The 230,686-nt window shown below is 64.5% G+C and carries 200 protein-coding genes and 6 tRNA genes (2 of these 206 only partly in view); 121 read left to right on the top strand and 85 right to left on the bottom strand.

The genetic code is table 11. The annotated features are described in order from the left end of the window. Positions 1-478 carry the start of a vitamin B12-dependent ribonucleotide reductase gene (locus HPT29_RS14755; RefSeq protein WP_259060030.1) on the bottom strand. It extends 3,224 nt beyond the left edge of the window, so only the first 478 of its 3,702 coding nucleotides appear in the window; it begins with the start codon at positions 476-478; the stop codon falls past the left edge of the window. 883 nt (positions 479-1,361) lie between these two features. On the opposite strand from HPT29_RS14755, the gene HPT29_RS28645 reads away from it, so the two are divergent. From HPT29_RS28645 to HPT29_RS14730, 4 genes are all read left to right on the top strand, one after another. Further along, positions 1,362-3,533, top strand: coding sequence for a calcium-binding protein (locus HPT29_RS28645; protein WP_285892591.1), 2,172 nt, complete (start codon positions 1,362-1,364; stop codon positions 3,531-3,533). Between the two features lie 251 nt (positions 3,534-3,784). Then, positions 3,785-5,815 carry a M10 family metallopeptidase gene (locus HPT29_RS14740; RefSeq protein WP_259060028.1) on the top strand — a complete coding sequence of 677 codons (2,031 nt, stop codon included), beginning with the start codon at positions 3,785-3,787 and terminating at the stop codon, positions 5,813-5,815. Positions 5,816-6,083: 268 nt separating this feature from the next. Continuing rightward, positions 6,084-6,497: an NADH:ubiquinone oxidoreductase subunit NDUFA12 gene (locus tag HPT29_RS14735; RefSeq protein ID WP_173945937.1), complete on the top strand. Its 414-nt coding sequence runs from the start codon at positions 6,084-6,086 to the stop codon at positions 6,495-6,497. A 31-nt stretch (positions 6,498-6,528) separates the two neighbouring features. Then, positions 6,529-6,756 carry a hypothetical protein gene (locus HPT29_RS14730; RefSeq protein ID WP_173945936.1) on the top strand — a complete coding sequence of 76 codons (228 nt, stop codon included), beginning with the start codon at positions 6,529-6,531 and terminating at the stop codon, positions 6,754-6,756. A gap of 7 nt (positions 6,757-6,763) precedes the next feature. Here HPT29_RS14730 and HPT29_RS14725 read toward each other — a convergent pair whose 3' ends face one another. Next, positions 6,764-7,381: a hypothetical protein gene (locus tag HPT29_RS14725; RefSeq protein WP_173945935.1), complete on the bottom strand. Its 618-nt coding sequence runs from the start codon at positions 7,379-7,381 to the stop codon at positions 6,764-6,766. A gap of 228 nt (positions 7,382-7,609) precedes the next feature. Here HPT29_RS14725 and HPT29_RS14720 point away from each other — a divergent pair, with 228 nt between their 5' ends. Both HPT29_RS14720 and HPT29_RS14715 read left to right on the top strand, forming a co-directional pair. Further along, complete coding sequence (locus tag HPT29_RS14720; protein WP_173945934.1) at positions 7,610-7,765, top strand: DUF1127 domain-containing protein; 156 nt, start codon at positions 7,610-7,612, stop codon at positions 7,763-7,765. Positions 7,766-7,928: 163 nt separating this feature from the next. Further along, positions 7,929-8,921, top strand: coding sequence for a bile acid:sodium symporter family protein (locus tag HPT29_RS14715; protein WP_173945933.1), 993 nt, complete (start codon positions 7,929-7,931; stop codon positions 8,919-8,921). Between the two features lie 62 nt (positions 8,922-8,983). Here HPT29_RS14715 and HPT29_RS14710 read toward each other — a convergent pair whose 3' ends face one another. Continuing rightward, positions 8,984-9,991, bottom strand: coding sequence for an SDR family oxidoreductase (locus HPT29_RS14710; RefSeq protein ID WP_173945932.1), 1,008 nt, complete (start codon positions 9,989-9,991; stop codon positions 8,984-8,986). Positions 9,992-10,213: 222 nt separating this feature from the next. Between HPT29_RS14710 and HPT29_RS14705 the strand changes: the two genes are divergently transcribed. Continuing rightward, on the top strand, positions 10,214-10,819 hold the full coding sequence (locus HPT29_RS14705) for a DUF2155 domain-containing protein (protein ID WP_173945931.1): 606 nt from the start codon (positions 10,214-10,216) through the stop codon (positions 10,817-10,819). 3 nt (positions 10,820-10,822) lie between these two features. On the opposite strand, the gene aat is transcribed toward HPT29_RS14705, so the two are convergent. The 6 genes from aat to HPT29_RS14675 all read right to left on the bottom strand — a co-directional run bounded on the left by aat (position 10,823) and on the right by HPT29_RS14675 (position 15,639). After that, positions 10,823-11,497 carry a leucyl/phenylalanyl-tRNA--protein transferase gene (gene aat / locus HPT29_RS14700; protein WP_173945930.1) on the bottom strand — a complete coding sequence of 225 codons (675 nt, stop codon included), beginning with the start codon at positions 11,495-11,497 and terminating at the stop codon, positions 10,823-10,825. A 61-nt stretch (positions 11,498-11,558) separates the two neighbouring features. Continuing rightward, positions 11,559-11,924: a class I SAM-dependent methyltransferase gene (locus HPT29_RS14695; protein ID WP_210271964.1), complete on the bottom strand. Its 366-nt coding sequence runs from the start codon at positions 11,922-11,924 to the stop codon at positions 11,559-11,561. 323 nt (positions 11,925-12,247) lie between these two features. Next, positions 12,248-13,606, bottom strand: coding sequence for an acetyl-CoA carboxylase biotin carboxylase subunit (accC, locus tag HPT29_RS14690; protein WP_173945929.1), 1,359 nt, complete (start codon positions 13,604-13,606; stop codon positions 12,248-12,250). A gap of 8 nt (positions 13,607-13,614) precedes the next feature. Then, positions 13,615-14,091: an acetyl-CoA carboxylase biotin carboxyl carrier protein gene (gene accB, locus HPT29_RS14685; RefSeq protein ID WP_173945928.1), complete on the bottom strand. Its 477-nt coding sequence runs from the start codon at positions 14,089-14,091 to the stop codon at positions 13,615-13,617. Positions 14,092-14,117: 26 nt separating this feature from the next. Beyond that, a complete protein-coding gene (aroQ, locus tag HPT29_RS14680; protein ID WP_173945927.1) occupies positions 14,118-14,585 on the bottom strand; it encodes a type II 3-dehydroquinate dehydratase in 468 nt (155 codons plus the stop codon). Between the two features lie 274 nt (positions 14,586-14,859). After that, positions 14,860-15,639 carry a DsbA family protein gene (locus tag HPT29_RS14675; RefSeq protein WP_173945926.1) on the bottom strand — a complete coding sequence of 260 codons (780 nt, stop codon included), beginning with the start codon at positions 15,637-15,639 and terminating at the stop codon, positions 14,860-14,862. Positions 15,640-15,972: 333 nt separating this feature from the next. Here HPT29_RS14675 and HPT29_RS14670 point away from each other — a divergent pair, with 333 nt between their 5' ends. After that, positions 15,973-17,154 (top strand): pyridoxal phosphate-dependent aminotransferase, encoded by a 1,182-nt coding sequence (locus HPT29_RS14670; RefSeq protein ID WP_173945925.1) that lies wholly within the window; start codon positions 15,973-15,975, stop codon positions 17,152-17,154. A 103-nt stretch (positions 17,155-17,257) separates the two neighbouring features. On the opposite strand, the gene HPT29_RS14665 is transcribed toward HPT29_RS14670, so the two are convergent. Then, positions 17,258-20,059 carry a ribonuclease E/G gene (locus HPT29_RS14665; protein ID WP_173945924.1) on the bottom strand — a complete coding sequence of 934 codons (2,802 nt, stop codon included), beginning with the start codon at positions 20,057-20,059 and terminating at the stop codon, positions 17,258-17,260. A gap of 606 nt (positions 20,060-20,665) precedes the next feature. On the opposite strand from HPT29_RS14665, the gene HPT29_RS14660 reads away from it, so the two are divergent. From HPT29_RS14660 to prfB, 3 genes are all read left to right on the top strand, one after another. Beyond that, on the top strand, positions 20,666-21,913 hold the full coding sequence (locus tag HPT29_RS14660; RefSeq protein ID WP_173945923.1) for an N-acetylmuramoyl-L-alanine amidase: 1,248 nt from the start codon (positions 20,666-20,668) through the stop codon (positions 21,911-21,913). Between the two features lie 109 nt (positions 21,914-22,022). Next, entirely contained in the window at positions 22,023-24,473 is a 2,451-nt protein-coding gene (locus tag HPT29_RS14655) for a penicillin-binding protein 1A (protein ID WP_173945940.1), read from the top strand. Between the two features lie 170 nt (positions 24,474-24,643). Beyond that, a protein-coding gene (gene prfB / locus HPT29_RS14650) for a peptide chain release factor 2 (RefSeq protein WP_173945922.1) occupies positions 24,644-25,772 on the top strand; the annotation gives its coding sequence in 2 pieces (ribosomal slippage) (positions 24,644-24,712 and positions 24,714-25,772; 1,128 coding nt in all). 278 nt (positions 25,773-26,050) lie between these two features. On the opposite strand, the gene HPT29_RS14645 is transcribed toward prfB, so the two are convergent. Beyond that, positions 26,051-26,524, bottom strand: a complete 474-nt coding sequence (locus HPT29_RS14645) for a peroxiredoxin (RefSeq protein WP_173945921.1) — start codon at positions 26,522-26,524, stop codon at positions 26,051-26,053. Positions 26,525-26,769: 245 nt separating this feature from the next. Here HPT29_RS14645 and HPT29_RS14640 point away from each other — a divergent pair, with 245 nt between their 5' ends. Beyond that, complete coding sequence (locus HPT29_RS14640; protein ID WP_173945920.1) at positions 26,770-30,153, top strand: YhdP family protein; 3,384 nt, start codon at positions 26,770-26,772, stop codon at positions 30,151-30,153. A gap of 70 nt (positions 30,154-30,223) precedes the next feature. On the opposite strand, the gene HPT29_RS14635 is transcribed toward HPT29_RS14640, so the two are convergent. The 4 genes from HPT29_RS14635 to tyrS form a co-directional block, all read right to left on the bottom strand. After that, the gene (locus tag HPT29_RS14635; RefSeq protein ID WP_173945919.1) at positions 30,224-30,679 is read right to left on the bottom strand and encodes an EVE domain-containing protein; all 456 of its coding nucleotides are present in this window, start codon (positions 30,677-30,679) and stop codon (positions 30,224-30,226) included. A 12-nt stretch (positions 30,680-30,691) separates the two neighbouring features. Beyond that, positions 30,692-31,063 carry a VOC family protein gene (locus HPT29_RS14630; RefSeq protein WP_173945918.1) on the bottom strand — a complete coding sequence of 124 codons (372 nt, stop codon included), beginning with the start codon at positions 31,061-31,063 and terminating at the stop codon, positions 30,692-30,694. A gap of 69 nt (positions 31,064-31,132) precedes the next feature. Then, positions 31,133-31,825: a helix-turn-helix transcriptional regulator gene (locus HPT29_RS14625; RefSeq protein ID WP_173945917.1), complete on the bottom strand. Its 693-nt coding sequence runs from the start codon at positions 31,823-31,825 to the stop codon at positions 31,133-31,135. A 131-nt stretch (positions 31,826-31,956) separates the two neighbouring features. Continuing rightward, positions 31,957-33,219: a tyrosine--tRNA ligase gene (tyrS, locus tag HPT29_RS14620; protein ID WP_173945916.1), complete on the bottom strand. Its 1,263-nt coding sequence runs from the start codon at positions 33,217-33,219 to the stop codon at positions 31,957-31,959. A 244-nt stretch (positions 33,220-33,463) separates the two neighbouring features. Here tyrS and HPT29_RS28640 point away from each other — a divergent pair, with 244 nt between their 5' ends. Further along, complete coding sequence (locus HPT29_RS28640; RefSeq protein WP_285892590.1) at positions 33,464-35,734, top strand: M10 family metallopeptidase; 2,271 nt, start codon at positions 33,464-33,466, stop codon at positions 35,732-35,734. Positions 35,735-36,168: 434 nt separating this feature from the next. Here HPT29_RS28640 and HPT29_RS14605 read toward each other — a convergent pair whose 3' ends face one another. Next, entirely contained in the window at positions 36,169-36,825 is a 657-nt protein-coding gene (locus tag HPT29_RS14605; protein WP_173945208.1) for an alpha/beta hydrolase, read from the bottom strand. Between the two features lie 233 nt (positions 36,826-37,058). Here HPT29_RS14605 and HPT29_RS14600 point away from each other — a divergent pair, with 233 nt between their 5' ends. The 6 genes from HPT29_RS14600 (at position 37,059) to HPT29_RS14575 (ending at position 43,700) form a co-directional block, all read left to right on the top strand. Beyond that, positions 37,059-38,231: a cysteine desulfurase family protein gene (locus HPT29_RS14600; RefSeq protein ID WP_173945220.1), complete on the top strand. Its 1,173-nt coding sequence runs from the start codon at positions 37,059-37,061 to the stop codon at positions 38,229-38,231. A 66-nt stretch (positions 38,232-38,297) separates the two neighbouring features. After that, positions 38,298-39,770 carry a Fe-S cluster assembly protein SufB gene (gene sufB, locus HPT29_RS14595; RefSeq protein WP_173945209.1) on the top strand — a complete coding sequence of 491 codons (1,473 nt, stop codon included), beginning with the start codon at positions 38,298-38,300 and terminating at the stop codon, positions 39,768-39,770. A 121-nt stretch (positions 39,771-39,891) separates the two neighbouring features. Beyond that, a complete protein-coding gene (sufC, locus tag HPT29_RS14590; RefSeq protein ID WP_173945210.1) occupies positions 39,892-40,644 on the top strand; it encodes a Fe-S cluster assembly ATPase SufC in 753 nt (250 codons plus the stop codon). Between the two features lies 1 nt (position 40,645). Continuing rightward, positions 40,646-41,959: a Fe-S cluster assembly protein SufD gene (gene sufD / locus HPT29_RS14585; RefSeq protein ID WP_173945211.1), complete on the top strand. Its 1,314-nt coding sequence runs from the start codon at positions 40,646-40,648 to the stop codon at positions 41,957-41,959. 123 nt (positions 41,960-42,082) lie between these two features. Then, the gene (locus HPT29_RS14580; protein WP_173945212.1) at positions 42,083-43,318 is read left to right on the top strand and encodes a cysteine desulfurase; all 1,236 of its coding nucleotides are present in this window, start codon (positions 42,083-42,085) and stop codon (positions 43,316-43,318) included. Between the two features lie 85 nt (positions 43,319-43,403). Further along, the gene (locus HPT29_RS14575; RefSeq protein WP_371823118.1) at positions 43,404-43,700 is read left to right on the top strand and encodes an SUF system Fe-S cluster assembly protein; all 297 of its coding nucleotides are present in this window, start codon (positions 43,404-43,406) and stop codon (positions 43,698-43,700) included. 79 nt (positions 43,701-43,779) lie between these two features. On the opposite strand, the gene HPT29_RS14570 is transcribed toward HPT29_RS14575, so the two are convergent. Continuing rightward, complete coding sequence (locus HPT29_RS14570; RefSeq protein ID WP_173945214.1) at positions 43,780-44,544, bottom strand: SDR family oxidoreductase; 765 nt, start codon at positions 44,542-44,544, stop codon at positions 43,780-43,782. Positions 44,545-44,641: 97 nt separating this feature from the next. Beyond that, the gene (ybaL, locus tag HPT29_RS14565) at positions 44,642-46,495 is read right to left on the bottom strand and encodes a YbaL family putative K(+) efflux transporter (RefSeq protein ID WP_173945215.1); all 1,854 of its coding nucleotides are present in this window, start codon (positions 46,493-46,495) and stop codon (positions 44,642-44,644) included. 173 nt (positions 46,496-46,668) lie between these two features. Here ybaL and HPT29_RS14560 point away from each other — a divergent pair, with 173 nt between their 5' ends. Beyond that, positions 46,669-47,049: a HesB/IscA family protein gene (locus HPT29_RS14560; protein ID WP_173945216.1), complete on the top strand. Its 381-nt coding sequence runs from the start codon at positions 46,669-46,671 to the stop codon at positions 47,047-47,049. Positions 47,050-47,052: 3 nt separating this feature from the next. After that, positions 47,053-47,445: a TfoX/Sxy family protein gene (locus HPT29_RS14555; protein WP_173945217.1), complete on the top strand. Its 393-nt coding sequence runs from the start codon at positions 47,053-47,055 to the stop codon at positions 47,443-47,445. A 71-nt stretch (positions 47,446-47,516) separates the two neighbouring features. Here HPT29_RS14555 and HPT29_RS14550 read toward each other — a convergent pair whose 3' ends face one another. Continuing rightward, positions 47,517-48,986, bottom strand: coding sequence for a DEAD/DEAH box helicase (locus tag HPT29_RS14550; RefSeq protein WP_173945218.1), 1,470 nt, complete (start codon positions 48,984-48,986; stop codon positions 47,517-47,519). A 189-nt stretch (positions 48,987-49,175) separates the two neighbouring features. On the opposite strand from HPT29_RS14550, the gene HPT29_RS14545 reads away from it, so the two are divergent. Beyond that, positions 49,176-49,874, top strand: a complete 699-nt coding sequence (locus HPT29_RS14545; RefSeq protein ID WP_173945219.1) for an alpha/beta fold hydrolase — start codon at positions 49,176-49,178, stop codon at positions 49,872-49,874. A 309-nt stretch (positions 49,875-50,183) separates the two neighbouring features. Further along, positions 50,184-50,825, top strand: a complete 642-nt coding sequence (locus HPT29_RS14540; protein WP_259060024.1) for an outer membrane protein — start codon at positions 50,184-50,186, stop codon at positions 50,823-50,825. Positions 50,826-50,934: 109 nt separating this feature from the next. Here HPT29_RS14540 and HPT29_RS14535 read toward each other — a convergent pair whose 3' ends face one another. Next, the gene (locus HPT29_RS14535; protein ID WP_173946483.1) at positions 50,935-51,555 is read right to left on the bottom strand and encodes a LysE family translocator; all 621 of its coding nucleotides are present in this window, start codon (positions 51,553-51,555) and stop codon (positions 50,935-50,937) included. A 122-nt stretch (positions 51,556-51,677) separates the two neighbouring features. Between HPT29_RS14535 and HPT29_RS14530 the strand changes: the two genes are divergently transcribed. Further along, the gene (locus HPT29_RS14530; protein WP_173946484.1) at positions 51,678-52,370 is read left to right on the top strand and encodes a helix-turn-helix transcriptional regulator; all 693 of its coding nucleotides are present in this window, start codon (positions 51,678-51,680) and stop codon (positions 52,368-52,370) included. 101 nt (positions 52,371-52,471) lie between these two features. Here HPT29_RS14530 and glnA read toward each other — a convergent pair whose 3' ends face one another. Together glnA and HPT29_RS14520 are read right to left on the bottom strand one after the other, a co-directional pair. Then, positions 52,472-53,881: a type I glutamate--ammonia ligase gene (gene glnA, locus HPT29_RS14525; RefSeq protein ID WP_173946485.1), complete on the bottom strand. Its 1,410-nt coding sequence runs from the start codon at positions 53,879-53,881 to the stop codon at positions 52,472-52,474. Positions 53,882-53,950: 69 nt separating this feature from the next. Then, the gene (locus HPT29_RS14520) at positions 53,951-54,289 is read right to left on the bottom strand and encodes a P-II family nitrogen regulator (protein ID WP_036360409.1); all 339 of its coding nucleotides are present in this window, start codon (positions 54,287-54,289) and stop codon (positions 53,951-53,953) included. 179 nt (positions 54,290-54,468) lie between these two features. On the opposite strand from HPT29_RS14520, the gene HPT29_RS14515 reads away from it, so the two are divergent. After that, the gene (locus HPT29_RS14515; RefSeq protein WP_173946486.1) at positions 54,469-55,956 is read left to right on the top strand and encodes an NAD(P)H-hydrate dehydratase; all 1,488 of its coding nucleotides are present in this window, start codon (positions 54,469-54,471) and stop codon (positions 55,954-55,956) included. Here the strand turns inward: HPT29_RS14515 and HPT29_RS14510 are convergent. Next, a complete protein-coding gene (locus HPT29_RS14510) occupies positions 55,949-57,286 on the bottom strand; it encodes a multicopper oxidase family protein (protein ID WP_173946487.1) in 1,338 nt (445 codons plus the stop codon). The two genes, HPT29_RS14515 and HPT29_RS14510, sit on opposite strands and share 8 nt — an antisense overlap. Before the next feature lie 172 nt (positions 57,287-57,458). Between HPT29_RS14510 and HPT29_RS14505 the strand changes: the two genes are divergently transcribed. The 7 genes from HPT29_RS14505 (at position 57,459) to HPT29_RS14475 (ending at position 64,514) form a co-directional block, all read left to right on the top strand. Next, positions 57,459-57,543, top strand: a tRNA-Leu gene (locus tag HPT29_RS14505). Between the two features lie 112 nt (positions 57,544-57,655). Beyond that, on the top strand, positions 57,656-59,023 hold the full coding sequence (gene tig / locus HPT29_RS14500; protein WP_173946520.1) for a trigger factor: 1,368 nt from the start codon (positions 57,656-57,658) through the stop codon (positions 59,021-59,023). A gap of 77 nt (positions 59,024-59,100) precedes the next feature. After that, the gene (locus tag HPT29_RS14495) at positions 59,101-59,733 is read left to right on the top strand and encodes an ATP-dependent Clp protease proteolytic subunit (protein WP_173946488.1); all 633 of its coding nucleotides are present in this window, start codon (positions 59,101-59,103) and stop codon (positions 59,731-59,733) included. A gap of 223 nt (positions 59,734-59,956) precedes the next feature. After that, positions 59,957-61,225, top strand: a complete 1,269-nt coding sequence (gene clpX / locus HPT29_RS14490) for an ATP-dependent Clp protease ATP-binding subunit ClpX (protein WP_173946489.1) — start codon at positions 59,957-59,959, stop codon at positions 61,223-61,225. 229 nt (positions 61,226-61,454) lie between these two features. Continuing rightward, positions 61,455-63,881: an endopeptidase La gene (lon, locus tag HPT29_RS14485; RefSeq protein ID WP_173946490.1), complete on the top strand. Its 2,427-nt coding sequence runs from the start codon at positions 61,455-61,457 to the stop codon at positions 63,879-63,881. Positions 63,882-64,076: 195 nt separating this feature from the next. Next, positions 64,077-64,355: an HU family DNA-binding protein gene (locus HPT29_RS14480; protein ID WP_173946491.1), complete on the top strand. Its 279-nt coding sequence runs from the start codon at positions 64,077-64,079 to the stop codon at positions 64,353-64,355. An 83-nt stretch (positions 64,356-64,438) separates the two neighbouring features. After that, positions 64,439-64,514: transfer RNA gene (locus HPT29_RS14475), tRNA-Val, on the top strand. Positions 64,515-64,552: 38 nt separating this feature from the next. On the opposite strand, the gene HPT29_RS14470 is transcribed toward HPT29_RS14475, so the two are convergent. The 7 genes from HPT29_RS14470 to HPT29_RS14440 all read right to left on the bottom strand — a co-directional run bounded on the left by HPT29_RS14470 (position 64,553) and on the right by HPT29_RS14440 (position 69,066). After that, complete coding sequence (locus HPT29_RS14470) at positions 64,553-65,128, bottom strand: DUF1003 domain-containing protein (RefSeq protein ID WP_259060715.1); 576 nt, start codon at positions 65,126-65,128, stop codon at positions 64,553-64,555. A gap of 256 nt (positions 65,129-65,384) precedes the next feature. Further along, the gene (locus tag HPT29_RS14465) at positions 65,385-66,002 is read right to left on the bottom strand and encodes a DUF4142 domain-containing protein (RefSeq protein WP_173946493.1); all 618 of its coding nucleotides are present in this window, start codon (positions 66,000-66,002) and stop codon (positions 65,385-65,387) included. Positions 66,003-66,210: 208 nt separating this feature from the next. Then, positions 66,211-66,288: transfer RNA gene (locus HPT29_RS14460), tRNA-Pro, on the bottom strand. Between the two features lie 143 nt (positions 66,289-66,431). Next, the gene (locus HPT29_RS14455; protein ID WP_173946494.1) at positions 66,432-66,644 is read right to left on the bottom strand and encodes a hypothetical protein; all 213 of its coding nucleotides are present in this window, start codon (positions 66,642-66,644) and stop codon (positions 66,432-66,434) included. 296 nt (positions 66,645-66,940) lie between these two features. Then, positions 66,941-67,297, bottom strand: a complete 357-nt coding sequence (locus HPT29_RS14450; RefSeq protein ID WP_173946495.1) for a lysozyme inhibitor LprI family protein — start codon at positions 67,295-67,297, stop codon at positions 66,941-66,943. 112 nt (positions 67,298-67,409) lie between these two features. Next, the gene (locus HPT29_RS14445) at positions 67,410-68,066 is read right to left on the bottom strand and encodes a LysE family translocator (RefSeq protein WP_173946496.1); all 657 of its coding nucleotides are present in this window, start codon (positions 68,064-68,066) and stop codon (positions 67,410-67,412) included. 34 nt (positions 68,067-68,100) lie between these two features. After that, a complete protein-coding gene (locus HPT29_RS14440) occupies positions 68,101-69,066 on the bottom strand; it encodes a threonine ammonia-lyase (RefSeq protein ID WP_173946497.1) in 966 nt (321 codons plus the stop codon). Positions 69,067-69,250: 184 nt separating this feature from the next. Here HPT29_RS14440 and argE point away from each other — a divergent pair, with 184 nt between their 5' ends. The 9 genes from argE (at position 69,251) to HPT29_RS14395 (ending at position 78,862) form a co-directional block, all read left to right on the top strand. Then, positions 69,251-70,405, top strand: a complete 1,155-nt coding sequence (gene argE, locus HPT29_RS14435; protein WP_173946498.1) for an acetylornithine deacetylase — start codon at positions 69,251-69,253, stop codon at positions 70,403-70,405. A gap of 198 nt (positions 70,406-70,603) precedes the next feature. Beyond that, positions 70,604-72,157 (top strand): ABC transporter substrate-binding protein, encoded by a 1,554-nt coding sequence (locus HPT29_RS14430; RefSeq protein ID WP_173946521.1) that lies wholly within the window; start codon positions 70,604-70,606, stop codon positions 72,155-72,157. A gap of 107 nt (positions 72,158-72,264) precedes the next feature. Further along, positions 72,265-73,245, top strand: a complete 981-nt coding sequence (locus HPT29_RS14425) for an ABC transporter permease (protein WP_173946499.1) — start codon at positions 72,265-72,267, stop codon at positions 73,243-73,245. A 10-nt stretch (positions 73,246-73,255) separates the two neighbouring features. Next, positions 73,256-74,212, top strand: a complete 957-nt coding sequence (locus HPT29_RS14420; protein WP_173946500.1) for an ABC transporter permease — start codon at positions 73,256-73,258, stop codon at positions 74,210-74,212. Between the two features lie 14 nt (positions 74,213-74,226). Further along, entirely contained in the window at positions 74,227-75,219 is a 993-nt protein-coding gene (locus tag HPT29_RS14415) for an ABC transporter ATP-binding protein (protein WP_173946501.1), read from the top strand. Positions 75,220-75,257: 38 nt separating this feature from the next. Then, positions 75,258-76,220: an ABC transporter ATP-binding protein gene (locus tag HPT29_RS14410; protein ID WP_173946522.1), complete on the top strand. Its 963-nt coding sequence runs from the start codon at positions 75,258-75,260 to the stop codon at positions 76,218-76,220. 77 nt (positions 76,221-76,297) lie between these two features. After that, on the top strand, positions 76,298-77,236 hold the full coding sequence (locus HPT29_RS14405) for a bifunctional helix-turn-helix transcriptional regulator/GNAT family N-acetyltransferase (RefSeq protein WP_173946502.1): 939 nt from the start codon (positions 76,298-76,300) through the stop codon (positions 77,234-77,236). Beyond that, a complete protein-coding gene (locus tag HPT29_RS14400) occupies positions 77,233-78,126 on the top strand; it encodes a DMT family transporter (RefSeq protein ID WP_173946503.1) in 894 nt (297 codons plus the stop codon). Before HPT29_RS14405 ends, HPT29_RS14400 begins: the two co-directional genes overlap by 4 nt. Before the next feature lie 298 nt (positions 78,127-78,424). Then, positions 78,425-78,862: a hypothetical protein gene (locus HPT29_RS14395; protein WP_173946504.1), complete on the top strand. Its 438-nt coding sequence runs from the start codon at positions 78,425-78,427 to the stop codon at positions 78,860-78,862. A gap of 123 nt (positions 78,863-78,985) precedes the next feature. On the opposite strand, the gene HPT29_RS14390 is transcribed toward HPT29_RS14395, so the two are convergent. Further along, positions 78,986-81,262, bottom strand: coding sequence for a CDC48 family AAA ATPase (locus HPT29_RS14390; protein ID WP_173946505.1), 2,277 nt, complete (start codon positions 81,260-81,262; stop codon positions 78,986-78,988). Positions 81,263-81,445: 183 nt separating this feature from the next. Next, entirely contained in the window at positions 81,446-81,955 is a 510-nt protein-coding gene (locus HPT29_RS14385) for a hypothetical protein (protein WP_173946506.1), read from the bottom strand. Between the two features lie 130 nt (positions 81,956-82,085). On the opposite strand from HPT29_RS14385, the gene HPT29_RS14380 reads away from it, so the two are divergent. Further along, positions 82,086-82,859, top strand: a complete 774-nt coding sequence (locus HPT29_RS14380) for an extensin-like domain-containing protein (protein ID WP_173946507.1) — start codon at positions 82,086-82,088, stop codon at positions 82,857-82,859. 64 nt (positions 82,860-82,923) lie between these two features. Then, positions 82,924-83,910 carry a L,D-transpeptidase family protein gene (locus tag HPT29_RS14375; protein ID WP_173946508.1) on the top strand — a complete coding sequence of 329 codons (987 nt, stop codon included), beginning with the start codon at positions 82,924-82,926 and terminating at the stop codon, positions 83,908-83,910. Between the two features lie 24 nt (positions 83,911-83,934). On the opposite strand, the gene HPT29_RS14370 is transcribed toward HPT29_RS14375, so the two are convergent. Beyond that, positions 83,935-84,210 carry a hypothetical protein gene (locus HPT29_RS14370; RefSeq protein ID WP_173946509.1) on the bottom strand — a complete coding sequence of 92 codons (276 nt, stop codon included), beginning with the start codon at positions 84,208-84,210 and terminating at the stop codon, positions 83,935-83,937. Between the two features lie 218 nt (positions 84,211-84,428). Then, complete coding sequence (locus HPT29_RS14365; protein ID WP_173946510.1) at positions 84,429-84,842, bottom strand: BA14K family protein; 414 nt, start codon at positions 84,840-84,842, stop codon at positions 84,429-84,431. A gap of 743 nt (positions 84,843-85,585) precedes the next feature. Here HPT29_RS14365 and HPT29_RS14360 point away from each other — a divergent pair. The 4 genes from HPT29_RS14360 to HPT29_RS14345 all read left to right on the top strand — a co-directional run bounded on the left by HPT29_RS14360 (position 85,586) and on the right by HPT29_RS14345 (position 89,632). Then, complete coding sequence (locus tag HPT29_RS14360; RefSeq protein WP_173946511.1) at positions 85,586-87,730, top strand: sensor histidine kinase; 2,145 nt, start codon at positions 85,586-85,588, stop codon at positions 87,728-87,730. 12 nt (positions 87,731-87,742) lie between these two features. Further along, entirely contained in the window at positions 87,743-88,786 is a 1,044-nt protein-coding gene (locus HPT29_RS14355) for a response regulator (protein ID WP_173946512.1), read from the top strand. Positions 88,787-88,970: 184 nt separating this feature from the next. Then, positions 88,971-89,333 carry a hypothetical protein gene (locus tag HPT29_RS14350; RefSeq protein WP_173946513.1) on the top strand — a complete coding sequence of 121 codons (363 nt, stop codon included), beginning with the start codon at positions 88,971-88,973 and terminating at the stop codon, positions 89,331-89,333. A 104-nt stretch (positions 89,334-89,437) separates the two neighbouring features. Then, positions 89,438-89,632 carry a hypothetical protein gene (locus tag HPT29_RS14345; protein ID WP_173946514.1) on the top strand — a complete coding sequence of 65 codons (195 nt, stop codon included), beginning with the start codon at positions 89,438-89,440 and terminating at the stop codon, positions 89,630-89,632. A 48-nt stretch (positions 89,633-89,680) separates the two neighbouring features. On the opposite strand, the gene HPT29_RS14340 is transcribed toward HPT29_RS14345, so the two are convergent. Next, a complete protein-coding gene (locus tag HPT29_RS14340; protein ID WP_173946515.1) occupies positions 89,681-89,890 on the bottom strand; it encodes a DUF2842 domain-containing protein in 210 nt (69 codons plus the stop codon). 130 nt (positions 89,891-90,020) lie between these two features. On the opposite strand from HPT29_RS14340, the gene HPT29_RS14335 reads away from it, so the two are divergent. Beyond that, positions 90,021-91,091 carry a COX15/CtaA family protein gene (locus tag HPT29_RS14335; RefSeq protein ID WP_173946516.1) on the top strand — a complete coding sequence of 357 codons (1,071 nt, stop codon included), beginning with the start codon at positions 90,021-90,023 and terminating at the stop codon, positions 91,089-91,091. 52 nt (positions 91,092-91,143) lie between these two features. On the opposite strand, the gene HPT29_RS14330 is transcribed toward HPT29_RS14335, so the two are convergent. Next, positions 91,144-91,551 carry a DUF1236 domain-containing protein gene (locus HPT29_RS14330; RefSeq protein WP_173946517.1) on the bottom strand — a complete coding sequence of 136 codons (408 nt, stop codon included), beginning with the start codon at positions 91,549-91,551 and terminating at the stop codon, positions 91,144-91,146. A 458-nt stretch (positions 91,552-92,009) separates the two neighbouring features. On the opposite strand from HPT29_RS14330, the gene HPT29_RS14325 reads away from it, so the two are divergent. Then, on the top strand, positions 92,010-92,684 hold the full coding sequence (locus tag HPT29_RS14325; RefSeq protein ID WP_173946518.1) for a ParA family protein: 675 nt from the start codon (positions 92,010-92,012) through the stop codon (positions 92,682-92,684). A 136-nt stretch (positions 92,685-92,820) separates the two neighbouring features. On the opposite strand, the gene HPT29_RS14320 is transcribed toward HPT29_RS14325, so the two are convergent. Both HPT29_RS14320 and HPT29_RS14315 read right to left on the bottom strand, forming a co-directional pair. Beyond that, positions 92,821-94,104 carry an O-acetylhomoserine aminocarboxypropyltransferase gene (locus HPT29_RS14320; protein ID WP_173946519.1) on the bottom strand — a complete coding sequence of 428 codons (1,284 nt, stop codon included), beginning with the start codon at positions 94,102-94,104 and terminating at the stop codon, positions 92,821-92,823. A 1,029-nt stretch (positions 94,105-95,133) separates the two neighbouring features. After that, positions 95,134-95,658 (bottom strand): CoA-binding protein, encoded by a 525-nt coding sequence (locus HPT29_RS14315; protein ID WP_173947242.1) that lies wholly within the window; start codon positions 95,656-95,658, stop codon positions 95,134-95,136. Positions 95,659-95,707: 49 nt separating this feature from the next. Here HPT29_RS14315 and HPT29_RS14310 point away from each other — a divergent pair, with 49 nt between their 5' ends. Beyond that, on the top strand, positions 95,708-96,145 hold the full coding sequence (locus HPT29_RS14310; RefSeq protein WP_173947243.1) for a PaaI family thioesterase: 438 nt from the start codon (positions 95,708-95,710) through the stop codon (positions 96,143-96,145). 10 nt (positions 96,146-96,155) lie between these two features. Here HPT29_RS14310 and HPT29_RS14305 read toward each other — a convergent pair whose 3' ends face one another. Next, complete coding sequence (locus tag HPT29_RS14305) at positions 96,156-96,776, bottom strand: glutathione S-transferase family protein (RefSeq protein WP_173947244.1); 621 nt, start codon at positions 96,774-96,776, stop codon at positions 96,156-96,158. A 287-nt stretch (positions 96,777-97,063) separates the two neighbouring features. On the opposite strand from HPT29_RS14305, the gene rplM reads away from it, so the two are divergent. Next, entirely contained in the window at positions 97,064-97,528 is a 465-nt protein-coding gene (gene rplM / locus HPT29_RS14300; protein WP_173947245.1) for a 50S ribosomal protein L13, read from the top strand. A 2-nt stretch (positions 97,529-97,530) separates the two neighbouring features. Next, positions 97,531-98,007: a 30S ribosomal protein S9 gene (rpsI, locus tag HPT29_RS14295; RefSeq protein ID WP_173947246.1), complete on the top strand. Its 477-nt coding sequence runs from the start codon at positions 97,531-97,533 to the stop codon at positions 98,005-98,007. Between the two features lie 56 nt (positions 98,008-98,063). Here the strand turns inward: rpsI and HPT29_RS14290 are convergent, their stop codons facing one another. Further along, positions 98,064-98,570 (bottom strand): hypothetical protein, encoded by a 507-nt coding sequence (locus HPT29_RS14290; protein WP_173947299.1) that lies wholly within the window; start codon positions 98,568-98,570, stop codon positions 98,064-98,066. 289 nt (positions 98,571-98,859) lie between these two features. On the opposite strand from HPT29_RS14290, the gene argC reads away from it, so the two are divergent. After that, a complete protein-coding gene (gene argC / locus HPT29_RS14285; protein WP_173947247.1) occupies positions 98,860-99,828 on the top strand; it encodes an N-acetyl-gamma-glutamyl-phosphate reductase in 969 nt (322 codons plus the stop codon). 114 nt (positions 99,829-99,942) lie between these two features. On the opposite strand, the gene HPT29_RS14280 is transcribed toward argC, so the two are convergent. Continuing rightward, a complete protein-coding gene (locus tag HPT29_RS14280; RefSeq protein ID WP_173947248.1) occupies positions 99,943-100,827 on the bottom strand; it encodes a fumarylacetoacetate hydrolase family protein in 885 nt (294 codons plus the stop codon). A 382-nt stretch (positions 100,828-101,209) separates the two neighbouring features. Here HPT29_RS14280 and HPT29_RS14275 point away from each other — a divergent pair, with 382 nt between their 5' ends. Then, on the top strand, positions 101,210-102,541 hold the full coding sequence (locus HPT29_RS14275) for an OmpP1/FadL family transporter (protein WP_173947249.1): 1,332 nt from the start codon (positions 101,210-101,212) through the stop codon (positions 102,539-102,541). A gap of 207 nt (positions 102,542-102,748) precedes the next feature. On the opposite strand, the gene phaC is transcribed toward HPT29_RS14275, so the two are convergent. Continuing rightward, positions 102,749-104,554: a class I poly(R)-hydroxyalkanoic acid synthase gene (phaC, locus tag HPT29_RS14270; protein WP_173947250.1), complete on the bottom strand. Its 1,806-nt coding sequence runs from the start codon at positions 104,552-104,554 to the stop codon at positions 102,749-102,751. Between the two features lie 225 nt (positions 104,555-104,779). On the opposite strand from phaC, the gene HPT29_RS14265 reads away from it, so the two are divergent. The 7 genes from HPT29_RS14265 to HPT29_RS14235 all read left to right on the top strand — a co-directional run bounded on the left by HPT29_RS14265 (position 104,780) and on the right by HPT29_RS14235 (position 111,605). After that, positions 104,780-105,190 (top strand): hypothetical protein, encoded by a 411-nt coding sequence (locus HPT29_RS14265; protein ID WP_173947251.1) that lies wholly within the window; start codon positions 104,780-104,782, stop codon positions 105,188-105,190. A gap of 43 nt (positions 105,191-105,233) precedes the next feature. Next, positions 105,234-106,454: an LL-diaminopimelate aminotransferase gene (locus HPT29_RS14260; RefSeq protein ID WP_173947252.1), complete on the top strand. Its 1,221-nt coding sequence runs from the start codon at positions 105,234-105,236 to the stop codon at positions 106,452-106,454. 100 nt (positions 106,455-106,554) lie between these two features. Then, positions 106,555-107,877 carry a homoserine dehydrogenase gene (locus tag HPT29_RS14255; protein ID WP_173947253.1) on the top strand — a complete coding sequence of 441 codons (1,323 nt, stop codon included), beginning with the start codon at positions 106,555-106,557 and terminating at the stop codon, positions 107,875-107,877. A 56-nt stretch (positions 107,878-107,933) separates the two neighbouring features. Then, positions 107,934-108,932 carry a class II fructose-bisphosphatase gene (gene glpX / locus HPT29_RS14250; protein ID WP_173947254.1) on the top strand — a complete coding sequence of 333 codons (999 nt, stop codon included), beginning with the start codon at positions 107,934-107,936 and terminating at the stop codon, positions 108,930-108,932. Between the two features lie 183 nt (positions 108,933-109,115). Next, positions 109,116-109,556, top strand: a complete 441-nt coding sequence (locus tag HPT29_RS14245; RefSeq protein WP_173947255.1) for a GNAT family N-acetyltransferase — start codon at positions 109,116-109,118, stop codon at positions 109,554-109,556. A 27-nt stretch (positions 109,557-109,583) separates the two neighbouring features. Further along, positions 109,584-111,395, top strand: coding sequence for a single-stranded-DNA-specific exonuclease RecJ (gene recJ / locus HPT29_RS14240; protein WP_173947256.1), 1,812 nt, complete (start codon positions 109,584-109,586; stop codon positions 111,393-111,395). Between the two features lie 135 nt (positions 111,396-111,530). Further along, positions 111,531-111,605 (top strand) — tRNA-Glu (locus HPT29_RS14235). 113 nt (positions 111,606-111,718) lie between these two features. Here the strand turns inward: HPT29_RS14235 and HPT29_RS14230 are convergent. Next, the gene (locus HPT29_RS14230; protein WP_210272075.1) at positions 111,719-112,021 is read right to left on the bottom strand and encodes a hypothetical protein; all 303 of its coding nucleotides are present in this window, start codon (positions 112,019-112,021) and stop codon (positions 111,719-111,721) included. Between the two features lie 261 nt (positions 112,022-112,282). Between HPT29_RS14230 and HPT29_RS14225 the strand changes: the two genes are divergently transcribed. Continuing rightward, a complete protein-coding gene (locus HPT29_RS14225) occupies positions 112,283-112,516 on the top strand; it encodes a DUF6894 family protein (protein ID WP_173947257.1) in 234 nt (77 codons plus the stop codon). Positions 112,517-112,579: 63 nt separating this feature from the next. On the opposite strand, the gene HPT29_RS14220 is transcribed toward HPT29_RS14225, so the two are convergent. From HPT29_RS14220 to HPT29_RS14210, 3 genes are all read right to left on the bottom strand, one after another. Then, the gene (locus tag HPT29_RS14220; RefSeq protein ID WP_173947258.1) at positions 112,580-112,834 is read right to left on the bottom strand and encodes a hypothetical protein; all 255 of its coding nucleotides are present in this window, start codon (positions 112,832-112,834) and stop codon (positions 112,580-112,582) included. Positions 112,835-112,928: 94 nt separating this feature from the next. Further along, a complete protein-coding gene (locus HPT29_RS14215) occupies positions 112,929-113,555 on the bottom strand; it encodes a 2-dehydro-3-deoxy-6-phosphogalactonate aldolase (protein ID WP_173947259.1) in 627 nt (208 codons plus the stop codon). Positions 113,556-113,650: 95 nt separating this feature from the next. Next, positions 113,651-113,911: a hypothetical protein gene (locus HPT29_RS14210; protein ID WP_259060017.1), complete on the bottom strand. Its 261-nt coding sequence runs from the start codon at positions 113,909-113,911 to the stop codon at positions 113,651-113,653. A gap of 338 nt (positions 113,912-114,249) precedes the next feature. Between HPT29_RS14210 and HPT29_RS14205 the strand changes: the two genes are divergently transcribed. The 3 genes from HPT29_RS14205 to speB all read left to right on the top strand — a co-directional run bounded on the left by HPT29_RS14205 (position 114,250) and on the right by speB (position 117,125). Continuing rightward, positions 114,250-114,765, top strand: a complete 516-nt coding sequence (locus HPT29_RS14205) for an Lrp/AsnC family transcriptional regulator (protein WP_173947261.1) — start codon at positions 114,250-114,252, stop codon at positions 114,763-114,765. Between the two features lie 100 nt (positions 114,766-114,865). Further along, positions 114,866-116,065, top strand: coding sequence for an ornithine--oxo-acid transaminase (gene rocD, locus HPT29_RS14200; RefSeq protein WP_173947262.1), 1,200 nt, complete (start codon positions 114,866-114,868; stop codon positions 116,063-116,065). Positions 116,066-116,084: 19 nt separating this feature from the next. Further along, positions 116,085-117,125, top strand: a complete 1,041-nt coding sequence (speB, locus tag HPT29_RS14195; protein ID WP_173947263.1) for an agmatinase — start codon at positions 116,085-116,087, stop codon at positions 117,123-117,125. Between the two features lie 123 nt (positions 117,126-117,248). Here the strand turns inward: speB and HPT29_RS14190 are convergent, their stop codons facing one another. Beyond that, positions 117,249-118,223, bottom strand: a complete 975-nt coding sequence (locus tag HPT29_RS14190) for an acetyltransferase domain-containing protein (protein WP_259060013.1) — start codon at positions 118,221-118,223, stop codon at positions 117,249-117,251. Positions 118,224-118,423: 200 nt separating this feature from the next. Here HPT29_RS14190 and HPT29_RS14185 point away from each other — a divergent pair, with 200 nt between their 5' ends. The 4 genes from HPT29_RS14185 to HPT29_RS14170 all read left to right on the top strand — a co-directional run bounded on the left by HPT29_RS14185 (position 118,424) and on the right by HPT29_RS14170 (position 120,779). Beyond that, complete coding sequence (locus HPT29_RS14185) at positions 118,424-119,137, top strand: SIR2 family NAD-dependent protein deacylase (protein WP_173947265.1); 714 nt, start codon at positions 118,424-118,426, stop codon at positions 119,135-119,137. A 127-nt stretch (positions 119,138-119,264) separates the two neighbouring features. Further along, positions 119,265-119,885: a cold-shock protein gene (locus HPT29_RS14180; protein ID WP_210272076.1), complete on the top strand. Its 621-nt coding sequence runs from the start codon at positions 119,265-119,267 to the stop codon at positions 119,883-119,885. Next, a complete protein-coding gene (locus tag HPT29_RS14175) occupies positions 119,885-120,352 on the top strand; it encodes a DUF192 domain-containing protein (RefSeq protein ID WP_173947266.1) in 468 nt (155 codons plus the stop codon). The genes HPT29_RS14180 and HPT29_RS14175 overlap by 1 nt, the downstream gene beginning before the upstream one ends. Before the next feature lie 10 nt (positions 120,353-120,362). Beyond that, complete coding sequence (locus HPT29_RS14170) at positions 120,363-120,779, top strand: hypothetical protein (RefSeq protein ID WP_173947267.1); 417 nt, start codon at positions 120,363-120,365, stop codon at positions 120,777-120,779. Here HPT29_RS14170 and HPT29_RS14165 read toward each other — a convergent pair. The 3 genes from HPT29_RS14165 to HPT29_RS14155 all read right to left on the bottom strand — a co-directional run bounded on the left by HPT29_RS14165 (position 120,766) and on the right by HPT29_RS14155 (position 123,601). After that, a complete protein-coding gene (locus tag HPT29_RS14165) occupies positions 120,766-121,668 on the bottom strand; it encodes a GGDEF domain-containing protein (RefSeq protein WP_173947268.1) in 903 nt (300 codons plus the stop codon). The two genes, HPT29_RS14170 and HPT29_RS14165, sit on opposite strands and share 14 nt — an antisense overlap. A gap of 138 nt (positions 121,669-121,806) precedes the next feature. Beyond that, positions 121,807-122,067, bottom strand: coding sequence for a PilZ domain-containing protein (locus HPT29_RS14160; protein WP_173947269.1), 261 nt, complete (start codon positions 122,065-122,067; stop codon positions 121,807-121,809). 406 nt (positions 122,068-122,473) lie between these two features. Beyond that, positions 122,474-123,601 carry a calcium-binding protein gene (locus tag HPT29_RS14155; protein WP_173947270.1) on the bottom strand — a complete coding sequence of 376 codons (1,128 nt, stop codon included), beginning with the start codon at positions 123,599-123,601 and terminating at the stop codon, positions 122,474-122,476. Positions 123,602-123,979: 378 nt separating this feature from the next. Here HPT29_RS14155 and HPT29_RS14150 point away from each other — a divergent pair. The 3 genes from HPT29_RS14150 (at position 123,980) to HPT29_RS14140 (ending at position 124,496) form a co-directional block, all read left to right on the top strand. Beyond that, positions 123,980-124,056, top strand: a tRNA-Pro gene (locus HPT29_RS14150). A 37-nt stretch (positions 124,057-124,093) separates the two neighbouring features. Then, complete coding sequence (locus tag HPT29_RS14145) at positions 124,094-124,399, top strand: ETC complex I subunit (protein ID WP_173947271.1); 306 nt, start codon at positions 124,094-124,096, stop codon at positions 124,397-124,399. Between the two features lie 20 nt (positions 124,400-124,419). Then, positions 124,420-124,496, top strand: a tRNA-Arg gene (locus HPT29_RS14140). 96 nt (positions 124,497-124,592) lie between these two features. Here the strand turns inward: HPT29_RS14140 and HPT29_RS14135 are convergent. Next, a complete protein-coding gene (locus tag HPT29_RS14135) occupies positions 124,593-125,573 on the bottom strand; it encodes an aldo/keto reductase (protein ID WP_173947272.1) in 981 nt (326 codons plus the stop codon). 265 nt (positions 125,574-125,838) lie between these two features. On the opposite strand from HPT29_RS14135, the gene HPT29_RS14130 reads away from it, so the two are divergent. Then, positions 125,839-126,129 carry a hypothetical protein gene (locus HPT29_RS14130; RefSeq protein WP_173947273.1) on the top strand — a complete coding sequence of 97 codons (291 nt, stop codon included), beginning with the start codon at positions 125,839-125,841 and terminating at the stop codon, positions 126,127-126,129. A gap of 27 nt (positions 126,130-126,156) precedes the next feature. Here HPT29_RS14130 and HPT29_RS14125 read toward each other — a convergent pair whose 3' ends face one another. Beyond that, positions 126,157-126,537 (bottom strand): DUF779 domain-containing protein, encoded by a 381-nt coding sequence (locus HPT29_RS14125; protein ID WP_173947274.1) that lies wholly within the window; start codon positions 126,535-126,537, stop codon positions 126,157-126,159. A 61-nt stretch (positions 126,538-126,598) separates the two neighbouring features. Next, positions 126,599-128,116 carry an aldehyde dehydrogenase gene (gene adh / locus HPT29_RS14120; RefSeq protein ID WP_173947275.1) on the bottom strand — a complete coding sequence of 506 codons (1,518 nt, stop codon included), beginning with the start codon at positions 128,114-128,116 and terminating at the stop codon, positions 126,599-126,601. A gap of 246 nt (positions 128,117-128,362) precedes the next feature. On the opposite strand from adh, the gene HPT29_RS14115 reads away from it, so the two are divergent. Then, positions 128,363-130,213, top strand: coding sequence for a sigma-54-dependent Fis family transcriptional regulator (locus HPT29_RS14115; RefSeq protein ID WP_247654582.1), 1,851 nt, complete (start codon positions 128,363-128,365; stop codon positions 130,211-130,213). 37 nt (positions 130,214-130,250) lie between these two features. On the opposite strand, the gene HPT29_RS14110 is transcribed toward HPT29_RS14115, so the two are convergent. Beyond that, positions 130,251-132,116, bottom strand: a complete 1,866-nt coding sequence (locus HPT29_RS14110; protein WP_173947277.1) for a PHA/PHB synthase family protein — start codon at positions 132,114-132,116, stop codon at positions 130,251-130,253. A gap of 300 nt (positions 132,117-132,416) precedes the next feature. Between HPT29_RS14110 and HPT29_RS14105 the strand changes: the two genes are divergently transcribed. Then, complete coding sequence (locus HPT29_RS14105; protein WP_173947278.1) at positions 132,417-133,898, top strand: methyl-accepting chemotaxis protein; 1,482 nt, start codon at positions 132,417-132,419, stop codon at positions 133,896-133,898. A 32-nt stretch (positions 133,899-133,930) separates the two neighbouring features. Here the strand turns inward: HPT29_RS14105 and HPT29_RS14100 are convergent, their stop codons facing one another. Further along, complete coding sequence (locus tag HPT29_RS14100; RefSeq protein ID WP_173947279.1) at positions 133,931-134,212, bottom strand: hypothetical protein; 282 nt, start codon at positions 134,210-134,212, stop codon at positions 133,931-133,933. Between the two features lie 257 nt (positions 134,213-134,469). Here HPT29_RS14100 and HPT29_RS14095 point away from each other — a divergent pair, with 257 nt between their 5' ends. Beyond that, the gene (locus HPT29_RS14095; protein WP_173947280.1) at positions 134,470-134,667 is read left to right on the top strand and encodes a hypothetical protein; all 198 of its coding nucleotides are present in this window, start codon (positions 134,470-134,472) and stop codon (positions 134,665-134,667) included. Positions 134,668-134,734: 67 nt separating this feature from the next. Here HPT29_RS14095 and HPT29_RS14090 read toward each other — a convergent pair whose 3' ends face one another. Beyond that, positions 134,735-135,727: a phasin family protein gene (locus HPT29_RS14090; protein WP_173947281.1), complete on the bottom strand. Its 993-nt coding sequence runs from the start codon at positions 135,725-135,727 to the stop codon at positions 134,735-134,737. Positions 135,728-135,804: 77 nt separating this feature from the next. Further along, entirely contained in the window at positions 135,805-136,002 is a 198-nt protein-coding gene (locus HPT29_RS14085; protein WP_173947282.1) for a hypothetical protein, read from the bottom strand. A 362-nt stretch (positions 136,003-136,364) separates the two neighbouring features. On the opposite strand from HPT29_RS14085, the gene HPT29_RS14080 reads away from it, so the two are divergent. Together HPT29_RS14080 and HPT29_RS14075 are read left to right on the top strand one after the other, a co-directional pair. After that, complete coding sequence (locus tag HPT29_RS14080) at positions 136,365-137,573, top strand: efflux RND transporter periplasmic adaptor subunit (RefSeq protein ID WP_173947283.1); 1,209 nt, start codon at positions 136,365-136,367, stop codon at positions 137,571-137,573. Further along, positions 137,573-140,719 (top strand): efflux RND transporter permease subunit, encoded by a 3,147-nt coding sequence (locus HPT29_RS14075; protein ID WP_173947301.1) that lies wholly within the window; start codon positions 137,573-137,575, stop codon positions 140,717-140,719. Before HPT29_RS14080 ends, HPT29_RS14075 begins: the two co-directional genes overlap by 1 nt. A gap of 34 nt (positions 140,720-140,753) precedes the next feature. Here HPT29_RS14075 and HPT29_RS14070 read toward each other — a convergent pair whose 3' ends face one another. After that, positions 140,754-141,128 (bottom strand): hypothetical protein, encoded by a 375-nt coding sequence (locus tag HPT29_RS14070; protein ID WP_173947284.1) that lies wholly within the window; start codon positions 141,126-141,128, stop codon positions 140,754-140,756. Positions 141,129-141,275: 147 nt separating this feature from the next. Between HPT29_RS14070 and HPT29_RS14065 the strand changes: the two genes are divergently transcribed. Both HPT29_RS14065 and HPT29_RS14060 read left to right on the top strand, forming a co-directional pair. Next, complete coding sequence (locus tag HPT29_RS14065) at positions 141,276-143,309, top strand: prolyl oligopeptidase family serine peptidase (protein WP_173947285.1); 2,034 nt, start codon at positions 141,276-141,278, stop codon at positions 143,307-143,309. Positions 143,310-143,538: 229 nt separating this feature from the next. Further along, entirely contained in the window at positions 143,539-145,971 is a 2,433-nt protein-coding gene (locus HPT29_RS14060) for a helicase-related protein (protein ID WP_173947286.1), read from the top strand. Positions 145,972-145,974: 3 nt separating this feature from the next. On the opposite strand, the gene HPT29_RS14055 is transcribed toward HPT29_RS14060, so the two are convergent. Further along, positions 145,975-147,144, bottom strand: a complete 1,170-nt coding sequence (locus HPT29_RS14055; RefSeq protein ID WP_173947287.1) for a M20 aminoacylase family protein — start codon at positions 147,142-147,144, stop codon at positions 145,975-145,977. 96 nt (positions 147,145-147,240) lie between these two features. On the opposite strand from HPT29_RS14055, the gene HPT29_RS14050 reads away from it, so the two are divergent. The 6 genes from HPT29_RS14050 to HPT29_RS14025 all read left to right on the top strand — a co-directional run bounded on the left by HPT29_RS14050 (position 147,241) and on the right by HPT29_RS14025 (position 153,202). After that, on the top strand, positions 147,241-147,927 hold the full coding sequence (locus HPT29_RS14050; RefSeq protein WP_173947288.1) for a phosphoribosyltransferase: 687 nt from the start codon (positions 147,241-147,243) through the stop codon (positions 147,925-147,927). 188 nt (positions 147,928-148,115) lie between these two features. Then, positions 148,116-149,156 carry an ABC transporter substrate-binding protein gene (locus HPT29_RS14045; protein WP_173947289.1) on the top strand — a complete coding sequence of 347 codons (1,041 nt, stop codon included), beginning with the start codon at positions 148,116-148,118 and terminating at the stop codon, positions 149,154-149,156. Positions 149,157-149,166: 10 nt separating this feature from the next. Continuing rightward, positions 149,167-150,015, top strand: coding sequence for an ABC transporter permease (locus tag HPT29_RS14040; protein ID WP_173947290.1), 849 nt, complete (start codon positions 149,167-149,169; stop codon positions 150,013-150,015). Beyond that, a complete protein-coding gene (locus tag HPT29_RS14035; protein ID WP_173947291.1) occupies positions 150,012-150,803 on the top strand; it encodes an ABC transporter permease in 792 nt (263 codons plus the stop codon). Before HPT29_RS14040 ends, HPT29_RS14035 begins: the two co-directional genes overlap by 4 nt. A gap of 6 nt (positions 150,804-150,809) precedes the next feature. Then, positions 150,810-151,877, top strand: a complete 1,068-nt coding sequence (locus tag HPT29_RS14030; protein WP_173947292.1) for an ABC transporter ATP-binding protein — start codon at positions 150,810-150,812, stop codon at positions 151,875-151,877. Beyond that, positions 151,877-153,202 (top strand): amidohydrolase family protein, encoded by a 1,326-nt coding sequence (locus HPT29_RS14025; protein WP_173947293.1) that lies wholly within the window; start codon positions 151,877-151,879, stop codon positions 153,200-153,202. The genes HPT29_RS14030 and HPT29_RS14025 overlap by 1 nt, the downstream gene beginning before the upstream one ends. 3 nt (positions 153,203-153,205) lie before the next feature. On the opposite strand, the gene HPT29_RS14020 is transcribed toward HPT29_RS14025, so the two are convergent. After that, positions 153,206-155,080, bottom strand: coding sequence for an adenine deaminase (locus tag HPT29_RS14020; RefSeq protein ID WP_173947294.1), 1,875 nt, complete (start codon positions 155,078-155,080; stop codon positions 153,206-153,208). Between the two features lie 83 nt (positions 155,081-155,163). Between HPT29_RS14020 and HPT29_RS14015 the strand changes: the two genes are divergently transcribed. Both HPT29_RS14015 and HPT29_RS14010 read left to right on the top strand, forming a co-directional pair. Then, positions 155,164-156,087, top strand: coding sequence for a nucleoside hydrolase (locus tag HPT29_RS14015; RefSeq protein WP_173947295.1), 924 nt, complete (start codon positions 155,164-155,166; stop codon positions 156,085-156,087). 37 nt (positions 156,088-156,124) lie between these two features. Further along, positions 156,125-156,652: an ankyrin repeat domain-containing protein gene (locus HPT29_RS14010; protein ID WP_173947296.1), complete on the top strand. Its 528-nt coding sequence runs from the start codon at positions 156,125-156,127 to the stop codon at positions 156,650-156,652. Between the two features lie 2 nt (positions 156,653-156,654). Here the strand turns inward: HPT29_RS14010 and HPT29_RS14005 are convergent, their stop codons facing one another. The 6 genes from HPT29_RS14005 to HPT29_RS13980 all read right to left on the bottom strand — a co-directional run bounded on the left by HPT29_RS14005 (position 156,655) and on the right by HPT29_RS13980 (position 161,904). Further along, positions 156,655-157,512 carry an SAM-dependent methyltransferase gene (locus HPT29_RS14005; protein ID WP_173947297.1) on the bottom strand — a complete coding sequence of 286 codons (858 nt, stop codon included), beginning with the start codon at positions 157,510-157,512 and terminating at the stop codon, positions 156,655-156,657. After that, positions 157,509-158,663 carry an NAD(P)/FAD-dependent oxidoreductase gene (locus HPT29_RS14000; protein WP_259060007.1) on the bottom strand — a complete coding sequence of 385 codons (1,155 nt, stop codon included), beginning with the start codon at positions 158,661-158,663 and terminating at the stop codon, positions 157,509-157,511. The genes HPT29_RS14005 and HPT29_RS14000 overlap by 4 nt, the downstream gene beginning before the upstream one ends. Beyond that, entirely contained in the window at positions 158,660-159,373 is a 714-nt protein-coding gene (locus HPT29_RS13995; RefSeq protein WP_173946888.1) for a methyltransferase domain-containing protein, read from the bottom strand. Before HPT29_RS13995 ends, HPT29_RS14000 begins: the two co-directional genes overlap by 4 nt. An 8-nt stretch (positions 159,374-159,381) precedes the next feature. Beyond that, positions 159,382-160,473: a type III polyketide synthase gene (locus HPT29_RS13990; RefSeq protein ID WP_173946887.1), complete on the bottom strand. Its 1,092-nt coding sequence runs from the start codon at positions 160,471-160,473 to the stop codon at positions 159,382-159,384. Between the two features lie 108 nt (positions 160,474-160,581). Then, positions 160,582-161,508 carry a DMT family transporter gene (locus HPT29_RS13985; RefSeq protein WP_173946886.1) on the bottom strand — a complete coding sequence of 309 codons (927 nt, stop codon included), beginning with the start codon at positions 161,506-161,508 and terminating at the stop codon, positions 160,582-160,584. A 90-nt stretch (positions 161,509-161,598) separates the two neighbouring features. After that, positions 161,599-161,904 carry a hypothetical protein gene (locus HPT29_RS13980; protein WP_173946885.1) on the bottom strand — a complete coding sequence of 102 codons (306 nt, stop codon included), beginning with the start codon at positions 161,902-161,904 and terminating at the stop codon, positions 161,599-161,601. 390 nt (positions 161,905-162,294) lie between these two features. On the opposite strand from HPT29_RS13980, the gene purT reads away from it, so the two are divergent. From purT to HPT29_RS13960, 4 genes are all read left to right on the top strand, one after another. Beyond that, positions 162,295-163,467: a formate-dependent phosphoribosylglycinamide formyltransferase gene (gene purT / locus HPT29_RS13975; RefSeq protein ID WP_173946884.1), complete on the top strand. Its 1,173-nt coding sequence runs from the start codon at positions 162,295-162,297 to the stop codon at positions 163,465-163,467. Between the two features lie 166 nt (positions 163,468-163,633). Next, a complete protein-coding gene (locus tag HPT29_RS13970; protein ID WP_173946883.1) occupies positions 163,634-166,324 on the top strand; it encodes a PAS domain-containing protein in 2,691 nt (896 codons plus the stop codon). Then, positions 166,324-166,755 (top strand): response regulator, encoded by a 432-nt coding sequence (locus HPT29_RS13965; protein ID WP_173946882.1) that lies wholly within the window; start codon positions 166,324-166,326, stop codon positions 166,753-166,755. The genes HPT29_RS13970 and HPT29_RS13965 overlap by 1 nt, the downstream gene beginning before the upstream one ends. After that, positions 166,752-167,804, top strand: coding sequence for a sensor histidine kinase (locus HPT29_RS13960; RefSeq protein WP_173946881.1), 1,053 nt, complete (start codon positions 166,752-166,754; stop codon positions 167,802-167,804). The genes HPT29_RS13965 and HPT29_RS13960 overlap by 4 nt, the downstream gene beginning before the upstream one ends. Before the next feature lie 95 nt (positions 167,805-167,899). On the opposite strand, the gene HPT29_RS13955 is transcribed toward HPT29_RS13960, so the two are convergent. Next, positions 167,900-168,181 (bottom strand): hypothetical protein, encoded by a 282-nt coding sequence (locus tag HPT29_RS13955; RefSeq protein ID WP_210272048.1) that lies wholly within the window; start codon positions 168,179-168,181, stop codon positions 167,900-167,902. A 478-nt stretch (positions 168,182-168,659) separates the two neighbouring features. Between HPT29_RS13955 and HPT29_RS13950 the strand changes: the two genes are divergently transcribed. Next, positions 168,660-170,303: a Na/Pi cotransporter family protein gene (locus tag HPT29_RS13950; RefSeq protein WP_173946880.1), complete on the top strand. Its 1,644-nt coding sequence runs from the start codon at positions 168,660-168,662 to the stop codon at positions 170,301-170,303. 8 nt (positions 170,304-170,311) lie between these two features. Here HPT29_RS13950 and HPT29_RS13945 read toward each other — a convergent pair whose 3' ends face one another. Next, a complete protein-coding gene (locus tag HPT29_RS13945) occupies positions 170,312-170,512 on the bottom strand; it encodes a hypothetical protein (protein ID WP_173946879.1) in 201 nt (66 codons plus the stop codon). Positions 170,513-170,638: 126 nt separating this feature from the next. Between HPT29_RS13945 and gcvA the strand changes: the two genes are divergently transcribed. Next, positions 170,639-171,574, top strand: coding sequence for a transcriptional regulator GcvA (gene gcvA, locus HPT29_RS13940; RefSeq protein ID WP_173946878.1), 936 nt, complete (start codon positions 170,639-170,641; stop codon positions 171,572-171,574). 21 nt (positions 171,575-171,595) lie between these two features. On the opposite strand, the gene mdoH is transcribed toward gcvA, so the two are convergent. Together mdoH and HPT29_RS13930 are read right to left on the bottom strand one after the other, a co-directional pair. After that, a complete protein-coding gene (gene mdoH / locus HPT29_RS13935) occupies positions 171,596-173,791 on the bottom strand; it encodes a glucans biosynthesis glucosyltransferase MdoH (protein ID WP_173946877.1) in 2,196 nt (731 codons plus the stop codon). Beyond that, positions 173,767-175,449, bottom strand: a complete 1,683-nt coding sequence (locus HPT29_RS13930) for an OpgD/OpgG family glucan biosynthesis protein (protein ID WP_259060001.1) — start codon at positions 175,447-175,449, stop codon at positions 173,767-173,769. The genes mdoH and HPT29_RS13930 overlap by 25 nt, the downstream gene beginning before the upstream one ends. 73 nt (positions 175,450-175,522) lie before the next feature. On the opposite strand from HPT29_RS13930, the gene glmU reads away from it, so the two are divergent. The 3 genes from glmU to HPT29_RS13915 all read left to right on the top strand — a co-directional run bounded on the left by glmU (position 175,523) and on the right by HPT29_RS13915 (position 179,350). After that, positions 175,523-176,899 (top strand): bifunctional UDP-N-acetylglucosamine diphosphorylase/glucosamine-1-phosphate N-acetyltransferase GlmU, encoded by a 1,377-nt coding sequence (gene glmU / locus HPT29_RS13925; protein ID WP_173946876.1) that lies wholly within the window; start codon positions 175,523-175,525, stop codon positions 176,897-176,899. A 103-nt stretch (positions 176,900-177,002) separates the two neighbouring features. After that, entirely contained in the window at positions 177,003-178,829 is a 1,827-nt protein-coding gene (gene glmS / locus HPT29_RS13920) for a glutamine--fructose-6-phosphate transaminase (isomerizing) (protein WP_173946875.1), read from the top strand. After that, positions 178,826-179,350 (top strand): GNAT family N-acetyltransferase, encoded by a 525-nt coding sequence (locus tag HPT29_RS13915; RefSeq protein ID WP_173946874.1) that lies wholly within the window; start codon positions 178,826-178,828, stop codon positions 179,348-179,350. The genes glmS and HPT29_RS13915 overlap by 4 nt, the downstream gene beginning before the upstream one ends. On the opposite strand, the gene recG is transcribed toward HPT29_RS13915, so the two are convergent. Continuing rightward, positions 179,347-181,464 (bottom strand): ATP-dependent DNA helicase RecG, encoded by a 2,118-nt coding sequence (gene recG / locus HPT29_RS13910; protein WP_173946873.1) that lies wholly within the window; start codon positions 181,462-181,464, stop codon positions 179,347-179,349. The genes HPT29_RS13915 and recG overlap by 4 nt on opposite strands. A gap of 179 nt (positions 181,465-181,643) precedes the next feature. On the opposite strand from recG, the gene HPT29_RS13905 reads away from it, so the two are divergent. Continuing rightward, positions 181,644-181,940: an FAD assembly factor SdhE gene (locus tag HPT29_RS13905; protein ID WP_173946872.1), complete on the top strand. Its 297-nt coding sequence runs from the start codon at positions 181,644-181,646 to the stop codon at positions 181,938-181,940. Between the two features lie 396 nt (positions 181,941-182,336). Then, positions 182,337-185,858, top strand: a complete 3,522-nt coding sequence (gene mfd, locus HPT29_RS13900; protein WP_173946871.1) for a transcription-repair coupling factor — start codon at positions 182,337-182,339, stop codon at positions 185,856-185,858. Between the two features lie 210 nt (positions 185,859-186,068). Here mfd and HPT29_RS13895 read toward each other — a convergent pair whose 3' ends face one another. Both HPT29_RS13895 and HPT29_RS13890 read right to left on the bottom strand, forming a co-directional pair. Continuing rightward, the gene (locus tag HPT29_RS13895; protein ID WP_173946870.1) at positions 186,069-186,413 is read right to left on the bottom strand and encodes a response regulator; all 345 of its coding nucleotides are present in this window, start codon (positions 186,411-186,413) and stop codon (positions 186,069-186,071) included. 126 nt (positions 186,414-186,539) lie between these two features. Then, a complete protein-coding gene (locus HPT29_RS13890; protein WP_173946869.1) occupies positions 186,540-188,354 on the bottom strand; it encodes an extracellular solute-binding protein in 1,815 nt (604 codons plus the stop codon). Positions 188,355-188,571: 217 nt separating this feature from the next. On the opposite strand from HPT29_RS13890, the gene HPT29_RS13885 reads away from it, so the two are divergent. Further along, complete coding sequence (locus HPT29_RS13885) at positions 188,572-189,372, top strand: invasion associated locus B family protein (protein ID WP_173946868.1); 801 nt, start codon at positions 188,572-188,574, stop codon at positions 189,370-189,372. Between the two features lie 70 nt (positions 189,373-189,442). On the opposite strand, the gene hspQ is transcribed toward HPT29_RS13885, so the two are convergent. Continuing rightward, positions 189,443-189,772, bottom strand: a complete 330-nt coding sequence (hspQ, locus tag HPT29_RS13880; RefSeq protein ID WP_173946867.1) for a heat shock protein HspQ — start codon at positions 189,770-189,772, stop codon at positions 189,443-189,445. Between the two features lie 239 nt (positions 189,773-190,011). On the opposite strand from hspQ, the gene HPT29_RS13875 reads away from it, so the two are divergent. Further along, complete coding sequence (locus HPT29_RS13875; protein ID WP_173946866.1) at positions 190,012-190,983, top strand: AEC family transporter; 972 nt, start codon at positions 190,012-190,014, stop codon at positions 190,981-190,983. Between the two features lie 149 nt (positions 190,984-191,132). On the opposite strand, the gene HPT29_RS13870 is transcribed toward HPT29_RS13875, so the two are convergent. Further along, complete coding sequence (locus tag HPT29_RS13870) at positions 191,133-192,341, bottom strand: UbiH/UbiF family hydroxylase (RefSeq protein WP_173946865.1); 1,209 nt, start codon at positions 192,339-192,341, stop codon at positions 191,133-191,135. Positions 192,342-192,667: 326 nt separating this feature from the next. Here HPT29_RS13870 and HPT29_RS13865 point away from each other — a divergent pair, with 326 nt between their 5' ends. The 5 genes from HPT29_RS13865 to HPT29_RS13845 all read left to right on the top strand — a co-directional run bounded on the left by HPT29_RS13865 (position 192,668) and on the right by HPT29_RS13845 (position 198,133). Next, entirely contained in the window at positions 192,668-194,215 is a 1,548-nt protein-coding gene (locus HPT29_RS13865; protein WP_173946864.1) for an ABC transporter ATP-binding protein, read from the top strand. Continuing rightward, the gene (locus tag HPT29_RS13860) at positions 194,205-195,281 is read left to right on the top strand and encodes an ABC transporter permease (protein ID WP_173946863.1); all 1,077 of its coding nucleotides are present in this window, start codon (positions 194,205-194,207) and stop codon (positions 195,279-195,281) included. The genes HPT29_RS13865 and HPT29_RS13860 overlap by 11 nt, the downstream gene beginning before the upstream one ends. Beyond that, the gene (locus HPT29_RS13855) at positions 195,278-196,195 is read left to right on the top strand and encodes an ABC transporter permease (RefSeq protein ID WP_173946862.1); all 918 of its coding nucleotides are present in this window, start codon (positions 195,278-195,280) and stop codon (positions 196,193-196,195) included. Before HPT29_RS13860 ends, HPT29_RS13855 begins: the two co-directional genes overlap by 4 nt. 103 nt (positions 196,196-196,298) lie before the next feature. Further along, positions 196,299-197,381 (top strand): BMP family ABC transporter substrate-binding protein, encoded by a 1,083-nt coding sequence (locus HPT29_RS13850; protein ID WP_173946861.1) that lies wholly within the window; start codon positions 196,299-196,301, stop codon positions 197,379-197,381. A gap of 101 nt (positions 197,382-197,482) precedes the next feature. Then, positions 197,483-198,133: a nicotinamidase gene (locus HPT29_RS13845; RefSeq protein WP_173946860.1), complete on the top strand. Its 651-nt coding sequence runs from the start codon at positions 197,483-197,485 to the stop codon at positions 198,131-198,133. 138 nt (positions 198,134-198,271) lie between these two features. Here HPT29_RS13845 and rimO read toward each other — a convergent pair whose 3' ends face one another. The 3 genes from rimO to HPT29_RS13830 form a co-directional block, all read right to left on the bottom strand. Then, positions 198,272-199,588: a 30S ribosomal protein S12 methylthiotransferase RimO gene (rimO, locus tag HPT29_RS13840; protein WP_173946859.1), complete on the bottom strand. Its 1,317-nt coding sequence runs from the start codon at positions 199,586-199,588 to the stop codon at positions 198,272-198,274. Between the two features lie 344 nt (positions 199,589-199,932). Continuing rightward, positions 199,933-200,439 (bottom strand): GAF domain-containing protein, encoded by a 507-nt coding sequence (locus HPT29_RS13835; RefSeq protein WP_173946858.1) that lies wholly within the window; start codon positions 200,437-200,439, stop codon positions 199,933-199,935. 167 nt (positions 200,440-200,606) lie between these two features. Then, positions 200,607-201,647 (bottom strand): endo-1,4-beta-xylanase, encoded by a 1,041-nt coding sequence (locus HPT29_RS13830; protein ID WP_173946857.1) that lies wholly within the window; start codon positions 201,645-201,647, stop codon positions 200,607-200,609. Between the two features lie 71 nt (positions 201,648-201,718). Here HPT29_RS13830 and HPT29_RS13825 point away from each other — a divergent pair, with 71 nt between their 5' ends. Genes HPT29_RS13825 through HPT29_RS13815 form a run of 3 tightly spaced genes read left to right on the top strand, consistent with a single transcriptional unit; the run spans position 201,719 to position 204,511 of the window. Beyond that, positions 201,719-203,713, top strand: coding sequence for a PP2C family protein-serine/threonine phosphatase (locus tag HPT29_RS13825; protein WP_173946856.1), 1,995 nt, complete (start codon positions 201,719-201,721; stop codon positions 203,711-203,713). Then, on the top strand, positions 203,700-204,035 hold the full coding sequence (locus HPT29_RS13820; RefSeq protein WP_173946855.1) for an STAS domain-containing protein: 336 nt from the start codon (positions 203,700-203,702) through the stop codon (positions 204,033-204,035). Before HPT29_RS13825 ends, HPT29_RS13820 begins: the two co-directional genes overlap by 14 nt. A 32-nt stretch (positions 204,036-204,067) precedes the next feature. After that, on the top strand, positions 204,068-204,511 hold the full coding sequence (locus tag HPT29_RS13815; RefSeq protein WP_173946854.1) for an ATP-binding protein: 444 nt from the start codon (positions 204,068-204,070) through the stop codon (positions 204,509-204,511). A 3-nt stretch (positions 204,512-204,514) separates the two neighbouring features. On the opposite strand, the gene HPT29_RS13810 is transcribed toward HPT29_RS13815, so the two are convergent. Then, positions 204,515-204,985, bottom strand: a complete 471-nt coding sequence (locus HPT29_RS13810) for a hypothetical protein (protein WP_173946853.1) — start codon at positions 204,983-204,985, stop codon at positions 204,515-204,517. Positions 204,986-205,324: 339 nt separating this feature from the next. On the opposite strand from HPT29_RS13810, the gene HPT29_RS13805 reads away from it, so the two are divergent. Both HPT29_RS13805 and HPT29_RS13800 read left to right on the top strand, forming a co-directional pair. Continuing rightward, the gene (locus tag HPT29_RS13805; protein ID WP_173946852.1) at positions 205,325-206,119 is read left to right on the top strand and encodes a PIG-L deacetylase family protein; all 795 of its coding nucleotides are present in this window, start codon (positions 205,325-205,327) and stop codon (positions 206,117-206,119) included. Continuing rightward, on the top strand, positions 206,116-206,433 hold the full coding sequence (locus HPT29_RS13800) for an STAS domain-containing protein (protein WP_259059997.1): 318 nt from the start codon (positions 206,116-206,118) through the stop codon (positions 206,431-206,433). The genes HPT29_RS13805 and HPT29_RS13800 overlap by 4 nt, the downstream gene beginning before the upstream one ends. Here the strand turns inward: HPT29_RS13800 and HPT29_RS13795 are convergent. After that, positions 206,430-208,280, bottom strand: coding sequence for a glycosyltransferase (locus tag HPT29_RS13795; protein ID WP_173946850.1), 1,851 nt, complete (start codon positions 208,278-208,280; stop codon positions 206,430-206,432). The two genes, HPT29_RS13800 and HPT29_RS13795, sit on opposite strands and share 4 nt — an antisense overlap. A gap of 199 nt (positions 208,281-208,479) precedes the next feature. On the opposite strand from HPT29_RS13795, the gene HPT29_RS13790 reads away from it, so the two are divergent. Continuing rightward, entirely contained in the window at positions 208,480-211,635 is a 3,156-nt protein-coding gene (locus HPT29_RS13790; protein ID WP_173946849.1) for a tetratricopeptide repeat protein, read from the top strand. A gap of 307 nt (positions 211,636-211,942) precedes the next feature. On the opposite strand, the gene HPT29_RS13785 is transcribed toward HPT29_RS13790, so the two are convergent. Further along, a complete protein-coding gene (locus HPT29_RS13785; RefSeq protein ID WP_173946848.1) occupies positions 211,943-213,121 on the bottom strand; it encodes an acyltransferase family protein in 1,179 nt (392 codons plus the stop codon). A 409-nt stretch (positions 213,122-213,530) separates the two neighbouring features. Continuing rightward, complete coding sequence (locus tag HPT29_RS28635) at positions 213,531-214,727, bottom strand: calcium-binding protein (protein ID WP_285892589.1); 1,197 nt, start codon at positions 214,725-214,727, stop codon at positions 213,531-213,533. Positions 214,728-215,463: 736 nt separating this feature from the next. Here HPT29_RS28635 and HPT29_RS13770 point away from each other — a divergent pair. The 7 genes from HPT29_RS13770 to HPT29_RS13740 all read left to right on the top strand — a co-directional run bounded on the left by HPT29_RS13770 (position 215,464) and on the right by HPT29_RS13740 (position 224,248). Further along, the gene (locus HPT29_RS13770) at positions 215,464-216,180 is read left to right on the top strand and encodes a nucleotidyltransferase family protein (RefSeq protein WP_173945285.1); all 717 of its coding nucleotides are present in this window, start codon (positions 215,464-215,466) and stop codon (positions 216,178-216,180) included. A gap of 54 nt (positions 216,181-216,234) precedes the next feature. Further along, a complete protein-coding gene (locus HPT29_RS13765; RefSeq protein WP_173945283.1) occupies positions 216,235-217,347 on the top strand; it encodes a DegT/DnrJ/EryC1/StrS family aminotransferase in 1,113 nt (370 codons plus the stop codon). A gap of 66 nt (positions 217,348-217,413) precedes the next feature. Next, on the top strand, positions 217,414-218,115 hold the full coding sequence (locus tag HPT29_RS13760) for a sugar transferase (RefSeq protein WP_259059996.1): 702 nt from the start codon (positions 217,414-217,416) through the stop codon (positions 218,113-218,115). Then, positions 218,112-219,119 carry an SDR family NAD(P)-dependent oxidoreductase gene (locus HPT29_RS13755; RefSeq protein WP_173945282.1) on the top strand — a complete coding sequence of 336 codons (1,008 nt, stop codon included), beginning with the start codon at positions 218,112-218,114 and terminating at the stop codon, positions 219,117-219,119. Before HPT29_RS13760 ends, HPT29_RS13755 begins: the two co-directional genes overlap by 4 nt. A 687-nt stretch (positions 219,120-219,806) precedes the next feature. Then, positions 219,807-221,618 carry a tyrosine-protein kinase domain-containing protein gene (locus HPT29_RS13750; protein ID WP_173945281.1) on the top strand — a complete coding sequence of 604 codons (1,812 nt, stop codon included), beginning with the start codon at positions 219,807-219,809 and terminating at the stop codon, positions 221,616-221,618. Between the two features lies 1 nt (position 221,619). Beyond that, positions 221,620-222,960, top strand: coding sequence for a polysaccharide biosynthesis/export family protein (locus tag HPT29_RS13745; RefSeq protein ID WP_173945280.1), 1,341 nt, complete (start codon positions 221,620-221,622; stop codon positions 222,958-222,960). 142 nt (positions 222,961-223,102) lie between these two features. Continuing rightward, complete coding sequence (locus tag HPT29_RS13740; protein WP_173945279.1) at positions 223,103-224,248, top strand: CapA family protein; 1,146 nt, start codon at positions 223,103-223,105, stop codon at positions 224,246-224,248. 53 nt (positions 224,249-224,301) lie between these two features. Here HPT29_RS13740 and HPT29_RS13735 read toward each other — a convergent pair whose 3' ends face one another. Both HPT29_RS13735 and HPT29_RS13730 read right to left on the bottom strand, forming a co-directional pair. Continuing rightward, a complete protein-coding gene (locus HPT29_RS13735; RefSeq protein ID WP_173945278.1) occupies positions 224,302-225,675 on the bottom strand; it encodes a phenylacetate--CoA ligase family protein in 1,374 nt (457 codons plus the stop codon). Further along, positions 225,668-227,257, bottom strand: a complete 1,590-nt coding sequence (locus HPT29_RS13730) for a lipopolysaccharide biosynthesis protein (protein ID WP_173945277.1) — start codon at positions 227,255-227,257, stop codon at positions 225,668-225,670. The genes HPT29_RS13735 and HPT29_RS13730 overlap by 8 nt, the downstream gene beginning before the upstream one ends. 436 nt (positions 227,258-227,693) lie before the next feature. On the opposite strand from HPT29_RS13730, the gene HPT29_RS13725 reads away from it, so the two are divergent. Both HPT29_RS13725 and HPT29_RS13720 read left to right on the top strand, forming a co-directional pair. Then, positions 227,694-228,902 carry a glycosyltransferase family 4 protein gene (locus HPT29_RS13725; protein ID WP_173945276.1) on the top strand — a complete coding sequence of 403 codons (1,209 nt, stop codon included), beginning with the start codon at positions 227,694-227,696 and terminating at the stop codon, positions 228,900-228,902. Positions 228,903-228,909: 7 nt separating this feature from the next. After that, on the top strand, positions 228,910-230,283 hold the full coding sequence (locus HPT29_RS13720) for an O-antigen ligase family protein (protein WP_173945275.1): 1,374 nt from the start codon (positions 228,910-228,912) through the stop codon (positions 230,281-230,283). Here HPT29_RS13720 and HPT29_RS13715 read toward each other — a convergent pair. Next, on the bottom strand, positions 230,269-230,686 hold the 3' portion of the coding sequence (locus HPT29_RS13715) for a right-handed parallel beta-helix repeat-containing protein (RefSeq protein WP_259059993.1). It continues 869 nt past the right edge of the window; the window shows 418 of its 1,287 coding nt (coding positions 870-1,287); the start codon falls outside the window, past its right edge; it ends in the stop codon at positions 230,269-230,271. The genes HPT29_RS13720 and HPT29_RS13715 overlap by 15 nt on opposite strands.

The following is a 230,686-nucleotide window of genomic DNA, read 5'->3' as shown; positions in this document are numbered from 1 at the left end:
CGGTGTTGAACCATTGCGGAGAGTTGGGCGCCACCATCTGGTTGGCGAGCATGAAGCGCAGCTCGTCGTAGAAGGCCTGGGCGTCCTCCTCGGACGAGAAATAGCCGCCCTTCCAGCCCCAGTAGGTCCAGCAGCCGGCGAGCCGGTCGAAGACCTGCTTGGACGAGATCTCGGAGCCGAGGCGCTGGTCCTCCGGCAGCTCGCTCAGCGCCGCCTCGTCGGGAACCGAGCGCCACAGCCAGGACGGGACGTCGTTCTCCTCGACTCGTCTCAGCCGGGCCGGAACGCCGGCCTTGCGGAAATACTTCTGGGCCAGCACGTCGGACGCCACCTGGCTCCAGGTCTCCGGCACCTCGATGTTCTCGAGCCGGAAGACGACCGAGCCGTCCGGATTGCGGATCTCGCTCGTGGCGAGCCGGAAGGCGAGGGAGGAATAAGGCGATTGGCCGGTTTTCGTATAACGCCGCTCGATCCGCATAGGTCACATTCCTAAGTTCTGGGGACAAAACATCCCCATGGCCGCGATTTGCCCCGCAGCTCATCAGCCCACAATTGTTGTTCGACGCCCCAACGATCCGTTGTTCCCGGATCGCCACTCGCAACACGCCTGAGTTACGGCCTTCCCGAGGCGCCACAGGTCACGCGGCAATGCGATTGCCACGGGGCTCTGACGCTCACTCTGGGGAGTTTCAACCGGCCTTTTCGGGTCGGTCACCGGTCTCTGGTCGGTACCCCGGCAAGCTAGTCGTGTTGCGAGCCTTACGTCAAGAACTTGTGTCGCGGCTCGCGGTTCCAACTATATATAGTGTGGAGAGTGTTAAGAATGTGGAAAACTAGCTAAACCACAGAGACTCCTCTGAGAATCCGTTCCGGGTTTTCCGGCCGGCCAAGCTTCGCCGGCTGAGAGTCCCGTCAAAAGGAGCCCAGATGTTGTGCCGGCGCATCAATCGGGCGGGCAGGGGGCAGGAACCGAGGAAAGGTCCTTGAGAGCACCGAAATCCAGGGAATCCCTGGTTTCCGGGATAATTCGTGACTGCAGCGCTTCCGTCCGAATCGAACCGACAAGTCGCGAAGCTTGAAGACGCGAGTGAGTCGTGAAGCGGTCTAGTGGAGGAGAGGGCTGTCGAGGCGGGAGACTTGATCCTAAATCGCCTGCCTCAAGCTCTCGAAATCATGTGAAAGTTCACCAGTATTTTCCCGCATAAGTTGAAGTGTTCTTTGTGCTCTCGGAGACATCATGCTCCTCTTGCGTGTCCCTAGGAATATTGTAACATTGTATCCGTGGGACGCTCGAAGGACTGTTCAACGGGTCCATGAATGGGGGGCGATCTTCACTGCAGCAAGCAGACCAGGAGAAATCAATGGCAATGAATCTTCGGACGGCAATGGAAATGCTGGAGGACATGGTGCTGAACGGCACACCGGCATTCGCCACCGTGTCCATCGGCTATCAGCCCAGTCCCGGAAACGTCGGCTCGGGCGGCGGTTCGTCCGGTGGCTCACAGGACGACGATGAACTGAGCGACGAAGAGCTCCGGCAGGTGAATGCCGAGATCGTGGCGCAATTGTTCGAGAACATCAACGCGGCAATTGCCCAGGGAGGAGCAGAGAACGGCTCCAACTCGCGGATCGCCGATATGATCTTTGATCTCGTGTTCGGCGCGACACCCGATGGCGGAACGCCAAGCGGTGGATCCCAACCCGGAACAGCGAGCGCACCAAGGGTTGTGAACCTGACCGCACCATTTCCTAAAGATTCGACCTGGACACCGCCCGCGGGTTGGTGGAGTGCGAATCGAGCCGCGGTGAATATGGACCGGACAGCGGAAGGCGAAGTGATTCAAACCGAGATGGGCACGTTTTACATTCACTTCAATGGCGGGCCTGAGATGTGGGAGATCCATGTCGGTACGGATTCAAGGAGTCCTCCCGCGCGTTACTTGGTTCGAGGCCCTGACGGACACTATTACTGGGCTCCACCCCGTGCAGACGGGAAGCCGCCGAAGCCTGGCTACAAGATCACGCTGACGGTCCAGGACGCCGATGGCAGCAGCCACGCGGTGGACTTCGTCTCCGGCTCTAGCGATGACGATGTCATCACCGGCAGCGGCTTCCTGAGCGGTGACGACGGCGACGACACGATCACTGGCGACATTCGATCGGACGTCCTGAAGGGCGGCGCCGGCAATGACATCCTGAATGGCGGCGCTGGGGACGATCTGTTGTTGGGCGGCGCAGGGGCAGACCGGCTCCTGGGCGGCGCTGGGTTCGACACCGTGTCCTATGAGGATGCGGCCGCCGGCATAACGGCGACGCTTGCGTTCAGCGGAAGCTGGGACGGTGACCAGTTCGACAGCATCGAGGCCCTGAGCGGCTCGGCTTTCGCGGACCGCCTGATCGGGCATGCTGGAAGCAACAAGCTGAGTGGCCAAGCCGGCAATGACAGCCTGGAGGGTGGGGACGGCGACGATACCCTCGATGGCGGGAACGGTAATGACGTCCTCTTCGGCGATGCAGGCGCCGATGCCCTCTTGGGTGACGACGGCAATGACACCTTGCAGGGCGGCACGGGCCACGACTGGCTCGACGGCGGTGCCGGAGCCGACCAGATCGACGGCGGTGAGGGCTGGGACGTGGTGTCCTACCAGAGTGCCACCGGCGGGGTGACCGTCGATCTCACCAGCAATACCAATGCCGGCGCGGCGACCGGCGACAGGATCCTCAACGTCGAGGTGCTGCAGGGCTCGAACCACGCCGACCGGCTCACCGGCCTCGACCGCGGCAACGGCAACGGCGTCCAGCTCTACGGCGAAGGCGGCGACGACGGGCTCACCGGCAAGGCCGGCGGTGATGCCCTGTTCGGCGGCGCCGGCAACGACTGGCTCGACGGCGGCCCGGGCGGCGACCTCCTCGACGGCGGCGCCGGCTGGGACGTGCTCTCCTACCAGAGCGCCACCGGCGGCGTGGTGGTCGACCTGACCGGCAACCAGAACGGCGGCGCGGCGGCGGGGGATCAGGTCTCGAACATCGAGGTGCTGCAGGGCTCGAACTACGCCGACACGCTCACGAGTATTGATCGCGGCGGCGGCTCGTGGGCGCAGCTCTACGGCGAGGGCGGCAACGACACCCTGTACGGCCGGGGTGGCGGCGACTACCTGTTCGGCGGCAGCGGCAACGACTGGCTCGACGGCGGCTTCGGCAGTGATGTCCTGAACGGCGGCGAGGGCTTGGACTCCTTTGCCTTCACCAGCGCGCTGGGCGCCGGCAATGTGGACACGATCCAGGACTTTGCCGCGGGCGACACCATCGCGCTGAGCTCTGCGGTGTTTGCGCAGGCCGGGTCGTACAACCTGGCCGGCACGGCGTTCAGGCTCGGCACGGCGGCCACGACGACGGCGCACCGGATCGTGTACGATCAGGCGACGGGCGATCTGTTCTACGATGCCGACGGGGTGGGCGGCGCGGCGCAGGTCAAGGTCGCGGTGCTCGCCAACCATGCGCAGCTGAGCGCCGCCAACTTCCTGATCTGGTAAGGGAGCGGCAAGGGTGCGGGGCTGGGGTGAGGTTTGCCTCAGTTGCACCGGGCCCAGCCCTCAGTGCCAGAGACCTCATGGTCTCGTCATAGGAAACGTATGAGACGGAGAGGGCGCAGCGAAAGCTGCGCCTTTCCTGTGCGTGAACGGAATCGGCTTGACGATACATAGCGGTCCGACACGTATTAGGCGCTGGAAACGATACGATATAACGTGTAAAATTCTGAGATACGACGCACAAGGAAACGCCCATGACCCTCTTTAACAACACCTACGCCCTTCTCTCGGGCTATTCCTGGTCCACGCCGGTCATAGGCTATTACTTCCCGGATTCCCTCGACGGTTATCGCTACAAATATTCGTTCATGGATGGTTTCGCACCCGTCGGAGCCGAGATCCAGCAAGCGGTCCGCAACATTCTGCAAGGGCCTACGTCCGCGCCCCAATCCGGGGATTACATGACGCTCACCTCCGCGAGTGCCGTGGCCAATCTCGTTTTCTATTCAACAGGCAGTTCACGCTCTGATATCGCGGTCGGGCGATCGTCAGAACTGGAACGGCCGACAGCCTATTATCCGAAATTGACCCCGTCCGATGGGCACGCCGGCGACGTTTGGCTGCACGACGGCGTCACGTCAGGAGGGGTAGGAACCTATAGTTACCACACGCTTCTGCATGAGCTGGGTCATGCGCTCGGGCTCAAGCACGGTCATGAACAGGCTAATACCAACAATCCCTTCGTTCTCACCCCCGATCGCGACTCTATAGAATTCTCCGTCATGACCTATAGAGAGTATGTCGGCGACGAGACTCCCGAGGGTACCAAGGCCGCGATCTTTCCTCAAACCTTGATGATGTATGACATCGCGGCCCTGCAACACCTCTATGGCGCCAACTTCGACACCAACAGCACGGACACCGTCTACAAATGGACGCCTGAGAGAGAAACCTTCGTCAATGGTGTCCAAGTCGGCCACGCCTATAATATTTTCATGACGGTGTGGGACGGCGGCGGCATCGACACTTACGACTTCAGCAGCTTCGATCAGGGGATGACGATCGACCTAAATCCTGGAGCGTGGTCGATCGTTTCAACCCGTCAACTCGCGCCGCTTGGCGATGATAAATTTGCCCAGGGCAATATTTTCAATGCGCTGCAATACAAAGATGATCCCCGCTCTCTGATCGAGAACGTCATCGCCTCGTTTGCAAACGACAGAATCATCGGAAACGCCGCTGACAACCGTCTTGATGGCGATTACGGCAAAGACAGCCTGTCGGGCGCTTCCGGCAACGACACGCTCATCGGCGGCGAGGGCAATGATTGGCTCGATGGCGGTACCGGGGCCGACCTGATGGATGGCGGCGCGGATTGGGACGTGGTGTCGTACAAGACCGCTTCGAGTGGCGCGACGGTGGATCTCACCACCAACGTCAATGCTGGCGCGGCCGCCGGCGACAGGATCATGAACGTGGAAGTGCTGCAGGGCTCGAACCACAACGACATGCTCATCGGCATCGATCGCGGCAACGGCCATGGGGTCCAGCTTTACGGCGAAGGCGGCGACGACGGCCTCATCGGCAAGGCCGGCGGCGATTATCTCTTCGGCGGCGCCGGCAATGACTGGCTCGACGGCGGCGCCGGCGGCGACGTGATGGACGGCCAAGCCGGCTGGGACGTGGTGTCGTACCAGAGCGCCACGAGCGGGGTGGCGGTCGATCTCAGCACCAACCTCAATGGCGGGGCCGCGCACGGTGACGTGATCTCCAACGTCGAGGTGGTGCAGGGCTCGAACTTCGACGATAGCCTGACCGGCATCGACAATGGCGGCGGCAACGGCGTCCAGCTCTATGGCGAGGGCGGCCACGACACGCTGATCGGCAAAGGGGGCGGCGACTATCTCGTCGGCGGCGCCGGCAACGACACGCTGGACAGCGGCTTCGGCGACGACGTGCTCAACGGCGGGGCGGGGGCGGATGCCTTCCGGTTCTCGACCGGGCTGGGGGCCGGTAACGTCGACACGATCCAGGACTTCTCGGCCGCCGAGGGCGACCGGATCGTGCTCAGCCGGAGCGTGTTCATGGACGTGGGCACGGGAGCGCTCTCGAGCGCGTATTTCAGCCTGGGCGCGGCCACGAGCTTCGATCACCACATCCTGTACGTCCAGGCCACCGGCGAGCTGTTCTATGACGTCGACGGCTCGGGCGGCGTGGCAGCAATCAAGTTCGCCACCGTGAGCGCCGGCACGGTCCTCAGCGCCTCCGACTTCTTCGTCGCATGAGCGGTCCGGCCTGCGGGCAGGAGCCGACAAGCCGCGCTTCCAGTCCGCATCGGTGACAATGGAAGGCGGGGCCATCGGGTCTCGCCTTTTTCCTGCGATGGTACCTGTCTTTGGTTCCGGGCAGGCGGAAGCCGGCCGACGGCCGGTTGAAACCTGTCCTATACGCGCCGGGCCGGGCGGAAGCCCAGGGCATCTTTACCCTGGACTTCCCGGTGCGCTGTCGCCATATTCCGCGCAACTTCACGAACCCCCCTTCGGCGGCAGCAGCATGAAAGAGTTTTTCACCCAGTTCTTCACCTGGTGGAACGGACAGACCCTCGGCACGCGCTTCTTCACCTGGCGCAAGGGGCAGTTCGTGGGCGAGGACGAGTTCGGCAACCGCTACTTCCGCTATACTCAAGCCGAGGCGATCGACTCGAACGTGGGCGCCGAGCGCCGCTGGGTCGTCTATAACGGCGATGCCGATGCCTCGAAGGTGCCGCCCGGCTGGCGCGCCTGGCTGTGCCACAACGGCGACGTGCCTCCGAGCGAGGAGAGCTATCAGCCGCATCCCTGGGAGAGGCCCTACGTGCCCAACATGACCGGCACGGCCCAGGCCTATCGTCCGCAGGGCTCCAGCCTGTCGGCCGGTCAGCGGCCCGCCGCCACCGGCGACTACGTGCCGTGGACGCCCGGGGAGTGAGGCGCCGGGGCGCCTTCCTGAGACGGTCTTCATGCTGAAACGAGCCCAAGCCCGCACCTGCGTCGAGTGCGGCCTCGCCTATGGCCATCCCGATTTCAGCTCCCATGCCGGCCGGGTCGAGCACGGCCCCGCCTATTGGTCGGACCGCGGGGTCCTGTGCTCCCATGGCTGCTCCCTGGCCCATTTCGAGCGGCGCGAACGGGAGGGCGATCCGATGACGGATCCGGCTCCCAATCCCCTGCAGCAGGACTGGTCCTGAACCGGGCTCAGCCCTTGGGATGGAAATACGACTGGCGCCGCATGGCCGCGTCGGCGAACAGGCCGAAGGCCTGGACCACATGGCCCTGCGGCACCTCGATCCCCCGGGCCACGCCGGAACCCTTCAGAACACCGCCGCGCTCGTCGGGCTCGGGATCGCGATAAGTCCCGCCGTCGCCCAGGGTACAGGTCTGGCACCGGATGGGTCCGAGGATCTGGGCTCCGCGGCCGATCCGGTTCGACCGGGTGAGCGATCCTCCCCCGAGGAGGCGGGCGCCGTCCCCGACCTGGATGATCTCGCCTGCGGCAGCCTTGAGGGTGAAGCCGCCTTCCTCGCCGATCTCGGCGCCCGGGCCGATCGCGACCGATCCTCCCGCGGCGACGATCCGGGTGCCTGAGAAAAGCTCTGTTCCCCGGCCGACCACGAGAGTCCCGCCCTCCGCGATCTGCAGGACGACGTTGGGCCAGAGGACGACCTCGTCCTCCAGCCGCACCTCGCCCGAAATCAGCACCGAGCCCGGATCCGGTACCAGGATGCCGTGCCGGGAAAGGGCGGCCGTGTCTCCCTGAGACAGAAAGCCGAGGCGCCGGCGTGTCTCGTCACTTGCGAGAGCGGTTTCGTTCATAGGCCTGCGGTCCCGATGAATGTGGCGGTTCAAGCTTAACCGAACCGTTCCCGGAGCAAAGCCCATCGGATGCAGGGGAGGGGCGGAATCGACGCGCCGATATGCTGCTGAGGCATGACGGATAGCAGTTCTTGTGGCTCCTCAGGGCCGGCCGGCGCCCTTATATGCGCATCGCTACAAGAGCAAAGACAACCGGCCGCGACGGTCGGTCCACTGCTGGGGGCTCAGATGTTCGTTTCCTACATTCTTTCGAAAATTCGCAGCTATCATTCGTATCGCAAGACCGTCCGCGAGCTGTCGCAGCTTTCCGACCGGGACCTGTCGGATCTCGGCATCGCCCGCTACGACATTTCCCGGATCGCCCGCGCGGCGGCCTTCGCGTAAGCCGCACGGCGCCGGATCCTGAAGGTCACGCCCGCCCCTGGCGGGCGTTCGCGTTTCAGGGCGTTTTCTCCGGCCAGGCCGTCGAAGGAGAACGGCGCCCTGGAGCGTTAGATCCAGGTCCGGTCACGCGTCGTCCGAGACGCCAACCATTGTGAAGGTATCCATGGCTTCTCTCATCTCACGGGAATGGTACACGATCGCCATCTTCGGCATGGTCGTGGTCGCGTCGATCCTTCCGATCGGCGGCGCGCCGGGCGAGGTGTTCTCCGTCGCGACCAATCTCGCGATCGCCCTGCTGTTCTTCCTGCATGGCGCCCGGCTGTCGCGCGACGTGGTGATCGCCGGCATGATCCATTGGCGGCTGCATCTGTTCGTGCTGGTCACCACCTTCGTGGTCTTCCCGATTCTCGGCCTCATCGTCCTGGCCGTGCCGAACCTGATGACGCCCGCCCTGGCGACGGGCATCCTGTTCCTGTGCGTGCTCCCGTCGACCGTGCAGTCGTCGATCGCCTTCACGTCGATCGCCGAGGGCAACGTGCCGGCGGCGATCTGCTCGGCCTCCGCATCGAACATCCTGGGCATGTTCCTGACCCCGCTGCTCGTGGGGCTTCTGTTCCACACCCAGGGGAGCGGGGGATTCTCCCTCGGGGCGCTCGAAGGCATCCTGCTGCAGCTGCTCGCCCCGTTCATCCTCGGTCAGGTGCTTCAGCCCTATCTCGGCCGGTGGCTCGGCCGGCACAAGACGCTGACGCAGGTCGTCGACCGGGGCTCGATCCTGATGGTCGTCTACGGGGCCTTCAGCGAGGCGGTCATCGAGGGGCTCTGGCACAAGCTCTCGGCCCAGGATCTCGTCGCCGTCGTGGTGATCGACATCGTGCTGCTCGTCGTCGTGCTGTGCTTCACGTTCTATGTGAGCGGCTGGTTCGGCTTCAACCGGGCGGATCGGATCACCATCACGTTCTGCGGCTCCAAGAAGAGCCTGGCCTCGGGTGCCCCGATGGCGAACGTGATCTTCGCCGGTCAGGACGTCGGCTCGATCGTGCTTCCGCTCATGATCTTCCACCAGATCCAGCTCATGGCCTGCGCGGTTCTGGCCCGTCGCTTCGCGAGCAGCGCGAAGGCGCCTGCCGCGCCGGAGACGGCAAAATCCGTCTGATTCCGCATTGACGACCGGCGACCCGGGCCACGCAGCACCGGGACGCCGCGAGAGGCGAGGATCTATGGCTGGCCGCTGCCTCCGGCGGCTCCGTAGACCTGTCCGGTCGCATAGCTCGCATCTGCAGCCGCGAGCTGGACGTAGATCGAGGCCAGTTCGACGGGCTGGCCGGGGCGGCCGAGGGGGGTATCGCCGCCGAATTGCTGCAGCTTCTCCTGGGTCGCGCCGCCGCTGACCTGGAGCGGCGTCCAGATCGGCCCGGGTGCGACCCCGTTGACCCGGATGCCTTTCGGGCCGAGCTGCTTGGCCAGAGACTTTGTGAAGTTCATCATGGCCGCCTTGGTCATGGCGTAGTCGACGAGATTGGCCGACGGATCATAGGCCTGCTCGGAGGTGGTCTGGATGATCGCCGATCCCGGGGTCAGGTGCGGCAGGGCGGCCTTCGTGAGCCAGAACATGGCGTAGATGTTGGTCTTGATCGTCGCGTCGAAGTCGTCCGACGTGATGTCGAGGAGCGATTGCCGCTGCTGCTGGCGGGAGGCATTGTTGACGAGGATGTCGAGCCCGCCGAGCGCCCGCACGGCATCCGCCACGATGCGGCTGCAGAGAGCCTCGTCGCGGATGTCGCCTGGAAGCGCCACGGCGATGCGACCCTCCTTCCTGATCAGATCGATCACCTCGCGGGCATCCGGCTCTTCGTCCGGATGGTAGCTGATGGCCACGTCGGCGCCCTCCCGGGCATACGCGATGGCGGCGGCCCGTCCCATCCCCGAGTCGCCCCCGGTGATCAGGGCCTTGCGGCCCTGGAGCCGCCCGGATCCCTTATAGCTCGTCTCGCCGTGATCCGGCCGCGGGTCCATCTTGCCGGCAAGGCCCGGCCAGGGCTGGGACTGAGAGCGGAACGGCGGCTTCGGGTATTTCGTGGTCGGATCATCCTTGGCGGCCGTGCCGCCGGAGGTGGATCCCGCGGTCTGCGCGGCTGCCGGGCCGGTCGCCGCTGCGGCGAGACCCGCCGCTGCTCCCCCCATCACGCCGCGTCGCGAAATCGCATTGCCGTTGCTCTCGTCCATGTCCAGCCTTCCATCAAGGGTCAAGCCCGGTTAACCGGCGGAATACCCGACGGTTCAGAATTTTCGTTGACGTTGTCGTGAGGGCGATTCCCCGGCTCGCGTGGATCCTTGGGGCTTCTTTCCCGGCTTGCCCTTTTTCCATCATGCTTCGCGTGTTATCGCGTTGCCCGGAACAGGGGCGCGGCCGGAAACCGCCAGATCGGACTTGGCTTGGATCAGATGATGACAATCGGATGGACGCGGGCGGCTTTCGTGCTCGCATCGCTAATCGGCGGCCTCGGCGCGGCCCATGCGGACCGGATCAAGAACCCCACGGCGGTCTTCTCGGGTCTCGACAAGATCACGGGACGCATCGTGTCGTTCGAGGTCGGGATCGACGAGACCGTCCAGTTCGGCGCCCTGCAGATGACGCCGCGGGTCTGTTTCACCAAGCCGCCGACGGAAGCGCCGAACACCACGTCCTTCATCGAGGTGGACGAGCCCGGCACCGACGGCAAGACCAAGCGGGTCTTCTCCGGCTGGCTCTTCGCCGCGAGCCCGGGCCTGCACGGTCTGGAGCATCCGGTCTACGACATCTGGCTGGTCGACTGCAAAGGCGGCACGGAGATCATCGCCGAGCCCAAGGAAACGCCCGAGGAACCGCCGCCGATCCAGGATGCGACCAGGGCCCCGGCCGAGACCGGCCGCCCGGGCGACATCATCGCGCCGACCGGCGCGACGGCGCCGCGCCCGCCGGCCGTCCAGACGGCCCCCCTGCGCCAGCCCGAACCGCGGCAGCCGGCCCGGCGCCAGGCGCCCGCGGCACCGATCATCAACACGGACCGGTAGAACTCATCCGGCCTGAAGGGCGGCAAGGACCTCCTCGCCGCTGACGGCCCTGTCCACGGGCCAGGCGGTCCAGTCGGCGCCATGGTCCATGGCGTTGCGCAGCATCTGCTTGTAGGTGCGCCGGGGGACCTCGATGGCGCCGAACTGCGCCAGATGCGAGGTGACGAACTGGGTGTCCAGGAGCGAGAATCCGCCGCGGCGCAGGCGGGCGACCAGATGCACGAGGGCGACCTTCGAGGCATCCCGCTCCGTGTGGAACATGCTCTCGCCGAAGAAGGCGCCGTTGAGGCGCACCCCGTAGAGACCGCCCACGAGACGTCCATCCTGGTAGACCTCCACCGTGTGGCAATAGCCGGCATCGAAGAGTTCGCCGTAGAGTTCGCGGATGCGCCGGCTGATCCAGGTCTTCTCCCGGTCCACGCCGGGCGCCGCGCAGCCGGCCACCACGCCGTCGAAATTCCGGTCGACGCGAACCTCGAAGAGGTCTGAGCGGACCGTGCGGGCCAAGCGCTTCGAGACATGGAAATGGTCGAGCGGGATGATGCCCCGCTCGCGCGGCTCGACCCAGAACAGCGAAGGATCGTCGGCATCTTCCGCCATGGGAAAGATGCCGGCCGCATAGGCCTTCAGCAGGATATCGGGGGTAATCTCAATCGCGTGGTCGGGAGACCGGGTCATTCACGCACATATCCGATCGTTCGAGCTATCTTTCATAAAATAGGATGGCCGAAACGCGAAGTCAGATCGGCCTCAGGTCAATTTTGCCAAGCTCCCGAATGGCCTCGTCCGGTATCCGGGCCTTCGTGGCGAGGCCCCACAGATCGTATCGCCTGGGACGGCGAAGTCCCAGAAACTTCGCGAACCCGGTCCGGGTGCAGGCTTCCGCGAGGGATTTCAGCGTGAAATCCGTGTGATGAGCCATGGAGAGGTTCCCCTGCTTCATCGACGGCCTGAAGCCGTACAGCATGTCGAGACGCGAGACCGGGCCGCTCCGGCTCGTATAGAGCGCTGTGTCCAGATCGCCCGCGGACAATCTCTCGCCGATCGCCTGAAGATCGGGACAGGTCAGGATCACGAAACCGTCCTGCCTGAGGACGCGTCGCATCGCCTCCCGGGGCAACCGGAACGTCGTGCGGGTAAAGGTGCTCGATGTTGTGCGCCGAATAGACGGCGTCGAAACTGTCGGACGCGACCTGGGACAGCTGCGGCAGCTTGTCGACGATGTCCGGCCGAACGCTCTCGTCGATGTCGAGCGTCACCTCGTCCCACGCGGAATCGGCCAGAGCCCTGACCGTCTGATGCTTGCGCTTGCGACCGCAGCCGACATGAAGAAAGCGAGGCATGGTCGTCCATGGCCTCGCTTCGACAAAGGGCGGGCCTCCTGTTCCGATGACATCAGAACAAGAGGTTTGCTATGTTATTATAATTCTACTCGGTTTCGCTCAGGCCACCCGTCTTCAGGAAGTTCTCCAGCCAGTGGATATCGTACTGGCCGTTCTGGATTTCCGGGTTGCGCACGAGAGTCCGGAACAGCGGCAGGGTGGTGTCGATTCCGTCGACCACGAACTCGTCGAGGGCACGCCGCAGACGCATGAGGCACTCGTTGCGGGTGCGGCCATGGACGATGAGCTTGCCCACGAGGGAATCGTAGTGCGGCGGGATGCGGTAGCCCTGGTAGGCGGCCGAGTCGACCCGGACGCCCAGACCGCCCGGCGGATGGAAGTAGCTGATCGTGCCGGGCGAGGGGCGGAAGGTCGAGGGATGCTCGGCGTTCACCCGGCATTCGATGGCATGGCCCTCGATGTGGATGTCCGCCTGCGTCACGGAGAGCGGATGCCCGGCCGCGACCCGGATCTGCTCGTTGACCAGATCGATCCCCGTGATCATCTCCGTGACCGGGTGCTCCACCTGGATGCGGGTGTTCATCTCGATGAAGTAGAACTCCCCGTCCTCGTAGAGGAACTCGATCGTGCCGGCGCCCGCATACTGCAGGTCCTGCATGGCCTTGGCCACAACGCCGCCGATGCGCTCGCGCATCTCGACGTTCAGCGCCGGCGAGGGGCCTTCCTCCCAGACCTTCTGGTGGCGGCGCTGCAGGGAGCAGTCGCGCTCGCCCAGATGGATGGCGTTGCCCCGCCCGTCGCCCAGAACCTGAATCTCGATGTGGCGCGGCTTCTCGAGGTACTTCTCGATATAGACCGCGTCGTCGCCGAAGGCCGCCTTGGCCTCCGTCCGGGCGGTCTGGAAGGCATGGACGAGGTCGGCCTCGTTGCGCGCCACCTTCATGCCGCGGCCGCCGCCGCCGGCCGCCGCCTTGATGATGACCGGGTATCCGATGTCCTTGGCGACCTTCTTGGCCTCGTCCTCGTCGTTGATGCCGCCCTCGGAGCCGGGCACGCACGGGATTCCGAGACGCTTGGCGGTGCGCTTAGCCTCGATCTTGTCGCCCATGATGCGGATGTGCTCCGCCTTGGGACCGATGAACGCGATGCGGTGGTGCTCCAGCACCTCCGCAAACCGGGCATTCTCGGACAGGAAGCCGTAGCCCGGATGGATGGCGTCGGCGCCGGTGATCTCGCAGGCGGCGATCAGGGCCGGGATGTTGAGATAGCTGTCGCGGGCGGCCGGCGGCCCAATGCAGACGCTTTCGTCGGCGAGGCGGACATGCATGGCGTCCGCGTCGGCGGTGGAGTGCACCGCCACGGTGGCGATTCCGAGCTCCTTCGCCGCGCGCAGGATGCGCAGGGCGATCTCGCCGCGATTGGCAATGAGGATCTTATCGAACATGTCGCGCCTTACTCGATGACGAGGAGGGGTTCACCGTATTCAACAGGAGTTCCGTCTTCGACAAAGATGGCCGTCACGGTGCCGGAGCGGGGCGCCACGATCTCGTTGAAGGTCTTCATCGCTTCGACAAGCAGCACCTTCTCGCCGGCCTGGACCTTGGATCCGACCTCGACGAAGGCCTTCGCGTCCGGAGACGGCTTGCGGTAGGCGGTGCCCACCATGGGCGAGAGCACGGCGCCCGGATGGGGGGCGCCCGGCTTGGCGGCAGCGTCCGCCGAGGCCGCCGCCGGCGGCGGCGCGACGACCGGAGCGGGGGCGAGCGCGGCGGGCGCCGCGACCGGGACGGACACCGCGGCCGTTACCGTACGGGCCACGCGGATGCGAAGGTCGCCCTTCTCCACTTCGATCTCGCTGAGATCCGTATCGGCGATCAGGTTCGCCAATTCACGGACGAGATCGGGATCGAAAGGGTTTTCCTTGGCCATGGGGCTTACCTCTACTTCCTGAGGAACTAATGCTGGGAAGACTTCGCCTGACGGGCCCGCTCGGCCATCACCTGGTGGACCGCCTCCAGGCCGAGCACGTAGCTCTGGGGCCCGAAACCGCAGATCACCCCGACGGAGACGGGCGCAATGAGCGAGCGATGGCGAAAGCCTTCGCGAGCATGAACATTCGAAATGTGGATCTCGACCGTCGGAGCCCCGCTGCCCGAGATGGCGTCGCGGAGCGCGATCGAGGTGTGGGTGTAGGCGCCAGCATTGATGACGATGCCGGCTCCCTGAGCGCCCGCTTCCTGGATCCAGTCGACCAGATGTCCCTCGTGGTTCGACTGGCGGAACGTGACCGACGTCCCCAGAGCCTCCGCCTTCTCGCGCACGAGCTTCTCGATGTCCTGCAGCGTCGTGCTGCCATAGACTTGGGGCTCTCGGCGGCCGAGCAGATTGAGATTGGGTCCGTTGAGGACGAAGACGGTGGTCATCGCGAAAGGAGCGTTCCTGGTGCCCCGCGAGGCGGAGCCGAAACGCCCTCTTATCCAAAAGGCGGGCACGGGGGAAGGGGGAAACCAAGGCTTTCCCAAGCTAGGCGTGCATTCCGCAAAGGGAGGAGGGGCAGTTCGGGGCCGACCGACCGGCAAGGGAGGAGCCATCCTCCGTCATGGCCGGGCTCGTCCCGGCCATCCCGATCCGGAAAAGCGCCCACCTCGAGCAATGGAGATCACCGGGACGAGCCCGGTGATGACCTCGGGAGCGAGCCTACCCGCAACTCGCCTTGCCGCACTGGCGGACGTTGTCCACGAGCTGCTTCAGGGGCTCCATGCCGACCGCCCCGGGGATGACCGTCTCGCCGACGATGAAGGCCGGGGTTCCGGTCAGGTTCAGCTTGTCGCCGAGGGCCATGTTCTCCTGGAGCGCGGCGCGGACCTCGGAGCTCTCGACGTCCTTCTGGAGGCGGGCCATGTCGACGCCCATCTCCTTGGCGACCGCCATGGCGCGCTCCCCGTTCACCCGGCCGCGGCTCTCCAGAACCTTGATGTGGTAGTCGAACAGCTTCTGGCCCTGGAGCTGGTTCTTGACCGCCAGCGCAACCCGGCTCGCCTCGACGGAATCGGGTCCGAGAACCGGGAAATCCTTCAGGACGACGCGCAGATTCGGGTCGCTCTTCATGAGGGTCTGGACGTCGGACAGGGCCTTCTTGCAGTAGCCGCAATTGTAGTCGAAGAACTCCACCAGGGTGATGTCGCCCGAGGGATTGCCGACGATATAGGAATGCGACGCGTTCAGGAGCGACTGCTTGGTCTCCTTCACGGCGCTGGCCTGTGCGACCTGCTGGGCTTCCGCCTGGCGCTTCTCGAGCTCGGCGATGACCTCGGTCAGGACCTCCGGGTTCTTGACGAGATAGTCCTTCACGATCTCGCCGATGGCCTGCTTCTGCTGCTCGTTGAAGACCGAGCTCTGCGCCATCGCGGCGGGAGCGATCGCCAGAGCGCCGAGCAGGGCTGCGGTCCGGCCGATGGAGAGAAGCGAAAAGCGCATATGCGGTCCTTTGCGGGAGTCGTCGATGCCTCTGGGTGTAGCAATGGTTCGAGGCGGAGTTGAGACTCGTTGTTCTACCGCGAGTTAGCGGCTTCGGCCCTGTGGCGTCAAATCACGGGTTCGTATTGTGAGACTCATGCCCTTCACGTCATCACCGGCACAGGCCTGGCCATGACGTGGTGGATGTCATCCCCAGCAGCCGCAGGCCGGGAAGGGGATCCGCGACCAGGCGCAGCGCTAGGGATTCCTTTCGCCCCTGACGCCTCAGCCGCGAAGGACGCCCGATGAAGAACCGTCTTGAGACCGTCCGTCCGACGGGATACGAGCCTTCTCATGACCAAATCATCCGCCGATCTCCACTCGCCCCTCATCGCGCGCCGCATGGATCGCGTCGCCTCCTTCCTGGCCATGGACGTGCTGAGCGCGGCCGCCGCCAAGGAACGGCGCGGGGACAGCGTGATCCACATGGAGGTCGGCCAGCCGTCGGCGCCCGCGCCCCGCGCGGCCCGGGAAGCGGCCAAGGCGGCCCTCGATCTCGGCCGGATCGGCTACACGGAGGCGCTGGGCATCGCGGCCCTGCGGGAGCGCATCGCCCGGCATTACCGCGACGCCTACGGGGTGAGCATCGCCCCCGAGCGCGTCGTGGTGACCACCGGCTCCTCGGCCGGGTTCGTGCTGGCCTTCCTGAGCCTCTTCGATACGGGCCAGCGGGTGGCGATCACGGCGCCGGGCTATCCGGCCTATCGCAATATCCTGGAGGCCCTGGGCATCGAGCCGGTCACGATCCCGCTCGCCAAGGCGGACGGCTGGATCATGACCGCCGAAGCGATCGAAAAGGCCCATGCCGAGAAGCCCTTGCACGGGATTCTGGCCATGAGCCCTGCGAACCCCTCGGGCACCATGATCGGCCGCAAGGCGCTGGCGGAACTCGGCGAGACCTGCCGCCGCCTGGGGCTGTGGTTCGTGTCGGACGAGATCTATCACGGGCTCACCTATGGCGAGGCCGCCTCGACCGCGCTCGCGTCCGATGACGATGCGGTGGTGATCAACTCGTTCTCGAAGTATTATTGCATGACCGGCTGGCGTATCGGCTGGGTCGTGGTGCCCGACCGTCTGGTGCGCCCCATCGAGCGACTGGCTCAGAACCTCTACATCTCGCCCCCCTACCTGTCCCAGGTGGCGGCGCTCGCCGCCTTCGATGCGGCGGAGGAACTCGAGGCCGTAAAGGCCGGCTATGCCCGCAACCGCGCCTACCTGCTCGAGGAACTGCCCCAGGTCGGCATCACGGAGATGCACCCGGTGGACGGCGCCTTCTACATCTACGCGGACATCGCCCGCTTCACGAACGATTCAATCGGCTTCTCCAAGCGCATGCTGGAGGAGGCGGGCGTCGCCGCGACCCCGGGCCTCGACTTCGACCCCATCGAAGGCTCCCACTACCTGCGGTTCTCCTTCGCCGGATCGGAAAACGACTGCCGCGAGACCGTGGCCCGGCTGAAGGGATGGCTGCGGTAACGACACCCGAGAGTCGGTTGGGGAGACCATCGGCCGAACCGGAATGATGGCGCGTGGTCAAACGAAAATGCCCGGCTCAAGGCCGGGCATTTCTTTATGAATTTTACGATCCGCTCAGGACCGACTTTGCCTTGGACCACCAGCCGGCGCGCTTGGGCCGGTTGGGATCTTCCGGGGTCAGCACGACCGCGACCGGTTCCGGCTCGGGAGCCACGGGGGCGGGCGGTGGAACCGGGGCCTCGGCTACGGGATGGGGCGCGGCGACGATCGGCTCGGCCTCGGTGGACGGACGGGGCTCCTCTGCCTGCGCCTCGGTGCCGGTCTCGGCAGGAGCCGCATTCTCGACCGCCTGCTCGGCGGCTTCCTGAGAAGACTCCTCGGCGACCGGTGCGGCCTGCGCGTCGTCGGCGGCCACGAAGCCCTCCTCCACGGCGAACTCGACCGTCTCGTCCCGGCTGCGTCCACGGCCGCCGCGACGGCCACGGCGCCGGCGGCGTCCACCGCGGGAATCGTCGTCCGCCTCGCCGGCTTCGGCGGGAGCAGCCTCGTCTCCGGTGGCTTCGACCTCGGCCTCTTCCTCGTCGGATTCGCCCTCGGCCTCTCCGGCCTCGGAGCCTTCCTCGGCCTGGGATTCGCCCGCGAAGGTCTCCCGGTCACGACCGCGGCGGCGGCGGCGGCGGCGGCGGCGGCGGCCGCCTTCACCTTCCTCGCCACGCTCTTCGCCGCCTTGGGCTTCCTCGGTGATCTCCTCGTCGGCCTCGATCTCGATCTCAACCTCCTCGACGGGCTCATCGATGGCGATGGCGTCGATCTGGATGCCGGTCGCGGCCGCTTTGTGCTCGAGCTTGAGGGCGGGTTCGCCGCGCTCGATCGCATAGGTGGTCGTGCCATGGAGGCTGTCGTCGGCCACGATGGCGATCGAGACGCCGAAGCGCGTCTCCAGGTCGCGCAGATGGAGGCGCTTCTGGTTCAGGATGTAGAACGCCGCCTCCATCCGGGTGCGGACGACGAGGTTGTAGCTGGCATTCTTGATGAGGGTTTCCTCGATCGAGCGCAGCACCTGCAGGGCCACAGAAGGGGTCGAGCGCACGAACCCGGTGCCGGCGCAGTGCGGGCAGGGGATCGAGGAGGATTCCAGCACGCCGGTGCGGATGCGCTGGCGCGACATTTCCAGGAGCCCGAAGGGCGAGATGCGTCCGACCTGGATCCGGGCGCGGTCGTTCTTCAGGCACTCGTTGAGCTTCTTCTCGACGGCGCGGTTGTTCCGCTTCTCCTCCATGTCGATGAAGTCGATCACCACGAGGCCGGCGAGATCGCGCAGGCGGAGCTGCCGGGCGATTTCCTCGGCGGCTTCGAGGTTGGTGCGCAGCGCCGTGTCCTCGATGTTGTGCTCGCGGGTCGACCGGCCGGAATTCACGTCGATGGACACGAGGGCTTCGGTCGGGTTGATGACGAGATAGCCGCCCGATTTCAGCGTCACGACGTTCGAGAACATGGCGTCCAGCTGGGCCTCGACGCCGAACTTCGCGAAGAGCGGCTGCGGATCGCGATAGGGCTGGACCAGCTTCGAATGGCTCGGCATGAGCATCCGCATGAAGTCCTTGGCCTCGCGATAGCCTTCCTCGCCGGACACCATCACGTCGTCGATGTCCTTGTTGTAGAGGTCGCGGATGGCCCGCTTGATGAGGGAGCCTTCCTCGTAGACCAGGGAGGGGGCGGCCGACTTGAGGGTCAGCTCGCGCACGCTCTCCCAGAGGCGCATGAGATATTCGTAGTCGCGCTTGATCTCGGGCTTGGTGCGCGAGGCGCCGGCCGTGCGCAGGATGATGCCCATTCCCTCGGGCACCTCCAGCTCCTGGGCGATCTCCTTCAGGCGCTTGCGGTCCGCCGCATTGGTGATCTTGCGGGAGATGCCGCCGCCTCGGCCCGTGTTGGGCATGAGCACCGAATAGCGTCCAGCGAGCGACAGGTAGGTGGTCAGGGCCGCGCCCTTGTTGCCGCGCTCCTCCTTGACGACCTGGACCAGCAGGATCTGGCGGCGCTTGATGACTTCCTGGATCTTGTACTGCTTGCGCGGTGCGCGACGGCGCTGGGGAAGGTCCTCGATGGCGTCGTCGCCGCCGAGCTGCTCGACGATCTCGTGCTCTTCCACGTCGTGATCGTCTTCGTCCTCGTCCTCATCGTCCTCTTCGCCGCCCTCGTCCCCTTCAGGCTGCCGGGCTTCCGTTGCCGGGCGGGCCTCCGTTGCCGGGCGGGCCTCCGTTGCCGGGGAGGTCTCGTCGTCCTGCGCGGCTTCGGGGCTGCGTGCCGTCTCGTCCTGCTCCGCTCCCTCGGGAGCGACGATCACGGCCGATCCTTCGACAGCCTGGATCGCATCCTCGGCGGCGCCCTCGTCGGGGGTGGCGCCCTCGGTCGAGGCGGACGGGGATTCCAGCGCCTCGGCAGCGCCGGTCTCGCTGTCCGCATTGAAGGTTTCGCCGCTCTCCGCGACACCGTCTTCGGACCCGGCCTCGGCTTCGGTGGAGACGACGGTCTCGTCCGACTCGGCGCGCCGCTGCGAGGAACGGCGGCGGCGGCGGTTGCTGCGGCGCTCCTCCTCGTGCTCCTCCTCGCGCTGAGCCTCGGCTTCGGCCTCGAGCAGGGCCTGACGGTCGGCGACGGGAATCTGATAGTAATCGGGGTGGATTTCGCTGAACGCGAGGAACCCGTGGCGGTTTCCGCCGTATTCCACGAAGGCCGCCTGGAGCGACGGTTCGACCCGGGTGACCTTGGCGAGATAGATATTCCCGCGCAGCTGCTTCCGGTTAGCGGATTCGAAGTCGAATTCTTCGACCTTCTGGCCGCGCACCACCACGACCCGGGTTTCTTCCGGGTGGGAGGCATCGATGAGCATCTTGTTTGCCATGTTGAACTCTCGACATGGCGATCGAGGGCAGGACCTGAGGCAGGGGCCGCATTGTGGGCGGATGGGCACGCCGCTGGTAAGGGCGGCGTGCTGAAATTGCGTTCGGAGTGCTGTCGATCGCCATCATGCGCCGCGTTGGGGCGCATACTGGGTTGAATTGAGCCGGCTCGTGGCCGGAAAGGGTGGAGGTCGGGCGTGCGCGGGATGAAACGCGCGATTCGAACGGTGCAGAGACGAAGGTCAGAACTGACTTCGCGTGCGCAACCATTCGACACGGCCCTTTCGTAGATATCGATGAGCCGGAAACCGGCCATCGGCGAGTGGCGACAAGCGTCGCCATTTGGTCCTGTCCGTGAGCCTGTCGAGGGTGACGGGTCTCCTGGAGGATCGGTCAACACAACCGTCTCCTCCGGATCCGCCGTCAGATTCGGCCATGCCGGACGGGATCAAGATCATTACAGAGCGATTGGGGCATTTGGCAAGATCCCGCGTGACTGTGCCATGAACGCAACACTATCTCAGTAAACGTCCGTGCGACGTGAGGTTCCGTTAACCAAAGGCCGACTATCAGTATAGGAAGGACGCGAGAACTCGCAGCAATCACCGATGGCCCGTCATCTCCTCACTCGCCTGATCGGCATGTGCCTCATGCTGGCCTGCATGGCCGGCGGGGCTGGCCATGCCCGTGCGGCCGCGGAGGGTGGGAAGGTCTCTTCTCCTGCCATCGCGGCCGCCGTCGCGGTCGAGTCGGACGGCGCGAAGACCCGGTTCAAGGTGACCCTGTCGAAGGCGGTGACCGCCCAGGTGTCCCTGATGGAGCGCCCGGACCGGGTCATCATCGATCTGCCGGAGGTTGCCTTCCACCTGCCGCAGGAGGCCGGGCGCGGCAAGGAAGGCCTGATCGCATCCTACCGCTACGGTCTCTTTGCTCCGGGCCGCTCGCGGGTGGTGATGGAGCTGACCCAGCCGGCCGTGGTCTCCGGGATGACGACGGCGCTCGATTCCACGGGAGCGGCGACCATCCTGACGATCGAGCTCTCCCGCGCCGAGCGCGAAGAATTCCGCAAGGCCGTGCTCGAAAGCTCCGCCGCGACCAGGGAGGCCTCGGCCGCGCCGGTCGCTCCTTCGGCCAAGGATTCGCGGCCGGTCATCATCATTGATCCCGGTCACGGCGGCATCGATCCGGGGGCGAACGCCTCCTCGGGCAACATGCTGGAGAAGGACCTCGTGCTGTCCTTCGCCCAGCGGTTGAAGAAGAAGCTCGAAGAGAACGGACGCTACAAGATCCTCATGACCCGGGACCAGGACGTGTTCGTGTCCCTGGGCGATCGGGTCCGGGCCGCGCGGGCCGCCCAGGCCGACCTGTTCATCTCCGTTCATGCGGATTCGATCTCTGGCGGCCAGGAGGTGAGGGGGCTGACGGTCTATACCGGGTCGGAGCGAGCCTCCGACGCCGATTCCGCCCGCCTCGCCGACCGCGAAAACAAGGCGGACGCGGTCGCGGGCGTTGAAGCTGGCGACATGCCGGACGACGTCTCGGACATCCTGATGGAATTGACCCTGAGGGAGACGCGGGGCTTCTCCCATAGCTTCGCCAGCCGTCTCGTGGGGGAATTCGACTCAGTGGCGCGCCTCAACAAGAATCCCCACCGGCAGGCCCGCTTCCAGGTGCTGCGCGCCCACGACGTGCCCTCCGTCCTGGTCGAACTCGGCTACCTGTCGAGCCAGAAGGATCTGGACCTGCTGATGTCCGAGGAATGGCGCGCCAAGATGGTCTCCGCCATGTCGGTCGCGGTCGACCGCTTTTTCGCCGCGCGGTTCGCCCGCAGGGGCTCTGCCGCAGTTTTACCATAGATAGAGTGTGGATACCCGTAGCGGGGGCGCGATTCATCGGGTAACGAGGATGCGCGTTTCAAGATCTGCATAAACGGGCGCCATGGGCGCCGTCATGGAACACCTTCGGATGCGCTTCGTCCTACGATTTTTCGGCTTCCTCTTCAGCGTTGGAGCGATCTTCTTCCTGATCGGCGCTGTCGGGCTGGCCTATGGATTCTGGTTCTATTCGAAGGATCTGCCGGATCACGCCCAACTTGCCAACTACGAGCCGCCGGTCATGACCCGCATCCACGCGGCGGACGGCAGCCTGATCGCCGAATATGCCCGCGAGCGCCGGCTCTACGTGCCGATCCAGGCCATGCCCAAGCTCGTGATCGGGGCATTCCTCTCCGCCGAGGACAAGAATTTCTACAAGCATGTCGGCATCGATCCCGAGGGTCTCGTGCGTGCCGTGGTGGTCAATCTCCGGTCCGGCGGGGCCAGGGAGCAGGGCGCATCCACCATCACCCAGCAGGTCGCCAAGAACTTCCTCGTGGGCAATGAGCGCAGCTACGAGCGCAAGATCCGTGAGGCGCTGATCGCCCTGCGGATGGAATCGACCTTCTCCAAGGACAAGATCCTCGAGCTCTACCTCAACGAGATCTTCCTCGGCACCCTCACCCCGGGGCGCAACCTGCACGGCGTCGCGGCGGCCGCGCTCGACTATTTCGGCAAGTCCATCCACGAACTGACCGTCGCCGAGGCCGCCTACATCGCCGCCCTGCCCAAGGGCCCGAACAACTATCATCCGTTCCGCCAGCGCAAGGCCGCCATCGAGCGCCGGAACTGGGTGATCGATCGCATGGCCAACAACGGCTACATCTCGAAAGAGGATGCGGATGCGGCCCAGAAGGAGCCCCTCAACGTCAAGCCGCGCGTGGTCTCCCCGAACAGCATCGCGTCGGGCTACTTCGCCGAGGGCGTGCGCCGGGACATCGCCGAGCGCTATGGCGAGGAGACCCTCTATGAGGGCGGCCTGCTGATCCGGTCCACCCTCGATCCGAAGATGCAGGCCATGGCCCGCAAGGCCCTGGTCGACGGTCTCGTGCGCTTCGACGAGGCGCGCGGATGGCGCGGCGCCCATCAGAAGATCGATCTCGCGGGCCGCGAGTGGGGTCTGGCGCTGGCCGAAGTGCCGGCGCTGGGCGACGTCCAGCCGTGGCGTCTCGCGGTCGTGCTGGAGGTCGCCGGAGGCCGCGCCAAGGTCGGCCTTCAGCCCAAGCGCGAGTCGTCCGGCCAGGTGGGCAAGGACCGTGAGACCGGCCTCGTGACGGCCGACGGCGCCAAATGGACCCGGCGTCCCGTCGAGCGCGCCGTCTCGGTGGGCGACGTGGTCTATGTGGAGCCGCTCTCCGACAAACCGGGGCAGTTCCGCCTGCGCCAGATTCCCGAGATCTCGGGCGCCATCGTGGCCATGGATCCGAACACGGGCCGCGTCCACGCCATGGTGGGCGGCTTCTCCTATGACCAGAGCGAGTTCAACCGGGCCATTCAGGCCATGCGCCAGCCGGGCTCCTCGTTCAAACCCATCGTCTATGCGACGGCCCTCGACAACGGCTACACGCCCTCGAACCAGATCATGGATTCGCCCTTCGTGCTCGACATGGGGCCGGGGCAGGCGGCCTGGGCACCCTCGAACTACGACGGGAAATCCGGCGGCCTGCGGACGCTGCGCTATGGCATCGAGCATTCCAAGAACCTGATGACGGTGCGCCTCGCCAACGAGGTCGGCATGCCGGCCATCTCGGAATATGCCCGTCGGTTCGGGGTCTATGACGATCTGCTGCCGCTGCTCTCCATGTCGCTCGGCGCCGGCGAGACCACGGTCATGCGCATGACGGCCGCCTATTCCATGTTCGCCAACGGTGGCCGCCGCATCAAGCCGACCCTGATCGACCAGATCCAGGACCGCAACGGCCGGACCCTGTACCGCCACGACGATCGCAAGTGCACCGGCTGCGATGCGGAGAAGTGGGATGGCGCCGCGGCGCCCAAGCTGACCGAGACCCGGGAGCAGGTGCTCGATCCGCTGACCGCCTACCAGATCACCTCGATCCTCGAAGGCGTGGTGCAGCGGGGTACGGCCCAGTCGGTCAAGGCGGTCGGCAAGCCGCTCGCCGGCAAGACGGGCACCACCAACGACGCCAAGGACGTGTGGTTCGTCGGGTTCTCGCCCGATCTCGCCGTCGGCGTGTTCCTCGGCTACGACCAGCCCAAGTCGCTCGGCAACGCGGCAACGGCGGGCCAATACGCCGCCCCGGTCTTCCGCGACTTCATGCAGCTGGCGCTCAAGGACAAGCCGGCGACGCCGTTCCGCGTTCCTGCCGGCATCAAGCTGATCCGCGTCAACGCCGCTACCGGCACCCGCGCGGGCGGCGAGGGCGGCGGCACGATCCTCGAGGCCTTCAAGCCCGGCCAGTCGCCGCCGGAATACGTCCCGCCGGAGCCAGAGGAGGTTCCGCAGGCCGAGTATGCGCCGGCGCCTCCTCCCGGAGGGCCCAGGCAGGCGGTCGGGGCGGGCCCCAGCGGATTGTACTGAGCGGCCCAGCCACCATATAGAAGCCACCCTCCATCGAGTGAAAACGGATTGATCCCGGCCGGTTCTCCGGTCGTGGAGCAATCCCTTGCCGTGAGGGAGAAGTTCCTTTGACACCCGGCGGTGGTCCCCTTAAGACGCCGCTATCAGAAGAGACGGACAGCGAAGAGAAGATGCGCGCCGAAATCCAACATCTCGTAGAAGAGACCAAGCAGTCAGTCGGGCTGCTGAGGAGGCATCTTTGACTGGGATACTGCCCAGCGACGCCTCGCGGAACTGAACGCCCAGGCCGAGGACCCCAACCTCTGGAACGATGCCGACGCGGCGCAGAAGATCATGCGCGAGCGTACCTCGCTCGAGGACCAGATCTCGGCCGTGAAGCGCCTCGACCAGGAACTCGAGGACGCCATCACGCTGATCGAACTCGGCGAGGCCGAGGAGGACGAAGCCACCATCCGCGAGGGTGAGGAGACCATCCGCAGCCTCCAAGCCGAGGCGGCCCGCCGCCAGGTCGAGACCCTGCTCTCGGGCGAGGCCGATGCGAATGACACCTATGTGGAAGTCCATTCCGGCGCCGGCGGCACGGAAAGCCAGGATTGGGCCAACATGCTCCAGCGCATGTACGCCCGCTGGGCCGAGCGCCGGAAGTACAAGGTCGAGCTTCTCGAAATCACCGACGGCGAAGAGGCCGGCATCAAGAGCGCCACGCTCCTGATCAAGGGGCTCAACGCCTATGGCTGGCTCAAGACCGAGTCGGGCGTGCACCGCCTTGTTCGCATCTCGCCCTACGACTCGAACGCCCGCCGCCACACCAGCTTCGCGTCCGTGTGGGTCTACCCGGTAGTGGACGATCGCATCAATATCGAGATCAAGGAATCCGACTGCCGGATCGACACGTTCCGCTCCTCGGGCGCCGGCGGCCAGCACGTGAACACCACCGACTCGGCCGTGCGCATCACGCACATCCCGAGCGGCATCGTGGTGGCCTGCCAGCAGGAGCGCTCCCAGCACAAGAACCGGGCAACCGCCTGGAACATGCTGCGCGCCCGCCTCTACGAGGCCGAGCTGAAGAAGCGCGAGGAGAAAGCCAGCGCCGAGGCCGCCGCCAAGACGGATATCGGCTGGGGCCACCAGATCCGCTCCTATGTGCTCCAGCCCTACCAGATGGTGAAGGACCTGCGCACGGGCACCCAGTCGACGAGCCCGCAGGACGTGCTCGACGGCGATCTTGACCCCTTCATGGAAGCCTCGCTCGCCCAGCGCGTCTATGGCGGCGACGCGGAGGTCGAGGACATCGATTAAGACATCGCAGAATGCGGCCGCTCGCACGATCGGCGGCCGCATTTGGACGCGATGCTCTCACACGACAAGAAGGTTGTGCGCGGCCAGGGTCGTGTCGTTCAAGATCGCAAACTTGATCCGTGGGCGCCCTCGTCCCGTCTGGATCGTAGTGGAGCACGCGGCTGTCGCCACAGCAGAAGCCGGCCAGGGCCCCGGTTGTTCGCAATGACGTGCTTTCGCCGTTTACTCCGCGCACCTCTCCATCCGTTCCGACCTCGGCAATCCGCCTTTCCGGGGCATCAGGAACGCTCAAGAGCGCGGGCCGCCTCCAGCACCTCCTCCGCGTGGCCTGCCACCTTCACCTTGTTCCAGACCCGGGCGATCCTGCCGTCCCGGTCGATCAGGACGGTGGTGCGCTCCACGCCCATGTACTTGCGGCCGTACATGCTCTTCTCGACCCAGACCCCGTAGGCTTCCAGCATGGCCTTGGCCTCGTCCGACGCGAGGGGAAAGGCGAGGCCGTACTTGGCGCGGAACCGATCGTGGCTCTTCAGGGAATCCGGCGAGACGCCGACGATTTCCGTATCGGCGTCGGCGAATTCCGCCTTGAGGGCCTGAAAGGCCCGGGCCTCCAGGGTGCAGCCGCTGGTATCGTCCTTGGGGTAGAAGTAGAGGACGACCTTGCGGCCCTTCAGGCTCTCCAGGCTGATCTGTCGACCATCTGTCGCAGGCAGGGAGAAGGCAGGAGCATTGCTTCCGATGGTAAGAGACATGGGTCGCCTTCCTTTTGGCGGAATGTACTGTTTGGAAACCTCTGGTGTGCACGACTGACGGGGACGGTCGCGGGAGGCACCTGAGACGGTTAAGGTCTTAACTCTGATTCCCCGACAAGCGCCCGAGCGCAAGAACCGGATTGCACAACGTCACAAGAATGAAGCTGCCATTTCGTCCTACGTTGTCCCGGCGAGACCCGGTCAAACGGAGCCTTTTCAAGCGCGTTCTTCGTGGCACTCTCTATGTGAAGCTTGGCCTTGTCGTTTTCGTGGCGGTCGCCTTGGGTCTGCTTTACCTGCGGCTCTCCGCGGCTCCCATGAGCTTCGGGAGCCTGCCGGACCGCGTCGCAGGAGCCCTGGCGGCCCGCATCGGGCCAGGCTGGAACGTAACGCTGCGGAATACTGCCATCGAGCTCCATGACGGCTCGCCGGCCCTGAGGGCGAACGGCCTCGACATCCGGGCGCCCGGCGGCGACCTCGTGCTGCGGGCTCCCTATGCGATCTTCAGTGTCGACCTCATGTCCCTGCTGACCGCCAACCTTCAGCCCAAGGCCATCGAGGTGCGCGACCTGCAACTGCGGGTCCTGGTCAACCGGGACGGATCGCTCGCCTTCTCGCCCGTACAGGCCGGCGAGGTCGAGGCCGGTACGCCGCCCATCTCGTCGGAGCCTTCCAAGGAGGCGGCGGCCTCGCTGGCCCGCGATGCCAATGGACCTTCCCCGGTCTCAGGGGTCGTCGGATCGTTGCTCGACCTCATCGTCGGTCCGGGGAGCGTCCTCAACTCGCTCGGCCAGGCCGAGTTGACCAATGCACGCCTCGTCTTCGTCGATGCGGACGGCCGCGAACGGGCGCGGTTCCAGCGCGTGGACGCGGCTTTCGACTGGACCGAGAGCGGCGGACGTCGCTTCGCCGCGACGGTCGAGGGCGATCAGGGACCCTGGCAGCTCAACGGCGACGCTCTCGTTGAGGGCAGCGGCGCCTACCGGGCCGGGGTGGTCGCCAAGGAAGTGCCGATCAAGGACATCCTCCTGCTCGCCGGCGCGTCCGAGCTGCCGGCGACCACGGATCTCGAGTTCTCCGGGCGCTTCGACATCGGCTATGCGGAAGGCCGGATCACCGAGCTGAAGACCCGGCTCGAGAGCAATGCCGGCACGTTCCAGATCGAGGACAAGGACACGTCGCCCTTCCCCGTGGAACGCGCGACGATCACCGCGCAATGGAACGAGGCCGAGAAGGTGCTCGACCTGCAGGAACTCGCCCTGAAGGGCGGCGACACGAAGCTGCTTCTGCAGGGACGTTTCGCAACTCCGGTCTCGAACAAGCCCTGGCGCCTGTCGCTCGGCGGTCGCGATCTTGTGTGGTCCGGTGCGGCGACCGGCGACCGCCCCCTTCAGGTCGGCGAGTTCGCCGCCGATCTGTCCGGCCCTGACGGGGTCCGGATCAACAGCGTGACGCTGAAAGGACCCGAGCTTTCGGCGCGGATCAGCGGGCTGATCGGGGCCGCGGCGGACCCGAAGGGTCTGCATCTGGATGTGCGGGCCGAGAAGACGAACATCCGTTCGGCGCTTCGCATCTGGCCCGAGGCCGTTGCCCCTCCGGTCCGCCGGTTTCTCGTGTCCAACCTGAAGGCGGGCACGCTGGACGCCATCGATCTCAAGGTTGCGATGACCGGGGCCGATATCGAGAAGGCGGTGACGGGCGGCCCGACGCCGGACGAGTCCCTGAAGATCGACTTCACGATCTCCGATGGCGTTCTCCAGGTGGCAGACGGTCTTCCGCCGATCTCGGGCATGAACGTAACTGGCCATGTAACGGGTCGCAAGGTCGCCGTCCGCGCGTCCTCCGGGCTCGTCCAGATGGCGGGCAACCATTCGCTGGATGCCTCGGACGGCGCGTTCATCCTCGACGATTACTGGGACGACCGGGCGCTGGCCCGCATCGATTTCCGCCTGACGGGCGGCGCCGACGGGCTCGGCGCCCTGCTGCTGGAGCCGCGGATCAAGGAAATCGCCGGGTTCAACATCGATCCCGCCACCATGAAGGGCCGGACGGATCTGCGGGTCGGAATCGGCCTGCCCGTCAGCCATATCCCGCCGTTCGCCGACCTGCCGCTGAAGGTCACGGGAACCGTCAACGACTTCGCCGTCGACAAGTTCTTCGGCAAGGATCGCCTAGAAGGCGCCAATCTGACGATCGCCTACGACCGAGGCGACCTCGTCGTCAAAGGCGACGGCAAGCTGGCCGGCAGCGCGGCCGTGATCGATCTGCAGAAGAACCGGCAGGGCGGGCAGGCGAGCGTGGCGTTCTCCCTCGACGAGGCGGCACGCGGCAGGCGCGGGCTCTCCTTCGGCTCCCAGCTGACCGGAACGGTCGGGCTCAAGGCAAGCCTCCCCCTCGGGGCTTCGGCTCCCTCGACCATCCTGGTCGAAGCCGATCTTGCCAAGGCGGCCGTGGATCAGCTGATCCCCGGTTGGGTGAAGCCGGCCGGACGGCCCGGGAAGCTGACGTTCACGTTCGTCGAAGGACCGACCGACGAGATCAGGGATCTGCAGCTCGACAGCGGCACCGTGCAGCTGAAAGGCAGTGCGACGCTCTCGACCGAAGGCAGCCTGGAGAAGGCCGAGCTCGCGACCTTCAAGCTCTCGCCCGGCGACGAGATGCGTGCGCAGATCGAACGCTCCAGCAATCTCTACAAGGTCGCGATCCGGGGGAATGTGGGCGATGCCCGCCCGTTCCTGAAGGGTGGTGCGGCGGGCTCCGCCAATCCGGGCTCGCCAGGACGGAACGCGGCTGGGCAGAGGGACGGCAAGGACTTCGACCTTGATCTGAACCTCAACATCCTGACCGGCTACAACGAGGAGGCGATCACCAACGCGGTGATCAAGGCCTCGGTGCGCAAGGACAACCTGCGCCAGCTCGACATGAAGGGTCGCCTCGGCGCGACCGACATCATCGGACGGACACTGCCGGATCCCGGCGGTCCGGTGGTGATCCTCCAGGCACAGGATGCGGGCGCGCTCCTGCGCTTCACCGACGTTTACCGGCGCATGTCCGGCGGGGACCTCATTCTCCAGCTTGCCACAGGCGACGGCCCGCAGGCCGGCCATGTGATCCTGCACTCGTTTGCCCTGGTCAACGAGCCGGCCCTTCGGCGGATCATCCCCACCCAGACGCAGATCATCGCCGGCCAGGACCGGGCCGGCAACCCGCAGAATGTCCGGGTGGATGTGAACGAGGTGCAGTTCACCAAGGCGCGACTCGAGTTCACTCGCAATGCCGGCCGACTCGATTTCAAGGATGCCGCGATCTGGGGCAACCAGATCGGCTTCACGCTGGGCGGATTCATCGATTACGCCCGCGACCGGCTCGACATCGCCGGCACCTTCGTGCCGGCGTACGGCCTCAACAACGTGTTCGCTCAGGTCCCGCTCTTCGGGCCGCTTTTGGGCGGGGGCCAGAACGAGGGGCTGTTCGCGGTCAATTTCCGCCTGAACGGCCAAGCCAGCGCACCGTCCCTGACGGTCAATCCCCTGTCGGCCGTCGCGCCGGGCTTCCTGCGCAAGCTCTTCGGCGTTGGGGCGAGTGTTGAACCGCAGACAGGATCCCTGCCGACGGTTCCGGAACGCTGATCGACCGGGCCTTCGGCCACAAAGGCCGCCGGCCGACCGGCAAGCCCTGGACAGACGAGGCGTTTGTCCGTCATGGCCCACGGGGACGCCCCAGGTCGGCGTGGCTCATGTCCCGCCGCATCGCGGAGGCGATCAGGTCGAAGTCGTGCGCGCTGATGGACACAAGCCCGAACCGGAGCTGGTATCCCCAGTTCGATCGTCCGGCCGTGAGGTCGAGGCTGTCCAGCAGCGGATGGATCGGTGCCTCCTGGGCCTCGGCCCAGACCACGTCCCGGCGATAGGGGCGGAAGCCGCCCCCCATGTCGATCTGGTAGGTCTGCGCCCCTTGGACGGTCCCGATTGCCGTGAAGGCCTGCAAACGGTCCCTGCCGCCGAAGGTCAGGGTTGGCGAGTAATAGATGATCCCGTCGTCTGGCTTGATCCTCCGCAAGGGTGCGGCCTTGCCGTGACACACCTGCATGAAGCCCTCCGAACGCCCCCGCCGGACATGCTCGGCGGAGGCGACGGCCATCCAATAGCCTGTCATGATGCACCCCTCCTATTCGGCCGCTGGAGCGAAGACGCGCAGGCGGTGATTGTCCGGGTCGAGAGCGACGAAGGTTCGGCCGAAATCCATGACGGTCGGCTCCTGGATGATCGACACACCGCGGGCCTTCCAGTCGACGCATGTCGCGTCGACGTCGGCGTCCCTGCCGACCGGGAAGGCGAGTTCGGCTCCGCCGCCCGGCACCATCGCGGCGGGCTGGACCGTGTGCCGCGACCACAGGCCGAGCATCAGGCCGGACTCGAGGGCGAACAGGACGAAGGTCGGCGAGGCCTCGACGGGCTTGCGCTGAAGCAGCTCGCCGTAAAACTCGCCGCTGGCGGCAGGGCTGTCCACGTAGAGGAGAATGAAGTTGGGGGTCGGCACGTCTGGTCTCCGTTGAATGCGACACGGAGGACACTACGGCACGATGCTGTCAGTTTCCGGCAGCAGTGATCAGACTGGTGCTGGGATGCCCTCGGATTCCCGCCAGTCCTTCAGAAGCGCCCGGCGACGGCGCGGGTAGCGGATCTCGGTCGGCGTCAGGCTTGCGATCCGGTCGGTGCGGAAGTGCCGGAAGTCCTGCCGCAGCTCGCACCAGGCGACCACGGCTCGCACCTGGTCGAAATAGCCCAGTGCGACGGGCCAGATCGTCCGCTCGGTCGCGCTGCCTCTGCCGTCCCTGTAGCGGATCACGAGCTTTCGCTCCGATCGGATCGATTTGCGGATCGAGGCAACGTCAACGATGTCCCCGACGATCGGGTTGCCGGGGCCGACAAGGAGCGGCGAGGCATCGAGGATGCCGCGAAGGTCGTCAGGCAGAACGGCGGCGATCTTGGCGAGCGCGTTGTGGGCCGCGGACGCCAAGGGGCCGTCGGCCCGATCGGCAACCCATCGGGACCCCAGCACGAGGGCCTCGATCTCGTCATCGGAGAGCATCAGAGGGGGCAGCAAGTAGCCGGGTTTGAGGATGTATCCGATCCCCGGCTCGCCTTCGATGCTGGCCCCCTGAGCCTGCAGGCTGGCAATGTCCCGGTAAAGCGTCCGGAGGCTGACGCCGAGTTCCTGCGCGAGGGATCTCCCGCTCACGGGGCGACGGTGGCGGCGCAGCGTTTGCAGGAGTTCGAGCAGGCGCTCCGAACGGGTCAAAGCAGGGCCCTCATGAGCGGACGTCATAGTCTGGCAGGTTCGGTGCGCCTTACCCACTCCGAACCGGACCTGGAGATGACATGGCATTCCGGCTCATGTCCGGCGGCTTTCGCCGCCGGAGGCCGGATCGATCAGACGGCGCGCAGGAGCACGTGCTTCTTCTTGCCGAAGGACAGCTTGATCACGCCCTCGGCGGTCACGTCGGACAGGCTCAAGGTGCCGCGCTCGTCCGAGACGATCTGGTCGTTCACCTTCAGGCCGCCGCTCTTCACCTGCCGGCGCGCCTCGCTCGAGGACGGTACGAGCTTCGCATAATCGGGGCCGAAGGCCGTCAAGACGCCGAGGCCGCCTTCTAGGACGCTGGACGCGATCTCGACGGTCGGCAGGCTCTCCGCCAGCGTACCCTGCTCGAAGGTCTTCTGCGCCGTCTCGGCGGCCAGTTCCGCAGCCTCACGGCCATGGAGCAGGGCGGTGGCTTCCGTCGCCAGGACCTTCTTCGCTTCGTTGATCTCGGCTCCTTGCAGGGCGGAGAGCTTGGCGATCTCGCCCATCGGCAGGATGGTGAAGAGCCTCAGGAAGCGCGGAACGTCCGCATCCTCGGTGTTGCGCCAGAACTGCCAGTAATCGTAGGGGCTCAGCATGTCGGCGTTGAGCCAGACGGCCCCGGAGGCCGTCTTGCCCATCTTGGCGCCGGACGCCGTCGTCAGAAGAGGGCAGGTGACGGCATAGAGCTGCGGCGTGCCGAGGCGGCGGCCGAGATCGATGCCGTTGACGATGTTGCCCCATTGGTCCGAGCCGCCCATCTGCAGGACGCAGCCGTAGCGCTTGTTGAGCTCCACGAAGTCGTAGGCCTGGAGGATCATGTAGTTGAATTCCAGGAACGACAGCTCGTGTTCCCGGTCGAGGCGCAGCTTCACGCTGTCGAAGGACAACATGCGGTTGACCGAGAAGTGCCGGCCCACGTCGCGCAGGAACTCGATGTAGTTGAGTTTGGTCAGCCACTCGGCGTTGTCGGCCATCATGGCGTCGGTCTTGCCCTCCCCGAAGCTAATGAAGCGGGAGAACACCGTTCTGATGCTCTCCTTGTTGGCCTCGATCTGCTCCACGGTCAGGAGCTTGCGGCTCTCGTCCTTGCCGGATGGATCGCCCACCCGGGTCGTCCCGCCGCCCATCAGCGTGATCGGCTTGCCGGCTCCGGTCTTCTGCAACCAGTGCAGCATCATGATTGAGAGAAGATGCCCCACATGGAGCGACGGGCCGGTGCAGTCGTAGCCCACATAGGTGGTCAGGCGATTCTCGAGCGCAGCCGCGTCGATCCCTTCGAAATCCGAGGTCTGGTGAATGAAGCCCCGCTCCGTCAGGACCTTCAGAAATTCCGATTTCGGTACGTTCATCGCATCTCTCGTCTGGGGCGATCACAGGTGGCGAAGCCTGTAGCAGGTTCGTGCATTCATTTCATCCCTATCGCGCACAACGCCAGGTGGCATGTCGCGAACAAACTTCGCCGAATGAGTAGCTTGACAGTAACAGTTCAGAGATAAACAATGTTATTACATGACGTATCCGATGGAGGGCTGCATGTGTTGTCTCTGCTTGTCGAACGGTCAAGGCCCCTCCTGGTCGAGCTTCGGTCATGGGATGCCAGGATCCATTCCCGATGGAGTGGTTCAAACCGTGCTCTCCATGGGACAGGGCTCCGTGGGGACGTCGTTCCAGCCGTATGACATCTATGCCAGCATGGCGGCGGGATCACCCTTGAGCGATGCGTGGGATTGGGCATCCGGCAAGGTCGGCGACCTCTACGATACCGTCTACAACTGGGTATCGGATAATGTCTCTCGATCGCCGATCGGTATCTTTTCCATCCTTGCGAGTGCCGCTCCCTACGCCATGTCGGGGGTGAGGTTCAACGTCCCGGCCGGGGTCGATAGCGATGTCCTGGGCATTCTGTCCGGTTCACAATGGAATAGCACGGAGATCACTTATAGCCTGCCGGATTCCCGTGGCGACTACCAATGGGTCAATCCGAGCGCGAACGGCTATCGACCCCTGACCTTCGAAACTGAGCAGGCGGTTCGCTACGCCCTTGAAGGCTACAGTCCCTATTCGGGGGGACCGAAGATGGGATTGTCGTCGGTCGAAGGGGTGACCAATCTCTCACTGAGTTATGCGGGTCGCGACGGCGGAACCCTCCAAATTGCCGGTTTCAACCCAAATGAGCTCATCAACCGCAGTCACGGCTATTATCCTGGTGTTCCAGTCTATGGTGGCGACGTTTGGCTGGAGCGGAACAGCGGGTTGCCGGGGACCTATAGCTATATGCTCGTCCTGCATGAGCTTGGTCACTCTCTTGGTCTCAAGCACCCTCACGATTCAGGCGGCACATTGCCCACCATGAGCGGCGAGCACGATTCGCCGGAATACACGGTCATGTCCTATGGCAATACGTGGGACAATCCGCAAACCTACATGCAATATGACATCGCCGCGCTGCAGGAAATGTATGGGGCCGACTTCACGACCAACGGCGGCAATACCGTTTACTTGTGGTCCCCGGAAACAGGCGAAGCGTTCGTCAACGGCATCGGGCAGGGTGCGCCCGTGACCAACAAAATCTTCATGACCATCTGGGACGGCGGCGGAAACGACACCTACGATCTATCGAATTATTCTGGCGACCAAACGATTGATCTCGCGCCTGGCGGCTGTATCAAATTCTCTCAGACTCAGCTCGGGATGAAGACCTCCACGAGCTTCGTGCGCGGCAATGTCTACAACGCCTTCCAATACCGCGGCGACCCACGGTCCTTGATCGAGAATGCCATCGGCGGATCGGGTCATGACAGCATCAAAGGCAATGTGGCAAGCAACATGCTCGATGGTGGCGCCGGCAATGACGGCCTGTCGGGCGCTTCCGGCGATGATACGATCCTTGGAGGTGCCGGCCACGACTGGCTCGACGGCGGAACCGGGGCTGACCTGATGGATGGCGGCGAGGGCTGGGACGTGGCCTCGTACCAGAGTGCCACGAGCGGCATCACGGTCGACCTCACCAGCAACGCCAACAGCGGCGCGGCCGCCGGCGACAGGATCCTCAACGTCGAGGTGCTGCAGGGCTCGAACCACGCCGACCGGCTCACCGGGCTCGATCGCAGCAACGGCAGCGGCGTCCAGCTCTACGGCGAGGGCGGCGACGACGGCCTCACCGGCAAGGGCGGCGGCGATGCCCTGTTCGGCGGCGCCGGCAACGACTGGCTCGACGGCGGCCCGGGCGGCGACCTCCTCGACGGCGGCGCCGGCTGGGACGTGCTCTCGTACCAGAGCGCCACGGGCGGCGTGGTGGTTGACCTGACCGGCAACCAGAACGGCGGCGCGGCGGCGGGGGATCAGGTCTCGAACATCGAGGTGCTGCAGGGCTCGAACTACGCCGACACGCTCACGAGTGTTGATCGCGGCGGCGGCTCGGGGGCGCAGCTCTACGGTGAGGGCGGCAACGACACGCTCACCGGCAAGGCAGGCGGCGACTACCTGTTCGGGGGCTCAGGCGGCGACTGGCTCGACGGCGGCTTCGGCTGCGACGTGCTCAGCGGCGGGGCGGGGGCGGACACGTTCCGGTTCAGCACGGGCCTGGGTGCGGGCAACGTGGACACGATCCAGGACTTCTCGGCCGCGGAGGGCGACCGGATCGTGCTCAGCCGCAACGTGTTCATGGACGTGGGTTCAGGGGCTCTCTCGAGCGCCTCTTTCAGCCTGGGCGCGGCCACGAGCTTCGATCACCACATCCTGTACGTCCAGTCCACCGGCGAGCTGTTCTACGACGTCGACGGCTCGGGCGGCGTGGCAGCAATCAAGTTCGCGATGCTCGCCGCCGGGACCACTCTCAGCGCGGCGAACTTCCTCGTCATGTAGGCCACTGCGCACTAGGTACGAGACAATTGGCTCGAAGCCGATTTGGTATGAAAAGGCGCAGCATCGGCTGCGCCTTTTCATTCGCAGGAATACTTGGTCCCATCGATGTCCCGAGACGAGAACGACCTGATGATTGCCCGCTGCAAAGTCCCACCATGCACGCTCGCCTGTTCATCATGTATGCGCTCTGGCACGTGACGGATCCTGTCGCAATGTTATCGCAATCGACTTCCTGATCTGGTAAGCCAAGCGCTTGGCCCGCAGGCGGCGGTGAGGTTTGCCAAAGTCGAGAGATGAACTGGCGACTGGACGCTGCCGCTGAAAGGCAGCAGATCATGAAAACAGAAAAAGGCGCGACCGAAGGGTCGCGCCTTTTTGCTGATGGGACATCGATTGCTTCGTCAGCCGCTTATTCCCGTTGCCGGGCTCAAGTCTCAAGCCGCCTCTTCCGTGGTGCCGAGGCGCTTGTCGAGGTACTCGTCCACGGCCACCATCAGCTCGTCGACCCGACCGTCGAAGAAGTGGTTGGCGCCGTCGATCACGGCATGTTCGAGCTTCACGCCCTTCTGGGTCTTCACCTTCTCGATGACGCTGACCACGTCCTTCACCGGGGCGACCCGGTCCTCCGAGCCGTGCACGAAAAGTCCGGAGGACGGGCAGGGGGCGAGGAACGAGAAATCGTAGCGGTTCGCCATCGCGGCGATCGAGATGAAGCCTTCGATCTCAGGGCGGCGCATGAGGAGCTGCATGCCGATCCAGGCCCCGAAGGAGACGCCGGCGATCCAGCAGGCGCGGGCGTCCGGGTTCATGGCCTGGGCCCAGTCCAGGGCCGCTGCAGCGTCGGAGAGCTCACCCTGACCATGGTCGAAGGCTCCCTGGCTGCGGCCGACGCCGCGGAAGTTGAAGCGCAGGACCGAAAAGCCGCGCTTCACGAAGTCATAGTACAGGTTGTAGACGATCTGGTTGTTCATCGTCCCGCCGAATTGCGGGTGCGGGTGCAGGATGATGGCGATGGGAGCGCCCTTCTCCTTGGCAGGCTGGTAGCGTCCCTCGATGCGACCGGCAGGACCCGTGAAGATGACTTCAGGCATATACGCGAACCTCTTGAGCGCCCCTCCTGATGAAGGGGGAAAACGGCGGGCGACCTTGACTCCAGGCCGCGGTTCCTCATAAAAGAACCCTTAGAACCATTCTAAAGTGTTCCAATGTTTCATGAATCCGTGCATCGACGGGCATGGGGAGAAACATGGGACAGATGTGGTTGGGGTGCTTTAGCACGGCAACCAGGGTCGATTGCAAGAATTTCGTGAGGCTCCAAGCAGCTATGGCTCCCGGCCAGCGCACATATCTGGACCATAACGCGACCTCGCCCGTCCGGCCCGAGGTCGCCGAGGCTGTCCTGCGCGCGCTCCAGCTTCCGGGAAACGCCTCGTCGGTCCATGCGGAGGGTCGCGCCGCCCGGGCCGAGATCGAGAAGGCCCGCGAGAAGGTGGCGGGGCTCGTCGGTGCCAAGGCGAAGAACGTCGTGTTCACGAGCGGCGGGACCGAGGCGGCCAATCTCGTCCTGACCCCGGGCTTCCGCCGTTTGGGGCAGAAAGGGGCCGGGAGGCTCCTCGTCGGCGCGACTGAACACCCCTGTGTGCTCAAGGGTCACCGCTTCCCCTTCGAGGCGGTCGAAACCGTCCCTGTCGACCAGCATGGCGTCCTTGATCTGGCCTGGCTCAAGGCCCACTTGGGGAAAGCAGGCGACGAGCGGGTTCTGGTCTCGGTTCAGCTTGCCAACAACGAAACCGGCGTGGTGCAGCCCGTGTCCGACGCCGCCCGGCTGGTCCACGAGCATGGCGGACTGATCCACACCGATGCGGTTCAGGCGGCCGGCAAGATCCGGGTCGACATGGCCGAACTGGGCGTCGATGCGATGACGCTCTCCGCCCACAAGATCGGCGGTCCCAAGGGGACCGGGGCGGTGATTCTGGCCTCGGACCAGTTGGAGATCGCCGACAGGCTGCTCCGTGGCGGCGGCCAGGAGAAGGGTGTCCGGGCCGGCACCGAGAACGTGGCGGCCATTGCGGGCTTCGGGGCTGCAGCCGAGCTGGCTCTGGCCAGCCTGGAGCAGGAAGCCCGCCGTGTTCGGGCGCTGCGGGACGACGCCGAGGCGCGGGTCCGGCGGGTCGCGCCCGATGCACTTGTTGTGTCTTCCGCTGCGGAAAGGTTGCCTAATACCTTCGCCTTTGCCATACCCGGCCTCAGGGCCGAGACGGCGTTGATCGCCTTCGATCTGGCGGGGGTGGCCCTATCGTCCGGTTCGGCCTGCTCGTCCGGAAAGGTCAAGCGATCGCATGTGCTCGACGCCATGGGGGTCGAGCCCGCCCTGGCCGAGGGCGTTTTGCGTGTGAGTTTGGGGTGGACGACCACACAAGAGGACTTAATCCGCTTCGCGGAGGCGTGCGAACGGGTGGTCGGCACCTTATATAAGCGGAAGGCGAGCGCGGCCTGACAGACCGTATCGCGTTCCATGTCATCAACCCGCGGCCCTTGAAGCCGTGAGCGGTGGGAGAGACGAATGCCTGCAGTGCAGGAAACGATCGATCAGGTTCGTCTGATCGATGTCGATCAGTACAAGTACGGCTTCGAGACCGAAGTCGAGATGGAGAAGGCCCCGAAGGGGCTCTCCGAGGACGTGATCCGGTTCATCTCGGGCAAGAAGGGCGAGCCGGAGTGGATGCTCCAGTGGCGGCTCGACGCTTATAAGCGCTGGCTCACCATGAAAGAGCCGAACTGGGCGCGCGTGTCGTACGACAAGATCGACTATAACGACATCTACTACTATGCCGCGCCGAAGAAGAACCCGGCGCCGAAGTCCCTCGACGAGGTCGATCCCGAGATCCTCAAGACCTACGAGAAGCTTGGCATCCCGCTGCGGGAGCAGGAGATCCTGGCCGGCGTCGAGCCGGAGCGCCGGGTCGCCGTGGACGCGGTGTTCGACAGCGTGTCGGTCGCCACGACCTTCAAGGAGGAGCTTGCGAAGGCGGGCGTGATCTTCATGCCGATCTCCGAGGCGATCCGGGAATATCCGGACCTCGTGCGCCAGTATCTCGGCTCGGTCGTGCCAGTGACGGACAATTTCTTCGCCACCCTGAACTCGGCCGTCTTCACGGACGGTTCGTTCGTCTACATCCCGCCGGGCGTGCGCTGCCCGATGGAGCTGTCGACCTACTTCCGCATCAACGAGAAAAACACCGGCCAGTTCGAGCGGACGCTCATCATCGCCGACAAGGGCTCCTACGTGTCCTATCTCGAGGGCTGCACGGCTCCGAAGCGCGACGAGAACCAGCTCCACGCCGCCGTGGTCGAGCTGATCGCCCTCGACGATGCCGAGATCAAGTATTCGACGGTCCAGAACTGGTATCCGGGCGATGCCGAGGGCCGGGGAGGCATCTACAACTTCGTGACCAAGCGCGGCGATTGCCGCGGCAGGAACTCGGTCATCACCTGGACGCAGGTGGAGACGGGCTCCGCGATCACCTGGAAGTATCCGTCCTGCATCCTGCGCGGCGACAACTCGCGCGGAGAGTTCTACTCGATCGCCGTGTCGAACGGAAAGCAGCAGGTCGATTCCGGCACCAAGATGATCCATCTGGGCAAGAACACCACGAGCCGGATCATCTCGAAGGGAATCGCGGCGGGCAAGTCCGAGAACACCTATCGCGGCCTCGTGTCGGCTCACCGCAAGGCGACCGGCGCGCGCAACTTCACGAACTGCGACTCGCTCCTCATCGGCAACCAGTGCGGCGCGCACACGGTACCCTATATCGAGTCGAAGAACGCCACCGCGGTGTTCGAGCACGAGGCGACCACATCGAAGATCTCGGAAGATCAGATGTTCTACTGCCAGCAGCGCGGCCTCTCGGAAGAGGAGGCGACGGCGCTCATCGTGAACGGCTTCGTGAAGGACGTTCTGCAGCAGCTCCCCATGGAGTTCGCCGTCGAGGCGCAGAAGCTGATCTCGATCTCGCTGGAAGGCTCGGTCGGTTAATTCAGGAAACGGGACGTGGATGCCCAGGGCAGAAGGAAGCCCGGGCGCGACGCGATAGCTTCAAAGCCCGTCATGGCCGGACTCGATCCGGCCATCCACGCGCAAACAACGGAATATTCAGATGCTCGAAATCAAGAACTTGGTCGTCCAGATCGAGGACAAGCGCATTCTCAATGGCCTCAACCTCACGGTGAATAAGGGTGAGGTCGCCGCCATCATGGGGCCCAACGGCTCGGGCAAGTCGACCCTGTCCTACGTGATCGCCGGCAAGGAGGACTACGAGGTCCTTGACGGCGAGATCCTGCTCGACGGCCAGAACCTGCTCGAGATGGAGCCGGACCAGCGCGCCGCCGCTGGCGTGTTCCTGGCCTTCCAGTATCCGCTGGAGATCCCCGGGGTCGCTTCGATGACGTTCCTGAAGGCCACCCTCAACGCCCAGCGCAAGGCGCGCGGCGAGCAGGAGCTGACCACGCCGGACTTCATCAAGCGCGTCAACGCCGCAGCCACCCAGCTCGAAATCCCGAAGGACATGCTCAAGCGCGCCCTCAATGTCGGCTTCTCCGGCGGCGAGAAGAAGCGCATGGAGATCCTGCAGATGGCGCTGCTCCAGCCGTCCTTCTGCATCCTGGACGAGACGGATTCCGGCCTCGACATCGACGCGCTGCGCATCGTGTCCGAGGGCGTGAACGCGCTCCGCTCGCCCGACCGCGCCTTCCTGGTCATCACCCATTACCAGCGCCTCCTAAACCACATTGTGCCGGATACCGTGCACGTGATGCATGCGGGCCGCATCGTGAAGTCGGGCGGCAAGGAGCTGGCGCTCGAACTCGAGGCGAACGGCTACGCCGACTACCGCGAAACCGAGGCCGCGTAACATGGCTGACGTCACTCTCATGAAGACGCCGGCGGAAACTGCGCTGGCGCAGGCCTTCGAGAGCGCCAAGACGACGCTTCCCGGTACCGGGGAGTCGCGGGCTCAGGCCTTCGAGCAATTCAACTCGCGCGGTCTGCCGCACCGCCGGGTCGAGGATTTCAAGTACACCGACCTGCGGGCGCTCCTGCGCGAGATCGCGCCGTTCGCCGTCGCACCGTCAGCCGACGAGGCCAGATCCGCTCTCGAGGGCGCGAAGGCGCTCAAGGAAGTCGAGGCTCTGCAGGTTCCCTTCGTGAACGGTCACTTCGTTCGCGCCGCGGTGGACTTCCCCGGCCTACCGGACAACGTCGAGATCGTGCCCCTGGCTGAAGCGCTGACGAACGGCCACGACTGGCTGGCGCACTTAAGCCCGGTGCCGTGGGCGAACGATAACCCGGTCTATCAGCTGAACACCTCCTTCATGGCCGATGGGGTGATGATCCGGATCGCCGGTCCGGTCGACACGCCGGTCCATCTGCGCTTCGTGACGGCGGCGAACTCGGCCGTCGCCACGGCGACCCGCGTGCTCGTGGTCGTCGAGGAGGGCGCGTCCGTGACCCTGCTCGAAACGCACGAGAGCACCGACGGGGCCAACCATCAGCCGAACGACGTGGTCGAGGTGATCGCGGGCGACCGCACCAACGTTCAGCACGTGCGCGTCAACGCCGAGGGCGACAGGACGCTGGCTCTGTCCACCCTGGCGGTCAAGATCGGGGGCGACGCCGTCTTCAACAGCATCAACGTGGTGGCGGGCGCCGCAACCTCGCGGCACCAGGTTTTCGCCGTTCTGAACGGCGAGAGCACGAATCTGCGCGTCAACGGCGCGACGATGCTGAAGGGCTCCCAGCTCGGCGATTCGACCCTCGTGGTCGAGCACGGGGCTCCCCATTGCGAAAGCCGCGAGCTGTTCAAGACCGTGATCGACAACGAGGCGACCGGCGTCTTCCAGGGCAAGATCATCGTTCCGCATCATGCCCAGAAGACCGACGGCCGCATGATGTCGGCGGCGCTCCTCCTCGAGGAGGGCGGCTCCATGAACAACAAGCCAGAGCTCGAAATTTTCGCCGACGACGTGCAGTGCGCCCACGGGGCCACCTGCGGCCAGCTCGACGAGGATCTCCTGTTCTACCTCATGGCGCGCGGGCTGCCGAAGAAGGAAGCCGAAAGCCTCCTGGTGCAGGCCTTCCTGGGTGAGGCGCTGGAGTTCGTCGAGAACGAGCCCGCCCGCGAGGCGCTCGTCGAGACGGTCGAGAGCTGGCTGAAGGCTCGGGCGTAAAGGAACTCAACGCGTCATGGCCGGCCTCGTGCCGGCCATCCCGGTTCGGTGGGGCGCAGCGCGTCTCATCATCGGGATCACCGGCACGAGGCCGGCGATGACGGTGGTGGAGAGAAAACGGCAATGAACGCACCTGTGAAGCCATACGACGTCGAAGCCATCCGGGCGGAGTTCCCGATCCTGGCGCAAGAGGTCTATGGCAAGCCGCTGGTCTACCTGGACAACGCCGCGTCGGCCCAGAAGCCGCGCGCGGTGATCGACGCGATGGTCAACACGATGCAGACCGGCTACGCCAACGTTCATCGCGGCCTCCATCACATGGCGAACGTGGCGACCGAGGGGTTCGAGCGCGCGCGTGAAACCGTGCGGGACTTCCTCAACGCCGAGTCGGTCGACGAGATCGTCTTCACCAAATCGGCCACGGAAGCCTACAACCTCGTGGCGGATTCTTTCGGACGCCTCGGCATCGGGGAGGGCGACGAGATCATCCTCTCCATCATGGAGCACCATTCCAACATCGTGCCCTGGCACTTCCTGCGTGAGCGGAAGGGTGCGGTCATCAAATGGGCGCCGGTGGATGACGACGGCAACTTCCTCGTCGAGGAGTTCGAGAAGCTCTTCACGCCGCGGACCAAGATCGTCGCCATCACCCAGATGTCGAACGTGCTGGGCACCGTGACGCCCGCGAAGGAGATCGTTCGCATCGCCCACGCCCATGGCGTGCCGGTTCTGATCGACGGCGCCCAGGGAGCCGTGCACCTGCAGGTCGATGTGCGCGATCTGGACGCGGATTTCTACGTGTTCACCGGCCACAAGGTCTATGGGCCGACCGGCATAGGGGTTCTCTACGGCAAGCGCGAATGGCTCGCGAAGCTGCCGCCCTATTCGGGAGGAGGCGAGATGATCCGCGAGGTGCGCCAGGACGCGATCACCTACAACGACCCGCCGCACCGGTTCGAGGCGGGCACTCCCCCGATCATCGAGGCCATCGGCCTCGACGCGGCCCTGCGGTTCATGATTCAGCTCGGCCGTGAGAACATTCAGGCGCACGAGTCCGCGCTGTCGGCCTATGCCCACGAGCGCCTCGGCGCCATGAATTCGGTGCGCATCATCGGTCGCGCCAGGGGGAAGGGCGCGATCCTGGCCTTCGAGATGAAGAATGCGCACGCGCATGACGTCGCCACCGTCATCGACCGGCAGGGCGTGGCGGTTCGCGCGGGCACCCACTGCGCCATGCCGCTCCTGGAGCGTTTCGGCGCAACCTCGACCTGCCGCGCGTCCTTTGGCCTCTACAACACCATGCAAGAAGTCGATAAGCTGGCGGACGCCCTGCAGAAGGCGGAAGCCCTGTTCGCGTGAGGATTGACCTGTGAACGACCTATCTCCGACCAACGCGCCGCAGGTGTCTCCCGGCTCTGGGATCCCGCCGGAGGAACTCGACCGCATGACGGACGACATCGTCGCGGCGCTGAAAACCGTCTATGATCCCGAAATTCCGGCCGACATCTACGAGCTCGGCCTGATCTACCGGGTCGACATCGACGACGACCGCAACGTCGCCATCGACATGACCCTGACGGCCCCAGGCTGCCCCGTGGCCGGCGAGATGCCGGGCTGGGTGGAGAACGCCGTATCCACCGTCCAGGGGGTTCAGAGCGTCAAGGTCAGCATGGTGTTCGATCCGCCGTGGGACCAGAGCCGCATGTCCGACGAGGCCCGCGTCGCCCTCGACATGTGGTAACCCATCGGGTTCGCCTTTCGGATCTGTGTGTGATGGCCGGGCGCGTCCCGGCCATCTGCATTTCCGGGTTGCCAGGGCGTCACGTCCGGTTGATGGAGACGCCGCCGTCGACGAGGAGCGCCGTTCCGGTCGTGAAACTGGAGGCGTCCGAGGCAAGGTACAACGCCGATCGGGCGATCTCCTCGGGGCGCGCCCGGCGCTTCAGCGCGTGCAGGCCCTCGACGAAAGCCAGCGCCTCGGGCGTACCAACCCAGGCCTCCGCCAGGGGCGTATCGGTGCCCCCGGGCAGCAGGGCGTTCACGCGGACGCCTCTCGGCCCGAATTCGCTGGCAAGCGACTGCGTGAGCCCGATCAGCCCCGACTTGCTGGCCGCATAGGCGGCGACGCCCGGCATTCCGGCCGTGTAGCCGACGAAGGTCGAGGTGAAGATGAGAGAGCCTCCGCCCCGGTCGAGCATGGCCGGGATCTGGTACTTCGCCCCCAGGAAGGGCGCGGTGAGGTTGGTCGCCAGCGTCTCATTCCAGCCGGCGAGGGACAGGCCGGGCGTCGGGCCCATCTCGCCGTTCGTGCCCGCATTGTTGAAGGCGATGTCGAGCCCGCCGAAATGGTGGATCGCCGCGTGAACGAGTTTCTCGGCCAGAGCCTCGTCCCTGATGTCGCCGGCCACCGCGATGGCCCGTCCGCCGTCCCTCTCGATCTCGCCGACGAGCGCCTCGAGCGCGTCGGATCGCCGGGCCGTGACGATGACGTTCGCGCCCTCCTGGGCAAACAACCTGGCCGTCGCACGGCCAATCCCGGAGCTCGCGCCCGTCACGATGGCTGTCTTGTTCATGAGCGTGGTCACAGAAATCCCTTTCCCTTCATGAGCTGAGTGCTCGGGACCGGGATGACAGCTCGCGCTCCGGGGTCCGACCCGTTTCCTGCGCCCGATTTCTGTGACGTCACCGCTCCGGTTGGCGGGCGGGCTCGTGCAGGGGCTTCGGTTCCTGCGGGTGGTCGGGCGCAGCGGCAGGGTGGCGCTGCGGGGCGCTCTCGTCCTGATCGTCTTCGGCGATCTCGTCCGCCTCCTCGACGGAGGACAGCACAGGCTCGCGCAGGGCATCCGGAACGGCCGCGAACATGGCTCGGGCGATCTCCTGCTCGCCCATCACGACCCGTGTCGCGCCGTATTTCTCCACATGCTCCTCCTGCGCCTCGGAATGCACGCGCACGATGATCGGCAGGTCCGGACTGATCGTCCGGGCCTGCTCGACCACCTGGCCGCTTTCGAAGGCGTCCGGGATCGCGATGAGCAGGCAGCGTGCCGCCCTGATGTTGGCGGCTGCCGCCACCTCGGGATCGGCGGCGTTGCCCATGATGATCGTCTGGCCGTCCTTCTGCAGGTCGGCCACCTGGTTCTTGTCCATCTCGACCACCAGGAATGGCGTCCCCGAGGAGGCCAGCTTTCGACTGATGAACTTGCCGACCCGGCCGTGACCCACGAGCACCACGTGATCCGTCAGGGGCGTGACGGAGAGAGGTTCCTGGGCGGCGGCCGCGGCCGCCATTTCGGCCGCGAGGGCCTCCTTCTCGGCCGCAGCGGCATCCGCCGTCGCCTGCGCCCTTGCGGTTTCCTTTCTCGACGACCAGCGGTCGAGCAGGCTGAAGAGGAAGGGGTTCATCAGGATCGACAGGATGGCGCCGGCCAGGACCAGGTCGCGTCCCTTCTCGGGCATGAGCTGGAGTTCGACGCCCAGGCCCGCGAGGATGAAGGAGAATTCGCCGATCTGGGCGAGGCTCGCGGCAATCGTCAACGCGGTCGAGTTCGGGTGGCGGAAGAGCCGGACAATGGCGAAAGCAGCGAGTGACTTGCCGACGACGATGATCAGGAATGTCGCCAGAACCGGGCCAAAGTCGTTGATGAGGATCATCGGGTCGAACAGCATGCCGACCGAGACGAAGAACAGCACCGCGAAGGCATCGCGCAGGGGCAGGGTTTCCGACGCCGCCCGGTGGCTGAGCTCGGACTCGCTCAGGACCATCCCGGCGAAGAAGGCCCCGAGTGCGAATGACACGCCGAACAGCTCTGCCGCTCCGAAGGCTGCGCCGAGCGCGATGGCGAGGACCGCGAGGCGGAACAGTTCACGGGAGCCCGTATGGGCCACGTAGTGGAGAATCCACGGAATCACCCGGCGCCCGACGATCAGCATGATCGCCACGAAGGCCACGACCTTGCCGAGGGTGACTCCCAGCGAGATGACGATCGATTCGAGGTCGGCCGACGCGCTGGACGCGGCCTCCGCGAAGGCGGGCAGCAGCACGAGCGTCAGGACCATGGCCAGATCCTCGACGATCAGCCATCCGACGGCGATATGGCCGCGCTCGGTCTCGACGAGCCGGCGCTCCTGGAGGGCGCGCAGCAGCACCACGGTACTGGCCACCGAGAGCGCCAGCCCGAAGACGAGACCGGCGCCGATGCTCCAGCCCATGAGCCAGGCGAGCCCGATGCCGAGAGCGGTCGCGCTGGCGATCTGGACCACCGCGCCCGGAATCGCGATGGCCTTCACGGACAGGAGGTCCTTCAGGGAGAAATGAAGTCCGACCCCGAACATCAGGAGGATGACGCCGATCTCGGCGAGCTGGTTGGCCAGTCCCTGATCGGCCACGTAGCCGGGGGTGAAGGGGCCGGCGAGGACCCCCGCGAGGAGGTACCCGATGAGGGGGGAAAGACGGAAGCGGTGTGCTACAGCTCCAAGAGCGAATGCCAACACGAGGCCGACGACAATGGTTGATATCAGCGGCGTGTGATGCGGCATCTGCTCTCCTTGGACTGTGGCGGTGTTCGGGAATGGGGTAGACCCGATATGGTCGACCTCGGCCGTTGGGGCAACCCTGAACGGTCTCGACGTTTGACGTTTCAGCTCTTATCTATGAGGGATCGAACTCGTTCTGCCCGGGCCTTGAACCCGGCTGCCAGGAGAGAAGGCTAATGGCACTACCCGGCTTCAAGGTCGTGACCTTGACCGACGCGGCGGCGAACCGCGTCAAGGACATCATCGGCAAGGCGGACCGTCCCATCGTGGGCGTTCGCGTTGGCGTCAAGAACGGCGGCTGCGCCGGCATGTCCTACACCATGGAATATGCGGAGAGCGTCAGCCCGCTCGACGAGGTGGTCGAGGACAAGGGCGTGACCGTCCTGATCGATCCCAAGGCCGTGCTGTTCCTGCTCGGCACGGAAATGGACTTCCAGACGACCAAGATGTCGTCCCAATTCGTCTTCAACAACCCCAACCAGACCTCGGCATGCGGCTGCGGGGAGTCGGTGGCGATCACGCCCGCAACGCCCGCCGCACTCCAGTCGGCCGGGTGATCCATGGATGCCGAGGATGTCCGAGACATCTTCCGCGGTTTCGGACCCGTTTCCATCCGCCGGATGTTCGGCGGCCAGGGGGTATATCAGGGCGAGCTGATGTTCGCCCTGGTGGCGTCCGACGAGATCTATCTCAAGGTTGACGAGGAGAGCGTCGGGTTCTTCCGTGCCCAGGGATCTCAGCCGTTTACCTTCCAGACCCGGGACGGCCGGACGACGCTGACGAGTTACTGGCGCATGCCGGAATCGGCCCTCGACGACCCCGACGAAGCGGCTGAACTCGCGATAATGGCCCTGGCGGCTGCCCGGCGGGCGAAAGCCTCCAAGGTTCGCAAAACCGGCAGGACTGCGTCGCGGCAGAGGTTCCGGAGGACCGCCTCGAAGCCGGTCACATAGCCCGTCGTGCCGACCTCCGGGTCGGCACTCAACGATGCACCAACCAAGAGCTGAGCGTCGGATCCGATGCCCTAGTCGCCCTGCTTGGCTTTCTTGGCCAGTACAGGTCGCATGAGGAAGGCCGGCACGTGATCGCCGAGCCCGATCACCTTTTCGTCTCCATCATCGTCCCGCCGCGAGCGCCCCTGATGGCTCCGATCCGGGGAACGCTCGCCGCGATCCTGCCGAGGCCGGCGGCTCTGCTGCTCCTCGCGGGGAGTCTGGACAGCCCGTGCGGCCGGGGCCTCTTCGCGAGGCTCCTCCGTGCGTCCACGGCTCCGCTCCGACGACCGCACCTTGACCTTGCGGCCCCGCGAGCGCTCCTCTCCCCGGCCGCCGCGGCGGCGAGACGAGCCTTCCGACGGCGGACGCTCGGCGAGTGTTGGGCCCTGCCACTCGATCGGCTGGCCAATCAGTTTCTCGATTGCGGACAGGGATTTCTCGTCGCTCGGACCGACCAGCGTGAAGGACTGGCCACTCCGACCGGCGCGGCCTGTACGGCCGATCCGGTGGACATAATCCTCGGCGTGGTGGGGGACGTCGTAGTTGAACACGTGGCTGACCGCCGGAATGTCCAGGCCTCGGGCCGCCACGTCGCTCGCCACCAGGAGGGGGGTCTCTCCGGTGCGGAAGCTGTCGAGGGCCGCCATGCGGGCATGCTGGTCCATGTCGCCATGGAGGGCGACGGCGCTGAAGCCGTGCTTCTGCAAGGATCGATGGAGAACGGCCACGTCGCGCTTGCGATTGCAGAACACGATGGCGTTCTGCAGGTCCGTGGCGCTTCGAATCAGGTCTCGCAGGGTTTCGCGCTTCTCGTAATCCTCGCGACCGGTCGCCACCAGGCGCTGAGTGATCGTCGAAGCGGTCGAGGCGGCGCGGGCAACCTCCACCTTCACCGGGTTGTGAAGGAAGGCATCTGCCAGACGCTGGATCTCCGGCGGCATCGTGGCGGAGAAGAACAGGGTCTGGCGGGTGAACGGAACGAGCTTCACGATACGTTCAATATCGGGAATGAAGCCCATGTCGAGCATCCGATCGGCTTCGTCGATCACCAGAAGCTCGACACCCGTGAGCAGGAGCTTCCCGCGCTCGAAGTGGTCCAGCAGCCGGCCCGGGGTCGCGATCAGCACGTCGACACCGCGGGTGATCTTGGCGTCCTGATCGCCGAACGATACGCCACCTATCAGCAGGGCGACGGAGAGACGGTGGTTGACCCCATATTTGTCGAAATTGTCCTCGACCTGGGCGGCCAGCTCACGGGTCGGCTCGAGAATCAGCGTGCGCGGCATGCGGGCCCGCGCCCTGCCGGATTCGAGCAGGGTGAGCATCGGGAGCGTGAAGGCCGCTGTCTTGCCCGTGCCGGTCTGTGCGATGCCCAGCACGTCGCGACGGGAAAGGACGTGGGGAATGGCCTGGGCCTGAATGGGCGTCGGTTCCGTATATCCGGCGCTTGCTACGGCCTGTTGAACTTTATCGCTAAGTCCGAGTTCGGCGAACGACATGAATGCTAATTACCGTTGAGGGCTGGGCGCGCTCTAAAAGTGCCGGCCGCGCTCTACGGCAACAAACAGGCGCGTGTCTGGTTTCACCTGAGGCTCTTGCTCAAGTTGAGGAGTGGCCGGACCATAAGATAAGCTATGCGCTTGTCAATCCAGGGAAACTTGCCAGAAGGCAACAAAAGGAAGGTTTGAATGGCAGAATCGCTCGTTCTGATTCCCGGATTGGCCTGCACAGCCCGGCTCTTCGAGCCCCAGATCGCTGCCCTCGGGGCGGGGCGCACGATCGTCCTGGCGGAGCATGCGCTCGATGATTCGATTGCCGCCATTGCGTCGCGGCTCCTCCGCGCCGCGCCGGACAGGTTCGCGCTCGCAGGGCTTTCCATGGGCGGCTACATCGCCATGGAAGTCATGCGCCAGGCACCGGAACGGGTGGAGCGGCTTGCCCTGCTCGATACGAGCGCCCGGCCCGATACCCCGGAGGCGAGCCGGGACCGCGAGCGGTTGATCGCATTGGCCCAAGCTGGGCGACTCGAGGAGATCCATGCTGCGCTCTGGCCCCGCTTGGTGCATCCGGATCACCGAAACGACCCGGATCTTCAGGCCGTCCTGCTGGACATGATGCGAGACACCGGTCCCGACGCTTACATCCGGCAGCAGCGGGCGATCATGGCACGCGCCGATTCCCGCATCTCCCTGCCAGTGATCGAGATCCCGACCCTGGTGCTGGTCGGGGAGGGCGACGCCATCACGCCGATCGAGATTGCCCGCGAGATGGCCGAGATGATCGAATGGGCCTCGCTCGTTGTGATTCCCGGGGCTGGACATCTGTCGACGCTCGAGCAGCCGGAGCGGGTCACGCACGCTCTCCAATTATGGCTGAACCAGGATTAACCATAGTTCCGCCTGCGCCTTGCGAAGCTTCCCAAGGATATGGTCAATGATTGGTTATCCGCCCCGTCGGGCGCGGCACTGCCGGCTTGCCTTTGTGGTAAGTAGCTGAAAAACGGTCGCTATTTCTATCTTCGCTTTGGGCGACAGGCGTCTTGAATGCGCTGACGAATGGGTCAATTCGGGGCGCAAGCGGCGGCTGGCGCGAAAAGCTTTGCTTCTCGCCCCAACTGTGGCAGGAAAGTGACAGACGCCCGGGCAAGTCTGGGCTACAAGCGGCGTCACATCCTTCTAACAGATGGACTAAGACCAATGAAAAAGATCCTCCTCTCTTCGGTTGCTCTCCTCGGCCTCGCCACTGGCGCCATGGCTGCTGACCTTCCGTCCCGCCGCGCTCCGGCTCCGATTGTTGCCGCTGTTCCGGTGTTCACCTGGACGGGCTTCTACGTGGGTGTGAACGCCGGCTACGGCTGGAACACGAACGACTCGATCACGGTCGGCGGCGTGCGCTTCGACCTGGACGACGACGGCGGCTTCGTCGGCGGCGCTCAGGCGGGCTACAACTACCAGATCGGCTCGTTCGTGGTCGGTCTCGAAGGCGACATCCAGTACGCCGACTTCGGTGGTGACGACCGCTTCGACTTCAACAACGACGGCATCCTCGACGGCGACTTCAACAACAGCGACTGGTTCGGCACCGTGCGCGCCCGCGCCGGTGTGGCCTTCGACCGCGCCCTGATCTACGCCACCGGTGGTTTCGCCTTCGCGGACGACGCCACGGGCTGGACCGTCGGTGGTGGTCTCGAGTACGCCTTCACCAACAACCTGTCGGCCAAGATCGAAGGCCTGTACGTCAACCTCGACCAGGACAACAACAGCATCTTCAACATCGACAACGATGCTGAGTTCGGTGTGGTCCGCGCCGGCCTGAACTTCCGCTTCGGCACCTACTAAGAACCGTCTCCCCGGAGACACACAAGGCCCGGGTCTCCCCGGGCCTTGTTGTTTTTTGGAGACCTGATCGGGAACTCGGCCCGGGCCGACCTCGCGGCCGTGCGCGCTCTCACCTCAGCGCCGTCGCGACGGCAACGACAATGAACAACGCTCCGGCGCCCCGACCGATCAGGCCCGTGATGCGCGGGTGCGACACGAGAAGGTTGCGGGCTCGGCCCGCCGCAACAGCAAGTCCGCCATAGACCGCGAGCTGCATCAGCACGGTCATCACTCCCATAATCACGGCCTGTCCGTAGATCGGGCCGTAGGCCGGGAGCAGAAACTGCGGGTAGACGGCCAGGATGAAAATGTAAGCTTTGGGATTGAGAAGGCAGGTCAGGGCTCCTTGCCGGAAGGCGACCCGAAGGGGGCGGGCTCTCGCCCCTTCGACAGTCTCGATCGCGATTGAGTTTCGGAGCAGCGTCATCCCGATCCACATCATATAGGCGGCACCCGCATAGAGGAGCGTGGCGACGACCTGCGGCGGCATCGTCGACATCAAGCTCACCCCGATGGCGCCGAAGACCGTATGAGCGGCACCGCCCGCCATGACTCCGGCCGTCGCCGCCAGCCCGGCCCTGCGTCCCCCCGTCAAGGCATTGGCGAGAACGAACAGCATGTCCATGCCCGGAACGATGATGATGCCGAAGAGAAGGGTGAGGAACAGCCAAAGATTTGCACCATAAGACATGTCAGTTGCGCGTCGCCCCTCGAAGGTCGGATCGGCCGATTATCCTTGATTTCCAGAGTGATGATGAGGGGCGTGGCCTTTCGATATTGACAGCGTCCTGTCAGTTGGGAGCAAAATGTCGGATGCGGAAGGCGGCCCGACTCTTCGAAATCATCCAGATTCTTCGTCTTGCCAAGGAGCCGGTGACGGCAGTCCGGATTGCGCAGAGCCTGGGCGTCGCACCGCGGTCGATCTATCGCGACATTGCCGCCCTACAGGCCATGCAGGTCCCCGTCCAAGGCGGGCGTGGCATCGGATACGTCCTGCGCTCCGGATTCGACCTGCCTCCGCTCATGTTCTCCATCGAGGAGACCGAAGCCATCGTGCTGGCACTGGCACTCCTGGAGCGCACGGGAGATGTTGCCCTCAACCAATCGGCGAAGCGGGCCGGGCGGAAGATCGCGGCGGCCGTTCCCCCGCCGCTGCGCCAAGCTCTTTTCGCCAACACCCTGCACGCCTGGGGCAGCGTGGCGCCTGCTCCGTCAGGCGTCGAGCTTTCCGCTGTGAGGCTGGCGATTCGCGAGGAGCGAAAGATCGAACTTGCCTATCGCGACGAGCAGGGGCGTCGGACCGAGCGGACCATTTGGCCGATTGCGCTCATCTACTACCCGGAGACCGTCAACATCGTCGCCTGGTGCGAACTGCGCCGGGACTTGCGCCACTTTCGGGCGGATCGTGTGGAGAATGCTCTCGAGGCCGATGCATTCTTCAAGGGCAGAGGCGACGAACTGAGACGCCAATGGGTGTCCGGCTGGAGCGCGGGTCAGAGCTTCTGAACCCGGAAACACGGAGCGTCCGACCACAAAAAAGCCGGAGCCCGAGGGCTCCGGCGAAGGAAGGCTGCCGTCAGAGCAGCCGGGAGGAAAGTCCTCGTCCGTTAGACGGAGTAGTACATCTGGAACTCGACCGGGTGCGGGGTCATCTCGAAGCGGGCGACCTCCGTCATCTTCAGCTCGATGTAGCTGTCGATGAAGTCGTCGTTGAAGACGCCGCCGGCCTTCAGGAACGCGCGGTCCTTGTCGAGGCTGGCGAGGGCCTCGCGGAGCGATCCGCAGACGGTCGGGATCTTCTTCAGCTCGCGCGGCGGCAGGTCGTAGAGATCCTTGTCCATTGCCTGGCCGGGATCGATCTTGTTCAGGATGCCGTCGAGGCCGGCCATCAGCAGCGCCGCGAAGGCGAGATACGGATTGGCGGTCGGATCGGGGAAGCGGACCTCCACGCGCTTGGCCTTGGGCGAGGTCGTCCACGGAATGCGGCAGGAGGCCGAGCGGTTCCGGGCCGAGTAAGCCAGCAGCACCGGAGCCTCGTAGCCCGGGACGAGACGCTTGTAGGAGTTCGTCGACGGGTTGGTGAAGGCGTTCAGAGCCTTGGCGTGCTTGATGATGCCGCCGATGTACCAGAGGCATTCCTGGCTCAGGTCGGCATACTTGTTGCCGGCGAAGAGGGGCTTGCCGCCCTTCCACAGGGACTGGTGCACGTGCATGCCCGAGCCGTTGTCGCCATAGACCGGCTTCGGCATGAAGGTGGCCGTCTTGCCGTAGGACTGGGCCACGTTGTGGATGCAGTACTTGTAGATCTGCATCTCGTCGGCCGTGCGGACGAGGGTGTTGAACTTCGTGCCGAGCTCGTGCTGGGCGGACGCCACCTCATGGTGGTGCTTCTCGACCGTCACGCCCATGGCCTTCATGGCGGCCAGCATCTCGCCGCGCATGTCTTGGGCAGAATCCAGCGGGGGAACCGGGAAGTAGCCGCCCTTGGTCTGGATGCGGTGGCCCAGGTTTCCACCCTCGTAGGGGGTGTCGCCGTTGATCGGCAGCTCGGAGGAATCGAGCTTGAATCCGGTGTTGTAGGGATCGGCCATGAACTTCACGTCATCGAACACGAAGAACTCGGCCTCGGGGCCGACATAGACCGTATCGGCGATCCCGGTGGACTGAAGGTAAGCCTCGGCCTTCTTGGCGATGCCGCGCGGATCACGGTTGTAGGGCTCGCCGGTCGCCGGCTCGAGAATGTCGCAGTTGATCGTCATGGTGGACGCCGAGAAGAACGGGTCCATCTGGGCGGTCGTCGGATCGGGCATGAGGGTCATGTCGGATTCGTTGATCGCCTTCCAGCCGGCGATGGACGAGCCGTCGAACATGATGCCGTCCGCGAACATGTCTTCGTCGACCATCGAGACGTCGAAGGTCACATGCTGCCACTTGCCGCGCGGGTCCGTGAAACGGAAGTCGACGTATTGGACGTCGTTATCTTTGATCGCCTTGAGCACATCCTTGGCGGTCTGCATGATCGTCTGGTCCTCTTCTGCCCTTAGAGATTGTCCTCGGCCCAACGGCCTTGGCTTGGGAAAGCGAGCTTAGATCGCGTCGGATCCGGTCTCGCCCGTGCGGATGCGAACGGCCTCTTCGACCGTCGAAACGAAAATCTTGCCGTCGCCGATGCGCCCGGTCTGGGCTGCCTTGCGGATGGCCTCGATGGCGCTTTCGGCCATCTCGTCGTTCAGGACGATTTCGAGCTTCACCTTCGGCAGGAAGTCCACGACGTATTCCGCGCCGCGGTAAAGCTCCGTGTGGCCCTTCTGCCGGCCGAAACCTTTTGCCTCGATGACGGTAATGCCCTGGAGGCCGACCTCCTGGAGAGCTTCTTTGACTTCATCGAGCTTGAAGGGCTTGATGATGGCTTCGATCTTCTTCATCCCGGTCAACCGTTCTCGTTCGAGGTTTTGCCGCTTTTAGCACCAGCCAGAGGCGCCTTCCATGCGGTCGTCGATTCAAAGCGGGTCAATCTGCCGAGTTGATGAGCATATTATGATCAAAGTTTGTGCAGTTGCGAAAAACCTCGCCAAATCCTCGAAAACGGGTTCTTTTTGCGTCCATGACAGCCCCTGAACTCATCCTGACCCCCACCGAAATGAAGAAGGCTGACCTGGAAGCCGTGGCAAGCGGCATTCCTGGGGTCGAGCTCATGCGGCGGGCGGGCCGCGCGGTGGCCGATTCTGCCGAAAAAATAGTCTCCCGCGGAGGCACGATCCTCGTTGTGGCGGGTCCGGGCCAGAACGGGGGCGATGGCTTCGTGGCGGCGACCGTTCTGGCCGAGCGAGGCTATCGGGTGAGCCTTTCCTTGCTGGGAGAGCCGGACCGGCTGACCGGGGATTCGGCACTCGTCGCGCGCGACTGGAAGGGGCAAGTCCAGCGGGTCGAGGACGCTGCGTTCCACGAGGCGGATCTCGTCATCGACGCCCTGTTCGGCACAGGCCTGTCCCGAGACCTGGACGGTGCGGCCCGGCACGCCGTCGACCGGATGAACGGTTCGGGCCGGCCGATCCTGGCGGTCGACCTCCCGTCAGGTATTGACGGCGAGACAGGTACGGTCCGGGGCATCGCGGTCAAGGCTGGGAGAACAATCACCTTCGCGGCCCGAAAGCCGTGCCATCTCCTGATGCCCGGACGTGCGTTCAGCGGATCCATCGAGGTCGCCGATATCGGCATCGGACGCGAGATCCTCTCGGCCATGGGGGGGCGTCTCTTCGGGAATGATCCGGCTCTCTGGCTTCCGACGCTGCCGAAGCCCGGGTTGTCCTCCCACAAATACGAGCGCGGCCACACCCTGGTCGCTTCAGGTGGGGCCACCCGCACGGGCGCCGCCCGGCTGGCGGCCCGCGCAGCGCTCAGAATTGGGTCAGGCTTGGTCACTGTGGCGTCGCCGCCGGAGGCGATCGGGGTCACCGCGGCCCATCTGACGGCCATCATGCTGAAGGGCTGCGACGGGCCCGAGGGATTGCACGCGATTCTCCAGGATCCGCGCCTCAACGCGCTCGTCCTGGGGCCGGCCCTGGGGGTCCATGCCAATACGCGCGCCATGGTGGCGGTCGCCGTCCACGCCAGGCGGAGCCTCGTCCTGGACGCCGACGCTCTCACGTCCTTCGAAGGCCTGGCGTCGGAGCTCCACGGGGCGTTCCGCCATGCTCCGACAGTCCTGACGCCTCATGACGGCGAGTTCAACCGGATGTTCAAGGATCACCCGGATATCCTTGATCCTGAATCGAAAATCGAGCGGGCCCGGCGTGCGGCAACTTACACCGGAGCGGTGGTGCTGCTGAAAGGCGCCGATACCGTGGTGGCGTCCCCCGACGGCCGGGCGGCCATCAACGAGAATGGCACGCCCTACCTGGCGACCGCCGGATCGGGCGATACCCTCTGCGGTCTCATCGCCGGACTGATGGCGCAGAACCTGCCGGCCTTCGAGGCCGCCTGCGCGGGAGCCTGGATCCACGCCGAAGCCGGAGCACGCTTCGGTCCCGGGCTGATCTCGGAAGACCTCGCGGAATTGGTGCCCGGCGTGCTGCGGGACCTCCTCAGGTGACTTCGATCCAGGTCCACAGGCCTGCATCGAACCGTTCGAGGACCGTGGAGGCGAGGAGCCATTTGCCCGGATTGTCCGCCACGAAGGCGATCCGGACCGTCCTGTTCTCCGGCACCTGCGTGGTGTCGAGCCAATAGGGCTCCCAGCCGTCATCGAGGGGATGGAGGAGCCGGAAGGCATGCCCGTGCAGGTGCAAGGGCTGGGCGAAAGACGTCTGATTGGTCACGGCCAGAACCACCGGAGTGCCCCGCTTCACCTTGACCAGCGGCGGGCCGGCTGCACGTCCAGCCAAGCCGTTGATCGTCCAAGGGGCATCGCGAGCCTTGGGATCGCCCTTGATCACCACGTCCTTGCGGGTGGCGCTCTGAAGCCTGATCGAGTCCGGAAGCTTCGGATTGGTGGGCAGCGGCGCGATTGCGGGTAGATCAGGTCGCCTTTCCCCGCTGGTCACGATTTCAACGAGAGGCATGCCGTCGCCGATCAGGGCCGTGACGGTTCCGGTCGATCCGGCGTCTTGCCCTAGATCGACGAGAAGGTCGTAGCGGGTACCCGAAGCGAAGGGCAGGGAGGCGCGCAGGGGCTCGAACGTGCTGGTCGGCTGCCCGTCGATGGCAATCACGTAGGCCTTCATTCCGTCGAAGCGCAGGCGCATGGCCCGGGCATTGCACGCATTGGCGAGCCTCAGGCGCAGGCGGCCTCCGGGCGGCACCTCGACACGCTGCGGGGTCGATGCGCCGTTGACGCTGAGCCAACTGCCGAGCCGTCCCGCCGGGGCCGCCTCCACGGGCTTCTCGAAAGACGCGAGCGAGCCGTCATCCTCGAGGCGCCAGTCGTCGACCAGAAGGGCAATATCCCGGTCCACCTGAGGCGGATCGGGTTCTTCCACGATCAGCAGGCCCGAGAGGCCGCGCTCCGTGGGTTCGGCGCTGCCGCCGAGAACGCAGGGGCGGATCAGGAAGGTGCCGGCGTCGGGCGGGGCGAAGCGGTATTCATGGTTCCCGCCGGCGGCGACCGGCTCCTGAGTCAGACCACCGACCCCGTCGGAGGCGTTCGGCCCCCGGATGCCGTGAAAGTGGAGCGAGAGAGGCAGGGACGTCCCGTTCTCAAGCCTCAGGCGGAGTTCCTCGCCCAGCTTGAGCCGCACAACGGGGCTCAAGCTCCCGTTGAAAGTCCAGACATCGGCCGCTGTCGCGTCAGGGCGGAGCTTCATCAGCGTTGGCTTGGCCGTCAGAACCCGTTCGGAGCCGTCCGACCCCTGAGCCCCGCCCTGCCGCGAGACGGCGAACAGGGTCGTGGCGAGACCGGCGGTGACGGCGCGGCGTGTGATCATGAGGCTGTCTCATCCGGACGGTTTGGAACGGGAACATCGGTACAGTTTTGAACGTGAACGGCCAAGTTTGGTTGCCAATTGGCCGCACACGAACTTTTTTGATGCACACTTCGTCAACCATGCTATAGAGCCGCGTCCCGGAAGAGGGGTGCGCCTCGCGCGCTGCTCCCGCGCGGGCGTGGCGGAATTGGTAGACGCACTGGATTTAGGTTCCAGCGACGAAAGTTGTGGGGGTTCGAGTCCCTCCGCCCGCACCAGTCCCGTCAGGATTGGGTTCCGGAGGCAGCGAGTGGCCTGGTTGACGGCATGACGCCGCATCGGCCGGAACCTGGATTTCAGATTTTCGAGTGGATGAAGGCGAATAATACCATGCAGGTGACGGAAACACTGTCCCAAGGCTTGAAGCGAGAGTTCAAGGTCGTGCTCCCGGCCACCGAGTTGGAAGAGCGCCTGAACAGCGAATTGACCACCCTCAAGGATCGCGTGCGGATCAACGGTTTCCGTCCCGGCAAGGTGCCGGTGGGGCATCTTCGTAAGGTCTATGGCCGCTCCGTCATGGCGGACGTGCTGCAGAACGCCGTCAACGAGGCCAACCGCAAGATCGTCGAAGACAACGGCCTGAAGCTCGCCAACGAGCCGCAGATCCAGTTCCCCGAGAGCCAGGAAGAGGTCGAGAAGGCCATGGAGGCCAAGGGAGACCTGGCTTTCACCGTCGCCCTTGAGGTGCTGCCCGTGTTCGAGCTGGCCGATCTTTCCGACGTGACGGTCAAGAAGCCGGTGGCCGAGGTAACCGACGCCGAGATCACCGAATCGCTGGAGCGCATGGCCAAGCAGAACCGCAGCTTCGAGCCGAAGGACGGCGCGGCGGCCGACGGCGACCGGGTCGTGGTGGACTTCGTGGGCCGCATCGACGGCACCGAGTTCGAGGGCGGCAAGGGTGAGGACATCCGGGTCGAGCTCGGTTCGAACACCTTCATCCCCGGTTTCGAGGATCAGCTCCTCGGCCTGAAGGCCGGCGACACGAAGCTCGTGAAGGTCACCTTCCCGGTGAACTACATGGCGGCCCATCTGGCCGGCAAGGACGCCGAGTTCGACGTGACGGTGAAGGAAGTCGAGGCTCCCGGCGCGCTGCAGATCGACGACGAGATGGCCAAGGGCTTCGGCATGGATTCCCTTGACAAGCTCAAGGACGCGATCCGCGATGCCATCAAGCGCGATTTCGACACGCAGTCCCGCCGCAAGGTGAAGAAGGACCTGCTCGACTCCCTCGACGCCAAGTACAGCTTCGAGCTGCCCCCGACCTTGGTCGAGCAGGAATTCGCAGCCGTTTGGTCCCAGGTCGTCGGCGACATGAAGTCGAACAACCGCACCTTCGAGGATGAGGACACCACCGAGGACGACGCCAAGGCGGAGTACCGCAAGATCGCCGAGCGTCGCGTTCGTCTCGGCTTGGTCCTTGCACAGATCGGTGAGAAGTCCGATATCAAGATCTCCGACGACGAGGTGACCCAGGCCCTCATCGAGCGGGTCCGCCAGTACCCCGGCCAGGAGCGGCAGGTTTGGGAGTTCTACCAGAAGAACCCGCAGGCCCTCGCTGAAATCCGGGCTCCTCTGTTCGAGGAGAAGGTCGTCGACCAGATCCTGTCCCAGGTGAAGGTGGACGAAGAGACCGTCTCCAAGGATGCGCTGTTCAGCGACGAGGATGAGGACGGAGAGAAAGCCGGCAAGGGCGAGTAACGCTCCGTTAAGCGTCTCGTTGCTTGCATGAATTGCACGGCCGCGCACCCGCGCGGCCGAATTGGAGCAGTGAGACAATGAGAGATCCGGTAGCGCTCTTTAACAATACGCTCGTCCCGATGGTGGTTGAGCAGTCGAACCGCGGCGAGCGTGCGTTCGACATCTATTCGCGCCTTCTGCGCGAACGGATTATCTTCCTCACGGGTCCTGTCGAAGACTACTCGGCCTCGCTGATCGTGGCGCAGCTTCTGTTCCTTGAGGCCGAGAACCCCAAGAAGGAAATCTCCTTCTACATCAACTCCCCCGGTGGCGTCGTGACTTCGGGCCTGTCGATCTACGACACGATGCAGTTCATCCGCTGCCCGGTTTCGACCCTGTGCGTCGGCCAGGCGGCCTCCATGGGGTCCCTGCTGCTGACCGCCGGCGAGAAGGGCATGCGTTTCGCCCTCCCGAACGCCCGCATCATGGTCCACCAGCCGTCCGGCGGCTATCAGGGCCAGGTCACGGACATCATGATCCACGCCCGCGAGAGCGAGGCCCTGAAGCGCCGCCTGAACGAGATCTATGTGGGCCATACCGGCCGCAACTACGAAGAGATCGAGCGGGCTCTCGAGCGCGACAACTTCATGACCGCCGAGGCGGCTCGGGAGTTCGGCCTCATCGACCAGGTGATCGAGAAGCGTCCGGAGCCGGTCGCCACCCCGGCGTAACCCTTAAAACCTGGGGACAAAATTCCCCTGGGTGCGTCTTTTTGCCGAGTAACCCCGTTTCTATTGATCACGGGCTCTCCCCGTGATTGCATGTGGATTCGGGAAGGCTGGGCGATTTGAGCGTTCAATTCTTAGCGACGGAACATTTTGTTAGCTCCGTCGCTCATAAATTAATGGTGCTGGGCCGGCAGGGGCTGTCCCGGTACGGATTGGAGATGTGATAATGACCAAGGCTGGCGGCAACGACTCCAAGAGTACGCTGTACTGCTCCTTCTGCGGCAAGAGCCAGCATGAGGTTCGCAAGCTGATCGCTGGCCCGACGGTTTTCATCTGCGATGAATGCGTCGAGCTGTGCATGGACATCATCCGCGAGGAGTCGAAATCGTCTCTCGTGAAGTCCCGCGACGGGGTCCCGACCCCGAAGGAAATCAGCCGCGTTCTGGATGACTACGTGATCGGCCAGGAGCACGCCAAGAAGGTGCTCTCGGTGGCGGTCCATAACCATTACAAGCGCCTCGCCCACGCGACGAAGCACAACGACGTGGAGCTGGCCAAGTCGAACATCCTGCTGATCGGACCGACCGGCTCGGGCAAGACCCTGCTCGCCCAGACCCTGGCCCGGATCCTGGATGTGCCCTTCACGATGGCGGATGCGACGACCCTGACCGAGGCCGGTTATGTCGGCGAGGACGTGGAGAACATCATCCTTAAGCTCCTCCAGGCCTCCGACTACAATGTCGAGCGGGCGCAGCGGGGCATCGTCTATATCGACGAGATCGACAAGATCTCCCGCAAGTCGGACAACCCCTCGATCACCCGCGACGTCTCCGGCGAGGGCGTGCAGCAGGCTCTCCTCAAGATCATGGAAGGCACCGTCGCCTCCGTGCCTCCGCAGGGCGGCCGCAAGCACCCGCAGCAGGAATTCCTGCAGGTGGATACCACGAACATCCTGTTCATCTGCGGTGGCGCCTTCGCGGGCCTGGAGCGGATCATTTCCGGCCGTGGCAAGGGCACGTCGATCGGCTTCGGCGCCTCGGTCAGCTCTCCTGACGACCGGCGCACCGGCGAGATCTTCCGCTCCGTGGAGCCCGAGGATCTGTTGAAGTTCGGCCTCATTCCCGAGTTCGTCGGCCGGCTGCCTGTCCTGGCGACCCTCGAGGATCTCGATGTCGACGCCCTGAAGACCATTCTGCAGGAGCCGAAGAACGCCCTGGTCAAGCAGTACCAGCGCCTCTTCGAGATGGAGAACGTTCAGCTGACGTTCCAGGATGAGGCCCTCACGCTTATCGCCAAGAAGGCGATCGAGCGGAAGACGGGCGCCCGCGGCCTGCGCTCCATCATGGAGGGCATTCTGCTGGAGACCATGTACGACCTGCCGGGTCTCGATTCCGTGGAACAGGTGGTGATCGGTCCCGAGGTCGTGGAGGGCAAGGCCAAGCCGCTCTTCATTCACGGCGAGCGGAACGAGCAGGCCGCCAGCGCCAGCGCTTGAGGGCCACCGGGGACCTTCCCATGAACAGATGCATTGCGGGCAATCTTCTTGAAACAGGAGGCCCGCAACGCCACATCATCTCTTGCGTCGGCGCTGTCCGCTCATGTTGCGAGGGGGAGCCCGGCGTACCGGATGCAGCCCATAACAAAAGCCTGAGCATTCCGGTTATCCGTCCGAAATCCAGCTCATCCGAGGGGATTCCCGGACGCAGTGAAAAGGATACCGTCTCATGACACAATCGAAGCCACGTCAGCCTGTCGTTCCAGGCTCGACCGGAACCTATGCGGTTCTGCCTCTGCGCGACATTGTTGTCTTTCCACACATGATCGTGCCGCTCTTCGTCGGCCGTGAAAAGTCGATCCGCGCGCTTGAGGAAGTGGTCAAGGGGGACCGTCACATTCTTCTGGCCACCCAGATCGATGCGACGGATGACGATCCGTCAACGGACGCGATCTACAAGGTCGGAACCCTAGCCAACGTCCTGCAACTGCTGAAGCTGCCCGACGGCACCGTGAAGGTGCTGGTCGAAGGCGCGAGCCGGGCCCAGGTCAAGGCCTATACCCGCACGGATGAATTCTACGAGGCCGAAGCCGAGGCGCTTCCGGACTCCCTCGGCGACCAGGTCGAGGCCGAGGCGCTCGCCCGGTCGGTCGTATCCGAGTTCGAGAACTATGTGAAGCTCAACAAGAAGGTGTCGCCTGAGGTCGTGACCGCCGTGACCCAGATCGATGAGCCCGCCAAGCTCGCCGACACCATTGCGTCTCACCTGGCCATCAAGATCGCCGACAAGCAGGCAATTCTCGAGACCGCCACCGTGGCCCAGCGCCTGGAGAAGGTGCTCGGCATGATGGAGAGCGAGATCTCCGTTCTCCAGGTCGAGAAGAGGATCCGGACCCGCGTGAAGCGTCAGATGGAGAAGACGCAACGCGAGTACTACCTCAACGAGCAGATGAAGGCGATCCAGAAGGAGCTTGGCGACGACGAAGGTCGCGACGAGTTGGCCGAGCTCGAGGAGAAGATCGAGAAGACCAAGTTCACGAAGGAAGCCCGCGAGAAGGCGATGGGCGAGCTGAAGAAGCTGCGCCAGATGTCGCCCATGTCGGCGGAAGCCACCGTCGTGCGCAATTATCTCGACTGGCTGCTCGGGATTCCGTGGAACCGCCGCTCGAAAATGAAGAAGGACCTCAAGGCCGCCCAGGATCTGCTCGATGCGGATCACTACGGCCTCGATAAGGTCAAGGAGCGCATCGTCGAGTACCTGGCCGTGCAGCAGCGCGCCAACAAGCTCACCGGCCCGATCCTCTGCCTCGTCGGTCCTCCCGGCGTGGGTAAGACCTCGCTCGGCAAGTCGATCGCCAAGGCTACGGGCCGCGAGTTCGTGCGCATGTCGCTCGGCGGCGTTCGCGACGAGTCGGAGATCCGCGGTCACCGGCGGACCTATATCGGCTCGATGCCCGGCAAGATCATCCAGTCGATGCGCAAGGCCAAGACGTCCAATCCGCTCATCCTGCTCGACGAGATCGACAAGATGGGCATGGACTTCCGCGGCGATCCGTCGGCGGCCCTGCTCGAGGTCCTCGACCCTGAGCAGAACTCGACCTTCAACGACCATTACCTGGAAGTCGATTACGACCTTTCCAACGTGATGTTCGTGACGACGGCCAACACGCTCAACATCCCGGCTCCGCTCCTCGACCGCATGGAAGTGATCCGCATCGCGGGTTACACCGAGGAGGAGAAGGCCGAGATCGCCCGCACCCACCTGATCCCCTCGGCCATGCAGAAACACGGTCTGGCGGAGAAGGAGTGGAAGATCGGCGATGAGGCTCTCCTCATGCTGATCCGCCGCTACACCCGCGAGGCAGGCGTGCGTAACCTCGAGCGTGAGATCGCCAACCTAGTCCGCAAGGCCGTGAAGGAGATCCTGATCTCCAAGGTCAAGGCGGTCGAGGTCACGGTCGACAACCTGCCCGAGTTCCTCGGACCGCCGCGCTACCGCTACGGCGAGGCCGAGACGGAGGACATGGTCGGTGCTGTCACGGGTCTGGCCTGGACGGAGGTTGGCGGCGAGCTGCTCACCATCGAAGGCATCATGATGCCGGGCAAGGGCAAGATGACCGTCACGGGCAACCTCCGCGACGTCATGAAGGAATCGATCTCGGCTGCGGCGTCCTATGTCCGCTCCCGCGCCCTCGATTTCGGCGTCGAGCCGCCCCTGTTCGACCGCCGGGACATCCACGTGCACGTGCCGGAAGGCGCGACGCCCAAGGATGGACCCTCGGCCGGTATCGCGATGGCAACCGCCATTGTGTCGGTGATCACCGGAATTCCGGTGCGCCGCGACATCGCCATGACCGGCGAAGTCACGCTGCGGGGCAGGGTACTGCCCATCGGCGGCCTCAAGGAGAAGCTCCTGGCGGCTCTGCGCGGCGGCATCAAGAAGGTGCTGATCCCCGAGGAGAATGCCAAGGATCTGGCTGACATTCCGGCCAGCGTGAAGAACGGTCTGGAAATCGTGCCGGTCTCCATGATGGATCAGGTCCTCCAGCATGCTCTCGTGCGCGTGCCGGAGCGGATCGAATGGGATGAGGCGGCTGAACTCAAGGCCCACAAGCCGGGTGTCGAAGACGACTCGGCCGGGGTGATTGCCCACTGACTTTCGGCGATTTACGTAACGACAGAAGCCTCCGGACCTCGGTCCGGAGGCTTCTTTTTTGCGGAAGACTGCAAAAAATCGGCTGTTTTCAGCCACTTCGGGGCTTGCTTACGGACAAGCTTTGCGCCAAACGAGTGTCCCTGAAACGGTGGACCATTTCTTTTGCGACCGCCGTGATCACTGGAGGATATGACTATGAATAAAGGCGAGCTCGTTGCGGCCGTCGCCGACAAGGTAGGCCTTTCGCGCGGCCAGGCTGGTGACGCGATCGACGCCGCCATCGAGGCGATCACCGGCGCCCTGAAGCAGGGCGATGAGGTCAAGATCGTCGGGTTCGGCACGTTCGTCGTGACAAACCGCGCTGCAGGCGAGGCGCGCAACCCGCGCACCGGCGAGAAGGTCAAGGTTGCCGCTTCCAAGACCCCGAAGTTCCGCGCAGGCGCGGGCCTGAAGGATGCCGTCAACGCGAAGTAATCGCTTTTTGAGCGGTGTTCGCTTGCGAAAGAAGGCCGACAATGCTTGCGTTGTCGGCCTTCTCTTTTTATGTCAGGCCGGTCGGGCGGTTAGCTCAGTTGGTAGAGCTTCGGTTTTACACACCGCAGGTCGGGGGTTCGAGTCCCTCACCGCCCACCATCTCCCGTCCAGCGGATATCCTTCCTTGGCCCGCGCTTTCAGGGCGAGCGTCCATCCTCTTCTTCCGTGAGCCTGTCGAGAACCTTCTCGGGCGCAACGTGCCGTTCCAGTTCGCGAAGGGTCGGGTCCCGAGCTTCGCTGATGCCGAGGTGTTCGGCGATCGCCCGGGTCAGCGTCAGCAGCCGCGTGATCTCGTGCTCGGAGAGCAGATTTGTCTGGAGGTCGAGTTGCGAGCGCCGGTCCGCCTCGGCGGCGGCACGATTCTGGCTGATGAGCACGAAGGTGGAGAGGAAGATCGCCTCGACGGATGCGAAAGTCGCGAGGATCACGAATGTCGGATCGAAGGCGGGAACGCCCGGGATCAGGCCGAGATTGGCCGCAACCCAACCCGCCACCAGGATCAGGTGCACATAGACGAACGCCATGCTGCCGGTAAAGCGGGTGATCGTTTCCGCGATACGCTCCTGCAGCCCAGCCTTCCGTTCCTCCTCATGGCGCTTATCGCGCAGGGCGTCGATGTTGCGTTCGAGAACAGAGGCCAGGACGTTCGGCTCCGTGGGGGGAGCGCTTGGGCTGTCCCGATGTGGTGGGGCTGTCCTGTAGTCAGGCCTGATATCCGTCACTTCGCCATCCTTCGCTCCCGCGGCTCGATAAGAACGGCCACCGGTCGGAAGAAGTTCAGGCTTCCGCGGGCCCATGATCACGGAGCGGTGCGGGTGGGTTGGAACGCCGCACCCCAGCCGGTGCAACATTTGGACTTAGTTGAAGTTTGAATGCATCCCTCCAAGGAAGGCTCCTGAGACTTGAACCCGCTCCGGCCAATGCTGGAGCGGGCTTTTTCTTGCAGGTTCCCCCGGCGAACGGCGACGTCTATCGCATCGCCTTCTGCATGTCTTCGAGCAGGGCGATGTGCTCGCGAATCTGTCCGCGGGCCAGCTTGGCGACGTTCATATGCTCGCGATTCTGAGGGTTCGATTGGAGGTAGCGCTCCTGAACCTGAAGCAGGTCGCGATGGCCTTGAAGCTGAGCCTGCAGGTACATCTTGTCGAACTCGGCCCCCGCCTGCTGGTTCTGCATCTTCTGCATCATGTCCCCGGCCGATGCATCCATCTGCATGGGAGGCATGGCCGTGGTGGATTGGCCGCCTGCCGATCCCGTCGCTGCGGTCGCGGCCGGTTCCATCATCGAGCGAAGCACCTCCGAGAGCGTGGTCTGCTCCTGGATCTCGAAATTGGCAAAGCGCTTGAGATCTTCATTGCGGACCTTGTTCATGGCGACTCGGCTCGATTCCAGAGCCACCATGCCGAGCTGCATGGTCTGCTGCATGTGCTGCATGTCGGCTTGGCTCATCTGGCCGCCCGACTGGTTCATGGGCATGGATCCGGAAGAGCCTGAAGGCATCGACGACGAGGAGCCGCTGGTCTGGGCCAGGGCTGGGGCGACAACGAGCGCGGCGGCAAGGCCGCCGAGAAGGGTACGACGATCCATCTTTAACTCCTGCTGAAGGTCCCGGCTCGGCCGCGACACGCTGGAGAAGCGCTCGACTCTGGGCCGCCGTTAGAGGCCGAACGCGAGCGATGCTGCTTTGTTTCAGCTGCGCCTTAACGAACGAGGGAAGAAGAACCCGCCTTGGTCCAGACAGCAGAAAGCCGGCCGCGAGGCCGGCTCGATCAAGCTTGAAGGTTCGAGAAAGTAATGGTCGGAGCGAGAGGATTTGAACCTCCGACCCCTAGTCCCCCAGACTAGTGCGCTAACCGGGCTGCGCTACGCTCCGACTGCCGAAAGGCTTGGTTCCTCTAACTTTTAACGCCGGCTCGCGCAACCCCTGAAATGGAGCGCGGCGTGGAAAGTCGATTTCGCCGAGCGTCCGGCCGCGCTTCGGAGCTCCACCAAGCGGGAGCCGACGGCCGCATCAGATTAACACCCGGGACGGGTCCAGGCTTCGACAGCCTGCCGCAAACCGTCGGGCAGGTCCGTGACGCTTTCGCCGTCCGGCGCCCCGGACGACGCGAGCTCGGACAGGAGCGCCCGGTATTTCTCGGTCTTTTCCTGGGCCGCGTCGAACCCGTCCGCAGACGCATCGTCCGGCAGGCCCGAGAACAGGCAAAGGAGTGCGAGGATGGCGCGCATGGTTCGACTCCGTTCGGGTGTCGTAAGGGAAGCACGGCCAAGGTGGCATTTTCACGATGAAAGAGGTGTGCGCGAAAACACGTCTGCCGCGAACCCCGATTGCGAAGGAGGCAAAAGGTTAACCATCCGCGCGAAGAAGAGTAGGTGGCCATCGCGAGCCGGGATACACATTCCCGTGAGAGCGTCCCACGGTGCCCCCAGTGCCACGGCGCTCTCGGCGGCCGCCTTCACCGCGGCTGCTTCACTCCGTGTCTCTGCACACCCCCGCCCTTGCGCGGGGTTTTTTATCGGTGGCTTCAGAAGGGACCTCGCTTCGCGAGCGCCTCGAAGCCGTTTCTCAGCTGCAGCACCCGGTCTTCGTACGCTTTGCTCAGGCAGGACCGGTCCTCGCCACAGGCTTCCCGCCGCTTGAGCCAGGCCGCCTGCGCGTCTTCCATATCACCGCGCGCACCCATACCAAGAAGCGGCTTGAGCTGCGTGTAGAGCACGGCCATCTCGACATCCTGATCGTTCAGCCCCCTGTCGGCGCAGATCGCCTTCTCGTCGGGCGTTCGAGCCTTGGCGCAATCGAAGCTGGCGGCTTGGGCCGCCTGCGAAGCGGCGGCCATCCAGAGGCCGGCGATTAGGACGACGCTGAACGCTCTGGCTTGCATGGAACCTATCCTCGAAGAACTCAATCTTCGGGAGGAACGGTTCCCGCCGCACGAGGCTCCATGGAGAGGCCGGACTTTTCGGCTTTGGCTAATGGAAGGTTAAAGGGACTGCTCACCGGCGGATGGCTGAAGCATCTCCCGACAGGGCAAGGCGCAGACCGAGACCGATCATGACGAGACCGGCGCATCGCTCCTGCCAGGCGATCAGGCCCGGCCGTCGCGACAGCCACTCGCCGATCGTTCCTGTTCCGACCGCGACCGCTCCCAGGACAAAGAACCCTGAGACTTTCTGCACGCCGCCCAGGAACAGCAGCTGCGCCGTGACCGGCCAATCCCTGCCGGGGTCGACGAATTGGGGGAGGAAGGCCAGCATGAACACCATGGCCTTCGGGTTGGTCAGATTGTTGATCATGCCTTGGCGCAGGGCTGTGAGATCCGACACGGGCTTCGGAGCCGTGCGGACAAGGCGGTGCGGTCCGAACGAGGCGATCAGAAGCTTGGCGCCGAGCCACACGAGGTAGGCCGCGCCGGCCCATCGAAGAAGCTCGAAGGCGAGGGGCGAGGCCTGGATCAGGGAGGTGACGCCCAGAGCCAGGAGCGGCAGCTGAACGAGACCGGCGAGCAGGGTCATGCCGATGGCGGTCAGAACGGCAATGCGCCGACCCTGTCCGACTCCACGGCTCAGGAGAAGAACCATGTCGGGGCCCGGTGCCAGCTGCAGGGCCAGCACAGCGGCATAGAACGTGAGAAAGGTCGACAGATCCGGCATGTCCTGGTCTCTTCAGGGCCCTCGCGAGGCCATCCTACAGGGACTGCCGGCGCCACGCATCCAGATCGTCCAGGGACAAGTTGGAGCCGCAGAGCACGAGCCCGACGACGCTGTCGCCCGGCAGGGACGGAACGACCGTCTCGGCGGCGGTCAGGACGCAGGCCGCGGCAGGCTCGCAGAGCAGCTTCTCCGTCTGGAGCAGCCAGCTCACATCGGCGATGACCGGTGGATCCTCGACAAGCAGGATCTCCTGCAGAAAGAGCCTGGCGGCCGCCATGGTCCGGTGGGTGGCGAAGGGTGCGGCGAGGGTCCGGGAGATTGAGGTCGGGCGGATCGTCACCGGCTGATCGGCCTTGAGGGCCTCGGTCATGGTCGGTGCGCCAGTCGGCTCGACGCCGTAGACGGTCAGCGACGGCCGCTTGGCTTTCAGGGCGGCTGCCACGCCGGACATGAAGCCACCGCCACCGATCGACACGAACACATGGGTGAGATCGGGTATGTCGTCGAGAAACTCGAGGCCCAGGGTGCCGTGGCCCGCGATGATGGCGGGATCGTCGTAGGGATGGACGAAGAGACGGCCCTGGCGCTGGTAGTCCTCCGCCTTGGCGAAGGCTTCGGCGGCATCCTCGCAGAGCTCCACGCGGGCGCCGAACTTGATGGTAAGATCGATGTTGAAACGGGCCGCCGTCTTGGGCATCAGGACGAGCGCGTCGAGCCCGAGCGTTCCGGCGACTCTCGCCACTGCAATGGCGTGGTTGCCGCCGGACACGGTCACGAGACCGCGCCGGCGCTCGTCCTCGCTCAGGGTGAGCACCTTGTTGAAGACACCTCGGACCTTGAACGAGCCGGCAAGCTGCAGCGCTTCCATCTTCACCGCGCTGCGCCGCCTGAGCCGGGCCGATATGTCGGCACTCTCGTAGGCAGGAGTGCGCCTGACGCGTCCGGCGATGCGATCGCGGGCAGCTTCGATGTCGGAGAGCGTCACGTCAAAGGTGATCATGAGGTGTCCGTCGGCGGCATGGGGGATGGGACAGCCCGTGAGGGCATCATGCGCGCCGCGATCATGCGAGCGACGTCTTCGCTTCGTCAACGGGCATCAATCGAAATTCCCGCTAATAAAAACCGGCTTGACCGTTGGCTCGCTCGGATCGGATGCTCACGTTCAACCCACGGAGCCCTATACGATGCCTATGTCACCCCGCGAGATGCTCGCGCGTCTGATTGCCTTTCCGAGCGTTTCCACCAGCAGCAATCTCGACATCATTCACTTCTGCCGGGACTGGCTGAACAGCCACGGGGTCGAGAGTCATCTCGTCATGAGCCCGGAGGGTGACAAGGCCAACCTCTACGCCACAATCGGCCCCCGGGTGGAAGGCGGGATCGTCCTGTCGGGCCATACGGATGTCGTGCCGGTCGAGGGCCAGAACTGGTCCACGGATCCCTGGACGCTCACGGAGAAGAACGGTCGTCTTTACGGTCGTGGCGCAACCGACATGAAAGGCTTCGATGCGCTCGTTTTGGCGCTCGTGCCCGACATGGTGCACGCGCCTCTCAAGCGCCCCATCCACATCGCGTTGTCCTACGACGAGGAGATTGCCTGCCGCGGTGCGCCCTCGATGGTGCACGCGATGGCAGGGTCCATCCCGGCGCCGTCCGCAGTGATTGTCGGCGAGCCGACGCGCCATGCGGTGGTAACGGGACATAAGGCGTCCGTGCAGCTGCGAACCCACGTCACGGGTTATGCCGTGCATTCGAGCCGCATCGACCAGGGTGTCAGCGCGGTCATGAACGCCGCTCGCCTGATCGCATGGCACGAGGACGTGATGGAGGAGAACCGCCGGAGGGTCGATCCGGACAATCCGTTCGAGCCGCCCTACACCACGCTGCATTGCGGCATGATGGTCGGCGGCAACGCCGCCAATGTGGTGTCGTCCTCGGCCTGGTTCTTCAGCGACATCCGGGCGATCCCGACGGAGAGCCCGATGGATTATCTGGCCCGCTACGAGGCCTATATCCGCGACCGGATCGAGCCTCGCATGAAGGCCGTCGCCCCGGAGACGGGAGTGGCTGTCGAACTCGTCGCCGAGGTGCCGGGCCTCCGGCCGGAGGCCGATGGTGCGGCGGAGCGTCTGATGCGCCGGCTGACCGGCGACAACGGCACACATGTCGTGTCCTACGGCACGGAGGCGGGGCTGTTCCAGCGGGTCGGCTGGTCGACAGTGGTCTGCGGCCCCGGCGACATCGCCCAGGCCCACCAGCCGGACGAGTATATCGAGGTCAGTGAACTCCAGGCCGGGGAGGCGATCCTGCGCCGCCTGATCGGGGATCTCTGTGCCTAAATGCTGAGCAGGACGGTCCAAGTCGGGGCTAGACCACCAGCCACTTTCCTGCCTAAGTTCATTCCCTAGCGGAAGGTGCGACCAGAAATGTCGAGCTTCCGACAAGTAGAACACCGCGCAAAGACGCGGGCCTACAGAGGAGAAGGACAGACAATGAGGATCCGTTCGAAGTTTCTCGTCGCGGCCGCGGCGACCTTCATGGCCGGCGTAGCTTTTCCGGCCATGGCCGTGACTTTGCGCTATGCCAACCAGGGCGACCTGAAGTCGCTCGACCCGTATACCCTGAACGAGACCACCACCATCGCGCATCACGGCCACGTCTATGAAGGTCTGACGAAGCGCGGCAAGGACCTTGCGATCGAGCCGGCATTGGCGGAGCGCTGGGAGATCAGCGAGGACGGTCTGACCTGGCGGCTCTTCCTGCGCAAGAACGTGAAGTTTCACAATGGCAATTCCTTCAATGCCGACGACGTGATCTTCTCCGCCAACCGGGTCCGCGCGCAGGGCTCGAACTTCCAGACCCGGGTTCCCAGCGGCTCGGAATGGGTGAAGGTTGACGAGTACACGGTCGACGTGAAGCTCAAATCCCCGAACCCGATCATGAATGCCCAGTGGGATACCTGGTACATCATGGACAAGGAGTGGTCGGAGGCGAACAACAGCGTTGCGCCCACGCCGGCCGCCGCGACGACGCCGAGCTTCGCGTCCCTGAACGCCAACGGCACCGGGCCGTTCAAGATCGAAAGCCACCAGCCCGGCGTGAAGACCGTCTTCAAGGTCAACAAGGATTGGTGGGGCAAGGTCGAGCACAACATCGACGAGATCGTCTTTACGCCGATTGCATCCGACGCCACGCGCGTCGCCGCGCTGCTCTCGGGCGAAGTGGACGTGATCGAGCCGGTTCCGCTGCAGGACGTCCAGCGCGTCAACGGCACGGCCAACGCCAAGGTGCTGGCCGGTCCGGAGCTTCGGACGATCTTCCTGGGTTTCGATCAGACCCGCGACGAGCTCCTGTTCTCGAACGTGAAGGGCAAGAACCCGTTCAAGGACAAGCGGGTGCGCGAGGCCTTCTACAAGGCCATCGACATCGAGACGATCAAGTCCCGGGTCATGCGCGGAATGTCCACCCCATCGGCGCTGATGATTGCCCCGCAGCTGTTCACGTCCTCGGCCGACTTCGTTCGTCCGAAGTATGACCTCGAAGGCGCCAAGAAGCTTCTCGCCGATGCCGGTTACCCGAACGGCTTCGAGGTCGGGATGGACTGCCCGAACGACCGCTATGTGAACGACGAGGCGATTTGCCAGGCTGTGGTCAGCATGCTGGCCCGTGCCGGCGTCAAGGTGAACCTGATGGCGCAACCGAAGGCGCAGTACTTCGGCAAGGTGCTGAAGTCGGGCAACTACAACACCTCGTTCTACCTGCTCGGCTGGACCCCTGGCACCTTCGACAGCCATAACGTCCTGTTCGACATCGAAGGCTGCAGGAACGACCCCCAGTCATCGCGCGGCGAGTCGAATCTCGGCAATTTCTGCAACAAGCAGCATGACGAGCTGACCGACAAGATCCTGGTCGAGAGCAACAAGGAGAAGCGCGACCAGCTGATCAAGCAGGCATTCCAGATCACCTTCGACGAATATGGCTATATCCCGCTGCACCAGCAGGCCCTCGCCTGGGGCGTTTCGAACAAGGTGACGCTGCCTCAGCGGGCTGACAACCAGGTGCTGCTCTACTGGGCGCAGAAGAAGGAATAGTCGGCATCTGATCGCTTGTCCCGGACGGCCGATCGCCGTCCGGGATATTTCTTTCGAGGGTCTCGGGCAGAAGGTTTATCCGGGACGCAGCGATCAAGAGATTGTGCATGTTCGCTTTCATCATCCGGCGCGCCCTCCAGGCCATCGGCGTTCTTCTGGCCGTCGGGATCATTTCGTTCGCGATGTTCCGCTTTGCCGGCGATCCGGTGAACCAGATCGTCTCCCTGGATACGCCCGCCGCCGAGCGGGAGCAGGTTCGCCGCTCCCTTGGACTCGACGATCCGGTGCCCGTGCAGTTCCTGCGTTACCTGACCAGCGCGGCGCAGGGCAATTTCGGCGTGTCCTATCAGTTCCGCCAGCCCGTATCGGATCTCCTGGCCGAGCGCATGCCGGCGACGCTCGAACTCGCATTCTGTGCGACCGTCTTCGCCACAGGTTTCGGCGTGCTCATGGGCGTCTATTCGGGGTTGAAGCGGGACAGCTTCCTGGCCAAGGTGTTCCAGACCGTATCGCTCGTCGGCATCTCGCTTCCGACCTTCCTGATCGGCATTCTGCTGATTTACCTTTTCTCCGTCACGCTCGGCTGGCTGCCGTCCTATGGCCGTGGCGACACCGTGCGTCTCGGCTGGTGGACGACCGGCCTCCTCACCGTGTCGGGCCTCAAGGCGCTCATCATGCCCTCCATTACGCTCGGTCTGTTCCAGATGACCCTGATCATGCGCATCGTCCGGGCCGAGATGCTGGAGGTGCTGCGCACCGACTACATCAAGTTCGCCAGGGCGAGGGGGCTCACCACCCGGGCCATCCATTTCGGGCATGCGCTCAAGAATACGCTCGTGCCGGTCATCACCATCGTCGGGCTGCAGTTCGGCTCGGTGATCGCCTTCGCGATCATCACCGAGACCGTGTTCCAGTGGCCGGGCATGGGTCTCCTGTTCGTCCAGGCCGTGCAGAACGTCGATATCCCGATCATGGCAGCCTATCTCATGCTGGTGGCGCTCATCTTCGTGGCGATCAACCTCGCCGTCGACATCCTCTACACCATCGTCGATCCTCGCCTGAGGACGACGATCCGGCAGCCGGCCTGAGGAGGCAGACATGGCAGACGCAATACAGGCCGCGCCCGCGCCTCACTCCCAGCCCACAACCTGGGCCGGCCGCTTCTTCGACAGTGACGTCTGGGCGAGCTTCAAGCGCTCGAAGCTGACGATGGCCGCGGCTTGCCTCACACTCCTTTTTGTTGTGGCAGCCCTGCTTGCCGGGCTCGTCGCACCGCAGGATCCCTTCGACCCGGCACAGCTCGACCTGCTGAACAGCCGATTGCCGCCGCTCTGGGATGCGGAAGGGCAGGCGCCATTCCTGCTCGGCACGGACGAGCAGGGCCGCGACATCTTCTCGGCCATCCTCTACGGCCTGCGGATTTCGCTCGCGGTCGGCTTTCTCGGGGTTGCCTTCTCGGCCACGCTCGGGATCGCTCTCGGCCTCATCGCCGGCTATGTGGGCGGCACGACCGATGCGGTCATTATGCGCATCGCCGACGTGCAGCTGACCTTCCCGGCGATCCTGATCGCGCTCCTCGTCGACGGCGTGGTGAAGTCGGTCCTCGGAGGCCAGCTCGACGGCATCACGACGCTCTCCGTGCTGGTCTTCTCCATCGGCTTGAGCTTCTGGGTGCAATATGCCCGCACGGTGCGCGGCTCCGTGATGGTCGAGAAGAACAAGGACTACATCGCCGCCGCCCGGCTCATCGGTCTGCCTGCGCCGGTCATCATGTTCCGGCATGTCCTGCCCAACGTGCTTGGCCCGGTGCTCGTCATCGCCACCATCAACCTGGCGCTCGCCATCATCACGGAGGCCACCCTGTCCTTCCTCGGCACCGGCATGCCGGAAACCATGCCGTCGCTCGGCACACTGATCCGCATCGGAAACAACTACCTGTTCTCCGGCGAGTGGTGGATCATTGCGTTCCCCGGCATCTCACTCGCGCTCCTCGTCCTCGCCATCAACCTTCTGGGTGATTGGCTGCGCGATGCGCTCAATCCCAAGCTGCGATGAGAGAGGGAGCATCCATGGCCCAACCCGTCCTCTCCGTCCGTGACCTGCGGGTCGAGTTCGTCACCCGGCGCGGCATTCTGAAGGCCATCGACGGCATCTCGTTCGACATCGGCAAGGGCGAGGTTCTCGGCGTCGTCGGTGAATCCGGCGCCGGCAAGTCGGTGACGGGTTCCGCCGTCGTCGGCCTCATCGATCCCCCGGGACGGATTGCCGGCGGCGAAATCCTTCTCTCCGGGATGCGCATCGACAATCTGCCGCCGGAGGAGATGCGCCGGGTGCGCGGCAAGCGCATCGGCATGATCTTCCAGGATCCGCTGACAAGCCTCAATCCGCTGTACCGGGTCAGCGAGCAACTGATCGAGACCATCCGTACGCATACGAACCTGTCCGCCTCGGCGGCCAGGAAGCGTGCCATTGATCTCCTGGCTGAAGTCGGTATTCCGGCGCCCGACCGTCGGATCGACAGCTATCCGCACGAGTTCTCGGGCGGCATGCGACAGCGCGTGGTGATCGCCCTCGCCCTGTGCGCCGAGCCCGAGCTCATCATCGCGGACGAGCCGACGACCGCTCTCGACGTGTCCGTTCAGGCGCAGATCATCGCGCTTTTGAAGCGCCTCGGACGCGAGCATGGCACGGCCATCATGCTGGTCACTCACGACATGGGCGTGATCGCCGAAACGGCCGATCGGGTCGCCGTCATGTATGCGGGCCGCATCGCGGAGATCGGACCGGTGCGCGAGGTGGTGCAGAACCCGCTTCACCCCTACGCCAAGGGCCTGATGGGCGCGATCCCATCCCTCGAGACCGACGCGGAGCGCCTCGTTCAAATCCCAGGCTCCATGCCGCGGCTATCGGCCATTCCCCCTGGCTGTGCGTTCAATCCGCGCTGCCCGTTCGTGTTCGACCGCTGCCGGGTCGAGCGGCCGGAGCCCATTCAGCACAGCGAGCATCGCGTGGCCTGCCATCTCTACGATCAATCTTCCGTCCGGTCGGAGGCCGTCGCGTGACCGAGAACCCTTACGTCGACGTCAAAGATCTGCGCCGCTTGTTCGACGTCTCAAAGCCCTGGCTCAACCGGGTGCTCGAGGGGGGCGAGAAGCAGTACCTCAAAGCGGTCGACGGCGTTTCCTTCGATATCGCGAAAGGCGAGACCTTCGCCCTCGTCGGAGAATCAGGTTCGGGCAAGTCGACGGTGGCCCGGATGGTCGTGGGACTTCTGCCGCCGACGAGCGGGACGGTGGCGATCGACGGCGTCTCGATGACGTCGGCGGCTGCGTCCGCCGAGCGCCAGCGCCTGCGGCGGCGCATCCAGATGATCTTCCAGGATCCCTATGCCAGCCTCAATCCGCGCTGGCAGGTCGACCGCATCGTGGCCGAGCCGATCAGGGCTTTCCGGTTGATCGAGACCGAGCGAGACATCGCCAATCGGGTCGGCGAGCTTCTCTCCCTTGTCGGTCTCCATCCGGCGGACGGCGGGAAGTACCCGCACGAGTTCTCGGGCGGACAGCGCCAGCGCATCGCCATCGCCCGTGCGCTCGCATCCAATGCGGAGTTCATCGTCTGCGACGAGCCGACCTCCGCGCTCGACGTCTCGGTGCAGGCGCAGATCCTGAATCTCATGCGCGACCTGCAGGATCGGCTAGGGCTGACCTATCTGTTCATCAGCCACAACCTCGCCGTGGTGCGCCATATGGCGAGCCGCATCGGCGTGATGTATCTCGGCCGCATCGTCGAGATCTCCAACGGGCGCGAACTCTTCGCACACCCGAAGCACCCTTACACCCGCATGCTCCTCGACGCGGTTCCGGATGTGGGCATGACGGGCCGGCAACGCATTCCCGTGCGCGGCGAAATCCCCAACCCGATCAATCCGCCCTCGGGCTGCACCTTCAACCCGCGCTGTCCCTTCGCCAATGATCGTTGCCGGGCCGAGATTCCGCCGCTCCTGGGTGGCGTGGCCTGCCACGCCATTCATGAGGGACGTCTAGCCGTGGACGCGGCGGCCTGACGGGTACTGCCGCTCCATCTGCAAACTAGTTGACTCAGTCAACGATGTGCCTGACTCTGTGCGCCAGGGAGCCAGCCATGTCGCACATTCCGAAACTGCCAACCGACGAGCAAATCGAGCGGGTCCGGAGCTTCAACCGGTTCTACACACGCCATATCGGCCTTCTAAACGAGGGATTGCTCGAGAGTGCGTTTTCTCTGACCGAAGCGCGGGTGCTTTACGAGCTTGCCCATCGCGGTCCCGTGACAGCGGCGGATTTGGGCCGTGAGCTCGGTCTCGACGCCGGGTATCTCAGCCGCCTCCTGAAAAGGTTCGGAGCCCAAGGGTTGACCCAACGTAATCCGTCGAAAGATGACGGACGTCAGTTCCTCCTGTCGCTCACCGACAAAGGCTTTGCGGCTTTCACGCCCCTGAACCAAGCCTCGGCGGCTCAGGTCGCCACGATGCTGTCGGGCCTATCGGTGGGCGAGCGGGAGCGGCTCACGCAGGCGATGACCACCGTCGAGCATCTGGTCGGCGATGGCCCCCGGCCCGATCGGCCATACGTCCTGCGTTCCCACCAGCCCGGCGACATCGGCTGGATCGCCCACCGGCAGGGGATTTTGTATGCTCAGGAATATGGTTGGGACCAGACGTTCGAGGCCCTGGTGGCGGAGATCGCCGCCGGCTTCGTCAGGAACTTTGACCCGCAATGGGAGCGCTGCTGGATCGCGGAACGGGGAGGCGAGATCATCGGGAGCGTCTTCCTGGTGCGGTCTTCGGACGAGGTCGCCAAGCTCCGGCTTCTTTATGTGGAGCCGTGCGCCAGAGGTCTCGGTCTCGGGCGCCGGCTGACGGAAGAATGCATCGCCTTCGCCAGGGACCGGGGCTACAGGACCTTGACGCTCTGGACCAACGACGTGCTCGTGGCGGCTCGCCGCATCTACCAGGCGAAGGGCTTTCGCCTGGTGAAGGAAGAGCCGCATCACTCCTTCGGAAAGGATCTGGTCGGGCAGACCTGGGATCTCGATCTGTGAGGGGTCGGGACGGGCTCGCCCTGACGGCTGCAGCGGCGACGGGTGTCCAGGTGGGCGCCGCCCTGGTGGCCACGCGCTTCGTGGTGCATGACATCGGTCCGGCATCGCTGGCCTTCCTGCGCTATGCCATTGCGGTTCTCTGCCTTGCGCCACCCTTCTGGATGAGTGCACGGGTGCGGTTTGTCCCACGAGACCTCATGGCCGTGATGGCCCTCGGGGTCGTGCAGTTCGGCCTTCTCATCGTCCTTCTGAATCTCGGCCTCCAGTTCATCTCTTCCACCCGCGCGGCGCTCCTCTTCTCGACCTTTCCGCTCATGACGATGTTCATCGCGGCAAGTCTCGGGCGCGAGCCGCTGAGCCGGATGAAGGTTGTGGGAGTCGCCCTGACGATCGTCGGTGTGGCGGCGGCTCTGGGCGAGCGGCTGATGACGCGGAGCGCAACAGGCGAATGGCTGGGAGCCCTTCTCGTGCTGGCTGCCGCACTCTGCGGTGCCGTATGTTCGGTGCTCTACCGACCTTATCTTGTCCGCTACCCAACCCTGCCGGTCGGCACTTGGGCCATGCTTGCTTCGGTCCTGTTCCTGGCCGTTCCCGCGGGCCTTGAGGGGCTCTTCACGGACCTGCCGCCGCTCAACCGAGCAGGCTGGCTGGCAGTCTTGTTCATCGGCCTGTCGAGTGGGATCGGTTATGTTCTCTGGCTCTGGGCCCTAAAGCACTCCACACCGACCCGGGTCACGGTGTTCCTCTCGTTGAGTCCGGTTACGGCGGCTCTGCTCGGCGTATCATTTCTAGAGGAGCCCTTCACGGCCGGTGTGCTGATCGGCCTCGCGGGCGTCGTCGCCGGGCTCTGGCTCGCCACCAGAACGGAGCCGGCGCGCGAGGAGACGTGACACGCACTGCCGTCTGCCACAAGACCGTCAGCCCGCGAAAGTGATGAACATTCAATTGGAAGTTTGGAACAATTGTAGTCTACGTCGACAGACCGCTGGATTGTCCGCGAGTAGAGCGACTACGAGTTCGAGAGATCTGCACATTCGATGTCGTGAAAATCATAAGCTTTGCTTTTACCGGCGCGACAATCACAACTCTGTGTGAAGAAATTACGTTGGGAAACGATCCGTGCCGACGGCGTTTAGCCTCTGTCATATGTGGCGATCGCCATGTTCAACGAAAGCACAGGAGGCATTGATGAAGAAGCTTGCGATCTTCGCCGGCGCTGGATTCATGGTACTTGGCGGCATGGGTGCCGCTTTGGCGCAGTCGTCGCCGGCGATTTCCGGAACGCCCGGTTCTCTGTTTCCGGATGCGGCACCTCATGAGATCCGCTGGATCAACGGCGTTCCCTGCCGGACCATTCTCGATCCCAACACGCGCGACACCCGCATCCCGGTTGCCTGTGCCGGTCAGGTCAGCGGCGTCGTAGCGCCCATGCCCGGCGACGTCGTCTCGACCGGAAGCATCGTTCCTGCTCCCGTCGGTCCCATGATGGGTGCTCCCGAGCCTGTCGGCGCAGCCGATCCCTATGCCGCCCCGCACGAGATCCGCTACATCAACGGCGTGCCGTGCCGCACGGTCCTCGATCCGAACACCCGTGATACGCGTATTCCGATCGCCTGCGGTCAGTAAGCGGGTCTCTCCCATAAAAAGCGCGGGTCGTCCGGCCCGCGCTTTTTTGTTGGAACGAGGCACGGGAAAGCCCCGCGGCACGCACCGGGTCTCGGGGCTTTGCCTGTGGGGTGAAATCGCGCCCTATTCTGCCGCCTGCCGGAGGGGGAGGAAGCCGATGGATTGCCGCTGCGGTCCCTCCTGTTTCAGGGTTCGGACCATGTCCTCGTATTCCCGCTCCATCTCGGGCGTGACGGAGGGACGGGTTTCGCGAAGAGCCTGCTCGAAATGCGCCATGGTCACATGCTCGGCCTGCAGCGATTCCCTGAGGGCGAGGAGACCGGCCCGGCGGGTGAGATCCTCAAGATCCGCGCCGGTGAACCGAGCGGTCCGCTCCGCGATCAGATCGAGATCCACGTCCGGTCCGAGAGGCATGTCCTTGGTGTGGATGCCGAGGATGTGCCGGCGGCCCTGCGCGTCGGGAACGGGCACGTAGATCAACTCGTCGAAGCGTCCCGGCCGGAGCAGGGCAGGGTCGATGAGGTTGGGCCTGTTCGTCGCCGCCATGACGACGACACCCTGCAGTTCCTCGAGGCCATCCATCTCGGCCAGGATTGTGTTGACGACCCGTTCCGTCACCGCAGGCTCGCCGAGGCCGCCGCCGCGCACGGGGGCAAGCGAATCAATCTCGTCGATGAAGATCACCGTCGGGGCGACCTGCCGGGCGCGAGCGAACAAGCGGGAGACCTGCTGCTCGGACTCGCCGTACCATTTCGACAGGAGGTCGGACGATTTCGTCGCCACGAAATTCGCCTGAGCCTCGCGGGCGACCGCTTTCGCCAGGAGCGTCTTGCCGGTGCCGGGAGGTCCGAACAGCAGGAACCCTTTGGCCGGGCGAATACCCAGGCGCCGGAAGGATTCCGGGCTCTTGAGAGGCAGTTCCACGCCCTCCCGCAGACGGGTGCGTGCCTCCTCGACGCCGCCGATGTCGTCCCACGTCACGTTGGGCACTTGGATCATGATCTCGCGCAGGGCGGACGGCTGGACCCGTTTCATGGCGTTCATGAAATCCTGCCGGGTCACCTGCAGGCTCTCCAGCACATTCGACGGGATGCCGTCCCGGAGATTGATGCCGGGTAGGATGCGTCGCAGGGAATCCATGGCCGCCTCGCGGGAGAGGGCTGCGAGATCGGCGCCGACGAAGCCGTAGGTGGTGCGGGCGACCTCGTCGAGATTGACGTCAGGGGCCAGGGGCATGCCGCGCGTGTGGATCCCGAGGATCTCCCGGCGGCCCGGCTCGTCCGGAACGCCGATGACGATCTCCCGGTCGAAGCGGCCGGGACGGCGGAGGGCCTCGTCTATGGCTTCGCGGCGGTTCGTGGCGCCGATCACCACGATGTTCTGGCGCGGCTCCAGGCCGTCCATCAGCGTGAGCAGCTGGGCCACGATGCGCCGCTCGACCTCACCCGTCACCTCCTCGCGCTTGGGCGCGATACTGTCGATCTCGTCGATGAAGACGATCGCTGGTGCGTTCTGCTGCGCCTCCTGGAATACCTGCCGCAGGCGCTGTTCGGATTCGCCGTAGTGGCGCCCCATGATCTCGGGCCCGGCGATGTGGAAGAACTGTGCCTCCGTCTCGTTGGCCACGGCGCGGGCCAGTCGGGTTTTGCCCGTGCCAGGGGGGCCGTAGAGCAGAACCCCTTTCGGCGGATCGATCCCGAGCCGCTGGAAGAGCTCGGGATGGCGGAGGGGCAGCTCCACCATCTCACGCACCTGATCGACCGTGCTGCCGAGGCCGCCGATATCATCGTAGGTGACATCGGCCCGACGTGCTTCGCGCGGTTCCTCGAATTGCGGGCGCAGCTCGATCTCGGTCTCGGCCGTCACATGCACGATACCGCGTGGCTGGGTCGAGACCACGACGAGGCGGATTTCCTGAAGGCCATAAGCCGGAATGTTGAGAAGACCGCGCATCTCCTCGGGCATCCGGGAATCTGCCGAGCGCTGCGAATACACCGACGTGGAGATCACGTCGCCGGCGGTCAGAGGACGCTGGTAGAAGGTGCGCTTCAGGGCGTCGCCCGAGCCCTGCAGCCGCAGCCCCTTCTGGGCCGGAGCGAGAACGACGCGGGTTGCCGGGCGAACCTCGGCGCGCTTCACTTCCACGTGATCTCCGCTGCCAACACCGGCATTGACCCGCTGAAGACCGTCGAGACGAACGATGTTGAGGCCCTCGTCCTCAGGGTAAGGCGTCACGGCGATGGCCGTCGTATGGCGCTTGCCGATGATCTCGATAGCTTGGCCTTCCTGGATGCCGATTTCGCTCAGGGCCTGTCGGCTCATGCGTGCGATGCCACGGCCCGAGTCGTCCGGCCGGGCGTTCGCGACCTGAAGGCGTACACTCTGCCCATCCTCTGCCATTGCCGTCCTTCCCATCGTTCGAGCGCTGTTGATGCGATGGCAGGTGAGGGGAAAGCTTAGGCTCGCGCTTCCCGGGTGCCACGCGTTCGAGGCTTCGCAGGCTGCTGCAATCGACAAGCGACGAAACCGCAGGGCCAACGCAACATGCCCGGAAATGTTGCAGAAGGAGTCAGGAGGCCTGGCCTAGGACGAGATGCCGCCGGAGGGTGACCAGAGCCGTCGCAGCGAGGCTTCCATCTCATCCTCGCTGGAGCGCAACTCGACGAGATCAGTGCTCACGGGCATGAAGGGTGCGATGGTCGGAAGCTTCGTGGATCCTTCAGCGCCCTCCAACGGCGGATCGATGAGTTCCCAGCTGTCGAACAGGTCCATCGAGGAATGGCCGGGAAGGTTCGGTCCGAGATAGGGCACGATCTCGATCCAGGGTCTGCCATTGCCCCGCGGCGTGACTTTGGTGACCCGACCGAAGAAGCGCGTGAGAGGGCAGCGGACGAAATCGCCCGGCACGGGCATGCGGGTCTTCTCCAACTCGAGGGCCTCCTCGGCCTCCTGAAGCTCGGCTCGAAGCTTGGCGATACGCTCCACCAGTTCCGCAACGCGTTTGGTGCAGGGGCTGTCATGCGACTCGGCCATAGCCGACACCAGGGACAAGCTCCTGTCCAAACTGATCCCCATCACCGGAAATGTGCTCATGCCGGCTCTCCTCTTATGAACGATTTTGGAGTTTCGGCGCACGAGTGCAAGGCGCCCAGAAGACTGAGATGGAACTGAACCTCGGCGCATGAGGGTTATACTGAGAACGAGCTTGAGAATAGGAGACGGCATGGGTCTTCGAGGCCGCATGATGGGACGGCTTGCAAGCGTCATCGGGCTAACGGTGCTTGCCTCGGCCGCTGCGGCTCAGGATCTGGCGCCGCCGCTGCCGCCGCCTCGCCCGGCGCAGTCGGCCGAGCCGTTGCCGCCGCCAAGGCCGGCCGGACCGGCTGCGGCGGAGCCCGAACAGCGCGCCGAAAAGGTGCCGCGGAACGAGACACCGCTTCAGAAGGCCGATCTCGACGGCGTCTCGGACGACGGTTGCGTCCAGCGTCTGACGCAGCTTGGCCTGCGGTTTGAGAAGCGACCGCCCGTCAAGGAAAACACCTGTGCGATCGATGACCCGGTTCTTGTCTCGGCGCTTCCGGGCGGCATCACGGTCGTTCCGGCCTCGCTGATGAACTGCCCGGTGGCCGAGAGCATCTCACGCTGGATGAGCGAGGTGGTCGCGCCCGAAGCCGAACGTCGGTTCCAGAGCGCGCCGACGAAGCTTCTCATCGGCACCTCCTACCAATGCCGAGACCAGCGCAACGGGCAAAAGCTGAGCGAGCACGCCTTCGGCAACGGCCTTGATGTCATGGGGTTTGAGTTCGCCAAGCGGCCCGCCCTGACGATCGGCAGTCAAATGGAAGGTTCCTCGGAAGCGACATTCCAGGAGAATGTCCGAAAGGCCGCCTGCCCGATCTTCAATACGGTGCTTGGTCCGGGCTCGGATGCGGACCATGGCGACCACCTCCACCTCGATCTGCGCCAGCGCAAGGGCGACTATCGGATTTGCCAATAGGACGACTGGAACACGGGCGCAGCCAGGGCTTTGTCTGTCCACGGTAGTGCCAGTGGAGCTTGTCATGAAGATCGTTGCGTGTGTGGCTGTTGGAATCCTGGGACTTACGACATCCGTTCTGGCTGCCGATCAGAACCTGAACCTCGAAGCCGTCAACAAGGCTGAATGGACCCCGAAGGAGGGCAGGGGCAGGGAGGTCGATCCGGTTTTGGTCAAGGCGCAGGTCCTGCTCGATCGGGCTCGCTTCTCTCCGGGGGTGATTGATGGACACAACGGAGACAACCTCCAGAATGCCATCAAGGCTTTCGAAAAGGAGCGCGGCCTCAAACCGGACGGAACCATCGACGAGGAGGTCTGGGCCAAACTGAAGGAAGCCTCATCGGACCCGGTCGTGACCGAGTACACGATCCGGGACGAGGATGTGAAAGGACCCTTCGTGACCATCCCCGACAAGCTGGAAGATCAGGCCCGTCTCGACCGGCTCGGCTACTCCAGTCCGGAGGAGCTTCTGGCCGAAAGGTTTCACATGGATGCGGATCTGCTCAAGGCCATGAACCCGGGAAAATCCTTCGATAAGGCTGGCACGTCCATCACTGTGGCCAATGTCGAGGCAAAGTCCGGACCTGAGAAACCCGAAAAGGCCGGAAAGATCGAGATCATCAAGAAGGAACATGTCCTGCGTGTCCTGACCAAGGACGGCGCTCTGGTCGCGGTTTACCCGGCCTCGATCGGCAGTGAGGAGAAGCCTGCACCCAGCGGTTCGCACAAGGTGCGTGCCGTGGCGCCGAACCCGAACTACACCTACAACCCCGATTATGCCTTCAAGGGCGTAAAGGCGAAGGAGAAGTTCGAGATCAAACCCGGTCCGAACAACCCTGTGGGGAGCACCTGGATCGACCTCTCCGTCGAATCCTTCGGGATCCATGGGACGCCCGACCCGGAGAAGGTGGGCAAGTCCCATTCTCAGGGCTGCGTGAGGTTGACGAACTGGGACGTGGAGGAATTGTCGAAGATGGTCGAGAAGGGAACCCCGGTCGAGTTCATCGACTAGCGCCGCCCTCAGCCCCGGGCCTAGTCAGTCGTCGTTGGCGGAGTTCAGCTGATCGGGCCTTAGGCCCTCGTCGACCTCCTGGTCGTGCGCTTTGACGAGCCATTCCAGCTGCTCCTGAACGAAGTCGGGATCGCTGTGGAAACGCATGGCGCAGGCCACGAGAAAGATCGCCACCTCCGGCAGATCCTCGTCGCCCAGATCAGGAAGGACCAGCTCGAGATCCGTCATATTGCCCGAGGTCAGAATGGCGGCCTCATTGGGAGGAACGACGGTGCCGACGCTGTCAGTGTCTTGAGCCATTGAGAGAACCTTAAGCCTTTCGTCTGGCGGGAATGCAGGGGCCGGTAACATGTTGTGCCGCCGCGTTGGCGGTCTTCCCCTACGGTCGATTCCGCCTTGTTCTAAGGCGCGAGGCGGCCGGGTAAAGGCTCAGCGGCCTATCTCGGACAAGATGCGCACGAAAAAGCCCTGCCGCAGGGGTGCGGCAGGGCCGTGATATGGCGGAGCCGCCAAGACCGCTAATAGGTGCAGACGTAGCGCATCCCGTTCGTCGCCAGAAACGTCCCGGTCGCCGGATCGTAGGAACGGTACTTGCGGGCGCAATAGGCGGCGAGCTGCGGATCCACCGTGCCTGGAGGCGGAGGGGCAGCAGGCTGCGCCTGGGCCTGGTTGGCGATGGCGCCGGCGATCAGCGCGCCAGCTGCGAGTCCCGCAACACCAGCGGCAACTGCCGCGCCGTTGTCGCGCCGATAATAGTACCGGTCACGGTAGTAATAGGGGCGGTAGCCGCGACGGTAATACTGGGCGTAGCTCTCATTCGGGTACGACCGATCGACCTGGGGCAGGGTTCGGTTCGGAAGAGGGCTGGCGCTCGCGGGCAAGGCCGACACCAGCATTGCAGCGCCAACGAGGGCCAGGATGGGTTTGCGCATCGTGTTTCTCCACATGTGCGAAAAACGCCGGCAGAGGACCTGCTGACAGTCGGGCGCAAATATAGCGCTACCTGCCAAGCTCGCACAATCCCGTTCCTGCTGATGTTCGCAAGCTGATTGCTACAGGAGTATATGTAGTTTTCGATGAATCGTGAGATGAGGCAGGAAAGTTGCCGACGAAGTATAATCGGGCATTCGGCGGAAATCGCGACAATCGTGTACTCCCGGAATGCAACATTGACGGAATTCGAATATCATGGAGACATAGATGTAAATTCATATGAATATGCTTATTCCTTGAGAAAAGGCCTCACGGAAAGAAGACGTGTCTTTCTCAAGCGCGGCACTGGATTTTTTCCAATAAATCGCCAATGATGCGCATGTTTTGTTATATCTATCCGGGGTTGTGGACTTATGCTGCACCTCATATTCCTTCAGCCTGTGATGGCTCGTCTGCGAAGCGGAATGCAGTTCCGCCCTCGCGTCCCTTTGCCTTCCGCCGAAGGACGGGGCAGGCAGATGGATTTGGGCGAGACCGGACAGATCGGATCCGGCAAGTCCGCGGCGGAGGCACCTGAGCGAACCTTTCTCATGCCAGACGACGCGAAAACCCAGGCTTTCGAAGGCAACTCTCAGCGGGCCTCCACGGAGGGTCCTTCAAGGACCCATGAGTGTCCATCTCGCGAGGAGACGCGCGACTTCTGCCGGGGCCGGCGGCTCGAAGGGCTGCCGATCGTGCCGCCATGAAACTCAAACTTAGAAGCTACAAGGCTTCCCTGGTCACTCTCGCGGCGATCGCAGTTCTCGCCATCTCACTCACATTCACCGTCTGGCGGTTGCTGCACGTGGAGCAGGATTCGCCGAATGGAGATCTCTACAGCAACCTGTGGGAGATCTCTCAGACGCAGTTCGAAGCATCGGTCATGGCGGAGACCCTGGCCCGAGCCGCCATGGGGGAATCGTTTGCCACCCCCGAGCAGACACCCGCCTTCCGCCTTGCCAGCTTGATCAGCCGGTTGTCGGTCCTTGTGGAGGGCGACCAGAGCAGGTTGATCGCCAGGGTCGGGGCTCTTGAGAGCCTCAGGGAGGCCCATCGGCAGTTGACCGACGCCGAGCCGCTCCCCGCGAGCGCTATCGATCCGCATACCGCCATGAGCCTTGGGAAGCGGGCGCACGATCTTGCCTCGGAGCTGCGGGGCATCGCCAACAAGGTCATGCTGCTCAGTCATGAGGAGACGGCGGAGAAGCACTCGCTGTATCTGCGCTACGTCCTGGAGAGCTTCGCCTACATCATCGGCATCGCCATCAGTACGGCCTTCCTGATCGCTCGCCTGTTCAGGGGTGTGAAGGAGACAACCCAGGCCAGGCAGCTGCTCAAGCAGGAGCAGGAGCTCTCCGATCTGGTCATCAACAACATCAGCGATCAGGGCATCGTCATGTTCGATGCCCAGCTTCGATGCCTGCTCTGGAATCCCGGCATGGAAGACTTGTTGAGCATCAAGTCCGACCAGGCGGTCGGACAGCACATGCGGGAGCTTGATCCGATCTTCGCCCAGGAGGACGTGATCGGCTCGCTCTTGCGGGCCACGGAAGGAATGAGCTCGGTCTTCGAGCACGAGGCAGTCTCGTCGGACGGGCAGGAACGATGCCTGGAAATCAACTGCTTTCCTGTCTCTATGGCCGAACGCAAGCTCGGTATCGCGTTCATGCGTGATGTGACGGAGCAATGGCTGGCCCGCAAGCAGGCGGAGCGCCAGAACTTCGACCTTGAGATCAAAGTGCTTCAGCGGACGGCCGCCCTCCGGCAGGCTGAACGCCGCCTGATCGCGGCCATCAAGTCCGCATCGGAGGGCTTCGCGGCCTTCGACTGGACGGGAAAGCTCCTTTTCGCCAACGAACAGATCTGGGCTGCCGCTCCCGTGTCCCTGTGGTGCCAGGACGAGATGAGCCTCTCGGACTTCCTGCAGTGCTTCGCCATGTGCGAGGGCGCGGACGCCCGCCTTGTCAATGCGCAGTCCCCCTTCGCGGAGATCGAGCTGGATCTTCTGGTGAAAAAGGACACATGGGCTCGCCTTTCGCTCACAAAAGCCGATGGCGCGACGATCTTCGTGCGGCTGACGGACATCTCCGGATACAAGCAGGTTGCGAAGGCTCTTGAATCGGCCCTCGACCGGGAGCGGGAGACAACGAACGCGTACCGGAACTTCGTGTCCATGGTGTCTCACCAGTTTCGGACGCCGCTTGCCATCCTGGACTCCAGCGCCCAGCGCATTCTGCGACGTGGAACGGATCTGACGCAGGACGAGCTTGTCACCCGGGTCCAGAAGATCCGAAACGCCGGCACCCGGCTGACGCGTCTCGTCGAGAGCGTCCTTAATGCGGCCAAGCTCGACGCCGGAACCATCGAGGTCAATCCAGCCTCCTACAATCTGGTCGATCTCGTCATGGACATCTGCGAGCGTCAGCGCGAGGTCAGTGCACAGGCCGATATCCGCTTCGACGTTCCGGATGTTCCGGTCAGGGTCTATTGCGACGGCATGCTCATTGAGCAGGTCGTCGTCAATCTCCTGTCGAATGCAATCAAGTATTCGGGCGACAAGCCGCTCGTCGAGATCAAAATCTGGATGGAAGGATCACGCGCCTTCTGCTCGGTTCGCGACTGGGGAATCGGGATCCCGGCCGACGAATTGCCGAAGATCTTCGATCGCTTCTACCGGGCCCGGACGGCGTCGGGGATTGCCGGCACCGGGATCGGGTTGAATTTTGCCCAGCGGATCATGCACTTGCATGGGGGCGACATTCAGGTTGAGAGCTATGAAGCGGCCGGATCCTTGTTTACCTTCGACCTGCCCATAGCAAGTGCCGATCAAACGCAACAGGCTGCATGAGTGACTGCTCCAATGAACGATCAAAAAACAATACTTTGCGTTGAAGACGAAGACGACCTGCGAGGCGATATCGCAGAGGAACTGGAGGCGGCCAATTACCGCGTGTTCCAGGCCGCGAACGGCAGCGAGGCGCTCAGCCTCCTCGAGCGGTACCGTCCCGATCTCGTCCTCTGTGATATCACGATGCCGGGCCTCGGCGGCTATGATGTGCTCAAAGCCTTACGCGACCAGGGGACGATGGCCGATATCCCGTTCATCTTCCTGACCGCCTTGGCGGAACGCAATGACGTTCTCAGCGGCAAGCAGGCAGGAGCGGACGACTATCTCGTCAAGCCGATCGACTACGAGATCCTGCTCGCGACCATAGCGGCCCGCCTCGACCAGGTCGTCCGGGTTCAGACGAGCGCCGTCCACCGGGCTGAAGAATCCTGGCAGGAAATTCTGAAATCCGCCAAGGGACGCACGGTCGACGCGCTCTACAAGGCCACCTTCGCGTTCGACCGATTTCTGGTCGGCGTCGTGATCGTCGACGAAGCGGGCGCCGTCCGCGTGATGAACAAGGAGGCGCAGCGAATCCTGGCCGAAGGCGATGGGCTGAGCGTCTCCCAAGGGATCCTGAAGGGCTCGGTGGCAAAGCAGAACAGCAAGCTCCATTCGTCCATCGAGAAGGCTTTCGAGGAGGAATCCCTCGACGAGATCGTCTCGTTCCCGCGGATATCCGGCGGCCGGCCTTATCTCGTCCTGATTCCGGGGCAACGGTTCTCCGCCGAGGAGAGGCCGGAGGCCGTCGTCCTGCTCCTGATCGACACCGAGCAGCGGGCAAAGGTCTCGGGTGACACGCTCGTGAGGCTCTATAGCCTCACCCCATCGGAAACCCGGGTCGCTCTCATGCTGATCGATGGCAAGCGCCTCGATCAGATCGCCGAGGAGCTGGAAGTCGCCCAGACCACGGTGGTTTTCCATCTCAAGAACCTGTTCCGAAAGACCGATACCAATCGGCAGGCGGATCTCGTCCGGGTCCTGCTGTCGGTGCCGCTGCGCAGCACCAGCGCATGAACGGCGCCGGCTTGGATCTCGAACCGGGAATGTGGCCCTTAAGAGCTTGATCACCATTCTGGCAAGTTTGGCCCAAGCCCAAGCTTTGCCACATTCTGTTCAGCTTTCGGAGAGGTTTTGAACAGTATATCTCATGGCATGAAGAGGAAGGCATGCGGCCTTTCTCCGCTCGTAGGTGATGATCATGAAGGTCTTTCGTCTAGTTTCCGGGACTGCCGCGGCTCTGGCGCTCGTCACCGGCTTGTCTGCCGTCCAGCCGGCTGCAGCGCGTGATCGCCTGTCTCCCGGGGCCGCTGTGGCCCTCGGAGCGCTGGGAGGGCTCGCTGTTGGCGCTGCCGTCGGGTCGGCCATCGCGCAGCCTCAGCCCCCGGTCGTCTATCGCGCACCCCCGCCGCCGCCGCCGCCGGTCTATGTCGAGGAGGCCGCGCCGGTCTATTACGAGCGCCCGGTTCGTGAGGTCTATGTGGAGCGCTGCTCCACGGAGCGTTACCGGGAATGGGTTCCCGGCTGGGGCTGGGAGCATCGTAGCCGCCAGGTCTGCCGCTGAGGTTTTCGAGATGGCCCGCTTCCGGCGGGCCTTTTCTTTTCCCGTGACAGAAACCCGGATTCGGCTGCCGCGTTGATCGCATGACATCTCATGCGAGCTTAGCCATGACCAGCACACCGAAAGATCAAGCCGGATCCGATCAGACGAAGCTCAATCCCGGTGATCAGGCGGAGCCGGGAACGCCGGGCGCAGGGGAGAATGTCTGCCCTGAATGTAAGGGCAGCGGCCGCATCGGCGCCACGGCGTGTCCGATCTGCGGCGGCACGGGCACGATCATTGAGGGGATCGGCGGAGCCTAAGGTCGAACTCGGACCTGAGGCCGTTCGTCCGGACTGCAGGATGCTGCGCTAGGACTTGTCGGGCTTCGCCATCCAGCGGACCAGCGGCATGAGCGGGACGATCCAGATCAGGCCGAGCACGATGTAGGCGACGGTCTGAAGAAGCTTCGGGGCCTGCGTGATCCGGCCCTCGGCGACCGCCATCGCGAACAGCGCGTAGAAGATGATGAAGGCCAGCATCACCACTGTGCCGATCAGCTTGCGCAAGCGAATGCCCATGGCGAAATCCTCACATCGTCACCACCGGATCGCGATGGTGCGTCACCGGCATGAATTGCCTCGTCGAGGCACAGCCTCTATGTGACGTCCATATTCCGGGTTCAAGCCCTAATCGACGATGAGAGTGAGCATGGCTGTCGCAGCCTCCACCGAGGGCGTGCCGTTGGCGCGCGTGCCTCGAAGCCGGTCCCTGTCCGCCGTTCGCGCCTGGATCTACTGCCTCGCGGCGCTGGTCGTCCTGATGGTCGCGGTCGGCGGCGCCACGCGTCTGACCGGCTCCGGTCTTTCGATCACGGAGTGGAGGCCCGTCACCGGAGCCATTCCGCCGCTGACCGAACAGGCCTGGGTGGTCGAGTTCGAGAAATACCGGCAGATTTCGCAATATGAGCTCGTCAACAAGGGCATGAGCCTGTCGGAGTTCAAGTTCATCTATGCCTGGGAATGGGGGCACCGGCAGCTCGGCCGTCTCATCGGCCTTGTCTTCTTCCTGCCCCTGGTCTGGTTCTGGGTCAGAGGGATCATCCAGGGCAGGCTGGCCCTGACGCTCCTGGGGATCGGAGCCTTGGGCGGCCTCCAGGGCGCCATCGGGTGGATCATGGTAGCATCGGGCCTCGAGCCGGGCATGACCGCGGTCGCGCCCATCAAGCTCGCCCTGCATCTCACGGTCGCCAGCGTCATCCTGGCCTGCCTCATCTGGGTCGCCTCGGGGTTGAAGGACCGATCCGGGGCCGCGAGCCGGGAAGTCCGGACAGGCTATGCGCCCCGCATCCTGGTCGGGCTGATCCTGTTCCAGATCGCCCTCGGAGGGCTTGTCGCAGGCTCCAAAGCCGGCCTGACCTACAACACCTGGCCGCTCATGGACGGAGCTCTCGTTCCGCCGGCCTCGGCGCTGTTCGTGGTCAAGCCCTGGATCGAGAACTTCGTCGACAATGTCCTGCTGGTCCAGTTCAACCACCGTCTCGTGGCCTATGCCATCGTGGCTTTCGCCTTCTGGCATGTATGGTCCGTTCGCCGGAAGGACCCTGCTTCGAGCACCGCCGGTCGCGCAGCCGGCATGGCCGGCCTCGCGCTGGGCCAGATGGCTCTCGGCATCGTCACCCTGCTGCTGGCCGTCCCGCTCTGGGCCGGGCTAGCCCATCAGGTCTTCGCCATGGCGGTCCTCGCGATGGCGGTCGTTCATGCCCGGGTGAGCAAGGCCTGACATAAGAGGAGGGCGGCCGTCAGGCCGCCCTGGAACTCAGCTTCCGCAGACGTTAGCGGACGATCTGGACGATGCGGCGGGTGCCGGGCTCGACCAGGACCGGGGTGTCGTTCACGACAGTGTAGCGATAGTTCTTGACGCCGTATTCGGCCGGAACCTCGTAGTACTGCACGCCGGAAGCCGGGAGGGTCGCGCCGACGCGAACCTCTTCCTGGTAGCGGTAGGACGGAACGCCCTGGGTCACCACGTACTGGCGGAACTGCGGCTGCTGCTGGTCGGCGAGACCGCCGACGATCGCGCCCGTCACGCCGCCGACGACGGCTCCCACGGGGCCACCCACGATGGCGCCGCCGACGGCACCGGTGGTCGCACCGGCAGCCGCGCCGCCGGACTGAGCGAAGGCGCCAACCGGCGCGAGAGCCACGAGAAGGGCACCTGCAAACAAGATCTTCTTGGACATTTGTCAGCTCCTAAGACTTGTGAAGTCTGGAGCTTAACGGCCAAGCGGAGCGGTGGTTCCGCGTCCTAAATCCTGCTGCAGGCGAGGATCCCAAGCCGGGCTTCAGGGAGGTCAATCCGCCATGAAGCTTGACTGGAATCCGTCGCGAGACCCAGACGGCGGGAAGCGGGGAGCCTCGGGCTTCGCCTGCTTCACCGGCGTTCTATGGACGACAATTGCGAACGCCCGTGTCCTAGCCGCACAAGGATTTCGGAGGCTTTCGGGGCACCGGAGGGCATGCGCCCGCTCGCCTCTCAGCGGCCCGTGGAAGGCAATCGGGGCCGTCGACCTCGAAAATCGCAGTGGGAATACGGCGGGAATTAGGAAATCAGTACTTGCTCTGCTACAGGTGAACAATATTAAGATAGGCTTAACCCCTAAAGGCAGGGCTGTCGGAAAAGGCTTATGAGGAGTCAGGCATGAATGTGCTGGTCTTTGCTTCGCGGAAAGGCGGCTCGGGGAAGAGCACGCTCGCTGCTCACCTGGCGAGTTATATCGCCAATCCTTCACGCCCCACGTTGCTGATTGACAACGATCCGCAGGGCTCCTTGTCGCTCTGGCACAAGATCCGCAATCAGGAATACCTGGGCCTGAAGCACAACGTGCGCAACATCGCCGAGGCCATCCGGGACGCCAAGCGGGAAGGCTACGAGTGGGTTCTCGTCGACACGCCGCCGAACAAGTCGTCCATCGTGGCCGAGGCCATCAAGCAGGCCACCCTGGTGATCGTTCCGACCCGCGCGAGCCTGTTCGACATTGCGGCCCTCCAGGACACGGTCGCCATCGCCCGTGAGCACCGCAAGCCCTACGCGGCGGTCATCAACGCGGCTCCGGCCAGGCACGGAGACGCGGAGGCCCACGTGGTTGCGGACGCCCGCGGCGCCCTGAACGCCCTCCAGGTTCCGGTCTGGGCCGGCCAGATCACCCACCGTCCCGAGCTGACGCTTTCGCTCGCGACCGGCGAGGGAGCCCGGGAATATGATGCGAATTCACAGGGGGCGGAGGAAATCGGCCGCCTCTGGACGGCCCTGGAGCGCTCGCTGAACGCGATCCACAACACCTACAAGAAGGCCGGTGCGTCCCGGGCCGCGTAGGAAACAGTCTCATCTCGGCAGAAAGGGCGGCTCTCGGGCCGCCCTTTTCGTTCGATCGCTCTCGGTTGCCCTTCCGGTCGTCACCGGCACGGGGGCCGGTGACGCCGGGCTGAGGACCGGAAACGCGAGGGATCGCTTACGCCGCATCGAGCGCCTGGTTCAGGTCGTCGATCAGGTCCTGCGTGTCCTCGAGGCCGATGGAGAGGCGCACGACCTCCGGGCCCGCTCCGGCCTGGGTCTTCTGCTCGTCGGTGAGCTGACGATGCGTGGTCGAAGCCGGGTGGATGACCAGGGAGCGGGTGTCGCCGATATTGGCCAGGTGGGAGAACAGCTTGAGGTTCGACACGAGCTTCACGCCGGCCTCGTAGCCGCCCTTGAGGCCGAAGGTGAAGACCGCGCCGGCGCCCTTGGGGCAGTACTGCTTGGCGAGGTTGTGATAGCGGTCCGAGCGCAGGCCCGGATAGCTGACCCAGGAGATCTTGTCGTGGCCCGCCAGATGCTCGGCGACGGCGAGCGTGTTGTCCGAGTGGCGCTGCATGCGCAGCGGCAGGGTCTCGATGCCGTTGAGGATCAGGAAGGCGTTGAAGGGCGAGAGCGCCGGGCCGAGGTCGCGCAGGCCGAGCACGCGGCACGCGATGGCGAAGCCGAAATTGCCGAAGGTCTCGCCCAGAACCATGCCGGCATATTCCGGACGCGGCTTTGACAGCATGGGATAGCGGTCGTCGCCCGCGAAGTTGAACGAGCCGCCGTCCACGATGAGGCCGCCGACCGAGTTGCCGTGGCCGCCGAGGAACTTGGTGGCCGAGTGCACGATGATGTCCGCGCCGTGCTCGAAGGGGCGGATCAGATAGGGGGTCGCCATCGTGTTGTCGACGATGAACGGGATGCGGTGCTTCTTGGCGATGGCCGCGATCGCCTGCAGGTCGACGATCACGCCGCCCGGATTGGCGATGGATTCGACGAAGATCGCCTTGGTTTTCGGCGTGATGGCCGCCTCGAAGGAGGACGGATCGTCCGAATCGGCCCAGACCACGTTCCAGCCGAAGTTCTTGTAGGCGTGGTTGAACTGGTTGATCGACCCTCCATAGAGCTTGCGGGCCGCGATGAACTCGTCGCCGGGCTGGAGCAGGGTGTGGAAGGTCAGGAACTCGGCCGCATGGCCGGAGGCCACCGCCAGGGCGGCCGTTCCGCCTTCCAGGGCGGCCACGCGCTCCTCGAGGACGGAGCAGGTCGGGTTTCCGATCCGCGAATAGATGTTGCCGAACGCCTGCAGGCCGAAGAGCGATGCCGCGTGGTCCACGTCGTCGAAGACGAAGGAGGTGGTCTGATAGATCGGCGTCGCACGGGCGCCCGTCGCAGCATCGGGAGCCGCCCCGGCATGGATGGCGAGCGTGTTGAAGCCTGGCAGGCGGTCGGTCATGGTCGGACGTTCCTCAAGGATAAGACTCCGTTCTATTTAAAGAACGCCTCGTTCGTCCGTCAAGGAGCGTGTGAGGTGATCCGCTTGCCCTCAAGGCCTACACGGCCGTCCCAGGATCAGGCCCCCGGATAGGGCGGCGTAGCAGGGGATGGGCATCCTCCGCGTCATCACCGGCCCTGTGCCGGTGATCCCGATTGTCTGAAGCGCGGAGCCTCACCGGATCGGGATGGCCGGCACAGGGCCGGCCATGACGGGCGGAGGTCGGATGACGGGGGAGCGTCGCGCTGCGGTGCGGGTTTGTGATCTGTGCGCTGTCAAAGAGCAGCACCTGTGGGCCCGCAGCTTGCGCTGCGAGCCTTCAGGATGATCGAGGGTGGCGCGAGTGGCAGCCCGGCTCGATGTCTGAGGTGATAAGCGAGAGCCAAGCTGCTCGTCGCGCACGGTTCTTTTCAGGCGGACCAGCTGGGCAGAACCCAAGGTCGGCCTCCTGCGCGCCCAGGTTTGCGAAGCCTGTCGCAGGACCGTGCCGGTTCCCACACTTGCGACGCCTCGCGAGCGCGCCCCTCGAAGGAACCGATCTGTGCCATGATATAGCTTAGCTTGCACCCGCTGTCAAGAACAAAGGTGGAACATCATCGCACCCACACCTGTCCACCACTCCCACGTCATCACCGGCCTTGTGCCGGTGATCCCGACCCGTAAGGCACGGCGCTTCACATGAGCGGGATGGCCGGGACAAGCCCGGCCATGACGTGAGGGTGTCAGGACGGACGGAAGGTGGCAGGGACGGGGTGACGGGAGAGGGTGCCAGCCTGGCCATGAGGTGGTGGTGGCGAGGAAGAGCGGAGGGCGACGGAACGGCTACGGGAAGACGGACGGAGGGTGGCCGGCACGGGCGGAGGGTAACGCGGAATGGTCAGGCACGTCCGGCCGGGGCGGGAAACCTGCGACGAGATCGTCTCACGCCGGCTCAGACCGATGCCCACGCAGGGACGGGCCAGCACCTTGCAGCGGACAGCGGAGGTCTGTTCAAGACCGGTTGAGGCTGAGCTTCTGGAAGCCCTTTCCAGACAGGACCGGCTTCTTGGAACTCAGCATGCGCGAATTCACGCCCTGCCAGGAGATCTCGCCGGACAGGCGTCCGAACTCGATCTTCGGGCAACGGTCCATGACGACTTTCAGGCCCCTGGCCTCGGCCTTGGCCGCGGCCTCGTCGTTGCGCACCGAGAGCTGCATCCAGAGAACCTTGGGCAGGGGATCGAGCGCCAGTGCCTCGTCGGTGATCGGACCGGCGGCTTCCGAGTTGCGGAAGATCTCGACCATGTCGATGGGAGCCGGCACGTCCTTCAGGGAGGCATAGACCGTCTTGCCGAGAAGCTCGCCGCCGGCCAGCCCCGGATTGATCGGGATCACGTCGTAGCCGCGCTCCAGCAGGTACTTGGTGACGATCCAGCTCGGACGAGCGGGATTCGACGAGGCGCCGACCAGCGCGATGGTCTTCACGCTGTTGAGAATGCCGCGGATGTAATCGTTCGGGTAATTGCTGTGATCCATGGCAGGAACGTATGGGATAGGGCAGGGCAGTTCAATGAGCATTTGACGCATGGCTTCGCATCACCCGATCATGACCAAGGACGACCTGACGGCGTTTCTCGACCGGGAGTTCCCGCAGATGCATGCGGGAGGCCGGACCTATTTCGTCGACGAGATCGGCCCGCTTTCGGCCCGCATGCGCATGACCTACCATGAGCGCCATCTGCGGCCGGGCGGCACGATCTCGGGTCCGTCCATGATGGGGCTGGCGGATCTTGCCCTCTACGCGGCGATTCTCGCCCATATCGGACCCGTGGCGCTCGCCGTCACCACGAGTCTCACCTTCAACTTCCTGCGCAAGCCCGAGCCGCGGGACCTCATCGCCGAGTGCCGCCTGCTCAAGCTCGGCAGGCGCCTCGCGGTGGGCGAAGTATCGATCACCTCGGAGGGCGGCCCGGACGTGGTCTGCCATGCGACCGGGACCTATTCGATCCCGGATCGCCGGTAGCCGGCTCGTCTCAAGCCTTCGCGGGCACCAGCGCGTCGTCGATCTCGCGTGCCCGGATGGCCGCGGGACGCGCGCTGATCCGCTGCCAATAGGCCTCGAAAGCGGGCCGCTTCTCGAGGGTGCCGAACATCATGCCCCAGCCGATCTGGGAGCCCACATAGACGTCGGCGGCGGTGAACCGGTCGCCCGCGATGTATTCGGACTGGGTGACGGCATAATCCAGGGCATCGACCACGTGCTCGATGCTGCCGTAGCCGATGGTCCGCTGCCGGTCCTCCGGAACCTCGAAGCCGAACGCCTTGTTGCTCAGGGCCGCCTCGACCGGTCCGGCCGCGAAGAACATCCAGCGGTAGTAGGCGGCGCGGTCCTGGGGCGGCGGAGCAAGGCCGGCCTCGGGAAAAGCGTCGGCCAGATACGCGCAGACGGCGGCTGCCTCGGTGACGATCCTGCCCTTGTGCAGGATCGCCGGCACCTTGCCCATGGGGTTGAGGGCCAGATAGCCGGGCGACTTCATGTCCGGGCCGAAGGCGAGCACCTCCGTCCGGTAGGCGCAGCCCGTTTCCTCCAGCATCCAACGGGCGATGCGTCCGCGGGACATGGGATTGGTGAAGAAGATCAGGTCATCGGTCATCGGGAGCCCCTCCAGAACGGCGAAAAGCGAACTGACGGCCAAGCATAGCGGTTCTCAGGCCGGATCCAAAACCCGACGTGGTATTGGGATACCTCTATCACGGTATTTGAATACCGTTGACCTGCTAACTCTTGTTTTATAAGGGTTTTGCGCGTTTCGATTGCTCGAAAACAGTGTTGACTTGTACGGCTGATGTGACTAAACAGCCGTCACTCGCCGCCGCATCTCGCGGCGGTTTGTCGTTTTCAGAACCTGAGCCAGATGGCTCTTCAACGGGATACAGCGCAATGAAGACTACGACTTCGCTGAAGCCCGCCGAGGTCGAGAAGAAGTGGGTTGTGATCGACGCGAAGGGCCTTGTTGTGGGCCGTCTCGCTTCGGTAGTCGCCATGCGCTTGCGCGGCAAGCACAAGGCGAACTACACGCCCCACGTCGACTGCGGCGACAACGTCATCGTCATCAACGCCGACAAGGTGGTGTTCACCGGCCGCAAGCGCGAGCAGAAGGTGTACTATCACCACACCGGTTATCCGGGCGGCATCAAGGAGCGCACCGCGAAGTTCATTCTCGACGGCCGCTTCCCTGAGCGCGTGGTCGAGAAGGCTGTGGAGCGCATGCTCCCCCGCGGCCCGCTTTTCCGTCAGATCATGGGCAACCTGCGCGTCTATGGCGGCGCCGAGCATCCGCATACCGCTCAGCAGCCGGAAACGCTGGATGTTGGTGCCCTCAACAGCAAGAACGTGAGAGCGTAATCATGGCGACCCTCCAGTCTCTCGCCGATCTCGGCACCAATGCCCAGGCCGCCGCTCCGGAAGCTCCGAAGCACGTCCAGAAGCTCGACTCGCTCGGCCGCGCCTATGCCACCGGCAAGCGCAAGGACGCGGTTGCCCGCGTATGGATCAAGCCCGGCTCCGGCAAGATCGTGATCAACGGCCGTACGGCCGAAGTTTACTTCGCCCGTCCCGTGCTGCGCATGATCCTCGCCCAGCCGCTCCAGATCGCCCAGCGCGAAGGCCAGTACGACATCACCGTCAATGTTGACGGCGGTGGTCTCTCCGGCCAGGCTGGCGCGGTCCGCCACGGCCTCGCCAAGGCGCTGACCTACTACGAGCCGGAGCTTCGCGGCCCGCTCAAGAAGGAAGGCTTCCTGACCCGCGACCCGCGCGTCGTCGAGCGCAAGAAGTACGGCAAGAAGAAGGCCCGCCGCAGCTTCCAGTTCTCGAAGCGCTAAGGCTCCTTCAGCCATATGGTTTGGAAAGGGCGGCTCTCGGGCCGCCCTTTCTGCGTTCAGGCCAGGGCGCGTTCCAGCTCGGCCTTTGTCATGCGCGAACGGCCGGGGATGTTGCGCTTGCGCGCCCGCTCCATGAGCTGCGCCTTGGTCGATGCGGCCCGCCCGGTGCTCTTGCGCGCGGCCGCGGCCTTCCTGGCCACGTCGCGCGGCTGCTTCGAAACCTGCTTGCCCTTGCGGGTATCGGCACGCTTCTTGTCGCTCGACCGCTCGTATTCGCTGTCGCTCAGCGCCTTGCGGCTCCTGGCCGGCAGGTAGCGTTCGCCGGTCTCGCTGCTCTTCCTGCCGGATTTCGTGCCCCAATCCTCGTCCTGCCATTGCCGGAGGTGATTGTCCGTGGACTTGCGGCCCTCGTAGTCGCCGCCTTCCTTCTTGTACTCGGCCACCGCCATCTGCGCCTTGCGGGCCGACCACTGGCCCGGCTTGCCGCCCTTGGAGCTCTTCGTGACCTTCGCCTTCACCGTCTCCCAGAGCTTGGGATTGGTCTTCTTCGCCGTGCCTGCCATGAGAGCCGCCTGTCGTGATCCGGGATTGCGAGGGGAACCGTGGGACCGGGGGAGGGTTCCACCGGGCCGTTCCTTGACAAGCATGGCCTTTGCGCCGCATAGATCGCCCATGACGATCTTCTCAGACATCCGACGTCGCTTCTCCGCCGCGCCTGCGCGCCTGCGATGAGGACTCTTCGTCCGCTCGTCTGCCAGCCGCGCCCTCTGCGCGGCTTTTGTTTTTCCGACACCTTGCGGGGCTGAAGCGTCCCGCCCTATCTCCCAGCATCGACGACAGATTGGATCGACCATGACCGCGACGCTCGACAGATCATCAGGCCTCGATCAGCAGACCAAGACCGTGTTCATCGACGGAGAGGCCGGCACGACCGGGCTCGGAATCCGCGAGCGGCTGAAGGACGTTCCCGGCGTCAGGATCCGGAGCATCGATCCCGAGCGGCGCAAGGATCCGGCGGCCAAGCGCGAGATCCTGGCCGAAGTCGATCTCGTGGTGCTCTGCCTGCACGACGACGCGGCCCGGGAGACGGTCTCCCTCGTCGACGGCCTGAGCGGCCGCAAGCCCCGGATCCTCGACGCCAGCACGGCGCATCGGGTCGCGCCCGGCTGGGTCTACGGCTTCGCCGAACTCGATGCCGAGCAGCGCGACGCGGTCGCCGGCGCGGACCGGGTGGCCAATCCGGGCTGCTACCCGACCGGCGCGATCGCGCTCATCCGGCCGCTGGTCGACGCGGGCCTGATCCCGGCCGATTATCCGATCAGCGTGAACGCGGTGAGCGGCTATAGCGGCGGCGGGCGCTCGATGATCGAGGCCTACGAGGCCGGCACGGCCCCGTCCTTCGAGCTCTACGGGCTGGGCTTCGAGCACAAGCACGTGCCCGAGCTGCAGAAGTACACCGGCCTGACCCGGCGGCCGATCTTCATCCCGTCCGTGGGGAATTTCCGGCAGGGCATGCTGGTGAGCGTGCCGCTGCACCTCGACCTCCTGCCCGGCCGGCCGAAGGCGGCGGATCTCGAGGCGGCGCTCCTGAAGCACTACCGGGAGGGCGGCCTGGTCAGCGTTGTGCCCACGCTGCGGGACGGCAAAACAATCGAGCGGATCGAGCCGGAGGCCCTCAACGACACGGACCGCCTCGAACTCTTCGTGTTCAAGCACGACAGCTACAACCACGCCGTTCTAGTGGCGCGGCTCGACAATCTCGGCAAGGGCGCGTCCGGCGCGGCGGTACAGAACATCCAGCTCATGCTCGGGCTGGTTTGAACGGGGATCCTCGCGTCATCACCGGCCGCGTGCCGGTGATGACGATGGATTGAAGCACAGCCCTTGCCCGTATCGGGATGGCCGGCGCAAGGCCGGCCATGACCCCAGGGATGATCAGTGCCCCTTCCAGCTCTTGCTGGTGTCGACCGCGTTGCCCTCGAAGGCGACGAAGCGCTGGCGCTGCTCGCCGAGGCCCTCGATGCCGAGGCTCACCTCGTCGCCCGCCTTCAGGAACCGCTGCGGCTTCATGCCCATGCCGACGCCCGGCGGGGTCCCGGTGGTGATCACGTCGCCGGGCTCCAGGATCATGAAGTGCGACACGTAGGAGACGATCTGCGCCACGTTGAAGATCATGGTCTTGGTCGAGCCGTTCTGCACGCGCTCGCCGTTCACCTCGAGCCACATGGACAGGTTCTGCACGTCGGCGATCTCGTCCTTGGTGACGAGCCAGGGTCCTAAGGGGCCGAAGGTCGGGCAACCCTTGCCCTTGGTCCAGGTGCCGCCGCGCTCGATCTGGTATTCGCGTTCGGACACGTCGTTGCAGACGCAGTAGCCGGCAACGAAATCCAAGGCCTCGTTCGCCCCGATATAGGAGGCCCGCTCGCCGATCACGATGGCGAGCTCCACCTCCCAGTCGGTCTTCTGGGATCCGCGCGGGATGATCACGTCGTCATTGGGGCCGACGATGCAGGACGGGGCCTTGTTGAAGACGATCGGCTCGGCCGGGATCGGCGCTCCCGTCTCGGCCGCATGGTCGGCATAGTTCAACCCGATGGCGATGAAGTTGCGCACTTGGCCGACGCAAGGCCCCAGGCGCTGGCCCGACGGGGCGATGGGGAGGGTGCTCGGGTCGGTGTTGCGGATGCGGTCCAGGGTGTCGGACGACAGGGCCGCCCCGGTAATATCGGGCACGAGTCCCGAGAGATCGCGGATCTGTCCGTTCGAATCGATCAGGCCCGGCTTCTCCCGTCCAGCGTCGCCAAATCTCACCAGCTTCATCAAGCGCTCCTCTTGTTAAGGCATGGGCATCATTGGCCCGAATGCGTCACCGTACAATGCACGTTCTAGCCGCAAATATGTTGCTGTTATGCCACGACGGCTCACAAACGACCGGATGTCCACTCATCCGTCCGAGGTATCCAGCCTCAAGATGACAGCCGACTATACATCGGTTTACATGTGAACCATCTGTGCATACTTTTCCTGTATTTGCGATTAACAAAGCAAAACAAAGATCAGTTAAGTAAGGGTCGACAGATTTTAGGAAACGTTAAGACTCGGGCGGAAGCTCAGGAAAAGATTGCGGCCAAATTTAAGCATTGGCACATTGCCCTCACGACGGGATTCTCCCGTACAAGAACACCAAGGGCAGGAAAACTCCATGGGTCGTCTCACTCGTTCGTTGTCATTGGCTGCGGTGTCCCTCGCAGCCCTCATCGCCGCCCAGGGCGGCGCTCAGGCCGGTGCCTTCGCGCTCCGCGAGCAGAGCGCCACCGCGCAGGGATACTCCTTCGCCGGCGCGGCCTCGGGCTCGGGCTACCTCTCCTCCATGTTCTGGAACCCGGCCGTCATCACCATGGCGCCGGGCTGGCAGAGCGAGTGGCACGCCTCGGCGATCATTCCGCGGGTCGACATCAATCCGCTCCCGTCCATGCCGACCTTCGTGTTCGGCGGTTCCGGCGACATCGGCGAGGATGCGGTCGTTCCGGCGGGATACAGCTCCTATCAGATCAACGACATGCTCTGGCTCGGCGTCTCCAGCACAACGCCCTATGGCCTCGTCACCGACCCGCGCCAGAACTGGTCCGGCCAGCTCTACTCGCGCTCGTCGCGGATCTTCTCCGTGAACGTGAACCCGGTGCTCGGCGTGAAGGTGAACGACTGGCTGTCGGTCGCCGTGGGACCGTCGCTGCAGTATTTCGACATCCGCCTCAAGCGGGCGGTGCCGTTCCCGGGCGGCCCGGCGACATCCGCGGTGTTGCCCGGCGCGCCGAGCGCGATCCTCGACGGCGATGACGTTGGCTTCGGCTTCACGGCCGGCGTGACGATCACGCCCTTCGCCGGAACGACGATCGGTGTCGGCTACCGGTCGCAGGTCGAGCATGAGCTCGAGGGCAACCTGTCGGCTCCGTTCGGCTCCATCGGGCCGTTCGCCCGAGTTCCGATCACCGCAAAGCTGAAGACGCCCGACCAGCTGACCGTCGGTCTCTCGCAGGTGATCACGCCGAACATCACGGTTCATGCCGGCTTCGAGTGGACCAACTGGAGCGTCCTCAAGACGCCTCTCGTGATCGGCCCCGGCGGCGTTGCCGTGACGGACATTCCGCTCAACTACGAGGATGGGTTCTTCTACTCCCTCGGCGCGGATTACCGGCTGAACGAGCAGTGGACGCTCCGCGCCGGCGTGGCCTACGAGGAATCCCCGATCGACACGGAGATCCGTTCGACCCGCCTGCCGGACAACGACCGCATCTGGGCGTCGATCGGCGCCAGCTACCAGTGGAACGACCGGGTGTCCTTCGACCTAGCCTACACCCACATCTTCGCCAAGGAGACGGATATCCGGATTCTTCCCGGACATCAGGACTATGCCGGGCTTCCCTACGTGGCCGATGTGGACTCGGACGTGGACATCGTGTCGGCGGCGATTCGCTATCGCTGGGACGACCCGAAGGTCGCCATCCCGGCCGTCCCGCTCGTCCGCAAGTACTGAGCGCTCCCGTAGCGACGACCCGAAGGCCGGCAGAAATGTCGGCCTTTCTTTTTGGGGGGCGTCGTTTCCTCCCAAGTCATCACCCGCCTCGTGCGATGGATCCCGACCGGAAAGGCGCCGAGCCACGAACAATCGGGATGGTCGGGACAAGCCCGGCCATGACGTTGCGGGTCCGAGAAAGCGACGGAGTACGTTATCACGGAGAGGCTAGGATTTCTCCAGCACGTAGGTCCCCGGCGCATCGCAGAGGGGCTCCAGCTTGCCGCCGCCGGGTTCCCGGGCCGGCACCATCCGGGGCGCCTGGGCCTTGATCCAGTCGAACCAATAGGGCCACCAGGTGCCCGTGGTCTCCTTGGCCTGCTTCAACCAGTCCTCCATCTCGCCCTCGACGGGGCCGCCGGTCCAGAACTGGTATTTCGCCTTGCTCGGCGAGTTCACCACGCCGGCGATATGGCCGGAGCCGGCGAGCACGTAATCGACCGGTCCGCCGAAGGCCTTCGAGCCCGCGAACACGGACCGGGCCGGGGCGATGTGGTCCTCTTTGGTGGCCAGATTGAAGATCGGCACCTTCACCTTCTTCAGGTCCAGCTTCACCCCGGAAAGCTCCATCTCGCCCTTGGCGAGCCTGTTCTCCAGATAGCAGTTGCGCAGGTAGAAGGCGTGATTGGCCGCCGGCATGCGGGTCGAATCGGCGTTCCAATAGAGCAGGTCGAACGGGAAGGGCGATTGCCCCTTCATGTAGACGTTGACCACGTAGGGCCAGATCAGATCGTTGGGCCGCAGCATGTTGAAGGCGTTCGCCATCCGCGAGCCCTCGAGATAGCCGCGCTTCTTCATGGTGGCCTCGAGGCTGCGCACCTCCTCCTCGCCGGCGAAGACCTTCAGATCGCCCGCATGGGTGAAATCCACCTGGGCGGTGAAGAAGGTGGCACTGTCGATTCGCTTGTCGCGCTTGGCCGCCATGTAGGCGAGCGTGGTGGCGAGCAAAGTCCCGCCGACGCAATAGCCGATGGCCGTCACCTTCTTCTCGCCCGTCGCCTGCTCGATGGCGTCGAGCGCGGCGAAGATGCCGTCGACCATGTAGTGCTCGAAGCCCTTCTCCGCGTGCTGCTCGGCGGGATTGACCCAGGAGATGCAGAATACGGTCAGGCCCTGCGCGACCGCCCAGCGAACGAAACTTTTCTCCGGGTTGAGATCGAGGATGTAGAACTTGTTGATCCAGGGCGGGACGATCAGCAGCGGCCGCTTGAGCACCTTTTCGGTGGTCGGAGCATATTGGATCAGCTCGATCAGGTCGTTGCGGAAAATCACCTTGCCGGGCGTGGTGGCGATGTTCACCCCGACCTTGAACTTGCTCGTGTCCGACTGGCGGATCTTCAGCTCGCCGCCACCCGCCTCGATGTCCTCCGCCAGCATGGTCATGCCGCGCACGAGGTTGGCGCCGTTCTCGCGCAGGGTCTCCCGAATGAGTTCCGGATTGGTCAGGAGAAAATTCGACGGCGAGAGCGCGCTGGAGAGCTGCTTGAGATAGAACTGAGCCTTGTGACGGGTGCGCTCGTCCAGGCCCTCCGCGTCCTCCACAAGGTCCTCGGCCCAGCGGGACGAGATGAGATAGGCCTGCTTCAGGAAGTCGAAAATCGGGTTCTCAGACCACTCCGGGTCCTTGAACCGGTTGTCCTTGGGCTCGGGCTCGGCCACCGGCTCCACGGGCTCTCCCTGGGCTCGCTTCAGGGTCGAGGCCCAGAGCGACATGAACTGCGTCCCGAGGCGGGACTGAGCCTCGAAGCTCCTTTGCGGGTCGCTCATCCAGGCCTCGGCCACGCGGCTGAGGGACTTGATGGCTTCGGAAGCGTCGTTCGACAGCTCGGGCCCGGCTTGGCCTTCCTGGACGGGCTTGAGGTAGGCGGCCGCGGCTTTGCCGGCTCCCTCGACGAACCGGGCCATGTTGTGCGAGAGGGTCTCGAAGTCCGGCATCGGGCCTTGGGTCTTCTCCTCACCGTATGGCTTGTCCATAAGGCGACCTCCCTCTATCGCAGCAGCGTTGCCCCCAGGCTGCATTTCCGACATCTTAGAGCATCGGACCCAAAAGTGGATTCCACTTTTGGGATGGATCCGATGCTCAAGCCTCCGAGCGGCGCATCGTGGAACCGGAAAACCGGGGCCACTTTTACCGCACGATGCGCTAGCGTTCGGCTCGTCGGATATGCCAGAGCCATGTTGCAGATCTTAGGTATCACAATGCGTACGAAGCCCTTTCTGATCCGCCGCATCCCGGCTTTTGCCGCCACGGCCCTCGCCGTGGGGCTCGCCGGATGCAACGGCAGCTTCAATCCTGTCCGGGACGTGGCGACCGCCGTGGGGGCCGGTCCGCAGACGGCCGCGACCCCGGATTTCGTGGCCCGTTCGAGGCCGGCCGACCTGGAATACATGCCGATCGGAACTCCGGCTGCGGAGCGCCCGACTCCGGCGCGCACAGCCGATCAGATCAAGGCGGCCGAGGCGGAGCTCGATGCCATTCGGGCCCAGAACGAGGCGGCCGGTGCCGCTGCGGCCGAACTCGGCAAGACGCCGCCTCCCGAGCCTGTCAGGCTTCCGGCCAACACGTCGCAGCCGGTGCGCCAGAAGACGAATTCCAAGAGAACGCCTTAGAACCTATACCGGAACCATGTGATTCCGCCCGAGGACGAGACCTATGCCTGACTTCTACCGGATTAAGCGCCTCCCGCCTTACGTCTTCGAGCAGGTCAACCGCATCAAGGCCGCGGCCCGCGCCAATGGGGCGGACATCATCGACCTCGGGATGGGCAATCCGGACCTCCAGGCCCCCCAGCACGTCATCGACAAGCTCGTCGAGACGGTCGGCAAGCCGCGCACCGATCGCTACTCGGCGTCCAAGGGCATCGGCGGCCTGCGCCGCGCCCAGGCGGGCTATTACGAGCGCCGCTTCGGCGTGAAGCTCAATCCGGACACCCAGGTGGTGGCGACGCTGGGCTCCAAGGAGGGCTTCGCCAACATGGCCCAGGCCATCACCGAGCCGGGCGATGTCATCCTGGTGCCGAACCCGAGCTACCCGATCCATGCCTTCGGGTTCCTGATGGCCGGCGGCGTGATCCGGTCCGTTCCGGCCGAGCCGACGCCCGAGTTCTTCGTCGCGGCCGAGCGCGCCGTCGCCCATTCGATCCCCAAGCCCGTGGCGCTCGTCGTCTGCTACCCGTCGAACCCGACCGCCTATGTGGCGTCCCTCGATTTCTACCGGGACCTCGTCGCCTTCGCGAAGAAGCACGACCTCATCCTCCTGTCGGACCTCGCCTATTCGGAGGTCTATTTCGACGAATCGAATCCGCCGCCCTCAATCCTGCAGGTGCCGGGGGCCATCGACGTGGCGGTGGAGTTCACCTCCATGTCGAAGACCTTCTCCATGGCCGGCTGGCGCATAGGCTTTGCGGTCGGCAACGAGCGCCTGCTGGCGGCGCTTGCCCGGGTGAAGTCCTATCTCGATTACGGCGCCTTCACGCCCGTCCAGGTGGCCGCCACCGCGGCCCTCAACGGGCCGGATGATTGCATCCGCGAGATGCGCGCCACCTACAAGCGCCGCCGGGACGTGATGGTCGATTCCTTCGCCAAGGCCGGCTGGAACGTTCCCGTGCCCACCGCGTCCATGTTCGCCTGGGTGCAGATTCCCGAGAAGTTCCGGCCGATGGGCAGCCTCGAATTCTCGAAGCTCCTGGTGGAGAAGGCCGACGTGGCGGTGGCGCCGGGCATCGGCTTCGGCGAGCACGGCGACGACTATGTCCGCATCGCCCTTGTGGAGAACGAGCAGCGCATCCGACAGGCCGCGCGCAACATCCGCCGGTTCTTCGACAACGCCGACCAGACGCTCCACAACGTGGTGCCGATGGTCCGGCGCGGCTGACCAGTCCCGGACAGGCAACCTGTCAGGGTTGCGCGTCCGCATGGACAGGACACCGCAGGGGTCGTAAAAGCAGCCCGAGATTTTCAAGGAGCTGTTGTTCGTGACACGTCCCCTTCGGGTCGGCATCGCCGGCCTCGGCACCGTCGGCACATCGGTCATTCGCATTCTCGACCGCCAGAACGAGGCTGTCGCCCAGCGCGGCGGGCGGCCGGTCGAGGTCATGGCCGTATCGGCCCGCGACCGGTCCAAGGACCGGGGCGTCGACCTCTCCCGCTTCGCATGGTTCGACAGCCCGGCGGATCTGGCCCGCTCGGCCGACGTGGATTGCGTGGTCGAACTCGTCGGCGGCGCGGACGGGGCCGCCCTGGAGACGGTGCGCGCGGCCCTTTCGCTCGGCCGGCACGTGGTCACGGCCAACAAGGCACTTCTTGCGAAGCATGGGCTCGAACTGGCGAAGCTGGCTGAAGAGAAGGGCGTGTCCCTGGCCTTCGAGGCCTCCGTGGCCGGGGGCATCCCGATCATCAAGACCCTGCGCGAGGCGCTGCCCGCCAACCGGATCTCCCGCCTGTACGGCATTCTCAACGGCACCTGCAACTACATCCTGTCGCGCATGGAGCTGGAGGGCCTGACCTTCGCCGAATGCCTGAAGGATGCCCAGCGCCTGGGCTATGCGGAGGCCGATCCGACCTTCGACGTGGAGGGCTTCGACACGGCCCACAAGCTCGCCATCCTGACGAGCCTCGCGTTCGGGACCGAGATCGACGCCGATGCGATCTACGTGGAGGGCATCTCTTCCATCACGCCCCTCGACCTCGCCATGGCCAAGGAACTCGGCTTCCGCATCAAGCTTCTCGGCGTCGCAGAGCGCACCAAGACGGGGATCGAGCAGCGCGTGCATCCGACCATGGTGCCCCGCACCTCGTCCATCGCCCAGGTGATGGGCGTGACGAACGCGGTCACCATCGATGCCGATGCCGTGAGGGAGCTGACGCTCATCGGGCCCGGCGCGGGCGGCGACGCGACGGCCTCCGCGGTCGTCGCCGACATCGCCGATGTGGCCACCGGCACCGTGCAGCCGCTCTTCGGCTCGCCGACGGACCGGCTGGAGAAGGCGCCGCGCGCTCCCATGCAGCGCCACGAGGGCGGCTATTACGTTCGCCTGACGGTCCATGACCGCCCGGGCGTCGCCGCCGGGGTGGCGACCCGCATGGCCGAGGCCGACATCTCGCTGGAGAGCATTCTGCAGAAGCGCTCGGAACTGGCCGCCACCAAGGATCCGCACGGGAGGTCCGGAGCCCCGGTCTCGCTGGTGCTCATCACCTATGCGGCCACCGAAGCCTCGATCCGTTCGGCGCTGGAAAAAATTTCTGGGGATGGTCTTATCGCCGAGCCGCCCCAAGTCATCCGCATCGAGCGCGAGTAACCCAGGACCGGGCCTTTCCGGTCCCCACACGATCACAAGAGGGAGACGACACGTCCATGTCGCAAGGCATTACCGTCCAACCGGGCCAAATCATCGAGCGCATCCTGACCCTGGAGCTCGTCCGCGTCACCGAGCGCGCGGCGGTTGCCTCCGCCAGGCTGCGTGGCCGCGGCAACGAAAAGGCCGCGGACCAGGCCGCCGTGGACGCCATGCGTCGTGAGCTGAACAAGCTTCCCATCGACGGCACTGTGGTGATCGGCGAGGGCGAGCGCGACGAGGCGCCGATGCTCTTCATCGGCGAGAAGGTCGGCAACAAGCAGGGCCCGAAGGTCGACATCGCGGTCGATCCGCTCGAGGGCACCACGCTCTGCGCCAAGGACATGCCGGGCTCCATCGCCGTCATGGCCATGGCCGAGGCCGGAACCCTGCTGGCGGCTCCCGACGTCTACATGCACAAGATCGCGGTCGGACCCGGCTATCCGGCCGGCGTGGTCGACCTCGACGCCTCGCCGGAGGAGAACCTTCACAGCCTCGCCAAGGCGAAGGGCGTGAAGGTGAACGAGCTCACGGCCCTCGTCCTCGACCGGCCGCGTCATGCGGATCTCATCGCGGCCATCCGCAAGACCGGGGCCGGCATCCGGCTGATCTCGGACGGCGACGTGGCGGGCGTGATCTTCACGACGAAGGCTGAAGAGACCGGCATCGACATCTATCTCGGCATCGGGGCCGCGCCCGAGGGCGTGCTGGCGGCAGGCGCCCTGCGCTGCATCGGCGGCCAGATGCAGGGACGCCTGATCCTCGACACCGAGGAGAAGCGCTCTCGCGCCCTGCAGATGGGTGTGACCGATCCCAACAAGAAATACGACGTGACGGATCTCGCCCGCGGCGACGTGATCGTGGCGGCGACCGGCGTCACCGATGGCGGGCTGCTGAAGGGCGTCCACTTCGGCAAGGACGTGATCACCACCGAGACGGTGGTCTACCGCTCCGCGACCGGCACCGTGCGCCGGATCTACGGCGAGCACCGGGAGCTGTCGAAGTTCCACCTCGACTAGCGGCATCGGGAGCATTCCCACGGTGATGGCCGGGCTTGCCCCGGCCATTTGCATATCGACGCTCTTTCGTCTCATCCTGGCAGGCCAGGTCACGGCCGACGACCCACGACGTCATGGCCGGGCTTGTCCCGGCCATCCCGACCTGAAGAGCGCCGCGCTTCGAACGACAAGATGGACAATCTCATGCTTCAGATCCACCCCTTCACGGCAGACGACCGGCAGGCCTGGGAGCCCCTGTGGCAGGGCTACCTGACCTTCTACAAGTCATCCGTGCCGCCGGAGGTCACCGAGGAGACGTGGCGTCGGTTCCTCGATCCCGCCGAGCCGCTGCACGGCCTTGCGGCGATCCTCGACGGCCGGATCGCCGGGATCGTCCATACCGTCTATCACCGCTCCACCTGGACGACGGCTGACTATTGCTACCTGCAGGATCTGTTCACCGCCGAGGAGGCGAGGGGGCGCGGCGTGGCCAGGGCCCTGATCGAGGCCGTCTACGAACAGGCCAGGGCCGCCGGAGCGGCCCGGGTCTACTGGCTGACGCACGAGACCAATACGACCGCCCAGGCGCTCTACGACAAGGTCGCGTCCCGCACCGGCTTCATTCAGTATCGCAGGATGCTTTGACCACAATTCGCGGATAAGACTCCCGCTGTGACCGAATCATCCCCACTTGTCCTGCCGAAAGCCTTCCTCGGCGTCACCAATTCGGCCCTCGGGCGCACCTGGGTGGAGCGTTGCGACGCCGCCCAGGGAACGATCGCGCTCGCCATCGCCCAGACCCATGGCCTGCCGGATGTGCTGTCGCGGGTTCTGGCCGGGCGTGGCGTCGGGCTGCATGATACCGACGGCTTCCTGAACCCTCGCCTGCGGGATCTGATGCCCGACCCCCACAGGCTGACCGACATGGAGGCTGCGGCCTCCCGGTTGGCCGATGCGGTTCTGCGCAACGAGAAGGTGGCGATCTTCGGCGACTACGATGTGGACGGCGCTTGCAGCGCGGCGCTCCTCGCCGAGTATCTGCGCGCCTGCGGCCTGGATTACGCGATCCACATTCCCGACCGGATCACCGAAGGCTATGGGCCCAATGTCGACGCCATCCGGGCGCTGAAGCAGCAGGGCGCCGACATCCTCGTCACGGTCGATTGCGGCACGGCCAGCATCGAGCCTCTGGCGGAGGCCCGCCGCCTCGGCCTCGATCCCATCGTTCTCGACCACCACCAGGCACCCGAGCAGCTGCCGGACGCGCTCGCCATCGTGAACCCGAACCGGCAGGACGATCTCTCCGGCCTCGGCCATCTCTGCGCGGCCGGCGTCGTGTTCCTGTCGCTCGTCGCCCTCAACCGGATTCTGCGTCTGCGCGGGTTCTTCCAGGGGCGTCCGGAGCCCGACCTGATGGGGAGCCTCGATCTCGTGGCGCTGGCAACCGTGGCCGACGTGGTGCCGCTCATCGGCCTCAACCGGGCCTTCGTGCGCCAGGGGCTCGCCATCATGAGGAGCCGCCGCCGGGTCGGTCTTGCGGCGCTTCTCGATACGGCCGGTCTCGCGGGGACGCCCGAGAGCTGGCATCTCGGCTATCTGGTCGGGCCGCGGATCAATGCCGGCGGACGCATCGGCGACGCGGCCCTGGGCTCGCGGCTTCTGCTGACGGAGGATCCCATGCAGGCCGGACGGCTCGCCTCCGAGCTCGACCGGCTGAATCGGGAGCGCCAGGCCATCGAGGTCGTGGCGGTCGCCGAAGCCGAGGCCCAGGCCCTGATGGCGCTCGAGCGCATGCCGGACCTGCCGGTGCTCGTCACCGCCTCGGCCGAATGGCACCCGGGCGTGGTCGGCCTGATCTCCGCCCGGACCAAGGAGCGGTTTCGCCGCCCCGCCTTCGCCTTCACCCTCAACCCGGACGGCACGGCGACCGGGTCGGGCCGTTCCGTGCCGGGCGTCGACCTCGGACATGCGGTGCGTGCGGCCGTGGATGCGGGGCTCGCGATCAAGGGCGGCGGCCACACCATGGCGGCCGGCGTGACGATCCAGGCGGTCGATCTCGAGCGCTTCCTCGCCTTCGTCACCGAAAGGCTCACCGAGCCGGTGAGCACCATGCGCCTCCGGGACGATTTCGCCATCGACGCGACGCTCACGGCAGGGGGCGCGCAGCCGGCGGTCGTGACCGCCCTGGAACGCGCAGGGCCGTTCGGCCAGGGCCAGCCGGAACCGGTCTTCGCGTTCCCTCAGCATCGGCTGGTCGAGGCGCGGGAGGTCGGCAGCGGCGGGCATATGCGCGTCAAGCTTCGTGGCGGCGACGGCAGCGTCATCGGGGGAATCGCCTTCCGGGCCGCCGGGCAGCCGCTCGGCATCGCCCTGTCGCAGGCCATCGGCAACACACTCCATGTGGCCGGGACTCTCTCGATCGATCGCTGGGGTGGAAACGAGAAGGTCGAGGTCCGGATCATGGATGCGGCACGACCGGAATAACGCGCTTGCGACCCCCGATCGGAGCATCCTTCGCCGCGTGGAAGCGGGACCACTTTTCCGGCATAAGGTGCTTGCGATGCGTCACGAACCCCTCTATAGGTTCGCCCACTTCGGCGGCACCGCCCCGAACGACCTGCGCCCTTCGTCTATCGGTTAGGACGCCAGCCTTTCACGCTGGAGAGAGGGGTTCGACTCCCCTAGGGCGCGCCACTTCCCAATCCCGGACAATTCATCATTCGACGACGTGCTGGATGAGGTCTCGAGGCTCTCGCAGCTTCGATAGCTTCCCACCGCGCCGGAGGCGTGCCCCATCACGACCCCGGTCAGATCGGGCTGCCCTTGATCTTGGTGACCATTTCCCAGTTGTCGCCGGCGGCGATCATGCACGCCTTGCCGTCCGGCATGGTCATGACCATGGTCCAGGTTCCATTGGACGAGGCGAAGACCTCGAGCACCTGGCCGGGCTGGGCGAGACCGATGCCGACTGGGCCCTCCTTGTATTGATCGGCCAGCAGCTTCACGAGCTGTTCGCGCGGACCGCAGGAGGTTTGAGCGGAGGCCGGCGTGCCGCCGAGAGCGATCGCCGCGCCAAGGATGGCAAAGGGAGGCAGAGGGATACGGATCATGACATGTCCCTGACGGTTGGCCCGCGATTGCCCTTGGCGTGCCAATCAACGCGCTCTTCTCCAAAAAGCTCCATCCAGGCGCCTGACCGGAGCCTCGGCGATGTCTGGACGTTTTCCTGATCGCTCGTGCGAGGCGCCGATCCCGCGAAAGGTATCATCGCTTCCTGAAAATCCATGTATAGAGAAGGGGCAGGCGCCGGATTGAACCTGCCGCCCGTCAGGGCGTTTTGTCCGCCAGACACCGAGCGAAGCTGAATCTCCATGCCGCGTTTTTTCTTCAACATTCGGGACGGCTACGACGTCGATGAAGACGAGGAGGGAATCGAGCTTCCCGACCTCGAAGCAGCCCGGGCGGAGGCCTTGGCGACCGTCGAGGAGCTGCGGGACGAACTGGCCGACGCGGGCAATATCGAGCTCGAAATCACGGACGAGACCGGACGCCGACTGCTGACGGTCCCGTTCTTCCGCGGCGGGCAGGGCGGCCGGCGTCGCTGACGGTCTCGAAAGAAAAAGGCCCGGCGTGATGCCGGGCCCTGTTCGACGGCCGAAGCAGCCCGATCAGCACTCGGTCTTCTTCTTGGTCGTCGTATCGCCGAACTCGTCCGTCTTCTGCTTGGTCTCCGTCGTGCAGCCGACCGACCCGGTGGTGGTCGTGACCGAGGTCGAGGAGGTGGTGCTCGGCTCGGTCTTGCGCTCTATGGTGGTCTGACTGCCCAGGATGCCCTCTTCCTTTTTGATGGTCGTGGTCGTGTCCTGTGCGAAGGCAGCCGTGCTGAGAAGCGAAGCCGCAAGAAGCAGTACCGTTTTCTTCATCGTGAACTCCCTGAACAAGCGTTTCCCCCTGAGAACGGCTTTCTCCGCCAGGGGTTCCTGCTCAGTTTCGTTCAAGATGGCAGCCGGGTGCTATTCAGGCGGTCCGGAGGCCCCGCCAAGCCGTGGCGAAATCGCGGGCTCTGCTGCCGATCTCCTCGACCGACATGGCTGGCGTGAACAGGGCGGAGCCGAGCCCGAAGCCGTTCGCGCCGGCGTCCACATAGGGCTTCATGTTGTCCGGCTTGATGCCGCCGACCGGGAGGACGAGCGCGTCCTTCGGCAGCACGGCCCGCCACGCCTTCACGACCGCCGGGGGAATGGCCTCGGCCGGGAAGATCTTGATGGCGTCCGCGCCCGCCTTCAGGGCTGCGAAGGCCTCCGTCGGGGTTGCGACGCCGGGTGTGCAGACGAGACGGGCCTTCTTGGCCGCGCGAATGACGTCGAGATCGGCATGCGGCATGACGATCAGCTTGCCGCCCACGTCATGGACGCCGATGACCTGATCCGGGTCGAGGACCGTCCCGGCCCCGACCAGCACGTCCGCCGGCATGGTCTTGCACAGGATCTCGATGCTGCGGAACGGTTCCGGCGAGTTCAGCGGCACCTCGATGATGCGAAAGCCGGCTTCGACCAGGCTGTTGCCGACGGCTTCCGCGTTCTCCGGCCTGAGACCGCGCAGGATGGCGACCAAGGGAAGATCGGTCAGATAATCTCGCAGCACGGCGGCACCTCCAACCCCGTCGCGCGATGGGGGCGTCGTGGATCGGCGCCGCCCATCCCGGGGCCGCTACTAGTTGGCAAAGATGACCGCGGGTTTCAACCTTTTGCGGCTTGAGGAGCGAGAAATCGCGCCAGATACGAAACGGCGCTGCGCAGGGTGTCGCGACCGTCGGTGCAGTTCTCGATGAACCAGTCCTCGAGCGCGACGCCCGGATACAGCGCCTCGACGCCGGTAAAGAACTCCACGAGCTTCATGGAATCGAAGGCGAGCGAATGGGTGAGTGACATGTCGAGGATAATCGGCGCCTCGCCTTGCCCATTGAGCGACTGGCACAGCGCAACGATCCGTTCGCCCACATCCGCCTCTGACAGAAAGCTCACTGATTCTGCCCCCTTATCGATGACGTAGAGTCACATCCATGGACGGCACTGGTTCAAGCGCAAACGATATAAAATTATATAAGGCGACTTGAGGCGATCCTAGCGTAATTGTAACAGAATGTCATGAGGAATGCGGCGGGCGCAGGCGGATTTTCTCAGAATGTTGTCGCCGGCGAGTGACCAGCGCCAACCCGCCAGGAAGGCGCCTCAGTCCTTAGGTGGAATTGCAAGGCTCGGGCCTCGTAGGATAGAGACCTGCCAGTCCGTCGTGAGATTGACCCGCTTTTTTCTTCCGGGCCTGTTCGAGCTGCACCATGAAGCCGCCTTCGAAGCTGCTGAGCCGCAGCGTCAAACCTTCTCTCGACCGGATCGACCTTCTGATCCTCGACGCTCTTCGCGACAACGGACGCATCACCTATCAGGCTCTCTCGGAACGGGTCGGACTGTCGGCCCGTCCCTGCCTGGAACGGGTCAGGCGCCTTGAGCAGAAGGGAGTGATCCGCGGCTATACCGCCTTGATCGAGCCCTCCGCCCTCGGTCACGACATCATCGCGCTCGCCGGCATCAGCATGCGCGACCCGTCGACTGGTACCCGTCAGCGCCTGGAGCGCGCCCTGACAGCCAATCCTGCTGTCATCGAGCTGCAGGTCGTGAACGGCGAATACGACTATATCGCCAGGATCGTGGCCTCGACCCTTGCGGCCTACGAGGCGCTCACCGAGGCCTATCTGGCCGATCCCGGTTTTGGCATCGGCCGTATCCACACGACCTTCGTGCTCAAGACCCTGAAGAATTTCGAGGGGTATCCGGTGGCGGACAACCTGGACTGAGTCTGTCCTGTAGCCTTGGCGACAGAATCGGCTGTGGCAGGCCGGGATTTCAGCTTCAACCGGAGCGGCGCGCCCGTAAGCTTGTCCATGGAGGATTTCCATGGATCTCATTGCTCTCGAACGCTCGGTCACCGCTGCCAACTACGATCCGCTGCCTGTCGTCCTGAGGGACGCGAAGGGCGTTTGGGCGACGGACACGCGAGGCAGGCGCTATCTCGACATGATGAGCGCCTATTCGGCCGTCAGCCTCGGCCATGGCCATCCGCGGATCCTGAAGGCGATGATGGAGCAGGCCTCGAAGCTTGCCGTGACCAGCAGGGCGTACCACACGGAGCTTCTCGGCCCCTTCCTCGAGCGTCTCGTCCAGATCACCGGCCTCGACATGGCGCTGCCGATGAACACCGGCGCAGAGGCCGTCGAGACCGCCGTCAAGGCTGCCCGGCGCTGGGGCTACGCCAGGAAGAAGATCGCCAAGGATCAGGCTGAGATCATTGTGGCGAACAACAATTTCCATGGCCGCACCACCACCATCGTGGGGTTCTCGTCCGACGAGTCCTACCGCGAGGGCTTCGGTCCCTTCGCAGGCGGCTTCAAGCTGGTGCCGTTCGGTGATGCACGGGCGGTCGAACAGGCCATCACGGGCAACACCTGCGCGATCCTGATCGAGCCGATCCAGGGCGAGGCCGGTATCGTTGTCCCGCCGGAGGGTTACCTGAAAGACCTGCGCGCGCTCTGCGACCGGCACAACGTTCTGCTGATCCTCGACGAGGTCCAGTCGGGCCTCGGCCGCACGGGCCGGTGGTTCGCCCATCAGCATGAGGGCATCAAGCCCGACGGCCTGATCCTGGGCAAGGCCCTCGGCGGCGGCGTCTATCCGGTCTCCGCCTTCGTGGCCACGCGCGACGTCATGAGCGTCTTCAACCCCGGGTCGCACGGCTCGACCTTCGGCGGCAACGCGCTGGCCGCGAGGATCGGCCTCGAGGCGCTGGCGGTGATCGAGGAGGAGCATCTCGTCGAGCGCAGCGCGGAGTTGGGCGGTTATCTCCAGGATCGCCTGCGCGCCATGCGCAGCAACATCGTGCGGGATGTGCGCGGGCGTGGATTGTGGGTCGGCGTCGAGGTCGATGCCAGCGTGGTCTCGGCCCGTGCGGTCTGCGATGCCCTGCTCGAGAACGGCGTGCTCTCGAAGGACACGCACGGCACGGTGCTGCGCTTCGCGCCGCCGCTCACCATCACCCGCGACGAGATCGACTGGGGAATGGAACGGATCGAACGGGTTTTCGCCCGCGCCGTTCATTGACGCACGGGGACGAGGATCGATGGCACAGAACCTGAAGATGAAGTCGAAGCCCGCCTCCCGCGAGCAGCGACTGGAGACCTATCAGCCCCTGTCCGGAATGGTGGTGCCCCGCTTCGCCGGCATCTCGACCTTCATGCGCCTGCCTTACCTTGCGCCGACCGAGGCCCCGGGCGAGATCGACATCGCGATTCTCGGCATTCCCTTCGACGGGGCGACCACGAACCGTCCCGGCACGCGCCTCGGGCCGCGCCAGGTGCGCGAGGCCTCGTCGCTCATGCGCATGGTCAATTACGGGACGCTGGTGGCTCCCTACGATCTGTGCGCCTGCGCCGACGTGGGCGACGTGCCGGTCAATCCCATCGACGTGCAGGACACGCTCCGCCGGATCGAAGCCGAGATCTCCTACCTCCACCAGGGCGGCGTGACGCCTCTCTCCATCGGCGGCGACCATATCGTGTCGTATCCGATCCTGCGTGCGCTCGCGGCGAAGAGCGGTCCCGTGGGCATGATCCATGTGGACGCGCACAGCGACACCGGGGACACCTATTTCGGCGGCCAGAAGCTCACCCACGGCACGCCGTTCCGCCGGGCCATCGAGGATGGTGTGCTCGACCCGAAGCGGATGGTGCAGATCGGCATTCGCGGCCACATGTACTCGGCCGACGAGAGGGAATGGGCGCTCGATCAGGGCATCCGCATCATCGACATGGAAGAGGTGGCGGAGAAGGGCATTCCCTACGCGATTGCCGAAGCCCGCCGGGTTGTCGGCCTGGAGCAGACGTACTTCACCTTCGACATCGACTCCATCGATCCGGCCTTCGCGCCGGGGACCGGAACACCGGAGATCGGCGGCTTCACGAGCCGCGAGGCGCTGCAGCTCGTGCGCGGCTTCCGGCACCTGAACCTCGTGGGAGCCGACATGGTCGAGGTCTCGCCGCCACTCGATCAGTCCGGCGGCACTGCTCTGGTCGGAGCGTCCATCGCCTTCGAGCTTCTGTGCCTTTTGGCGGAGGCGAGGGCGGAGCGTGCCGCCAGGGAGACCCGGCTGAACGTGGTCTAGGCCGCCAGGACACGCTCCGCGTCAACCCTGGCTTGTCGGGGTGATCCGGATGAACGAAGCCGCCGTGCCTCACCGGATCGGGATGGCCCGCACAAGGCCGGCCACGAGGTCATGTGGGGCACCCTACGAAGGCGGGCTCTGGCGCATGCATTGCTGGGCGGCGCGCGAGATGCGGGTGTTGTCCTCGGCGGCGGCCTTCCCGGCCATGAGCCTCTGCCAGAGATCCCGATCCGGAGCCTGCTGCAGAATGCAGGAGCACACCGATGGGCACAGCGCCGGGTCGCCGTTCTGCATCAGGCAGATCTGGCGGCAGGCCGCCGTCGGACTGGGACCCACGATCTGCGCGACGCCGTAAAGCAGGCCGAGCAGGGCGACCTGATGGATCAGGTAGATCGGCAGGCTCTTGCGTCCGGCCCAGATCAGGGTCCTCAAGAGCGGGTTCCTGGCGCGCCAGCCGGCCAGGCCGAGCGTCTCCGGCCGGCTCAGCAGCAGCCTGCCGGCCGCCACGCCGATCAGCACGAGGCCGAACCATGGGAAGATCGGCACGTAGTCGTTCGTCACCGGATCGGCAGCGCCGAGGCCGAGCCACTCGAGCCAGGGAACGTCGAGGGCGGGGCTCGTGAAGAGCCGGGGGGCGGCTAGGCAGAACGCCGCGACGGCCAGCGTCAGACCGGGATGCACGCGCAGGAAGGGCAGGGCCAGCACGCTGGAGACGGCGATGCAGTGAAGGATGCCGAAGAAGATGTAGCTTTCAGGAAAGGCGACATAGGTCACCAGGGTCACGGCGAGAGCCGCGCCGCCGACCTTCAGGAGACGTTTCAGGAATGGGCCCTTCCGGAAGCCCCGGAGATGGGCGAGCGCAAGGCCGAAGCCCGCAAGCATCAGGAACGAGCCGGCGATCCCGCGTGCGAACCAGCGCCAGGCCGGGACCTGGAGGATGTTCGTCCCGATCAGCTGCAGAAAGCTCAGATCCCAGCTGAAATGATAGAGGATCATCGCGGCGATCGCGATGCCGCGGGCGACGTCGACCGCATCCCAGCGCTGGGACGCGGCGGTTCGGGCTTGCGAGGAGAGGGCGGTCAAATCTGCTGGCCTCATGGGGTTGAAGGCGTTCTCTCCCGGTCCCTAGCGCATCGTGCGAAAAAGTGGATCCGGTTTTTCGAGCCCAACGATGCGCCAACATAGAAAAGGCATCGAATTGGTTTTAGGAGTGGAATCACTTTCAGGTTCGATGCCCTAGACCATATGTGAGTGGGATGACCGAGAGCCTTGCCGCGTCAATCGCCACATTACGAGACATGATTCAAGACGCTCGTGTCGTTGCAGGCTTCACGGGCGCCGGCATCTCGACGGAGAGCGGCATCCCGGACTTCCGGTCGCCGGACAGTCCGTGGATGCGCCACAAGCCGATTTCCTTCGCCCTGTTCCTGCAGAGCCCGGAGGCGCGCCGGGACGCATGGCGGCGCAAGTTCGCCATGGACGATCTTTATCGGGGCGCCCGCCCGAGCACAGGACATCGCGGCTTCGCGTCCCTCGTGGCAACGGGACGGATGCCTGCCGTCATCACCCAGAACATCGACGGGCTCCATCAGGAATCCGGCCTCGCGCCCGATCAGGTCATCGAGCTGCACGGCAACGGAACCTATGCCAAGTGCCTCGCCTGCGGCACCCGTCACGAACTCGACTGGGTGCGGCGGTGCTTCGATGTCGACGGCGACCCGCCCGATTGCCGGAGCTGCGGCGGAATCCTCAAGACGGCCACCATCTCGTTCGGGCAGACCATGCCGGAGGAGCCCATGCGCCGGGCCCAGAAACTGACCGCATCCTGCGACCTTTTCCTGGTCGCAGGATCGTCCCTGGTCGTCTATCCGGCGGCGGCCTTTCCGGCCTTCGCCAAGGAGAACGGAGCCCGTCTCGTGATCGTCAACCGGGAGCCTACGCCCCTGGACCGGGTGGCCGATCTGGCGATCCATGCGGAGATCGGTTCAGTCTTTTCAGTATTTCTGTCGTAACTTCAAGAACATGCCCGTTGCCGAAAATTTCATCGGCCTCGAATGCGCGTTTCTGGCTTCCCCTGATTCAGGACGATGTTATCCTCTTATTAAGAATCGGGATCATGATTCGAGTTTGGGTAATTTCATGACTGGCGATTACGGCTCCAATTCTTTCAGTCTCCGCGAGGAGAATCCATCATTCGATCAGGGTCGCCGCGAGGTCGGTCAGCCGGCCCCGGAGGAGAGCGCTCTCGAGCTCGTCCAGGTCAGCGGCCGCATCAAATGGTTCGACGTTGCCAAGGGCTTCGGCTTCATCGTTCCCGACAACGGCATGCCCGATGTTCTGCTTCATGTGACCTGCCTGCGCCGGGACGGCTATCAGGCGGCGAACGAAGGCGCTCGCATCGTCGTGGAGGCGGTTCAGCGCCCGCGCGGCCTTCAGGCCTTCCGCATCTTGTCGCTGGATGAATCCACCGCCCTGCATCCCTCCGAGCTGCCGCTGCCCCGGACCCATGTCCAGGTGGTCCCGACGAGCGGCCTGGAGCCGGCGGTCGTGAAGTGGTTCAACCGCCTGCGCGGCTTCGGTTTCCTGACTCAGGGGGAAGGCAAGCCCGATATCTTCGTCCACATGGAAACCCTTCGCCGCTATGGCATCGCCGAGCTGAAGCCGGGCGAGCGGGTTTTCGTCCGCTTCGGCGACGGATCCAAGGGCCTCATGGCCGCTGAAGTCCGCTTGGCCGACATGGCCCTGCCGCACTCCCACTGATGAGCCTGCCCGTGCTGTCGCGTATCCGGCCCGCGGTTGCGGCCCTGAGTTGTCTCGTTCTGCTGACCGGCTCGGTCTACGCGCAGGCGCTCGAGAACCTGTCCATCGCCACGCAGGGCGGGCAGCGGCAGACCTTCAGGGTCGAAGTCGCCCGGAACGACGCGGACCGGGCCCAGGGCCTGATGTTCCGCCGTTCCATGCCGGCCGATCAAGGCATGCTGTTCGACTTCGGCCGGGTCGAGCCCGTGTCCATGTGGATGCAGAACACCTACCTGCCCCTCGACATGCTGTTCATCCGGGCCGACGGGACGATCGCCCGGATTGCGGCCAATACCGAGCCGCTCTCGACCCGTACCATCCCGTCCGGCGAACCGGTTCTCTCGGTTCTGGAGTTGAATGCCGGCACGGCGGCCAAGCTCGGCATCAAGCCGGGTGACCGGGTGGAGCACCCGCTCTTCAAGCGGTGATCGAGCCCGAATGGTCAAGGAACTGGGGGGCCGGGCCGTTTTGCTGATGCTGGCCCTTCTCCCGGTGCCGGCCCTGTCGGAGGTCGGCCCGCACGCTTTGTTGAACGTCTCCCAGGATCTGCTTCGCGCCTACAAGGCGGAAGATGCCCGAGCCTTCCAGGAACTCCTGTCGCCGGCCCTGCAGGTCAAATATCCGATCGAGAGGCTTCAGGCAGTGCTGGCCCGCTGCCGGGCTTTGACGCTTGAGATCGACCGGTTCAGCATTCCGTCCTGGGGCGGGCGCCGCTATGGGTTCTTCGGCGTCTACGCCGAGACGGCCGTTCTCGAGATGATCCTGGAAATCGACGAGAGCGAGAGGATCATTCACTGGGCGATCACGGACGACGTGACGTCCGGCGACCAGCCCTGCACCGTCAGCGACTTCTGAACCCTTCTGCGAGCGTCGACGTCGCCACCTGATTGCGGCCGTCGTTCTTCGCCTGGTAGAGCAGGTCGTCGGCCCGCCGCAGCAGGCTCGACAGATCCTTCTCGCCGCTTTCGCGCTCGACGACGCCGAAGCTCGCCGTCACCACGCCGGGATCGAGCCGGGCGATGGACTGACCGGACAGGCCCTTCTGGATCCGCTCGGCGAGGGCGACGGCGTCGTCCAGCGAGGTTTTGGGCAGAATGAGGCAGAATTCCTCGCCGCCTGTGCGCGCGAAGAGATGGGACGACCGCAATTCGCCTTTCACGAACCGGGACACGCCGACGAGAACGGCATCGCCTTTCGCATGGCCGTAGCGGTCGTTGATGGCCTTGAACCGGTCGAGGTCGAAGAGCACGGCGCAGAGCGGCGCTTGGGTTCTTTGTGCGCGGTCGATCTGTTCCTCCGCGCGGCTGACGAGCCAGCGCCGGTTCCCGATCCCCGTCAACGGATCCGTCTCGGCGGCTCTCGCCAGGTTGCTCAACGTCAGATCCAGCTCCTCGAGGCTTTCCTGAACCTGGCTGAGCATCGTGCCGGCTTCGTCCGACAGGTTGCGGGGCAGGGCCGGCAGTTGCTTGTTCTGCCGGTAGTCGCCGAGAGCCTGAGTGACGACCCGCACCGGCGCCAGCATCCCATGGACGAGAACGAAGGTGATGGCTGTGCCAGCCAGGGTCGCGAGGAGCAGCACGAGAAGGTCCGCCCAGTTCTCCCGACCAAAAGCCGGATTCTTCACCAGCGCCCAGAGCGCGAAGGTGATGAGGGGAATGTGAGTGCCTACAAAGCAGATCAACAAGACCCGGCCCGCATAGCTGCGCGGCCGTGGCAGCGTGTTGAAGAGACGATAGATTTTCATGGCAGCTCATCCCGGTTGCGAGCGTCGAACGTCCTGGTCGCTGGTCATCCAGCGGGGTCCTTTGCCCGATTCACTGCCGTTTGGGAAGATTGCCCTACCGGTTGAATTCTCCTGGGTCCATCACCGAGCCGCCTGCCTTCAGTCTGTAAAGCGGGCCCCGTAATGGATTCCGGTGGTCCAGACGAGCCTGACCCGCGCTCTGGCGCCTTCCGACGGGATCTGGAGTTCGAACTCGAGGGGAACATCGGCCGGAGGGGTGACGACGAGGCGCACGCCTGCTTCCGAGAGATCCCATACCGTGCATGCGATCGGTGCCTGAGCGGTCTGTCCTGCGATCCGTCCTTCCAGATAGGTGGGGTGGCGCTGACTTGATCGACGCTCGGGTATCCGACGGCTCATACTTGCGATCCTACGTCTCTGAGGAAGGTGCTTTTCTATACGGCGAAGCTGGCGCGAACATGTTTTGAGAGCCGCCAAAGGCCCGGGCCGGGCGAACCCGCCGAGGTCAAAAAAGAAGCGCCTCCCGAAGGCAGGCGCTGAGGTACGATCCGTAGGGGCAAACCTGGACCGGTGCTGGGATTATGGCCCGTATGCAGATCGAGGGAAGGACCCGGTCCTTGGTCATGAGAGGTATGGAACACCTCGGAAGAGGCCGCCGTCCGGATAGGTGCGCTGGATACCGCTTTCGAGGCCTAGAAAAGAAGATCGGTCCTGAGGAAGCCGCCACGCATGAAAATCAGGATCAGATAGGCAGTGATGCGGCGAGAGGAAGCCCCTCGCCGCATCACCCGGACCTGCTAGCCTACTATATGACGAGAATGTCCAGGCTAGTCATTTTGAGCCCAGCGGAGAGCTTCGCCACCACAATCTGTTCCGACGCGCCCGTGCCGTCCTGGTCGTAATAGAGGACGCCAGCGGCGCGGTCGTAGATGATGCGGTCGGTCGTGTCATGGGCCGCCGTCCCGGTCCAGAAAGCCGAGGATCTCAGTGCGCCCTCGCTTCCGAGACCCGTGAACACCTTGTTGTTCAGCCAGAAGGTGTCGTCGCGGACCGAGAAGTCCTGGACCGTATCGACCTCGGCAGGCGCCGTCGGAACCGTATTGTAGACGAAGGCATCCTTGCCGCCGCCGCCTTGAAGAATGTCTGCGCCCGACTCCCCGTAGAGGCGATCGTTGCCGCTGCCACCGCTCAGAACGTCGTCTCCGAAGCTGCCGTAGAGGCGGTCATGGCCGCTGCCGCCGCTCAAAGCATCGTTGCCCGCCCGGCCGTCCAGATTGTCATTGCCGGCTCCGCCGGACAGAATATCAGCGCCCTCGCTGCCATGAAGGCGATCGCTTCCGCCTTCGCCATAGAGGCGGTCATCCCCGCCCCGGCCGTAAAGCCGGTCGTTTCCGATGCCTCCCAGAATCCAGTCGTTGCCCGCGGTTCCGAAGAGCCCGTCGTCCACATTCATGTACTGGAGTTGGCCATACAGAGGGACATCGGACCGGCTGACATCGGCCGGAAGGCTTTTGGTCCAGTCGAGCCCGACAGAATGAAGGACGGATGCGACAACCGAGTTGCTGTTCACATCATAGCCCGGCACCGACTGAGCGATATCCAGGCTGTACCGCAAATCAGCCTTGTCGATATTCGCGGCGTGTTGAACCATGACCTGCCAGACCTCGTCGGCGTTCCGTCCGCCGAGATCGAGAACCGTGCGGTGCCGCTCCTCGAGCGTGTCGGATCCTCGCCTGTCCGGGGACGTCGCGAGATTCGCCCCGGCAATCGTTCCAAGGTCGTCGCCGCTCACCCGAGAGCCCCGGATGACCTCTTCGGATATCACGGCCCCTTGGTCGTCGGTCACAGTCTTGACGAGGTAAAGGTGAAGAAAGCCGCTGCTAACATTCTCGAATTCAACGGGCTTCGCTTCAATGGCAATGACGGTGGGCATGGCGGCTCCTTGAATTGCGCGCCGGTCGTGAGGCTGCCTGTCGCGCTGCAAAGTCATCAACTTTGATGGTCCCCTCGGCGTTCCATCCGATCGTAAGGGGAACAGCGCCATTCCGGTCCGCGATATGTTGCATCACTTCAAAGGTTTGCGCGGGTTTTTGCCGAGCCGGGATGAAGCGTCCCCACGACGTTCAACGGCTCGGGGCTGATCCATCCTCTCTGGCCGAGAGGCGCCAGTCACGCCGTCGACATACCATGGAGCCGAGCGGCAGCGCGTTGCGGGTCAGACGCTCGACGATCCGTCGGGTCTGTGCATTGGAACTTGACCCCTTGCGGACCAGTTCTCAAATCGATAGAGAAACCAAGCTGTTGAGGATAACGGGGTGTAGCGCAGTCTGGTAGCGCATCTGCTTTGGGAGCAGAGGGTCGCGGGTTCAAATCCTGCCGCCCCGACCATCTTCACCGGATGAGCCTTGGAGAGAGTCCGAAACCAATGCCTGCACGGATCTACAAGCCCGCCAAGTCTGCAACGCAGTCCGGTCTGGCCCGGACCAAGCAATGGCTTCTCGTCTTCGAGCAGGACAAGCCTCGCGAGATCGAGCCCCTCATGGGCTGGACGAGCTCGGGCGACACCCGCCAGCAGCTCCGCTTGTGGTTCGACACCAAGGAAGAGGCCATGTCCTATGCGGAGCGCGAGGGTATCGCCTACCGGGTCGAGGAGCCGCATGAGGTGAAGCGGCGGACGATTTCCTATTCCGACAACTTCAAGTTCAACCGCGTCGGTCCCTGGACCCACTAGGGCAGGCCCCACGTCCGGATGGCTCCGTAGCTCAGCTGGATAGAGCAGCCGCCTTCTAAGCGGCAGGTCGTAGGTTCGAGCCCTACCGGAGTCGCCATCTTCATCAATGACTTAGCCGGATTGCGCGGGTCTCATTCAGACACATTGCCTGAATGAGCTGCCACAAGGCGCTCCCTCCGTCGGGCGGCTCTCCTCAGAGCCCGACCATCTTCATGCCCGGCTCCGGGTAGCGGGTGCCGGCGGCAGCTCCCGGCGGGATGATGTGGTCTATGCGCGCCAGATCGTCCTTGGTGAGACTCACGTCAACCGCGCCGGCATTCTCCTCCAGATAGCGGCGGCGCTTCGTGCCGGGAATCGGCACGATGTCGTTGCCCTGCGCCAGTACCCAGGCGAGCGCGAGCTGAGAGGGCGCGCAGCCCTTCTCCTGGGCCATGGCCTCGACTTCGCGCACGAGGTCGAGGTTCTTCTGGAAATTCTCGCCCTGGAACCGTGGCGAGATCCGGCGGAAATCGTCGGCCGCGAGATCGTCAACGCTCTTGATCTGCCCGGTGAGGAAGCCGCGGCCGAGCGGCGAATAGGGCACGAAGCCGATGCCGAGCTCGCGCACGGTCGGCAGGATTTCGTCCTCAGGGTCCCGGCTCCAGAGCGAGTATTCGGTCTGCAGCGCCGTGATGGGATGAACCGCATGGGCACGCCGGATCGTCTGCGGGCCGGCTTCCGACAGGCCGAGATAGCGGACCTTGCCGTCGCGCACGAGGTCGGCCATCGCCCCGACCGTGTCCTCGATGGGCGTCTCGGGGTCGACCCGGTGCTGATAGTAGAGATCGATCACATCGACCTTTAGGCGCCTCAGGCTCGCCTCGCAGGCTTGGCGCACGTAGTCGGGCTTGCCGCTGATGCCGAGGCGCTCCCCGTTCGGGCCCCGCACGTTGCCGAACTTCGTGGCGAGAACCACCTTGTCGCGCCGGTCGGCGATGGCGCGGCCGACGAGTTCCTCATTGCGGCCGACGCCGTACATGTCCGCGGTGTCGAGGAAGGTCACGCCAAGCTCGATGGCACGATGGATCGTGGCGATGGACTCGGCCTCGTCGCCGCTGCCGTAGAACTCGGACATGCCCATGCAGCCGAGGCCGAGGGCGGGTACCTGCAACTGACCAAGCTGACGCTGCTGCATAGGACGATCTCCGGGTCTGAAAGGACGACAGGGCGCGGGCCGGACGGCGGGCCCGACATCAACTGGTCTGAGAAGGACCGGTTTCAAGGCTCGCGCGAAGTCGTCCTCGCCTCCACGTCACGGGCCGTCCCGAATCTCGGTCACCAGGCGCAGACCGTCCGATCTGACGATCCTGTGAATGGAAGGTTCCTTGACCATAAGGGTCGCATGCCCAAGCTTCCAGTCTCGTGGACACCCGGTCTCCTGGACACCAAGGATTGGTTCGATGCTCAAGCTCGCTGTGATCCTTCCCATGCTGCTCATCGTCACCGAAGCGTGGTCGCAAAGCAGACCCGTCAGCACCGCGATGAGCTGTTCCCGTGCGGCCGGTCTCGTCGCGGCCCAGGGCGCCATCGTGCTGGGCACGGGTCCCTACACCTACGACCGGTATGTCAGCGGCACGAACCGCTGTGCGTTGGGCGAGACGATCGAGCCGGCCTGGGTGCCGACCGCCGACAACCCGCAGTGTTTCGTCGGGTATCAGTGCAGGCTGCGCACGCAGCCCCAGGGACGGTGATGGACAGGAGACGTCGCTGCCGGCGGGTCAGGCCGACAAGCCGGTCAGGTGGAGGGCTGCCGCCTCCTCGTCGGTAAACAGGCGCGACCGGGTCAGGAAGCGAACGCCGCGGCCGTTCTCCAGGGAGAACATACCGCCTTTGCCCGGCACCACGTCGATGATCAGCTGGGTGTGCTTCCAGTATTCGTATTGCGAAGGGCTCATGTAGAACGGTGACTCGCCGATGGTCCCGAGGAGCACGTCCTCGTCCCCGACGATGTAGTCGCCCTGCGGGTAGCACATGGGCGAGGAGCCGTCGCAGCAGCCGCCGGACTGGTGGAACAGGACCGGTCCGTATTCCGTCCGCAGGGTCGCGATCAGGTCGAGCGCCGCAGGCGTCGCCATGACCCGTAGAATCTCGCCGTCCATGGTGCTTCTCCGGTGCAGGAAGGCCGGGGCGGGATCGCTCCCGCCCCGGTGCGCTGTATGATCAGAAGAAGCCCAGGGCCTTGCTGCTGTAGCTGACCAGGAGGTTCTTGGTTTGCTGGTAGTGGTCCAGCATCATCTTGTGCGTCTCGCGGCCGATGCCCGACTGCTTGTAGCCCCCGAAGGCCGCATGAGCCGGATAGGCATGGTAGCAGTTCGTCCAGACGCGGCCGGCCTGGATCGCGCGGCCGAAGCGGTAGGCGCGGTTGCCGTTGCGGGTCCAGACGCCGGCGCCGAGGCCGTAGAGGGTGTCGTTGGCGATCGCGAGCGCATCGTCCTCGTCCTTGAAGGTGGTGACGGAGACGACCGGCCCGAAGATCTCCTCCTGGAAGACCCGCATCCGGTTATGGCCGCGGAACACCGTCGGCTTCATATAGTACCCGCCGGCCAGATCGCCCGGCAGGGTGTTGCGCTCGCCCCCGGTCAGCACCTCGGCGCCTTCCTGCTTGCCGATGTCGATATAGCTGAGGATCTTCTCCAGCTGCTCGCTCGACGCCTGGGCGCCGATCATGGTCGACGGGTCGAGGGGGCTCCCCTGCTTGATTGCCTCGACGCGCCTGAGGGCCTTTTCCATGAAGCGGTCATAGATCGATTCCTGGATCAGCGCCCGGCTCGGGCAGGTGCAGACCTCGCCTTGGTTGAGGGCGAACATCACGAAACCTTCGATGGCCTTGTCCAGGTAATCATCGTCCTCGGCCGTCACGTCGTTGAAGAAGATGTTGGGCGACTTTCCGCCGAGCTCGAGCGTCACCGGGATCAGGTTCTGGCTCGCATATTGCATGATCAGGCGGCCCGTGGTGGTCTCCCCGGTGAACGCGATCTTGGCAATGCGTGAGCTCGAGGCGAGGGGCTTGCCGGCCTCAAGCCCATAGCCGTTGACGATGTTCAGCACCCCGGGCGGCAGCAGGTCGCCCACCAGCTCGGCCCAGACCAGGATCGATGCCGGGGTCTGCTCGGCCGGCTTGAGGACGACGCAGTTGCCGGCCGCGAGAGCCGGCGCGAGCTTCCACGTCGCCATCAGGATCGGGAAGTTCCAGGGAATGATCTGCCCGACGACGCCGAGCGGCTCGTGGAAGTGGTACGCGACCGTGTCGTGATCGATCTCCGCGACCGAGCCTTCCTGAGCCCTGATGCAGGCGGCGAAGTACCGGAAGTGGTCGATCGCGAGCGGGATGTCGGCCGCGGTGGTCTCACGGATCGGCTTGCCGTTGTCCCAGGTCTCGGCCAGGGCGAGCGTGTCGAGGTTCGCTTCCATCCGGTTTGCGATCTCGTTGAGGATGCGGGACCGTTCGGCTGGCGCCGTCTTGCCCCAGGCATCCTTGGCGTCATGGGCCGCGTCGAGAGCCTTCTCGATGTCGTCCTTGTCGGAGCGGGCGACCTCGCACACCACCTTGCCGGTGACCGGTGAGGTGTTCTCGAAATAGCGGCCGTTCACCGGCTCGACCCACTGCCCGCCGATGAAGTTGCCGTAGCGGTCTTTGAACGGCGCACGTGAGGCGCTGAGAAATTCTGGCTTGTTCATTGGTTTCCTCCCTGGATGAACAAGCCAGCCTGAGCAAGTTCCGTGCCAAAGCGCGCTCCGCGGGTCGGGTCTCCTTTTGCGCCGCGGTAAGTCTCTGAGAGAGCAGGGGCGGCGACGCCCGATCGGCCTGTCTGCTCCAGGTGACTTCTTTTTGCCTCAGCTTCGCTTATCATGGACTCTGTCGCGGAAAGAAACGCATCTGCAACACCTGTTGCAATTTGCGACACCGGGACGGGAGGACGCCACTTGACTCCAGATCCGATCCAGCATGCCCGCCAGCGCTTCTTCTCGCAGAAGGCCGTTCCCGGCGGGCTGATCCCGCAATCCATTCTCCGGTCCTGGACCCGCTGTCAGGCTCTGGGTCTCGAAGGGCGGGCCAACGCGCTTCCGGAGCCCCTGACGGCGTACGAGTTCGCGCTGACGGCCGGAGAGGCGGAGGCATTCAAGCGCCTGTGCCGGCCGGAGGTGGAAGCGCTCTATGCGGACGCCCAGGCGACGGACAGCATCGTCATCCTCACCAATGCCTCGGGTCTCGTCCTCGACACGATCGGAAGCCTGGACTTCGCGGAGCGGGCGGCCCGGGTCGCCTTGCGGCCCGGAGTGCCCTGGAGCGAACAGGTGGTGGGTACGAACGCCATCGGGACGTCCCTGGCCGAAGGATCGCCCATCGAGGTCCGCGGCGCGGAGCATTACCTCGAATGCAACCGGATCCTGAGCTGCTCGGCCATTCCGATCATGGGCCCCCAGGGAAACGTGCTGGGTGTCCTGGATCTTTCCGGCCCGGCCGAAACGCATCATGCCCACGCCCTCGGCCTCGTGAAGCTGGCGGCCGAGCAGATCGAGCACCGGCTCTTCGAGCAGGGGTTCGCCGGCGCCGACGTGGTGCGGCTCCATGTCGATCCGGCCATGCTCGGGACGTCCCGGGAAGGCATCCTGGTCTTCGAGGACGGACGGCTCAAGGCGGCCAACCGGCACGGCTTGGCGCTCATCGGCCGACGGTTCGACGATATTGGCAGGGCCACTTGGGCGGACCTGTTCCGCGAGCAACTGGCCAGCCTGGTCGAGAACGGAAGCCTCAAGCGGGAGAACGGCACCACACTGGTGGGCCGCCTCGAGGGGTTCAGAAGAGCCACAGCGCCGCGTGCCCGCGTGGCACGATCCGGCCCTTCTCCAGCCCCGAGCCCCATCTTCGATCCCGAGACCACACGGTCCCTGACTCGCGCGGTCCGGCTGGTCGATGCGGCCGTTCCCGTTCTCATCCGCGGTGAAACCGGGACCGGCAAGGAGGTCTTCGCCCGCACCGTGCATGCCAGGAGCGGGCGGTCCGGCAAGCCGCTGATCGCGGTGAACTGCGCGGCCCTGCCCGAAACCCTCATGGAGGCCGAGCTGTTCGGCTATCAGGCCGGAGCCTTCACGGGCGCGCGGCCCGGCGGGTCGAAAGGCACGCTGCGGGAGGCCGATGGGGGCGTGCTGTTCCTCGACGAGATCGGCGACATGCCATTGGCCCTGCAGACGAAGCTCCTGCGCGCCCTGCAGGAGCGGGAGGTCGTGCCGCTCGGCGGCGGGCGGCCGGTCCCGGTCGATTTCCTGCTGATCTGCGCCACCAACCGGAACCTGTGGGATCTCGTCGAGGCGGGCGCGTTCCGTTCGGACCTCTACTTCCGGATCGCACAATACACGATCGAGTTGTCGCCGCTTCGCCATCGCTCGGATCGCGTGCAGCTGATCGAGCAGATATGGGACGACCTCGGGGCAGAAACCCAAGGGATCGTCATGGCACAGGAATGCCGGGAGCGGCTCGTGACCTACGACTGGCCAGGCAACTTCCGTCAGCTGGTCGGCTGCCTCAGGGCCATGATGGCGCTCTGCGAACCCGGCGAGACGCTGACCGTCGACGCCTTGCCGCCGGACCTGCGCGCGGGCGCAGCGACCCCCGAGAGGCCCGCGTTCCCGCGTGGGAGAGGGCAGGCGACCCTGGAGGCCGTCACGACCACGGCCATGCAGGATGCTCTGCGGGCCGCCAGGGGCAACGTGTCCCTTGCCGCCCGCCGGCTCGGCGTCAGCCGCAGCACCCTGTATCGACGCATGCAGGTCTGAACGGCGGGCGCTTCCGAGAGGGCGGCGCGGTCTTGCGTCAGGTCTGCATCACATAGGTGCCGGGGGCGTCGCAGAGGACGGGATAGCCTCCATCAGGGGCTCCCATGTCCGGCGGTTCGACGAGCTCTCCGGAATGCAGCGTGAGCCAGTGACTCCATTCTCGCCACCACGAGCCCTGGAAGCGAGGAGCGATCTTGATCCAGGTGTCCGGATCGAGGTAGTGGCCGACCGAGGATCGTGTGAGAACCTGGAAGCTCCCGCTGGTCCGGCTCGGGCCAGCCACGATGCCGGCGTTGTGTCCGCCCGTCGTGAGGAGGAACGTCACGTCGGTGTCGGCAAGCAGATGGATCTTGAACGCCGAACGCCATGGGGCCACGTGGTCGCGCTCGGTGCCGACCGCAAAGATCGGCGCGCGGATGTCGCTGATGGCGATCGGGCGGCCGTCGACGTCGAAGCGTCCTTCGGCGAGGTCGTTGTTGAGGAAGAGCTGCCGCAGGTATTCCGCATGCATGCGGTAGGGCATCCGCGTCGCATCGGCGTTCCAGGCCATGATGTCGTTCAAGGGCGTGCGCTCGCCCATTAGGTAATGCCGGACGAGGCGTGACCAGATCAGGTCGTTCGAGCGCAAAAGCTGGAAAGCGCCGGCCATCTGCCGGGTATCGAGAAAACCCTGGCTTCGCATCAGATCTTCAAGGAAGTGCAGCTGGCTTTCGTTGATGAAGAGCGTGAGTTCCCCAGCCTCGCGGAAGTCCGCCTGCGCGGCCAGGAGCGACAGGGATGCGAGACGCTTGTCGCCATCGCGCGCCATGGCGGCAGCGGCGACCGACACAAGCGTGCCGCCGAGGCAATAGCCGACCGCATGGACGTTCCGGTCGGGCACGATGGCATTCACGGCATCGAGGGCCGCCATGATGCCGAGCCGGCGGTACTCGTCGAGACCGAGATCCCGATCGCCGACGTCGGGGTTCTTCCAGGAGATGATGAACACCGTGAAGCCCTGTTCGGTGAGATAACGGACCAGGGAATTCTCGGGCGAGAGATCCAGGATGTAGTACTTCATGATCCAGGCCGGCACGATCAGAATCGGCTGCGGCCGCACCTTCCTGGTCGTCGGCGCATACTGGATCAATTCGATGAGATCGTTGCGGTAGATCACCCGTCCGGGTGTCACGGCGACGTTCCGGCCCGGACGGAAGGCTTCCGTACCGGCAGGTGGCCTGGAGCGGACGATCCGCTCCCAGTCTTCGAGGAAATGGCGAAGGCCCTGCACGAGATTTTGGCCGCCGGTTTCAAGGATGCGGCGCTGAACCACCGGGTTGGTCGCAATGAAGTTCGACGGCGAGGCCATGTCGAGGATCTGTCGCGTGATGAACTCGACGACTGCCTGATGCTGCTTGGTCACCCCGTCCACATCCGTTGTCGCATCGTCCCACCATTGTTGCTGCAGTAGAAAACTCTGCTGAACGAGGTTGAAAGGCCAGCGCCACCATTCCGTCTCGGCGAAGCGCCGGTCCTGGGGCGGCGGCTCGATGCAGGGCTCACAGGCGCCGCCATCGACCGCGTAGCGCGAGGCGAACTGCGCCAGCCGCGCCCATTTGCGCACGCACTTGGTGGCGAGTTCGACATGCTTGCCCGGCGAAATGGCAAGATGGACGGCCCAATCCATATAGGCATCGACGATGGCTGCGGGCGAGAGCCCGCCGGTCAGGCGCGCAAGCCCGGCATGGGCGATATGATCGAGCGTGTCCCTGAGCCGGTGGAGCTCCGCATCGTCCCAGGGTCCCAGGTCCGACGGCAGCCCGGTCGCCGAGGCGTGAGCCGCAGCCGGCTGAATCGGCAGCAGGGCGGCTTGCGGGGGCAATTTCCGGCTCCCCATGGGTGTGGAGGATGTAGGAGCCGGCATGTCGATCTCCCGGGCGTTGGCCGTTGCGCACTGGATGACATCGAAGGATCCCTTCGAAATTCGTCCACATGATGGTCGAGCGCGTTGAGCGGATTGGCTTCGTTCCACTCGACGCGCGACATGGGCAGAAGTGTTCGCGACGGCGAATCTGCAAACAACCGGGAGCATGGCGTCAGTCTAAGTGGAATTACTTAGGCCCGCGCTTACCGGTCGTTATCATTTTCTCCGCACCCTTGATGACAGCAACGGTCGCAGTGTTGCGGCGAGCTTTATTTTGGTGTTGCGTATCGGAGTCGATCCATGTTGGGCATTTTGTCTCTAGCGCGATCCGAAGCGGAAGCAAGACTTGCAGCTCTCGACAGAGCGCAAGCGATTATTGAATTTAATCTTGACGGTACCATCGTGACCGCCAACGAGAATTTTCTTTGCACTGTCGGCTACTCCCTCGCGGAAATCCAGGGGCGGCATCACAGCATGTTCGTCGAGCCTGCCTACCGCGAGACGGCAGATTACGTTGAGTTCTGGCGCAGGCTCAGAGCCGGCGAGTATCAGGCGGCGCGGTACAGGCGCCTCGGCAAGGGCGGCCGGGAGGTCTGGATCGAGGCAAGTTACAATCCGCTGCTCGGGCGAGACGGAAGGCCCTTCAAGATCGTCAAGTTCGCGACCGACATCACACAACAGATGGACGAGCAGGCCGATCTGAAGGGGCAGGTCGAGGCGATCGGGAAGTCTCAGGCCGTGATCTCGTTCGATCTCGATGGAAACATCCTCGACGCGAATGACAACTTCCTCGCAGCCGTCGGGTACACTCTTTCCGAAATCCAGGGACGGCACCACAGCATGTTCGTCGAGCCGGGACAGAGGACCAGTCCGGAATACCTGGAATTCTGGCGCCGGCTCAAGCGCGGCGAGTTTCAGGCGGCCCAGTACAAGCGGATCGGGAAAGGCGGGCGGGAGATCTGGATCGAGGCGAGCTACAACCCGATCCTGGACGCCAGCGGACGCCCATACAAGGTCGTGAAATATGCGACCGACGTGACCCAGCAGGTCGGACTTCTGATCAGTCTCAGGGGCATGATCGAGACCAATTTCGGCGACATCGATGTGGCCGTCGGCCAATCCTCTCAGGAGGCGATCTCCGCCGGCCAAGCGGCGACCGCGACCTCCAGCAATGTCCAGATGATGGCCTCCGCGTCGGAGGAACTGGCCGCCTCGGTTCGCGAGATTGCCCAGAGCATGGCGACCTCCCGCGCAGCGACCGACATCGCCTTTGCCGAAGCGGAAAGCGCGAACGAATATACGAATAAACTCTCCGCCACCGCGGAGGCGATGGGAGGCATCATCGGCCTTATTCAGAGCATCGCGGGTCAGATCAACCTGCTGGCCCTGAATGCGACGATCGAGTCCGCCCGAGCCGGCGAGGCAGGTCGCGGCTTCGCGGTGGTTGCAAGCGAGGTGAAAAATTTGGCCTCCCAGGCGGCCCGAGCAACCGAGCAGATCTCCACGGAGATCGACGGGGTCCGGAACGTGTCGAGCGGAGTGGTCGAGGCGCTCGCGAAAATTCGCGGATCCATCGAAACCATGCGGGCCCACGTAGTTGGCGCAGCCACCGCTGTCGAGGAGCAGAGCGCCGTCACGCAGGAGATGTCGTCGAACATGCAGGATGCGTCCCACGCCGTGACGCGCATCGCCGGCAGCATCGGGGCCATATCGGCAGCGGTCGGACGGGTATCGGAGGCTGTCGACACGACGAAGAAGGCCGCGCAGGTGCTTGCCCGTTAGGGGAAGCCGCCGCGACCGGGGTCCTGGTCCCGTCAGGCGAAGGTCGCCTCGATCTGCTCCTTGAGCGCCGTGAGTTCCCGGACAAAGGGGGCTCGCCGCTCCCGGTGCTCATGCCGGAGGCTCGCGATCATCGCGCTCTTGCGGCCTTCGTCCTCGGAACTCTGCCTGACGGCATCGAGGCGTTTCTCGTAGGCGAAGTCGAGATCCGCGAGGTCCGCGAGAACTGCTTGCAGCCGTGGGAGAAGATCGGGCGCGTAGAACCCGCTCCTGTGCGACACACTCTCGAAACGGGCACGTCCGACAGCACTGGCCATGGCTTCCTCCGACGGTGTTCTTGAAGCCTGCGATTCCTGCGGGGAGTTAACCTAAGTTAGCGCCACGACTTTGGTCGGGATGGGGCAGCTTGGCGCTACAGAATTGCCTCCGCGTGCTTTCCTTCAGGCTGTCGTGCCTTGGCCGGATCGGCCTCGATCCGGTCGAACGCGGAAGCGGGATACCTGCCATAATGCCAAACGGATTGACGGTTAGTCTGGAGAAACTGTCTTGGTCCGTGCGGGCCGTGGAGGCACACATGATCAGCTGGATCGTCCGGATATTGATGGTTGCCGCCGGCGTCGTCACGAGCTGGTTTGTCGCCAAGGACGCCCCGATCTTCGGAGTGGCCCAGATGATGGTGGCCCTCCTCCTGCTGACCTTCGTGGTTGCTGTCCTGGCCTTTTGGCCGCATCGCTGGACGGCAGCCCTCGACCGGTCCGACAAGCAGCTCTGAACTCTCTTGGCGCAGGACGCCAGTGGCGCCCCCGGCTCTTGGCCGGGGGCGTCATTGCGTCCGGAGGTCAGGCCGCCCGGCCGACCCGTTCCGCGAGTTGCTTCACCTCGACCGTGGCGTTGCGGGCGGCCTCGTCGGTCAGCTGCATCGTGAGTTCCGCCATGCGGCGGCTGTTGTCGACGGTCTGCTCCAGATTGTCCCGGATGAGAGAGCTTTGAACCGTCACGAAGTCGTTCAGGGAGCGGCAGCGGGCGAGGGCATTCAGCCCGTCGAGATTCGTCTGCAGCCGCTTCTGGCTGAGTTCGAACCACTCCCGCGACACGTCCTGAAAGCCGCGCACGAGAACCGCGTTCGGCTGGACCGCGCCCGTCGTGCCGCCGGAATCCTGTGCCGCGAGGCCGCGTGCCTCCCCATCGGAACGACCGAACATCTGCATGGCTTGGCCCGTCGAGCGGCGGGCGAGCTCGGAAAACAACCCGAAGCTGTTCTCGACGACCTGCTGCATCGACTTGGCGATGCTTTGGGCACCCTCGGTCCCGGCTCGCACGCTCTCGGCGAGATCCTCGGTGACGCGCTGAACCGTCTCGACCGGCTCGCGGAGGCGGCGCGCCTCGGAGCGCTTGCTTTCATCGAATGCCACCATGTCGTCCTCCACCTTCTCGGCGACCGCTTCGGCCTCGTCGTCGCTCAGTACCTTGAGCACTGCAGGCAGAAGCTCCTTTCTGTCGTCACGGATATGCTGCTGGAACACCCTTCTCAGCTCGGCTACCTTGGCGAGGAAATCGCCGTTGTTCTTCGGCATGTGCTCGAGATCGGTCAGAAGTGCGGTGGTTTCCTCATGATCGCCGAGAGCCTGGCGGGCGAGGTCTTCCATTCCGTGCCGGCGCAGAACCGGCAGGAGATGCTGCTCCTGCAGGGTCGCCAGAAGAGTCAGCTCCTCCTGGAGCTCCGAGAACAGACGCTCACGGGTTTTGACCGCGTTGTCCGACGTCGCCAGAAGTTTTTCAAAGAGATCCCGTGCCCTGTCGGGTGGGGCCTGAGTGATTTTACGCGTGTTCATGATCCGCTCTCCAGGTTCCAATGAGACATGATCCTGCGCTTGGCGCAGGCGGCTCCATGGTGGGTGTGGGTTTTCAACTAGTGCTGCAGCCCCAATGGCCAGGGAGCAAAAAGGTTCGGACGCCTCCATAGGACAAAATGATCCTGTGTGGCGAGATCGAGACGGGTGTCTTTCTCCAGCAGGGCGATCTGCGCTTCCACGGCCTTGAGCTCACGCTCGAGCCTGGCTGTGCGCCGGACCTCGGAGGTAACGGGCTTTCGTTTCTTGCTCTTCATCAAGCACTCCATGGTCCGGCGCAGCCCACCGCCTTCGATGAAGGAGCGGACGGCGTACGGATGGCCATGATTGTGCCCCCGGTGACTTGTTCGTTGTCGTGTTTGCCGCGGATGATACCGAAGCATCGCTGTTCGTCTGTCAGGAACCCGACACAAGGAAAGATTTTGTTAACACAAGTTAAAGTGCCGCAGGTGTCCTTGGGCCGGGTGCCGGAAGCCGGCCGGTCCGTCGCGGAACCCAGGCATCACCCAGATGTTCATGCCTAGGGTCGGAGATCTGCGGCCTGCCGCTCGCCTTTGATGAATCGCTCAAGGTCAACGCGTCCAATCGGGGCAGTTCGTACCGAGGTCTGGAGGGCACATTGGTCAGGCGCATCCTTCTCATTGCCGTGTTAGGCTTGGCGCTGGCCGGTGGCGTCTATCTCTACATGAGCCGCTCGCCGGAGAATGCCGCGCGGATGCAGGCCTCCGGGGCGCCGACCCAGCCTCCACCCCAAGTCGGCGTCATCGTCGCCCAGCCGGCGGAAGTGCCGTTTCCCGTCGTCTTCGCCGGTCGCGTGGCGGGCTTCCGCGACGTCGAGGTGCGCCCGCGTGTCGGCGGTCTCCTGCTCAAGCGGGAGTTCGACGAGGGGGCGCCCGTCGAGCAGGATCAGGTGCTCTTCCGAATCGATCCGGCGAGCTATCAGGTGGCCCTGAGCCGTGCGGAGGCGCAGTTGCTGCAGGCCCAGGCGGCCTTGCGCCAAGCCGAGGAGAACTTCAACCGCATCGAGCCGCTGGCCCGGCGCGGCGTGTCGACGGACGTGCAGCTCGAGGAGGCGCGCTCCCAGCGCGACCAGGCCCGCGCCGGCGTGCAACTCGCCGAGGCCGAGGTCCAGAATGCGCGGCTGAACCTCGGTTACACCACCGTCACGGCGCCCGCGGCCGGAATCACCGCCCTGGAATCACCTCCCGTGGGAGCCCTCATCCAAGCCCAACAGACGCTTCTGACGACCATTTCCCAGCTCGACCCGGCCTATGTGAACTTCTCTTTCACGGACGAGGAGGGGCGGGAGTTTCGCGCCCTAAACGAGCGGCGGGAGAAACCCATTTCCGAGAAAGACCTTAAGGTTGAGCTGCAGTTCAGCCAGGGGGCCGGCTACCCGCAAACCGGCAGGATCGACACCGCCGCCCAGCGGGTCGACCCGCAGACCGGGACGATCCAGGCGCGGGTGATCTTCCCGAATCCGGACGGCGCCCTGCTGCCGGGCCAGTTCGTACGGGTTCGCCTGATCGGCATCACGTTGCCCGAGGCTATCGTCGTGCCCCGACAGGCCGTGAGCCAAGGGCCCCAGGGGCCGTCGATCTACGTGGTCGGAGCGAACGACGTCGCACAGGCGGTGCCGGTCCGGCTGGGACCGGAAGTGGCCGAGGGGTGGGTTGTCCAGTCCGGCCTGAAGGGCGGTGAGCGGGTTGTGGTCGACGGCGTCATCCGGGTGCGGCCGGGCCAAGCCGTCCGGCCGGTGCCGATCGACCCGCAGGCCGCGCAGACAACCGGGACGGCCAACGGACAGCCGTCCGGAGCCCGGCCATGATCTCCAAATTCTTCATCGACCGGCCCATCTTCGCCTCCGTCCTGTCGATCGTGATCGTGCTCGTCGGCCTGATCGCCATGCGGGTGCTGCCGGTCGCCCAGTACCCCGAGATCGTTCCCCCGCAGGTCGTCGTCTCCGCCACCTATCCGGGCGCCAGCGCTCAAACCATCGCTGAAACGGTTGCGGCCCCGCTCGAGCAGCAGGTCAACGGCGTCGAGGACATGATCTACATGCAATCGACGTCGACCGGCTCGGGGACCATGAGCCTGTCGGTGTTCTTCCAGACCGGCATCGATGCCGATCAGGCGACGATCAACGTCAACAACCGCGTCCAGCGGGCGACCGCGGTTCTTCCCGAGGAAGTGCGCCGCCAGGGTGTGACGGTGACCAAGCGGTCGTCCTCCATCCTCCAGATCGTGGCGCTGTCGTCGCCGGATCGGCGCTACGACACGATCTACATCTCCAATTATGCGCTGGTGAACATCATCGACGAGCTGAGGCGCACCCCGGGGGTGGGCGATGCCTCGCTCTTCGGCGCCTCCGATTACTCCATGCGGATCTGGCTGAAGCCCGACAAGGTCGCCCAATACAACCTGACACCGAGCGACATCGCCGCCGCCATCCGCGACCAGAACGCCCAGTTTGCCGCGGGGCGATTCGGCGAGGAGCCGAGTCCCGGCCAGCAGGCCTTCACCTACTCGGTCACGACCCAAGGGCGCTTGGCCGACCCACGCGAGTTCGAGCAGATCATCCTGCGCTCGGACGAGAACGGCGGAGCGCTGCGCCTGAGGGATGTGGCCAGGGTCGAGCTCGGGTCCCAGAACTATTCGACAGTCGCATCGCTCAATGGAGCCCCGACCGTTCCGATCGGCATCTACCTTCAGCCCGATGCCAACGCCCTGGAGGTGTCGAACGCCGTTGCCGCCACGATGGACCGACTGGCGCAGCGCTTTCCGGAGGGGCTGCGCTACGATGTGCCGTTCAACACCACACGGTTCATCGAGGTCTCCATCGAGGAGGTGGTCAGGACCTTCATCGAGGCGATCGTTCTGGTCGTGCTCGTGGTCTTCCTCTTCCTGCAGAACTGGCGCGCGACGCTGATCCCGCTGCTCGCCGTTCCGGTATCGATCATCGGCACGTTCGGAGGCATGTATCTTCTCGGCTTTTCGATCAATCTGCTCACCCTGTTCGGCATGATCCTGGCTATCGGCATCGTGGTCGACGATGCGATCATCGTGCTGGAGAACGTCGAGCGCATCATGACGACGGAGCGTAAGCCTCCCCGCGAGGCCGCGATCCAGGCCATGCAGGAGGTGAGCGGCCCGGTGATCGCCGTGGTGCTCGTGCTGTGCGCGGTCTTCATCCCTGTGTCCTTTCTCGGCGGCCTCGCCGGGGAGCTCTACCGCCAGTTCGCCGTGACCATCGCGGTGTCGGTGGTGATTTCCGGCATCGTCGCACTGACGCTCACGCCGGCTCTGTGTGCCCTCTTGCTCAAGGAAGGGCATCGGGAGCCCTGGCTCCCGTTCCGGATCTTCAATCGGGGCTTCGACCGGGTGACGCGCACCTTCACGGCCGGCACGGCCTTCTTCCTGCGCCACGCCGTGGCCGGATCGGTTATCATCGCGGTCATGCTCGGCGCGACCTGGTGGCTGTTCGAGCGGGTGCCGGGCGGCTTGGTCCCGGCAGAGGATCTCGGGTCGGTTTTCGTCGTGACCTCGCTGCCGCCTGCGGCATCGCTCGACCGCACCCTTGCGGTGACCGGAAAGGTGACCGAAGGGGTCATGCGGAACCCCGCCGTGGCCGATGTGGTGACCCTGGCGGGGTTCGATCTCCTGTCCGGCGCGCAGAAGACCAATGCCGGCGTCTCCTTCGTGTCGCTGAAGGACTGGTCCGAGCGCACCGACCCCCGGCTCGACGCCCGTAATCTCGCCCCTTCGTTTGCAGCCCTCAACGCGAACTTCCGCGACGGCGTCGCCATCGGGTTCAACCCGCCGCCGATCCAGGGGCTGAGCACGACCGGCGGCTTCGAGTTCTATCTCCAGGATCGCTCCGGCGGGAGCCTGGACAACCTCGCGCAGGCGGCGCAGCGCGTCATCCAGGCGGCCGGGCAGCGCCCCGAGGTGACGGGCGTTTCCACGACCTTCAGCACCGGCGTGCCGCAGTATCGGATCGACGTGGACCGCGACAAGGCGAAAGCCCTCGGGGTGCCGATCTCGGCGATCTTCGACACGATGCAGAGCACGTTCGGCAGCCTCTACGTCAACGATTTCAGCCTGTTCGGGCGCACCTACAGGGTCAGTCTCTCGTCGGAGGCCGAGTTCCGGCAATCGCCCGACGATCTGCGGCACGTGTTCGTCCGGTCGGACAACGGCACCATGGTGCCTCTCAACGTGCTCCTCACGACCGTCCGCATCGTGGGGCCCGACGTGGTCGACCGGTTCAATGTTTTCCCGGCCGCGAAGATTCAAGGCAATCCGGCGCCGGGCTACTCGTCGGGACAAGCCATCGCGGCCATGGAGCAGATCGTCGCCCAGACCCTGCCGTCCGACTACTCCATCGGCTGGACGGGGTCGGCCTATCAGGAGCTGCAATCGGCCGGCACTGGTTCCCAGGGGTTCCTCCTGGGCCTCGTGATGGTCTTCCTCATCCTGGCCGCCCAGTACGAGCGCTGGTCGCTGCCGTTCGCCGTCATCACGGCCGTGCCCTTCGCGGTTTTCGGCGCCGTCCTGGCGATCTGGCTGCGCGGGATCGAGAATGACATCTACTTCCAGGTGGGGCTCGTCACCCTGATTGGCCTTGCGGCCAAGAACGCGATCCTGATCGTCGAGTTCGCGGCCGAGCGCTATAGGGCAGGGGAAACGGCCTATGACGCCGCCCTGGATGCGGCCCGCCTCCGCTTCCGCCCCATCGTGATGACCTCGCTCGCCTTCATCCTCGGCGTCGTGCCGCTCGCGATCTCGACGGGCGCAGGCTCGGCGAGCCGCCACTCGGTGGGCACCGGCGTCATCGGCGGCATGCTCGCCGCAACCTTCCTGGCCGTCCTCTTCGTGCCGCTGTTCTTCCGCCTGGTAACGCGGGAGCGCAGGCGTACTGGAAGAGAGGCGACGCCGGTCGTGCCAGAGTACGTGCCGGCGAAAGAGGTTTAGTCTGCGGCGGCGAGAACGGCGGGTGTGGCGGGGCTCAGCGCTTGCGCAGGCGTTCGATCGCCTCCTTGTGCGCGGCCGGGTCCACATCGTACTCGGCAGCCAGGCGCGCAATCTCGGCCTGCCTCTCATCCGTCGAGAGCCTGGGGCTGAGGCTCGCCACCGCGGCCAGGAAGGACGCACCCGCAAATACTGGATCGCGGCGCCGCGCTGTCTGGTCCCGCTCCTTCTTCAACTCCGCCTGACGCTGCTTGTAGGTCTCGAGCGGGCCCAGCGCCCGCAGGGCCCGGTTGCGCAGGGCCGGGAGGGGCACGCCATGCTCCTCGGCGATCTCGGGAAGGACCTCCTCCGGATCCTCTCCCGCCAAGAGGGCGTCGGAGAGTTCTTCGAGTGCGGATACGAACGGATCCATGTCGGCCCCTTCAGATGCAATCATCGTCAACGGATGGTGATGGGTTCGGTTCTCGGCGACATGTTGCCCAGGACCCGGGGTGCCCAATAATCCATCGAACCGATTCTCGCCCGCCGAAATGCAACAACCTGAACGGAAAGCACGATCATGGCCGAACGGATGCAGGAGCAAACCGATCCCTATCTCTGGCTGGAGGACGTGGAGGGCGATGAGGCGCTCTCCTGGGTGCGGGCGCACAACGAGATGACGAAGGCCGCCTTGTGCGATGCAGGCTTCCAGGCCGACAAACAGGCGCTCTACGAGATCTCCACACGCCCCGACAACATTCCGTTCATTACGAGAAGGCAAGGCCTCCTGTACAATTTCTGGCAGGACATGAACCACGTGCGCGGCCTGTGGCGGCGGACGCCGATGGAAAGCTATCGCACCTCGGATCCGTCCTGGGAGACGGTGCTCGACATCGATGCACTGGCGAAAGACGAAGGGGCGGACTGGGTCTGGAAAGGGTGCGGGACGCTCCAGCCGGAGCAGCGCTACGGCCTGGTCAGCCTCTCCCGCGGGGGAGCCGATGCGGCCGTGGTGCGCGAGTTCGACCTCGTCGAGAAGCGCTTCGTGGACGATGGTTTCGCGCTTCCCGAAGCCAAGGGCGGGGCGACATGGCTCGACAGGGATCAATTGCTGGTGTCCACGACCCTCGGCGACAATGCCGCGACCGCTTCAGGTTACCCACGGACGGTGCGGCTATGGCAGCGCGGCACCGACTTCCACCAATCTCCACTGCTGTTTCAGGGCGAGTTCAACGACATCTACATCTCCGCATCCGTCGATCTCGAGCCGGGCTATGAGAGAATCTTCTACCGGCGCCAGATCACCTTCGAGGAGGGGATCAGCTACCTGGCCCAGGAGCAGGGCGATGCGCTGCTCATCGATCTCCCGCGCGACGCCCGGTTCGACGTGGAGAAGGACTGGCTGCTCGTGAGGCTGAAAAGCGACTGGGCCCTGCCGGACTGCACCTATCCGGCCGACGCGCTTCTGGCGATCAGCTTCGCCCGGTTCATGGCAGGGGATCGTCGCTTTGAGATGCTGTTCGAGCCTGGCCCGAGGCGGGTCCTGTCCGGGTTCTGGTGGACCAGGTCCCGCCTCGTGCTGACGGTGCTCGACAATTTGGCCAGCCAGATCTGGCTGGCGACGCCGGGGACGTCCTGGCAGATGGAGCGGCTGGCCGGCCTGCCGGAGACAGCGGCCGTTCACGCCATGGCGCTCGATGCGAGCCAGCTTGAGCGGACGGATGAGTTCCTGCTCTCGGTCTCGAGCTTCGTCGAGCCCACGAAGCTGGCCCTCGTGACCGAGGACAAACGGATCGAGGTTCTGAAGGAAACGCCGCCCGCCTTCGATGCCTCGCGCCTGGAGGTGACCCGGCACGAGGCGGCTTCCGTGGACGGCGAGCGCATTCCCTATTACCAGATCGGCCCGAAGGAGCAGGGCGGCCAGCGGCCGACCGTGCTCTACGGCTATGGCGGCTTCTCGGTTTCCCTGACGCCCGGCTATCTTGGCGGGATTGGCAAGACCTGGCTGGAGCGCGGCTATGTCTGGGTGGTCGCCAACATCCGGGGCGGCGGCGAGTTCGGGGCCGCCTGGCACAAGGCGGGCATGCGTGAGGGCAAGCGCCTGTCCCACGATGATTTTGCCGCCATCGCCCGGGATCTCGTCGGGCGTGGCGTTACCTCGACAAGGCAGCTTGCAGCCTATGGCGGCTCGAATGGGGGCCTCCTGGTCGGCAACATGCTGACCCGTTACCCGGAGCTGTTCGGGGCGATCTGGTGCACCGTGCCGCTCCTCGACATGCAGCGCTATACCCGCCTGCTGGCGGGCCCGAGCTGGGTGGCCGAATATGGCGACCCGGACAGTCCCGAGGACTGGGCTTACATGGCAGGTTTCTCGGCCTATCAGAACCTCCAGGAGGGCCAGGCCTACCCGCCCGTGCTTCTGGTGACGTCGAGGCGGGACGACCGGGTCCATCCGGGCCACGCCCGCAAGATGGCGGCCAAGCTCGAAGCCATGGAGCAGCCCGTGCTCTTCTACGAGCCCGACGATGGTGGCCACGGTGCCGCCAACAAGGAGCAGGCAGCTTTTCTGACCGCCCTGGGATTGTCTTTCCTCAAGAAGACGCTCATCCCTTGATATCTGCCCGGTCCATCGACACATAAAGGGAGAAAGATTCGGCCGCCCAATGCTTTAGATCACCTCCCGCGGCACAAGGGTATGATCCTCGGCCAGGCCGAAAGTTCTTCCTCGCAAACATCTGCGCCTTTCGGGTGTTGAAACCGGTGTGAAACCGATCCGTCGTGAGGCGCTCCTGAAATGGGCCGGGGCGGGCCCGCCTGGGCTGCTCCAGTCAGCGAAAGTCCGAATGTCCAAGAAGTCGAAACATCTCGTCAGTCTCAATCACCTGCCCGGGATCCTGCTCGCCAGCGCGGCCGAATGCGAGCGCTGGATCGACGCCGGTCTGATCCCCGTGACCGAGCGCCGGACCTTCCAGAAGCGCGGACGCAGCTTCGAGGCCCCCATGTTCGACCCGGACACCGTCGCCGCCCTGGCGGCCGAGGTTCCGGCATGGCGCGCGCAAGGAGGCGAGACGCCTGAGCGCAATGGTCCTGCCGGCCGGAAGGCCGACGACAGTTCCCAACCCGTGGATGAAGCCGCGCATCGCCGCCGGCAAAGCATTCTCGCGCCGGTCCGGAAGAACACCGGGATCTATCTCGCCGAAGACATTCGCCGGATCGAGAGCGGACGCTGGAAGCCGGAGCGGATCTTTGCGGGATACCGGGCGGTGTTCAGCTGGCCCATGCAGATCCTTCCGGACGGCGCTCCCGTCGACATCGCGGTCGAGTACGCGTTCGCAGAGCCTGTCGAGGTCGCGGCCGTCGTGCTCGCGCCGGCGCGCGTCGAGCGGACCGAGCTCGCGGCCGCGTCCGAGGCGCTCGAGGCTCGTCTGATCGAGCTCCGGGACGCAACCTTTGCGGCCTGCGAGCAGGAGCTGGCCGGCTGGCGCGACGAACTCGAGACCTATCTCGATGCTTACGAGGATGCGAACGAGCGGACGGCGATCCTTGACGGCATCCGCTCGGCGCTCGAAAAGCTCGACCGGGTCCATGCCTCGGACAAGGGCGGTCCCGCAGGAGCCGGGCGCAAGCTTCGGCAAAAGCTCGACGATTTCCGCTCGAAGGCCACCGCCCGGCGCCTGCGGCACCTGCGCGAGGCGCAGATCCGGGAAGCCTCGGGCTATGAGAGCTACGCGGCGATCTTTCCCGTAGCGCGGTCCTTGGACCGCCGTTTCCTGTTCCTGGCAGGGCCGACCAATTCGGGCAAGACTCATGAGGCTCTCAGGCTCGCCGGCGAGGCGCAGACCGCCGAGATCCTGTCGCCCCTGCGGCTCCTCGCCCTCGAGCACTACGAGCGCCTGAGCGAGCAGGGCTTCGCGGCCGGCATGATCACCGGCGAGGAGCGTGTGCTGCCCGAGGGCGCGACGCATATCGCCCGAACGATCGAGACCCTGGATCTGCACCGCGTCGTCGACGTATGCGTGATCGACGAGGTCCAGATGCTCGGCGACCCGAGCCGCGGCTGGGCGTGGACCCAGGCGATGGTCGGAGCGCCGGCGAAGCTCGTGGTTCTGACCGGCGCCCCCGAAGCAATCCCGCTCGTGGAGCATCTGCTGGCCATGACCGGCGAGCCGCTGGAGGTGAAGATCCTCAAGCGCAAGGGCAAGCTGCGCGTCGAGGGCGTTCCGGCCAATCTCAACAAGCTGATGCGGGGCGACGCCGTTGTGGCCTTCACCCGCCGCGACGTGCACGATTTGCGCACGCGCCTGGTCGCGGCCGGTCGCACAGTCGCCACCGTCTATGGCGCGCTGGGCCCGGAGGTTCGCCGCGCGGAGGCTGCGCGGTTCCGCAATGGAGAGGCGGAAGTCCTCGTCGCAACCGACGCGATCGGGATGGGGCTGAACATCGGTCCGCTGAGGAGAGTCGTGTTCTCGACGCTGCGCAAGTTCGACGGCGTGCGGGAGCGGCAGCTCAACGCCATGGAGATCAAGCAGATCGCAGGCCGGGCGGGGCGGTTTGGTCACCACGACGAAGGCTTGGTGACGGCGCTGCCGGAGGTCGGAGCCTATGCGCAGGTCGAGACCGCCATCCGCAACGCTCTGAACGGCGATGCCGCGAAGCTGCGTGGCAAGGCGTTCGTCCGTCCGAACCAGGAGACGGTGTTGTCTGCAAGCGAAGTCTTGCAGACCGACCGCCTCGGCCGCGTGCTGCGCCACCTGAACGACAACCTTGTCGCAGGTCATCCGGATCTGCGCATGGCTGACATGGACGAGATGATCGAACTGGCGTCGCTCCTCGATACGGTCGACCTGCCGATCCTCGACCGCCTGTCCTACTCCATGGCGCCGGTCGACGGTCGCGAGCGCTTGGCGGTCGAGCTCCTTCTCGACTGGGCACGGCAACATGCGGTGTACGGCAGGGTCCAGGCTCCCGATTTCGGCGTGAACACGGATCTTCTCAAGCTGGAAGCCAGGGTGAAGATCGCCACCAGCTGGCTGTGGCTTGCGCAGCGCTACCCGCAGGTCTTCGACGATGTCGAGGCAGTCGTCGACCTGCGCGCGAGCCTCAATGCGAAGATCGAGGAGAAGCTCGTCGCGACCTCCGTCTCGCACCGCCGCAAACCCGACGAGAAGGCACGGCGCGACCGGAGCGCGAAGCCCCGACGGCAGAAGAACAGGCGCCGCGGCCGGGACGAGGCTCCGGCCGGCGAGGCGGAGTCCTATCTCGTCAGGGGGCGGTAGGCCTCAAGCCGCCAGTTCCTGCTCCACGAGAGCGACCCAGAAGGCGACGCCGGTCGGAATGGCTTCGTCGTTGAAGTCGTAAGCCGTGTTGTGGTGCAGGGCTCCGTCGACGGCAGGCCCGTTGCCGAGCCAGACATAGGCTCCCGGCGCGGCCGCGCCGAAGAACGCGAAGTCGTCGCCTGCGGTCGAGGGCTCGAAATCCGTCAGGACCTTGGCCCCACATACGGCCCGCGCCGCCTTGAGCGCGCGGGCCGTAGCATCGGCATGGTTGATGACCGGCGGGATGCGGCGGCGGAATTCGTACGAAACCTCGATCCCGAACGTCACCGCGACACCGCGCGCCAGACGCTCGATCTCCGTTTCGAGCTGGTCGCGCACCTGTGCGGAATAGGCTCGCGCCGTTCCGCCGATCTCCGCCACGTCCGGGATGACGTTGAGCGCCCGCGGATCGCCCGCCTTGACGGAGCAGGCGCTGACCACGGCGGGCTCCAGCGGATTGACCACGCGGCCGACGATCGTCTGGAGCGCGGAGAGGAAGTGGCCGCTCGCCGTGATCGGATCCTTGCCGAGATGGGGTTTTGCTCCGTGAGTGCCGACGCCCTTGAAGGTCACGAGCCATGTATCGGACGAGGCGAGCTGCGGGCCCGGGGTGACGGCCATCTCATCGGTGCTCAGACCCGGCATGTTGTGCAGGCCGTAGACCGCGTCGCAGGGAAAGAGGTCGAACAGACCATCTTCGACCATCTTCCTGGCGCCGCCCCGGCCTTCCTCGGCCGGCTGGAAGATGAAGTGAACCGTGCCGGAGAAGTTGCGGTTCTTGGCTAAATGACGGGCCGCGCCGAGCAACAGGGTCGTGTGCCCGTCATGGCCGCAGGCATGCATCTTTCCGGCAATTTTCGACCTATAGGGACGCTCGGCTTGCTCGGGCATGGCCAGCGCGTCCATGTCGGCGCGCAGGCCGATGGTCCGCGTGCCGCTGCCGACCTGCAGGGTGCCGACGACGCCCGTCTTACCTAGGCCCCGATGCACGCGAAGTCCGGCCTCTTCCAGCAAAGAGGCCACGATCCCGCTCGTGCGCTCCTCTTCAAAACCCAGCTCCGGATGCGCGTGGAGGTCCTGGCGGAGACTGCGCAGGAACGGGAGATCCGCCTGGATGAGGTCCTGTCGGGGCATCGCGATGTCGTCCTGGATTTGCGGCCGGAATCGTTCGATAACGCGGCTGAACACCCACGACAATCATCCTGTACAATTCGAGGAACGAGACGAGCGATGCAGCCGCACGATTTCTGGCAGGAAATCCATCCGCCTCGAACATTCGACCCGTCGCCGTCCGACGGGCATCGCGGGTTCTTCCCGGCCGATTTCGCGGACGGGCGCCAGTTGCGTCTTCCGATCCGCGAGCTGGCCGACGGAGAGCACGCGCTGGCGTCCCTCATCATCAACCAGGCCGGCTTCGCCGTCGAGGAAGCGCTGTGCGCCAGCCTCGCCGAACTGGTCCGACCCTTCGACCCGGAGGTGGTGATCGGACTGCCGACCCTCGGACTGACGCTGGCGAGCGGCACGGCGAAAAAGCTGGGGCATGCCCGCTACGTCCCGCTCGGGACCTCGCGCAAGTTCTGGTACCGCGACGAGCTCTCCGTCCCGATGAGCTCCATCACCAGTCCCGAGCAGGTGAAGCGCCTCTATCTCGATCCGCGCATGCTGCCGCTGGTCGAAAGCCGGCAGGTGCTGCTGGTCGACGACGTGATCAGCAGCGGTCGCTCGATCGCCGCCGCCCTTCGGCTGCTGGACACCTGTGGCGTCCGACCGGTCGCCATCGGGGCGGCGATGCTTCAGACGGACGCGTGGAAGGAGCCGGTCTCGGCGGTCTTTCCCGGAGCGCGGGACCGGGTCGTGGGGGTGCTCCGGACCCCGCGCCTGAAGCGGAATGCGGCCGGTGCCTGGGCTCCCGAATAGGGTGCCTTTGATTTGCAGGTTTTTTGAGCAGAATGGCTGTAAGGTAGGCAGGGTCCTCGGCGGGCGGGGCTTTCCAGCGGCCGTGGTTGTGTTAATGCGTGGACCCCGTAGGGCGGTCATCGACCGCGTAAAGGGCATCGGCACCCTTTCCCTTGGCCGTGATACAGTGGAACCCGGGAGATCCTCAGATGGTAGGGCGTTGGCAGAAACCTTTGGCGGGCATGGCTCTTGTTCTGACCGCTCTGGCCGGGGGGCCGGCCGTGGCCCAGAACAAGACCCTGACGATTTCCTGGTGGGGCTTCAACGGCGACAAGCTGGAAGAGATCATTCTCAGGCCGTTCCGCGCCCAGTGTGGCTGCGAACTGGTCTTTGAAACAGGCAACAACGCCGATCGCCTGAACAAGATCAAGATCCGCGGCGGCAGCGGGGTCGACGTCGTCTACCTGACCGACAGCTATTCGCAGCTTGGGATCCAGGAGGGGCTGTTCCAGCCCGTCGACCGCTCCAAGATCCCCAACGTCAATGGCATCTACGATCTCGCCAAGGAGCCGCAGGGCAAATACGGCCCGGCCTATACCATCGGACGCGTCGGCATCATCTACGACAGCGCCAAGGTGTCGGCCCCGATCACATCCTGGAACGACCTGTGGCGCGATGATCTCAAGCGCCGCGTCTCCCTGCCGGGCATCACCACCACGGCCGGCCCGATGACGGTTCTCGTCGCGGCCAACAAGGCCGGCGTCGATCCTTACAAGGACGAGAGCGCGGCCTTCAAGGCTCTCGAGCAGCTGAAGCCCAATGTGGTCAAGAACTACAATACGGGCTCGGAGCTCGTGAACCTGTTCTCCACCGGGGAGGTCTCGGTCGCCATGGCCCAGGACTTCACCCTCGCCCAGATCCAGGCCGCGGTCCCGACCGTGCGCTGGGCCGAGCTGAAGGAGGGCGACTACGCCACCCTCAACACGGTGAACATCGCCAAGGGGGCGGCGAACCCCGAACTCGCGCACCAGTTCATCAACTTCATCCTCGATCCCAAGATCCAGCAGACGCTGGCCGAGCGCGGCGTGGATGCTCCGGTGGCCACCGCCGTGCAGCTCAAGCCCGAGGAGGCCGCCCGCTGGACCTATGGCCAGAAGATGATCTCGTCGCTGAAGCGTCTCGATTACGAGAAGCTCAACGCGGCCAAGAGCGACTGGCTCGACGCCTGGAGCGAGGTCTTCGGGAAATAATCCGGTCATCATGACATCGAGACGCTTCTGGCGCCGGAACGGCGCAACCGGGTGGGCGCTGACGGCGCCCGCCACACTCGCCGTGATCGCGTTCCTGATCGTACCGATCGGGGCCGTGATCGCCGGCACCTTCATGGACCCGCGTGGGGCCTTCGCTCCCTACATCTCCTATTTCAACAGCGGCTTCCGCACGACCGTCCTGTTCCGGACCCTGCAGATCTCGGCCTTGACGACGATCATCTCCCTGATCTTCGGCTTCATGACCGCCTATGTGGTGTCTCGCGCGCCGGGCAAGCTGAAGAGCCTTCTCATCGTGGCGGCCGTGTTTCCGCTTCTGACCGGCGTCGTGGTCCGCGCCTTCGCCTGGCTCATCATTCTGGGCCGCAACGGCATCCTGAACCAGGCCCTGCTCGCGCTCGGGGTCGTCGATGAACCGCTCGAGATGCTCTACACGCAGGGCGCCGTCATCGTCGGGATGGTCTATCTCTTTGTGCCGCTGATGGTCCTGTCCCTGGTGGGCGTCCTGGAGAACATCCCCAAGGACGTGCTGCAGGCCTCCTCGTCGCTGGGCGCATCGCCCATGGCGACGTTCTGGCAGGTGCTGCTTCCCCTGGCCGTGCCCGGGCTCATCGTCGGCGCCGTGCTGGTCTTCACGGGCAGCTTCACGGCCTACGCCACGCCGCAGCTTCTGGGCGGGGAACGCCAGACCGTGCTCGCGACGCTCCTGCAGCAGCGTGCCATGGTGTCCTTCGACTGGGTCGGCGCCTCGACCATCGCCGCCATCATGACGGTGATCACGATCTCCATCGTTCTCGCGATGAGCCACATCGCCCGCCGCATCAACCCCATGGCCACGTGATGTCCGACAGACCTCATCCCCTGCTCATCGTCGTTGCGGCGCTGGTCTATCTTTTCCTGATGGTGCCGCTCGTCATCGTGGTCGGCGCGGCCCTCAGCGACACGACGTATCTGACCTTTCCGCCGCAGGGGCTGTCCCTGCGCTGGTTCGAGAACATCTTCCAGATCAGCGCCTTCCGGCGGACCATCGTCACCAGCTTGCAGATCGCGTTCCTCGGGACGCTGATCGCGCTGCTGATCGGCATCCCGGCGGCTTATGCGCTCAATCGTTTCCGGGTCGAACTGCCGAAATGGCTCGGCACGCTGTTCGTCCTGCCGATCCTCGTGCCCGAAATCGTGTTCGGCTTCGCCCTTCTGAAGTCGCTGACGGTCGGGACCGGAGCGCCGATCTTCCTGGCCCTCCTCATCGGCCACACGCTCATCGTCCTGCCCTACGTGGTTCGGGTGATCAGCGCGAGCCTCGCGTCCTTCGACTTCTCCATCGAGGAGGCGGCGATCAGCCTGGGCAGCGCTCCGGTGAAGACGTTCTTCACCATCGTTCTGCCGAATGTCAGGGGAGGGGTGATCGCGGCGTTCATCCTCGCCTTCATCACCTCGCTCAACGACGTATCGGTGTCGCTCTTCCTGACGGGGCCGGGCATCAGCACCCTGCCGATCCAGATCCTCGCCCATGTGGAGCAGTTCTTCGACCCGACGGTCGCCTCCGTGTCCGTCCTTCTGATGTTCCTCACGGTGGCCGTCATGGCCATCGTTGAGCGGACCCTCGGCCTCACCTTTCTTGCGAAGTAGCTTTCCGTGACCCAGCCTCTCCATCTCGAAGCCGTCTCCGCCCATTACGGGACGACCAAGGTCCTCGAAGATCTCTCGCTCTCGGTCCAGGCGGGCGAGCTCGTGTCCCTCCTTGGCGCCAGCGGCTGCGGCAAGACCACGACCCTGCGGCTCATCGCCGGATTCCTGTCGCCCACCAGCGGATCAATCACGCTGGGCGGTCGCGACCTGACGCGCCTGCCGACCCATAAGCGCGACATCGGCCTCGTCTTCCAGAACTACGCCCTGTTCCCGCACCTTTCCGTCCTCGACAACGTCGCCTTCGGGTTGAAGCAGCGCGGGATTGCCACGGATGAACGCCGGAGGCGGGCCATGGCGATGCTGGAGCGCGTCGGGCTTTCGGCTCTGGCGAGCCGAGCGCCCGGAGCGCTCTCGGGCGGGCAGAAGCAGCGTGTCGCTCTCGCCCGGGCGCTCGTGATCGAGCCGCCGCTGCTGATGTTCGACGAGCCGCTCTCGAACCTCGACGCGAAGCTCAGGGTCGACATGCGCGTCGAGATCCGCCAGCTCCAGCGGGCGAACGGAACCACGTCGGTCTATGTCACGCACGACCAGGAGGAGGCGTTCTCGATCTCCGACCGCGTCGCGATCATGCATGCCGGGCGTCTCATGCAGTTCGACCGGCCGGAGGTGCTCTACCGGCGCCCCGCCAATACCTTCGTGGCCCGTTTCGTCGGGTTCGAGAACATCATCCCGTTCCAGGTGGTGTCGCGCGACGGCGACGGGGTGACGGCCGAGACGGCAGGGATGCGGCTGCGTCTCTCGCAGAGCCTGTTCGGTGCCGTTCCCGACACCTTCCTGCTTGCCACGCGCCCGGATGGGCTCGTCGTTTCGACCGATGCGGCCGCCGAAGGGCTTCCGGCAAGGCTGGGCCTGAGAACCTATCTCGGCAGGGCCTACCAGTATCAGTGCGAGACCACGGCTGGCCCCCTCGTCGCCAACGGCAGCCTCACGGCTCCCCTGCAAGCCGGCACCCAGGCGAAGCTCGTTCCCGTTCCCGAGCAATGCACCATCCTGGCGGCCGAGGGAGACGAGTGATGGCGTCGATCCTGATCGTCAACGCCTGCCTGATTCCCATCGACGAGACCATGAGCGTCATCGAGCGCGGATGGGTGCATGTCGAGGGGAGCACGATCCAGGCTCTCGGGTCTGGCGAGCCGCCCCCCGTTGCGGGAGCCGAGATCATCGACGTCGGCGGCGACGTGATCATGCCCGGCATGGTCAATCCCCACGCGCATCTGGCCATGACCCTCTTCCGCGGCCTCGGCGAGGACGTGGACGACCGTCTGTTCCGCTATGTGCTTCCCATGGAGCGCAAGTTCGTGACGCCCGAGATGGTCCGGGTCGGGACGCTGCTCGGCGCGCTCGAATCCATCGAGGCGGGCGTCACCACCATCGCCGACATGTATTACTACGAGACGGAGGTCGGTCGCGCCCTGGACCAGGCAGGGCTGCGCGGCGTGGTCGGCCAGACGCTCGCAACCTTCGATCCGCCCGACCATGGGACCGTTGACGAAGGCTTCGCGCTCGTCGAGGAACTGGTGGCCGAGTTCTCCGGGCATGACCGGATCGTTCCCTCCATTGCGCCTCATGCGCCTTACTCGACCGATGTGGAGATCATGGCCCGCGTGGCCCGTTGGGCCGAGGCGCATCCCGGCGTGCCGGTGCAGCTCCATCTCGCCGAGATGGACAGCGAAATGGAGTGGTGCCGCAAGAACCACGGCCTGCGACCCGTCGCGGTGGTCGAGAAGGCGGGTCTGCTGCGACCCGGGCTGATCGCGGCCCATTGCCTGCATATAGACCCGTTCGAGATCGACCGTATGGCGAAGGCGGATGTGCGCGTCGCCCATAACGCGCGTTCGAATGCGAAGGCGGGACGCGGCATCGCCCCCATCGAGGCCATGCGTGCGGCCGGCATCAAGGTCGGCGTCGCAACCGATGGACCGATGAGCGGCAACACCCTTGACCTGTTCAGCCAGTTCGGCCCGGTCTCCATGTTCCAGAAGCTGCTCGGCCACAGCCGTAAGCCCATGCCGGCCGCCCAGGTGATGCGCATGGCGACGCTGGAAGGGGCCCAAGTGCTCGGCCTCGACGCCCGCATCGGTTCGATCGAGCCTGGTAAGCAGGCGGATCTCATCCGCATCGACCTGTCCGCGCCGCGCCTGCAGCCGGTCTACGACATCTACGCCACGCTGGTGTTCTCCGCCATGCCGGTGGACGTGCAGGACGTGATGGTCGGCGGACGCTGGATCATGCGCGGCCGCCAGGTCGAGAGCCTGGAGCGCAAGAAGATCCTGCGCGACGCGGGCCAGATCGCGGCCGCGTTCAAGGCCGAGATGGCCCGCATCGACGCGGCCGGATGAGGTCTACCAGACGATCGGGTGCGTCTGCCCGGTCGCCACGTTGACGAAGCCGTGCGGGGCGGCCTCGCAGGGCGCCACCAGGACCCAGCGCCACGGCGCGCAGGTCAGGGTCGCGAACTGGAGCCGCTCCGGAAACCCAGGATACCAGCGTGGAGAGAAGGTGGGCTCGTAGAGCCACTCGATCCGATCCGCTGCCGCATAAAGCCGTTGCATCTCCGCGTCGAGGTCCTCTGCGGAGCGCTGCGTCATCAACCCGCCGATCTCGTAGCGCACCTCGGCAAGAACCTTACCACCGCTCACGAGGACCCAGCCGCCTCCGATCTCCGCCACGCGGTTGGCCACCATGGCCATGGCTTCGTCGGAGGAGCCGACGACCCAGAGATTGTGCTTGTCGTGCGCGACCGTGCACCCGACCGCCGTGTCGGGCGTCTTGGGTCCGCAGCCGAGCCAGAACATGCGCGAGATCCGTCCATCGCCCGAGAAGCGGTCGACGATGGAGAACTTCGTGACGTTCCGGCTCGCGTCCCGTTGCACCTCGCCGCTCTCGACGGGGAGCTCCATGGTAATGAAGTCGTCGTGCCAGTGGAAAGGGCGCAGGAGAGCGGCCTGCATCGTGGCGCGGCCCGGCTCGGCCGCGATGGCGAAATCTTTCGGTTCGATCCGGCGTTGGATCTTCACGGTCTGCGAAGCCCAGTTAGGCCAGCCGATCGGGGGCAGGGGGCCGAGATAATCCTGTCCTGTGGACACAGGCTTGCCGTCGGCCCAGACCTCGGCGATGGACACCTTTGCAACGTCGTCGAGCATAACGATGTCCGCGAAGCGGCCCGGCGCGATGCTGCCGACCCAGGGCGTCAGCCGCATGTGGCGGGACGGGTTGATGGTCACGCACTGGATCGCGATGTCCGGCGGCAGTCCCGACTGGATGGCGAGACGGACATTGTGGTCCGTGGCACCCATCCGCAGGGTGTCAGAAGCGCTGCGGTCGTCGGTCGCGAACGCGACCTGCGACCAGTCGGAAAGACCGCGCTGGAGAAGTCCGGCGATGATTTCCGGCATGGAATGCGGCCTGATCTCGATGAAGATGCCGTGGCGGAGCTTGTCCCAAACTTCCTCGGCCGTCCAACCTTCATGGTCCGATGCCAGACCTGCGGCCGCGAATGCATTGATCGAAGGGAGATCCCGCAGGCCGGCCCCATGGCCTTCCACCACGCCGCGCTTCTCGAACGTCGCCTCGATCATGCCCCAGAGCCGCCTGTGCGAAGGGTTGTCCGGATTCCAGACGGCGGGCCAGTCCATGACCTCGTCGAGGCCCGCCACCATAAGGCTGTCCTTCAGAAATCCTGCCTGCTCGTCGTAGCCGTAATATCCGCCGCCCCATTCGTAGGCGGTCGGCGGAACGGCCGAACCTGGCAGCGGAAAGATCTTCATCGGCGAGCCATGGCGCCGGGCGGTGAGCCAGAATTCGAGATTGTGAGGCCCGTCCACGTTCGAAAATTCGTGGCTCGCCTCGCAGGTCCAGGTGTTGCCGCGCGGCAGGACGAGCGCGGCCTCGTATTCCGGCGTGAGGTGCGAGCTCTCGATATGCTTGTGCACCTCGCCGAAGCCTGGAACCGCAGAGAGATCGCTCCGATCCACCCGAGCCTCGGCCGTTCCGGGAAAGGTGCCCGCCGGTCCCGTCCAGGCGATGCGGCGGCCGCGGATGGCGATCTCCTGATCGTCGAGCCAGGTTCGCGTATGAACATCCAGCAGGCATCCGACGCGCAGGAGCAGGTCCGCAGGCCGCTTGCCCAGAGCGACCAGAACGAGGTCCTGTCTGATCGCCACCTCGTCCGCGGCATTCACGAGAAGATCGTCGGGGAGCGAGGCTGTAGGTTTCACGGGGCACCTGTGGCTATGGTCAAATCCCGTCCGGTGTCGGATAAGCGGTCGAACGGACTCACAGCAAGGTTTCTAGACCCATCATGCCCGACGCAAAACCCCGGCTGATCGTCATCGACACGGACCCGGGCATCGACGATGCCATTGGGATCCTGCTCGCTCTCGCCTCACCGGCGTTTTCAATCGCCGGCATGACGACCGTCGCCGGGAACATCGGCATCGAAACGACGACGCGCAATGGGGGCCGGCTGCTCGCCTTCGCGGGCCGGGAGGATATTCCGGTCGTTCAGGGGGGCGCGGCGCCGCTCTCGCGGCCCGGACCCGAACCGTTGAATCTCCATGGCGAGAACGGAATCGGCGGCGTCGCTCTGCCTGAACCTGTTCGGCCGCCGGAAAGCCTGCCTGCCGCCGCATGGCTCGCGGAATTCCTGCTCGACCAGCCCGCCGGCGCGGTCGACATCTTCGCTCTCGGACCGCTCACGAACATCGCCCGGCTCTTTATCGACAACCCGGATGCCGCTCGGCGCATCGGCCGGATCATCGCCATGGGTGGGGTGGTCCACGAGGTGGGCAATGTCGGCCCGCGCTCCGAGTTCAATCTGTGGGCCGATCCTGAAGCCGCCGCCGTGGTCGTGTCGTCGGGACTGCCCCTCGTGCTGGTGCCGCTTGACGTTACCCGGAGGGTGCGCGCCTCACGGGAGTTCGCGCAGGCGCTGCGGGTGGCCGGAAAGCCTCTCGCGTCGATGGTGGCCGATCTCGTCGAATCCTATTTCGAGACGAAGACGCATCAGGAGAGCCGTCCTCTGCATGACCCCTGCGTGATGCTCTTCGCCCTGGCGCCGGAACTGTTCCGTCTCGAGGACCTGCACCTCGTCGTCAACACCGGATCAACCGAGGAGGCGGGAGCGTTGACGGTGGACGGAAACGGAACGCCGGTTCAGGTCGCCATCGGGGTCGACGGCCCGGCGGTTCTCGATCTTCTCGCCAGGACATTGACCGCCGCCTGACGCATGATCCGTCCGCAGGCGGAACCCGGAGAGCACGATGCAGAATGGACCGCCCAAGCCTGAACTGGACGAAGAGACGATCGCGTTCGCCCAGCGGGTGTTCCAGCATGCGAGAGCCGGACAGGCACAGGAACTCGGGGACTTGCTGCGCATGGGATTGCCGCCGAACCTGCGCAACGAGAAAGGGGACTCGCTCCTGATGCTCGCGAGCTATCACGGCCATGTGGACGCGGTGCGGGTGCTGCTTGCGCATGGAGCGGATCCGGAACTCGCCAACGATCGCGGCCAGACGCCACTCGCCGGCGCCGCCTTCAAGGGCGACATGGCCACGGTTCAGTGCCTGCTGGACGGTGGCGCAGACGCCAACGGGCGCAGCGAAGACGGCAAGACCCCGCTCATGGTCGCCGCCATGTTCAATCGCACCGAGATCGTCGATGTGCTTCTCGCACGGGGTGCGAATCCCCAGGCGACGGATGCAGGCGGCCTCACGGCCGAAGCGCTCGCCGGTGCCATGGGGGCAGCCGAGACCGCGGATCAACTTGCCAGGGCGGCGCGCCAGGTCTGAGGTCAGGCGCGGTCCGGCACCTTGTGGGCCGTCAGGAACCCGTAGCGCATCGATCCGGTGAGATAGGCGAGCCAGATCCGGGGAAGGCTCAAGGCGAAAACGCGGTTCTTGGAGCGCGCATCGAGCAGATAGCGCCTGTAATCCGATCGGGTCAGGAGCTTCGTCGCCACCCGACCGGCGCAGAGCGACCAGGTGCGCCTCACCCTGCGACTGAGATCCTCGAAGCCGTCCACGGAGAAGCCGGCTTTTCCGGCCCAGACCCGATACTCCGCCTCCGTCCCCATGCCGGGCAGGCGGCCCTCGCGACAGATCGGTTCCAGCAGGAGGCGTTCCTCCCAGCGAGGCGGCCGGTCGCGGGCCAGCCAGGCACAGACGGCAAGCCGGCCGCCTGGCTTCAGGGTTCGATACGCCTCGTCGAAGAACCGCTGCTTGTCCGGCATGTGCTCTGAGCTCTCGATGGCGATCACATGGTCGAATGCACCATTCTCGAACGTGTTCGCGAGCCAGTCCTGCCGCCGGAAATGGAGGCCGGGCAATCCGTCTGCGCGCTGTTCCGCACGCCGGAGCTGGGCGGCCGAAAGGGTGACCCCAGTGACCCGGACACCATGATGCCGGACGAGCCATTCGGCCGTCGCGCCATAGCCGCAACCGACGTCGCAGACGTGCTGTGCCGGCGCGAGCGCCAAGGCGTCGGCAAGGTGGGCGATCAGCGCCTCCACGGCCTGATCCACCGTTTCACGGCCCGTCGTCCAGAGGCCATGATGGACGTGCTCACCCCAGATTTCACGGTAGAACGGATCGAGCTCGTCGTAATGATCCGCGACCGCTTCGGACGATTGCGGCTTCCGGGGGATGATCATGAGGCGGTCAGCGCGCGGGTCATGGCGATCTCCTGCACGCGCGTCAGGGTCGTCACATGCCGCATGGCGTCAGGCCAGATCCGGCTCAGATGGAACGCCGCCTGCTGGCCTGCCGCATGTCGCACCACGCGGTTCAAGGTGGAGGCCAGCCGGATCGAGCGCCTGATGTCGGATCGGACCCGATGGTGAAAGATCGAGCTGGCCCTGCCATGGGAAAGATGGATCGCGGCGGCCAGGCACCCGCTGTGCAGGGCTATCGACGTGCCTTCCCCGGTAAACGAGGGAATGACCCCGACCTGGTCGCCCAGGCGGTACAAGCCCTGCGGCTCGCTTTCATCCGGGGCATGGAGGAAGCCATAGGGAATCTGAAAGATCGACAACGGGCGCGTGTAGAGCGGTTGCGCGCCTTGCAGGCGCTCGGCCAGATGCGGACACTCATCCGCCATGTCGGCGATGAGGGGATCCCAACGCCTGCCGAGTTCCTCGAACCGTTGGCGGGACACGACGAGGCAGAGATTGGCAATGTCCTGCTCGATCATCTGAAGTCCGGCATATCCGCCGGAGAAGAGGATGACCTCGACGAAGCTTTGAAGCGCCCGCTGCTGGTCGTCGGTCAGTCTGTAATGCAGCTTGAAGCCGATGAGATCGCCCGTGGTATTCGCCGTCGGTCGTTTCACACCTCTCACGTCATGCTTTCCCGTCGCCAGGAAAACGCTGTCCGCGATGATCGGCCCGCCGGCGTCAACCTCGATCTGAGCCGCCGACCGATCGACCGAAATGGACCTGACAGGCTCGCCTCGGACGATCCGAGCCCCTCGGGAGCGGGCCTGAAACAGCAGGGCCTCGTCCAGGACCTTTCGGGACAATCCTCTGGCCACGAAAGGCAGGCAGACCTCCGTCGCGCCGCGCTTGCGGACGAGGCGCAGGCGCGAGATCCGGCTTGCTCCGAGGCCGTCGAGGTCGACGCCGAGGCGGGCCAGATACGTCTGTGCCTCGATGCTCAGAAACTCGCCGCAGACCTTGTGCCGGGGCTCCGCATCGCGTTCCAGCAGAAGGACCGGACGTCCAGCCTCGGCCAGGATGCAGGCTGCCGACGCGCCAGCCAGACCGCCGCCGACGATCACGATCTCCTCGACGCATCCGCTGTTCATTTTAACCGGCTCACGCAGAGGCGGAAGGAGGGATACCAGCGGATCCGGGCCGCCCCGGGTTCGAGCCCGGCTGTAGCCAGGATCTGCTCCCAGTCCTTCCGGCGGAAGCTGCGAGCGATCGAGATCGGCCCGTCGTGCCGGACGAAGCGGTGCCAACGCGCCGCCCAGGAGAGAGCGCGGAAGAAATGGAATGGGATCGGATGGCGGTGGAGGTCGGCGATGAACCAGCCGCGTGCGGCGGTCCGCTCCATCCAGCGCACGAAGCCCGCGACCTCGTGGTCCGACATGTGGTGTGTCGTCTGCGAGCAGATGATGAAGTCGATGGGCTGCTCAGGCCGAAAATCGAACACATTGCCGGTCCGGAAATCGATGAGGACGTCGGCAGGGGTCGCGGCGCGCGCAATCGGCTCGCTCATGGGGTTGAGATCGACCCCGATCAGGTCCACGGGGCGGCTCCGGCGCCGGCTCCAGGCATGGATCCGGCGCAGCAGATCCCCGTATCCATAGCCGACGTCCAGGATCGTCACGCGGCCATCGGGATTCAGGCGACGGGTAGCGTGGTCGAGCCATTTCAGGACGGGTCCATGGGTCATGGTGACGACATTGACCGTCGCCAGATCCTTCAGGCAGGCTCGGTAATCGTCGAGGCTGACGGACTCGGTGTCCATCCATTCCGTCTCGGGGCTGCGCTGGGCGAAACTCCGGCTCATGGGAGCCTCTATCCGGCAAGGGTGAAGCGGAAGGTCTCGGCCACCAAACCCGGTCCGAACGCCATGCCGAAACCGTTCGAGCTCGAGGGAGCGCCCTGCATGATCCGGCCCAGGACGAACATCAGCGTGGCCGAGGACATGTTGCCGAAGTCCCGCAGCACGCCGCGCGACCAATGCAGGGCGTCCGGGGCGAGGTCGAGGCCCTGTTCGACCGCGTCGAGGATCGTTCGCCCGCCGGCGTGGACGGCCCAAAGATCGAAGTCGTCCTTGTGCTGGCCACGAAGGATGCCACCCAGGTCGTTGCGGGTGGCCTCTTGGCGCAGCGCCTTCGTGATCTGCTGCGGGACCTCTCCGGACAGGCTCATCTCGAACCCGGCATCGCCGATCCGCCAGGTGATCAGGTCGCGGGTGTCCGGGATCGTCGCGACGCGGAAATCCCTGAGCGCGATGCCTTGCGGCTCCGCCGATACAAGGCTCGCCGCGCAGCCGTCGCCGAAGAGCAGGGCGCTGAGGATCACCTCGAGATCGGAGGTCTCCTGAAGATGGAGCGTGCAGAGCTCCAGGTTGACCACCAAAACCCGGGCCTCTGGTTCGGACCGGACGATGTGATGAGCCACCTTTAGGGCATTCACGGCAGCGGCGCAGCCCATGAAGCCGACCATGGTCCGCTCGATGGAGGGGTTGAGCCCCAAACGCTCCATGATCTGCTGATCGAGCCCCGGAGCGGTGAAGCCGGTGCAGGATGCCACCACCATATGGGTGAGGGTGGAAAGGCCCTCGTTCAGCTCGAGCGCCTCGATGGCCTGCTGAGCGAGATCGACGGCATGGGTCTCGAAACGCTCCATCCGGGCGCCCGTCCCGGCGAACTGTCCGGGACGGAAGAAGCCCTCCCGATCGGCTGCGGCCTCGAGGTTCTCGCTCGGAGGCAAGGTTGAGTAGCGATGTTCGATGCCCGACCGCTGAACCATGCGGCGGAAGATCAGCTTGTTTTTTCGATCGGGGAGAAACTGGTCCACGAAGCCGATGAAGGTCTGATGGACGTCATGCTGCGGGACGGCAGTGCCGATCCGGTTGATATACGCGCCTGCCAAGGAAACCACCTGTCACCCTCGGCTCTGGCCCGGACGTTGAGCGATCAGAGCCCTTCAGGCGGAGATAGGGCGGCATTGGGTGGAGAAAACGAGGTTGGCGCAGAAGTCGCACCCTGGTCAGCGTCGGCCGGGCAGGGAAGGTGCAGCTGGTCCGGTCGGGACAGCCTCGGCGGGCGCGGACGTCCGAGGCTGATCCCGCTTGAGGGTCTGCTCCCGGGCGAAGATGAACAATCCGGCCGCCACGACGATGAAGATGCCGACCAAGGCCAGAGCGTCCGGCCATTCATCGAAGAACAGCGCTCCGATGGCCAAAGCCCAAAGAATCTGGCTGTACTGGGCCGCTCCCAGCCGGTCGGCCGGAGCGTACAGGGTCGCAATGATGAACAGCGCCTGCGCGACGAAGGCTGTCGCCGCGAAGGAAAGCAGCAGCACCCATTGATGGCCGGTGGGCCAGGCAAAACCCGGGATCATCAGAAGTCCCGCCAGAACGGTCGTGGCCAGAAAGACGGTTCCGATCAGGGTGAAGCGTTTCTCCGTATGCCCGATCATCCGGCCCGTGATGACCCCGCCCGCGGCGCACAGAGCGGTCGCGAGCGCGGCCAGGTGGCCCGGGAGAAACTCCTTGAACCCGGGGCGTACGATGATCAGCACGCCGATAAAGGCCGCGCAGACGGCGAGTCCGCGCCGCCACCTGACATGCTCCTTGAGCACGAGGATGGAGAGCACCGTGACGAGGCTCGGCATGAGAAACAGAAGGGCAAAAGCTTCCGCAAAGGGCAGGCTCCGGAACGCCATGACGCTGAATGGCGTGGTCGCGGCGATCAGGAAGACTCTGAGCCCCATGAGCCAGGGCCGGTTCCAGCGCACCAGATCGACGATCCTGTCGCCGCTCTTCATGAAGACGGGCGACAGGAGAAGCGGGATGAGATAGCCGAAGAAGGTCACTTCGAAGGGATCAAGCCCATGCCCGATCTCCTTCACGACGGCATCGCCCCATGCAAATACGGCAAAGGCAAGGAAAGCGAGAAGAATACCTTTGACCATGGTGGGACAATCCCGCGGGACGGCGGCAATGGGGCATGGAGGACGAAGCCGTCGTGCGGCGCATCCGGACGGGCTGGCAGGATAGAGAACTTATCGCGGCATGACGAGGCGCGGGCGCTTGCGCTCCACCACCACGACCTTGGGCCCGTCGCTGCGCTCGGGCATGATCATGCGTTCGGGCATCCGCTCGGGACGGCGCGGCTGGGCCGGGGTCTTCAGCACCACAGGGCGGACTTCTTCCTGCGGCAGCCCCATCAGCTGCGCGGCGATCTCAACCTGACTGTCGATGTCATCCGTCAGGCCCTGGGCGGCGACAATCGCCTCCTCGAGGACCGGAGGTTCGACCCGGGTGACGCGCCGATGCCGGCTCTCGGACGGTTTCTTCTTGGCAAGCATTGGGTTTCTCCTGCGCAGACCCCTTAACCCATTGAACTTCCGATTGCGTAATGCGCGATTGAGACGGCAGGGCTGCATCCAACGCAAGCGAAGCCAGTTTCTGCCGTTGCTGTTGAACGCTAACCCGGAGAAACTTGATCCATGACACGCCGCTAAAATGCCGAAAGCATGACGTTTCGGCCATTCAGCGGTCGCGAGGACGCGGGTCCGACGCTATCTTGTGCAGACCAGTCCGGTCCGAGCCCTGACGGACTGTGCCGGGACTCGACCGGACGGCTCCTGTCGTCCATTGGTGATTCAGGGCACTGCCTGTTCCGCGCGATCGACGGACCAGGTCCTGCGCATCGTTATCCGGACACAAGCTCCCAGCCATCAACGAAAGGCATCCCCGTGTACACAGCCAAGATTCTCCTTCTCGGATCCGGCGAACTCGGAAAGGAGTTCGTGATCTCGACCAAGCGGTACGGCTGCCACGTGGTTGCCTGCGACAGTTATGCGAACGCACCGGCCATGCAGGTGGCGGACGAGACTGAGGTCTTCTCCATGCTCGATGCTGATGCCCTCAGGGCCGCCATCGAGAAGCATCGGCCGGATTTCATCGTCCCGGAGATCGAAGCGATCCGCACGGAGGTCCTGCAGGAATTCGAGGCCGAAGGCTTTACGGTCGTCCCCTCGGCCCGAGCCGCCTCGCTGACCATGAACCGCGACCGCATCCGGGAGCTCGCCGCCACCGAGCTCGGCCTGCGCACGTCCAGGTACCGCTATGCCGAGAGCCTGGAGGAGGTGAAGGCCGGGGCCGAGCACACTGGCCTGCCCTGCGTGATCAAGCCGGTCATGTCCTCGTCCGGCAAGGGGCAGAGCACGGTGCGCACGGCCGATCAGCTCGAGCAGGCCTGGAACGATGCGGTCGCGAACATGCGCGGCGACCGGAAGAAGGTCATCGTCGAGGAATTCGTTGCCTTCGAGTACGAGATTACGCTGCTGACGATCCGATCCCGCGAGGGCGTCTTCTTCTGCGATCCCATCGGACACCGGCAGGAGCGCGGCGACTACCAGGAATCCTGGCAGCCCACCCCAATGACCGAGAAGCTGCTCGGCGACGCCAAGGAGATGGCCAGGAAGGTGGTAGACGACCTGGGCGGATACGGGATCTTCGGGGTCGAGTTCTTCGTGACCCGCGATGAGGTGATCTTTTCCGAGCTCTCGCCCCGGCCGCACGATACGGGACTCGTGACGCTCCTGTCCCAAAACCTGTCGGAATTCGACCTGCACGCCCGCGCGGTTCTCGGGCTGCCGATCCCGCCGGTCCGGCTGCATGGTCCAACGGCCTCGGCGGTGATCCTGGCCGACCGGGAGGCCGAGCGCTTCACCATGGAGGGATTGCGGGAGGCCCTCGCTCTGGCGACGCCGGGTTCCGACGTGGAGGTGCGCATCTTCGGCAAGCCGACCACCCGCAAGCATCGCCGGATGGGCGTCGCCCTGGCATCGGGCGACACCGTCGAGGAAGCCCGCGAGCGGGCCCGGGAGGCGGCTGCGCGGATCCAAATCAAGTATGGCGAGTGATCTAGGGCGCATCGCGCCGGGTACGCCCTAGGCCGTCCCAGTGACGGATCGGTCACAGGTGCAGGGAGAATGTCGCATCCTATGGCACTCGGCCGAGAGCCACCTAAATACGGTGCAGCTCTTTGAGACAACGAACGAGGGGGCTGGCGGCTGACCAGCATTGCGATTGAAGACGATCGATTTCGAAGCGCTGTTCAGTGCATCTCCCAACCCCTACGTGCTGGTGGACCCGTCGCTCACCATCGTCGGGATGAACGACGCCTATCTCCAGGTCACGATGCGCCGCCGGGAAGACCTGGTCGGGCGAAACATGTTCGAGGCGTTTCCCAGTGATCCAGACTCTGCCAGCCACCGGCAGTTGCGCAAATCGTTCGAGAAGGTCATCCGGGACCGGGTGGCGGACCATCTGCCGCTGATCGAATACGCCATTCCGTTGCCGAACGGACAGGGTTTCGAGGAGCGCTACTGGAGCGCGACCCACACGCCGCTCTTCAACCAGCAGGGCGAGGCCGCCTTCATTCTCCAGCACACGGTCGATGTGACCGAGCTTCACCGGCTGCGGAACATGGCCAAGAGCACGGTCCTGCCTTCCGGCCCATCCGCCCTGATCGAGACGGATATGTTCCGAAGAGCGCAGGCCGTCCAGGAGGCGAACCATGCTCTGAGCGAGGAGCGCCAGCACCTGCGGGGGCTGTTCCAGCAGGCACCGGGATTCATGGCCGCTCTCAGCGGGCCGGATCACGTCTTCACCATGGCGAATGCGGCCTATCTCCAGCTGATCGGCCGCGAGAACATCATCGGGAAACCGGTCCGCGAGGCGCTTCCGGAGGTGGTCGGGCAGGGCTTCATCGATCTCCTTGATCGCGTCTATCACGGAGGGCAGCCCTTCGTCGGCCGGAGCATTCGAGTCCTCCTGAAACAGGGCTCTGAAACGGTTCACGAGGAACGGTTTCTCGATTTCGTCTATCAGCCGATCTTCGGGTCGGACGGGCAGGTCTCCGGGATCTTCGTGCAAGGGCACGACGTCACCGAGACGCGTCAGGCCGAAGAGGCTCTCAGGGCCGAAACCCGGAATCTGGCCATCCTCAACCGGACCGGCGCGTCGATTGCGGCGGAGCTCGATCTCGATCGCGTGGTCCAGATCGTCACGGATGCGGGCGTGGCGCTGACCGGCGCCCGTTTCGGGGCCTTCTTCTACAATGTCCTGGACGAGAAGGGCGAAAGCTACATGCTCTACGCCCTGTCCGGCGTGGAGCGAGGGGCCTTCGCCGCTTTCCCGATGCCGAGGGCGACCGCCGTGTTCCAGCCGACTTTTCAGGGCGAGGGGATCATCCGGTCCGACGATATTCTCCAGGATCCGCGCTACGGGCGGAACAGCCCCCATCGAGGAATGCCGGAAGGGCACCTGCCGGTTCGCAGCTATCTGGCGGTGCCGGTCACATCGCGCTCGGGCGAGGTGCTCGGCGGATTGTTCTTCGGCCATCCCCAGCCGGGCATGTTCAGGCAGGAACATGAGATCCTGCTCGCCGGTATCGCCGGCCAGGCGGCCGTCGCGATCGACAATGCCCGCCTGTTCCAGGCCGCCCAACGGGAACTCGAGGAGCGGCGCCGGGTCGGGATCGCCCTGCGGGAAAGCGAGGAGCGCTTCCGGGCCATTGCCAATTCGATCGATCAGCTGATCTGGGCGACCCGTCCCGACGGCTTTCACGACTACTACAATCAACGCTGGTACGAGTACACGGGCGTCCCGGAGGGTTCCACGGACGGCGAGGCCTGGAACGGCATGTTCCATCCGGACGATCAGGAGCGGGCCTGGGGCGTCTGGCGCCACTGCCTCGAGACCGGCGAGCCCTATCACATCGAGTACCGGCTTCGTCATCGCTCGGGGGAGTACCGCTGGGTCCTTGGACGGGCGCAGCCGGTGCGCGACGAGGACGGGCGGATCAAGCGCTGGTTCGGAACCTGCACCGATATCCACGATCTGAAGCAGGCCCAGGATGCTCTCCGGGAGAGCCGGGAGCGTGCGCTGCGCACGGAGGAGGAAACCCGAAGGCTGGCATCGATCCTGGCGGACAGGGTGGCGGAACTCGACGCCGCCAACGAAGAGATCCAGCGCTTCGCCTATATCGTGAGCCACGATCTGCGGGCGCCGCTCGTCAACGTGATGGGCTTTACGAGCGAACTCGAAGGCGCTCAGGCCGAGATCGAACGCTTCTATCGGAATGTCAGCCAGGCCGACCCTGGCCTGATCGCGTCGGAGACCCGGGCAGCCATCGAGGCGGACCTGCCCGAGGCCATCGGCTTCATCCGGTCGTCGACCCTGAAGATGGACAAGCTGATCAGCGCGATCCTGCGGCTGTCCCGCGAAGGGAGACGGGTTCTGGCCCCAGAACCCATCGACATGGCTCAACTGCTCGAGGCCCAGCGCTGCAGCGTGGCCCACCAGCTTCAGGAACGGGGCGCCGACCTGCTGATCGAGGCTCTGCCCGACATCACCAGCGACCGTCTCGCCGTCGAGCAGATCTTCGGAAACCTGATCGACAACGCCGTGAAGTACCTTCAGCCGTCCCGCCCGGGCCGGATCGTCGTCCGGGGGCTTGAGCGCGGGTCGGAGGTTCTCTACGAAGTCGAAGACAATGGACGCGGTATCGATCCGAAGGATTTCGAAAGGATTTTCGATCTGTTCCGGCGTTCCGGCGTACAGGATCAGCAGGGCGAGGGAATCGGGCTTGCGCATGTGCGAGCTCTCGTGCGAAGGCTTGGAGGCACGATCTCCGTATCGTCCCGGCCAGGGGAGGGCTCGACCTTCACCGTTGCCCTGCCAAGATATATAAGCCTGAATTCGGAAGCCGCCTGATGCCGCAGCAAAATGCCGTCACCATCATCATGGTCGAGGACGATGAGGGACATGCCCGCCTGATCGAAAAGAACATCCGCCGGGCAGGGGTCTGCAACGAGCTTCGCACCTTCGCCAGCGGAACGGCCGCGCTGGAGCATCTGTTCAACGAAGAGGTGCGCAACGCCGGCCCCTTCCTGGTGCTGCTGGACCTCAACCTGCCGGACATGAATGGGGTCGACATTCTCGCCCGTCTGAAAAACGACGAGAAGTTGAGACGTGCACCCGTGGTGGTGCTCACCACCACGGACGATCAGCGCGAAGTGCAGCGCTGTTACGACCTTGGCGCAAATGTCTACATCACCAAGCCCGTGGAATACGAGTCGTTCTCTCAGGCCATCCGTCAGCTCGGGCTTTTTCTATCAGTGATTCAGGTTCCCGAGACCCTATGAGCGTGGGAGCTGCCGAAAGCCCACCCATCCGCCTGCTGTATATCGACGATGATCACGGCCTGGGCCGCCTCGTCGAAAGGACCCTCGCGCGCCATGGATTCGAGGTCAGGCACGCCCTCAGCGGTGATGAGGGGCTGAACCAGCTCGCCGCCGGGAAGTTCGACGTGGTCGCGCTCGACCATTTCATGCCCGGCAAGGAGGGGCTTGAGGTCCTCTCCGACATCCAAGCCATGCCGAACCCTCCTCCGGTCATTTATGTGACCGGGGCCGACGAGGGCAGGATCGCGGTCGCGGCCTTGAAGGCGGGGGCGGCCGACTACGTCATTAAGGATGTCGGCGGGGTTTTCCTCGATCTCCTACGGACGGCCACCGAGCAGGCGCTCGCCGCCGAAAGGCTCCGCCGGGAAAAGGAAGTGGCCGAAAGGGAAATGCGCGAGGCGCGCGAGCGGGCCGAGATGCTGCTCCGCGAGGTCAACCATCGCGTCGCGAACAGTCTCCAGCTTGTTGCGGCCCTCGTCGCGATGCAGCAGCGCGCCTTGAGCAGCGATACCATCGCCAGGGATACCCTAACCGAAACCCAAAGCCGCATCACGGCCATCTCACAGATCCATCGACGGCTGTACACATCGAACGATGTGCGGTTCGTCGAGATGGATACCTATCTGCAGGGTCTGGTGGAGGAGCTCGAGGGTGCCATGCGGGCGGCCGGGCGGGAGCATACGATCACCCTGAGCGCCCAGCCGACCTCGGTTCCGACCGACAAGGCGGTGTCCCTTGGCGTGATCGTCACCGAACTCGTCACGAACGCTTTCAAATATGCCTATCCGAATGGCGCGACGGGAGACATCCGCGTCGCCTTGTCGTCTTCAGGGGGGCAGGCGGTGCTCGTCGTCGAAGATGACGGAATCGGGTGGAGGGGCACCGGTGTGGTCCAGGGAAGCGGCCTCGGCACGAAGATCGTGAAGGCCATGGCGTCCAACCTGCAATCCTCTATCGAGTTCGATCAGAGCCATACCGGGACCCGGGCGGTCCTGTCCTTCGCGATCTGAGTTTGAAAACCCGAAGACGGTGTTCGGAACGGGCGCGACGCTCGCAGATGCGGCATCGAGATGATCGTGCCTGTTGGTTGTCCAGGACCTCGGACCTATCGTGGCTGGTTCTTTTTCGAGGCGCCGGCGCTGAAGCGTGCCCGGATTTCTCCGACAATGATGTTCAATTCCCGTTGCAGTCGGTTGAGGCGCGACAGGAGTTCACCGTCCTGCATGCCTGTCGGGCTCGGGCGAGACTCTCCGTTGGGGGCAGGTTGCGTCATGCTCCGCAACTCCTCCAGGGTGGTTGGGCCGATATTGGGCACGGTGAGCCATTGGGCATCTGAAATGCTGGCAACTTCGCGGATGGTGGGGCACCTCCCACGAAATTCTGCCAAGATTGCTCCCCGGACGCGTCCGGAGCATTTCTCGATTGGAAATGGATCGTCCAAACCCATCTCACGCCCTCGCACACCAACCAGTGAGATCCCGTCAATCAACGCCCGAACCGCCTTAGAACTTAGCTTTTAGGACATTCCATGCGTACCGATTATATGACGAAAAGAGCAGACGACCTTAAGGAGATGGCGGCATGCGTTAGGAGTAGCCAAATTGGTATCGGGGCGATCTTGTTGGATTTTCAGCTCATGACGAAACTCTAACGGCTTAGCTTGATCGTCTGGTTGAGAATCACAGCGCAACGGATCCGCAGGTCGGGTCTCTCGCCTGCAACATTCCCCAAGGCAGGCATTCGTCGCGAATTTCCAGAGTTTGTTCCGAGACATATTCATGATTAGCCGGCAACCTGATTGCGGTCGCGACGATTGGCCGGTATGTAACAGGATTGTGCCGCATTTCCCGATTTCAGAGGACTGAATGTCTGCAACCTCCGTCTTGATCCACCTGTTCGGTGAGATTGCCCTGCTTCTGTGGGGCATCAACATGGTCAACAGCGGTGTTCAGCGGGCGTTCGGCAGTGATCTGAGATGGATTCTCGGGGTGACACTGCGGACACGGCTTCAGGCCTTTCTCGCCGGCCTCGGCGTGACGACGGTCCTTCAAAGCAGCACCGCCACGGCCCTCATGGTGGCGTCCTTCACGGCAGGCGGGGCTGTCGACATCGTTCCCGCCCTGGCCGTGATGCTCGGCGCCAATGTGGGGACGACACTGATCGTCCAGGTTCTGTCGTTCGACGTATCTCTGATTTTTCCGGCCCTGATTTTCGGCGGTTTCGTGGCCTATCGCAGGGGAAGAACGAGCCGGATTAAGGATCTCGGGCGAGTGACCATCGGTCTTGGGCTGATGCTGCTGTCGCTGCATCTCCTGGGCGAAACGATAAGGCCCATCGAATCGTCCAAAGTCATCAAGGATCTACTGGCCGTTATCGCCCCCGATCCTTTGATCATGGTGCTCCTGTCCGCGCTGTTCGCCTGGCTTGCCCATTCCAGCGTCGCGGCTCTGCTGTTCATCATGTCGCTCGCCGGCGCCGGCGTCATCGATGCTCACTCGGCGCTGGTCATGGTCTTAGGCGCCAACCTCGGCAGTTCTCTCAATCCTCTGCTCGAAGGGGCGGGAGGCGACCCATCCAAGTTGCGGGTCCCCTTCGGCAACTTCGCCATGCGGGCTGTCGGCTGCCTCGCGGCCTTGCCGTTGATCGACCCGATCCTTGCCGCCATGGCGGTCTTCGACCCGCACCCGGCCCGGCTGGCGGCGAATTTTCACACATTGTTCAACGTCGCCATCGCGGCGGTCTTCATCCTGCCGCTGCCCTGGATCGCGGATCTCCTGCTGAAGACCTTTCCGGAGAAGCTCCGCCCCTCGGACCCGGGCACGCCGCAATATCTCGACAAGGATGCCCTCGACACGCCCTCAGTCGCCCTGTCCAATGCCGCCCGCGAGGTGCTGCGCATGGTCGATACGGTGGAGTCGATGCTGCGCAGCTCTCAGGATCTCTTCCGTCTGGACGATATCAGCCGGGTCGATCAGGTCAGCCGGACGGACGACGTGCTCGACCGGCTCTTCAGCGCGATTCGCCGATATCTGAGCTCGATCAACCATGAGGCCTTGAGCGAAGCGGAGGCGAAACGTCTCTCCGATATTCTGGCCTTCGCGATCAACCTGGAGCATGTCGGCGACATCATCGACAAGAACCTGATGGAACTGGCGGCCAAGCGCATCAAGAACCACCTCCGCCTGCCGAAAGACAGCCTTGACGACATCACTGGCATGCACGGGAAGCTGCTGGAACATCTGCAACTCGCGGCATCCGTTCTGATGTTCCAGGACCTCGGGTCAGCCCGCCGGCTCGTGTCCGAGAAGGAGCGCTTCCGGGATCTCGAGCGCGCTGTCGCCCAGAAACACCTCGAACAGCTTCGGTCCGGCAGGACGGCTGGCGACACCAGCGCACTTCAGCTCGATATCGTGCGCGATCTCAAGCGAATCGAAGCGCATATCGCCTCGACCGGGCACTCGCTCCTCGAGCAGAGCGGAGAGCTCAAGCCGAGCCGCCTGACGTCGTAACCTTCGATCTACCTCTGGTCCCTCAGGGCGCGCCAATCCATGTAGCGGACAGGCTCCGGCAGGCCGATGTCGCGACGTTCGTGATCGGACAGGGCACCCAGATCCCAGATCACGGGTCGTGTTTTCCGGGAAACGGGCCGGAACCAGAGCTTCAGGCGCAGCCAAGCGCCCTCGGCGCCGCGAAGGCGGCGGGCATCGTCGTATCTCATGACAGCTACCGTGGTTGTTTGGTGGGGCGTGAGAGCCCCGGCCGATAAGATTGAGGATGCGCCGGAGGGCGGCACTTGACAAAGCAAATGCCGATGGGCTGGCATAAGGCAGCCTTATGGATCATTATGTCTAAACTGCCGTCAAAACTCCCGCCGATGAGCGCTGTCCGGGTCTTCGAGGCGGCTGCGCGTCATCAGAGCTTTACCCGTGCGGCAGAGGAGCTCGGCATGACGCAGGCTGCCGTGAGCTACCAGATCAAGATCCTCGAGGATCGTGTCGGGGCACCGCTCTTCATCCGATTGCCCCGTCAGGTGACCTTGACGGCCAAGGGGAAGCAACTCGCCCCGGCCGTGACGGAAGCCTTCGAATCCCTCCGCAACGCCTTCGCAGGCGTGGAGGAGATGGTGCAGACGGTCCTGTCGATCACCACCCTGTCGACGTTCGCTTCCAACTGGCTCGTGCCGCGCCTGGGCCGCTTTCGCCAGCTCCATCCGAATATCGCGGTTCAGATCTCCGTCTCGACCGAGATTGTCGAGTTCGCTCAAAGCGAGTTCGATATCGGGATCAGAAGTGGTACAGGGGATTGGCCAGGGCTCGAAGCCCATGTCTTGTTTCCGAACCAGTTCGTGCCCGTGTGCAGCCCGGCCCTGCTCAGGGACGTCGAGCTGCGGGAGCCCGTCGACATCCTGAAGCTTCCTCTCATATCGCCGAGCGATCCGTGGTGGCAGGACTGGTTCAATGCAGCCGGCGTGCAGGATGTCGATCTCTCGCGCCGTCCGGACAATTCCCTCGGCGTTCAGCAGTTCGAAGGCATGGCGGCCATTGCCGGTCAGGGCGTGGCGCTCATCAATCCGTTCTTCTTTCCCGACGATCTTGCATCCGGACGGCTCGTCAAGCCGTTCGACCTGCTGGCCACGACGGATCGGAGCTACTGGCTCGTTTACCCGAAGGCCCGAAAACGCTCCGCGAAGATCGAAGCCTTCCGCGATTGGGTCTTGAGCGAAGTGGCCGGCGATAGCGAGAGGGCCTCTCCCGGAGGCCCGATGAAAAACGGGGCCTGACGCCCCGAATTTCTGTGATCGCTACTCGGCCGCCTGAGCCTCCGGGGACTTCGCCTTCAGGTGGACGAGCATGTCGATCAGCGCCCGGTCGTGGAGAACGACCATGCGCTCCTTGTTGTGAAGCCAGCTGACCGCATCCTCGATGGTTTCGGCGTCGACCAGCTTGGCCTCGGCCAGAGCCCGCTCAGTCTCGATGATGCCCCGCTTGCGCGGCAGGGCGGGTGGAAGCATCTCGATATGCCGCTCCCTCAGGTTCGCATCCGCGTAGATGGCCCGGATGCTGTCCGCATCGTCGAAGCCGAACGTCACGTTGCGCGCCTGCAGTTCGTTCGCGCGGGTTGCAATGGCTGGGGGCTGATGCTCCTCCGGGGTCCTCAGGAGCCCGAGGCGTTTCAGCGCCAGTCCGGCCCCGAGCCGACCGCTGAGCCATGACAGGGGAATGGCGAGCAGCAGGCCGATGATCGTCGGCGACATCCACAGGAACAGGGACGTGGCGATCATGAAGGCCGAGATGCCCGCCAGGGCACCGAGAACCGTATGGGCCCGGTGGCGGCGGACGATATCCTTAAAGGGAATCGATCCGTCGTCGCGGCGCTGCGGCTGCCAGCCCGTGTCGCGGCCGAGCAGGATCTGGAAGACCGACCCGGACTGGATGAGCATCAGGATCGGGGCCAGGAGGGCAGACAGAATGATCTCGATCGTGGACGAGATGATCAGGCGGATGCCCCCGCCGGACGCGCGCCGGTCGTGGTTGCGGATGAGCATCAGCAGAAGACCGAAGACTTTCGGTGCCAGCAGAATCCCCATTGTCAGCGCGAAGAGCGCCAGGGCTCGCTCGGGATCGAACCGGGGCCAGATCGGGTAGAGCCGGAAGTCGCGGGCAAAATATTCCGGCCGGATATAGGTCGTCTGCAGGACGAGCGCGATACCGACGATCAGCTGGAACAGCCAGAACGGGGAGGCCAAGTAGGACATGATGCCGGTTGCGAAATGCTGTCGCGTCGGCAGCTTCAAGCCTTTTGCGCCGATGACCCGCATGTGCTGGAGATTGCCCTGGCACCAGCGCCGGTCGCGGGCCGACAGGTCGATGAGGGACGGCGGGCTCTCCTCGTAGGATCCCTGAAGGTCGGCCAGCATGTAGACCGACCAGCCGGCGCGGCGCAGCAGCGCGGCCTCGACGAAGTCATGGCTCAGGATATGGCCGCCGAAGGGGGGCTTGCCCTTGAGGTCTGGTAGCCCGCCGTGCGCGGCAAAGGCCCGGGTGCGGATGATCGCGTTATGGCCCCAATAATTGCCGTCGCGTCCCATCCAGACCGCCAGCCCCATGGCGATGACCGGCCCGGTGACCCGGGCGGCATATTGCTGGAGGCGGGCGAAGAGCGTGTTGCGGTTGATGATCAGCGGCAGCGACTGGATGATGCCGGCATCGGGATCGGCTTCCATGGCTGCCGCGAGTCGCACGATGCAGTCGCCAGTCATCAGACTGTCGGCATCAAGCACCAGCATGTGCTCGTAGTGACCGCCCCACCGGGACACGAAATCGGCGATGTTGCCAGCCTTGCGGTGATGGTTCTTCTGCCGGTGCCGGTAGTAGAACCGCGCATTGGGGCCCAACCGTTCCCTGAGAGCCAGGAACGCGCGTTCCTCGGCGATCCAGGCATCCGGATTCGTGGTGTCGGACAAGATGAAGTAATCGAAATGATCACCCAGACCCGTCGCGTGAACTGATTCATAGATCGCTTCGAGGGCCGCGAAGGTGCGGTCGGTCTGTTCGTTGTAGACCGGCATGACGATGGCGGTGCATTGCTGCAGCGAGGACGGCAGCGGTCCCCGGTGCCCGGGCCGTCGCAGCAGGGCGAAGAAGCCCAACAGGGCGCTGGTGAACGCAACCGCAATCCAGGAGAAATTCACCGTGAACAGGGCAACGAGAACCCACTGGAGGGCGGTCGTGCGGCTCACCGACACGACCTGGTACATCTCGTAGGTGCCGTAGGCCGTCAGCAGCAGGCCTCCTCCGAACACGAAGAGACGGGCCAGCCATGTTCCCATCTTGGAATGCTGGGAAAGCGGCCTGCGCTCCTCCGCGTCCGACCAATGCCGCAGCGATTGCGTCGGCATGTCGAGGTGCTTTTCCGGGGGCATAGCGGATGCAGGCCGCTCGAGCGCGGCCACATTCGGGTTTGTGTCGGGACTTACGGTGTCCAACGATAAAGCCATGTCTCGCTAATCGGTTTCCCGCCTGATTCAAGGATCAGGCGCATCTCACACGCGTTTTCGTTGCCCGGGTCAAGCTCGAATGCAACACGTACCGTCTTTCGTTCCGGATATGGCAAAAGTTTGAGGTTCTGGAACGTCCCAGGGCCAACGGTTAGAACGGATTTAAGGTCCGCCGGCAAATTGTCACCCAGCGCGTCCCCGGTGAAGTCGACGGTGAAACGCCGCCTCCGGCCTCCGCTGCCTCGTCCAGAGCGGGTGGATGATACGGTCGCGAGCGGCGGACGCTCGGGCGAGTTCCATCCCCAGTATTGACGGTATGCAACAGCGACCTCGGATCCAGCCGTCATCGGCGCCTTGGGCCGCCAGTAGGTGAGAATGTTGTCGTTGATCTCCGCATCCGTCGGGATCTCGAGGAGTTGGACGCTGCCCTGGCCCCAATCGCCGAGGGGTTCGATCCAGAGGCTGGGACGGCGCTCGAACCGCTGCTCGTCATCCTGGAACGCTTCATAGGAACGTTCGCGCTGCAAAAGGCCGAATCCGCGTGGAGAGCTATCGACGAAGGCCGAAATCTGAAGGGTTTCCGGATTGTGTAACGGACGCCACAGCCACTCTCCAGACCCGTTGAGCATCTGGAGACCGGAGGATTCATAGACCGCCGGTCTGATATCGTCGGAGTTCAGGAGATCGTTGGGTCCGTAGAGATACGTCGACGCGATGCCGCCCAAGCCAACATGTTCCAGGTTGACCCGTGGGAAGAGGGTCGTTTCCACGTCGACGATGGTCATGTCGCCTGGGCGGAAGGTCATGCGCACCGCTCCGCTGGTCGATTCCGAGTCGAGCACCCCATGGACCGTGATGGCATTGCTGCCGACTCCTGGCCGTTCCAGCCAGAAGGCGCGGAAGACCGGAAACTCCTCGCCGCGAGCTTCGGCCGGACGCAGGGTCAAGGCCCTTGCGATGGCCCCATAGGTTTGGCCCCGGGCAATCGCACGAAAGAACGTGCCGCCCTGAACGAAGGCGAAGTCGAACGGCTTGCCGTTTCCGAGCTGCGCGATCAACTTGAAGCCGGAATAGCCGATATCCGCTATATTGTTCGGCAGATTGATGCGGCCATAATCGAACTGCGTTGGGCTGAACCCGATCCGCCGGACGGCGCCGTCCTCCACGACGAACAGGTCGACCGCATCCCGAAAGACGAAACCTCGGTGGAGCGGTTCCACGGAGATGCCGCGGGCTTCGGTGCTCCAGATGGCAGGTTGGGTATACCGAATCGCTGAGTACTGCTCCTGGTTCAGGTTGGCGAACACGTCCGGCAGGTCGTTCGGGGCGGCCGCATAGGGCTTCTTGGAGAGTTGCCGCGCGATGTCGACCACGACCGCCGGGTCGAACCGCTGATTGTCGCCCATCCTGGCCGAAATCGTCGCCTGGGGTGTCTGACCTCGGACGACTGGCGCGAAAGCAAGCCCGGCGACGGAGACGCCGATATAGGCCAGCATGTCGCGCCGGCGAAGGGAGAAGGGGGACGGGCCCCTTGGCGAAACCGGCACAGCAATACTCTTGTGTGAACGAGGCTCTTCAGCCAGACAGTTGGAATGCCCTATACATATCGTCAATCGTGAGCATGAAGTAAACGAGCCCCGCAGCGGAAAGCGCCCCATTGCTCATGAAATGATTGCCGAAATACTCCTTCTGATCTAGCTCCACGGCAAAGCGCCACGGGATTGAAACTGTATGACCTCGACCGCCTCCTTCAAGACGCCCTCTGATCGGAGCTGCCTTGCCATCGTGCTCGCGGCCGGCGAAGGCACCCGGATGAATTCCGGGAAGCCCAAGGTTTTGCACCAGGTGGCGAACCGCTCCATGATCGGACACGTGCTGTCCACCCTCGCGAAGGCTGGTGCCACGAGCGTTGCGGCAGTCGTCGGACCTGACCGCGAGGACGTGGCGAACGAGGTGCGGAAAGGCTTCCCCGGAGCGCAGATCTTCGTTCAGCGGGACCGACTCGGCACCGCCCATGCGGTCCTGAGCGCCCGGGACGCTCTCGAGCAGGGGGCAGACGACGTGATCGTCGCCTTTGGCGATACGCCGCTCGTCCTGGCCGAAACCTTCGCCAAGCTTCGGGCTCCTCTGGCTCGAGGGGCGGGTCTGGTCGCCATGGGTTTCGAGGCACAGGATCCCACCGGCTACGGCCGCTTCATCACCTCCGGCGACGAGCTTCTCGCTATCCGTGAGCACAAGGACGCCACCGAGGCCGAGCAGGCGATCACCCTGTGCAACGGCGGCCTGATGGCCATCCGCGGCGACCTGGCGCTCTCGTTGCTCGGGCGGGTCGAAAACCGCAACGCCAAGGGCGAGTACTATCTGACCGACATCGTCGAGATCGCCCATGGCCTCGGATACCGAACGGCCGTCGCCATCGTGCCGGAGGACGAGGTCCACGGCGTCAACGATCGAGCCCAGCTCGCGGCCGCCGAGCGTATGATCCAGGATCGGCTGCGCCAGGAGGTCATGGCGTCGGGCGTCACCCTGGTCGCGCCGGAGACCGTTTTTCTCAGCCACGATACGCGACTGGGCCGGGACGTCGTGGTGGAGCCTCACGTGGTCTTCGGCCCCGGTGTGGTCGTCGAGGATGGCGCTGTCGTCCACAGCTTCAGTCATCTCGAAGGCGCACGGATCGCACCCGGGGCCGGCGTCGGACCATTTGCGCGACTGCGTCCGGGCGCTTCCGTCGGCCCGAAGGCTAAAGTCGGAAACTTCGTCGAGATCAAGAACACTGAACTCGGAGCCGGCGCCAAGGTGAGCCACCTGACCTATCTCGGTGATGCGAGCGTCGGGGCCGGGGCGAATATCGGCGCGGGCACGATCACCTGCAATTACGACGGCTTCGGAAAATACCGGACCGAGATCGGCGAGGGAGCCTTCATCGGGTCGAACTCCTCGCTCGTGGCTCCCATCACGATCGGGAAGGGCGCTTTCGTCGGGTCCGGCTCGGTTATTACGGACGATATCCCCGATGATGCCTTGGGTCTTGGCCGTGGACGTCAGATTGTGAAGGAGGACTGGGCCATCGCATTCCGGGAAAAGGCGCAGGCCGCCAAGGGAAAATAAACGCCCTTGTCACAATACGTTATGCAAGTTGATTCCCCCGCGCCGTCGAGCCTCTGTAAGAGAACGGCAAGCGTGGCGCTGATCGGATGAGAAGGTAGAAGGCATGTGCGGGATCGTTGGAATCGTCGGAAAAGCTCCTGTTGCGTCTCAGATCGTCGAGGCCCTCAAGCGCCTCGAATATCGGGGCTATGATTCCGCAGGCGTCGCAACCCTTGAAGAGGGGCGCCTTCACCGCCGGCGCGCCGAGGGCAAGTTGCGGAATCTCGAGACGAAGCTGTCCCAGTCCCCGCTGTCCGGCGTGATCGGGATCGGCCATACCCGCTGGGCCACCCACGGCAAGCCCAATGAGACCAACGCCCATCCGCATGCCACCGACAGGCTCGCAGTCGTTCACAATGGAATCATCGAAAATTTCCGTGAACTGAAGACCGGGCTCGAAGCCAAGGGCATCCGGTTCGAAACCGAGACGGACACCGAGGTGGTGGCTCAGCTCGTGACCTACGAGATCCGTCAGGGGCGCCCGCCCATCGAGGCGGTTGCCGTGACCTTGCCGCGGCTGCGTGGCGCGTTTGCCCTCGGCTTCCTGTTCTCAGGGGAGGACGACCTGCTGATCGGCGCCCGGCACGGAGCTCCTCTCGCCATCGGGTACGGCGACGGCGAGATGTATCTCGGATCCGACGCGCTGGCGCTGGCGCCGTTCACCGACGAGGTCGCGTATCTGGACGACGGGGATTGGGCGATCCTGACCCGCCGCGGCGCCGATATCCGGGACGAGAGCGGCAGGCCGGTGCAGCGGGTTCGTCATAAGATCCCGGTCGGAAACTTTCTGGCCGACAAGGGCAATTATCGCCATTTCATGGCGAAGGAGATCCACGAACAGGCCGAGGTCGTAGGCCGTACGCTCGCCCATTATGTCAATTTCACCTCCGAACGTGTTGAACTTCCATTCGAACTGCCCTTCGACTTCAAGTCTCTGAAACGCATCTCCATTTCAGCCTGCGGAACGGCCTACTTGGCTGGGTTGATCGCCAAATACTGGTTCGAGCGCCTCGCGCGGATCCCGGTCGAGATAGATGTGGCATCCGAGTTTCGCTACCGGGAGGCTCCCATGGAGCCAGGCGGCTTGGCGCTTTTCGTATCCCAGTCCGGAGAAACGGCCGACACGCTCGCGTCATTGCGCTACGCTACCGCCGAGAAGCAGCATACGCTGTCCGTGGTGAACGTGCCGACCTCCACGATGGCCCGTGAGAGCGACGTGATCGCGCAGACGCTCGCCGGCGTGGAAGTCGGTGTCGCCTCGACGAAGGCCTTCACGTGCCAGCTCACCGTGCTGCTATCGCTCGCCATCGCGGCCGGCCGCGCGCGGGGCACGCTCAGCGCGGACGAGGAGAAGGAACTGGTGGACGCCCTCATCGCTGTTCCCGGCCAGATGACCGAGGCGATGAAACGCGAGCACCAGATCGAGATCCTGGCCCGCGACCTCTCCAAGGCGAAGGACGTGCTCTACCTGGGACGCGGCACGTCCTACCCGCTCGCCATGGAAGGCGCCCTGAAGCTCAAGGAGATCTCCTACATCCACGCCGAAGGCTATGCGGCAGGCGAACTGAAGCATGGCCCCATTGCGCTCATCGACGAGACGATGCCGGTCATCGTGATTGCGCCCCATGACGCCATTTTCGAGAAGACCGTCTCCAACATGCAGGAGGTGGCGGCCCGCGGCGGACGCATCATCCTCATCACGGACGAGCGCGGCGCCCTCGAAGCCGGGCTCGACACCATGGCGACCATCGTGCTGCCGTCCGTGCACCCGATCGTGGCGCCGATCGTGAACGCCGTTCCGATCCAGCTTCTCGCCTATCACACGGCCGTGTTCATGGGCAAAGACGTGGACCAGCCGCGCAATCTCGCCAAGTCCGTGACGGTGGAGTGACGGCGTTCCGTGGATCGGTCCGTCCTGCCCGACCTGGCGACCTGACCAAGCTCGCCGGCGTCGAACGTTCGGCGGCTTCGGTCTTCAGGGATGTGGGCCTGGCATGGCTGGCGGAGGGCGGCACGATGGATTCGGCCGTTCTGGCGGCCCTGTGCCGGGACGAAACGGTATGGGTGGCTGCCGACGAACGGGATGAGCCGGTCGGCTTCCTCGCCGCCCACGAGCTGGACGGGCATCTCTACATCGCCGAGGTGTCGGTTGCAGCGTCCTGTCACCGGCAGGGAATTGGTAGGCGGCTGGTGGAAGCTGTCATCGAACATGGCAGACGCGAGGAATTCGACGCCATCACGCTGACGACCTACCGAGACCTGCCGTGGAACGGACCGTTTTATGCCCGCCTCGGCTTCGTCGAGATCGACCCGGAGGACGCCCGGCCCGGTCATCGCGGCAAGTTGCGCGCCGAGGCGGAGGCCGGGCACGATCCGGCCCGGCGCTGCCTCATGGCACTGAAACTGGTTTAGCCGGCCCTCAACAGCCGGATCGCGGAATCCCGCTCGAACAGGTAGAGCAGGACCCGCAGCGCCTGGCCGCGCTCGCTGACAAGGTCGGGGTCCCGGTCGACGATCAGACGGGCGTCGTCCCGGGCGGCGGCGAGAAGGTCGCCGTCCGTCTCCAGGCGGGCGAGTTTGAAGCCGGGCGTGCCGGACTGGCGGGTGCCCAGGACCTCGCCCTCGCCGCGCAGGCGCAGGTCCTCCTCGGCGATTCGGAATCCGTCCTCGGTCTGCCGCATCATCTCGAGCCTCGCCTGGGCCACCTGGCCGAGGGGCCCTTTGTAGACCAGGAGGCAGGTGGAGGATTTCGAACCGCGGCCGATGCGGCCCCGCAGCTGATGAAGCTGGGCGAGGCCGAAGCGCTCGGCGTGCTCGATCACCATGATCGTGGCGTTGGGCACGTCGACGCCGACCTCGATCACCGTGGTGGACACGAGGATCTTGGTCTCGCCGCCGGAGAAGCGCTCCATGGCGGCGTCCTTGTCCCGGCCGGCCATCTTGCCGTGCACGAGGCCGACCCGGTCGCCGAAGAAGCCCTGGAGCATCTCGAACCGCTCCTCGGCGGCCGCGAGGTCGATGGACTCGGACTCGCCCACGAGCGGGCAGACCCAATAGACCTGATCGCCGTTGGCGATGGCGCGCCCGATCCCGCCCACGACCTCGTCGAGCCGGTCGATGGCGATGAGCTTCGTGGCGATCGGCTTGCGGCCAGCCGGCTTTTCGCTGAGCACCGACACGTCCATGTCGCCGAAATAGGTGAGCGCCAGGGTGCGGGGGATCGGTGTGGCGGTCATGACCAGGATGTCGACGGCCTCCCCCTTGGAGCCGAGCGCCAGGCGCTGGTGCACGCCGAACCGGTGCTGCTCGTCCACGACCGCGACGCCGAGGTCCTGGAATGCCACCCCCTCCTGAAACAGAGCATGGGTGCCGACCGCGATCTGGATGCTGCCGTCCGCGAGACCGGCCAGGATGGTCCGGCGGGCGACGCCCTTCTCCCGCCCCGTGAGCAGCGCGATGGTGAGCCCCGCCTGCTCGGCCATGGGGGCCAGACGCTCGTAATGCTGGCGGGCGAGGATCTCGGTCGGGGCCATCATGGCGGCCTGGCGGCCGGCCTCGATGGCGCTCGCCATGGTGAGGAGGCCGACAACGGTCTTGCCCGACCCCACGTCGCCCTGGAGCAGGCGCAGCATCTTCTTGTCGGACACGAGATCGTTCCGGATGTCCTCGATAGCCTGGGCCTGGGAGCCCGTGAGGCCGAAGGGCAGGGCGGCCTTCAGCCGTTCGACGAGATGGCCGTCGCCCGCGTTCACCCGGCCCGGAAGGCGCCGCATGCGGCTTCGCACCAGGGCGAGCGCGAGCTGGGAGGCGAGCAGTTCGTCATAGGCGAGGCGCCGGCGCGGGGCCGACTTGGCGAGCGCCTCCTCGGACAGTTGCGATGCGCTGTCCGGCCTATGGAGAACATGTAGAGCCTGCCGGAACTCCGGTAGGGCGTTGCGGTCGAGCCAGGCCGCATCCTGCCATTCCGGCAGCCCGGGCACCTTGTCGAGCGCCGAGCCGATGAACTTGCCGACCATGCGCGAGGAGAGCCCCTCGGTCAGCCCGTACACGGCCTCGACGGCCGGCAGGCTCTCGATGCTCTTCTCGTCGAGGATCCGATCCGGGTGGACCATCTGGCGCCGCCCGTCCCAGAGCTCGATCTTGCCCGACACGTAACGGCGCTCGCCCACCGGCAGGATCTTCTCGAGGCGGGCCTTCTGGCCGTTGAAGAAGATCAGTGTCACGTCTCCGGTCTCGTCCTCGACCAGGATCCGGTACGGCGCTCGGCGGCCGGGCGGGGGCGGGCGGTGAGCCACGACGGTGACCGACAGGGTCACCGGCTCGCCCACGGGCGCGTCGGCAACCGATCCCTTCATCTCCCGCGAGATGCCGCTGGTCGGCACATGGAACAGGAGGTCCATGACGCGCGTGGGCTTGCCCGGTTCGCCGAGGAGGCGGTCGAGCAGGGGGGCGATCTTGGGACCGACGCCCGGCAGGGTATTGGCCGGGGCGAAGAGCGGATCGAGAATGGACGGACGCAATGACATTCGACGGGATGGCAACGGGCAGGGAGATGGTTATATAGCGGCTAGAGCATCGGGGCCGAAAGTGGAATGCACTTTTGAGATCAATTCCGGGGCTCGATCCTTTATGCGGCGCATCGCCGGGTGCGGTCCCGGCGGGCCGCCCGGACGCGGCGCCCTCTTTGACCGACCGGAGTAATGCCATGAGCGGAACGACACGCAGCAGCGCCGGCCTCGACACCCGGCGCAGGCAGATCCTCTACCGCTCCTGGCATCGCGGCATGCGCGAGATGGACCTGATCATGGGCCGGTTCGCGGATGCCGAGATCGGCGACCTCTCGGAGGAGGATCTCGACGAGTTCGAGCGTCTGATCGAGGTGACCGACCGCGATCTCCTCGGCTGGATCACCGGCGAGATCGAAACGCCGTCCAACTACGACACACCTCTGTTCCGGCGCCTGAAGGCCTTTCATACCCACACCTCTCCGATCCATAGCTGAGACACCTGCACGTCATCACCGGCCTCGTGCCGGTGATCCCGCTTCCGTCCGGCGGACCTCCCCACGTCATGGCCGGCCTTGTGCCGGCCTCCCGCCACGGAAGGGCTCGGCGCCTCACGTCATCGGGATCACCGGGACAAGCCCGGTGATGACGACGGAGGGTGGCAGGGACGCCCGTCCCGGTCGGAAAAGCGCAGCGCCCCACAGCATCGGGATCACCGGCACAAGGCCGGTGATGACGTGAGGGTGGGAATGCTCCTCATGGAGGCGAAGGATGGCGCCGCATGGGGTGACAACGAAGGTCCGCTCGGACTAAACCACGCCTATCTTTGCCCCATCCGACGAACCGGGCGGAATCGCCCGCGTTCTTCTTGATCTCTGACCCGATACCTCATCATGAAGCCAGCCCTGACCCGTGCCCTCGATGCCCTTAAGAAGGGCCAAAGCCTGACGCTGTCGAGCGTGCCGGACGGCTTCGACGCGCTCGCCGTGGCCGATCTCGCCCGCGGCCTGTCCGGGCAGGTGGAGGGACCGGCGGTCCTGGTCCATGTGGCCCGCGACGGGCAGCGGCAGCAGAACTTCGCCAACAGCCTTGGCTTCATCGCGCCGGAGATCGAGATCCTGACGTTCCCGGCCTGGGACTGCCAGCCCTACGACCGGGTCTCGCCCAATGCGGCGATCACCGCGCAGCGCATGACCACCCTGGCCCGGCTCGCCCGTTCCAAGACCTCCGAGGACAAGCCGCGCATCCTGTCGACCACGGTGAACGCCCTGGTCCAGCGCGTGCCGCCCAAGGCCCGCATTGCGGCCGAGACCTTCTCGGCGGCGCCCGGCAACGTGGTCGACACGACGCAGCTGATCAACTGGCTGGAGAGCAACGGCTTCCTGCGGACCGGCACCGTGCGGGACACCGGCGAATACGCGGTGCGCGGCGGCATCATCGACCTCTATCCGGCCGGCCTGCCCAACCCGGTGCGCCTCGACTTCTTCGGCGATGCGCTGGAATCGATCCGCGCCTTCGATCCCGAGACCCAGCGCACGGTCGGCACCCTGCGCTCCCTCGACCTCGTGCCCATGAGCGAGGTCCAGCTCACCACCGAGAGCATCCGGCGCTTCCGGCAGGCCTATGTGGCGGCCTTCGGGGCGCCGACCCGCGACGACCGGCTCTACGAGGCGATCAGCGAGGGGCGGCGCTATCCCGGTCTCGAGCACTGGATGCCGCTTTTCCACGATCATCTCGACACCCTGTTCGACTACCTGCCGGGCGTTCCGGTGGTGTTCGACGCGCTCGCCGACGATGCCGCCGGCGAGCGCCTGTCCCAGGTGAAGGATTATTACGACGCCCGCCGCGAGGGCATGGGACAGAACCAGCCCGGCGTTGCGCCCTATCGCCCGCTGCCGCCCGATGCTCTCTACTTCAAGCCCGAGGAATGGTCCGACCGCACCGCCCATCTCCCGCTCGCGCGGCTTACGCCCTTCGCGGTGCCGGAATCGGCCGGCCGGCTCGTGATCGACTGCGAGGCCCGCCAGGGCCGCAGCTTCATCGCCGAGCGGGCGGACGAGAACGCCAACGTGTTCGAGGCCGTGGTCCGACACATCCGCGAGCTTCAGGCGGCCAAGAAGCGCGTCATGCTCGGTGCCTGGACGGAGGGCTCCCGGGAGCGCCTTTGCCACGTGCTGCAGGACCATGACCTGCGCCAGACCAAGCCCATTGCCCGATTCTCCGACGCGATGGCCTATCCGAGGAACGAGATCCCGGTCGGCATCTGGCCTCTGGAATCGGGCTTCGAGACGGCGGATCTCGCGGTCGTCAGCGAACAGGACATCCTGGGCGATCGCCTCGTTCGCCAGAAGCGCAAGTCCAAGCGGCCGCAGGACTTCCTCACCGAGGTGGCGGCGCTCACGCCGGGCGATCTCGTGGTCCACGTGGATCACGGCATCGGGCGCTTCGAGGGGCTCAAGACCATCGAGGCGGCCGGCGCCCCGCACGATTGCCTGGAGCTTCATTATGCCGGCGGCGACCGCCTGTTCCTGCCGGTGGAGAACATCGAGCTCCTGACCCGCTACGGATCGGAGGAGACGGAGGTCCAGCTCGACAAGCTCGGCGGCGGCGCCTGGCAGGCCCGCAAGGCCCGCATGAAGCAGCGCATCCGCGAGATGGCGGGCGCGCTCATGAAGATCGCCGCCGCCCGCATCCTCAAGGACGCCCCGCGCCTGACGCCGCCGGAAGGGCTCTACGACGAGTTCGCGGCCCGCTTCCCCTATGACGAGACCGAGGACCAGCTCAACGCCATCGAGGCGGTGCTCGACGACATGGCCTCGGGCCGGCCGATGGACCGTCTCGTCTGCGGCGACGTGGGCTTCGGCAAGACCGAGGTGGCCCTGCGCGCTGCCTTCGTGGCCGCCATGGGCGGCAAGCAGGTGGCCGTGGTCGTGCCGACGACGCTGCTCTCCCGCCAGCATTACCGCACCTTCTGCGACCGTTTCCGCGGCCTCCCGCTCAATGTGGCCCAGGCGTCCCGCTTCGTGCCGGCGGCCGAGATGAAGAAGACCAAGGAGGGGCTCGCCGACGGGTCCGTCGATATCGTCATTGGCACCCATGCGGTCCTGGGCAAGACCATCAAGTTCAAGGATCTCGGCCTGATCATCGTGGACGAGGAGCAGCATTTCGGCGTGTCCCACAAGGAGCGCCTCAAGGAACTGCGCGCCGAGGTTCACGTGCTGACCCTGTCGGCCACCCCGATCCCGCGCACCCTGCAGCTGGCCCTCACGGGCGTGCGCGAGCTGTCGCTCATCACCACGCCGCCGGTGGACCGGCTGGCGGTGCGCACCTTCATCACGCCCTTCGACCCGCTGCTCATCCGCGAGGCGCTCCTGCGCGAACGCTACCGCGGCGGCCAAGCCTTCTACGTGGTGCCGCGCCTCGACGATCTCGGCGACGTGAAAGCCTTCCTGGACAAGGAGGTGCCGGAGGCCAAGGTCGCGGTGGCCCACGGCCAGATGGCGGCCGGCCAGCTCGAGGACGTCATGACGGCCTTCTACGAGGGCAAGTACGACATCCTGCTCTCCACCACGATCGTGGAATCGGGCCTCGACATCCCGACCGCCAACACGCTCATCGTCCATCGGGCCGACATGTTCGGCCTGTCCCAGCTCTACCAGCTGCGCGGGCGCGTCGGCCGGTCCAAGACCCGCGCCTACGCGCTGTTCTCGGTGCCGGCCAACAAGTCCCTGACGGTGCAGGCCGAGCGGCGCCTCAAGGTGCTCCAGACCCTCGACACGCTGGGCGCCGGCTTCCAGCTCGCCTCGCACGACCTGGACATCCGCGGCGCGGGCAACCTTCTGGGCGAGGAGCAGTCCGGCCACATCAAGGAGGTCGGCTACGAGCTCTACCAGCAGATGCTGGAGGAGGCGGTGGCACAGCTCAAGGCCGGCATTGAGGAACCGGCGGAGGATCAGTGGTCGCCCACCATCGCGGTCGGGGCCCCGGTGATGATCCCGGAGAGCTACATCTCCGACCTGCAGCTGCGCCTGGGCCTCTATCGCCGGCTCTCGACCTTCGAGGCCGACCAGGAGATCGACGCCTTCCGGGCCGAGCTGGTGGACCGGTTCGGGCCGGTGCCGTCCGAGGTCGACCAGCTCCTCAAGATCATGGCGATCAAGGTGCTCTGCCGCCGCGCCAACGTGGAGAAGGTGGACGGCGGACCGAAGGGCATCATCATCTCGTTCCGCGACAACGCCTTCGCCAACCCGGCCGGGCTCATCTCCTATGTCGCCGAGCAGGCCTCCTTCGCCAAGGTGCGGCCCGACATGAAGATCGTGTTCGTCCGTGACACCGAGACCCCGGACGAGCGCATCAAGGCCGCGACCACGATCCTGCGCAGCCTCGTGCGGATCGCCGAGAAGAAGGCGGCGTGAGACCCGCGCCGTTTGTCGGCTGGGCCTCTCGATGGTGGGTGCGGCACGGGAGTGACCATTCTCCCGCGTCATCACCAGCCTTGTGCCGGTGATCCCGATCGATCAAGGCGCGGCGCTCCTCAATATCGAGATGGCCGGGACAAGCCCGGCCATGACGTGCGGAGGGTGTCAGCCGGGGAAGGCGTATCGGTTGATGGAGGGGCGAAACCCTCAGAGGTCCGGGGCCGCGACCGTGTGCATGTTGAGCTGGTTCTGCAGCATCGTGGCGGCGCCGCTCACCCCGCCGGTGACGATGACCGGGGTGCCGGCCTCGGCCAGGTTCTTGCGCAGGCGGCTGGCGAGCTCCAGGAAACGGCGCCGTTCGGCCCAGCCCGCATGGCGGGGCATCTGCAGCACCACGGCCGCCGGGCTCGGGATCAGGGCCAGGACGTCGTCCGCGGCTTCGAAGGGTGTCGTCACGCTCGCATATCCCATGCCGGCCAGCTCCGCCGACAGGGCGCTGTCGGGAGCACGGTCGCCGTTGTCGACGACGAGAACCTTCGGCATTGCGTTCATGACGATACCCTGAGTTGGACGTGTCGGATGAGAAAGAGGTGCTCACCTAACGTCGAAGCAGAGCATTAGTTTCATTGTCTACATGAATGGAAGCTCAACAATAGGGGGTATCCACGCCTCTTTGGGTTAGTGCGGCAGGCGCCACCAGGTGTCGACATTGACCCCCATCAGCGGAGTCCGGTCCGGTCGCCCGAGGGCGTTGCTATAGGCAAGCCATTGATCTTTCAGGTAGAACAGCGGGATCACGTAGAACCCCGACAGAAGCGTCCGGTCGAGGGCCCGCACGGCGGACACGAAGTCCTCGCGGCTTTTCGCCTCGAGAAGCGCGTCGATGAGGCGGTCTACCGCGGGCGACGCCACGCCGGCATGGTTCTGGGACCCGCCCCGCTGGGCGGCGGCCGAGCCCCAGCGGTTGCGCTGCTCGTTGCCGGGCGAGGGCGTTCCCGGCCAGAGCCACTGGATCATGTCGAAGTCGAACCGGGCGAGGCGGCGCCAGTACTGCACGTCGTCCACGAGGCGCACGCGGGCCTGGACGCCGATGCGGCTCAAGGACTGCGAGACGTTGAGGGCGAGCCGCTCCTGCGAGCGGGAATTGACCAGGATCTCGAACGCGAAGGGCTCGCCCGTTCCGTTCTTTCGCAGGACGTCGTTGTCGAGGGTCCAGCCAGCCTCCGCCAGGAGCGCGAGGGCGCGCCGGGCCATGTCCCGGTCCCGGCCCGATCCGTCGCCGGAAGGCGGCTCCCAGCGCCCTTCGAGGATGTCTTCGCGGACCGCGCCGGGGAACGGGGCCAGCAGGGCCCGCTCCTGCGGGTCGGCGGGCCGTCCCGTGGAGGCGAGGTCGGATCCGGCGAAGTAGCTGTCCGAGCGTGTGAGCTGGCCGAAATAGAGGTTGCGGTTCACCCAGTCGAAGTCGAACAGGTAGCTCAGGGCCTCGCGCACCCGAACGTCGGCGAACAGGGCCTTTCGCGTGTTGAACGCGAAGCCGTTCATGCCCTTCGGCAGCCGGGTCGCGAGAGTCTCTCGGCGGATGCGCCCGTCGCGTACGGCGGGAATGTCGTAGCCGGTCGCCCACTGGCCGGGATCGCCCTCGATCCGGAAATCGTAAAGTCCGGCCTTAAAGGCCTCGAACAAGCTGTTGGCGTCGCGATAGAAATCGTACCGGATCTCGTCGAAGTTGTAGAGCCCGCGGGTCACGGGCAGGTCCTCAGCCCAATAGTCCTTGCGGCGGGTGAGCACGACCCGCTCGCCCGGCCTCACCTCGGTCAGGGCATAGGGGCCGGAGCCGATGGGCGGGGTGAGGCTCGTTCGGTCGAAGGTCTCCAGATTGGTCTTATGGGCGGGGAAGATCGGCATGGTCATGCCGATGAGGAGCGGCAGCTCCCGGTCGTTGGCGCCGGACAGGTCGAAGCGGATCCGGTGCGGGCCCAGGATCTCCACTGCCTTGACCTGCGAGAGACTCGACCGGTGGAAGGGTTTTCCGTAGGTCTTCAGGGCCTCGAACGAGAAGCGCACGTCTTCGGCGGTCAGAGGATGGCCGTCCGAGAAGCGGGCGCGGGGATCGAGGTTGAAGGTGATCGAGCTGCGGTCCTCCGGCATCTCGACCGTGCGGGCCAGGAGGCCGTAGATCGTGAAGGGCTCGTCCGCGGAGCGCATCATCAGGCTCTGGAGCACGTAGCGGGGCACCGCGTCCGGGGCGACGCCGAGGACGATCAGGGGGTTGAGGCTGTCGAAGGTGCCCTGGAGGCCGAGCGTGATTCGACCGCCCTTCGGCGCCCCGGGGTTGGCGTAGGGCAGGTGGTCGAAGCCGGGCTCGAGGGCGGGCTCCCCGTGCATCGCGATGCCATGCCGCAGCGCCTCCGCCCCGGAGGCCGCGGAGGGCCCCCAGCCGGTCAGGAGACACACGGCGGCAAGCAGCAGATTCCGTATAAGCCAGCGGCCCATGGCGCTCCCGGTGCAAGACGGCAAACACCCGAGCAATGTTGTACAGAAATTTGCCCCGGGTGACTGGAAACCTACCACACGAAAGGTTAAAGGAGCCCCACACGTCTTGTCTTCGCCACATTCGGCAAGGATTTGGACCCCGTCATTGCAGGTTAAGAACACGCCGGCTAAACGGCCTATTCGAAAGCCGAACTTTCGACTGAAGAGGATCACACACATGTCTTTCGCGACACGCTTCGCGAGCCTGGGGGGGACCCGTGGCCTGGCGACTGCCTTGGCTCTTCTGGTGAGCGCACCCGTTCTGGCTCAGACCGCCCCGGCGCAGCGTCCCGCCGCCCAGCCGGCCCGCCCGGCCGCCCCGGCCCAGCAGCCGGCTCCCGGTGCCGCCGCCCAGCCGCAGCAGAATGCCGGCCCCACGGTCGTGCAGGTGAAGGCCGAGCCGTCCCAGCCGGAATGGACCAAGGTCTGCGGCAAGGACCAGAACACCAGCACCGAGATCTGCTACACCACCCGCGACTTCGTGTCGGACCAGGGCCAGCCGGTGCTCGCCCTCGCGGTCTACGACGTGAAGGGCCAGCAGCCGCAGAAGGTCGTGCGCTTCGTGATGCCGCTCGGCCTGCTCCTGCAGCCCGGCCTGCGCTTCGCCGTCGACCAGGGCCAGGCCACGCCCGGCCGGTACGTCATGTGCCTGCCCAACGGCTGCTTCGCCGAGGCCCAGGTGAAGGACGACTTCATCGCGGCCATCAAGAAGGGCAATGCCCTGAACGTCAGCGTCCAGAACCAGATGGGCCGCGAGATCACCTTCGCGGTTCCGGCCGCCGGCTTCGGCAAGGCCTTCGACGGCCCGCCGATTGACCCGAAGGTGCTCGAGGAGCAGCAGAAGAAGCTCCAGGAAGAGCTGCAGAAGAAGAGCGAGGAGATGCGTCAGCGCATGCTCCAGGGCGGCGCCGCCGCGCCGGGTGCTGCACCTGGCGCTGCCGCTGCCGGCGCCGCCGCTCCGGCCGCGCCCAAGCCGTAGGATCATCCGTACAAAAGAGAACGCCGGGCTCCAGGGCCCGGCGTTTTTGCGTGTCGCGATGAGGGAAATCTCAATTGGCCAGGATCGGCTTCGCCTTGTAGCTGCCGTTCTTCTCCCGGGTGAACATCTCGGCGATCATGGGATTGCGCAGAGGTTCCTCGGAATGGTCGGGCAGGAGGTTCTGCTCCGACACGTAGGCGATGTACTCGGTTTCCCCGTTCTCGGCGAAGAGGTGGTAGAAGGGCTGGTCCTTGCGGGGCCGGACCTCCTCGGGAATCGACAGCCACCATTCCTCGGTGTTGTCGAACTCCGGGTCGACATCGAAGATGATCCCCCTGAAATCGAAGACCCGGTGCCGAACCACTTCGCCGATCGCGAATTTTGCTGAACTCGCTTTCATGGTCTTAACTCCTTGATCTTCATATAGAGATCCTCGGCGGATTCTCCAAATCGCCCTTCGTCACGAATGAGAGAGCAAGATCCGTGCCAGGGCTGAGCCAACGCCGAGCCAGAGCCGAGCCTTGCATGGGCGGCGGGCCGGCCTGCCGAAAGACGGGATTGTCGCAAGGTTGGAACCTTGCCAGAAGACGGTCTCCCGCCGGACCTGCCGTCCGTTTCACCTGACCTCCGGAGCCGCCGATGTCCGACCTGATCGGGCTGTTCAACCTCCTTGCCCCGTTCTTCGGCCTCATCGGGCTCGGCTTCTTCTGCGGCAAGGTGGTGAAGCAGCCGGAAGCCGGCCTCGCCTGGATGCAGTTCTTCCTCATCTACGTGGCGCTGCCCTGCCTGTTCTACCGGCTCATCGCCGACAAGCCCCTGGATGAACTCGCCAACTGGCCGTTCATCGCCGCCACCACGGTCTCGACCGCTTGCGCCTTCGCGCTCTCCTTCGCGACCGGCTGGCGCTTCACGAAAGACCTGCCGCAATCGGTCATGCAGGGGGTGGCCGGGTCCTATTCCAACATCGGCTACATGGGTCCGCCGCTCATCCTGGCGGCGATCGGCGCTTCGGCCAGCGCCCCGGTGGTCCTGATCTTCGTCTTCGACACGCTGTTCCTGTTCTCGGTGGTGCCGCTGCTGATGGCGACGGCGGGCCTCGACAGGCTCAGCCTGCCGGCGACGATCCGCCGGATCGTCTGGCGCGTCGTCACCCATCCGTTCAACATCGCCACCGCGGTCGGCATCGCGGCGAGCTACCTGCACGTTCGGCTGCCGGGTCCGGCCGAGCAGATCGTCACCTGGCTGTCGGGAGCCGCCGCGCCGTGCGCGCTGTTCATCCTCGGTGTCACGGTGGCCCTGCGGCCCCTGCGCAAGATGCCCGGCGAGGTGCCGGCCCTCGTCTTCATCAAGCTGATCCTGCACCCGCTCGTGGTCTGGGTGGTGCTCTCGGCCGTCGGCGATTTCGGTCCGGACTGGACCTACGCGGCCATGGTGATGGCGGCCCTGCCGCCGGCGCTCAACATCTTCGTCATCTCGACCCAGTACAACGTGGGTGTGGAGCGCGCCTCCGCGTGCGTCCTCGTCGGCACGCTGGTGTCCATGGTCACCCTGACGGGCATCCTCTATCTCACCACCAAGACGGGCGCGCTGCCGTACGACCTGTTCCCGTGATGGTTCGGCCTGCCGCATGGGGTCAAGAGCCGCCACGTCATCACCGGCCTTGTGCCGGTGATCCCGATAGCTTGAAGCTCAACGCTCTTCCGAACGGGATGGCCGGGACAAGCCCGGCCATGACGGGGAGGTTGCCTCCCTGGACCAGTTCAACCCGACGACACGCCCTGCATCAGGCGCGGCACGCCCACGCGGGGGAGCACGCCCTCGCGCATGACGATCCGGCGCAGCGGGCCGATGTTGCTCAACGCCAGAAGCCCGGCGCCGCGCAGAAAATCGGTCGGGATCATGCCGGTCAGCAGGGTCCGGTTGAGGCCGTCCACGGCGGCCGTGCGCAGGCGGACGTCCAGGTCCCGGCCGCGCTGGTAGCGGGCCAGGGTCTCGTCGGAACCGGGACCGTGGCCCTCCTCGCCGCCGTCGATCACCGCGTCGCGCAGGGAGGCGACGTCGCGGAAGCCGAGATTGAGGCCCTGGGCGCCGATGGGCGGGAACACGTGGGCGGCCTCGCCCACGAGGGCGAGGTGACGCGACGAGTAGCGGTTCACCGACAGCCCGCTCATGGGCACGAGCCCGCGCGGACCGTCGACCCGCATGGCGCCGAGATGCGACTGCGCCTGCCGCTCGACCGCCAGGGCGAGGGCTGCGTCGTCGAGGCCGGAGAGCCGCTCGGCCTCCGCCTTGCTCGCGACCCAGACCAGGCTCGACCGGCGGCCCGGCAGGGGCACCAGGGTGAATGGCCCGTGGCGGGTGTGAAACTCCGTCGAAGTCTCCCGGTGGTCCCGGTCATGGGCCAGGATCACGGTCATGGCCGATTGCGGATAGGACCAGGTCTGCGTGCCGATTCCGGCTTTCTGGCGCAGCTTCGAGTTGCGGCCGTCCGCCGCCACCATGAGGCCCGCCCGGATCGTCCCTCCTTCGGCCAGGGTCAGGACCGCCCCTGCCTCGTCGGTCGCGAAGCCCGTGGCGAATTCCGGCACGAGGGTCAGGGCCTCGCGGGTCCGGGCGGCCTCCGCCAGCGCCTCGACGAGCGCGACGTTCTCGATGTTCCAGCCGAAGGCGTCGAGGCCAATCTCGCCGGCCCGGAACGCGGCCGGCGGCGGGCGGAACAGGCTGCCCGTGTCGTCGACGATGCGCATGGTCTCAAGCGGCGCGGCAGCCGCTGCGACCGCCGGCCAGACGCCGAGCGCCTCCAGGAACCGGACCGAGCCGTTGAGCAGCGCGACGGTGCGCCCGTCCCGGCGCACGTCGAGGCCGCCGACGAGAACGGTTCTGTAGCCGTCGCGGGCAAAGGCCAGGGCAGCGCTCAGGCCCACGGCTCCGGCGCCGACGACGGCGATGTCATAGGTGCTCTCGGTCACGGTGCTCTCTCACCATCGGGTTGTGGACGGATCGCGGACTCACGATAAACCACGGATTCGGCATTGCCGACCGGCGCGCCGCTTCCCTATGATCGTTCCACGACGGAACTGTGGGCCGAACAGTTCTTGCCAGGGGAACAGCTCTTGCCAAGGACTGTGCGGGTCGTCATCCATGTGCAAATTCCTAGCGCATCGTGCGGAAAAGTGGACCCGGTTTTCCGCACGATGCGCTAGGCCAGAATATGGAGTCTCGGACCCGGACGTGGATTCCACGTCCGGGTCCGAGACTCAAGCCCGCCGCAACCCTTGAAATCAGAGTCGCTTGTGTGAAGCCAGACGTACCATCATCCGGGCCGCCCCTCGTCGAGCTTCAAGGCATCAGCAAGCGCTACGGCGACCTTCTCGCCAACGACGGGATCGATCTGGCGATCGAGCCGGGCGAGATCCACGCGCTCCTGGGCGAGAACGGGGCCGGCAAGTCGACCCTGGTCAAGATCCTCTATGGGGTCATCGAGCCCAGCGCGGGCGAGATCCGGTGGGAGGGACGCCCGGTGTCGATCGGATCGCCGGTCGAGGCGCGCAATCTCGGCCTCGGCATGGTGTTCCAGCATTTCTCGCTCTTCGACGAGTTGACGGTCGCGGAGAACATCGCCGTGGCCTTGTCGGGCGGGTGGAGCCTGTCCACGGTCCGCAGCAAGCTCGGGGAGATCAGCCGGACGTACGGCCTCGCGCTCGATGCCGACCGGGCGGTCTGGACCCTGTCCGCGGGCGAGCGCCAGCGCATCGAGATCGTCCGCTGCCTGCTCCAGAATCCCAGGCTGCTGATCCTGGACGAGCCGACCTCGGTGCTGACGCCCCAGGAGGCCGAGCACCTCTTCACCACCCTGGACCGGCTTTCGGCCGAGGGCTGCTCCATCCTGTACATCTCGCATAAGCTCGAGGAAGTGCGCCGCCTCTGCCGCCGCGCCACGATTCTCAGGGCCGGCCGGGTGGTCGCGACAATCGACCCGCGGGCGAAGAGCGCCCGCGAGATCGCAGCCCTCATGGTCGGCAACGAGGTCGGCGAGGTCCGGACCGACGCGCCGCATCAGGTCCAGGGCGAGGTGCTCAGGGTCTCTCGCCTGTCGATCCCGCCGGCCGGGCTGCACGGGCAAGCCCTGCGCGACATCGACCTCGTGGCCCGCGCCGGCGAGGTGGTGGGCATCGCGGGCGTCGCGGGCAACGGGCAGAGCGAATTGTTCGCCGCCCTGTCGGGCGAGCGCCCGGCGGAGCGCGCGGACGCCGTGGTCATCGCCGGCCGGTCGTGCGGGACGATGGGCATCGATGCCCGCCGCCGGCTCGGCGCCGCCTTCGTGCCGGAGGAGCGCCTGGGCCATGCGGCCGCGCCGACCCATCGCCTGAGCGAGAACACCCTGATCTCGCACGCGGCCTCCGAAGTGAGCCGCTCGGGATTCATTCTCGTCAACGCCGCCCGGCGGCTCGCCCGCTCGATCATCCAGAGCTTCGACGTGCGCACCCCCGAGGGCGATCCGCAGGCGCGCAAGCTCTCCGGCGGCAACCTGCAGAAATTCGTCATCGGCCGCGAGATCATCCGCAGACCCAAGCTCATCATCGTCGACCAGCCGACCTGGGGTGTGGACGCGGGGGCCGCGCGGCTCATCCGCCAGGCGCTCGTCGATCTCGCCCGCGCGGGCAGTGCGGTCGTCGTCGTCAGCCAGGATCTCGACGAGTTGTTCGAGGTGGCGGACCGGATGGCCGTGATCCATCAGGGCCAGTTGAGCCCGCTCAGACCGGTCGGCGAATGGACCAGGGAAGCGATCGGACTCGAAATGCTGGGCGTTGCACAGGGCCAAGGGGGCGTTCATGCGCTTTGAGCTGACGCCTCGCGCGAGCGTCTCGCCGGTCATGCGGGCGCTCGCCCCGGTGGCCGCCTTCGTGACCGCGTTCCTGATCGCCGGCTTCGTGATCTGGCTGATGGGCCGCTCGCCCATCGCGGCCTTCGACGTCTATGTGCTCCAGCCCCTGAGCGACCCTTGGGCCCTGCAGGAGCTCGTCGTCAAGGCGACGCCGCTGGCGCTGATCGCCATCGGCCTGTCCTACTGCTTCCGGGCCAACCTCTGGAATATCGGCGCGGAGGGACAATACGTGATCGGCGCCGTGCTGGGCAGCTGGCTCGCCCTGCGGACCCACGGGACCGAGGCCGGGGCCTGGGTGCTGCCCCTCATGCTGATCCTGGGGATCGTCGGCGGTGCGCTCTACGGGCTCATCCCGGCCTTCCTGAAGACCCGGTTCGGCGTCAACGAGATCCTGACCAGCCTCATGCTGGTCTACGTGGCGCAGCTCATCCTGGATTACCTGGTGCGCGGTCCGTGGCGCGATCCGAAGGGCTTCAACTTCCCGCAATCGGTGACCTTCGATCCATCGGCGACCCTGCATCCGATCCTGGAGGGCGGGCGTGTGCATTACGGCGCTCTGTTCGCCCTGGTGGCGGTCCTGCTCACCGCCGTGATCCTGGGGCGGACGCTCTTCGGCTACCGCCTGAAGCTCACCGGTGACGCACCTCGGGCGGCCCGGTTCGCGGGCTTCAGCTCCAAGGCCACCACCATGGCGGTCTTCGCCATCTCGGGCGGGTTGGCGGGGCTTGCCGGCATAGCGGAGGTCTCGGGCCAGATCGGGCAGCTCCAGCCGTCGATCTCCCCAGGCTACGGCTTCACGGCCATCACGGTGGCGTTTCTGGGGAGGCTCAACCCCATCGGGATCCTGATCGCCGCGCTCGTGGTCGCGCTGACCTTCATCGGCGGCGAGAGCGCGCAGATCCTCCTGAAGCTGCCGCTCGACCTCACGCAGGCCTTCCAGGGCATCCTGCTGCTCTGCGTGCTCGCGGCCGACGCGCTGGTGAGCTACCGCATTCGTCTCATTGCACGGGGAGGGGGCAAATGACCACTTTCGAGGCCATCCTTCTCACCATCGTGACGGCATCCACGCCGCTCCTGATCGCGGCGCTCGGCGAGCTGGTCACGGAGCGCTCCGGCGTCCTCAATCTCGGCGTCGAGGGCATGATGGCCATGGGGGCCGCCTGCAGCTTCGCGGCCGCCGTCACCTTCGACTCGACCCTGCTGGGCGTCGCGGCCGGCATGCTGGCCGGGGTCCTGATGGCGGCGCTCTTCGCCCTCGTGGTGCTGGGCTTCGCGGCAAACCAGGTCGGCTCCGGCCTGGCGCTGACGATCTTCGGCCTCGGCCTGTCCGGCCTGGTCGGGGCTCCCTTCGTGGGTGCGAGGCGCGATCCGATTGCGCATATCGACGTTCCGACCTTAAGCGACATCCCGGTGATCGGCCGCCTGTTTTTTGAGCAGGACCTCTTCGTCTACGCGTCGATCGCCCTCACGATCCTGATCGCCCTCTACCTCACCCGGTCCCGGTCCGGCCTGACCCTGCGCTCCATCGGCGAGAACCATACCTCGGCCAACGCGCTCGGCCTGCCGGTCTGGCGAGTGCGCTTCTGGGCCATCCTGTTCGGCGGCGCCTGCTCGGGGCTCGCCGGCGCCTATCTCGCCCTCGTCTATACCCGGTTCTGGTCGCCCGGCATGACGGCGGGACGCGGCTGGATCGCGCTGGCGCTCGTGGTCTTCGCGGCCTGGCGGCCGGGCTGGCTCCTGGTCGGGGCCTACATCTTCGGCGCGGCGACCGTGCTCCAGCTTCACGCCCAGGCGGCCCAATTCGGCGTGCCGCCCCAGGTCCTGTCGGCGGTGCCCTATCTCGCGACGATCCTGGCCCTTCTGCTGCTCTCCCTGCGGCGCGGCCGCGCCGTCGGGGCGCCCGGTTCCCTGGGGGTGCCGTTCGTGCCTGACCGGTGAGCAAACTGGTGTTAATCTGACCAAAGTGTAGGCAGAGGAATTCTTGCCAGAACGCCTCAGACCTGCGACGGAAGGGTTGAAATCCAAACTCGAGGGAACGAGCATGTTTTCAGGGAAAGTCTTCGGAGCCGTTGCGGGGGCAGCGGTCCTGGCTCTGTCCGCGACCGGCGCCTTCGCGCAGGCGAAGGACAAGATCAAGGTCGGCTTCATCTACGTGGGCCCCGTCGGCGACTTCGGCTGGAGCCATCAGCATGACCAGGGCCGCCAGGCGATCGAGAAGGCCTTTCCGGGCAAGGTGACGACGACCTTCGTCGAGAGCGTGCCGGAAGCCGATTCCGAGCGCGCCATCGAGCAGCTCGCCCGCACCGGCCACGACCTGATCTTCACGACCTCCTTCGGCTTCATGGAGCCGACCCTGAAGGTCGCCAAGAAGTATCCGAACATCAAGTTCGAGCATGCCACCGGCTTCAAGCGCGCCCCGAACCTCTCGACCTACGCGGCGAAGTTCCACGAGGGCCGCTACATCACCGGCGTGATCGCCGGCAAGATGACCAAGTCCAACGTCATCGGCTATGTGGGTGCCTTCCCGATCCCGGAAGTGATCGCCGGCATCAACGCCTATTATCTCGGCGCCCAGTCGGTGAACCCGAACGTCAAGATCAAGATCGTGTTCGCCAACACGTGGTTCGATCCGGCGAAGGAAGGCGATGCCGCCAAGGCGCTCCTCGACCAGGGCGTCGACGTCCTGGCCCAGCACACGGACAGCCCGGCTCCGATCCAGGCCGCCGAGGCAAGGGGCAAGTTCGGCTTCGGCCAGGCCTCCGACATGGAGCGCTTCGCCCCGAAGGCGCAGCTCACGGCCATCACGGACAATTGGTCGGACTACTACGTCGCCCGCGCCAAGGCGGTTCTCGACGGCACCTGGAAGTCCGAGGACACCTGGGGCGGCATCAACGCCCACATGGTCGTGATGACTCCCTACAAGAACATGCCCGACGACGTGAAGAAGATGGCCCAGGACACCGAAGCGGCCATCAAGTCCGGCCAGTTCAACCCCTTCAAGTGCCCGGTCGTCGGCCAGGACGGCAAGGAGATCGAGTGCAAGGGCCAAGGCGCCCTCTCGGACGAGCAGGTGCTCGGCATGAACTTCTACGTGAAGGGCATCGAGGACAAGATCCCGCAATAAGCGGCGGATCGATGCGTCAATCCCATCGGGGCGGCCGGGCGACCGGCTGCCCTTTTTCGTGCGATGCCTGTCATCACGGGCAGAATGGCGGAGGGTAGCGAATGGACGAGCAGGCGACGATCCGGCCTGGCGAGGGCGACGTTCTCATCGTGGTGGATGTCCAGAACGACTTCCTGCCCGGCGGCGCGCTGGCCGTTCCCGACGGCGATGCCGTGATCGCGCCGATCAACCGGCTCTCCAGGGCCTTCCGCCACGTGGTGCTGACCCAGGACTGGCATCCGGTGGGTCACGCCTCCTTCGCGTCGAGCCATCCGGCGAAGGCGCCCTTCGACACGGCGGAGCTGCACTACGGCACCCAGGTGCTGTGGCCGGATCATTGCGTGCAGGGCACGCCGGGGGCCGAGATCTCCCGCGACCTCGACATTCCGCACGCGCAGCTCGTCATCCGCAAAGGCTACAATGGCGGCATCGACAGCTATTCGGGCTTCAAGGAGGCCGACCGGCGGACCTCGACGGGACTGGCCGGCTACCTGACGGAGCGGGGCTTCCGCCGGGTCGTCTGCGCCGGGCTCGCGCTCGATTTCTGCGTCGCCTGGACGGCCCTCGATGCCGCGGAAGCCGGGTTCGAGACCTACCTGATCGAGGATGCCTCCCGGGCCATCGACGCGAACGGGTCGCTCGCGAAGGCGAGGGCGGATCTGGAGGCGGCGGGCGTAAGGATGATCGGGAGCAACCGAATCGTCGGCGCCTGAAACGCTCCCGTCATGGCCGGGCGCGTCCCGGCCATCCCGATACGGTGAAGCTCAGCGGCCTTCGGATCGGGATCACCGGGACGAGCCCGGTGACGGCGTTGAGTTTTGCCGAACCGGCTGCGCCTTGACGCATCGACTTCAGACCGCCGTCCCGTGCAGATCGTACTCGTCGGAAGCCTCGATCCGCACGTTGACGATCTCGCCCGGCTTGAGCGGGGTCTTGGACGCCACGTAGACGGCGCCGTCGATTTCGGGGGCGTCGTACTGGGTGCGGCCGGTCGCCACCGTGGAGCCCTGCTCGTCGATGATGACCGGCAGGGTCCTGCCGACCTTCGACTTCAGGATCTTGGCGCTGACCTTCTGCTGGGTCTGCATGAAGCGGTGCCAGCGCTCCTCCTTCACCTCCGGCGGCACGGCGCCGTCGATGTCGTTGGCGGGCGCGCCCTGGACCGGCTCGTACTGGAAGCAGCCGGCCCGGTCGATCTTGGCGTCCTTCAGCCACTGCATCAGGAAGTCCACGTCCTCCTCGGTTTCGCCCGGGAAGCCGACGATGAAGGTCGACCGGATGGCGAGGTCGGGGCAGATGTCGCGCCACTTGTGGATTCGCTCCAGGGTCTTCTCCTGGTTGCCCGGGCGGCGCATGGATTTCAGGACCCGCGGGGAGGCGTGCTGGAACGGGATGTCGAGATAGGGAAGGATCTTGCCCTCGGCCATCAGCGGGATGACCTCGTCCACGTGCGGGTAGGGGTAGACGTAGTGCATGCGCACCCACATGCCGAGTTCGCCCAGCTCCCTGGCGAGCTCGAAGAACCGCGTGCGGACCTCCCGGTCCTTCCACAGGCTCGGCTGGTACTTGATGTCGAGTCCGTAGGCGCTGGTGTCCTGCGAGATCACCAGGAGTTCCTTGACCCCGGCCCGGGCCAGCTTTTCCGCCTCGCGCAGCACGTCGGCGATCGGGCGGCTGACGAGGTCGCCGCGCAGTTTGGGGATGATGCAGAAGGAGCAGCGGTTGTTGCAGCCCTCCGAGATCTTCAGGTAGGCGTAGTGGCGCGGGGTCAGCTTGACGCCCTGGGGCGGCACGAGGTCGACGAAGGGGTCATGCGCCGGCGGCACCGCCTGGTGCACCGCCGAGACGACGGATTCGTAGGCCTGCGGCCCGGTGATCGCCAGGACGTTCGGGAACTGGTCGCGGATCTGCTCCGGCTCGGCGCCCATGCAGCCGGTCACGATGACCTTGCCGTTCTCCGCCATGGCGTCGCCGATCGCCTCCAGCGACTCGGCCTTGGCGCTGTCGAGGAACCCGCAGGTGTTGACAATCACCACGTCGGCCCCGTCGTGCTCCTTGGTGAGCTGGTAGCCCTGAGCCCGGAGCTGGGTGATGATGCGTTCGGAATCGACCAGGGCCTTCGGGCAGCCTAGGGAAACGAACGAGACTTTCGGCGCGGGAGCATTCATCCGCCACATCCACTTGCTTTAATCGAAACTGACATCCGTGCGGTGTCCCGCCTCGAGCATCGGACCCAAAAGTGCCCTGCACCTTCGCGGTCGATCCGATGCTCGATCCCTTGCGTGGCGCACGCTCGATGCGAATCCACAGCGGAAGGACCTGTCGATCGAGGGCAGGAACACCCGGCACATCCGGCGCCACCGCGCCCGGACCTGCCCGATCTGTCACCTGGATCGATCCAGCGCCTCGCGCAGACGCGTCCCAATCCCGGGAAGCGCGCGACCGAAGACGCGCGTGTGCCTTTACAGCACCGGGTCGGCCTTTACAACATCCGGCTTTGACGCGGGTCCGATCACGCCGGCTCTGTCCATTCGAGCTCCCGCCGGGAAATCTCCCGCACGACCCTGTCGGCGAACAGCTGAAGCTCGGCCTTGTCGCCGCGAGAGAAAGTGCGGGGCTTGGTATCGAGCAGGCACAAGGCCCCGAGGCGAATATCCTTGAGGAAGATCAACGGAGCCCCAGCATAGGATCGAATATGGGGCGCTCCCGTCACGAAGGGGTTGGTCCTGAACCGCTCGTCCGCCAGGGCGTCCTCGACCGCGAAGACCTCGTCGCTCAGGATCGTGTAGTTGCAGAAGGCCACGTCCCGCCGGGTCTCTCCGGTCTCGAGCCCCCGTGCCGCCTTGATGAGCTGACGGGCCCGGTCGATCAGGGTGATGGTGCAGATCGGCACGTCGAAATGGGCGCGGACCTCGTCGCAGATCCCGTCCAGGGCCGGATCCGGCCTCGATGTGAGGGCACCGGTTTCAAGGAGAGCTTGCAGGCGCTCTTCTTCACGAGGACCGGTCGGAAACGGCATGGATCACCTTTCTACGCAAACTCTCAGGCCGAGTGCGGCTCCGCAAAGGTCGGCTCGACCGGACGAACACTCAATGGCAATCCTGCATAATCCAGCTCCACCGGAGAGGTAAGCCCGGATGATGGAATAACATGGCCGCATCATTGTGACCCCCACGACAGGCAGCTTCAGGCACCGGGAGCCGGACCGGCGCGAGCGTGACCCAAGGCATCCCTGACCGCATGCCAGGCGGGCTTGCGCCGAAGGGCGCGGTCGTAGAGAAGCGGCCTCTGAGGAGTTCCGTCGGCCCGCGGTCTGAACCCGTTGAGCCAAGTGGAGCCGTCGCTCAGCCCCCAGGTGTTCACGGCGCAGACGCTGCCCTCCGCAAGGACGAGGTCGAGATAGGCCCGGTAGGTGTCGGCCACGATGGAATCGCGCCGCTTCCGGTCTCGGGGGCAGAGATGGTCGGAGACGTCCAGTTCCGTGATCATCACGCTCAGGCCCATTCGCCCGATCTCGCGCAGGAAGGCTTGGAGCTCCGGATGCTCCCGGGGCTGTTCGAGGGCCGTCAGATGCGACTGGATCCCAAGGCCGCCGATGGGCGTGCCTCTGCCAAGCTCCCGCTCGAGGAGACGCAGCATCATCCGCCGCTTCATCTCCGCTTCGCGGCTGTCGTATTCCAATCCCATCTCGTTGAGGACCAGAAGGGCCGCCGGGTCCAGATCGGCCGCCCGGCGGAAGGCCGTCGCAAGGTAGTCGGGGCCCAGGACCTCGAGGAACCGCGAGCGGCGCAGCCCGTCCCCGCGTCCCTGGGAGGGCTCAAGAGGTTCGTTGATCACGTCCCAGGACTTCAGGCGGCCAGCGTAGCGCGCCACGGTCGCTTCGAGATGCCTCAGGGCCGATGCCTCGAAGCGGCGGTCCGGGCTCTCGCGACAGGCGGTGGGAACGGCCTCGTGCCACCACAGGGTATGCCCATGAAACGCGAGGCCGTTGTCCGCCGCGAAGTCAACGAGCCTGTCGGAAGCCGAATAGTCGGGCCTGTGAGGATCGGCGCCGATTACATCCCACTTCATCTCGTATTCTGCCGTGATGATATTGCAATTCTTGAGAATTGCACGCTGAAGCGGTTGCAAGGACAGGTCAGAGGTGCAAAGAGCGGTGCCGAAAAGCAGGTCTCTGTGAACGGCAGCGCTCGACAAGCCGTCCCGACTAAGGCCATGCTGTGTCATCAATTCCTAGTCCGCGAAGAATCTCGTCCATCGTGATGTAAACCGGTTGCAGCGACCGCAGATCCCGCCTCATGAAGATCCGCCACACCCTTCTGATATTGACGGCTTTCCTGGGTATCGCCCTGCTGGTGGCAGTTTCGATCCAGATCCGCGCCGAGCTTCTGGATTACCAGACTGCGCAGCGACTCGCGGCATCGAACGGGATTCGAGAGCAGCTTCTTCTCGGAACGGAGGCCTTCACGAATGAGCGGAGCCAGACCTTCGTGGTGCTGCTCGACCCGGATCGCCGGAGCGGCGGGACCGGGAGCCTGGAAGAGACCCGGCGCCGGGTCGACGAATTCCTGGGAGCTGCGGAACGGGAGCTGAGGGGCACGACCGGCGTCCTGGGGAGTACCGATGCCGGCTTGGCCGTTCTTGCCCGGATCCGCCAGGAGATCGGGGCGCTCCGAGGGCAGGCCGATGCCTCTCTCACTCCCGCTCAGCCGCAACGGGGCGGCGAGTTCGCGCCGCGCTGGTTCCAGGAAGCGACCCGCCTGATCGGGGAACTGCAATCCTCGCGCCTGACGCTGCTCCAGCAGGAACGGCCGCTGGAGCCGACCCTGCGCGCGGAGGCGAACCTGAGGACCCAGGCCGGAATCCTGAGCGAGAGCATCGCACGCAACCAGGCCCTCATGAGCCGCGCTCTGATGGATCCCGGAAGTGTCGGGGGGCTGGAATTCGACGCCATCAGCCGCAATTCCGGGCGGGCCGGTCTCGCCTGGGAGCTGATCGACGGGCAACTGGGCTCTCCGCTGAGCCCGGCCGTCACGGCGGCGATCAGCGCCACGCGCGAGGATTACACCGCGACCTTCGCTCCACTCCAGCAATCCCTCCTGAATTCCCTGCTGAGCAAGGTGCCGCCCGGAATGGATGCGGGCCAGTGGTACGAGATCACGGAGCATACGCTGGGCAACATTGCCCGCATGCAGCGGGAGCTGCTCGGCAGTTCCCGCGACCGTCTCGAGGCGACGCTTCGCCGGGCCCGCACGTCGGTCCTGCAATGGTCCGGGCTTCTGCTCCTCGGGATCGGGGCGGTGATCGGCAGCGTGCTCGTGGTGCGCCGACGGGTGGTGCAGCCCCTCGAGGCGCTGAGCCAGTCCATGCTGAGGCTCGCCGACAACGACCTCTCCACGCCGCTCCCGCGGCTGATGCGTGCCGACGAGATCGGCGAGATGAACGACGCGCTGCGCGTCTTCAAGGCCAACGCGATCCAGCGTGAGCGGGCGCAGAACGAAAAGCAGGTTCTCCATGCCCGCCTGAGGGAGACCTACCGGCAGCTTCGCAAGGATCTCGAGGCCGCCGCCGTCATTCAGGGCGCCATGCTGCCTCCGGCGTCGGCCATGGGGAACGTGAGCTACCGGGGGCTCTACCGCCCGTCGAGCCTGATCGCCGGCGATACCTACAACGTGCTGCGCCGCAATGACGGTGGGATCGGGTTCTTCCAGGTGGATGTGGCCGGTCATGGGGCGGCCGCAGCTCTCGTGTCCGTCGCCTGTCATCACACCCTGTCCCAGGCGATTCTGACGCGTCCGCAAGGAATGCGCCTGGAGGAGATCGCCGCTCAGATCAACCACGACTGGCCCGAGGATCTTCCGTACTTCACGATGATCCTGGGCGAAATCCATCCCCGGTCCCACCAGGCCAGCATCGTGCAGGCGGGGCACCCGTCGCCGGTAGTGATCCGGTCGGACGGTCTCGTCGAGATGATCGGCGAGGGTGGGTTCCCGATCGGCATGTTCCCGGCCGCCGCTTATGAGCGGCTGGATTTCGAATTCGGGCCGCACGACCGGCTCCTGATCTACTCGGACGGATTGGTGGAGGCCGAAGACCAAGCCGGAGCGCAGTTTTCGGAGGAACGCCTGCGCCGTCTCGTCCGCGAGAATGCCACGGACACGACCCCCGCTCTCCTCGACCGGCTCGATGTCGCGGTGCGGACGTGGCGTGGCTCTGAAACCCTGGACGACGACTTGAGCGTTCTCATGCTGGAGCGCTTGCCTGAAAGGATCCCTGCCGATGCTGTCCACTGATCTTCGAAACAATGTCCTGGTCGTCCGAGTGTCGGAAAAGCGGATCGATGCAAGCCGGGCTCCGGTGTTCAAGGACGAGATCACGAAGTGCATCGATGCCGGCCGGAACCAGATCGTTCTTGATCTGAGCGGCGTCGAGTTCATCGACAGTTCGGGCCTTGGAGCCCTTGTTTCGTGCCTCAAGCGTCTCGGCCCGCGGGGGAGCCTTGCCGTGGCGGGCGCCACGGGGGCCGTCAGCCGGCTCTTCACCCTGACCCGGATGGACAAGGTCTTCACCCTTCATCCGAACGTGGATTCCGCCGTCGAACAGCTTTCTGCCTGATCGGTCGCCGCAAGAGAGCAGGAAGAAACAGGATGGTCGCCTCCATCAGCCTTTCCATCGACAGCGACCTCGACAAGGTCTCCCTCCTGGCGCGCGCCGTGCGGGCCCTGTGCGAGGACTTCCTCGGGCCCGACGATCTGGACGCCGTGGAACTCAGCCTGGTCGAGGCCATCAACAACGTCATCAAGCACGGCTACCACGGAGAAAAGGGCAAGGACGTCCAGGTCGCCGTCGGGCTTCAGGCCGACCGGATCGTGATCGACGTCATCGATCACGCGCCTCCGATGGAGCCCGGTGTGCTGGAGCACGCGTCCGACGATCCATTCACCTTCGACGAGACCGATCTGGCAGAAGTCCCGGAGGGCGGCATGGGGCTGGCCCTCATCCACATGAACATGGACGAGGTCGAGTACGTGTCGAACGAATCCGAGAACCGCCTGCGGATGGTCAAGCGGATTGCCCGTCCCGGGGCGTGAGCGTCAGCTCTTCGCCGAGGCGTTGAGATCCGCGATCCTGTCCTGGAGCGACGGGAACGCGACGGCGGCCGTCCCGAGCGCGGCGTCGACCACCGTGCTGGGCTCACCGCGCCGGCGTTCCATGTCGGCGAGGATCCGTTGCACCCGCGTTAGGCCATCCTCGGGCTTCAGGATGCCGAGCTGCACGGCTGACGAAAGGGTGGACAGAAGCGCCGCACGGCTCGCGGGGCTGTCGGGATCGGCGCCATAAGCTTGTTCCGAGCGCTGGAGATTCGCCCGCACCGCAGCGTCGATGGCGGGCGAGACTGTCGTCGGCGCATGCCTCTGCCGGGACAGTTCCGTGGCGACCCGGCCCTGGATATGCGCCTCGGTGTCGAGGGTTTCGAGATAAATGATGATACCGGTCGAGATCGCCAGCGCGGCGATGAAGGTCAGCTGCCCCCGGGCCTTGAGGAGGCCATCCCTGAAAGTCACCGTTGAGCCTCCGGTAAGCTTGGAACGCGATACTGAAACTGGTTGCTGTCCGCATAGCTAGGACGAGGTACCGACATTAGAAGTCCGTCCCCGTCCATGGCAAGGGTTGGGTCGGAGGAGGGTGTGGAGCAACGACGGCTTCTTGACTTACCGGTACGTTGGAACATTCTTGAGCGACCGTACCCGATCAGCGGCGGTTGGAACCCGCCTCCACCCCGTCTCGACCGGAATTCATTCAATCGAAACCTTTCGCGGCAAGGCTCCGGCGTCCCGGCCACCCCGGTCTCCGCGAGAGGCTCGCCCGATCATTCCGGCGTCAGGTAGAAGAAGCAACGATCGATGAACAATCTGACGTCAGGACCGGCACTCTTCATTCAGCCGCATTACGACGATGTTCCCCTGTCCTGCGGCGGAACCGTCGCTCTTCTGGCCGATCGAGGGCACGAGCCGCGCATGGTGACCGTCTTCGCCGGCGAGCTCGTCGACGAAATGGTCGGCCCGTTCGCCGCCTGGAAGCACGAACGCTGGAAGGTGACGGACGCCGAGCAGGTGCTGGCCGTCCGGCGTGCCGAGGATGCCGATGCCGCCCGCACCCTCGGGGCGCCGGTTCGCTGGCTCGGCATGCCGGACGCCATCTATCGCGGCGATCGCTACAAGTCCGATCACGAGCTGTTCGGCCCGCTGATCGGCGAGGAGCTGGAGTTGGCGATCCATCTGGCCGAAGAGATCCGCCACCTGCCGGAATGGCGTGAGGGGACCCGTGTCTTCGTTCCGCTCGGCGTCGGGTCCCATGTCGACCACCAGCTCGTGTTCGAGGCGGGCCGCCGCCTGGCCGCACAGGGGGCTCAGGTTTTCGCCTACGAGGATTGTCCCTATGCCATCCATAGTCCGGCCGGGGTCGCGGCGCGCCTTGCCGCGCTCGGTGGCGCCGTCGGCGAGCCCGTCCTCGTGCCGATCGGCGACGCCCTCGAGAAGCGTCTCGACGCCATCGCCTGCTACCGATCGCAGGTGCCGGTGATCTTCCGATTCACGGCGGATTTCCGGCGCGCCGTTGCGGAGTTCGCCATCAGGACCGGCGGCGCTTCGGGTCCGGCCGAGCGGTTCTGGCCCGTTCGTCCGCCTGGTTCCCGATGATGGTCGGCGACGTCGAGCACCTGGATCGGGCCGTGGCGTTCCTGCGCGTCCAGGGGCGCCTGGATGCCGCCGCGGCGCCGGACCTCCGGGCTCGCCTGGACGGGGCGATCGCCGATGGGACGACGCAGATCCTCATCGATCTCGCGGACGTGCCGTTCATCGACAGCACCGGCCTCGGCGTTCTGGTGTCCGGCCTCAAGGCCGTCCGCCGGGCCGACGGCGATCTGCGCCTCATCGCTCCCGGTCCCCAGGTGCGCAGGCTCCTGCGCCTGACGACCCTTGACCGGGTGTTCACAATTCTGGAGACCGCCTAAACGCCCGTCGGCAGCGACCCTTCGGTAATGGCCGCCTCGTACTCGGGATCCGGCTGCCAGTACGCCGCCCGAATCACCGGGAGCATGGACAGGGCGTTGCTCAAGCCCCAGAGGGTATTGGCGATCATCGCCCCGAGCGTGTAGCCGTCGCGGCCCGTACCGTAGGAGAACCATCCCCAGATCAGCCCTGCCATGGTGACGATCACGAGACCGATCTGCCATCGGACGAGCCGGCCATAGGTGCCCACCTGGCGGTCCTTGGGCGTCACCGGGAACGAGATCTTCTGGCCTCTCATCACGGCCCAGAGAGCCTGGAGGTTGAGCGGGAACATGGCGAGGTACCAGGCCCGGCCCTTGGCGTTCGAATTTCCCCACATCGCGACGAGCTGCGACAGCTCGTTGAGCAGCAGGAACGGCGCGATGTGCAGGAAGAAGTCGAGCGAGTAGCCGGACACCGGAGCGATGCCCGAGAAGAGGAACACGATGGGCGAGACCAGGAAGATGACGTTCCAGATCGGCGACAGGTACGAATAGAAGGTGGATCCGTACATGAGCTTCTGCGGCAACGTCAGCCCGCGGCGGACCAGCGGGTTGTCGTGGGCCAGGATGTCGAGGGTGCCGCCCGCGTACTTGAAGCGCTGGATGGTCCAGCTGAGGAGGTCGTTCGGGGACAGCATCTTGGACTGGACGACCGGATGGAGGACGGATCTCCATCCGCGCTCCCGGTCGCTGTGGAGCACGATGGAGGTGTAGATGTCCTCCGACACGTGGAACTTGTAGGGCTGGAACTCCTCGTCGAGGGCGCTCTGCCAGCGCATGGCATCGCTGATCGAATCCATGATCGCGGCCTCGCCGGTGAGCTCGCGGGCGGCCTTCTCGTTGCGGCCCGCAGCGGCCGCCACATGATCCGACCATTGCCGCAGCGCCGCCTCCATGACGGCCTCGCGCCGGTGGATCGATCCGGCGCCGCAGCAGAAGCTCGCATTCGCCCAGTTCCGCCGGCGCTGGATGACGTCGAAAAAGAGCTGGGGGTCGTTGGCGAACGGATCCTCGCCGACCTGAACCGCGCCGAAGATCCGCTCGATGCCGCGTCCGATGCCGCGGCCGAAGGCGCCGAGGCGCCGTTCGAGCACCGCCGGCAGGGGCACGCCCGGCGGAATGTCGTAGAACCAGTGGGGGGTCTGGACCCACGCCACCTTGGGATCGCGGAAATAGCCGAGCGTCTCCTCGAGAAAAGTCGGGAAGGGGTGCATGTCGGCATCGCAGATCAGGATGAAATCGCCCGACGTGGCCGACATGGCGTTGCGCAGGTTCCCGGCCTTGAAGCCGACATTGTCGGAGCGGGTGATGTAGTTGACCCCTTCCTCCCGGGCGACGGCCTCCATGGCGGGCCGCTTGCCGTCGTCCAGCACGTGGATCCGGAGGTCGATGGGGTAGGGATAGGTGAGCTTCTTGGATTGCTGCAGGCCCACCCGGACCAGTTCGGGATCCTCGCTGTAGGTGGCCACGAAAACGTCGACCGAGACGGGGCGGTCCGGCATGTCGGGATCGTCGGAGCAGTCGCGGGCCGTCACGGGAAGCGCACCGCGGACCGGCGACTTCGCCGACCAGAGATTGACCGTGAAGAAGACGAGTCCGACGAAGGATCCGGTCTCGGCGATCAGCAGCGGGATCGAGAACCAGAGGGCGTCGTAGTTGATCGACTTCAACCAGCGCCACCCCAGATACCACATGCCGAACACGAGGCTCGCCGTGCAGAGGAACTGCCAGATCGTTTCGTGCAGGGGAGAATAGGGCAGCGGTGTCCAGGGCTTCTGAGTTTGGAAACGCGAGGCGGGGCGGGACAAGAACGGCAACTCCCAGGAAGGATCGACGGGAAAGATCGAGGCAATAACCTCTGGCCAAGGAAGGAAGTTAGGCTATTTCTGAGGAAAGAAACCCATGCAGGTGGCGCAAGTCCACGAAAGGTGATCTTTACCTGCTATAAGGCCAAATTCCAGATACTGATCCGCCCGACCTTAGTTCACGATTCGAGATTCCGAGACGATGTTTCTACGCAGGCTTGCTCTTCATGTGTGTTTCGCAAGCCTGTTGATCCTGTGCGGGGCAGGTCTCGGCCCGTCGCAGGCCTGGGCCCAGTCGGCCGACGAGACGGTGGAGCAGGCCCGCCAAGCGGCCGGCGCCAACGACAACCGCGAGGCCGCGCGTCTCTTCGAACAGGCCATCCTCCTGGCCCCTGAGCGCCGCCGCGAGCTGCTCCTCGAATATGCCGACCAGGTGACCTATTCCGGCCGTCCGGCCGAGGCCATACCTCTTTACCGGGAGTTTCTCGCCGATCCCGGCCTCGAGGCCAGCATCCAGCAGCGCGCCGAGCGGGGGCTCGCTTTCGCCCTCTTGTGGGGCAGCCGGTTCCAGGAAGCGGTCACCGCCTGGGAGGCGCGCCTGCGCGCCGATCCGGCCAGCGACGAGGCTCGAAAGGCCCTGTCCGACGCTCTCGTGGGCGCTGCCCGGCAGGCGGCGGAGCGCAACGAGAACGCCAATGCCGTCCCGCTCTTCGCCCGGGCCATCGAAACGGCTCCCCAGCGGCGCCAGGAGCTGCTGCCGGAATGGGCCGACCAGACCGCCTACGCGGGCCAGCCGGCTCAGGCCGTTCCTCTCTACCGGGAAGCCCTGCGCGATGGCGGCCGCCCGGCGGATCAGCAGCGGCGCCTCAGGCGCGGTCTTGCCTACGCGCTGCTCTGGAGCGGTCAGTTCCCGGCTGCGCTGGGTGCCCTGGAGGAGGCTCTTCGCGAGGCGCCGGATGACGCGCAGCTCCGCCAGGGACTGGCCGATGCCCGCGCCGGTGTGAGCCGTCCGGCGGCGCCGACTGCCCGAACTGCGCCGGCCGCACCCGCGACGCCGACCGCACCGGCGGCCTCTCCGGCCGATGCGGCGATTGCCTCGGCCCGCGAGGCTGCGGGCCGAGGGGCGAACAAGGAGGCCGCGTCGCTCTTCGAGCGCGCGATCGCGCTCGATCCCTCGAAGCGCAGCCAGATCGGACGGGAATATGCGGACCAGCTCGCCTATTCGGGTGAGCCGGGCCGGGCGGTTCCGGTCTATCGCGACGTTCTGGCCCGTCGGGATCTCGCCCCGGCCGACCGCCGGCAGGTTGATCGGTCGCTGGCCTTCGCCCTGCTGTGGAGCAGCCAGTTCCCGCAAGCCATCGAGGCATGGGGTGCGATCCTGAGAGCGGATCGGGAGGACGCGGAGGCCCGCAAGGCCCTCTCGGACGCCTATGTTGGGGCCGCCCGTCAATCCGCCCAGAAAACGCGAAATGCCGATGCTGCCACGTTCTTCCGGCAGGCTATCGAAGCCGCCCCGCAGCGGCGTCAGGAACTGCTGCCTGAATACGCCGACCAGGTCGCCTATTCGGGCGATCCTGCGCGCGCGGTGCCGCTGTATCGGGAAGCTCTTCGCGACGGGCAGCGCCCGGAGGTCGAGCGCCGGCGAGTCCGGCGCGGGCTGGCCTTCGCCTTGCTCTGGAGCAGCCAGTTCCGGGAAGCGATCTCCGCGTGGCAGAGCATCGTGCGGGAGGATCCGCGTGACGCCGAGGCTCGCAAAGCCTTTTCCGACGCGCTCGTCGGCGCGGGCCGCCAGGCCGCGGGTCAGGCGCGCAGCGCCGAGGCGGTCAATCTGTTCGAGCGCGCCCTGACGGTGATGCCGAGCCGCCGCCGCGAGCTGCTGCGGGAATATGCCGAGCAGGTCCTCTATGCCGGCCAGCCCCTCCGGGCCGTCCCGCTGTTCCAGGAGATCCTGGAGCGGCCCGACCTCACGGCCAAGGAGAAGCGCGACGCGCAGCTCGGGCTTGCCCGCGCGCTCGCCTGGAGCAGCCAGCAGAAACTCGCCATTCCCGTCTTCAGCGAGATCATCGCGTCCGATCCCCGTGACGTGGAAGCCCTGATCGGGCGGGGCAACGCGCTCAACGACATCACCCGCCACCAGGCCGCCCTGGTCGATTTCGAAGCGGCTCTCGCCCTGCAGCCGCGCAACGTGGAGGCGATCCGCGGCGCGGCGACAGCCGAACGATCAATGGGGCTTCCGCGCGCCGCGCTCGCCCGGCTGGAGCCGCTCCTGGCGGGCGGCGACCGCAACCCGGCGACCCTCTTCATCGCCGCCCAGGCGCGCAACGAGATGGGCCGCCCGGATCTGTCCGAGACCTATGCGCGGGCCGTGCTCGCCGTGAAGCCGGGGGACGAGGGTGCTCAGCGCCTGCTCGATCAGCTCTACCTCGAGCGCCGTCCCCTGACCCAGATCGAAACCTGGTATGCAAGGCGCTCCGACGATCTGGCGATCTGGTCCCTGCAGGCCTCGCACGAGCTGACCTTCAATGCCGGCCTGACCAAGTTCGCCCCGCAGACCCGCTTCATGCGTTACAGGGGCGCGGATTTCCCCAGCGTCGACATGTACAGCCTCGGCCTCGCCGGCCGCCACCGGTTCAACGATTATCTGGAATTCAAGACCTCGTTCTTCCTGAACCTGGAGGAGGAGGTTCCGAGCCGGGTCAGCCCGAACGACGAGCAGGACGTGACCTTCACCCACGAGACGACCCTGAGCCTGATTCCCTCCGATCTCCTGCGGTTCGATCTCGATCTGGGGCGGCGCTACGCGGACGAGAACACGCGCTCCATCGTGAACGACATCCTGGCGAATGATTTCGGGTTCTCGGTGGATCTCACGCCTGACAACGCCACCCGGCTCAGCGCGCAGGCAATCTACAGCCAGTACTCGGACGGCAACGAGCGCGTCTGGGGCCAGTTCGAGGCGGCGAAGCGGTTTACGGCCAATCCCTATTTCTGGCTCGGCGCCCGCTACACGGGTTTCGAGTTCAAGGAGGTTCTCGACAACGGATACTGGAACCCGAAGCGCTACCAGTCGCTCGAAGCGACCCTTCAGTTCTTCGGCCCCCTGGCGGACAAGTGGTGGTTCGACATCCAGGCGGCCGCAGGATACGGGTTCAGCGAACCAGGCGAAGCGGGTTTCGTCGCCTATACGTCGGCACGCCTGAACTACGACTTCGCCCCGCAGGCATCCTTCGCCCTTTATACCAATTACCTCATCTCTTATGCCCGCTCGTCCGAGGACGACGGCATCTTCAACCCGGAAGAGGACGACGAGCCGTTCAGCCGCTGGTCCGTCGGCGGTCAGTTGCGCGTGCGGTGGTGACTCGCGGCGCGAAGGTGAGGGTTCCGGCAACGTTTCACCAGGCAACGAAGGCTTGCCGGCGCTCCTTGTCTTGATAAGCGGGGAGGGCATCCGGCGAGGTCTCGCGTTGCGCGGACTAGCCTTGGATTGAAGGCGAAGTTCGGCGGAAGGATCAGGCCGGTGTCCGACGGCCATGGGTCGTGCGTTCCTGCGGCTGACCAAGCCCGTCTTTCTCATCGCCGTTGGCGCGATCCTTAGCCGAATGCCTTGCAACGAAACGGAGGCGGGCGAGAGCCCCGCCCGCCTCCCCAATTCATGACTGGCCTCGTCAGACGCCCACTTGCGGAACTTTCTCCGCCATAGGCCTGCTGACGCGATTGCGCGCCGCGCTCCACAGCCGCGACCGTCCACCGCTCAAATGATCGAAGACCGACGGGGCGACCGCGTTGAGCACCCATGCGGCGACGATGGTCAGGGCGACTGAGAGAATCGAGCTTCCGAAGAAGTTGATCAGCAACGTAAAGTCGCTGTGATCGGGAAACATACGGACGAACCAGGCCTTCATGAACTGATTGAGAGGCCAATGAAGCGCATGCAGGAAGAACGCGATCGCCGCGACCTTTCCGATCATTCGACCCACGTAGGTCGAGACCAGCAGAGGTGCTACGCCCCACAATGCGACGACTCCCAGCAACCGCAGCCCGTCGCTCCAGAGGTTGAGCAAGGCCTCGCGCGCCGGCAGATCATCAGGCACGAAAAGCGGAGCGAGCGTCCGTATGCCGACGAGGACCAGCAATGCCACCAGGGCGATGATCCCGGCTCGCGGAGTGACCATCGTTGCAACCGGCCAGTTGAGGAGCCGCGCCATCGCGCCGATGTAGAAGAAGAAGAGAACATCAGGGCGATGGAAAACGTGCCACGCGTTGAAGTTCAAAAGCCATACCACGCACAGAACTGTGAACCCGGTCCAGGGAGCACGCCTGATGACGAAGGCCAGAATCGGTGAGCACAGGACGGTCAGGAACAGATCCCTCAGAAACCAGAACTGGAAGTTCGCAGGATTCTGAGTCAAGCCGATGAGCGCGTTGATGATGTCCTGCCATCTCAGATGAAAGACGTCATAAGCGAGAATCTTCCCGTAGTTCGGATAGATCGTGAGCACGGTCGCGGCCACTACCAGGGAGATCACGTTCCAGGACATCATGGGGAGGAGCACGGAGCGGGTCCGGCTGCGATAGCGCTTCAGATAGAAGGCCGCCGAGTGATCGACCTCCCGGAAGAACAGATATCCCGAGATCGCGCTCAACAGGGGCACCGAACTCAGAAAGAGGAAATAGAAGTACGAGTTCGTGAACGTCGCGACCGGATGATCGGTTGGGACCAGTCCTTCCCATGGATTGTGGTCATATCCGGGGAATCGACCGTAGTGCAGGAACACAAGTCCGAACACGAGCAGGAATCTCAATATGTCGATTTGCTCGCGTAGGTTTTCGTCCGGGCTCTTCATGTCTGATCCTCCACGATCCATTGCGCGCCGCGATCAAGACATTATGTCATCGACAGCGGCGATTGAGGACGGACCCTTTGCGGCGAACCCTTCACACTACCGTGAATACTCGTCACGTGAACAACGATCCACCGCCGCAGCCGATTTTCACGGCAGGCGGATCTCGACTCGACATGGCAGATCTGGTTCGGCGCACGCGGAACTACCCGGCAAGGGTCGTTCGCCAACACAACGCTCAGGATGTTAGATCCCGCTTTCCGGTGTCACAACCCGCAGGAAAGGGACAGAAGTGGTAGTGCCGTCATGACAAGGCGCCGACGTAAGATTTCGTCGGTAACTCGCCTGGGTTACGGCACGCCCGATCGTCGAGCGGATTGCTTCCATGGCACGCCGTGCGCGGCGCCTCGACTCAAATGATCATGAAATCCTTGTGAGTGAGCTTGAGGTTTTTGCCGAGCTTTGCGAACTCGACGGCGGCCTTGCTGCCCGATCCGTCGGCGTCGTAGGAGAGAATGCCGGTCTTCTTGTCGTAGAGCAGGTAGTCGTTCCGGTCGTCGGCCTTGCCGATCTCGAAATAGGCCTTGTTCAGCCGGCCGGGGCTGAGCTCCGAGCCCTTGCCCAGCTTCCTGAACACCGCGTTGTCGAGCCAGATCGTGTCGTCCTTCACGTTGAAGTCGGCAATCGTGTCGAACGCCACCTTGCGGTCCGTCCTGGACGTGCCGAGCCGCGTGTCGAACACGAAGATGTCGCCGCCGCCGCCGCCGTGCAGCCAGTCGTTGCCGGCCCCGCCAGAGAGCCAATCCTGCCCGCCCTCGCCCGAGAGCCGGTCGCGCCCGGCCTCGCCGGAGAGCCGGTCGTTGCCCTCGCCGCCGAACAGCCAGTCGTCGCCGCCCGCCGTCAGGATGGTGTCGTGGCCGCCCAGGCCCGACACCAGGTCGTTGCCCTGGCCGGTATGCGCATTGGAGCCGCGGCCCAGGGCGATGGTCTCGCTGCGCTCGTCGCCCGTGAGGGTGAGCCCGCCCGACCAGGGCAGGGCGGCACGCTCGTCGGACAGGACGACCTTGACCGTGTCGGCATACTGGCCGCGGCTGCCGTAATCGGCGAAGTACAGGTAGTGCTGGGCAGGGCTGCCGGCGCCGGTCGGCACGGGGCTGTTGAGCAGGAGGCTCACCTGCCCGGCCTCGCCCAGCGACAGGGTTCCCTTGCTGCCGTTGGCGTCCCCATCGGCCAGGCCGAGGGTGGCGATGGCCGGGTCATAGACGTTGCCGGGCACGGTGCCGAACAGGTGCGAGCTGTCCCACGGCCCCAGATCACCCAGAACCCACTGCGCGAGGTAGCCCGGATGGTAGACCACACTGGCGTCGAAGCCGCTGCCTCCGGCAAAGTATTTCAAGAACTCTTTCGCGGTGGGGTAATTGACGTCGGAGATCGCCACGAAGTCGATGTCGGCCCCCGATGATCCGCCGGTGCCGCCGGACCGGACGCCGTCATCGACCAGCGAGATGGCCTGAAGGGTGCTGAAGGGAAGCTGGCTCAGATCGACCCGGTAGATGCTTCGGCTGCCGTCAAAGCCGATTAACTCCGCTGACGCGACAATACTTGTCATTGAGAAGTTCCTCCCGCGATGTTCTGACAACATTGCGCCTCAATTAGTCGTCGCGACATACCTACGGCGGCGTACCACCGTGGCTCTCCGGGCTATTCCTGCTGAGAAATCGGATTGCCCTCATGCCCGGTGTCGCGTCAAAGAACGTCCTTCTCGGTCGCGGTTGATTTTAGGCATCCTCAAGCTCGCATCGGCTCGGGACGGAAGCTGGCCGACATAGGCGGATGCTGTGGCGGAACAGCGCCGAAGCTCGGCGGGCAGGCGGATGCGTAATCCGCGGCACCTCGCCGATACAATTCAGGTCTATGGTCATGCCAGCGAGCCAACATGTCCCATGCTTGGCTTCCTCTGGCGGCCTCGCCCACCGGTTTGCGAGCTCGATCGACAGGGCCTGCAGATAGTGGATTGCACCTTCAAGGCCAGGATTAAACTCGGCGATGCCGCGCCCGATTTCCCGCGCTCGTACTTCCGGGAAACAGCAATCGCGCCCCCTCCCCAGAATGAGCAAAAGTAAATGGTTTGGTACTCCCTAAGAGAGCCGCCATCACTACTCATAGATGTATCTTTTCGGGGCTGCGTTCATTAGTCTGAATAAGATCCCAGACAGTAGGGCGCAAGGAAAATCGCGGCCGAAATTACTGATGGTATTTCAGGCGTAGAGAATTTGGTGCCGTTTCTCGCGTTGGCTTCGCCTGCTGTGCTGGTTGAATATCGGTCTATCCGGAGGAGACGAGGCATGAAGGCAGTCATTCAATCAGGTGGCAGAGGAACCCGTCTTCGACCCTATACGTCAGTCCTGCCAAAGCCGCTCATGCCGATCGGCGCGCGCCCGGTACTCGAGCTGTTGCTCCATTGGCTTCGCCGCAGCGGCATCGAAGAAATCTACATCACCACGGGATACCTCGGACATCTGATCCGGAGCTTCTGCGGGAACGGAGAGCAGTGGGGCATCAACATCATCTACACGCAGGAGATCGAGCCGCTTGGAACCGTCGGCGCGCTGTCTCTGCTGCGCGAGAAGCTCGACACCACGTTCCTGGTGCTGAATGGCGACATCCTGACGGATCTCAACCTGAGCGCGTTCACCGGCAGCCACCGGAGGCACGGTGGCCCTCTGACGATCGCGACAACGGCCAGACCCACCAAGCTGGATTTCGGCGTGATTGACGAAGTTGGCGACGTGGTCGTGCAATTCAGAGAGAAGCCGACGCTCGTGAATCACGTGAGCATGGGGATCTACTGCATGGAACCGGATGTACTTCCGTTCATACCGAACGGCACGCCCTTCGGCTTCGACGATCTCGTGCTCTGCATGATGCAGAAGAACGTTCCGGTCCATACGTTCCGACATAGCGGTCTCTGGCTCGATATCGGACGGGTCGATGATTTCCATAAAGCTCAGGAAATCGACTGGGATGGCCAGGTACCGTCACACCAGGCTGCCGCCATCTAGGCCAGAACGAACCAGATCCTCCGCCACGACAACTCAGCGATCAGGAAGACAAACATGCTGCTTGTAGCAGAGCCTATCCTTGGACCCGAAGAAAAAGCGGCGCTGACGGATGTCATAGACAGCGGCTGGATCACCATGGGAGAACGAGTTCAGCTGTTCGAACGGGCATTCGCCGACATCCATCGAACGGAGGACTCGGTTGCGGTGAGCTCCTGTACCGCCGGCCTTCATCTGATCATGCTGGCTCTCGGGCTGGGGGAGGGTGACGAGGTTCTGGTTCCAGGGCTGACGTTCGTCGCGACGGCGAATTGTGTCCTCTACGTGGGAGCGACGCCGGTTTTCGTCGACATCGAGTCCGACCATGTTCCGCTCATGTCGCTGGAGGACGCGGAAGCGAAGTGCACCTCGAGAACGAAGGCGGTGGTTCTTGTGCACTATGCCGGATACCTGCCGGATCGTGAGAAGTGGCGGGAATTCGCCGAAAGGCGCGGCCTCATGCTGATCGAGGATGCTGCCCATGCGACCGGTCTGCCCGAGGCCGGAACCTACGGAGTTGCCGCAGCCTTCAGCTTCTACGGCAACAAGAACATGACGACGGCGGAAGGCGGCGCCGTTGTCACGGGAGACGATGCACTGCGTGCACGGATCCGGCAACTGCGCGGTCATGGGCTGACGAGCGGCACGTTCCAGCGCGTGTCCAACCCGACGCTTACCTACGACGTAACGATGCTGGGCTATAACTACCGTATGGACGAGCTGAGAGCTGCTCTAGGACTGGTTCAGCTCCGCCACCTTGACGTGTGGAACGCCCGAAGGAAGGGGCTCACCGCATTGTATCGAAAGATGCTCGGCGAGTACGCTCCGGACGTCGTGGTTCCCTTCGACGACGAGCGTAGCTCGGCCTACCATATCATGCCTGTCGTCTTGCCCGATAAGACGAACAGACAGGACGTCATCCTAGGCCTCAGGCAGGACGGAATCCAGACCACGATCCATTATCCGCCAGTCCATCATCTGGCGATCTACAAGGAACGCTATCCGTCAGTCAGGCTTCCGAAAACGGAAGATTACACGAGGCGTGAACTCACACTTCCGCTCCATCCGAGGCTTGAGGAGGCGCATGTCGAAAGGATCGTCCAATCACTGGCGGACTCCGTTCGCCGCTAGGTGAGGGCGTCGGCTGCCCCCAACAGTCCAGGTGGTCTTTCCGAAATCCGCAAAGGAGCTGAACTTGTGAGGCGCCTTCTCGACATCGTCATATCGTTATCGGCTCTGGTGATCCTCAGTCCGGTAATCATTCTCGTCACGCTTGCCATAGCTCTCGAGACAGGACGTCCGATCCTGTTCTCGCAAATGCGGATCGGGCACAACGGGCGTCCGTTTCGCATGTACAAGTTCCGCAAGTTCCGCTGCGACTGCGGCCCGGATGGATCTCCTCTGACGCTGGAGAACGACGATCGTTCGACAAAGGTCGGCAAGATCCTGATGGCGACGAAGCTCGACGAAGTTCCGCAATTCCTGAATGTTCTCAGAGGAGATATGGCAATCGTCGGTCCGAGGCCGGAATCCTTCGCCTTCGCTGACTGCTTCTCAGGACCGTACATGGAAGTGCTGAAGTACAAGCCAGGCATCGTAGGTCCGACACAGATCGCCTTCAGGAACGAGAGCGATCTCTATACCGGACACCCGGATCCAGGAGCGTTCTACCGTGCGGTTCTCTTCCCGATGAAAGCTGACATGGACCTGCAGTACTATAGCAGGCGCACTCTGACGACTGACATCGCCTGCATGTTCAAAGCTGCAATCGCCGTTCTCAGACGCGCCTCGTCGATTGTTCTCTCTTCATCCGAGGTCAAGAGCCGGATGGAGTTCCATGCCGCCAATATCGCGCACAAATCCTTGGAAACAGTTACGCCTGAGAGGAGCAACCTGTGAGCTATAAGAATGTAAAGGTCCTTGTTACAGGCGCAGATGGCTTCATCGGATCCCACTTGACCGAAGCGCTCGTGGAGCAGGGCGCAAAGGTCACCGCTCTCAGTCAGTACAACTCCTTCGACAGCCATGGATGGCTGGATGACCTTTCGGAGAGCACCAGGGCAAAGTTGAAGATCATTCGGGGCGACATTCGGGATCCTGCGCTGGTTCACCGCATCGTCAAAGGCCAAGATGTCGTCTTTCATCTGGCTGCGCTGATTGCGATCCCGCAATCCTATGTCATGCCGCAAGCGTATGTCGAGACCAACGTCATCGGCACCTTGAATGTTCTCGAGGCGGCCAGGGAATGGAACACGCAACGGGTCGTGCAGACTTCGACAAGTGAGGTCTACGGCACGGTCCTCGATTCATCGATCACAGAAAGTCATCCCCTTCAAGGTCAATCGCCGTACTCGGCTTCGAAGATCGGCGCGGATATGATGGCCGAGGCATTCGCAAGGTCGTTCGATCTCCCGGTGGTAATCCTTCGTCCGTTCAACACGTTCGGCCCGCGGCAGAGCGAACGTGCGATCATCCCGACGCTCATCCGGCAAGCTCTCGATCCAAATTGTCCGGCCATTCTCGTGGGCGACACGAGCCCTGTCCGTGATCTGACCTTCGTGAAGGACACCGCCGCAGCCTTCATGGCAGTCGGTCAGGCGCCGCAGGTCGAGTACGGTCGAGCTTACAATGCCGGGAGTGGCCGAGCTGTCGCCGTTTCGGACCTGATATCGCTCATCGTCGATACAACGCGATGCTCCAAGCCCGTGGTCGAGGATTCTCAGAGGTTCCGGCCCGCAGCCTCTGAGGTCCGCGCTCTGCTCGCCGACAGCTCTCGTCTGGAACAGCTGACGGGATGGCGCCCTCGGACGGCCCTCGAGGATGGATTGGAGCAGACGATCGGCTGGTGGAGGGAGCGACTCGACAGCGGCCGTGTCCGGCGCGAACTCAGTTTCATCACCTAGCATGGGATGCTGGGACGAGCGGTGGGCTTGCTGCGTCCGTGACAGACGTGGCAACCAGTCTCAAGCCATCCCGCCGTCAGCCGCAGGCACCTTGCGTTCAACTTCCGTGCTGAAGCCAGTGCGAGTTGGACCGCTTCGCTCAGCAGAGCACTGGCAGCCCTCGACTGCGTTGTCAGGGCCGGACTGAAGCGCGACCTTCAGCGGCTGACATCGGTGGCGGGACCAACGGCAGGTGCAGCAGGAACGTGAGCGCACCAAGTGGACTGCCTACCTCCAAATCGTAGAACTGACCCGCCGGTATGATAAACCAAATCGCCCATGCGGAGGAGCGTTACAAATGAGAAGTTTAACGCTGAGAGGGCGGCCGGGCAACGCCATTGATGGTCCGAAACGCCGATAATCGAACGGTTTAGCGCGAGAGAACGTCGTTGGCAGAAGAACAGCTTAGCATTCGCACGAGGCTCATGAAGAGAAATTCTCTCCCGAGCATCCCTCGTCCGAGGTAGGTACGAGACACTCGCACCTCATGTTCGACGGCCTATGATACTCATTGCTTGAACCTGCTCGACCGCACGGGAGGATCGGAGACTTTCGGACGGTACCATGTAGGCACGACGAACAGACGCCGAGTCAGGAATGCAAATGAAATATGATGTGACCATGCGGCCCCTGCGCGGAAGCAGTACCGTGAGCAGGCTCGCTCCGGACCTCGGGATGGATGATAATCACGCCGATCATGGTGCCGCCTCCGCCGATTCCGCCAGGGTGCACTCGCCCGCATCGCCACCGCGCTCGGCAGATGAGGACCGCGTTGATCTCGCACAGTTCTGGTCTGTTGTTACTGACCTGCTGCGTCGGCACATCCGACTGGTCGTATCACTCACCCTTCTCGTGGGTTTGGCCTCCGTCATCGGGTTCTCGAAGCTTGAGAACAAGTTCACCGCGACCGCAGTGATCATTCTGGACCAGGGAGCGTCGCGATTGCTTGCGACGCCGACGCCGGACCTCCGGAACCTGCCGCAGCTCAATGCTGACGCGGAGGTTGAAATTCTGAAGTCAGAGAACGTGGCCCTTCGCGTCCTCGAGAAGCTCGGCCCGACACTGCCGCCCGAGTTCTCGCCGGAGCCAAGCAAGTTCTCGGTCGCGATGTCCGCAGTCACTCAACCTCTGTCGGATTTCATCGCCTCGGTCTTGGGTCCGTCGAACGATGGGTCGAGCCCTGCCACGCCCGGTCAAGGGTTCGCTTTGGGCGGCACTCCAGACTCTATCATGCCGGATCCACTCCCGCGGAGCAAAGCTATCGGATTGAGAGCTCTCAAGGAGAACGTTCAAATCCGGCGGCGCGCCCTGACCGATGTCATCGCCATCGAATCGACATTCACTCGCCCGGTTCTCGCTGCCTACGTGGCCAACGCGTATGCAGCCTCATACTTTGAGGAGCAGCGATCTGCAAAGCTGAGGGCGGTCGAGCAGGTCGAGGCGATGCTGAAGACTCGGTTGAGCGAACTGGACGCTGAGCTCAAGAGCTCCGGCCAGCAACTCGGACTGCGCCAAGACTACCAGGATGCACAGGCTCGTCTGCATGAGCTTGAGAAACAGCGAGACAGCGTGAGCGTCGATGCTCGTCTCATCTCGGCCGCTCGTCCGCCTCGTAATCCTGACTTCCCGGGTGCAATGCTCCTCGGAACGGTCGGCGTTGTTGTGAGTACCGCGTTCAGCTTCGCCTTTGCGCTCGGCGTCGCCTATCTGCGGGAAGTGCGAACCCGCCGGATCCGTACCGAGGGTGAACTTGAACAGGCAACGGCCGCTCCTAATCTGGCTTCAATCCCCCAGATGAAATGGCGGCGAAAGAAGGCACTTATCAATCTGATCAAGGGTCCGCTCACGGAGTCAGGTTCGCTCTACATGGAAGCGATCCGCAAGCTCTACTATAACTTTACGCTGGCAACGAGGAGCACGAGACTCGGGTCCGTGCTGATTACGTCCACGGAGTCGAACGAGGGCAAAACGACACTGGCACTCTCTCTAGGACGCGTGTCTGCATCTGCTGGAGCCCGTGTCGTGATCGTGGACTGCAATATACGTGAACCGAAGCTGGACGGAATGCTCGGCTTGAACAATGAGTTCGGCTTCACAGATCTCCTGATCGGCACGGCTGACAAGCAGCACGTCATCCAAAGCGATCCAGATTCGACCTGCAAGATCATCGCCGCTGGAGGAGCAGGGCATGAATCCACGGAGCGCGCGTTCCGGGTGGAAGCAATGTCAGAGGTTGTACGGAAATTGCAGGCGGACTACGACCTCGTCCTCCTGATTGCGCCCCCGGTAATGGAAAACGCGGAGGGGCTGCTCCTGTTGGGGTCGGCAAACTACGTCCTCTACGTTGTCAGTGCTGGTAGGACCAGCTCGGCCGACCTTCAGGCGAACTTGAAGCATATACGCCGCGTCACGGACGGCAGCGTCTTCACGGCATTCAACGTCATGGCAAACGGAGGCTAGAATGTCCGAACCGGCTCCGAGAGCTGCTCAGCCCGCGCGCATCCACATCGGCACGGGCGACAAATCGATGATCTCTTTCCGTGCGTCGAAACGGAAACCATGGCAGTCATGGAAGGCAAGACTGCGTCTACTGACATTGGTCTCGACAGCACTGGTATGTTTTCAGGCGCGGGCGCAATACGTGCTTGACCAAGGGGATGTGATCGAAGTCTCCGTCTTCGGCAAGAATGAGCAGATAACGCGCCGTACGACCGTGGATGTCGACGGGAACATCGTGATTCCTTTCGTTGGCGAGGTCCCAGCGGCCGGTGTTTCACTGTCGCGACTCCGTGCCACCGTAACGGGCATGCTCACGACAAGCAGCTCGATCCGAAGCACCGATATCGCGGTGCAGCTTGTAGAGGCCAGACCCTTCTATATACAAGGCGACGTGATGAGAGCTGGTGCGTATCCCTATCGCTCCGGCAGTACCGTGCGACAGGCGATAGCGATCGCCGGAGGCTATTCGACGCTGCAGGCCGCCAATATCACTCCGCTGGCCGTTGCCGAATTGCGGGGGCGGTACCGGGCTCTGAAGGGCGACGTCGCCAAGAGCCAAGTCAGGGTCGCGGGCCTGCGGGCCGAACTGCAGAACAAGGCGGAGATCAACATCGATCCCCATTATCAGAGGTCGCCGGCTCCAGCCGGAGCTGTAGATGCTCCGCTCGAAAAAGCGTTGTCGGAAATTGCCGAGATCGAGATTCGCCGTCTCAAGTCGCGCATCGAGGATAAACAAAAGGAGAAGCAGCATCTCAGCACGTCGGTTAAGCTAGCCGACAGCCAGGTCGCTGCCCTCGAGCAAGGCCAGAAGCAAGACCAGGAGGCCGTCGCCCAGCAGGTCAGCGAGCTTGACCGGGTCGCAGATCTCGCACGGAGAGGCTTGGCTGCCTCAGGGCGCGTTACCGACGAGCAGCGAGCGGCAGTTCTCATCAAGAGTCGCGAGATGGACACGAGAGCCCGTCTGGCGGCAGCACAGATTTCGAGGCAAGAAGCGCAAAGGCGTCTTGAGAGCGATGACCCTCAAACGCTCAAGCTGCCGCAGGACCTTCAGGACGCGATCGCTCAACTCGCACAGAATCAAGCCCAACTTGATGCCCTCGGCGAACAGCTTGTGATGGCCGGAGAGTCGCTGGAGCAATTGGACGGCGGAGAGCGGCGTCGGGCGATCGATGTTGTCATCTATCGCAAGCAGAACGGTGAGACTGTGCGCGTGGACGCCGACGAGGACACGGAAATCGCACCGAGCGACGTCGTCGAGATCAGGGTGAGATACACCGGGGCGCGAGCCGCCTCGGTCAACTGACGAGGGCCGCGCCCGTCATTGCAAGCGCTGGCCGCCCAATTGACCCAAGTCCCGTCAACGCTCCGCTGTGTTGGATCCCCCTACCTCATGCGGACTCTGCGCAGGATCGCAATCAGATAGTCGTGGCAATAGGATTCCAATTATGAGGCTGGCGTTTCTTGGTGATGTGTATCTTTCTGATGAAGTGCTTGCATCCAGGGAAGAAAACGAGCGGTTCGACCTTTTCGGGGATGTCAGGAACCGAGTAGGCCCAGATGGACTGATCGTCGCGAATGTTGAGTTCGCCCTGAGTGAGAGGCCGAGCCCGCATCCCTTCAAGTGGGCGACGTTATGTTCGAGTCCGGCTCTCGCCGAGCAGCTGAAGCCTGTCTCGGTTGCGGTTGTCGCGAACAACCATGCTGGGGACGCCGGCGTTGCAGGGTTGAAAGACACGGTCGCCAATCTGGAAAAAGCCGGAATCAAGACGCTTGGCTATGGAAACTCTCTTGAACAGGCGCTCGACCCCTGCATTATCGAGAGCGAAGTCGGCAAGGTCGGCATCGTGGCTCTGTGCTGCTTGACGACAAACAGTCAAAGCATTGCGACGCACACGGAGCCCGGTATCCCACCCATATCCGTCCAAACCCTTCGGCGGGCGATTAACAAGGCGAGGAAAGAAGCAGATTTCGTTATCGTATTTCTTCATTGGGGGTGCGAGCAGTCGCCATACCCGGTTCCCGACCAAGTCCGGTTGGGCCGGCTCGCGATCGACGCCGGTGCCGACGCGGTGGTCGGTTGCCATGCTCACGTTATCCAGACTTATGAGAAATATAAGGACTGCTGGATCTTCCATGGAATCGGAAACTATTTCTTCTCGCCCGTCGATGCACGATCGTTTCAGGACGGACGATTTGTGAAGAACGTAAAAATCAATCATGCAGCGCCCAACCGCGAGTCACTCGTCCCAGTCTTCGAGATCCGCGCCGGCAAGCTGGAGCTGGTCGAGCTGCTTGTCACAGGCTGGGAGGGAAATCAGGCGCCGTCGATCAAAGACGGGCCCAATGTTCTCGCAAATTTGAAGCACATCAACGCGCGCCTCGAACGATGGCTCGCCTGGAATGCTAGAAAGCTGCGGCGGACTGAGGAGCCCGTATTCCATTGCAAGCTCCACAACGGCGTCGTCGCCTACTACTACTCCAAGCCTCCCATCCATAGGGACTGGAGCATGAGGGATCTCGCCTCACGAGCTTACAGGCGATTGCAGCGGGAGTTCGCGGGAATCCGACGTGCGACGCAACACCCCTCATAGGGGCGAGACAGATCGAAAGCGCCCGATGAACCATTTTCGCTCGAGCGCCGATATCAGCCGGGTGGCCCGGAGCGCGGGACAAGCGACTGAGTATACTGGTACTTTCCCGATGCCAGAGGCGGAATATCGTCAGCCGTTTCGAACTCGACCTGACAATCGCCGCCCATTATTTGCTGCAGTGATGCACGAATCTCTTCCAACGAGGGCAGGGGAGGCGGTGCCGCCAAAACCATTCTGACGAGGATCTTATTGTAGTCTTGCTGGATGATCTGGACCTTCTTCAGCCAATCTGCCTGATGCACGATACCCAGGAAATGGATGAAGAAGATTCCAGGAACAGTCGAACCGTCGTCGCGAACGAACGCATCTGAGCTCCGCCCCGTGACATTGAGGAGACGTTCGATGGACTGGATCGGCGTCGGAGCCACGTCGCCGACGAGTGCCCGGTCGCCGATCCGATAGCGAATAATCGGCATTGCGAAGTTCGTCAGGCAGGTGACGAGCACATTTCCTTCCTCGCCGGGGCCGCATGGCCTCCCGTCATCATCGACGACTTCGACGAGGTGCGTGTATGAGAAGACCTCCAGACCCGCGCCTGCCGTTCGTTCCGCTGCGATGCTCCCGACCTCCCGTGACCCGTATCGGTTCAGAGCAGGACAGCCGAATGCTCGCTCGATTTCGTCTCGGATGAAGGGAAACAATGTCCCGGCACTTGTAATGATGGACCGGATGCCGACATCCTCGATATCGGAGCCGTTCATGTGGAGGGCTAGTTCGTATATACTTTCCGCATACGCTTCGATCACCACTGGACGGACCTTCCGAATGGAGTTTGCATACCGCTCCAGGTTGACCCTGCTCATCTTGAAGGAATTCAGGAAGATCTGATTTCGGATGAAATTGCTAAGCTCGTTGCGCCATCCCAACGTTCCATCCATGACGTCCCGATCGGATCCCCATAGCTTTACGAGTGGCTCACCCGGGCTTCTGCCGGCCCACTGGTAGTGCATGGCAACTGTCGCGAGCCCTAATTGCTCGTAGCGACGCTCCTGGATGATCTTGACCGGCTCCCCACTGCTGCCCCCGGATTTGTTCTCATACCAGTCTCGTGACGCCAAGTCGTCGCTCCGGAGATTGTTGAACTCCGTTTGAAGGATGTCACGAGTGAGTATAGGAACATCGCGAAAGCGATCGAGATCGACACTTCCGTTCCGCACGATCCCATGTTGTGCGAGGGTCTTGCGGTAATACGGTACATTATGGGAGGCATGCAGCAGAAGGTCGGTGAGTCGTCTCGACTGAACCTCGCGGCGGTGCTCCACAGGCCGGGAATAGAACTCGTTCAACCTCGAAGCATAGGCTGGAACTGGATTGCGGCGGACATACGTGTCGTAGAGATGTAGGATCGGCCGACGCCAGTTAACCATGGTTCCTCCGACGAGCCAAACTCCAGATCAAAGCTCGGTCGGAATGATCTAAGCTGAAGATGTACGAGACGGCGCAATAGACAAGGGTGAGGGCGGAGGCATACAGCCCGAGTTCGAACCATGTCGCAGGCCACCAGAGCTGCGTGATAAGCCTCCCCGCCAGGGCCAGACCCAGTGTGCCGATCGCGCCGGCTATGAGTGGGACATAGAACGTCCACCACTTCAGGTTCATCACGGATGCACTGTAGGTGGACAACAGGAAGACGTTCTTGAATGTCCACGCGAGTGCACCTGCCGCGGCAATCCCTGCGGCACCCCACCCGGCCCAGCGGGCGAGTGCGATGGCGAGTCCAAGATTTACAACGCCGATGAGGACGGTGAGCAGCGCCTGGACTTTGACCCGGTTGAACGCGGTCAGAACGTAAAGCAGCGGGCGAACTGCCAAGTTTATATTGAGGTGACCGACAAGGATCACCAGCAGTATATCGAGGTCAGCGAAATCGGGGCCCAACCACAAGGTCAACAAGGGCCGGCCGAAGCCACAGAGAAGGCCTACGGGAATTGCGAGGCCGATGCCCAGCAGTTTGACGGACCGGACTGCGATACGGGTGAGGCCATCGATATCATTGACGGCAAAGCGCGCCATGATGGCTGGGCTCAGCACGCCGACGACAGTCGTGGTCATCGTCAGTATCAGGGTCGTGAAGATCAGGACTGATCCATATCGACCTGTCATATCGGCGCCGTAGAATGCATTCACCACAAGCAGGTCGATCTGCATCAATAACAGAGCGCCGATCTGGTTGAGCGATGCCCATCCACCAAGATCGATCAGTGCGCGGGACCGCGTTCGATCAATGCTTCTTGGATCGATGCGAAGTTCGGGAGTGAGGCGTCTCCAGAGAAGAACATTTCCAACCAGGTTCAGGCACGCGGAAACAATGAACCCGATCGCGACCCACCAGAGGCTGGATGACCACAGAGCGAACGCGACTGCAACAATGCCTATTCTGAGTAGAATGACGAGGGTGCGCACGATATTATAGAGGTCAAAGCGGTGCTTGATGACACTCGAGACGCCGAAGTTGCTTCCAACGATCGAGAGGAGCATCGTTAAGACTGCTCCGGCGAACAGAAGCCTGGTCTCATTCTCCATGCCGGCAGGAACGCTGAAAAGCACGGGATACAGGTAGGTGATGACTCCCGCTGGAACCAGCAGCAGGATGCATGCAACGAGTGAGAGCATCAGGCTGGTGTTGAACGTTCGATTTGCGTTATCGTTGTTTCCTTGGTTCAGGTCGATCGCCAGAAACCGATTGGTTGAGACTTCGAGGCTCGACGACAGGACTGAGGCATACATCACGAGCGAATTCGCAAGCGGGATCATGCCATAGGCGGCCATGCCCAGATGTTTGACGAGGAACGGGATATACCAAACCATGAGCAACGTGCTTGCCGCAACGTAGGCAATGTTCGTGCCTACATTCAAGGCGAAGCGATTCTTTGCATCATCCTGTGACGGCATTCTCTCCGGGGCGGCCGGCGCGGCCGCCGGATCTGAGAGCGAATCTGCGGACTTCATCTGCCTCGCCCTGTTGAAGCGCCATCATGAGAAGATCTCCCCTTGAACACGGCGATGGCGATCCGTGTGTCAGTCCAGCAGACGAGCCGCGAAGTCGGTCGTAGCATATCAGCCAAGTCGATCATGCATAAGCGGTCCTATTTTCAGTTCCCGTCACGATCTGGTGTTGTCGGAGCAGAGCTGGAAAGGTTTGCTGCTAAAGAAGCTTGACCAGATGCTTATCTTGCCTGGACTGTTGGTTGAGAGCTGCGCAAGTTTCTTCCGCAAGCCACGCCAGGGTCCGTCGTCAAGGCGCTCCAGCCAAACATAGCGCACCGGGCGATCGTGCAATCCCTCCGCTTCGGAGTACCCGACGAGTTTATCCAGTCCGTGCGACCGAACCATTGTGAAATCGGTATGAATAACATCGCAGCTCCCGTAATTCGGGAGTACCTATTTGGATCCGTTGCTGGTCGTTAAGGTCGATGCTAGCAGTGATCTCCTGATCGGGAGCCAATCATTGCGGTGGTGTTTCTTTTCCCCCGGGTATCGCTCAGTCAAAGTCCTCGGAGGAGATACAAGCACCTCCGGTGGAGCCGAGGCGCAGCTCGCCTATCTTGCGGCCGCTTTGGCAGGTCTTGGGCATGACGTTAGCCTGATCTTCGGCGATGGCCGGGCCAGTGGGCATGTGGAGGTGATCTCCGGAGTGACCTGCATTGACGCGGCTCCCTCATGGAAAAATGCGCAGAGCCTCAGACATATGTGGCGTGCATTGGATGCAGCGGCTCCGGATGTCATCTACGCTCGACTGCCAAGCGATTTTCTTTGGGTCTTGAGCCTGTTCGCACGACAGCGCCGGAATGTGCGCTTCATCTATGCATTGGCGAACGACCTGCATTGCTCGATATGGTCGTCTTATAGCTACAAGAAATGGTTTCATTGCCCTCTGTTCGCACTGGGGCTGATCGGCGCCGACACTCTGGCTATTCAGCACGAAGGCCAGGAGCGGTTGCTCGGACCATCTCTGCGCGATCGCGCCGTTCAGGTGCCAAATCTCGTCCGGTCCATCGAGGACAGCCCACGGCGGCTCGGCGCGGCCCTCTATGATGCGATCTGGATCGCTCAGATCCGACCGGTGAAACAACTTGGCGTTTTCCTCGATATGGCAGCTGCATTGCCGGAACTCGAATTCGCCGTCGTCGGTGGGCGCGATCTCACGACGAGTGAAGGCGAGTTCGGCATGCTGGAGGATCGCATTGCAAGGCTCGGCAACGTCAAGTATTTTGGTCCTCTCCATTCTGAGAAAGTCCGAGAGATCCTCGCCCAAAGCCGGGTTCTTGTGAACACGTCGCGCGCGGAGGGATTCCCGAATACCATGCTTGAGGCCTGGAGCCTTGGAATTCCGGTCGTATCACTCACGGTCGACCCGGGCGGTGTCATCGTGAGTGAAGGCCTTGGACGGTGTAGCGGAGATGTGGAGAACCTAGTCAGGGACGTACACATGCTGTCGCGTACGAATTCCTTGAACGAAGAGTACGGGAGAAACGGACTGCGCTATGTATCTCGACGGCACAGTCTGGGTGCAGTCTGTGAAGCTCTGACGAAGGCGGTGCCTGATCTGGTGAGGACGCCTTCGGTCGCTCTCCTTGCCAACAGACCGGTTTGAGGGCCCGATGGCTCACTTTCGCGATGCATTCCGATCTCAAAGCGTTCTTCTGTTCCTAGTTCTGTCTGCGGGCGGCGTGCTCGCGCTCCTCGTCTCGAACGATCCACGCGCTCCCTGGCTGTTCTCCGCGGGGCTCTGCGGCATAGCGATCGGGTATTTTCTGTTCCAGCGCCCTCTGACAACCCTCTACATCGCGCTCTTTCTCCACCTGACACCGACCGGGATCCGCTTCGACGATAGGATCTTTGACCCGATCGTGCACCTGACGACTGCACTGGCCCTAGCTTCGTGGCTGTCGAATACCGTCGCTCATCGCCGACCCATCACATGGAACATGATATGCGTCATTACGGCGCTCTATATGAGTTGGGGTATCGTAAGCCTCCTCTGGGCACCGGATATCGTGGAGGGTCGTAAGAAGCTGGTTGCTTATGCGATTGGATTCTTGCTGATCTTCCTCATTACAAATCAGATTAAATCTCTGCGAGCGCTGGATGGCCTCATGCGTGTTCTTCGTCTGAACGCGTGGATCATAGTGATCGGGGGAATTTATGCTGCACTTTTGGGCAACTTCACCCTTGGGGACCGGCTCAAGGTGCTCAACATGAACGAAAATGCATTGGGAATGGTTTTGCTTCTGATGCTTCCGGGGGTGATCTGGCCCGTCTTCCGTTCGGAGGGCGTGAAGCGCCGGCTCATGCTGACGGTGAGCATCGCCTATGTCCTGTTCACCGTTGTCCTGGTGGCGCTGAGTGGATCGAGAGGAAGTACGATCGCCGTCGTGATCGTGCTGGTAACCTTTGCATTCTCGAGACCGACGCGTCCGTGGGGTATGATCGGCGTGTTCATCGTCATCGGGGCTGTGCTCGGCGCTCCTTTTCTGGAGGGGGGCTTGAGCAAGCGTTTCATGGAAGGTGAGGGAGGGAATTTAGGAGGTCGCGCGGAACTCTGGGATGCCAGCCGGCTCCTCATCTACGACCACCCGCTCACCGGGGCGGGGATCGGCAACGGTGCGGCACTGCTTCCACAGTATGTCCAAGAGGTCAGCAATGATCCCTACAAGCTCGGGCGTGCGACTTACCCGAGTCACAATCCGATCCTTGAAGCCTCCACTGACACCGGTCTTCCGGGAATGTCGATTTATCTCTGCCTGTACGCAAGTGCGGTCATTCAGTTCGTCCGGAGCCGCCGACGTGCATGTGCGCGCGAGAAGGCACTTCTCCCGTACTTCCATGTGATGTTCGGTGTAGCGCTTGCGTTTCTAATCGCGGCGATGAAGTCGGGCGGGCTGGAGGCGCAACCGACGCTTTTTCTTCTGCTTGCTCTGCTCGTCATTCCCGCCCAGTTCTCATACAGAACGCGTGTGTCAGAGACATTGTAGAATCTTCATCCGTTGCAGCGCGGTCGTAACGAACAGGATCACCATCTCCGCCAGCGGCAGAGCCGGTGGATCGTTGGATTGGTTTGCGACGTTCGCCTCGAATGCACCGAGGTCTGCGGTTGCGCCGAGATAGGCGCGGCCGCTGACGGCGACGCCCTTGTCGATGAGGTCGCTGGAGCTGGCCAGGTGCAGGAAGGCGCTTTGCGGCAGGGAGCCGTCGGCGGCGCGGGCGGCCACGGCGGAGCTGCTGTCGAGCGACTGGAAGTCGGCGCTGGAGAGTGACACGCCCAGGTCCCAGGAGTTGTGGTCGGCCGTGCCGGTGGTCTTGAGCTTGCCGGTCCCGTACGAGATGTTGTTGCGGAACACGTGCCCGGCCGCGGCATCGAAGTAGAAGTTGTAGATG

The organism is Microvirga terrae (assembly GCF_013307435.2).
Taxonomy (GTDB): Bacteria; Pseudomonadota; Alphaproteobacteria; order Rhizobiales; family Beijerinckiaceae; genus Microvirga; species Microvirga terrae.
The sequence above is the reverse complement of the archived record's forward strand: the minus strand, read 5'-3'. Positions and strand labels throughout refer to the sequence as shown.

Coding starts and splice junctions, on each gene's coding strand:
- HPT29_RS14730 (WP_173945936.1), top strand. CDS start 6,529: ATGCTGAAACGAGCCCAAGCCCGCACCTGCGTCGAGTGCGGCCTCGCC.
- HPT29_RS14275 (WP_173947249.1), top strand. CDS start 101,210: ATGGGTCGTCTCACTCGTTCGTTGTCATTGGCTGCGGTGTCCCTCGCA.
- HPT29_RS13730 (WP_173945277.1), bottom strand. CDS start 227,257: ATGAAGTCCGCAGATTCGCTCTCAGATCCGGCGGCCGCGCCGGCCGCC.
- HPT29_RS14060 (WP_173947286.1), top strand. CDS start 143,539: ATGTCCAAGAAGTCGAAACATCTCGTCAGTCTCAATCACCTGCCCGGG.
- HPT29_RS14605 (WP_173945208.1), bottom strand. CDS start 36,825: ATGCCTGAAGTCATCTTCACGGGTCCTGCCGGTCGCATCGAGGGACGC.
- HPT29_RS14050 (WP_173947288.1), top strand. CDS start 147,241: ATGCAGCCGCACGATTTCTGGCAGGAAATCCATCCGCCTCGAACATTC.
- HPT29_RS13930 (WP_259060001.1), bottom strand. CDS start 175,449: ATGGGGCGCTTTCCGCTGCGGGGCTCGTTTACTTCATGCTCACGATTG.
- HPT29_RS14130 (WP_173947273.1), top strand. CDS start 125,839: ATGCTCAAGCTCGCTGTGATCCTTCCCATGCTGCTCATCGTCACCGAA.
- HPT29_RS13895 (WP_173946870.1), bottom strand. CDS start 186,413: ATGAACGCAATGCCGAAGGTTCTCGTCGTCGACAACGGCGACCGTGCT.
- HPT29_RS14005 (WP_173947297.1), bottom strand. CDS start 157,512: ATGATCATCCCCCGGAAGCCGCAATCGTCCGAAGCGGTCGCGGATCAT.
- HPT29_RS14260 (WP_173947252.1), top strand. CDS start 105,234: ATGCCTGACTTCTACCGGATTAAGCGCCTCCCGCCTTACGTCTTCGAG.
- HPT29_RS14015 (WP_173947295.1), top strand. CDS start 155,164: ATGCCCGACGCAAAACCCCGGCTGATCGTCATCGACACGGACCCGGGC.
- HPT29_RS13905 (WP_173946872.1), top strand. CDS start 181,644: ATGAGCGGAACGACACGCAGCAGCGCCGGCCTCGACACCCGGCGCAGG.
- HPT29_RS14100 (WP_173947279.1), bottom strand. CDS start 134,212: ATGGCCAGTGCTGTCGGACGTGCCCGTTTCGAGAGTGTGTCGCACAGG.
- speB (WP_173947263.1), top strand. CDS start 116,085: ATGGCACAGAACCTGAAGATGAAGTCGAAGCCCGCCTCCCGCGAGCAG.
- HPT29_RS13790 (WP_173946849.1), top strand. CDS start 208,480: ATGTTTCTACGCAGGCTTGCTCTTCATGTGTGTTTCGCAAGCCTGTTG.
- HPT29_RS14355 (WP_173946512.1), top strand. CDS start 87,743: ATGAACGATCAAAAAACAATACTTTGCGTTGAAGACGAAGACGACCTG.
- HPT29_RS14090 (WP_173947281.1), bottom strand. CDS start 135,727: ATGAACACGCGTAAAATCACTCAGGCCCCACCCGACAGGGCACGGGAT.
- HPT29_RS14550 (WP_173945218.1), bottom strand. CDS start 48,986: ATGTCGTTCGCCGAACTCGGACTTAGCGATAAAGTTCAACAGGCCGTA.
- HPT29_RS13785 (WP_173946848.1), bottom strand. CDS start 213,121: ATGAAGAGCCCGGACGAAAACCTACGCGAGCAAATCGACATATTGAGA.
- HPT29_RS14145 (WP_173947271.1), top strand. CDS start 124,094: ATGCCTGCACGGATCTACAAGCCCGCCAAGTCTGCAACGCAGTCCGGT.
- HPT29_RS14520 (WP_036360409.1), bottom strand. CDS start 54,289: ATGAAGAAGATCGAAGCCATCATCAAGCCCTTCAAGCTCGATGAAGTC.
- HPT29_RS13985 (WP_173946886.1), bottom strand. CDS start 161,508: ATGGTCAAAGGTATTCTTCTCGCTTTCCTTGCCTTTGCCGTATTTGCA.
- HPT29_RS13950 (WP_173946880.1), top strand. CDS start 168,660: ATGTCTGCAACCTCCGTCTTGATCCACCTGTTCGGTGAGATTGCCCTG.
- rplM (WP_173947245.1), top strand. CDS start 97,064: ATGAAGACTACGACTTCGCTGAAGCCCGCCGAGGTCGAGAAGAAGTGG.
- HPT29_RS13765 (WP_173945283.1), top strand. CDS start 216,235: ATGCTGCTTGTAGCAGAGCCTATCCTTGGACCCGAAGAAAAAGCGGCG.
- hspQ (WP_173946867.1), bottom strand. CDS start 189,772: ATGAAAGCGAGTTCAGCAAAATTCGCGATCGGCGAAGTGGTTCGGCAC.
- HPT29_RS13945 (WP_173946879.1), bottom strand. CDS start 170,512: ATGAGATACGACGATGCCCGCCGCCTTCGCGGCGCCGAGGGCGCTTGG.
- HPT29_RS14175 (WP_173947266.1), top strand. CDS start 119,885: ATGAGCCTGCCCGTGCTGTCGCGTATCCGGCCCGCGGTTGCGGCCCTG.
- sufD (WP_173945211.1), top strand. CDS start 40,646: ATGGCTGACGTCACTCTCATGAAGACGCCGGCGGAAACTGCGCTGGCG.
- HPT29_RS14365 (WP_173946510.1), bottom strand. CDS start 84,842: ATGCGCAAACCCATCCTGGCCCTCGTTGGCGCTGCAATGCTGGTGTCG.
- HPT29_RS14710 (WP_173945932.1), bottom strand. CDS start 9,991: ATGGACGAGAGCAACGGCAATGCGATTTCGCGACGCGGCGTGATGGGG.
- HPT29_RS14345 (WP_173946514.1), top strand. CDS start 89,438: ATGACCAGCACACCGAAAGATCAAGCCGGATCCGATCAGACGAAGCTC.
- HPT29_RS14330 (WP_173946517.1), bottom strand. CDS start 91,551: ATGTCCAAGAAGATCTTGTTTGCAGGTGCCCTTCTCGTGGCTCTCGCG.
- rpsI (WP_173947246.1), top strand. CDS start 97,531: ATGGCGACCCTCCAGTCTCTCGCCGATCTCGGCACCAATGCCCAGGCC.
- HPT29_RS14170 (WP_173947267.1), top strand. CDS start 120,363: ATGGTCAAGGAACTGGGGGGCCGGGCCGTTTTGCTGATGCTGGCCCTT.
- HPT29_RS14360 (WP_173946511.1), top strand. CDS start 85,586: ATGAAACTCAAACTTAGAAGCTACAAGGCTTCCCTGGTCACTCTCGCG.
- glnA (WP_173946485.1), bottom strand. CDS start 53,881: ATGCAGACCGCCAAGGATGTGCTCAAGGCGATCAAAGATAACGACGTC.
- HPT29_RS13875 (WP_173946866.1), top strand. CDS start 190,012: ATGTCCGACCTGATCGGGCTGTTCAACCTCCTTGCCCCGTTCTTCGGC.
- HPT29_RS28645 (WP_285892591.1), top strand. CDS start 1,362: ATGGCAATGAATCTTCGGACGGCAATGGAAATGCTGGAGGACATGGTG.
- HPT29_RS14535 (WP_173946483.1), bottom strand. CDS start 51,555: ATGTCTTATGGTGCAAATCTTTGGCTGTTCCTCACCCTTCTCTTCGGC.
- HPT29_RS14515 (WP_173946486.1), top strand. CDS start 54,469: ATGACAGCCCCTGAACTCATCCTGACCCCCACCGAAATGAAGAAGGCT.
- HPT29_RS14280 (WP_173947248.1), bottom strand. CDS start 100,827: ATGAAGCTGGTGAGATTTGGCGACGCTGGACGGGAGAAGCCGGGCCTG.
- glmU (WP_173946876.1), top strand. CDS start 175,523: ATGACCTCGACCGCCTCCTTCAAGACGCCCTCTGATCGGAGCTGCCTT.
- HPT29_RS14510 (WP_173946487.1), bottom strand. CDS start 57,286: ATGATCACACGCCGCGCCGTCACCGCCGGTCTCGCCACGACCCTGTTC.
- rocD (WP_173947262.1), top strand. CDS start 114,866: ATGGATCTCATTGCTCTCGAACGCTCGGTCACCGCTGCCAACTACGAT.
- HPT29_RS14480 (WP_173946491.1), top strand. CDS start 64,077: ATGAATAAAGGCGAGCTCGTTGCGGCCGTCGCCGACAAGGTAGGCCTT.
- gcvA (WP_173946878.1), top strand. CDS start 170,639: ATGTCTAAACTGCCGTCAAAACTCCCGCCGATGAGCGCTGTCCGGGTC.
- phaC (WP_173947250.1), bottom strand. CDS start 104,554: ATGGACAAGCCATACGGTGAGGAGAAGACCCAAGGCCCGATGCCGGAC.
- HPT29_RS14230 (WP_210272075.1), bottom strand. CDS start 112,021: ATGATCCGTATCCCTCTGCCTCCCTTTGCCATCCTTGGCGCGGCGATC.
- HPT29_RS14160 (WP_173947269.1), bottom strand. CDS start 122,067: ATGAGCCGTCGGATACCCGAGCGTCGATCAAGTCAGCGCCACCCCACC.
- argE (WP_173946498.1), top strand. CDS start 69,251: ATGCCTATGTCACCCCGCGAGATGCTCGCGCGTCTGATTGCCTTTCCG.
- HPT29_RS13800 (WP_259059997.1), top strand. CDS start 206,116: ATGATGGTCGGCGACGTCGAGCACCTGGATCGGGCCGTGGCGTTCCTG.
- HPT29_RS13745 (WP_173945280.1), top strand. CDS start 221,620: ATGTCCGAACCGGCTCCGAGAGCTGCTCAGCCCGCGCGCATCCACATC.
- HPT29_RS14380 (WP_173946507.1), top strand. CDS start 82,086: ATGGGTCTTCGAGGCCGCATGATGGGACGGCTTGCAAGCGTCATCGGG.
- HPT29_RS14655 (WP_173945940.1), top strand. CDS start 22,023: ATGCGCTTCGTCCTACGATTTTTCGGCTTCCTCTTCAGCGTTGGAGCG.
- HPT29_RS13860 (WP_173946863.1), top strand. CDS start 194,205: ATGCGCTTTGAGCTGACGCCTCGCGCGAGCGTCTCGCCGGTCATGCGG.
- HPT29_RS13835 (WP_173946858.1), bottom strand. CDS start 200,439: ATGCCGTTTCCGACCGGTCCTCGTGAAGAAGAGCGCCTGCAAGCTCTC.
- clpX (WP_173946489.1), top strand. CDS start 59,957: ATGACCAAGGCTGGCGGCAACGACTCCAAGAGTACGCTGTACTGCTCC.
- HPT29_RS14450 (WP_173946495.1), bottom strand. CDS start 67,297: ATGCAAGCCAGAGCGTTCAGCGTCGTCCTAATCGCCGGCCTCTGGATG.
- HPT29_RS14025 (WP_173947293.1), top strand. CDS start 151,877: ATGGCGTCGATCCTGATCGTCAACGCCTGCCTGATTCCCATCGACGAG.
- HPT29_RS14185 (WP_173947265.1), top strand. CDS start 118,424: ATGATTCAAGACGCTCGTGTCGTTGCAGGCTTCACGGGCGCCGGCATC.
- HPT29_RS14225 (WP_173947257.1), top strand. CDS start 112,283: ATGCCGCGTTTTTTCTTCAACATTCGGGACGGCTACGACGTCGATGAA.
- HPT29_RS14735 (WP_173945937.1), top strand. CDS start 6,084: ATGAAAGAGTTTTTCACCCAGTTCTTCACCTGGTGGAACGGACAGACC.
- HPT29_RS14350 (WP_173946513.1), top strand. CDS start 88,971: ATGAAGGTCTTTCGTCTAGTTTCCGGGACTGCCGCGGCTCTGGCGCTC.
- HPT29_RS14455 (WP_173946494.1), bottom strand. CDS start 66,644: ATGCGCGCCATCCTCGCACTCCTTTGCCTGTTCTCGGGCCTGCCGGAC.
- HPT29_RS14085 (WP_173947282.1), bottom strand. CDS start 136,002: ATGAAGAGCAAGAAACGAAAGCCCGTTACCTCCGAGGTCCGGCGCACA.
- HPT29_RS14495 (WP_173946488.1), top strand. CDS start 59,101: ATGAGAGATCCGGTAGCGCTCTTTAACAATACGCTCGTCCCGATGGTG.
- HPT29_RS14000 (WP_259060007.1), bottom strand. CDS start 158,663: ATGAACAGCGGATGCGTCGAGGAGATCGTGATCGTCGGCGGCGGTCTG.
- HPT29_RS14205 (WP_173947261.1), top strand. CDS start 114,250: ATGAAGCCGCCTTCGAAGCTGCTGAGCCGCAGCGTCAAACCTTCTCTC.
- HPT29_RS14445 (WP_173946496.1), bottom strand. CDS start 68,066: ATGCCGGATCTGTCGACCTTTCTCACGTTCTATGCCGCTGTGCTGGCC.
- ybaL (WP_173945215.1), bottom strand. CDS start 46,495: ATGCCGCATCACACGCCGCTGATATCAACCATTGTCGTCGGCCTCGTG.
- HPT29_RS14580 (WP_173945212.1), top strand. CDS start 42,083: ATGAACGCACCTGTGAAGCCATACGACGTCGAAGCCATCCGGGCGGAG.
- HPT29_RS14555 (WP_173945217.1), top strand. CDS start 47,053: ATGGATGCCGAGGATGTCCGAGACATCTTCCGCGGTTTCGGACCCGTT.
- HPT29_RS14530 (WP_173946484.1), top strand. CDS start 51,678: ATGCGGAAGGCGGCCCGACTCTTCGAAATCATCCAGATTCTTCGTCTT.
- HPT29_RS14335 (WP_173946516.1), top strand. CDS start 90,021: ATGGCTGTCGCAGCCTCCACCGAGGGCGTGCCGTTGGCGCGCGTGCCT.
- HPT29_RS13740 (WP_173945279.1), top strand. CDS start 223,103: ATGAGGCTGGCGTTTCTTGGTGATGTGTATCTTTCTGATGAAGTGCTT.
- HPT29_RS14315 (WP_173947242.1), bottom strand. CDS start 95,658: ATGGATCACAGCAATTACCCGAACGATTACATCCGCGGCATTCTCAAC.
- HPT29_RS14560 (WP_173945216.1), top strand. CDS start 46,669: ATGGCACTACCCGGCTTCAAGGTCGTGACCTTGACCGACGCGGCGGCG.
- HPT29_RS14660 (WP_173945923.1), top strand. CDS start 20,666: ATGGCCCGTCATCTCCTCACTCGCCTGATCGGCATGTGCCTCATGCTG.
- HPT29_RS14600 (WP_173945220.1), top strand. CDS start 37,059: ATGGCTCCCGGCCAGCGCACATATCTGGACCATAACGCGACCTCGCCC.
- HPT29_RS13720 (WP_173945275.1), top strand. CDS start 228,910: ATGGCTCACTTTCGCGATGCATTCCGATCTCAAAGCGTTCTTCTGTTC.
- HPT29_RS14645 (WP_173945921.1), bottom strand. CDS start 26,524: ATGTCTCTTACCATCGGAAGCAATGCTCCTGCCTTCTCCCTGCCTGCG.
- adh (WP_173947275.1), bottom strand. CDS start 128,116: ATGAACAAGCCAGAATTTCTCAGCGCCTCACGTGCGCCGTTCAAAGAC.
- tyrS (WP_173945916.1), bottom strand. CDS start 33,219: ATGAACGTACCGAAATCGGAATTTCTGAAGGTCCTGACGGAGCGGGGC.
- tig (WP_173946520.1), top strand. CDS start 57,656: ATGCAGGTGACGGAAACACTGTCCCAAGGCTTGAAGCGAGAGTTCAAG.
- HPT29_RS14675 (WP_173945926.1), bottom strand. CDS start 15,639: ATGCGCTTTTCGCTTCTCTCCATCGGCCGGACCGCAGCCCTGCTCGGC.
- HPT29_RS14420 (WP_173946500.1), top strand. CDS start 73,256: ATGGCAGACGCAATACAGGCCGCGCCCGCGCCTCACTCCCAGCCCACA.
- HPT29_RS14425 (WP_173946499.1), top strand. CDS start 72,265: ATGTTCGCTTTCATCATCCGGCGCGCCCTCCAGGCCATCGGCGTTCTT.
- HPT29_RS14125 (WP_173947274.1), bottom strand. CDS start 126,537: ATGGACGGCGAGATTCTACGGGTCATGGCGACGCCTGCGGCGCTCGAC.
- HPT29_RS14390 (WP_173946505.1), bottom strand. CDS start 81,262: ATGGCAGAGGATGGGCAGAGTGTACGCCTTCAGGTCGCGAACGCCCGG.
- HPT29_RS13845 (WP_173946860.1), top strand. CDS start 197,483: ATGGACGAGCAGGCGACGATCCGGCCTGGCGAGGGCGACGTTCTCATC.
- HPT29_RS14155 (WP_173947270.1), bottom strand. CDS start 123,601: ATGCCCACCGTCATTGCCATTGAAGCGAAGCCCGTTGAATTCGAGAAT.
- HPT29_RS14135 (WP_173947272.1), bottom strand. CDS start 125,573: ATGCAGCAGCGTCAGCTTGGTCAGTTGCAGGTACCCGCCCTCGGCCTC.
- HPT29_RS14695 (WP_210271964.1), bottom strand. CDS start 11,924: ATGCGACGCGTCCTCAGGCAGGACGGTTTCGTGATCCTGACCTGTCCC.
- HPT29_RS14290 (WP_173947299.1), bottom strand. CDS start 98,570: ATGGCAGGCACGGCGAAGAAGACCAATCCCAAGCTCTGGGAGACGGTG.
- glpX (WP_173947254.1), top strand. CDS start 107,934: ATGTCGCAAGGCATTACCGTCCAACCGGGCCAAATCATCGAGCGCATC.
- HPT29_RS13890 (WP_173946869.1), bottom strand. CDS start 188,354: ATGGGCCGCTGGCTTATACGGAATCTGCTGCTTGCCGCCGTGTGTCTC.
- HPT29_RS14190 (WP_259060013.1), bottom strand. CDS start 118,223: ATGAGGCCAGCAGATTTGACCGCCCTCTCCTCGCAAGCCCGAACCGCC.
- HPT29_RS14305 (WP_173947244.1), bottom strand. CDS start 96,776: ATGACCGATGACCTGATCTTCTTCACCAATCCCATGTCCCGCGGACGC.
- HPT29_RS14110 (WP_173947277.1), bottom strand. CDS start 132,116: ATGCCGGCTCCTACATCCTCCACACCCATGGGGAGCCGGAAATTGCCC.
- HPT29_RS14340 (WP_173946515.1), bottom strand. CDS start 89,890: ATGGGCATTCGCTTGCGCAAGCTGATCGGCACAGTGGTGATGCTGGCC.
- HPT29_RS14740 (WP_259060028.1), top strand. CDS start 3,785: ATGACCCTCTTTAACAACACCTACGCCCTTCTCTCGGGCTATTCCTGG.
- rimO (WP_173946859.1), bottom strand. CDS start 199,588: ATGAATGCTCCCGCGCCGAAAGTCTCGTTCGTTTCCCTAGGCTGCCCG.
- HPT29_RS14095 (WP_173947280.1), top strand. CDS start 134,470: ATGATCAGCTGGATCGTCCGGATATTGATGGTTGCCGCCGGCGTCGTC.
- sufC (WP_173945210.1), top strand. CDS start 39,892: ATGCTCGAAATCAAGAACTTGGTCGTCCAGATCGAGGACAAGCGCATT.
- HPT29_RS14245 (WP_173947255.1), top strand. CDS start 109,116: ATGCTTCAGATCCACCCCTTCACGGCAGACGACCGGCAGGCCTGGGAG.
- HPT29_RS13855 (WP_173946862.1), top strand. CDS start 195,278: ATGACCACTTTCGAGGCCATCCTTCTCACCATCGTGACGGCATCCACG.
- mfd (WP_173946871.1), top strand. CDS start 182,337: ATGAAGCCAGCCCTGACCCGTGCCCTCGATGCCCTTAAGAAGGGCCAA.
- sufB (WP_173945209.1), top strand. CDS start 38,298: ATGCCTGCAGTGCAGGAAACGATCGATCAGGTTCGTCTGATCGATGTC.
- HPT29_RS14165 (WP_173947268.1), bottom strand. CDS start 121,668: ATGAAAATCTATCGTCTCTTCAACACGCTGCCACGGCCGCGCAGCTAT.
- HPT29_RS13820 (WP_173946855.1), top strand. CDS start 203,700: ATGCTGTCCACTGATCTTCGAAACAATGTCCTGGTCGTCCGAGTGTCG.
- HPT29_RS14055 (WP_173947287.1), bottom strand. CDS start 147,144: ATGCCCCGACAGGACCTCATCCAGGCGGATCTCCCGTTCCTGCGCAGT.
- aat (WP_173945930.1), bottom strand. CDS start 11,497: ATGACCCGGTCTCCCGACCACGCGATTGAGATTACCCCCGATATCCTG.
- HPT29_RS14430 (WP_173946521.1), top strand. CDS start 70,604: ATGGCCGGCGTAGCTTTTCCGGCCATGGCCGTGACTTTGCGCTATGCC.
- HPT29_RS13830 (WP_173946857.1), bottom strand. CDS start 201,647: ATGACACAGCATGGCCTTAGTCGGGACGGCTTGTCGAGCGCTGCCGTT.
- HPT29_RS14720 (WP_173945934.1), top strand. CDS start 7,610: ATGTTCGTTTCCTACATTCTTTCGAAAATTCGCAGCTATCATTCGTAT.
- HPT29_RS14045 (WP_173947289.1), top strand. CDS start 148,116: ATGGTAGGGCGTTGGCAGAAACCTTTGGCGGGCATGGCTCTTGTTCTG.
- accC (WP_173945929.1), bottom strand. CDS start 13,606: ATGTTCGATAAGATCCTCATTGCCAATCGCGGCGAGATCGCCCTGCGC.
- HPT29_RS14415 (WP_173946501.1), top strand. CDS start 74,227: ATGGCCCAACCCGTCCTCTCCGTCCGTGACCTGCGGGTCGAGTTCGTC.
- HPT29_RS13805 (WP_173946852.1), top strand. CDS start 205,325: ATGAACAATCTGACGTCAGGACCGGCACTCTTCATTCAGCCGCATTAC.
- argC (WP_173947247.1), top strand. CDS start 98,860: ATGACCGCGACGCTCGACAGATCATCAGGCCTCGATCAGCAGACCAAG.
- HPT29_RS14540 (WP_259060024.1), top strand. CDS start 50,184: ATGAAAAAGATCCTCCTCTCTTCGGTTGCTCTCCTCGGCCTCGCCACT.
- HPT29_RS14405 (WP_173946502.1), top strand. CDS start 76,298: ATGTCGCACATTCCGAAACTGCCAACCGACGAGCAAATCGAGCGGGTC.
- HPT29_RS28640 (WP_285892590.1), top strand. CDS start 33,464: ATGCCAGGATCCATTCCCGATGGAGTGGTTCAAACCGTGCTCTCCATG.
- HPT29_RS14310 (WP_173947243.1), top strand. CDS start 95,708: ATGGCTTCGCATCACCCGATCATGACCAAGGACGACCTGACGGCGTTT.
- HPT29_RS14395 (WP_173946504.1), top strand. CDS start 78,425: ATGAAGAAGCTTGCGATCTTCGCCGGCGCTGGATTCATGGTACTTGGC.
- HPT29_RS14670 (WP_173945925.1), top strand. CDS start 15,973: ATGACCAAATCATCCGCCGATCTCCACTCGCCCCTCATCGCGCGCCGC.
- HPT29_RS14465 (WP_173946493.1), bottom strand. CDS start 66,002: ATGGATCGTCGTACCCTTCTCGGCGGCCTTGCCGCCGCGCTCGTTGTC.
- HPT29_RS14705 (WP_173945931.1), top strand. CDS start 10,214: ATGACAATCGGATGGACGCGGGCGGCTTTCGTGCTCGCATCGCTAATC.
- HPT29_RS28635 (WP_285892589.1), bottom strand. CDS start 214,727: ATGACAAGTATTGTCGCGTCAGCGGAGTTAATCGGCTTTGACGGCAGC.
- HPT29_RS14575 (WP_371823118.1), top strand. CDS start 43,404: ATGACGGACGACATCGTCGCGGCGCTGAAAACCGTCTATGATCCCGAA.
- HPT29_RS14665 (WP_173945924.1), bottom strand. CDS start 20,059: ATGGCAAACAAGATGCTCATCGATGCCTCCCACCCGGAAGAAACCCGG.
- HPT29_RS13960 (WP_173946881.1), top strand. CDS start 166,752: ATGAGCGTGGGAGCTGCCGAAAGCCCACCCATCCGCCTGCTGTATATC.
- HPT29_RS13885 (WP_173946868.1), top strand. CDS start 188,572: ATGTCTTTCGCGACACGCTTCGCGAGCCTGGGGGGGACCCGTGGCCTG.
- HPT29_RS14070 (WP_173947284.1), bottom strand. CDS start 141,128: ATGGATCCGTTCGTATCCGCACTCGAAGAACTCTCCGACGCCCTCTTG.
- HPT29_RS14105 (WP_173947278.1), top strand. CDS start 132,417: ATGTTGGGCATTTTGTCTCTAGCGCGATCCGAAGCGGAAGCAAGACTT.
- mdoH (WP_173946877.1), bottom strand. CDS start 173,791: ATGGCTTTATCGTTGGACACCGTAAGTCCCGACACAAACCCGAATGTG.
- HPT29_RS13770 (WP_173945285.1), top strand. CDS start 215,464: ATGAAGGCAGTCATTCAATCAGGTGGCAGAGGAACCCGTCTTCGACCC.
- HPT29_RS14440 (WP_173946497.1), bottom strand. CDS start 69,066: ATGATCACCTTTGACGTGACGCTCTCCGACATCGAAGCTGCCCGCGAT.
- HPT29_RS14180 (WP_210272076.1), top strand. CDS start 119,265: ATGACTGGCGATTACGGCTCCAATTCTTTCAGTCTCCGCGAGGAGAAT.
- HPT29_RS14635 (WP_173945919.1), bottom strand. CDS start 30,679: ATGACAGGCTATTGGATGGCCGTCGCCTCCGCCGAGCATGTCCGGCGG.
- HPT29_RS14065 (WP_173947285.1), top strand. CDS start 141,276: ATGGCCGAACGGATGCAGGAGCAAACCGATCCCTATCTCTGGCTGGAG.
- accB (WP_173945928.1), bottom strand. CDS start 14,091: ATGGCCAAGGAAAACCCTTTCGATCCCGATCTCGTCCGTGAATTGGCG.
- HPT29_RS14325 (WP_173946518.1), top strand. CDS start 92,010: ATGAATGTGCTGGTCTTTGCTTCGCGGAAAGGCGGCTCGGGGAAGAGC.
- HPT29_RS14375 (WP_173946508.1), top strand. CDS start 82,924: ATGAAGATCGTTGCGTGTGTGGCTGTTGGAATCCTGGGACTTACGACA.
- aroQ (WP_173945927.1), bottom strand. CDS start 14,585: ATGACCACCGTCTTCGTCCTCAACGGACCCAATCTCAATCTGCTCGGC.
- HPT29_RS13735 (WP_173945278.1), bottom strand. CDS start 225,675: ATGGTTAACTGGCGTCGGCCGATCCTACATCTCTACGACACGTATGTC.
- HPT29_RS14220 (WP_173947258.1), bottom strand. CDS start 112,834: ATGAAGAAAACGGTACTGCTTCTTGCGGCTTCGCTTCTCAGCACGGCT.
- HPT29_RS14320 (WP_173946519.1), bottom strand. CDS start 94,104: ATGACCGACCGCCTGCCAGGCTTCAACACGCTCGCCATCCATGCCGGG.
- HPT29_RS13995 (WP_173946888.1), bottom strand. CDS start 159,373: ATGAGCCGGAGTTTCGCCCAGCGCAGCCCCGAGACGGAATGGATGGAC.
- HPT29_RS14370 (WP_173946509.1), bottom strand. CDS start 84,210: ATGGCTCAAGACACTGACAGCGTCGGCACCGTCGTTCCTCCCAATGAG.
- HPT29_RS14265 (WP_173947251.1), top strand. CDS start 104,780: ATGCGTACGAAGCCCTTTCTGATCCGCCGCATCCCGGCTTTTGCCGCC.
- HPT29_RS13825 (WP_173946856.1), top strand. CDS start 201,719: ATGAAGATCCGCCACACCCTTCTGATATTGACGGCTTTCCTGGGTATC.
- HPT29_RS14725 (WP_173945935.1), bottom strand. CDS start 7,381: ATGAACGAAACCGCTCTCGCAAGTGACGAGACACGCCGGCGCCTCGGC.
- recG (WP_173946873.1), bottom strand. CDS start 181,464: ATGTCATTGCGTCCGTCCATTCTCGATCCGCTCTTCGCCCCGGCCAAT.
- glmS (WP_173946875.1), top strand. CDS start 177,003: ATGTGCGGGATCGTTGGAATCGTCGGAAAAGCTCCTGTTGCGTCTCAG.
- HPT29_RS13965 (WP_173946882.1), top strand. CDS start 166,324: ATGCCGCAGCAAAATGCCGTCACCATCATCATGGTCGAGGACGATGAG.
- lon (WP_173946490.1), top strand. CDS start 61,455: ATGACACAATCGAAGCCACGTCAGCCTGTCGTTCCAGGCTCGACCGGA.
- HPT29_RS14040 (WP_173947290.1), top strand. CDS start 149,167: ATGACATCGAGACGCTTCTGGCGCCGGAACGGCGCAACCGGGTGGGCG.
- HPT29_RS14385 (WP_173946506.1), bottom strand. CDS start 81,955: ATGAGCACATTTCCGGTGATGGGGATCAGTTTGGACAGGAGCTTGTCC.
- HPT29_RS14010 (WP_173947296.1), top strand. CDS start 156,125: ATGCAGAATGGACCGCCCAAGCCTGAACTGGACGAAGAGACGATCGCG.
- HPT29_RS14545 (WP_173945219.1), top strand. CDS start 49,176: ATGGCAGAATCGCTCGTTCTGATTCCCGGATTGGCCTGCACAGCCCGG.
- HPT29_RS13815 (WP_173946854.1), top strand. CDS start 204,068: ATGGTCGCCTCCATCAGCCTTTCCATCGACAGCGACCTCGACAAGGTC.
- HPT29_RS13980 (WP_173946885.1), bottom strand. CDS start 161,904: ATGCTTGCCAAGAAGAAACCGTCCGAGAGCCGGCATCGGCGCGTCACC.
- HPT29_RS14715 (WP_173945933.1), top strand. CDS start 7,929: ATGGCTTCTCTCATCTCACGGGAATGGTACACGATCGCCATCTTCGGC.
- HPT29_RS13850 (WP_173946861.1), top strand. CDS start 196,299: ATGTTTTCAGGGAAAGTCTTCGGAGCCGTTGCGGGGGCAGCGGTCCTG.